The 162367-nt window shown below is 38.9% G+C and carries 130 protein-coding genes, 2 rRNA genes and 2 riboswitches; of the genes, 86 read left to right on the top strand and 46 right to left on the bottom strand.

All coding sequences use genetic code 11. The features are described from left to right. Positions 1-139: 139 nt before the first annotated feature. Positions 140-3019, top strand: a 23S ribosomal RNA gene (locus tag DPX34_RS10960). Positions 3020-3114: 95 nt separating this feature from the next. Continuing rightward, positions 3115-3229, top strand: a 5S ribosomal RNA gene (gene rrf, locus DPX34_RS10955). 212 nt (positions 3230-3441) lie between these two features. Here the strand turns inward: rrf and DPX34_RS10950 are convergent. Further along, positions 3442-4908, bottom strand: coding sequence for a hybrid sensor histidine kinase/response regulator (locus DPX34_RS10950; RefSeq protein WP_111978471.1), 1467 nt, complete (start codon positions 4906-4908; stop codon positions 3442-3444). Positions 4909-5053: 145 nt separating this feature from the next. Between DPX34_RS10950 and DPX34_RS10945 the strand changes: the two genes are divergently transcribed. Both DPX34_RS10945 and DPX34_RS10940 read left to right on the top strand, forming a co-directional pair. Further along, positions 5054-6034 carry a magnesium transporter CorA family protein gene (locus DPX34_RS10945; RefSeq protein ID WP_111978470.1) on the top strand — a complete coding sequence of 327 codons (981 nt, stop codon included), beginning with the start codon at positions 5054-5056 and terminating at the stop codon, positions 6032-6034. Between the two features lie 14 nt (positions 6035-6048). Next, on the top strand, positions 6049-6921 hold the full coding sequence (locus tag DPX34_RS10940; protein ID WP_111978469.1) for a mechanosensitive ion channel family protein: 873 nt from the start codon (positions 6049-6051) through the stop codon (positions 6919-6921). A gap of 204 nt (positions 6922-7125) precedes the next feature. On the opposite strand, the gene DPX34_RS10935 is transcribed toward DPX34_RS10940, so the two are convergent. Beyond that, positions 7126-8892 (bottom strand): glycoside hydrolase family 3 N-terminal domain-containing protein, encoded by a 1767-nt coding sequence (locus DPX34_RS10935; protein ID WP_111978468.1) that lies wholly within the window; start codon positions 8890-8892, stop codon positions 7126-7128. A 181-nt stretch (positions 8893-9073) separates the two neighbouring features. Here DPX34_RS10935 and DPX34_RS10930 point away from each other — a divergent pair, with 181 nt between their 5' ends. Next, the gene (locus DPX34_RS10930) at positions 9074-10093 is read left to right on the top strand and encodes a succinylglutamate desuccinylase (protein WP_111978467.1); all 1020 of its coding nucleotides are present in this window, start codon (positions 9074-9076) and stop codon (positions 10091-10093) included. 213 nt (positions 10094-10306) lie between these two features. Continuing rightward, entirely contained in the window at positions 10307-11380 is a 1074-nt protein-coding gene (locus DPX34_RS10925; RefSeq protein WP_111978466.1) for a peptidase M42, read from the top strand. A 90-nt stretch (positions 11381-11470) separates the two neighbouring features. On the opposite strand, the gene DPX34_RS10920 is transcribed toward DPX34_RS10925, so the two are convergent. Beyond that, on the bottom strand, positions 11471-11689 hold the full coding sequence (locus DPX34_RS10920) for a DUF6500 family protein (protein ID WP_111978465.1): 219 nt from the start codon (positions 11687-11689) through the stop codon (positions 11471-11473). Positions 11690-11815: 126 nt separating this feature from the next. On the opposite strand from DPX34_RS10920, the gene DPX34_RS10915 reads away from it, so the two are divergent. Together DPX34_RS10915 and pta are read left to right on the top strand one after the other, a co-directional pair. Then, positions 11816-13015, top strand: coding sequence for an acetate/propionate family kinase (locus DPX34_RS10915; protein ID WP_111978464.1), 1200 nt, complete (start codon positions 11816-11818; stop codon positions 13013-13015). Positions 13016-13094: 79 nt separating this feature from the next. Next, positions 13095-15197, top strand: coding sequence for a phosphate acetyltransferase (pta, locus tag DPX34_RS10910; protein WP_111978463.1), 2103 nt, complete (start codon positions 13095-13097; stop codon positions 15195-15197). A 119-nt stretch (positions 15198-15316) separates the two neighbouring features. Here the strand turns inward: pta and DPX34_RS10905 are convergent, their stop codons facing one another. After that, the gene (locus DPX34_RS10905) at positions 15317-16609 is read right to left on the bottom strand and encodes an alkaline phosphatase (RefSeq protein WP_111978462.1); all 1293 of its coding nucleotides are present in this window, start codon (positions 16607-16609) and stop codon (positions 15317-15319) included. 261 nt (positions 16610-16870) lie between these two features. On the opposite strand from DPX34_RS10905, the gene DPX34_RS21730 reads away from it, so the two are divergent. Further along, complete coding sequence (locus tag DPX34_RS21730; RefSeq protein WP_157964697.1) at positions 16871-17020, top strand: hypothetical protein; 150 nt, start codon at positions 16871-16873, stop codon at positions 17018-17020. 36 nt (positions 17021-17056) lie between these two features. On the opposite strand, the gene smrA is transcribed toward DPX34_RS21730, so the two are convergent. Next, complete coding sequence (gene smrA / locus DPX34_RS10900; RefSeq protein ID WP_111978461.1) at positions 17057-17638, bottom strand: DNA endonuclease SmrA; 582 nt, start codon at positions 17636-17638, stop codon at positions 17057-17059. A gap of 168 nt (positions 17639-17806) precedes the next feature. Between smrA and DPX34_RS10895 the strand changes: the two genes are divergently transcribed. Further along, positions 17807-18568 carry a sulfite exporter TauE/SafE family protein gene (locus DPX34_RS10895; RefSeq protein ID WP_111978460.1) on the top strand — a complete coding sequence of 254 codons (762 nt, stop codon included), beginning with the start codon at positions 17807-17809 and terminating at the stop codon, positions 18566-18568. 188 nt (positions 18569-18756) lie between these two features. Then, a complete protein-coding gene (locus DPX34_RS21725; protein ID WP_157964696.1) occupies positions 18757-18930 on the top strand; it encodes a hypothetical protein in 174 nt (57 codons plus the stop codon). Positions 18931-19091: 161 nt separating this feature from the next. Here the strand turns inward: DPX34_RS21725 and mnmC are convergent, their stop codons facing one another. Further along, positions 19092-21122: a bifunctional tRNA (5-methylaminomethyl-2-thiouridine)(34)-methyltransferase MnmC2/FAD-dependent 5-carboxymethylaminomethyl-2-thiouridine(34) oxidoreductase MnmC1 gene (mnmC, locus tag DPX34_RS10890; protein WP_111978459.1), complete on the bottom strand. Its 2031-nt coding sequence runs from the start codon at positions 21120-21122 to the stop codon at positions 19092-19094. A gap of 507 nt (positions 21123-21629) precedes the next feature. On the opposite strand from mnmC, the gene fabB reads away from it, so the two are divergent. Both fabB and DPX34_RS10880 read left to right on the top strand, forming a co-directional pair. Beyond that, positions 21630-22841 carry a beta-ketoacyl-ACP synthase I gene (fabB, locus tag DPX34_RS10885; protein ID WP_111978458.1) on the top strand — a complete coding sequence of 404 codons (1212 nt, stop codon included), beginning with the start codon at positions 21630-21632 and terminating at the stop codon, positions 22839-22841. A 191-nt stretch (positions 22842-23032) separates the two neighbouring features. Further along, on the top strand, positions 23033-24172 hold the full coding sequence (locus DPX34_RS10880) for a 4-phosphoerythronate dehydrogenase (protein ID WP_198673682.1): 1140 nt from the start codon (positions 23033-23035) through the stop codon (positions 24170-24172). Positions 24173-24203: 31 nt separating this feature from the next. Here DPX34_RS10880 and DPX34_RS10875 read toward each other — a convergent pair whose 3' ends face one another. Continuing rightward, the gene (locus DPX34_RS10875) at positions 24204-24386 is read right to left on the bottom strand and encodes a hypothetical protein (protein ID WP_111978456.1); all 183 of its coding nucleotides are present in this window, start codon (positions 24384-24386) and stop codon (positions 24204-24206) included. 85 nt (positions 24387-24471) lie between these two features. Here DPX34_RS10875 and DPX34_RS10870 point away from each other — a divergent pair, with 85 nt between their 5' ends. Then, entirely contained in the window at positions 24472-24975 is a 504-nt protein-coding gene (locus tag DPX34_RS10870) for a DNA-deoxyinosine glycosylase (protein ID WP_111978455.1), read from the top strand. Positions 24976-24991: 16 nt separating this feature from the next. Here DPX34_RS10870 and DPX34_RS10865 read toward each other — a convergent pair whose 3' ends face one another. Further along, positions 24992-25615 (bottom strand): AhpA/YtjB family protein, encoded by a 624-nt coding sequence (locus DPX34_RS10865; protein ID WP_157964694.1) that lies wholly within the window; start codon positions 25613-25615, stop codon positions 24992-24994. Positions 25616-25754: 139 nt separating this feature from the next. On the opposite strand from DPX34_RS10865, the gene serB reads away from it, so the two are divergent. Then, the gene (gene serB / locus DPX34_RS10860) at positions 25755-26777 is read left to right on the top strand and encodes a phosphoserine phosphatase SerB (RefSeq protein ID WP_111978453.1); all 1023 of its coding nucleotides are present in this window, start codon (positions 25755-25757) and stop codon (positions 26775-26777) included. 74 nt (positions 26778-26851) lie between these two features. On the opposite strand, the gene DPX34_RS10855 is transcribed toward serB, so the two are convergent. Further along, positions 26852-29359 (bottom strand): PilZ domain-containing protein, encoded by a 2508-nt coding sequence (locus tag DPX34_RS10855; RefSeq protein ID WP_111978452.1) that lies wholly within the window; start codon positions 29357-29359, stop codon positions 26852-26854. A gap of 226 nt (positions 29360-29585) precedes the next feature. On the opposite strand from DPX34_RS10855, the gene radA reads away from it, so the two are divergent. Both radA and DPX34_RS10845 read left to right on the top strand, forming a co-directional pair. Next, positions 29586-30950, top strand: a complete 1365-nt coding sequence (radA, locus tag DPX34_RS10850; protein ID WP_111978451.1) for a DNA repair protein RadA — start codon at positions 29586-29588, stop codon at positions 30948-30950. 20 nt (positions 30951-30970) lie between these two features. Then, positions 30971-33400, top strand: a complete 2430-nt coding sequence (locus DPX34_RS10845) for a glycoside hydrolase family 31 protein (RefSeq protein WP_111978450.1) — start codon at positions 30971-30973, stop codon at positions 33398-33400. Positions 33401-33519: 119 nt separating this feature from the next. Here the strand turns inward: DPX34_RS10845 and DPX34_RS10840 are convergent, their stop codons facing one another. Together DPX34_RS10840 and suhB are read right to left on the bottom strand one after the other, a co-directional pair. Continuing rightward, on the bottom strand, positions 33520-35550 hold the full coding sequence (locus DPX34_RS10840) for an OPT family oligopeptide transporter (RefSeq protein WP_111978449.1): 2031 nt from the start codon (positions 35548-35550) through the stop codon (positions 33520-33522). A gap of 222 nt (positions 35551-35772) precedes the next feature. Then, positions 35773-36576, bottom strand: coding sequence for an inositol-1-monophosphatase (suhB, locus tag DPX34_RS10835; RefSeq protein WP_111978448.1), 804 nt, complete (start codon positions 36574-36576; stop codon positions 35773-35775). 224 nt (positions 36577-36800) lie between these two features. On the opposite strand from suhB, the gene trmJ reads away from it, so the two are divergent. The 12 genes from trmJ (at position 36801) to DPX34_RS10775 (ending at position 47782) form a co-directional block, all read left to right on the top strand. Further along, entirely contained in the window at positions 36801-37526 is a 726-nt protein-coding gene (trmJ, locus tag DPX34_RS10830) for a tRNA (cytosine(32)/uridine(32)-2'-O)-methyltransferase TrmJ (protein ID WP_111978447.1), read from the top strand. A 22-nt stretch (positions 37527-37548) separates the two neighbouring features. Next, a complete protein-coding gene (gene cysE, locus DPX34_RS10825; RefSeq protein WP_111978446.1) occupies positions 37549-38352 on the top strand; it encodes a serine O-acetyltransferase in 804 nt (267 codons plus the stop codon). 103 nt (positions 38353-38455) lie between these two features. After that, positions 38456-38962: a Fe-S cluster assembly transcriptional regulator IscR gene (gene iscR, locus DPX34_RS10820; protein ID WP_111978445.1), complete on the top strand. Its 507-nt coding sequence runs from the start codon at positions 38456-38458 to the stop codon at positions 38960-38962. A gap of 18 nt (positions 38963-38980) precedes the next feature. Next, the gene (locus tag DPX34_RS10815; protein WP_111978444.1) at positions 38981-40195 is read left to right on the top strand and encodes an IscS subfamily cysteine desulfurase; all 1215 of its coding nucleotides are present in this window, start codon (positions 38981-38983) and stop codon (positions 40193-40195) included. 89 nt (positions 40196-40284) lie between these two features. Beyond that, on the top strand, positions 40285-40662 hold the full coding sequence (iscU, locus tag DPX34_RS10810; RefSeq protein WP_111978443.1) for a Fe-S cluster assembly scaffold IscU: 378 nt from the start codon (positions 40285-40287) through the stop codon (positions 40660-40662). Positions 40663-40735: 73 nt separating this feature from the next. Next, a complete protein-coding gene (gene iscA, locus DPX34_RS10805) occupies positions 40736-41059 on the top strand; it encodes an iron-sulfur cluster assembly protein IscA (protein WP_111978442.1) in 324 nt (107 codons plus the stop codon). A gap of 29 nt (positions 41060-41088) precedes the next feature. Beyond that, complete coding sequence (hscB, locus tag DPX34_RS10800) at positions 41089-41607, top strand: co-chaperone HscB (protein ID WP_111978441.1); 519 nt, start codon at positions 41089-41091, stop codon at positions 41605-41607. 20 nt (positions 41608-41627) lie between these two features. Then, on the top strand, positions 41628-43499 hold the full coding sequence (gene hscA, locus DPX34_RS10795) for a Fe-S protein assembly chaperone HscA (protein ID WP_111978440.1): 1872 nt from the start codon (positions 41628-41630) through the stop codon (positions 43497-43499). A gap of 2 nt (positions 43500-43501) precedes the next feature. Continuing rightward, positions 43502-43840 carry an ISC system 2Fe-2S type ferredoxin gene (fdx, locus tag DPX34_RS10790; RefSeq protein ID WP_111978439.1) on the top strand — a complete coding sequence of 113 codons (339 nt, stop codon included), beginning with the start codon at positions 43502-43504 and terminating at the stop codon, positions 43838-43840. 289 nt (positions 43841-44129) lie between these two features. Continuing rightward, the gene (locus DPX34_RS10785) at positions 44130-45173 is read left to right on the top strand and encodes a UDP-glucose--hexose-1-phosphate uridylyltransferase (RefSeq protein ID WP_111978438.1); all 1044 of its coding nucleotides are present in this window, start codon (positions 44130-44132) and stop codon (positions 45171-45173) included. 47 nt (positions 45174-45220) lie between these two features. Next, a complete protein-coding gene (gene galK, locus DPX34_RS10780; protein ID WP_111978437.1) occupies positions 45221-46369 on the top strand; it encodes a galactokinase in 1149 nt (382 codons plus the stop codon). Between the two features lie 408 nt (positions 46370-46777). Beyond that, the gene (locus DPX34_RS10775) at positions 46778-47782 is read left to right on the top strand and encodes a LacI family DNA-binding transcriptional regulator (RefSeq protein ID WP_111978436.1); all 1005 of its coding nucleotides are present in this window, start codon (positions 46778-46780) and stop codon (positions 47780-47782) included. Between the two features lie 114 nt (positions 47783-47896). Here DPX34_RS10775 and DPX34_RS10770 read toward each other — a convergent pair whose 3' ends face one another. Beyond that, on the bottom strand, positions 47897-49600 hold the full coding sequence (locus tag DPX34_RS10770; RefSeq protein ID WP_111978435.1) for a hypothetical protein: 1704 nt from the start codon (positions 49598-49600) through the stop codon (positions 47897-47899). A 182-nt stretch (positions 49601-49782) separates the two neighbouring features. After that, positions 49783-51063 (bottom strand): citrate synthase, encoded by a 1281-nt coding sequence (locus DPX34_RS10765; protein ID WP_111978434.1) that lies wholly within the window; start codon positions 51061-51063, stop codon positions 49783-49785. Between the two features lie 341 nt (positions 51064-51404). Between DPX34_RS10765 and sdhC the strand changes: the two genes are divergently transcribed. The 9 genes from sdhC (at position 51405) to dinB (ending at position 62508) form a co-directional block, all read left to right on the top strand. Next, positions 51405-51779: a succinate dehydrogenase cytochrome b556 subunit gene (gene sdhC / locus DPX34_RS10760; RefSeq protein WP_369122240.1), complete on the top strand. Its 375-nt coding sequence runs from the start codon at positions 51405-51407 to the stop codon at positions 51777-51779. Next, the gene (sdhD, locus tag DPX34_RS10755) at positions 51773-52120 is read left to right on the top strand and encodes a succinate dehydrogenase, hydrophobic membrane anchor protein (RefSeq protein ID WP_111978432.1); all 348 of its coding nucleotides are present in this window, start codon (positions 51773-51775) and stop codon (positions 52118-52120) included. The genes sdhC and sdhD overlap by 7 nt, the downstream gene beginning before the upstream one ends. Further along, a complete protein-coding gene (gene sdhA, locus DPX34_RS10750; RefSeq protein WP_111978431.1) occupies positions 52121-53887 on the top strand; it encodes a succinate dehydrogenase flavoprotein subunit in 1767 nt (588 codons plus the stop codon). A 12-nt stretch (positions 53888-53899) separates the two neighbouring features. Beyond that, on the top strand, positions 53900-54610 hold the full coding sequence (locus DPX34_RS10745) for a succinate dehydrogenase iron-sulfur subunit (RefSeq protein WP_111978430.1): 711 nt from the start codon (positions 53900-53902) through the stop codon (positions 54608-54610). Positions 54611-54727: 117 nt separating this feature from the next. Further along, positions 54728-57541 carry a 2-oxoglutarate dehydrogenase E1 component gene (gene sucA / locus DPX34_RS10740; RefSeq protein ID WP_111978429.1) on the top strand — a complete coding sequence of 938 codons (2814 nt, stop codon included), beginning with the start codon at positions 54728-54730 and terminating at the stop codon, positions 57539-57541. Between the two features lie 10 nt (positions 57542-57551). Beyond that, positions 57552-59045, top strand: coding sequence for a 2-oxoglutarate dehydrogenase complex dihydrolipoyllysine-residue succinyltransferase (gene odhB, locus DPX34_RS10735; RefSeq protein ID WP_111978428.1), 1494 nt, complete (start codon positions 57552-57554; stop codon positions 59043-59045). Between the two features lie 206 nt (positions 59046-59251). Further along, a complete protein-coding gene (gene sucC, locus DPX34_RS10730) occupies positions 59252-60418 on the top strand; it encodes an ADP-forming succinate--CoA ligase subunit beta (protein ID WP_111978427.1) in 1167 nt (388 codons plus the stop codon). Beyond that, positions 60418-61290 carry a succinate--CoA ligase subunit alpha gene (sucD, locus tag DPX34_RS10725; protein ID WP_111978426.1) on the top strand — a complete coding sequence of 291 codons (873 nt, stop codon included), beginning with the start codon at positions 60418-60420 and terminating at the stop codon, positions 61288-61290. Before sucC ends, sucD begins: the two co-directional genes overlap by 1 nt. Positions 61291-61443: 153 nt before the next feature. Then, complete coding sequence (gene dinB / locus DPX34_RS10720; protein ID WP_111978425.1) at positions 61444-62508, top strand: DNA polymerase IV; 1065 nt, start codon at positions 61444-61446, stop codon at positions 62506-62508. 197 nt (positions 62509-62705) lie between these two features. Here the strand turns inward: dinB and DPX34_RS10715 are convergent, their stop codons facing one another. From DPX34_RS10715 to DPX34_RS10685, 6 genes are all read right to left on the bottom strand, one after another. Further along, positions 62706-62990, bottom strand: a complete 285-nt coding sequence (locus DPX34_RS10715; RefSeq protein ID WP_111978424.1) for a YkgJ family cysteine cluster protein — start codon at positions 62988-62990, stop codon at positions 62706-62708. 506 nt (positions 62991-63496) lie between these two features. Beyond that, the gene (locus tag DPX34_RS10710; protein WP_111978423.1) at positions 63497-63844 is read right to left on the bottom strand and encodes a DUF3024 domain-containing protein; all 348 of its coding nucleotides are present in this window, start codon (positions 63842-63844) and stop codon (positions 63497-63499) included. Positions 63845-63946: 102 nt separating this feature from the next. Further along, positions 63947-64474 carry a DUF1439 domain-containing protein gene (locus DPX34_RS10705; RefSeq protein WP_111978422.1) on the bottom strand — a complete coding sequence of 176 codons (528 nt, stop codon included), beginning with the start codon at positions 64472-64474 and terminating at the stop codon, positions 63947-63949. Between the two features lie 972 nt (positions 64475-65446). Continuing rightward, entirely contained in the window at positions 65447-66760 is a 1314-nt protein-coding gene (locus tag DPX34_RS10695; RefSeq protein WP_198673681.1) for an HAD-IB family hydrolase, read from the bottom strand. Positions 66761-67177: 417 nt separating this feature from the next. Beyond that, the gene (locus DPX34_RS10690; RefSeq protein ID WP_111978420.1) at positions 67178-70297 is read right to left on the bottom strand and encodes a TonB-dependent receptor; all 3120 of its coding nucleotides are present in this window, start codon (positions 70295-70297) and stop codon (positions 67178-67180) included. 66 nt (positions 70298-70363) lie between these two features. Then, positions 70364-71236 carry a S1/P1 nuclease gene (locus tag DPX34_RS10685; protein ID WP_232824710.1) on the bottom strand — a complete coding sequence of 291 codons (873 nt, stop codon included), beginning with the start codon at positions 71234-71236 and terminating at the stop codon, positions 70364-70366. Between the two features lie 221 nt (positions 71237-71457). On the opposite strand from DPX34_RS10685, the gene DPX34_RS10680 reads away from it, so the two are divergent. Together DPX34_RS10680 and DPX34_RS10675 are read left to right on the top strand one after the other, a co-directional pair. Next, complete coding sequence (locus DPX34_RS10680; RefSeq protein WP_111978419.1) at positions 71458-72369, top strand: type 2 periplasmic-binding domain-containing protein; 912 nt, start codon at positions 71458-71460, stop codon at positions 72367-72369. Beyond that, positions 72369-73307 carry a hypothetical protein gene (locus DPX34_RS10675; protein WP_111978418.1) on the top strand — a complete coding sequence of 313 codons (939 nt, stop codon included), beginning with the start codon at positions 72369-72371 and terminating at the stop codon, positions 73305-73307. The genes DPX34_RS10680 and DPX34_RS10675 overlap by 1 nt, the downstream gene beginning before the upstream one ends. 21 nt (positions 73308-73328) lie before the next feature. On the opposite strand, the gene ushA is transcribed toward DPX34_RS10675, so the two are convergent. Further along, the gene (ushA, locus tag DPX34_RS10670) at positions 73329-75029 is read right to left on the bottom strand and encodes a bifunctional UDP-sugar hydrolase/5'-nucleotidase UshA (protein WP_111978417.1); all 1701 of its coding nucleotides are present in this window, start codon (positions 75027-75029) and stop codon (positions 73329-73331) included. 366 nt (positions 75030-75395) lie between these two features. Between ushA and DPX34_RS10665 the strand changes: the two genes are divergently transcribed. The 3 genes from DPX34_RS10665 (at position 75396) to DPX34_RS10655 (ending at position 79535) form a co-directional block, all read left to right on the top strand. Next, positions 75396-76310: a hypothetical protein gene (locus DPX34_RS10665; RefSeq protein WP_111978416.1), complete on the top strand. Its 915-nt coding sequence runs from the start codon at positions 75396-75398 to the stop codon at positions 76308-76310. Between the two features lie 493 nt (positions 76311-76803). Continuing rightward, positions 76804-77283 carry a (2Fe-2S)-binding protein gene (locus tag DPX34_RS10660; RefSeq protein ID WP_111978415.1) on the top strand — a complete coding sequence of 160 codons (480 nt, stop codon included), beginning with the start codon at positions 76804-76806 and terminating at the stop codon, positions 77281-77283. A 2-nt stretch (positions 77284-77285) separates the two neighbouring features. Next, on the top strand, positions 77286-79535 hold the full coding sequence (locus DPX34_RS10655; protein ID WP_232824709.1) for a xanthine dehydrogenase family protein molybdopterin-binding subunit: 2250 nt from the start codon (positions 77286-77288) through the stop codon (positions 79533-79535). A 400-nt stretch (positions 79536-79935) separates the two neighbouring features. Here the strand turns inward: DPX34_RS10655 and DPX34_RS10650 are convergent, their stop codons facing one another. The 6 genes from DPX34_RS10650 to DPX34_RS10625 all read right to left on the bottom strand — a co-directional run bounded on the left by DPX34_RS10650 (position 79936) and on the right by DPX34_RS10625 (position 89851). Continuing rightward, positions 79936-81558: a hypothetical protein gene (locus tag DPX34_RS10650; RefSeq protein WP_111978414.1), complete on the bottom strand. Its 1623-nt coding sequence runs from the start codon at positions 81556-81558 to the stop codon at positions 79936-79938. Between the two features lie 255 nt (positions 81559-81813). Further along, entirely contained in the window at positions 81814-85266 is a 3453-nt protein-coding gene (locus tag DPX34_RS10645; protein WP_111978413.1) for an HzsA-related protein, read from the bottom strand. 762 nt (positions 85267-86028) lie between these two features. Beyond that, positions 86029-87498 (bottom strand): sensor histidine kinase, encoded by a 1470-nt coding sequence (locus tag DPX34_RS10640; RefSeq protein ID WP_198673680.1) that lies wholly within the window; start codon positions 87496-87498, stop codon positions 86029-86031. An 83-nt stretch (positions 87499-87581) separates the two neighbouring features. Further along, entirely contained in the window at positions 87582-88496 is a 915-nt protein-coding gene (locus tag DPX34_RS10635) for an ABC transporter substrate binding protein (protein WP_157964693.1), read from the bottom strand. Positions 88497-88905: 409 nt separating this feature from the next. Then, positions 88906-89091, bottom strand: coding sequence for a CPXCG motif-containing cysteine-rich protein (locus tag DPX34_RS10630; protein ID WP_111978410.1), 186 nt, complete (start codon positions 89089-89091; stop codon positions 88906-88908). Positions 89092-89101: 10 nt separating this feature from the next. Continuing rightward, entirely contained in the window at positions 89102-89851 is a 750-nt protein-coding gene (locus DPX34_RS10625) for a pteridine reductase (protein ID WP_111978409.1), read from the bottom strand. 402 nt (positions 89852-90253) lie between these two features. On the opposite strand from DPX34_RS10625, the gene thrS reads away from it, so the two are divergent. The 14 genes from thrS (at position 90254) to DPX34_RS10555 (ending at position 104006) form a co-directional block, all read left to right on the top strand. Further along, positions 90254-92167: a threonine--tRNA ligase gene (thrS, locus tag DPX34_RS10620; RefSeq protein WP_111978408.1), complete on the top strand. Its 1914-nt coding sequence runs from the start codon at positions 90254-90256 to the stop codon at positions 92165-92167. 4 nt (positions 92168-92171) lie between these two features. Beyond that, positions 92172-92726: a translation initiation factor IF-3 gene (infC, locus tag DPX34_RS10615; RefSeq protein WP_198673683.1), complete on the top strand. Its 555-nt coding sequence runs from the start codon at positions 92172-92174 to the stop codon at positions 92724-92726. Positions 92727-92826: 100 nt separating this feature from the next. Further along, complete coding sequence (rpmI, locus tag DPX34_RS10610; protein ID WP_111978406.1) at positions 92827-93024, top strand: 50S ribosomal protein L35; 198 nt, start codon at positions 92827-92829, stop codon at positions 93022-93024. 18 nt (positions 93025-93042) lie between these two features. Then, complete coding sequence (rplT, locus tag DPX34_RS10605; protein WP_111978405.1) at positions 93043-93396, top strand: 50S ribosomal protein L20; 354 nt, start codon at positions 93043-93045, stop codon at positions 93394-93396. Between the two features lie 212 nt (positions 93397-93608). Next, a riboswitch (cobalamin riboswitch) is annotated at positions 93609-93787 on the top strand. A gap of 129 nt (positions 93788-93916) precedes the next feature. Continuing rightward, positions 93917-94684, top strand: coding sequence for an ABC transporter ATP-binding protein (locus tag DPX34_RS10600; protein ID WP_157964692.1), 768 nt, complete (start codon positions 93917-93919; stop codon positions 94682-94684). A gap of 1 nt (position 94685) precedes the next feature. Then, entirely contained in the window at positions 94686-95690 is a 1005-nt protein-coding gene (locus tag DPX34_RS10595) for a FecCD family ABC transporter permease (RefSeq protein WP_111978403.1), read from the top strand. A gap of 9 nt (positions 95691-95699) precedes the next feature. Beyond that, positions 95700-96764, top strand: a complete 1065-nt coding sequence (gene cobT / locus DPX34_RS10590; protein WP_111978402.1) for a nicotinate-nucleotide--dimethylbenzimidazole phosphoribosyltransferase — start codon at positions 95700-95702, stop codon at positions 96762-96764. After that, positions 96764-97567 (top strand): adenosylcobinamide-GDP ribazoletransferase, encoded by an 804-nt coding sequence (locus DPX34_RS10585; RefSeq protein WP_111978401.1) that lies wholly within the window; start codon positions 96764-96766, stop codon positions 97565-97567. Before cobT ends, DPX34_RS10585 begins: the two co-directional genes overlap by 1 nt. Beyond that, on the top strand, positions 97564-98097 hold the full coding sequence (gene cobU, locus DPX34_RS10580; protein WP_111978400.1) for a bifunctional adenosylcobinamide kinase/adenosylcobinamide-phosphate guanylyltransferase: 534 nt from the start codon (positions 97564-97566) through the stop codon (positions 98095-98097). Before DPX34_RS10585 ends, cobU begins: the two co-directional genes overlap by 4 nt. Next, entirely contained in the window at positions 98094-98804 is a 711-nt protein-coding gene (locus tag DPX34_RS10575) for a histidine phosphatase family protein (RefSeq protein ID WP_111978399.1), read from the top strand. Before cobU ends, DPX34_RS10575 begins: the two co-directional genes overlap by 4 nt. A 63-nt stretch (positions 98805-98867) precedes the next feature. Beyond that, on the top strand, positions 98868-100367 hold the full coding sequence (locus tag DPX34_RS10570) for a cobyric acid synthase (RefSeq protein WP_198673679.1): 1500 nt from the start codon (positions 98868-98870) through the stop codon (positions 100365-100367). A gap of 11 nt (positions 100368-100378) precedes the next feature. Continuing rightward, complete coding sequence (gene cobO, locus DPX34_RS10565; RefSeq protein WP_111978474.1) at positions 100379-100993, top strand: cob(I)yrinic acid a,c-diamide adenosyltransferase; 615 nt, start codon at positions 100379-100381, stop codon at positions 100991-100993. Beyond that, a complete protein-coding gene (locus DPX34_RS10560; protein WP_111978397.1) occupies positions 100993-101856 on the top strand; it encodes a cobalamin-binding protein in 864 nt (287 codons plus the stop codon). Before cobO ends, DPX34_RS10560 begins: the two co-directional genes overlap by 1 nt. Before the next feature lie 102 nt (positions 101857-101958). Continuing rightward, a riboswitch (cobalamin riboswitch) is annotated at positions 101959-102109 on the top strand. Between the two features lie 34 nt (positions 102110-102143). Then, on the top strand, positions 102144-104006 hold the full coding sequence (locus DPX34_RS10555) for a TonB-dependent receptor domain-containing protein (RefSeq protein ID WP_111978396.1): 1863 nt from the start codon (positions 102144-102146) through the stop codon (positions 104004-104006). Positions 104007-104094: 88 nt separating this feature from the next. On the opposite strand, the gene DPX34_RS10550 is transcribed toward DPX34_RS10555, so the two are convergent. Continuing rightward, positions 104095-105846 (bottom strand): sensor histidine kinase, encoded by a 1752-nt coding sequence (locus DPX34_RS10550; RefSeq protein ID WP_111978395.1) that lies wholly within the window; start codon positions 105844-105846, stop codon positions 104095-104097. Positions 105847-106201: 355 nt separating this feature from the next. Here DPX34_RS10550 and phoB point away from each other — a divergent pair, with 355 nt between their 5' ends. From phoB to DPX34_RS10525, 5 genes are all read left to right on the top strand, one after another. Continuing rightward, complete coding sequence (gene phoB, locus DPX34_RS10545; protein ID WP_111978394.1) at positions 106202-106891, top strand: phosphate regulon transcriptional regulator PhoB; 690 nt, start codon at positions 106202-106204, stop codon at positions 106889-106891. Between the two features lie 6 nt (positions 106892-106897). Continuing rightward, positions 106898-108217 (top strand): phosphate regulon sensor histidine kinase PhoR, encoded by a 1320-nt coding sequence (gene phoR, locus DPX34_RS10540; RefSeq protein WP_111978393.1) that lies wholly within the window; start codon positions 106898-106900, stop codon positions 108215-108217. An 86-nt stretch (positions 108218-108303) separates the two neighbouring features. After that, the gene (gene pyrC / locus DPX34_RS10535) at positions 108304-109335 is read left to right on the top strand and encodes a dihydroorotase (RefSeq protein ID WP_111978392.1); all 1032 of its coding nucleotides are present in this window, start codon (positions 108304-108306) and stop codon (positions 109333-109335) included. A gap of 13 nt (positions 109336-109348) precedes the next feature. Continuing rightward, positions 109349-110224, top strand: coding sequence for a 6-carboxytetrahydropterin synthase (locus tag DPX34_RS10530; protein WP_111978391.1), 876 nt, complete (start codon positions 109349-109351; stop codon positions 110222-110224). Continuing rightward, positions 110217-111050, top strand: coding sequence for a M23 family metallopeptidase (locus DPX34_RS10525; protein ID WP_111978390.1), 834 nt, complete (start codon positions 110217-110219; stop codon positions 111048-111050). Before DPX34_RS10530 ends, DPX34_RS10525 begins: the two co-directional genes overlap by 8 nt. Positions 111051-111058: 8 nt before the next feature. On the opposite strand, the gene DPX34_RS10520 is transcribed toward DPX34_RS10525, so the two are convergent. Continuing rightward, positions 111059-111823: a hypothetical protein gene (locus DPX34_RS10520; protein ID WP_111978389.1), complete on the bottom strand. Its 765-nt coding sequence runs from the start codon at positions 111821-111823 to the stop codon at positions 111059-111061. 64 nt (positions 111824-111887) lie between these two features. Continuing rightward, on the bottom strand, positions 111888-112571 hold the full coding sequence (locus DPX34_RS10515; protein WP_111978388.1) for a sensor histidine kinase: 684 nt from the start codon (positions 112569-112571) through the stop codon (positions 111888-111890). A gap of 222 nt (positions 112572-112793) precedes the next feature. Between DPX34_RS10515 and cysB the strand changes: the two genes are divergently transcribed. Beyond that, on the top strand, positions 112794-113768 hold the full coding sequence (cysB, locus tag DPX34_RS10510; protein ID WP_111978387.1) for an HTH-type transcriptional regulator CysB: 975 nt from the start codon (positions 112794-112796) through the stop codon (positions 113766-113768). Between the two features lie 2 nt (positions 113769-113770). Here the strand turns inward: cysB and DPX34_RS10505 are convergent, their stop codons facing one another. Beyond that, a complete protein-coding gene (locus tag DPX34_RS10505) occupies positions 113771-114397 on the bottom strand; it encodes an NUDIX hydrolase (RefSeq protein WP_111978386.1) in 627 nt (208 codons plus the stop codon). After that, positions 114387-115784 carry an aminodeoxychorismate synthase component I gene (pabB, locus tag DPX34_RS10500; RefSeq protein WP_111978385.1) on the bottom strand — a complete coding sequence of 466 codons (1398 nt, stop codon included), beginning with the start codon at positions 115782-115784 and terminating at the stop codon, positions 114387-114389. Before pabB ends, DPX34_RS10505 begins: the two co-directional genes overlap by 11 nt. Positions 115785-116120: 336 nt before the next feature. Between pabB and DPX34_RS10495 the strand changes: the two genes are divergently transcribed. The 7 genes from DPX34_RS10495 (at position 116121) to DPX34_RS10465 (ending at position 127756) form a co-directional block, all read left to right on the top strand. After that, positions 116121-117635 carry a fumarate hydratase gene (locus DPX34_RS10495; protein ID WP_111978384.1) on the top strand — a complete coding sequence of 505 codons (1515 nt, stop codon included), beginning with the start codon at positions 116121-116123 and terminating at the stop codon, positions 117633-117635. A gap of 199 nt (positions 117636-117834) precedes the next feature. Next, positions 117835-119082, top strand: coding sequence for a DNA recombination protein RmuC (locus DPX34_RS10490; protein WP_111978383.1), 1248 nt, complete (start codon positions 117835-117837; stop codon positions 119080-119082). After that, a complete protein-coding gene (locus DPX34_RS10485; RefSeq protein WP_111978382.1) occupies positions 119083-119877 on the top strand; it encodes a DUF3025 domain-containing protein in 795 nt (264 codons plus the stop codon). It abuts the gene before it with no gap. Positions 119878-120008: 131 nt separating this feature from the next. Continuing rightward, complete coding sequence (locus tag DPX34_RS10480) at positions 120009-123650, top strand: hydantoinase B/oxoprolinase family protein (RefSeq protein WP_111978381.1); 3642 nt, start codon at positions 120009-120011, stop codon at positions 123648-123650. A 335-nt stretch (positions 123651-123985) separates the two neighbouring features. After that, a complete protein-coding gene (locus DPX34_RS10475; protein WP_111978380.1) occupies positions 123986-124885 on the top strand; it encodes a methyl-accepting chemotaxis protein in 900 nt (299 codons plus the stop codon). Positions 124886-125203: 318 nt separating this feature from the next. After that, positions 125204-125869 carry a DUF2982 domain-containing protein gene (locus tag DPX34_RS10470; RefSeq protein WP_111978379.1) on the top strand — a complete coding sequence of 222 codons (666 nt, stop codon included), beginning with the start codon at positions 125204-125206 and terminating at the stop codon, positions 125867-125869. 222 nt (positions 125870-126091) lie between these two features. Next, positions 126092-127756, top strand: a complete 1665-nt coding sequence (locus DPX34_RS10465) for a flagellar assembly protein A (protein ID WP_111978378.1) — start codon at positions 126092-126094, stop codon at positions 127754-127756. Positions 127757-127760: 4 nt separating this feature from the next. On the opposite strand, the gene DPX34_RS10460 is transcribed toward DPX34_RS10465, so the two are convergent. From DPX34_RS10460 to xseA, 3 genes are all read right to left on the bottom strand, one after another. Then, entirely contained in the window at positions 127761-128345 is a 585-nt protein-coding gene (locus DPX34_RS10460) for a TcpQ domain-containing protein (RefSeq protein ID WP_111978377.1), read from the bottom strand. A gap of 132 nt (positions 128346-128477) precedes the next feature. Next, complete coding sequence (gene lpxL, locus DPX34_RS10455) at positions 128478-129407, bottom strand: LpxL/LpxP family Kdo(2)-lipid IV(A) lauroyl/palmitoleoyl acyltransferase (RefSeq protein WP_111978376.1); 930 nt, start codon at positions 129405-129407, stop codon at positions 128478-128480. A 32-nt stretch (positions 129408-129439) separates the two neighbouring features. Then, positions 129440-130780 (bottom strand): exodeoxyribonuclease VII large subunit, encoded by a 1341-nt coding sequence (gene xseA, locus DPX34_RS10450; protein ID WP_111978375.1) that lies wholly within the window; start codon positions 130778-130780, stop codon positions 129440-129442. A gap of 151 nt (positions 130781-130931) precedes the next feature. Here xseA and guaB point away from each other — a divergent pair, with 151 nt between their 5' ends. From guaB to DPX34_RS10435, 3 genes are all read left to right on the top strand, one after another. Next, positions 130932-132401 (top strand): IMP dehydrogenase, encoded by a 1470-nt coding sequence (guaB, locus tag DPX34_RS10445; RefSeq protein WP_111978374.1) that lies wholly within the window; start codon positions 130932-130934, stop codon positions 132399-132401. A 74-nt stretch (positions 132402-132475) separates the two neighbouring features. Continuing rightward, positions 132476-134053 carry a glutamine-hydrolyzing GMP synthase gene (gene guaA, locus DPX34_RS10440; RefSeq protein WP_111978373.1) on the top strand — a complete coding sequence of 526 codons (1578 nt, stop codon included), beginning with the start codon at positions 132476-132478 and terminating at the stop codon, positions 134051-134053. 87 nt (positions 134054-134140) lie between these two features. Continuing rightward, positions 134141-135037, top strand: a complete 897-nt coding sequence (locus DPX34_RS10435) for a transporter substrate-binding domain-containing protein (RefSeq protein WP_111978372.1) — start codon at positions 134141-134143, stop codon at positions 135035-135037. A gap of 805 nt (positions 135038-135842) precedes the next feature. Here the strand turns inward: DPX34_RS10435 and DPX34_RS10430 are convergent. Continuing rightward, the gene (locus tag DPX34_RS10430) at positions 135843-136064 is read right to left on the bottom strand and encodes a helix-turn-helix transcriptional regulator (RefSeq protein WP_198673678.1); all 222 of its coding nucleotides are present in this window, start codon (positions 136062-136064) and stop codon (positions 135843-135845) included. After that, positions 136048-136455 carry a hypothetical protein gene (locus DPX34_RS10425; RefSeq protein WP_111978371.1) on the bottom strand — a complete coding sequence of 136 codons (408 nt, stop codon included), beginning with the start codon at positions 136453-136455 and terminating at the stop codon, positions 136048-136050. Before DPX34_RS10425 ends, DPX34_RS10430 begins: the two co-directional genes overlap by 17 nt. Before the next feature lie 288 nt (positions 136456-136743). Between DPX34_RS10425 and DPX34_RS10420 the strand changes: the two genes are divergently transcribed. Next, a complete protein-coding gene (locus DPX34_RS10420) occupies positions 136744-137130 on the top strand; it encodes a response regulator (protein WP_157964691.1) in 387 nt (128 codons plus the stop codon). A gap of 430 nt (positions 137131-137560) precedes the next feature. Here the strand turns inward: DPX34_RS10420 and DPX34_RS10415 are convergent, their stop codons facing one another. From DPX34_RS10415 to DPX34_RS10405, 3 genes are all read right to left on the bottom strand, one after another. Further along, positions 137561-138475 carry a DMT family transporter gene (locus DPX34_RS10415; RefSeq protein WP_111978369.1) on the bottom strand — a complete coding sequence of 305 codons (915 nt, stop codon included), beginning with the start codon at positions 138473-138475 and terminating at the stop codon, positions 137561-137563. Positions 138476-138746: 271 nt separating this feature from the next. Beyond that, positions 138747-139703, bottom strand: coding sequence for a sensor domain-containing diguanylate cyclase (locus DPX34_RS10410; RefSeq protein ID WP_111978368.1), 957 nt, complete (start codon positions 139701-139703; stop codon positions 138747-138749). Between the two features lie 76 nt (positions 139704-139779). Next, entirely contained in the window at positions 139780-139995 is a 216-nt protein-coding gene (locus tag DPX34_RS10405) for a hypothetical protein (protein WP_111978367.1), read from the bottom strand. Between the two features lie 267 nt (positions 139996-140262). On the opposite strand from DPX34_RS10405, the gene DPX34_RS10400 reads away from it, so the two are divergent. Both DPX34_RS10400 and DPX34_RS10395 read left to right on the top strand, forming a co-directional pair. Continuing rightward, a complete protein-coding gene (locus DPX34_RS10400; protein WP_111978366.1) occupies positions 140263-140991 on the top strand; it encodes a FecR domain-containing protein in 729 nt (242 codons plus the stop codon). Beyond that, the gene (locus DPX34_RS10395; RefSeq protein ID WP_111978365.1) at positions 140992-143199 is read left to right on the top strand and encodes a CHASE2 domain-containing protein; all 2208 of its coding nucleotides are present in this window, start codon (positions 140992-140994) and stop codon (positions 143197-143199) included. 29 nt (positions 143200-143228) lie between these two features. On the opposite strand, the gene DPX34_RS10390 is transcribed toward DPX34_RS10395, so the two are convergent. Next, complete coding sequence (locus tag DPX34_RS10390) at positions 143229-144137, bottom strand: transporter (protein WP_111978364.1); 909 nt, start codon at positions 144135-144137, stop codon at positions 143229-143231. Positions 144138-144809: 672 nt separating this feature from the next. Here DPX34_RS10390 and DPX34_RS10385 point away from each other — a divergent pair. The 9 genes from DPX34_RS10385 (at position 144810) to DPX34_RS10345 (ending at position 153132) form a co-directional block, all read left to right on the top strand. Continuing rightward, the gene (locus DPX34_RS10385) at positions 144810-147473 is read left to right on the top strand and encodes a CHASE domain-containing protein (RefSeq protein ID WP_157964690.1); all 2664 of its coding nucleotides are present in this window, start codon (positions 144810-144812) and stop codon (positions 147471-147473) included. A 200-nt stretch (positions 147474-147673) separates the two neighbouring features. Next, positions 147674-147832, top strand: coding sequence for a periplasmic nitrate reductase, NapE protein (locus DPX34_RS10380; protein WP_111978362.1), 159 nt, complete (start codon positions 147674-147676; stop codon positions 147830-147832). Next, a complete protein-coding gene (napF, locus tag DPX34_RS10375; RefSeq protein ID WP_198673677.1) occupies positions 147793-148359 on the top strand; it encodes a ferredoxin-type protein NapF in 567 nt (188 codons plus the stop codon). The genes DPX34_RS10380 and napF overlap by 40 nt, the downstream gene beginning before the upstream one ends. Continuing rightward, positions 148352-148615, top strand: coding sequence for a chaperone NapD (locus DPX34_RS10370; protein ID WP_111978360.1), 264 nt, complete (start codon positions 148352-148354; stop codon positions 148613-148615). The genes napF and DPX34_RS10370 overlap by 8 nt, the downstream gene beginning before the upstream one ends. A gap of 26 nt (positions 148616-148641) precedes the next feature. Further along, positions 148642-151137 (top strand): nitrate reductase catalytic subunit NapA, encoded by a 2496-nt coding sequence (napA, locus tag DPX34_RS10365; RefSeq protein ID WP_198673676.1) that lies wholly within the window; start codon positions 148642-148644, stop codon positions 151135-151137. A 7-nt stretch (positions 151138-151144) separates the two neighbouring features. Beyond that, positions 151145-151624 (top strand): nitrate reductase cytochrome c-type subunit, encoded by a 480-nt coding sequence (locus DPX34_RS10360; protein WP_111978359.1) that lies wholly within the window; start codon positions 151145-151147, stop codon positions 151622-151624. A 3-nt stretch (positions 151625-151627) separates the two neighbouring features. Next, positions 151628-152212 carry a cytochrome c3 family protein gene (locus tag DPX34_RS10355; RefSeq protein WP_111978358.1) on the top strand — a complete coding sequence of 195 codons (585 nt, stop codon included), beginning with the start codon at positions 151628-151630 and terminating at the stop codon, positions 152210-152212. A gap of 252 nt (positions 152213-152464) precedes the next feature. Continuing rightward, complete coding sequence (locus DPX34_RS10350; RefSeq protein WP_157964689.1) at positions 152465-152818, top strand: DUF2750 domain-containing protein; 354 nt, start codon at positions 152465-152467, stop codon at positions 152816-152818. A gap of 8 nt (positions 152819-152826) precedes the next feature. Beyond that, on the top strand, positions 152827-153132 hold the full coding sequence (locus tag DPX34_RS10345; RefSeq protein ID WP_111978356.1) for a hypothetical protein: 306 nt from the start codon (positions 152827-152829) through the stop codon (positions 153130-153132). Between the two features lie 156 nt (positions 153133-153288). Here the strand turns inward: DPX34_RS10345 and DPX34_RS10340 are convergent, their stop codons facing one another. Beyond that, complete coding sequence (locus tag DPX34_RS10340; RefSeq protein ID WP_111978355.1) at positions 153289-154857, bottom strand: DUF3413 domain-containing protein; 1569 nt, start codon at positions 154855-154857, stop codon at positions 153289-153291. Positions 154858-154869: 12 nt separating this feature from the next. Next, positions 154870-155082, bottom strand: a complete 213-nt coding sequence (locus DPX34_RS10335; protein ID WP_111978354.1) for a YejL family protein — start codon at positions 155080-155082, stop codon at positions 154870-154872. Between the two features lie 70 nt (positions 155083-155152). Here DPX34_RS10335 and DPX34_RS10330 point away from each other — a divergent pair, with 70 nt between their 5' ends. Beyond that, positions 155153-156133: a nucleoid-associated protein gene (locus DPX34_RS10330; protein ID WP_111978353.1), complete on the top strand. Its 981-nt coding sequence runs from the start codon at positions 155153-155155 to the stop codon at positions 156131-156133. Between the two features lie 617 nt (positions 156134-156750). Here DPX34_RS10330 and gshB read toward each other — a convergent pair. The 4 genes from gshB to DPX34_RS10300 all read right to left on the bottom strand — a co-directional run bounded on the left by gshB (position 156751) and on the right by DPX34_RS10300 (position 162116). Next, complete coding sequence (gene gshB, locus DPX34_RS10315; protein WP_111978352.1) at positions 156751-157728, bottom strand: glutathione synthase; 978 nt, start codon at positions 157726-157728, stop codon at positions 156751-156753. Between the two features lie 195 nt (positions 157729-157923). Continuing rightward, positions 157924-159432, bottom strand: coding sequence for an exopolyphosphatase (ppx, locus tag DPX34_RS10310; RefSeq protein WP_111978351.1), 1509 nt, complete (start codon positions 159430-159432; stop codon positions 157924-157926). A 19-nt stretch (positions 159433-159451) separates the two neighbouring features. After that, positions 159452-161521, bottom strand: coding sequence for a polyphosphate kinase 1 (ppk1, locus tag DPX34_RS10305; protein ID WP_111978350.1), 2070 nt, complete (start codon positions 161519-161521; stop codon positions 159452-159454). 85 nt (positions 161522-161606) lie between these two features. Then, positions 161607-162116: a glycine cleavage system transcriptional repressor gene (locus DPX34_RS10300; RefSeq protein ID WP_111978349.1), complete on the bottom strand. Its 510-nt coding sequence runs from the start codon at positions 162114-162116 to the stop codon at positions 161607-161609. Between the last annotated feature and the right edge of the window lie 251 nt (positions 162117-162367).

Here is a 162367-nt window from a genome sequence, read left to right as displayed (position 1 = left end):
ATTCTCGAAAGAGAAGACCATGCTCTTTAACAATCAGGACAAAAAAGTAAATAAAGAAGTTCATCAGAACTTTAGTATTTGAAACAAGGCGCGCGAAAATGTCAAAAGACATGCAATCCGAGGACACCTTGGGTTGTATGGTTAAGTGAATAAGCGTACACGGTGGATGCCTTGGCAGTTAGAGGCGATGAAGGACGTGTTAATCTGCGATAAGCTTGGACGAGTTGATAAAGAACGTTGAGTCCAAGATTTCCGAATGGGGCAACCCACTCTATTATGTAGAGTATCTTGCACTGAATACATAGGTGTAAGAAGCAAACCCGGAGAACTGAAACATCTAAGTACCCGGAGGAAAAGAAATCAATTGAGATACCCTGAGTAGCGGCGAGCGAAAGGGGTTCAGCCGATATAATAAAGTCCAGCAGAACACTCTGGAAAGTTTGACCATAGTAGGTGATAGTCCTGTATGCGAAAGGCTTTATTATACATATTAAGTAGGACGGGACACGTGATATCTTGTCTGAAGATGGGGGGACCATCCTCCAAGGCTAAATACTCCTAACTGACCGATAGTGAACCAGTACCGTGAGGGAAAGGCGAAAAGAACCCCTGTGAGGGGAGTGAAATAGAACCTGAAACCGTGTACGTACAAGCAGTGGGAGCAGACTTGTTCTGTGACTGCGTACCTTTTGTATAATGGGTCAGCGACTTATATTTAGTAGCAAGGTTAACCGAATAGGGGAGCCGTAGAGAAATCGAGTCTTAACTGGGCGTCGAGTTGCTAGGTATAGACCCGAAACCCGGCGATCTATCCATGGGCAGGTTGAAGGTTGAGTAACATCAACTGGAGGACCGAACTCACTAACGTTGAAAAGTTAGGAGATGACTTGTGGATCGGAGTGAAAGGCTAATCAAGCCGGGAGATAGCTGGTTCTCCCCGAAATCTATTTAGGTAGAGCCTCGGACGAATACCATCGGGGGTAGAGCACTGTTAAGGCTAGGGGGTCATCCCGACTTACCAACCCTTTGCAAACTCCGAATACCGATGAGTACTATCCGGGAGACACACGACGGGTGCTAACGTCCGCCGTGAAGAGGGCAACAACCCAGACCGCCAGCTAAGGTCCCAAAGTCATAGTTAAGTGGGAAACGATGTGGAAAGGCATAGACAGCCAGGAGGTTGGCTTAGAAGCAGCCATCCTTTAAAGAAAGCGTAATAGCTCACTGGTCGAGTCGGTCTGCGCGGAAGATTTAACGGGGCTAAACTATGCACCGAAGCTGCGGATTTGAACTTAGGTTCAAGTGGTAGGGGAGCGTTCTGTAGGCTGTTGAAGGTGTGCTGTAAGGCATGCTGGAGGTATCAGAAGTGCGAATGCTGACATGAGTAACGATAAGGGGAGTGAAAAACTTCCCCGCCGAAAGATCAAGGTTTCCTATCCCATGCTAATCAGGGTAGGGTAAGTCGACCCCTAAGGTGAGGCCGAACGGCGTAATCGATGGGAAACGGGTTAATATTCCCGTACTTGAATAAACTGCGATGTGGAGACGGAGCAGGCTAAATCAGCGTGGTGTTGGTTATCCACGTGAAAGTAAGTAGGTTTGAAACTTAGGCAAATCCGGGTTTCTATAAGACTGAGATACGAGACGAGGCGCTACGGCGTTGAAGTGATTGATGCCATACTTCCAGGAAAATCCGCTAAGCTTCAGGTTTATTCGAATCGTACCCCAAACCGACACAGGTGATCAGGTAGAGAATACTAAGGCGCTTGAGAGAACTCGGGTGAAGGAACTAGGCAAAATAGTACCGTAACTTCGGGAGAAGGTACGCTGTTGTTTGTTAAACTTTTACAGTGTAAGCGAACGACAGTCGCAGTGACCAGGTGGCTGGAACTGTTTATTAAAAACACAGCACTGTGCAAAATCGCAAGATGACGTATACGGTGTGACACCTGCCCGGTGCCGGAAGGTTAATTGATGGGGTTATCTTCGGAGAAGCTCTTGATCGAAGCCCCGGTAAACGGCGGCCGTAACTATAACGGTCCTAAGGTAGCGAAATTCCTTGTCGGGTAAGTTCCGACCTGCACGAATGGTGTAATCATGGCCACGCTGTCTCCACCCGAGACTCAGTGAAATTGAAATCGCAGTGAAGATGCTGTGTACCCGCGGCTAGACGGAAAGACCCCGTGAACCTTTACTACAGCTTGGCAGTGAACATTGAGCCTACATGTGTAGGATAGGTGGGAGACTTTGAAGCAGCGTCGCCAGATGTTGTGGAGTCGACCTTGAAATACCACCCTTGTATGTTTGATGTTCTAACCTCGGACCCTAATCGGGTTCAGGGACACTGTCTGGTGGGTAGTTTGACTGGGGCGGTCTCCTCCCAAAGAGTAACGGAGGAGCACGAAGGTTGACTAAGTACGGTCGGACATCGTACGGTTAGTGCAATGGCAGAAGTCAGCTTAACTGCGAGACAGACACGTCGAGCAGGTGCGAAAGCAGGTCATAGTGATCCGGTGGTTCTGAATGGAAGGGCCATCGCTCAACGGATAAAAGGTACTCCGGGGATAACAGGCTGATACCGCCCAAGAGTTCATATCGACGGCGGTGTTTGGCACCTCGATGTCGGCTCATCACATCCTGGGGCTGAAGTCGGTCCCAAGGGTATGGCTGTTCGCCATTTAAAGTGGTACGCGAGCTGGGTTTAGAACGTCGTGAGACAGTTCGGTCCCTATCTGCCGTGGGCGTTTGAGAATTGAAAGGGGCTGCTCCTAGTACGAGAGGACCGGAGTGGACGAACCGCTGGTGTTCGGGTTGTATTGCCAAGTGCACTGCCCGGTAGCTACGTTCGGAATTGATAACCGCTGAAAGCATCTAAGCGGGAAGCAAGCCTTGAGATGAGTTCTCACTGACCTTTAAGGTCCTGTAGGGTTGTCGGAGACTACGACGTTGATAGGCAGGGTGTGTAAGCGTTGTGAGGCGTTGAGCTAACCTGTACTAATTGCCCGAGAGGCTTAACCATACAACGCCAATGTGGCTTTGGATAATTTGAGTGTTTTGTTTTTAGCTAAAGATTTGATGAATTTTACTTTTTTGTTTTTGATTGACGATTTTACGCCTGACGGCAATAGCATTGTGGCCCCACCTGAACCCATCTCGAACTCAGTAGTGAAACACAATAGCGGCGATGGTAGTGTGGGAGTTCCCATGTGAGAGTAGCACACTGTCAGGCACTTATTAAGATGAAGCCCAGTTTTATGACTGGGCTTTGTTGTATCTGGCGTTTGGGTTTTTGGTTTAGTTTTAGTGGATTAAGCCGCGGGTTACAATTTAGCTCGCTTGAATGCCTACCGACACACTGACTTTTTTCTTACCCGTCACTTATCTTTTCAAATTTTTCTGCAATTTAATTAGAATTATATTTTCTTGTTTAGTGTATTGTTACTAACTAGATTCTAAAAACGCAAGGGGAAGATTAAAATAGAAACAACTACCTTTAGCATCTTTTCTTGGCTCGTAATTAATCTCTCCTGCATGTGCTTGTATTATTTTTTTACTGATTGCCAATCCTAATCCCGTTGATGTTTCATTATTGGTTGGTTGAGTACTTAATCGAGTGAAAGCTTTAAATAAGAAAACCTCTTCATTTTGAGGGATCCCATGACCTGAATCGATTACTTGAAATAGCCAAGCGTTATTATCAAGGCGACTTTTAATATAAATTTCAGTCTGTAGACGAGAGTATTTAATCGCATTAGAAATTAAATTATGGATAACTTGCCTTATCAATATTTCATCACAGTCAATTCGGACATTAGGTTGCACATCAAAATTAAGTTTAATGCCTTTAATGATAGCTAAACTTTTATATTCGTCTAATTGATGACGAATTAATTGCTCAGTGCAAGCGACTTCTTTATTCGTTGACAGATCAAATTGTGAAACACTCGCATATTGCGTTAAGCGTGTTAATAATTGTATTAAATTTTCGCTGGTTTTATTAATCAACGGGATAAATTTATTGCATTTATCAATCTCGATTGGGTTGTCACTCAACAACAAGTTGGTTAGAGAAAATATATTGCCTAATGGGTTGCGAATATCATGAGCTGCCATATGGAGTAAATTACGCTGATATTCGGTTGTTTCTCGCAGCTCTGCTAAGTAATCTAACACGTTTAAGTTGTGATTTATCCGTGCGACTAGCTCTTCCACAATAATGGGTTTTGTTAAAAAGTCATTCGCGCCTGCTTTTATAAACGCTATCGATTTATCGCGTGAATAGACACCTGATATACCGATAATAACCATATCTTGTGTGCTATGAGTTTTTCTTATTTCGTAGGTTAGTTCTACGCCATTTTTACCCTGCATTTCTCCATCTGTGATGATCAATTTTATTGATGGGGTCTTTGCTATTTCAATTAAGGCACTTTCGGCATTATCGACACATATTGGCGTTATATTGTGGGCTTTGAGTATAGATGAAATTAACTCTCGCATAGGGAGTGAGTCTTCAACGACCAACGCCTTTATATGCATGTTATTAACTAATCTTTTTATCTGACTTACAATATTATCAAAAGCGCCTGGGGTATTTTTATTTAAGTAATCACAGACAATTTTGCTCTCCGTTATTTCCTTCTTTTTCGTTTTCCCAACCTCTCCCGTTAAGACTAAACATGGCAATTCGTAGGGTTCAAGTTTTTTTATTATCTCACCATTAGGCGACCCCGGATGGTTTAGATCTGCGGTTATGGCTAAGTAGTCTGATTTGTGGTGATCTAATAAATCGATGGCTTCTTGACTTGTCGTAACAATATCACAATCAATGTGTAATTGATCTCTGATAGAGGCCGCAATAATTTGTGAGAACGCTTTTGAGTCTTCTATAATGAGTATTTTTTTCATTATAAATTATTATTGTTTTACGGTATCTGAAGTATGGCATTGATTTACAATTTTGGTATCACGAAGATTTATCAAAATACGATAATAAAGTTCGATATAACGTGTTAATTGTTTTATAAAGTAAAAAACAACAAATGGTATAGAAATGATTAAAACTTGGTTAGTACCAACTGAAGATAGCATCGTCTCAGGTAAAGCTGAATTAATTTCACAATGGCGACATAAGCGCACTGCCAAAATATGGATTGACGTGCATATAGATAAAGGTGATGACGCTAGTGTTGTTGAATTATTAGAGTCATTTGGTGTACACCCTTTAGCGATTAAAGATGCATTAAGAGATCGTCATCCCCCAAAACTTGAAAACTTTGATGATCACCTTTTTATTCTCTATCGAGGCGTGCAGCAAGTAGAAGATGAGCTTTTATTCGATCATCAACAAATTGCATATTTTATCGGAGAGCGCTTTCTTATTTCAGTGCATCGTGGCCATTCGGTTGGTATCGATAAAAATGCTAATGAAGCGAATATTCTACAACATTTAATTAACCCGTTATACTTAGCATGTAAAATTATGCACTCTTCAGCCGCTATCTATTTAGATGAATTGTTAAAATTTGAACAGTCGTTAGAAGAAGTTGAAAACTCAATGAATACCTCGGGTAATGATCAAACTCTGGCAAAAATTACGAGTTATAAGTCGAGGTTGGTAAAATTGTCACGTGTGTTTAATTACCACACACGGATAACGGATGAACTAAAAACTTCCAAGGTTTTTAGTAAAGAAATGAAGCAAGCACTGGTAGACGCTGAACATACGCTTAATGACTTGCATGATCGATTTGACCGTTTATTATCGCTTAGTAAAATGCATTACGATATCTGTGGTGACTTAATGGATGGTTATTTATCAATTTCTTCACATAATTTAAATAACACAATGCGTGTGTTAACGGTTATCACTGCTGTTTTTGTTCCTTTAAGTTTCTTAGCGGGTTTGTATGGAATGAACTTTCAATACATGCCAGAACTTGGTTTTAAATATGCTTATTTTGTGCTTTTAGCGGTGATGTTTATTACCGGTGGCGCATTGATCACGTTTTTCAAACGTAAAAATTGGTTCTAAATGTAGGTAAATATATGTTGTTACGTGATCTTTGGGATTATGAATTATTTAGTGTTGCTGATTATACTTTGCTGGTAAACCAAGTGTGTATATCGCTTATTATATTCATTGCGAGTTTTGTTTTTTCAGCCGTCCTCAGAAAAACATTGAGGCGACTGGCTATGCAAAATAAATACATAACCCGTGAACAAAGCTACATTTTTGAACGCTTATCTCATTATGTAATACTGGTTATTGGTGCCTTGTTAGCCATTTCTGCTTTAGGGATTAATGTAGGCAAGTTAACGTTGTTAGCAAGTGCATTAGGTATTGGTATTGGTTTAGGTTTACAAGGTATTGTTAATAATTTTGTCTCTGGTATCGCGATTCTGGTAGAAAAAACACTTAAAGTGGGTGACTTTATTGAGCTAGATTCTGGGGTTGTTGGTGAAGTCATGGAAGTTAATATGCGTGCGACGTTACTGCGTACTAATGATAATGTGGATATACTCATTCCTAACTCTGAACTGACTAATGGCAAAGTTATTAATTGGACTTTAGAAGAGAGTGTTCGTCGTTTTCGTGTGCCATTTAGTGTGGCTTATGGCAGCGATAAAAACTTAGTAAAAAAAGCCGCTTTGGAAGCAGCCGATAATGTTTTATATACCTTAAAAGTTAAAGATCGAGAGCCTGTTGTTTGGTTCACCGGTTTTGGAGACAGTAGCCTTAATTTTACATTAGGCGTTTGGGTGCCCCCTGAGCAACTTAAACGGCCCACATCGTTATTTTCTGATTATTTATGGGCAATCGATGATGCTTTTAGAAAATACGATATTGAAATTCCATTCCCACAACGGGATATTCACATTAGAACGAGTGTGCATAAAGATAACCAAACGTTAGATTAATTCTGTTAAATATAGTCTTCTCGCTCAGGTTTTATGGTTAATTGTCAGCGCTTACTCACCCCAATCACGTAGTAGAGCATATGCTCATGGGGTCTCGAAGCTTGACGGCTTTGCTGACATGGATGTCAGTACTTAGGTTTCGTCTGGAACTAGAAACCTGCCCCTAAAACCCGATCGCTTTGACTATATATTTTTTCTTTCATGTTAAATGGAAACAGGTAAATCGCCAATTGCTTGGTGTTCACCTGTAATGACTTTGGCTAAGGCTTCATAAGGGAGAGCATGTATATTACCACCTTCACTTTTTATGTTATAAGCGTAAGTTGCCAAAATTACATCCGCTAAATCCATGACTTCTTTTATTTCATATGGCGCTCTTAATGAAATAAAAATAACTTTTTTATTACACGCTTTGGCCTTATGTAATGTGTCTAATAACCGTTTAAAAGTATTGGCATTTAATTTATCCAGTGCTTTCACTCGTTCTAAATCATCAATTCCACCAAACTCAACGGCACTTTGTTTAGGTGCAATATGACCGATAATGAGTAGTTCACACGCTTTAGTGCGTTTAGTTAATATGCTAGTTTTTACATCAAGTAAACTAGATACTTGAACTGAAATTTGAAAGGGTACTTCGTTTTGGATTGCTTTGGTTAATATTGTTGCTTTAGCTGTGTCAGGCATCACGATATGGACTTTTTGCGTTAATAACCCTATCAGTGCTTTGTCTATTTTTCCTTTGTATAAGGTTACACTGTTATACGCTAACGCTTGTTCTAGCCTTTTATGATCGCTGTTTTGTCGGCTATTAAATCTGAATGTTTTTTGATTTAGGGAAACATTAACAGTCTGTTCAAGATCATACTGTTGCTTCAGTTTTTGTATTCGTTCATATGAAATATTAAGCTGTTCTCTATTAAGTTCATGAGCATTAACGGCTTGTTCAACCGCGGTTATTAAAGCCGGTAACTTTTTTAGATCAGCCGGTATTCTTATTTTAATTGGCATTAACGCAATATCCACGTCAGCTTTAAATGTGTTAATCACGGCTTGTGTCATATCAAAATAATCACTGATCCCTGCCATGTCGAGAGCGTCAGTTATGCTAACGCCTTTAAATTGCATTTGTTCTCTGAGTAAATTATGCATAATTTCATAAGACATGGTCGCAGGCGGTGTTATTGCATTTCCCGTTTTTGTCATCACCTTTGAGCTATCTAATGCAGGGTACTGAATGTGCGCAGTCATGAGCATTGCGGGCTCGGCATGTTCGATCGTATAAGTAAAAGGGTGCAATTCATTGCTTATGATATCTTCTCTTGAGCTATCAACTCTGGGTAATCCGGTATGGCTGTCTACTTGAGTATTTCCATGCCCTGGAAAATGTTTGATCGCGCAAAGTATACCTTCTTTTTGCATTGCCTTAACTTGAGCTGCACCCAATTTAGCCACCGTAACGGGGTCTTCGCTAAAAGATCGAATATTGATAACGGGATTATCAGGGTTATTATTGATATCAATGCAAGGCGCGTTATTAACGTTAATACCTAATAATGTTAGGTCGTTTGCAATTGCTTGGCCAGTGGCTATAGCATAATGCACGCCAAACTTTTTGTATGTCGCACCAATAGACATGTTACCTGTAAAAGGTGTGCTTGCACTAACGGGTAAGCGAGTAACACGTCCGCCTTCTTGATCTACCGATATTAGCATCGGCGAGCTGAACTCAGATTGTTGAGCTGCCTTTTGCAAGTCATGTGTTAACTTTATAATCTGTTGTGCGTTATCTAAATTTTCACTGAATAAAATCACCCCACCTAATCCTGTATCTGATATCAATGAGGCTATCTCATTGGGTAATTCGGTAACAGGCTCTAATTTTTGCGTTGTAGCTGAAGAGTAGAAGCGGAGATCAAGCATTAATTTTTGAGCTATTTTATGCTTGAGGCTGGGCGATTTTATTGGCATTTTACATTTTTTTTAGCGGGGTATAATGAATATTATACCCATGTTAATTAATAAAGTAACTCGGACGCTGTGACAATCCTGAGTTCATGTCACCTTCTATAATAAGCCCTTAACGCTGTTCGCCATCTATTCGATTAATTCAACTAAACTTAATACATGACCCAATTGTTGAGTATTCTTGATGATCCGACTTATTGAAGATGTATTAAAGCGAGTTTCGACAACAGAAATTCAGGTTATTAGCTCGCATACACGCGTGACGAGGCTCAATTGTGGGATCTACTTATTCGAACCACTAAATAAAACTTGTCAACGTGATGTCATCATATCGTCTGGTATACACGGTAATGAAGCGGCTCCTATTGAGCTATGTGAACGATTAATTAATTTAATTTTTGAAGAGTCAATTGTGCTAAATCAACGATTATTATTAATAGTCGGCAATCCTCTTGCTTTAATTCGCGGTGAACGACAAGTCGATTATAATTTGAATCGTTTATTTTATGGTGTTGATAATAAAGTAGAGAATCATGATAGCGGCAGGTTTGGTTATGAAGGTGAGCGGGTCGAGCAAGTAAAAAAAGCGGTTGCCGCGTTTTTTACTCAGGTTGATAATAATGAAAGACCGCGTTATCACCTAGATTTACATTGTTCAATTCGACGTAGTCATTATCCTTTTTTTGCGATCCATCCTTATTGTCAAGATAGCAGGGTTGACCACGATTGGTTATATTTTATTGAGCAAGCGGGCGTTCAGGCGACTATTTTTTCAAATGAAGCAACCAATACGTTCAGTTTTTTTACCCATACTTATCATCATTGTCAAAGCATGACCGTTGAACTGGGACACGCGGCACCTTTAGGTCGTAATAACCTGGTTGATTTATCGATTGTCTTGCAACAATTAATTAATCTCATTAGTAAAACAACATTGTTAATGCCTGCCACATGGCGTGAATACTCCGCCTCTCAAATGCATTTTTTTACCGTTGCTAAAACCATAATTAAAAATAGCGCGCAGTTTGAATTTCTGTTTAAAGATGATGTAAAAAATTTTACTATTTTTCACAAAGGATGCAGTGTTTATAAAGATCAGCAATATTTGGAATGTGTAAAAGATAAACCTGTCTATATTGTCTTTCCAAACAAAAATGTCCAAATTGGTCAACGTGCGGGTTTATTACTTAATCGACTACAGTGACATCGAAAACCGTTAACACGCCTGCGTTTTTTATCATCTATTATTAGTTTGAAATGTTATTAATCAGCGCGTTAAATAAATTGCTATCGCGATAATTCAAGTATATAAATCGGAAAAATGAAGAGGGTTAAATATTCAATTTTTTTGTTATTTAAATACCTGTTTTTACAATAAAGTATTGTTGCATTATTGATAGGAAAATAATTCAAACGAATGAATAAATCTACTTTAGCTAGTTTGCCTGAATCGTTAATTAATCTTATTTCACAGCTTGTTCGTAGCCCAAGTGTAGTCGGCGCTGAGCATTCTTTTTTTCGTGTTTTACAGCGCGAGTTAGAAGAGCGTGGCGTTAAAGTAACATGGTATGAAGGTGTGCTTGTTGCACAAGGTAGTGATCCTGAAAGTTTATATTTATCTGCGCACATTGATCGGCATGGGTTGATTTGTACTGGGCCTAATGAATTTCAATATGCAGCCTTTGTTGCGGGAAGTCGTTCTGATCTGCTGGGTAATTCTGTTGATGAGCATTTAATGCGGAAAATTCTGACACGCTTTCCAAATCAAAAAGTCTTTGCATACGAGCCTTGGTCGGGAGCTTATCGCGGGAGTGGCTTTGTTAAGCATGCGTATATTTGCTCTAAACGTAATAATTTAACGTTTGAATTAGATGGATTAGCGCATTTGATTGCTGGCACACCGATTGCCTTTACGGACAAGTTAACGATCACTGAAGATGCGCTTGTGGGTCAACTTGATAATGTATTAACGGCTGCCGTTTTGGTTTATATGTATGAACTTGGTTTTCAAGGTACGGCCTTTTTTACTGCCGCAGAAGAAGCGGGTAAAAGCTGGCGCTATTTACTCGAATGGTTTTTGCGATTTGGCGGTAAAACGAACCAATTAATTGTTGTGGATACGAGTCCCTTTCCTAACTTTTCCGATGCAGCGGCCCAAGATTTGGTGTTACGTTACTCCGATGCTAACGCCAGTTTTAATACCGAACTGACGAGTAAATTACTCAGAGTGTGCGATAAATTAGGCTTTAGCACTATTTTTAAAGATGAGTTTACTAAAGATATTAATAAAGGCCGTATCAGTCGAGGTGAGGAACCCTATAGCCTAGGGTCAACAGAAATGGGGCGTATTATAACGGCTTCAAATCGTTTGGTTGATGGAACAACATTGCAAATTCCAACGTCTGGCTACCATACTATGTCAGAATCTGCGCCTATTTCTTCGGTTGTGGCTTTTTTAGATGTATTAAAGCACTTAGCTAAGATTAGTTAATAATCGCGATAACCGTATTACCGCTAGTAAATAACGAGCTTACGACTCATTGCTGAAACAATTACTCAATTTTGATGTGAGCAAGGTATTTTATAAGCCTTGCTCAACCATTTTTTTGATTATTTTTGCTTTAACAAAATGATCTAATTGGTGGGTTTGGATCCACCACGTAGCGGCTTCCATTAACAGTTCGGGGTCATCATTTTTATTTTTGAAAAATGCATAAAATGATAGCCCCACATTATCTCCTTTACTGACTATTTTAGTTTCACAAATATTAATTATTTTGGTTCTAAGTTCGGTTCTCATCACTTCACTTTTCCGTTTTTTGTTATTGATTCACTTTAATTTGATCTAGTTCTATATTTTATCAGCAATAGCTCTTTAGAATACATTCAAAGGCATTGTTTATATTATTTTTCGCTAGGAGTGAACGTGAATCAAACTGCTTATTTAGTTTTAAACTCTGGAAGTTCTTCTTTAAAGTTTTGTTTAATTTCAGGTCAACATTTTCAAACGTTGCTAACCGGATTAGCGGAATGTTTAAATTCGCCTGATGCAAACCTCAAAATAAAAAATCAAATAAATGGTCAATTAACTATTTTGCAACTCGGCGATGCTGATCATCAACTTATCTTAAAAGCGTTATTAACCCAAATCGAATTATTAATACCTGAACTTCGGTTGATTGGGGTCGGGCACCGTGTCGTACATGGTGGTGAAAAGTTTAAATCAGCGACTTTAGTTACCGATGAAGTTAAACAGCAAATAGCATCTTGTAATGCATTAGCGCCTTTACACAATCCTGCTAATTTACTCGGTATCACGCAAATCGCATCACTTATGCCGGATGTGCCTCAGGTGGCGGTGTTTGATACTGCATTTCATCAAAGTATGCCAGAGCATGCTTATTTATACCCAGTTCCTTATACCTATTACCTAGAACTGGGCGTTCGTAAATATGGTTTTCATGGTACCAGCCATGAATTTGTCGCATTACAAGCTATCCAACGTTTAGCTTTAAATCCAGATCGAAGCGGTATTATTACGGCTCATTTAGGTAATGGTTCAAGTGTTTGCGCTATTTCGAATGGTCAATCTGTTGATACCAGTATGGGCTTAACGCCGCTTGAAGGCGTCGTGATGGGAACTCGCAGCGGAGATGTCGATCCTGGGTTACATGCCTATTTAGCTGAGCGCTTAAACATCACACTTGCACAAGTTACGGATATTTTAAATAAACAGAGTGGATTGCTAGGGTTATCTGGAAAAACGAATGATATGCGAAAAATTTGCGCATTAGCTGAGCGGCAAGATCAACAAGCTATGATCGCATTAGAGGTTTTTTGTTATCGTTTAGCTAAACAAATAGCGGCGCTAAGTGTGGCGTTAACACAACTCGATGCCATTGTGTTTACAGGGGGAATTGGTGAGAACTCTGCAATTGTACGGGCTAAAACTATCCAACATTTACGTGTATTTGGCGCGTTGTTAGACAGTGGCTTTAATCAAGAACATGGCAATGATTCGGGGATTATTAGCCCTTTGCATGCTGCTATTACCATTCTTGTTATTCCAACAAACGAAGAATTAATGATTGCAGAGCAAACGAAAAATATTATTGAGCAACTATAAGTTAGCAGTCATCAATCTTAATTATCCGCATTGCATTTAAATCGTAATTAAGCATATAAACAATGGAGTTATCGTAATTATGAGACATAGTTTTTTTGTCGCCCCAACCGGTTATGGCACGGGGTTGACATCGGTTTGTTTAGGTTTGCTCAATGGTTTAGATAAACTTGGTTTGAAATTAGGGTTTTGCAAACCAATAGAGCAACATCAAGATAATACTCAGGCAGATCCATCACTAAACTTTGTACAGGTTATTCAAAACATTCAGCCCCCTCAGCCGTTAACATTAGCGCTTGCACAAAAAATGATGGCAGAGGGTAAAGAAGATGATTTAATGGAGCTGATCGTCGATATTTGTCAACGAGCAGCAAAAGGTGCTGATGTATTAATTCTAGAGGGGTTAGTACCCCAAGAAAATAGCCCTTTTATCCATCGAATTAATTCAAAAATTGCGACCACGTTAGATAGCCAAATTATTTTAGTCGCAGCACAAAATAAACTAAATTTAGATGAATTAGCCAATCAAATAAATATAACGGCCAATGCGTATTGTGGAACTAATGACAGTCAAGTTTTAGGCTATGTTCTAAATAAAGTGGGTAAAAAAGTGAATACCCAAGACGCTATTTTACCCATCGATACTGAAATAAAAACGACGACCCCTACACCATTGAATTTGCCTAATGTACGTTTTAAATGCATAGGGCAGATCCCTTTTTCTCCTCAGCTGCTTGCGCCCAGAATGATTGATGTCGTTAAACATTTAACGTGTGAGATATTGAATGACAATGCGCAACTCACTCGACGTATTAGCCAGGTTACTATTTGTGCACGCACGGTGCATAATATGCTTGATTCCTTGAAGTCTGGCACTTTGTTGATTACGCCGGGTGATCGCGATGATGTTCTATTAGTTGCTTGCATGGCCGCTTTAAATGGGGTTCAACTTGCGGGCATATTATTAACGGGTGGCTATAAACCTGGTCAAGAAATGCTAAAGCTGTGTCAGCAAGCCGTTAATACCGGTTTGCCGATCTTGCTTGATCAAAGTAATACCTATTTATGTGCTCAAAAACTCAGCACGATCGAAAGCAGTGTGCCTGCTGATGATATGAATCGAATGCAAACGGTGATGTCTGAAATTTCTGAAGCATTAGATTTAACGTGGTTAGCTGAAAAAATTAACGTTTCTCGCAACTTTAAACTCTCGCCCGCTGCCTTTAGGCATCATTTAATTGAGTCTGCTCGTCAACAAGTTAAACGCATTGTATTGCCAGAAGGAGAAGAGATCAGAACTATACAGGCAGCAATTATTTGTGCGGAAAAAAATATTGCCCACTGTATTTTGTTAGGCGATAAAACTAAAATTTTATTATTAGCTGACAGTTTATCGCTCACAATCCCATCGCAAATTGAAATTATCGATCCGCAGCATATAGCCGCTGATTTTATTGTGCCATTACAAACATTGCGTAAGCATAAAAAAATGTCGGTTCAGCAAGCAGAAGAGCAATTAGAAGACCCCGTTGTGCTAGGCACGATGATGTTAGCATTAGATCAAGTTGACGGTTTAGTTTCAGGCGCGGTTAATACAACGGCTAATACCATCCGACCGGCTTTGCAATTAATAAAAACTAAACCTGATACTAATTTGGTTTCTTCTATCTTCTTTATGTGTTTACCTGAACAAGTCGTGATATATGGTGATTGTGCCGTTAATCCCGACCCGACAGCAGAACAATTAGCTGAAATAGCTATTCAATCGGGCGACTCAGCTAAAGCATTTGGGATTGAACCTAAAATTGCAATGATCAGTTATAGCACTGGGGCAAGTGGTGGTGGTGCCGATGTTGATAAAGTGATTAAAGCAACGGCTCTTGCCAAAGAAAAAAGGCCAGATTTGTTAATTGATGGACCTTTGCAATACGATGCGGCAAGTGTAGTTGCGGTTGCTAAAAGTAAAGCGCCAAACAGTCCTGTTGCCGGTAAAGCAAATGTGTTTGTATTTCCGGATTTAAACACGGGTAATACAACATATAAAGCCGTACAACGCTCTGCTAATGTAATTAGCATTGGCCCTATGCTGCAAGGTTTAAACAAATCGGTTAATGATTTAAGCCGCGGTGCATTGGTTGATGATATTGTTTATACGATTGCTTTAACCGCTATTCAAGCACAGTAGGATCTATTGTTGAATACTAGGGGGGAGAGATTAGATTCAATTCGCGGTTCTGCCCATTATTTGAATTACCGAGTTCGTCTAAATGACGAACTCGTTTAATTATTATATAGGCTATGTTGTTAGTGGGTGACAAAGTTAATGAGCTTTTTAGCAATATCCGTGTTGTCCATCATGCCGGTAAAGTGTTCACTGCCTACACCATAACTAAATATTTGCACATCACTGCCAGTGTGCCCCGTCGTTGTCCAACCCGTCAATGTGTATGTATTTATTAAATCGTTAACCGCTGACTCTAAATTATCAGGATCCGTTTTTAACACTTTCTTTAATGCTTTTTTGTCATCTTTTGTTAATTCAAAACCAATCCATTTGTTCCAGATACTGTTTACTTTATGTTTGGCTTTCATTTCATCGGATATTTTTTCAGCACTGGCTTTTATTTGCGCTATTTTTTTATAAAACCAAGCATAATCTTTGTTTGCACCAATTGAGAGTCCACCGGTTTCATGATCGGCGGTGATGACAATGAGTGTGTCATCTCTGTTTTTAGCAAATTCGAAAGCAACGTTAATTGCATTTTCAAAATCATGCATTTCGGCCAGTAAACATGCTATTTCATTTTCGTGTGCACACCAGTCTATTTGACTGCCTTCTACTAATAAAACAAAACCATTCTCAGCAGGCGATAATGCAGTTAATGCACCTTGTGTCATTTTGCTCAAGCGTAGCTCATCACTATCGATTGCTTTAGGAAAACCAACAGGGTGAAATAAACCTAAAGCAGGGCTTTTAATCTGAGTCACTTGATTAATATCTGTTATATATTGATAGCCTTTAGTTTTAAGCTCTTGTGCGATATTTCGATCTTCTCTTATTAAATCACGCGTACCACCGCCTAATATCACGTCGACAATTGGCTTATTTGCTGTTTTGTTGTCGACTAACCAATTAGCTATTTCAGCATATTCTTTACGGTGCGGTTGATGGGCATAAAAACTGCCTGGAGTTGCATGAGTCACTTGAGAGGTAACGGCCAATCCAGTTTGTTTTCCATTTTCTTTTGCATATTCAAATAACGTTTTTAGTGCTTGCTTGTTACTGTCAACACCTATTGCCCCGTTGTATGTTTTAATGCCCGTTGCTAGTGCGGTAGCCGATGCTGCCGAATCGGTTACAATTGTGCGGTTATCATCTGGGTAAGTTGTTGCTAATCCCGTTTTAAACTCGTCAAAAATAAAAGGTTGGTCAGGGCGTTGTTCACGGTGAAAATAGCGTGACGCGGAGACATGGCTAGGGCCCATGCCATCACCAATAAAATAGATGATATTTTTAGGGGGGGTAATCTCTTTTGCTTGCAATAATGAAGCGAACGTAAAGATAAATAAACAAAAAATTAAACGGGATAGTTGCATGTATGATTTCCAATTTCCTGTCGCATTCACCTTTTATTATTCTCGGTAAAAACGACTTGTTACGCCTAAGTATACAAACATATTTACCTAAAAGTAATTTGTTATTTTTTTTAGTTTTTTACGATCTAAGGTCTTGTTATCGTTTAAAAAACGCTCTAATATAGATTATCCGTAATAAATAAACACTTTATTGTACAATTTAGTTATATTGATTATGGTAAACAAATAAAAATAATAAAGCTTAACAATTGGTAAAGACCCATGAATAAGACGTCTCAGGGTGTTAACCTGACTATTGTTGCCATTGCGGTTATTATAATGGCTGTTTCTGCCTTTTTTAATACTGCAACTGCCGAGCTCAGTGACGAGCAACTAACAATAGTTCAGCAAACAAACGCTAACAACGATTAATAAAAAAACCGCTTTATTGCGGTTTTTTTATACTTATTATTTACCGAGGCGTTTAGCGAACCGTTCTCTGTTTTCGATGCGCTTTTCTTCACTTTTTTTAAGTAGCACATAAGTCGCACCATAACCACCATGTACTTTTATCGCTGTGTGAAATGCAAGCACGATATCCAACTCCCTTAGCCATTTATTAATATGACTTTTTAAAATTGCCGGATAGGGTTTACTGTTCAGACCTATACCATGAACTATATTTATTAATCTAATATTACGTTGATAACAATTTTTCAAATAATTAAAGGTCTCGGTTCGGGCTTCTTGTACGGTTAAGTGGTTAAGGTTTAAACGCGTTTCAATGGGATATTTACCTAGCCTTAACTTTTTACAGACGCCTTCCTGCACTCCCTCTTTTTTATAGACTAATACATCATATGGGTCAATTGGCTCAACAAATTCGTTTGAGAGGGTATTAGGATCAAAAGCCAAATCATTTTGAGCCGCCGCTCGACGCGCTAATTGCGCTAAACTGGGTTCTGATTTCACTTTTTCAATTTGAGGTTGCTGAACGAGCGGTTTAACGTCGGCCATTTCTTGCATAAAAAGATCAAGTTCATTATTCATTTGAGCCTCAATAATTAATCAATTCAACGAAACATCAACAGGTTATTTTTATATCCTTAAATGTGTGTTAATTCAATGTTATTGATGATAAACCTTAATAAATAAACTTACGCTCATTTATTATTCCCTTCAGGTATAATCGTTTTTTTTCATTTTCTGTATTTATTTATGTTTGATCTTATTGTTTTATTTTTTGTTAGTTTAGTGGCGAATACCCTTTCTTCATTAGCTGGCGGAGGGGCGGGTTTACTTCAGTTACCGGCACTTATTTTTCTTGGTTTACCTTTTAGTATTGCCTTAGCAACTCACAAAATTGCATCGGTTGCATTGGGTTTAGGCGCTTCGATAAAGCACTTAAAAAATGGCGGTTATCAATGGCCTTTAGTGACGATAATGTTGATTGGTGCATTGCCTGGTGTTGTACTTGGCGCTAATTTTATTTTAGATATACCTCCCTTTACTGCTATGGTTTCCCTAGGCACATTAACGATTGCGCTGGGTTTATATTCTATTATTAAACCCAGTTTAGGTTTGGTTGAATCGTTAAAAAATATTAATTTAAAAGGGTATTTAGTTGGTGCTATAGGCTTGTTTTTAATTGGTATTTTAAATGGGTCGCTCACATCCGGTACAGGGTTGTTTGTTACGTTGTGGCTAATTTATTGGTTTGGTATGAGCTACACACGGGCGGTATCTTACACTTTAGTGCTAGTGGGTATTTTCTGGAATGGGGCAGGGGCTATTACATTGGCTTTACAAGAAACAGTGCAGTGGGATTGGCTGCCTGTGTTAATTTTAGGCTCGTTGATTGGCGGTTATGTCGGTGCGCATTTAGCCTTAGCAAAAGGTAATATTTTGGTTAAACGTTGTTTTGAAATGATGACTATTCTGTCTGGCATAGGTTTGTACATTAAAGCTTTTAGTTTATAAAATACTAGTGATAATGAAGCTTGTTTAATTGCGTTGTTATTCGGCTTGTTTGCAGATTGAAATTGACTAATATGACCTAGTTAAATTGATATTAAAAAAATAAATTTAAAATAAATCAAATTTTTACTAAAGCATTTTCATTGGGCTCCGATACATATTATAACTAAGTTATAGGCGAGACAGTAACCATGTTTAGTGAACCCGTACAATTAGATAGCGCTGATTTTATTGCACCAGAAATGGCTGAGATTGACAATACTGCTTTAGAATCGGTTATCGGTATTTTGCAACTCCTTGAAAAAGACGTTGAAGAATTAAAATCGTACTATCAACCAGACAACTGTTTCCGTTCTATAAAATAACACGACAATAATATCTCCTGAAAATCGGCACCCCTCGGTTCTTCGGAACCGCCGATTACAGGCTCCCCCCTCAATAATCCTTTTCCAAAAACACAAAAACACAAATTATAGCTAGCTTGTTAAACCTATTTGTTATTAATTTTCAGTAGCCAAATCATAAACTAAATGGTTTTTCTAATGATATTTTTAATCAAAAATCGATTGGGATTAAAAGCATCCAGCAACGATTGCGAAAAAGGGAGGGGTTCATTGTTTATCATCCCAGCAATTGTTTCTGCCAATAGGGGAGCAGAGTTGAGCCCGCGAGCTGCTAGTCCACTAATACAATAAAGTCCGCTTAGTGTGTTAACGGTCGATTTGGGTAATTGCCCTTTCCAGAGGTCATGATGAGTACGGATAAAGGTATTTTTGTCGAAAAGAGGTCCAACAATCGGTAAATGGTCTTGTGTGCAGGTGCGATGGCTAACTCTTTCATCATTTGGGATATGTAACGCGGCAAAATCGATCTCAGCTGCTTGTAAATGAGATTGCTGCTGTTCGATATTGGCTCGTTTTTCTTTCTCTGTGGGCTCTAGGCTTGATATTCCTTTTATAAAACTGGCTCCTGCACAATGTTTATGTTGCCAAGCCGGTGTTAAATAGCCTTTATGGCATATGACCGATTTTAGGTTAGCTAAGTTACCTGAACTTGACAATTGACTGACTTGCCCGCGCACAGGGTAAAGCTCTATACCTTCACTTTGAGTGAAGTCGAGCATTTCGTACGCATTACATAAAACGACTTGCTCACTCTTATTTATTAGGCTGTTTTTGTGCCAAAGTGACCAACCCTGATCTGTTTTACTTATTTTTTCTATTTTTGATTGAGTCTGTATAGTCACATTTTTATGTTGTGTTAAATCGGTTGCAAGTGCTTGAATAAAGCTGCTGGGGTTTAACCAACCGCCTTCAGGATAAAACCACGCATCGTCTGTTATTTTTATTCCTGCAAGTTCGCTTGCTTGCTCAGCATTGACCGCCTTAACCAGTGTTGCAGGGCTGCTTTGGTCTTGGCTTAATTGCTTTAATCTACGCGCGCGGTCTTCATTAAAAGCGGGCTGAATTACGCCACACTTTTCAAAACCAAATGTTAGCGCTTCGCGCTTAGTTTGATAATACTGGCTAGCAAATTCAAAACATTTTATGTGTAATTCACTTAGTGGGTTGTGCCTGAGTTGTATTAGTGGATAAATAGCACCTTGAGGATTACCCGACGCCATATCAGCTAGCTCACCGCTGGTATATACGTTTACTTTAAACCCGCGTTTAGCTAAAGCATCAGCACAGCACAAACCAGCTATACCTCCGCCTATAATACTTATCGCTTGGGTTTTATTATTGGCATACGGAATAGGGTGTAAGTGATTACTTTTTATTGTGGCTCTACTCTGTTTTTTTTCGGTTGCCGCTGCAGAGGTTAGCACGCCGACTATCATTTCGCGTTTGTGGCCAAAACCTTTGCGTTTATTTACCGTAAAGCCCTGTGCTATTAAGCCTCTTCTGACAAAACCCGCCGCCGTAAAAGTTGATAATGTACCTTCTATTTTGGTTAAGCGTGCAATTTGGCCAAATAAGGTTTCACTCCACATATCAGGGTTTTTACTAGGCGCAAAGCCATCTAAAAACCAAGCGTCGACGATGCCTTCTCTTCTTTCTGTACCTATTTGTCGTGTCGAATTTATCGTTGGTGCTTGTTCTAATACGTCACCAAACCATAAATCTAGGGTTATATCATCTGAAATAAGTAACCGATTAGGCCCCGGTAATAAAGAGGGATAATGTTTTAAGAGTCTTTCGCGCCACGTTGCAAGGTTAGGCCATTGTTGTAGTGCTTGCGCTAATTGTTTTTTTTCTAATGGATATTTTTCGAAACTAATAAAAATAAGACGCTGGAGAGGGTGATCGGGATTGTTGATTTTAAACGAGTTGAAGCTATCACAAACAGCTAAAAAATTTAAACCTGTGCCAAAACCTGTTTCAGCAATACAAAAATGTGAGCTTGTCCAAGCTAACCACCGTTCAGTTAAATCGTTACCTTCTTGAAATACGTAAATAGACTCTTGTAACCCATTCTCTTTTGAGTAGTAAATATCATCGAAGGCATTTGAAATAGGAATGCCGTTTTCATTAAAACAGATATCCGCTGGCGTCATGTTACTCACGTATTGATCACTTAGTTAGCTTATTTTTTTAAGTGGGACATTCTACTTAAATAATGTGTTTTTAACAAAAAACATATCGGTTCGCTTTTCTACAAGAATTGAAGGTATATGCTAATGGTATTTATTGAAATGGCTGATGTGATTAAACGTTTTTTATAATAATTTAGGAATGCTAAAGATTGAATTAATGACTTTAATGCAGCTGATATTAATAAATATGCAGGTGAAAATTACACAACTTGATCGATTTAAAACGCTTTTGCGTACAGGTGTAAGCTGAAAATCAAAAAAAACATAAAAATTAATATTACTTAACTTGTTGTTTCTTCTGTGTATTTTGTTGTTTGTTGTACTTTGTTGGTCTGGTCGTACCCGAGTTTTATTGTGATTTGCTCTCGGTTATTTCATAATAGCCGCCACTGCGTTTGGTAGCGAATAGTCAGAAGTAGGTCAATAAACCTACCCGCTACACACCTATTATAATTTGTGAGGAATTTCATGAAAAGAGCTGTTATTACTGGCTTAGGTATTGTTTCTAGTATTGGTAACAATGCGAAAGAAGTAAAAGCTTCATTAGAAGCGGGTCGTTCTGGTATTACTAAGTCTGAACAGTTTGCTGAAGCTGGTTTAAGAAGTCAGGTTTGGGGCGATTTAAACATCGACATTAAAGAGCATATTGATCGTAAGCAAATCCGTTTTATGGGTGAAGCTGCGGCTTATTCTTATATTTCTATGCAACAAGCGATTGATGATTCAGGTTTAACGGAAGAACAAATTTCTAATCCTCGTACCGGATTGGTTGTGGGTTCTGGCGGTGCATCGTCTGAAAATCAGATAAACTCTGAGCGCATTCTTCGTGAAAAAGGTGTTAAGCGTATTGGGCCATATATGGTGCCAAGAACGATGTCATCAACTACTTCAGCTTGTTTAGCAACGCCGTTTAAGATCAAAGGTGTTAATTATTCGATCAGTTCAGCTTGTGCTACTTCAGCACATTGTATTGGTCATGCATGGGAACAAATCCAATTAGGTAAACAAGATGTCGTATTTGCCGGTGGTGGTGAAGAATTACATTACACATTAGCGATGATGTTTGACGCAATGGGCGCATTATCGACTAAGTATAATGAAACACCAGAACACGCATCTCGTACATACGATGCTGATCGTGATGGTTTTGTTATTTCTGGTGGCGGCGGTATCGTTGTGGTTGAAGAATTGGAACATGCTTTAGCGCGTGGTGCTAAAATTTATGGTGAAATTGTCGGTTATGGCGCAACATCAGATGGCTACGATATGGTTGCTCCTAGTGGTGAAGGCGCTATTCGCTGCATGCAACAAGCGATGGAAAATGTTGAATCTATCGATTACGTTAATACACATGGCACTTCAACACCGGTTGGTGATGTTAAAGAATTAGAAGCAATTCAAACGGTATTTTCAGAAACTAAACCGGCTATCAGTGCGACTAAAGCAATGACAGGTCATGCTTTGGGTGCAGCAGGTGTTCATGAAGCGATTTACAGTTTGATAATGCTAAATAATGATTTCATTGCACCGTCAATTAATATCAATACATTAGATGAAAAAGCGGAAGGTTTAGATATCGTGACTGAAAAACGCGAAGCTAAACTTAATACGGTTATGTCTAACAGTTTTGGTTTTGGTGGCACAAATGCAACATTAGTGTTTAAACGTTACGAAGCTTAATTGTTTGATGCGTTAACGTAATAACACATATCGTCTTAATAATACCTTGCTTTGGCAGGGTATTTTTTTATCTGCATTTGAAAGCATTATTACGGTCAATCAGCCGTAATAATATCGATGATATATCAACTGTTTTACATTTTTATGTGATAATACGCGTTATTAAAACGCGATTTAAATAGGTCATGCTCGTGACAAATAAACGACAAATATATATAGAAGATTCATTGTTATACGCTGAAGAGTTTTTTTCTGAACTGGGTGAGATCACTCGCTTTGCAGGTGATAAGATCACCGCAGAAGAGTTAATTAATGCGGATGTGTTATTGACGCGCTCGACGACTCAGGTTAATGAAAAACTATTAAAACAGGCTGATAAGCTGGCTTTCATTGGTACTGCAACTGCAGGTTATGATCATATTGATGGTCAATATATTGAATCTAAGGGTAAATTCTGGACTGCCGCACCTGGCTGCAATGCTGATGCTGTAGCGGACTATGTGTTAAGTGCTTTGTTTATTATTGCGGGTGAACATCTATTTCAAATTGCCGATAAAACGATTGCTGTCGTTGGGGCAGGCCAAGTGGGCTCTCGATTGATTAACCGATTATCGGTTTTAGGCTGTAAAGTTTTAGCATTTGACCCCGTAAGAGCTTCAATGGATCCCGATTTTGAATCCGCGGATTTTGAAGATGTATTAAAAGCGGATGTGATCAGTTGCCATGTGCCGTTGACCCAAGACGATATACATCCGACTAAACTGATGTTTGGCGCCGAGCAATTAGCTAAAATGAAAAGCGATGTGATTTTTGTTAATGCGTGTCGTGGCGAAATAGTCGATGAAGAAGCGTTATATGCACATATGCAGTCTAATCCACAAACTAAATTAGTATTAGATGTTTTTGATAATGAACCGAATATCGATACCCGAATACTAAATTTAACAACATTTGCTTCACCGCATATCGCGGGCCACAGTTTAGAGGGTAAAGCTCGCGGCACCGAAATGCTGTATTACAGTTTATGTCAATTTTGGGGGATCCAACCGGTTCATCAACTACATGACTTTTTACCACCTATGCGAGTTGAACAAATTGATATGGCCAAAACGACGACGTTTGAGCAATCTATTTTACGCAAAATAATTAATCTAGTTTACGATATTCGTGATGATAATGCGTGGTTTAAGCAGGCGATGAAAGCGGATCCAACCCAATTTAAAACGTTACGCCGTCAATATCCGATCCGTCGTGAAATGACTTCGTTGTGTGTTAAACACCCTGTAGATGCGATCCAGCAGCAACTCAATACGTTAAGTTTACGCAGTTAATTTCTTTGGTCGTTGTCATTAAGTTAACGACCTAATTAATTTCTTTGGTCGTTGTCATTAAGCTAACGACCAATTTAACGTCTTTGGTTGTTGTCATTAAGCTAACGACCAATTTAACGTCTTTGGTTGTTGTCATTAAGCTAACGACCAATTTAACGTCTTTGGTTGTTGTCATTAAGCTAACGACCAATTTAACGTCTTTGGTTGTTGTCATTAAGCTAACGACCTAATTAACTTTATAATACTGCATAGCCTCTGGAATCACTTAGGTCTAAGTATAGTCAATTGATTGAGTCAATATGTTATTAACGAGTTTTGATGCCGTTGCTGATCATGATGCTGAGATATTAATTTTAGGATCAATGCCTGGCAAAGCCTCTTTGTTACGGCACCAATATTATGCCCATCAACGAAACGCTTTTTGGCCGATTATGGCTAAACTTTATGCGATACCGCTTGATTTAGCGTATTCAGAGCGTTTGGTTTGTTTGCAGCAGCGTAAGGTTGCATTATGGGATGTTATGCGTAATTGTGAGCGTGTGTCGAGTTTAGATGCCGATATCGTTGAATCAACCATTGTGGTTAATGATTTTGTGCGCTTTTTACAACACCATTCGAGCATTCGTTTAATTGTGTTAAATGGTCAAAAAGCGTTTCAAACATTTAAACGGTATGCTTTGCCTTTGTTAAGTGAAACCGGTAAGGATATTGAATGTGTTGTGTTACCGTCGACAAGTCCGGCTCACGCGAGTTTATCGTTTTCGCAAAAGTATGAGCAGTGGCAACAAGCCTTAACGTCTTAACTTAAATATCATGGGTTTAATTTCTATTTTCACGTGAAAAAGCGCGACTAAATAAGAAACCAATTATGGCGCATAAAAATAACATTAAACGCGTTCGCCCACTAAAATCTTCTTGAAACTCTTTAGAATCTTGCTGAACGGCATCATAATCAAAGGTAACACGTAAATACCCCATGTTTTTCCCATTCACTTCGATAGGCTCAACAATGGTAAATAAGCGCATTTTGTTTGTTACGGCTTCAATACCGACTGCTTGTTTTAATGTAAAAGCCTGTTGTGATTGCGCAAGTGTTTGGCCGTCATTTGAATAAAGAGTCGCATCAATTATAAAATTTGAATCGGCTAAATGTTCGACGAGTTGTTGGCTAATCGCAGCCGTTAAATTGTCTTTATTTAAAATAACAGGGAGTTGAGCTTGCTTTACAACTTGTCTAACAAGCAAGTAAGCATGCTTTTCAAACGTTTTAATGCCTCTTTGTGTGGTTGAGTTCCATAGACCAATGACTATCGCGATCAAGGCGACAGCAAAGCCAGCTTGCGAAAATTTGCGATATATCCAGCGCAATTTACGTTTGCTTGCTAGGTTATTGGCTTCACGGTTTTGAACGTCATCGTTTATTTGAGGCGAATTAATGGTCACGCTTAACATATTTAATAAGTTTAAGTACTGTGATTATATCGTTAAATCGGCTTAATCTCTAATTTGGCAGTAAACTTCTTTTGACGCTCAGGATTGATGCGTTAAAATAGCCGCAATTATGGTAGATTAAGGTAATCTAGTGACTCAATACAGCACACTAACACATGACGATATATCGTCAATTTCTCATGTCGCACACTTATTTAATGCGATCACACGTCATGATCAGGTTGTCCATCTAAATCCTTTCAATGTATTTGAGTACTCGCTTGCTGCTATCTCTAATGCGGCTAGTGTGACCTTATATTGCGAAACCTTGTCGGTAGCTCAATTTTCTGCGTTTTCTCAAATTCTCAACTCGGTTGAGCTTCAATCTGTTCAGATTATTGATGCATTAGATAATGCGGGTGATCATGCGTTAAGTTGGCATTATGCGGGTGAGTTGAGTGATGAAACGTGGTTGCAGGTAAAACAATGGGCGCTAGATAACAAAGCGGATGTTTGGGCTTTAAAGCAACGGCCAACATTAAGTGCACCTGGTTTATTATTAATGGATATGGATTCTACAACCATCAAAATTGAATGTATCGATGAAATAGCAAAATTAGCGGGCGTAGGTGAACAAGTTTCAGAAGTAACTGAATTGGCAATGCAAGGCAAGCTGGATTTTGCTGAAAGTTTGCGTGCGCGTGTTGCAACGTTAGCCGATGCTGACGAAAGTATTATTGCTAAAGTTAAAGATAATTTACCCTTGATGCATGGTTTAAAACGCTTAATAGCGGTTTTAAAACAACATGAATGGCGTGTTGCAATTGCTTCGGGTGGTTTTACTTATTTTGCTGATAAATTAAAAGATGACCTCGAGTTAGATGCCGCTATTGCAAATACGTTAGAAATTAAAGATGGAGAATTAACCGGTCAAGTCATCGGTAAAATTGTTGATGCTCAGGTTAAAGCTGAAACCTTAAATGAATTAGCTGAGCGTTTCTCTATACCTGCAGAGCAAACGGTTGCGATGGGTGACGGCGCTAATGATTTAGTGATGATGGCGGCTGCTAATTTAGGCGTGGCATTTGAGGCTAAACCGCTTGTGCAAGAAAAAGCAGACGTTGCAATTAATTTTTATGGGTTGGATGCGTTGTTGTTTATTTTAGCTCGCTAATACGAATACAGGTTAAGATAATAGCTTGAGTTCATCATTTTGAATGAACTTAAGCTTTCATCGCTTACTTCGCTCTAAAGCTTACTCATCAGGCTGCGCTTCTTCATTTGCTCTGCGATCATTTGTGCAGGAAACATAAAGCGATTCATCACTTCTTCGCTAATATCAACTAAATCGACGATGCCTGCAACGCTCCATAATTCTTCTTCGAGTACTTTTGCTTTATGGATGGCATATTGACTCACATAAGCCAATTCTTTAGCAATAAAATCGGTATCAGGACGCCCCGTTCGGGATGTATATATACGCACGGCAAAAAAGATACAGTTAGGCTGAGTTGCTTTTTGCACAAATATTTTTTGCGCAGCTTCATTTCTAAAATCAGGCACTAACGATACATTAAAACGCTCGTTTAAGTCTTCGGTATCAAGTCTTAATTTAATATAAATATCTTGTTCATCAGGGCGAGATTCACGTTGTAGTTTTCGTAACGCGGTTATAAATAAAGTATTTAATAAGTTGTTGTTTAAAAACGGATGTAAATTACATCGATCTGGATTGCTGGGATCTTGAAGTGCATCAACAAGTGGGTTGGGTACATTAGAAAAACCAATGCTTTCCATTGTATGCTTAATGCCATTTTTATGGATATACAAGACCGTGTTTAGGCTGCGTTGCGCTAAGATATTTCGTAATGCTTCAGCTAAGCCCGGGATCCCCGCTCCACTTTGTGAAGCCGCCTGCAGTTTAGCTCGGTTGTTTTCAATTAATTCATTCATGAAGGTTTTACCGGCATGTATTACGCCTTTTGCTTCAAAAACGCGTAAGTTAACAATTGTCTTTTCTTTATTGCCGCTGACGACTTCATAAGGTAGGTTTTTTAATTTATATTTACTGGTGATCTTCTGTAAATCAGGTAAATTTATTTCAACGATTTCATTCTTTTTTAATTCGACCGGCGTTTCAAATTCTAGTTGCATTCCCTTCGTTGAAAAATCTCGTGTGACTGCTACACCACTCATTTTTTCAGCGTTAACATCAACTTGTGTACGGTAGATAAACCGAGTTTCTGAACGCAGGTTAACAAATTTAATCATGACTTCGTCAATATGTGCGGGTGGTTTACCTTTGAGGTGAACAAACGATTTTAATAAACTGACTTTATCCATGCTAAATTCATATTGCGCATAACTCTTTTTATCGTTTTCGTTAGTTAAGTCGGTTAAAAAAGCAATATATTGAATATTATTGATGTATTGCGAAACACGAGCTGTAGGCGGTTTATTAAATTTATGCGCTTCTTTACTTGCACCATCAGGTAAGGTAAGTGGTAAGTGAGCTAATTCTTTATGGCAATCTATCATGCCGAGTTTGTAACAAAACCAAACGTTTTTTGAAGCGCCAAAGCCAAAAAATATATTTTTAAGTTCTGGGTTGGCATTGAGTTCATCACTGGTGGCAGAGTAAAAATAGATTTTACCTTTAGAGACGTGAGTAAAACCATAAATGAGTGTTTCTTTAACGCGCCCAGGTTTTTTAAGTAATTGCAGCATGCGCTTTTGAGAAAATAAATAACCTAATCGAACTTTATTCTCTTCATCGATCCATTGACGAATTATCCCTTTGTTGTTGTCATTACTTAAGGTGGCAACCGGTGTTATTCTACCTTCATCTGATTGAGTTAAAAACACAGGCAATGAAGTCGAGCGAGGTAAATAAAACTGCTCATAACCTTTGGTAACGACGGCTTCAACGGTATTATCTAAGTTAAGTTTATAGCGCCTTTTATGACCATTGATAAAGCGTTGTAAAAATTCATCAAAACTTGGCACGTTAACACTATTAGTGCGCCGACACCGAGGGTACAAATTAGAACCTTTGGTATCTACACCGACAACTTCATACTCAACGGGGGACTTTAAGCCAAGTTCATATTCCTCTTCCAGTCCCGTATAATTTATGAGGATTTTTTGTCCCGCCATTACCTTATAACTGCTGGGAAGTTTTAATTTACAACCACTGACTGATAAATCCGTGGTTGAAGCCATAATGGTGCCGGCTAAAGGTATTTCGACTTGAACTGGCATCGAATATATCATTCGTTCTTCTGCTCGAAAACCGCGCTCACCGAACAGGATTGGTTTAGCTGAATATTTATGCTGCTCATTTTCTTCATTTTGAGTCGTCGGTTTACCCTTTATACGGTCTTGATTTTGCTTTTGATGCATTACCCGAAAATTGTTTTCGGCATTCATTATGTCTTCATAGGTACAGGTGACATAACGTTCATAGGTTTTTAAACCGCGCTTAAAAATACGCAGCGCAACGTCATCTAAATAATGAACGATCCCGTTATGTGAAAAGTCTCTGACATTGCCATCGACATGCCCACGTAAATCTATTCTACGGTTGCAATCAGCGGTCAGCCGATTAAGTTCCATCTTAATTAAAAACCGCTTGGGCTTAGGAAGGTCGCCAGCAATTGAGTCCATCATGGGCTCGAAGTCAGGTTGGCCGACTAATGGCTTTAATTTTTCAATAATGGCGCTGTATTCAGCTAATGCTGGGTCAGGTTTTGGCATAAGATTAAAATTAATTAGCTACTGTTATTTTAAGTTATAAAGGAAAATGAATCATTAATACGTTAAATTATAATGTGTTATCGGTTATTTAGTGGATAATTTTTAAAATTAAATTTACATAATTGGGCTAATACCACCGCAATATTATTATAATAGACAGTATTTTCATGTATAAAAATTCATTCAATTTATATGCCAGTTATACTATGTATAGAGGAACCTTTTAATGGCGAAAGCTAAAAGTACTTGGGTATGCTCAGATTGTGGATCTGAATTCAATAAATGGCAAGGCCAGTGTGGTGATTGCAAAGCGTGGAATACCATTAGTGAATTTAGGATTGCAGCGAGCTCGTCTTCTTCATCTGCAAAACTGAGTGGGTATGCTGGGGCGACCGATGCAAAAATTGAAACCTTAGAATCAATCGAGCTTTCGGAAGTGCCGCGTTTTAGTTCAGGGTTAGCGGAATTTGATCGCGTATTAGGTGGCGGGATTGTGCCGGGCTCGGCTGTTTTAATTGGTGGCTCACCTGGTGCGGGTAAAAGTACATTACTCTTACAAACCATGGTTCAGTTGGCCAAAACGATGAATACATTATATGTAACCGGTGAAGAATCATTACAGCAAGTTGCTATGCGTGCTGATAGACTCGGTTTGCCAAAAGATAAACTAAAATTGTTATCTGAAACGAATGTCGAAACAATTTGCCATATGTCGCGAGATGTAAAACCGCAAATCATGGTTATTGATTCCATTCAAGTGATGCACATGCCAGAAATTGCATCTGCACCCGGTAGTGTATCGCAAGTTAGAGAATCGGCTGCGTTTTTAACGCGTTATGCTAAACAAAATCAAGTCGCTATTTTTATGGTTGGTCATGTGACTAAAGATGGTTCGTTAGCCGGCCCTAAGGTATTAGAGCACTGTATTGATTGTTCAATTATGCTGGATGGTTCGGCTGACAGCCGTTATCGCACTATGCGCGGCACAAAAAATAGATTTGGTGCGGTTAATGAATTAGGTGTTTTTGCGATGACTGAAAAAGGGTTACGCGAAGTTAAAAACCCTTCCGCGATATTTTTATCTCAAGCTGAGAATGCCTCACCGGGTAGTATTGTTATGGTGATCTGGGAGGGCACACGCCCATTGATGGTCGAAATTCAAGCGTTAGCTGATACCTCTCAATTAAATAATCCACGACGTGTTACGGTTGGACTGGAACAAAACCGTTTAGCGATGTTGCTAGCGGTTGCGCATCGGCATTGTGGCATACAAATGGGCGATCAAGATGTGTTTGTTAATGTGGTTGGCGGTGTCAAAGTAACGGAAACATCTGCAGATTTAGCCTTGTTGTTAGCTTTATATTCTAGTTTTAGAAACTTAACGCTACCACAAAATTTAGTCGCATTTGGTGAGGTGGGATTGTCTGGTGAAATAAGACCGGTGCCCAATGGTATCGAGCGGTTAAAAGAAGCCGTAAAACATGGTTTTAAAAAAGCGATTGTTCCTAAAAATAATGTCCCCAAGCAAGGCATTGAAGGAATGGAACTCATTGCGGTTACGACTTTGGCTGAAGCATTAGAATCTATTTAATTAAAATAAAGAGCACAATTATGGTTGGTTTATCACGTGTATTCGTTCGTTTTAGTGTCGTTATTTTTTATATTGTCGCTTTTGGTCTTAGTGCACAAGAGCATTATATTGCACATAAAATAAAAGATAATACGTTAACAATCTTTTTTGAAAGTGGCCAAGTTGATATAACGGGATTAACCGCCGATTCAATAGGCGTATTTTATCAATTAGAGGGTCAAAAGCAGTTACCTTCGTATTCTCTTGTTGAACAACGTTCACAACCGAATATTAATGTTAAAGCGCGTTCCAAGACGATTGATTTTTTGACTGAAAAAATGCGCGTTAATATTGAAAAATCGCCATTAACATTGCACTTCTATCGAGAAGGAAAATTACTTTTATCTGAAGAATTAGGTTTTTTTTCACAAACGGCATTAACCGGATTTCGGTTTAGTTTGCAGCCGCAAGAAAAATTACTCGGCGCTGGCGAGCGTGTACTCGGTATGGATAGAAGAGGTCATCGCTTGCCTTTATATAACCAAGCACATTACGGTTATACCACTGAATCAAAACAAATGAATTTTGGCTTGCCAGCCGTAATGTCAACTAATCAATATGTTTTGATGTTTGATAATACGGCTAAAGCGACATTAGATTTAGGTCACAACGAAGCTGATATATTGCAGTTTGAAGCTATTGGTGGTCGTACTGCCTACGTTGTGACATCTGGCGATTCTTACCCCAATTTAATTGAAAATTATACGCAAGTCACTGGGCGACAACCTTTACCGCCACGTTGGGCTTTAGGACATTTTGCTTCACGTTTTGGTTATCACTCTGAAGAAGAAGCGCGTCAGGTCGTCGCTAAATATCAAGCATTAGGCTTTCCACTTGATGCTATTATTTTTGATTTATATTGGTTTGGCGCTGAGATGAAAGGCAATATGGGGAATTTAAATTGGGATCGAAAACACTTTCCGACTGCTGAGAATATGATTAGTGATTTTAAGCGTCAAGGCGTGAATACGATCCTGATATCTGAACCTTTTATTACCACGAGCTCTTCTAATTGGCAACACGCGGTGGCTGCTGATGCTTTAGCGAAAAATTTAGCGGAAGAACCTAAAGTATTTAACTTCTTCTTTGGTGAAACCGGATTAGTCGATATCTTTTCAAATTCAGGCCAAGAGTGGTTTTGGGCACAATATCAACCTCTGTTAGATCAAGGTATTGCTGGTTGGTGGGGTGATTTAGGTGAGCCTGAAGTGCATCCTAACGATACGCTTCACGCGATAGGCACAGCAGATGAAGTGCACAATGTGTACGGGCATCGTTGGGCGCAATTGTTGTATGAAGAGCAACAAAAACTTCAGCCTGAACAGCGACCTTTTATGTTAATGCGTTCTGGTTTTAATGGTTCTCAGCGTTACGGAATGATGCCATGGACAGGTGATGTAAGCCGTTCATGGGGCGGTTTGAAACCTCAACCAGAATTAACCATGAGCATGGGTTTATTAGGCTTAGCTTATACACATTCTGATCTGGGCGGATTTGCCGGTGGTGATAAGTTTGATAAAGAAATGTATATTCGTTGGTTGCAATATGGTGTTTTTCAGCCGATATATCGACCGCATGCGCAAGAAAATATTGCACCAGAACCTATCTTTCATGATTCTCAAACGCAAGCGATTATTCGTGATTTTATAAAATTACGTTATCGCTTACTACCCTATAACTATACGCTGGCTTATCAAAATACATTAACGGGCATGCCATTGATGCGGCCGTTATTTTTTAGTGATGAAAACAATCCCAGTTTAATTGCGATTAAAGATAGTTTTATGTGGGGTGATGCGTTTTTAGTGAGTCCAGTCACTGAGCCTGGTATTGAATCACAAGCGATGTATTTACCCAAAGGTATTTGGTTTGATTTTTGGGATGATACCGAATACGTCGGTGGCGGTGTCAAAAACATTCCAACTACATTACAGACACTGCCCGTGTTAGTTAAGGCTGGGTCGTTTATACCCATGGTAAACGATTTAGCCAATACTAAAGCGTACAATAATAGTCAATTAACCATGCATTATTATGCAGATGAAAGCGTATTAAATGCGAATTATGCGTTATATGATGATGATGGTAAAAATGCGAAGGCATTAGCTGAAGCACGATACGAAGTGATGGGGTTTACTGCCGTACAAAATGCCAATCATTTAATCTTGAATATCCAACATAACGGCGGGCGTTATATTGGTCAGCATAAACAACGTGATATATCATTCGATGTTCACAACATAAAATCAGTTAAATCGATTTTTATTGGCGAACAAGAAATTGAATTATTTTATCAAAAGGATGCATTTGATCGTCGGCGTTTAGCGGCGTTTTATAATGCTGAAATACAACGTTTGCTGATTAAATTTAAATGGTCGTTGCAAGATCAGAGTATAAAAATAAAAGGGTGAACAGCGCGCTGCTGTATTATTGTTAATAGTTGTTGTATGGTTTTTGAGTAAACAAGGCCGCCATTTTTACTATTATTTAAAGTGGCGGCTACTCTTTTGTTTAGGTTTATTTCTCTCTTTTATGTATTTCGAATGCGCTTATACATATAAATAATCACTAATGTAAACGCGGTCAACCCCGTTATATTTCCATAGGGGACAACGGCCGGTAGTTCCATAAAAAATGCGGCTGCAATTGCGATAACAACGCCCATTAATGCCTCACCGGTAATTAAACCTGAAGCGAGTAATAAACCGGTGTTTTTGATCGCTTGCTGTTTATCGCTTGCCGCAGATTTACTTTTATAATGAATCAGCGCTGCAATTACGCCCCCGATAAAAATGGGGATAGAAAGCCCCACCGGTAAATAAATACCCACCGCGACGGCTAAAATTGGAATACGAAATGAAGAGTCCTTAATGCGCAATAATTGATCAATAATAATTAGAAAGGCTGCTAATCCCATACCGATATAAATAAATAACCAATTAATGCCCGCACCAAAGATCCCCGTAGCGAGCTCTTTCATTAGGCTGGCTTGTGGTGCCGATAAAAACTGTGTACTACCAGTTTGTGCTGGCCGGCCAATGCCATAACCGGTGTCTAAAATTTGCAATATAATGGGAATGACCAATGCAGCTGATACAACGCCAATGATTTGAAACAACTGTTGACGCCAGGGAGTTGCGCCGAGGATATGACCGCATTTTAAATCTTGCATGTTATCACCTGCAATCGCCGCAGAAGAACATATTAAAGCCGCTAAATAAATCACAACAATGGGGCCTAATTGACCTGCGATCCCGTCATTACCGATGAGTTGTAACAAAATCAAGGCTGATATAATAACGGTCGCGATCGTCACGCCTGATATTGGATTATTTGAACTACCCACTAATCCAGCCATATAACCCGCAACAGAGGAGAATAAAAAACCAAGAATAAACATGAATACCGTCATTAAACCTGAAAGCCATAACGCTTGAGGGTGTTGATGCAATACGGATTCAAAAATGAAAAACAAAGGAACTAACGAGAGTAACGATACAATCAAAACATAATTGATCGGGGTATCGTATTCGGTGCGTAATGGCTGGTGGTTAGATTTATTTAATGAGGCTTTATATGCATTAATCGAGGCTTTAATGCCGGCCGCCAACGGTTTAATTAAACAGATAAGTGACCAAATACCGCCTACGATCATGGCTCCTACGCCTATTCGTCTATTTTGATCCCATGCGGTGTTAGCGATTGCTTCTAATTGGCTGTGATTTAAATCCGCTAATGTTAGCGTTGACTCAAGTGAATTAAGTTGTAGTAAATTGTCTGCATTTAGCCACCAATTAAGGGGAACACCGACTAACGTGCCGATGATCCCACCAACAAAAACTAAAATAGCAACATTAAACCCCACAATATACCCAACGCCGATTAATGCAGGACTAATGGCTAAATTGGTTGATAATATAAATTGGCTTGCGACTGTTTGTATATTGGCGATCCACCCAGATAGCATACCAAAGCCCGATTCTGCTAATTTAAATAAAGCACCGATGCCACTCGCTTGTAATAAGTGACGTAACCCATTACTTTGCAAGCGGGTTTGATTGTCGCTTAAGGACTGTTCTAATGCGGTGCCGGTTTTAAGTACTTCTGAGGTTGCAACACCTTCTGGGAAGGTTAATTTTGCATCTATGATAAGTGCTCTTCTAAGCGGTATGGTGAATACGACACCTAATATTCCACCAACAATGGCTATTTGAACTAATGGCCAATAATCATAACCTTGCCAAGCTTGCATCATCACTAACGCGGGTATTGTAAAAATAATGCCGGCGACTAATGATTCACCAGCCGATGCCGATGTTTGGACTAAATTATTTTCTAAAACGTTACTGTTTTTAAATAAGCGTAATATCCCCATTGATAAAGCCGCCGCTGGAATTGATGCCGATATCGTTAACCCCACAAGTAGGCCAATATAGGCATTTGCTGCCGCTAAAAGCATGGCTAAAATAATGGCTAAGGTGATACTTTTTATGGTTATTTCAGCGAGTGTTTGTTCTGGGCCGATAAGAGGAGGATGTAAATTATTATTTTTATTTGTCATGCAGAGTCCGTATATCGCGATCATTACCTTGATGTTTTTATTATATATTTACCTTTTCAGATAAGCTAATTAACTTGTTTTGATAAGTGAAACAGGTGAGCGGCAGGGCTTGATTAGGTTATAAACGGCTATATTTGGGTGAGTGTAGGGTATTTAAATATTACTAGCTGTTTCCACTGGGTTGGTAAACAGCTAGTTAGTCATAAACGCAAAAAGCTTAAATTAGCGCTTTAAGTTGTTCGTTAATAACGGTTGGATTGTACGCAGCGTTGATGCAACAACTTTAGGGTTACCTGCGACAATATGACCAGATTCTAAATATTTATGGCCACCGGCTAAGTCTGTTACCATACCACCAGCTTCGCGCACAATTAATTCACCTGCAGCAATGTCCCATGGTTTAAGACCTAATTCCCAAAAACCATCAATGCGGCCTGCAGCTACATAAGCTAAATCAAGTGCAGCAGAACCACCTCGACGTATGTCGGCTGCTTGTTCAAATACAGATGAAAGAATATTAAAGAAAACATCGGTATGTTCACGACATTTAAAAGGGAAACCCGTTGCGAATATGCCACCGCGAATATCTTTGTTGCTCGCGACACGAATTCGATATTCATCTAATTGTGCACCTTGACCGCGACAAGCTGTAAATAATTCATCTTTGATTGGATCATAAACGACAGCAAGCTCGGGCTTGCCTTTTACATGAAGAGCGATAGAGACAGCAAAGTGAGGGATACCACGAATAAAATTAGTCGTGCCATCGAGTGGGTCAATAATCCATTGATAATCTGATTGCTCACCAGATTGAGCTCCGCCTTCTTCACCGACAAATGAATGTAGTGGGTAAGATTGTTTAATAATATCGATAATCGCTCTTTCTGCGTCTTGATCGATATTAGTCACGAAATCATTTTCTGATTTAGTTGTTGTTTTAACAAGATCTAATTCTGAAAAACCACGAGCAATGATATGCCCGGCTTTACGCGCAGCACGAACTGCAATAGTAAGCATTGGATGCATGGTGTTATTAACCCTAATTATAAAAGAACATGATTCGGCAATGTTGCCAAATCAGTGAATAAAATTCGCGCGCATTATACTCAAATAGACCGTAAAAAGCGAGCTAGATAAAGATAAATAAGCTTATTTATCTTTATCTAGCATTTATGTCGGTGGTTAAGCTTGTGGTTACGTGGGTATATTGTAGAATATGCGCCTTTTTTACAGGCTTGGGTTAGCAATACATGTTAGATAACATTCGTGTCATTTTAATCAACACTTCGCATACGGGTAACATTGGTTCAACCGCGCGTGCAATGAAAACCATGGGACTCAGCGAGTTGTATTTGGTTGACCCAGTATCAGAGCCTGATAGTAAAGCCTCGGCTTTGGCAGCGGGTGCAACAGATGTACTCGGTAATGCTAAAATTGTAGCGACTCTAGATGATGCCATTCAAGATTGCTCACTTGTGATCGCAACCAGTGCGCGTTCAAGAACATTAAGTTGGCCCGTGTTAACACCTCGCGAAGCGGGTGAAAAGTTGGTTTCTGAATCAAATCAAGGCAAAGTCGCTTTAGTTTTCGGCCGTGAAAATAATGGGCTTTCAAATGATGAATTACAAAAAGCACATTATCATGCTGTTATCCCCGCTAATCCCGATTATTCATCTTTAAATTTAGCGGCGGCGGTACAAACGTTATGTTATGAAGTGAGAGTTGCGCAGTTAACTGAAGATGAAAAAGGTCATTCGGCTGAATCACCAGAAGAAGCTTATCCATTAGTCGAAAATTTAGAGCGTTTTTATACCCATCTAGAATCTACATTAGCTTCAACTAATTTTATTGTTGCCAATCACCCCGGACAAGTCATGCCTAAGCTTCGTCGCATGTTTAATCGCATTCGTCCCGATAGCCAAGAGTTAAATATTTTACGTGGCATATTATCTTCTATAGACAAAATTGTTAAATAAATTCCATAGGAATTAACCATATATGTTTGAGCGTTTAAAAGAAGACATCAATGCAGTGTTTCACCGTGATCCTGCGGCGCGAAACTTTTTTGAGGTATTAACTAATTACCCGGGCATGCATGCTATTTGGTGGCACAGGCTAAGTCATTATTTATATGTAAAAGATTTTAAATGGCTAGCGAGAACGGTGTCTAACTTAGCGCGTTTATTAACGGGCGTTGAAATACACCCAGGCGCTGTGATTGGTCGTCGTTTTTTTATTGATCATGGTATGGGTATTGTTATTGGTGAAACAGCTGTAATTGGTGACGATGTAACTATTTACCATGGTGTTACTTTAGGTGGCACGAGCTGGAATGAAGGTAAACGTCATCCTACGGTTGGAAATGGTGTTGTGATCGGTGCGGGCGCTAAAATTTTAGGGCCGTTTAAAGTTTGTGATAATGCAAAAATTGGCTCAAATTCAGTTGTGGTTAAAGAAGTGCCAGAAGGCGCAACCGTTGTTGGTATTCCCGGCCGTATTATTGCAAACGACAAAGATGAAAAGCGTGAAGCGATAGCTCGCAAGTTGGGATTTGACGCATATGGTGTTAATGCAAATAGCCCAGATCCTGTGGCTAAGGCCATTGGTAATTTATTAGACCATGTTCATTTGATGGACGGTAAAGTTGCCGAACTTTGCTCTGAAGTTAAACGTATGGGTGGTAATGTATGCGACGAGCGCTTACCCGATTTGTTTGTTGATAGCCCAGATTTTGTAGAAGCCGAGCTTGATGCAGCACAAAAACGTATGCGAGCACATGAACAATTTGACCCGGGTATTTAATTAAAGGTGAATTTAATACCTGACTATTTTAGTCAGGTAAATACTTGACTGTTTTAGTCAGGTATGTGAAAATTCAACTATAAAATATCGAAGAGGTTCTGCAATGAGATTAACATCAAAAGGCCGTTATGCGGTTACCGCTATGCTTGATGTCGCTTTACATTCTAAGCAAGGTCCTGTGCCTCTTGCAGACATATCTGAACGCCAAGGCATATCATTATCCTATCTTGAGCAATTGTTTTCGCGCTTAAGAAAACAAGGTTTAGTCACAAGTGTTAGAGGACCTGGTGGAGGCTATTGTCTTGGTTATGATTTAGATGACATATCGATAGGAAAAATTATTGTTGCAGTTGATGAGTCGGTTGACGCAACTCGCTGCAACGGCAATTCCGATTGCCAAGGTGGCACAAGGTGTTTAACTCATAGCCTTTGGACTGAACTTAGTGATAGAATCGCCGCCTTTTTAAATGACATCACGCTTGATGAGCTTGTTGCTAAGCAAGAAGTTAAAGAAGTGTCTGATCGTCAAAATCGTAAAAAAAACACACATTCAGCCTTTGCCTTAGGTAAAGCTTCGCTTGAAGAAATCGACTTAGACTTTCAAGTTTAAGTTTACACGGAGACATTCATGAAATTACCGATTTATTTCGATTATTCGGCGACTACGCCGGTTGACCCAAGAGTTGCAGAAAAAATGATGCAATTCCTTACTATGGATGGTCAATTTGGTAACCCAGCTTCACGTTCACATCGTTTTGGTTGGCAAGCTGAAGAAGCAATTGATATTGCGCGTTCACAAATTGCAGATTTAATTAACGCTGATCCACGTGAAATCGTTTGGACTTCAGGTGCAACTGAATCAAATAACTTAGCTATAAAGGGTGCTGCTAATTTTTATAAGAAAAAAGGCAAGCATATCATCACGGTTAAAACCGAGCATAAAGCCGTACTTGATACCTGTCGTGAATTAGAACGTCAAGGTTTTGAAGTCACGTATTTAGACGTTCAAACTAACGGTTTAGTTGATTTAGATGTGTTAAAAGCCGCAATGCGTGACGATACCGTTGTTGTTAGTGTGATGCACGTTAACAATGAAATCGGTGTTATTCAAGATATCGCGGCGATTGGCGAGTTATGCCGTGCACGCAAAATCGTATTTCATGTTGATGCTGCGCAGTCTGCTGGTAAAGTTGAGATCGACTTGCAAAGTTTAAAAGTTGATTTGATGTCTTTCTCTGCACATAAAGTATACGGCCCTAAAGGGATTGGCGCTCTTTACGTGAGACGTAAGCCTCGTATTCGTTTAGAAGCTCAAACTCACGGTGGCGGACATGAGCGTGGTATGCGTTCAGGTACTTTACCTACACACCAAATTGTCGGTATGGGTGAAGCTTTCCGCATCGCTAAAGAAGAAATGCAGACTGAAAACGAACGTTTAATGGCATTGCGTAACAAGTTATGGAATGGCGTAAAAGACATGGAAGAAGTTTACGTTAATGGTGATTTAGACCAGCGTGTAGCAGGTAACATTAACATTAGTTTTAACTTTGTTGAAGGCGAATCGTTAATCATGGCGCTTAAAGATATGGCTGTTTCAAGTGGTTCTGCTTGTACATCGGCAAGTTTAGAGCCTTCTTATGTTTTACGTGCATTAGGCCTAAACGATGAATTGGCTCATAGCTCTATTCGTTTCAGCTTTGGTCGTTTCACTGAAGAAGCAGAAATTGATTACGCTATCGATGTTATTAATAACGCGATTGGCAAACTACGTGAAATGTCACCACTTTGGGATATGTTCAAAGATGGTGTTGATTTAAACAGCGTAGAGTGGGCACACCACTAAGTACAGCATTAAATCCCGAATTTTTTTGGGCAGTTGAGAATTAGGTTCTACGTTGAGTAGAACCATTATGACCTGTAGAGGTGATTGACATGGCATATAGTGAAAAAGTAATCGACCATTATGAGAATCCACGTAACGTGGGTTCATTCGACAAAAGTGATTCAAATATTGCAACCGGTATGGTTGGCGCCCCGGCGTGTGGCGATGTAATGAAATTACAATTAAAAGTATCTGATGACGGTGTTATCGAAGATGCTAAGTTTAAAACTTATGGTTGTGGTTCAGCAATCGCTTCAAGCTCATTAGTCACTGAGTGGGTAAAAGGTAAAACTTTAGACGAAGCCTCTGAAATTAAAAATACCCATATCGCGGAAGAGTTAGCCTTACCACCCGTTAAAATTCATTGTTCAATTTTAGCTGAAGATGCTATCCAAGCGGCTATCAAAGATTACAAATCGAAGCGTTAATTCGTTTTTATCTAGGTGCATTGTTCAATGCACCTAACGTTTAAATCAATTTTATTTCAGGAGTTATACGTTAATGGCTATCTCTATTTCAGAAGCTGCAGCCGGTCAAGTTAGTAAATTTTTAGAAAATCGCGGTTCTGGCTTAGGTTTGCGTTTAGGTGTAAAAACTTCTGGTTGCTCGGGTATGGCTTACGTACTTGAATTTGTTGATACCTTAAATGAAGACGATAATGTATTCGAAGAGTTTGGTGTTAAAGTTATCGTTGATGCGAAGTCACTTTTGTACATTGATGGTACACAGCTTGATTTTACTAAAGAAGGTTTAAATGAAGGGTTTAAATTTATAAACCCAAATGTAACCGATGAATGTGGCTGTGGTGAAAGTTTTCATGTTTAAAGCCATTATCTAATATATAAAGGTTTCTCATGAATTATTTTGAATTGTTTTCTATCCCTGTGGCTTTTGATGTTGATATCGATGCGATAACGGATACCTACCGTGCTTTACAGAAAAAATTTCATCCTGACCGTTTTGCAACTGCCGCAGACAGCGAAAAGTTAGCCATCGTTCAAAAATCCTCTGAAATTAATGATGCTTATACGACCTTAAAAAATAAGGTTAGTCGCGCTGAATACATATTAAAACTTCGTGGTTTAGATATTCAGCACGAAACGCAAACACTACAAGAACCTGCTTTTTTAATGCAACAAATGGAATATCGCGAACGCTTAGACGATATCAGTCAATTAACTGATATGTTTGATGCGGTGATAGCATTTGAGCAAACGTTAGATGAAGAGTCAGCATTATTACAAAATAAATTAACTGCTTATATCGAAAATAATGAAAATGAAGCAGCCGCCAATATTATCCGTAAAATGAAATTTATGGCTAAATTACAAATAGAACTTGAGCGCCTTGAAGACGCGCAAGTTGAATTTTAAATACTGAACACTGACATTCTATGGCTTTATTACAAATATCAGAACCAGGTCAAAGTACCGCACCGCATCAACACAAGTGGGCCGTCGGCATTGATTTAGGAACAACTAATTCTTTAGTTGCTGCCGTTCGCAGCGGCGAATGTACCACCTTACCTGACGAAAATGGTCATGTAATACTACCTTCTGTTGTGCGTTATCAAAACACAGATGAAAAACAAGTTGGTGCTGTTGCATTGGCTAATGCCGAATTAGATCCCACAAATACCTTAATTTCAATTAAACGCTTTATGGGTCGAGCCGCCAGTGATGTTAAATCAAGTTATGCTGATTTACCTTATCAATTTGTCGGTGATGATGATGGTTTAGTCGCAATTGATACGGCTGCTGGTGTTAAATCGCCTGTCGAAGTGTCAGCTGATATTTTATCAACTTTAAAAAATCGTGCTGAAAAAACATTGGGTGATGAATTATCTGGCGCTGTTATTACGGTTCCTGCCTATTTTGATGATGCACAACGCCAATGTACCAAAGATGCTGCAGCCCTAGCCGGATTAAACGTATTACGTTTATTAAATGAGCCCACCGCGGCGGCTATTGCGTATGGACTTGATTCTCAACAGCAAGGTGTCATTGCTGTTTATGATTTAGGTGGGGGTACGTTTGATATCTCTATCTTGAAATTAACGAAAGGTGTTTTTGAAGTTCTTGCAACAGGCGGTGATTCAGCTTTAGGTGGTGATGATTTTGATGAAGTTATTGTTTCATGGCTACGTGAGCAATGGGATCTCGATTCAATTATATCGCCGCGTTTATCACGCTCGTTAAAAGAGAATGCGAAAAAAGCGAAGCAAACGCTTACGGATCAATCTACCGCCACCGTTAATATTACACTGGATAACGGTACAGAATTGAGCGCTGAACTAAGTAAAGCGACGTTCGAAAGTTTATGTACGGGTTTAATCAATAAAACCTTAATAGCTTGTCGCCGCTCTTTAAAAGATGCGGATATCACAACCGATGATATTTCTGAAGTGGTGATGGTTGGTGGGTCGACTCGTGTTCCTTTAGTACGTCAAAAAGTCGAATCTTTTTTTAAACGCCCACCATTAACGTCTATTAACCCCGATTTGGTTGTTGCGATCGGGGCAGGTATTCAAGCCGATATACTTGTTGGCAATAAGCCTGATTCAGATCTCGTTCTTTTGGATGTTATTCCGCTTTCATTAGGTATTGAAACGATGGGTGGTTTAGTTGAAAAAATTATTAATCGTAATACCACTATCCCAGTTGCGAAGGCTCAAGAGTTCACCACGTTTAAAGACGGGCAAACCGCGATGGCGGTGCATATTGTGCAAGGTGAACGTGAGTTAGTTTCTGATTGCCGCTCATTGGCAAAATTTGAATTACGAGGTATACCCGCGATGGCTGCGGGTGCTGCTCATATTCGAGTAACGTACCAAGTTGATGCTGATGGATTGTTATCGGTTACAGCCATGGAAAAATCAACGGGCATACAATCAAGTATTCAAGTAAAACCATCATATGGTTTATCAGATGGGCAAATCGCGGATATGTTAAAAGCATCTATGGTTAATGCCAAAGATGATATCCGATTACGTATGTTAGTTGAACAGCAAGTCGAAGCCGATCGGTTGCATGAATCGCTTATTGCGGCAATTGATGCTGATGGTGATTTATTAGCTGAAGCGGAATTAAATACATTAAGCGATGCTCTCGCTAAGTTACTTGATTTAAGACATCATCAAGGAACTGAAGAGCAACTCAAAGCACAAATAAAACATGTCGATGATTTAAGCCAAAATTTTGCGGCTTTACGCATGGACAAATCTGTCAATGCTGCCTTATCTGGGCAGAAAGTGGACGAGGTATAGACATGCCACAAATTATTTTTTTACCCCATAAAGAATTATGCCCTGATGGTGCAGTTGCAGAAGCAAAAGAAGGTGATACCGTACTAGATGTCGCTTTACGCACTGGTATTGATATCGAACATGCTTGCGAAAAATCATGTGCTTGTACAACATGCCATGTCATTATTCGTGAAGGTTTTGATTCTATCGATGAAAGTGATGAGCTTGAAGACGATATGCTTGATAAAGCTTGGGGGCTTGAACCAGAATCTCGTTTAGGTTGTCAGGCGGTAGTAACCGATACTGACTTAGTTGTTGAAGTTCCTATGTACACGATTAATATGGTGTCTGAGAATCATTAGTTAGCCTTTTATTAATGATTCAGTTAAAAAAACCGATGCTTGCATCGGTTTTTTTGTATGTTTTATAAACATAAATAATTTAATAAATACATTAGGTTATCTTAATTAAAATTTAATTGATTAGTTTTCAGAGTGAATATTACGATTAAATTGATTTATTTGGGACTCCAAAACGGTTATAGTGGGAACGTTATCCCTAATCAGGGTGTTTGTTTTACCTCGTTTCCTTTATGGTTGTCTTACTCTCGGTAGTAGGGCGCATTTAATAATTAAAGAGTATGAATAGATCATGACTGAATTATTTGACCCAACTGAACATCCACATCGTCGTTATAACCCAATGATCAATGAATGGGTGCTTGTTTCTCCGCATCGTGCAAAGCGCCCTTGGCAAGGTCAAGTCGAAACATTAGATGAAGAACAAAAACCAAGTTATGACGAAAATTGTTTTCTGTGTTCAGGTAATACGCGGATTAATGGTGAAGTAAACCCTAAATATACTGAGACATTTGTATTCACCAATGACTTTGCAGCGTTAAAACCTGATACACCTCAGGTAAGTTCTGACGATCCACTATTTAAAATGGCGACTGAACAAGGCGAAAGTCGTGTTATTTGTTTTTCACCTGATCACAGTAAAACATTACCCGAATTAAGCGTTAATGCGATCTCGAAAGTGGTTGAAACGTGGCAAGAGCAAACGGCTGATTTAAGTAAAACCTATAATTGGGTTCAAGTGTTCGAAAATAAAGGGGCAATGATGGGGTGTTCTAACCCACACCCGCACGGGCAATTATGGGCTCAAAATCAATTACCCACGTTAGTTCAGAAAAAACAAACGGCATTTAGTCAATATTATGTCGAGCAGGGCAACAATTTATTACAAGACTACGCCAAGCGTGAAAGTGAAAGCGGTGAGCGTACTGTTGTTGAGAATGACGAGTGGATTGTAGTTGTGCCGTATTGGGCTGCTTGGCCATTTGAGACGCTTTTATTACCTAAATTTCCATTAACGAGAATGGTCGATTTAACCGCTGAACAACGTTTAACGCTTGCTGATATTGTTAAAAAAATAACGATCAAATACGATAATTTGTTTAATACCTCATTCCCTTACTCTATGGGCTGGCATGGCGCTCCTTATGATGGAGAAGAGCATCCTGAATGGACATTACATGCTAGCTTTTTCCCACCTTTATTACGCTCTGCAACAGTACGTAAATTTATGGTGGGTTATGAAATGATGGCTGAAGCACAACGTGATTTAACGGCAGAGCAAGCTGCAACACGTTTACGAGCGGGTAGTGATGTGCACTACAAAGCTGAAAAATAAATTTACCCGATAGATTAGTGTGATGCGTGATCACAAGAGAGATGAATATGTCAGATTTAATAAATAAAGTAAAAGCAGCGTTCAAACAAGAATTAGGTTATGAGGCTGACTTCGTTATACAAGCACCAGGTCGTGTCAATATTATTGGTGAGCACACCGATTACAATGATGGTTTTGTTTTACCAAGCGCAATAAATTACCAAGCTGTTGTTGTAGCCAGTAAACGCACTGATAATAAAATTCGTGTTGTGTCAGTTGATTATAATTGTGCACAAGATGAATTTGAAAACGCTAAAGAGATTGAAAAAACAGATCAAGATTGGGCTAATTACATACGAGGAGTGGTTAAACATTTAAACCTTCGCGGCCATGAATTTTCAGGTGCTGATATTGCGGTTAGTGGTAATGTGCCACAAGGCGCCGGTTTAAGCTCTTCCGCTGCACTTGAAGTTGTTATTGGTCAAACATTTAAAGAATTATATCAGCTTAATATTAGTCAACCTGAAATTGCGCTGAATGGTCAAGAAGCTGAAAATCAATTTGTCGGTTGTAATTGCGGTATTATGGATCAGCTTATCTCTGCAGAAGCTAAAAAAGATCATGCTTTATTGATTGACTGCCGTACATTAGAAACCAAGCCTGTCGCTATTCCAGCAGGTATGACAATTGTTATTGTTAATTCAAATAAAAAACGTGGCTTAGTTGATAGTGAATACAATACACGTCGTGAGCAATGTGAAGCAGCAGCTGCATTTTTTGATGTTAAAGCACTACGTGATGTATCAATTGAAACGTTTAATGCTAAAGAAGCAGAGCTTGATCCGGTAACTGCAAAGCGTGCTCGTCATGTTATTACTGAAAACGCGCGTACGTTAGCGGCTGCAGACGCTATGCAAGCAAATGATATTGATACCTTACAGCGATTAATGTCTGAATCACATGCTTCAATGCGTGATGATTTTGAAATTACAGTAGCCGAAATTGATGATTTAGTTGACATTATTAAGCAACAAGTTGGAGATAAAGGCGGCGTGAGAATGACTGGTGGCGGTTTTGGCGGTTGTGTTGTTTCATTAGTACCTGATGCCATGGTTGACCAAGTGATCACTGCCGTTGAAAGCGAATATCCAGCTAAAAGTAATCTTCAGCCAAGTATCTTTGTTTGTTCAGCTGAAGAAGGTGCCAGTTTAGTTTAAAAATATCGATTTTATGACACGGGCAAGGATGCCACCCCATTATAAGGATATATAGTCTTCTCGCTCAGGTTTTATGGTTCATTGTCAGCGCTTACTCGCCCCAATCACATAAAAGAGCATATGCTCATGGGGTCTCGAAGCTTGCCTGCATGGATGCAGGTAAGGGGCGAAGCAGGACGCGGTAGCTTTGACGGCTTTGCTTACATGGATGTAAGTACTTCGGTTTCGTCTGGAACTAGAAACCTGCCCCTAAAACCCGATCGCTTTGACTATAGTTCAAGGCAATACCTATTAACAGTATAGTTAAAATATTATTGGTATAACTGATAACCAATATTTTTGGTAATATATTTTAATTGTCTCTTTCATTTAGTCTGTATATAAATTAACCGTATTTTAAGAGGTTGCATGGTTACGATAAAAGATGTTGCGCGCGTTGCGGGTGTTTCTACCTCTACTGTTTCAAGAGTTGTTAGAGGGCAAAGCAAAGTTGGCGATCAATGTCGTGCTCATGTGCAATCAGTTATTAAAGCCCTGGGATATCGACCTAATATTAATGCGCGTGCACTTGTTAGCCAAAAAAGTGAAATGCTAGGTATTGTGACGCCTGAATTTTCTTCTAATTTTTTTGGTAATATTGCATCGGGTGTCGCCAGTGCCGCACGTAATGCGAATTACAAAGTGATGATGAGTAATTCGCAAGATATACCGCATACTGAGCTTGAAGCGATTGCGTCTCTGAGGGAGCATGGTTGTCAAAATATTATTCTACACAGTAAATTTACTGACGATAATACGCTTGCACAGTTGGCCGCTGATATACCTGGTTTAATTATCATCAATCGTTTTGTGTCTGCCATTGCCAGTCGATGTGTTTGGATTGATAACATTGCAGGGGGTAAAATGGCGGTTGAGCATTTACTTGATAAAGGGCATCGTCAATTTGCGTTTATAACGAGTGATATACAAAATCAAGATCCAGATGATAGGCTCAATGGGTGTAGAAATGCGTTGTCTAAGCTCAATATATCAGTTGAACCTGAGCAAATCGCTTCAGGTTTACCTGAAATGGAAGATGGTTATAGAGCGGCTGAGACATTATTAGCGCGAGACATTAATTTTACAGCTGTTATTGCGTATAACGATGCCATGGCTGTAGGTGCTATGAATGCATTGCAAGATGCAGGGAAAAAGGTACCAGAAGACGTATCAGTAATCGGCTTCGATAATTTATTAATCGCGACTGCATGTCGTCCTTATTTAACCACGATGAACTATCCAATCTTTGATATGGCTTGTTATGCAAGTCGTCTATCGATACTGCTAACAACCTGTAAAGAGGAAGCCGAGAATAAAACTCACTTATTTATGCCTTCTTTGGTAGAGCGTGATTCTGTGTGTCAGGTGAAATAATTATAGAAGTAATGAATTAAGATTTTCATATCGATGTTATGAGATTTAACACTTTAAAATAAAGAGCCCTTTATTATGTAAATAATGAAGGGCTTTTTATTTAATAACCTGTCTCTATTGAGCAACCGGCGCAGTTTGAACTGGTTGAGTAACCGGCGCAGTTTGAACTGGTTGAGCAACAGGTGCTGCTTGCACTGGTTGAGCAACAGGTGCTGCTTGCACTGGTTGAGCAACGGGTGCTGTTTGTACTGGCTGAGCAACAGGTGCTGCTTGCACTGGCTGAGCAACAGGTGCTGCTTGTACTGGCTGAGCAACCGGCGCAGCTTGCACTGGCTGAGCCACTGGTGCTGCTTGTACTGGCTGAGCAACCGGCACAGCTTGCACTGGCTGAGCCACAGGTGCTGCTTGTACTGGCTGAGCAACCGGCACAGTTTTCACTGGCTGAATGACTGGCACAGCTTGCACTGGCTGAGCGACTGGCACAGCTTGCACTGGCTGAGCAACCGGTGCTACTTGAATGGGTTGAGCAACCGGTACTGCTGCTTTTATTTTATTCGCTTGAGCTAATGGCATTAGCACATCATTAAGTGCTTTTAATTTAATCACTTCACTATTCAGTGTTTGAACTTGACTCTGAAGTAGGGTTATTGATGCTTTAGCTTGTTGCGTTTGGGTTGTTAGCGAGGCTTTTTGTGTTTCTAAATCGGTAATACTCGTTTTTAGGCTTGTATTTTCTTTTAGTAACTTAGCTTTTAATGCATCCGTATTCTCTTGGCTGTTTTCAGCGCTTAATTTTAATGTTTCTAAATCGTTTAAAATTATCTGACTTTGTGTTTTTATCGCATCGACTTGCTCACTAATAGGGCGGTCACGCAGATCGGACATCATTAAAGCGGAAGAAATTGAATTTAGATTATTCTCTACATTTAAAATATAAAGCTCAAAACTGGCTTTTTTAGTATTTTTTAAACGACTATATTCTTTCGCAAGGTGATTAATATGGCTGACTTCAAATTTAACTTTATCGACTGCGACTTTAATGGCTTCAATATCTCTGGGGTCAACTGTGATCGTGGCATCGGCAGCATTTCTCGCTGCTATTAAGCTTTGATACGTTCGAGGTAAACTTTCGTGCAATTCTTTTTTACCAATAACCGTGATCTGTTTGTTTAGAGCACCTAACTCAATGTGTTTTACAGTCTTAACTTCTAAATCAAATAAGCTTGCTGACACTTTTGCTTGTTGTTGAGTTGCTTCGGCTACATCACCATCTGCAATATCTTCAACCATATTATCAATTTGTTGTTCGATTTTTTTAAATGTTTTGGGATAAATACTCGTCACATTAAGCTGTTTTAAATATTCACGTCTAGTAAAAACATCACCTAATATTGTTTTTGCGGTTGTTTTAATTGTGCTGGCTTTATCTAATAAATTTTCAGCTTCAAGCAGCAGCTGCAATACATTATTTTTAGCTTCTAGTGCTTGTTCTTCTTCACTAGAAAAAATATTAAGTAAAGAGGAGCTACTTTTGGTTGCATCTGAATATTCTTCTTTAGCGTCGGCAAATTTGTTCTTAGCGATCTTTAATAATTTGGGCGCGAAGTAGCTTAAATCATCATGTTCAGGATTCTTCATGACGGTTTCAAATTTATCGATGGCTTCTTTTGCTTCATTTAAATACAAAAACTTTGCATCAACCGCATTGGTAGCAGATGTATTCGTATTTAATGTCGTGTTTGTAGGTTCAGTGGTACTAGAGCAGGCAGATAAGAGTGATATTGATATCATAGCTGCACTTAAATAAGTGCTTTTCATTTTAAAGTTCCTTGTCGAAATGAGGAAGTAATCGGTAGGTATGTCACTCATAATATAGCGTTTTAATGCTCTAAAGACAATTTAAGTCGACATTTTTACCGAAATTTGTGAATTATCGCTACAAAAATAAAAAAGGCTGCAAGTCAATTGCAGCCTTTTAAAAGTAAGAATCTATTTACTCATTATTTTTTAATAGGGGTAAATTCTCTTTTGTCTTCGCCTGTATACATTTGACGAGGACGACCAATTTTTTGGCCTGGTTGAGATAACATCTCATGCCAATGTGAAATCCAGCCAATTGTACGAGACAAGGCAAAGATAACAGTAAACATGCTAGTTGGGATGCCAATCGCTTTTAAGATAATACCTGAGTAGAAATCTACATTAGGGTAGAGTTTCTTTTCAACAAAGTATGGGTCTTCTAAAGCAATTTGTTCTAAGCGCATTGCAACATCTAATAGAGGATCTTTAATACCTAAAGATTCTAAAACTTCATGACAAGTTTCACGCATTACTTTTGCGCGAGGGTCGAAGTTTTTATATACACGATGACCAAAGCCCATTAAACGGAATGGATCGCTTTTATCTTTAGCTTTTGCTACGAATTCATCAATACGGTCAACTGTACCGATTTCTTCAAGCATATTTAAGCAGGCTTCATTTGCACCACCGTGCGCAGGACCCCATAAAGAAGCAATACCGGCTGCAATACATGCATAAGGGTTAGCACCTGAAGAACCTGCTAAACGAACTGTTGAAGTTGATGCATTTTGTTCGTGGTCAGCATGAAGCGTAAAGATACGGTCCATTGCTTTAGCAACAGCAGGGTTTATTTCGTATTTTTCAGCGGGTACAGAGAACATCATATTCATGAAGTTTTCTGAGTAGCTTAAATCATTTTGTGGACAAACGAAGGGTTGGCCAACGCTATATTTGTAACACATAGCGGCAATAGTTGGTAACTTAGCAACTAAACGTTTAGCACAACGAGCACGTTGCTCAGCATCTGATATATCTAAATCATTATGATAAAAAGAAGATAAAGCCCCCGTTACAGCACAAAGCATGGCCATTGGGTGTGAATCACGGCTAAAACCGCTAAAGAAATCTGCAATGCCTTCATGAACCATCGTGTGCTTGTTGATGATGTTTACAAAATCATCATACTCTTCACTTGATGGAGCTTCGCCATTTAATAATAAATAACAAACTTCTAAGTAATCAGCTTGAGTGGCTAATTGTTCTATCGGGTAACCGCGGTGTAATAATACACCTTTAGCGCCATCGATAAACGTAATTGCAGATTCACATGAACCCGTTGCTAGAAAACCTGGGTCAAAAGTAAAATAGCCATGTTGACCTAAAGTACGTATATCGATTACATCTTGACCTAACGTGCCAGAATAAATTGGTAGTTCGACTTGCTTACCGTCTACTGTAAGGATGGCTTTTTTTTCAGCCATAGTTGCTCTCCTTCCGAAAGAGTTATCGTGTTATGGTTCTATTATCTAACTGCTAATTATTAAACTTCAATTTGGCAAAATAATCAATTTCAAACGCATTTAGAACTGTGATTATGGCTCTAATGTTAAAAATAGTCGTCATTCAGCAAATGAATGCATTTTTTTGCAGATAAATTGTATTTATTTATGTGAATGAATATACTTTTCAACCATTGAGGTAACTTTAACTTCAATTAAAAATTAGCATTAGCAATTTTAACATGTCTGACCAATTTAAGTTGGTGTGTTATTTTGCTAAAGACAAAATATAATTTGCTCAGTTGAGACGAGTGGGAAGAACTGTGAAAAAGCAAAGACCTGTCAATCTAGAGCTAAGTACAATTAGCTTTCCGGCCAGTGCCATCGCATCTATTTTGCATCGTGTATCGGGCGTTATCATGTTTGTAGCCATGGGCTTACTTATGTGGGCGTTTGTAACTTCTTTAACATCTAAAGAAGGTTTTGATACCGTAAGCGCAATGTTAGATACCTTTATCGTTAAATTTATTATTTGGGGAACACTAACCGCATTGTTTTACCACATGTTAGGTGGATTCCGTCATTTGATTATGGATCTTGGTTATTGGGAAGAAATTGGATCTGGTAACCTAAGTGCAAAAATTACGATGTTACTAACTATTATTCTTTCTGTGTTAGTTGGAGTACAAATATGGTAACAAATGCAGCTACACTAGGACGCAGCGGCGTTCATGATTTCTTAATTATTCGTGCATCAGCGCTTGTATTAGCCGCTTTTGCAATTTTCCTTTTAGCCTACTTTTGTACACATCCGAGTTTAACTTATACCGAATGGTCTGGTTTATTTTCTATGGTGTCGATGAAAGTGTTCACCATCATAGCATTATTTGGTTTATTAGCTCATGCATGGATAGGCTTATGGCAGGTTTTAACTGATTACGTTAAATGCACTCGTTTACGTATGTTTTTACAGTTTGTATTAAATCTGGCTGCATTAAGTTATTTTGTGACTGGTTTAGTCGTTTTGTGGGGTGTTTAAGTGAGTATTCCAGTAAGAGAATTTGACGCTGTTGTTATCGGCGCCGGTGGTGCGGGTATGCGTGCTGCTTTATCTATTTCAGAATCAGGCCAATCTTGTGCTTTGATCTCTAAAGTTTTCCCAACACGTTCACATACTGTATCTGCACAAGGCGGTATTACTGTTGCTTTAGGTAATGCGCATGAAGATCATTGGGAACAACACATGTACGATACGGTTAAAGGTTCTGATTATATCGGTGACCAAGACGCAATCGAATATATGTGTAAAACCGGGCCTGAAACTATTATCGAATTAGAGAACATGGGTTTACCATTTTCTCGTACGGAACAAGGTAAAATTTACCAACGTCCTTTCGGTGGCCAATCAAAAAACTTTGGTGGCGAACAAGCTGCTCGTACAGCTGCAGCAGCTGACCGTACAGGTCATGCATTGCTTCACTGCTTATACCAACAGAATGTGAAAAACAAAACCAACGTTTATTCTGAATGGTACGCGTTAGATTTAGTTAAAAATTCTGATGGCGCTGTTGTTGGTACAACCGCAATTTGCATCGAAACAGGTGAAATCGTTTATTTCAAAGCCCGTGCTACAGTACTTGCTACTGGTGGTGCTGGTCGTATCTTTGCTTCAACAACTAATGCTCATATTAATACCGGTGACGGTGTTGGTATGTCACTTCGTGCTGGCATTCAAATGCAAGACATGGAAATGTGGCAGTTCCACCCAACGGGTATAGCTGGCGCGGGTGTACTTGTAACTGAAGGTTGTCGTGGTGAAGGTGGTTATCTTCTTAATAAAGACGGTGAACGCTTCATGGAGCGTTATGCGCCTAACGCTAAAGATTTAGCCGGTCGTGATGTCGTTGCTCGTTCAATGATGACTGAGATCCGTGAAGGTCGTGGTTGTGATGGTCCTTGGGGTCCACATATTAAACTTAAATTAGATCACTTAGGTAAAGAAACATTAGAAAGCCGTTTACCAGGTGTTTGTGATTTATCACGTACATTCGCACACGTTGATCCTGTTAAAGAACCTATTCCTGTTATACCAACATGTCATTATCAAATGGGTGGTGTGCCAACAAATGTAAATGGTCAAGCCATTAGCATTGCAAGTGATGGCACTGAAACGGTTGTTGAAGGTTTATTCGCTGTTGGTGAAATTGCTTGTGTATCTGTACACGGTGCAAATCGCTTAGGCGGAAACTCATTACTTGATTTAGTGGTATTTGGTCGAGCTGCTGGTAAATTCTTAGGTACTTACTTAGCCGGAACGGAATTTGGTAAAGAAGCTTCAGATTCTGATTTAGAAGCAAGTTTAGCCCGTACTAATCGTTGGGAGTCTTCAACTAAAGGTGAAGATCCTGTTGAAATTCGTAAAGATTTGCAACAATGTATGCAGCTTAACTTCTCGGTATTCCGTGAAGGTGAAGCAATGGCTAAAGGCATGAAAGAGCTTACAGAAATTCGTGAGCGTCTTAAAACTGCCCGTCTTGATGATAAATCAAGCGACTTCAATACTCAGCGTATCGAATGTTTAGAGTTAGACAACTTAATGGAAACTGCTTTCTGTTCAGCTAAAGCGGCTAACTTCCGTACAGAATCTCGTGGTGCACATGCTCGTCAAGATTTCACAGAACGTGATGACGCTAACTGGTTATGTCATTCTATCTATACTCCAAGCACAGAAGATATGACAAAACGTGATGTTAACATGGCTCCTGTACACCGCGACGCTTTCCCACCGAAAGCAAGAACTTATTAAGGGACGATACCGATGAAAAAAATATTCTCTATTTATCGATATAACCCTGATGTTGATGCCAAACCAAGAATGCAAGATTACACTTTGGATTTGGAAGACGGTCAAGACATCATGGTACTTGACGCTTTATTGCTTATAAAAGAGCAAGATCCAACATTATCATTACGCCGCTCTTGTCGTGAAGGTGTATGTGGTTCTGATGGCGTTAACATGAATGGTAAAAACGGCTTAGCGTGTATTACTCCTCTTTCTGACCTTAAAGGCAGCAAAATAGTCATTCGTCCATTACCGGGCTTACCGGTTGTGCGTGACTTAGTGGTTGATATGACGCAGTTCTTTACTCAATATGAGAAAGTGAAGCCTTATTTAATTAATGATGGTAAACAAGCTCCAGCACGTGAGCATCTGCAATCAATTGAAGAACGTGAAAAATTAGACGGTTTATACGAGTGTATTTTATGTGCTTGTTGTTCTACATCATGTCCTTCATTTTGGTGGAACCCGGACAAATTTATCGGCCCAGCAGGTTTATTAGCAGCTTATCGTTTCTTAGCTGATAGTCGTGATACGGCTACAGACGAACGATTAGCAGATCTAGACGATGCTTTCAGCGTATTCCGTTGTCACGGAATTATGAACTGTGTAAGTGTTTGTCCTAAAGGCTTAAATCCGACTAAAGCGATTGGTCATATTAAGTCAATGCTGTTGAAAAAGGCTGTTTAGTAATTGTTAAGCTATTTGCTTAAAACAATCTAAACTACTAAATAGCCGTTCTTTGTTGATAAGAATGGCTATTTTTTTATCCAATTAAAATAACCTACTGCGGTAAAGGAAAATAGAATGCACTATGGCAACATGCAAGCCTGGCTAGAGTCATCTCAGTTAGCTGGTGCTAATGCCACTTACGTAGAAGAAATGTACGAAAGTTATTTATCTGATCCACAAAACGTTGATGAAGATTGGCGTAATTTGTTCGATCAATTACCAAAAGTTGAAGGGGTTGAAGTTGAAGTTAAGCACTCTGAAGTTCGTGATGAATTTAGAGATGCGGCTAAAAACGCTCACCGTCGTCAAGTTGTGGTACAAGCTGAAAGCTCTGATACTAAACAAGTTCGAGTTTTACAACTGATTAATGCTTATCGTTTTCGTGGGCATCAGCACGCTAATTTAGATCCTTTAGGATTATGGAAACAAGAAAGAGTTCGTGACTTAGAACTTGCTTACCATGACTTAAATGATGAAGATTTAGATAAAGTTTATAATGTAGGATCATTGTCAGTTGGTAGTGAGAAATTATCATTACGCGACATTCATAGTGCATTAGTTAAAACTTATTGTGGTTCGATTGGTGCAGAATACATGCACATTACGTCGACTGATGAAAAACGTTGGTTACAACAACGTTTAGAGTCAATTCAATCAACTGCTAAATTTACAACTGAAGAAAAGCAAAAAATCTATAAAGAATTAGTTGCGGCTGACGGTTTAGAAAAATATTTAGGTTCTAAATTCCCAGGCGCTAAACGATTTTCTTTAGAAGGTGGTGACGCTTTAGTACCAATGCTTAAAGAGTTAATTACTCGTGCAGGTAGTCAAGGAACGAAAGAAGTTGTTATTGGTATGGCTCACCGTGGCCGCTTAAATGTTTTAGTTAATGTTCTAGGTAAAAACCCTTCAATTTTATTTGACGAATTCTCGGGTAAATTTGAGCAAAATTTAGGTTCAGGTGATGTTAAATATCACATGGGTTTCTCTTCTGATTTTGCTACACCAGGTGGTGATGTACATTTAGCATTAGCATTCAACCCATCGCATTTAGAAATCGTTAATCCTGTTGTAATGGGGTCTGTTAGAGCGCGTATGGACCGTCGTGGTTGTTCTGACGGTACACAAGCATTACCTATCACTATTCATGGTGATTCGGCAATAGCAGGACAAGGTGTCGTACAAGAAACGTTCAACTTATCACAAACACGTGCATATCAAGTTGGCGGAACCGTACGTATCGTTGTTAATAACCAGGTTGGTTTCACAACGTCTAACCCTAAAGATACACGCTCAACTCAATATTGTACTGATATTGCGAAAATGGTTCAGGCGCCTATATTCCACGTGAATTCAGATGATCCTGAAGCGGTTATTATCGCAACTCAAATTGCACTTGATTTCCGTAACAAGTTCAAACGTGATGTTGTTATTGATTTAGTTTGTTATCGTCGTCATGGCCATAATGAAGCAGATGAACCAAATGCAACGCAACCAATTATGTATCAAAAGATCAAAAAGCATCCAGTGCCAAAAGATCTTTATGCTAAGCAATTGATTAGTGAAAACGTACTAAACGATAAGAGTGCGGTTAAGGTTTCTGACGAATATCGTGCAGCACTTGATCATGGCGCCTGTGTTGTTGATGAATGGCGTCCTATGATGGAACATTCAGTTGATTGGTCTCCTTATCTTAATCATGATTGGGATATTAAATACAACGGTAGTTTAGCGATTGATAAGCTAACCGATATTGCAAAAACAGTTTCATCATACCCTGAAGAAGTTGTGCCACATTCTCGCGTTAAAAAAGTTTACCAAGATCGTCAAAGCATGGCGAAGGGCGAAAAAGCGATTGATTGGGGCTTTGCCGAAACATTGGCCTATGCATCGCTTGTTGAAGATGGTACTCGGATCCGTATTACAGGGCAGGATGTTGGACGAGGTACATTCTTCCATCGTCATGCTGTTATTCACGACCAAAAAACGGGCACCGGTTATTTACCATTATCAAATATGAGTGCTGACCAAGGTCAAATCGAAATATATGATTCGGTATTATCTGAAGAAGCCGTTTTAGCTTTCGAATATGGTTATGCGACGGCCGAACCGTCAACAATGACGATTTGGGAAGCACAATTTGGTGATTTCGCTAATGGTGCTCAAGTGGTAATCGATCAATTCTTAAGTTCAGGTGAGCAAAAGTGGGGTCGTTTATGCGGACTAACGATGCTTTTACCACACGGTTATGAAGGTCAAGGTCCAGAGCATTCATCTGCTCGTTTAGAGCGCTTTTTACAATTATGTGCCGACCATAACATGCAGGTTTGTGTACCCACAACACCAGCGCAAGTATTTAATATGTTGCGTCGTCAACATGTTCGTCCGATGCGTCGACCATTAATTGTGATGTCACCTAAATCATTATTACGTCACCCGTCAGCAACTTCTACATTAGAAGAGTTAGCCGTTGGTGAATTCCATAACGTTATTGATGAAATTGATGATATTGCGGCTGATAAAGTTGACCGTGTTGTTTTCTGTAGTGGTAAAGTTTATTACGACTTACTTGATGCACGTCGCAAGGCAGAACAAAACAACGTTGTAATCGTACGTTTAGAGCAGCTTTATCCATTCCCACATGCTGAAATGGATGCGATTATCGAAAAATACAGCCATGTTAAAGAATTTGTTTGGTGTCAAGAAGAACCACAAAATCAAGGTGCATGGTATTGTTCACAACACCATTTCTGGAATTCAATTCCAGCGGGTACTAACTTAACTTATGCAGGCCGTGAAGCATCCGCTTCGCCAGCAGTAGGCTACTTAGCAGTTCATAACCTACAACAAAAAGCATTAGTTAATTCTGCACTCGGTTTAGAGAATTAAGGATCCAGTCATGACAATTGAAGTAAAAGTACCCGTATTACCTGAATCAGTAGCTGATGCATCCGTTTCGACTTGGCATGTAAAAGTAGGTGATTCAGTTAAGCGTGATCAAAATTTGGTTGATATTGAAACCGATAAAGTCGTATTAGAAGTAGTTGCGCAAGAAGACGGCGTAGTTACAGAAATCTTACATTCTGAAGGCGATACTGTTTTAGGCGAGCAAATCATTGCTAAAATCAGCGCTGAAGGTGCAGTTGCACCGGCAGCAGCTCCTGCAGAATCTATTCAACAAAACACTCAACAAGTAAAAGGTGAGACGGTGGAAATTTTAGTTCCTGTATTACCAGAGTCAGTAGCTGATGCAAGCATCGCTACATGGCATGTTCAAGCTGGTGAAGCGGTATCTCGAGATCAAAATTTAGTTGATATCGAAACAGACAAAGTAGTTTTAGAAGTAGTAGCTCAAGCTGATGGCGTTGTTACTGAAATTTTACAAGAAGAAGGTGCAACAGTAACTGGCGAGCAAGTGATTGCGAGATTAGTTGCGGGTGCTGCACCGGCTGCCGCCGCGCCTGCAGCCGCTCCAGAAGCATCCGCTTCTGCAGATGATAAAGGTGATGCGTTAAGCCCATCTGTTCGTCGTGCACTAGCCGAAAACGGAATTAGCACAGAAGAAGCGGCTAAAGTTAAAGGCACGGGTGTTGATGGTCGTTTAACTAAAGAAGACGTTGACGCTTACGTTAAATCTAAAGCCGCTAAACCAGCTGCTGCGAAAAGTGAAGCTGTTGCCGTTCCTGCTGGCGACCGTTCACAAAAACGTGTTCCAATGACGCGTTTACGTAAAACCATTGCTAATCGTCTACTAGAAGCTAAAAACTCGACAGCGATGTTAACGACGTTTAACGAAGTTAACATGAAGCCAATCATGGATATCCGTAAGAAATATAAAGATATCTTTGAAGAGAAGCACGGTGTTCGTTTAGGCTTTATGTCTTTCTTTACTAAAGCCGTAACAGAAGCATTAAAGCGTTACCCTGCAATCAACGCATCAATTGATGGCGATGACATCGTATATCATAACTATTTCGATGTAAGCATGGCAGTATCGACTCCACGTGGTTTAGTGACACCTGTTTTACGTGATGCTGACCAACTTGGTTTAGGCGAAATTGAAAAAGGTATTCGTGAATTAGCCCTTAAAGGCCGTGATGGTAAATTAACCATGGACGACATGACAGGTGGTAACTTCACTATTACTAATGGTGGTGTTTTTGGTTCATTAATATCAACGCCAATCATTAATTTACCGCAGTCGGCTATTTTGGGTATGCACAAAATCCAAGAGCGTCCAATGGCTGTAAACGGTAAAGTAGAAATCTTACCAATGATGTATTTAGCATTATCTTACGATCACCGTTTAGTTGATGGCAAAGAGTCAGTTGGATTCTTAGTCACAATTAAAGAGTTGCTTGAAGATCCTACTCGCTTAATTCTTGATTTATAAGCTTATATATTAGCTTTCATTAAGCATGCCTAATTATTTAGGTATGCTTAATATTACCTACATAAATCAAATGTATGTTGAAAATATCGATAACGATAAGACATTCAACTTTCACACAGGTTAAACTACTGACTTATTCACGTGTTAGTACAACGATAAGTTGTTAGTAACCAAAATCAAACACATCAATAAACGGAAAATTAGTCATGAATTTGCATGAATATCAAGGCAAGCAGTTATTCGCTCAATATGGGCTACCTGTTTCCATAGGTATCGCAGCTGAAACTCCAGCTGAAGCAGTTGCCGCTGCTGATCAGTTAGGTCTAGATACTTACGTTGCTAAAGCTCAAGTACACGCCGGTGGCCGTGGTAAAGCGGGTGGCGTTAAAGTAGTTAAGTCTAAAGACGAAATCAAAGAGTTCGCTGAAAAATGGTTAGGTAACAACCTTGTTACTTATCAAACAGATGAAAAAGGTCAACCAGTAAGCCGCATTTTACTTGAGCCATTAACTGATATCGCTCAAGAGTTATACTTAGGTGCTGTTGTTGATCGTGGCACTCGCCGCATCGTATTCATGGCTTCAACAGAAGGTGGTGTTGAGATTGAGAAAGTGGCTGAAGAAACGCCAGAAAAAATCTTAAAAGCCACTATCGACCCACTTGTTGGTGCACAACCTTATCAAGCACGTGATTTAGCATTCAAATTAGGCTTAGAAGGCAAGCAAGTTTCACAATTTGTTAAAATCTTCTTAGGTTTAGCCAAATTATTCCAAGAAAAAGATGTTGAATTAATCGAAATCAACCCACTTGTTATTACGGGTGCCGGTGATTTACATTGTTTAGATGCTAAAGTTGCAATCGATAGTAATGCTGTTGGTCGTCACCCAGACATCAAAGAAATGCACGATCCTTCTCAAGAAGATGCTCGCGAAGCAGATGCTGCTAAGTGGGAATTAAACTATGTAGCATTAGACGGCAACGTGGGTTGTATGGTTAATGGCGCTGGTTTAGCAATGGGTACAATGGATATCGTTAACTTAAACGGTGGCAGCCCAGCTAACTTCTTAGATGTTGGTGGCGGAGCAACTAAAGAACGTGTTGCTGAAGCATTCAAAATCATTCTTTCTGACTCAAATGTTAAAGCTGTTTTAGTTAACATTTTTGGTGGTATCGTTCGTTGTGACATGATCGCTGAAGGTATTATTGCAGCGGTTAAAGAAGTGGGTGTTAAAGTACCTGTTGTTGTACGTTTAGAAGGTACAAACGCTGATGCAGGACGTGAAGTTCTTGCAAACTCAGACGTAGACATCATTGCAGCTCCAAGCTTACAAGAAGCTGCTGAATTAGTTGTTAAAGCAGCGGAGGCCAAATAATGTCTGTACTAATTAATAAAGATACTAAAGTTATCTGTCAAGGTTTCACGGGTTCACAAGGTACTTTCCATTCACAGCAAGCTATCGAGTATGGTACGCAAATGGTTGGTGGTGTTACACCTGGTAAAGGCGGTCAAGAACATTTAGGCCTTCCAGTATTTAACACTGTTGCTGAAGCTGTTGAGAAAACAGGCGCTACTGCGTCAGTAATCTATGTTCCTGCTGCATTCTGTAAAGATTCAATCTTAGAAGCAGCTAACAGCGGTATTACATTAATCGTTTGTATTACGGAAGGTGTTCCAACATTAGATATGTTAGACGCTAAAGTAAAATGTGACGAGTTAGGTGTACGTTTAATCGGTCCTAACTGCCCAGGTGTTATCACGCCAGGCGAATGTAAAATAGGCATCATGCCTGGTCACATTCACTTACCAGGTAAAGTCGGTATTGTATCTCGTTCAGGTACTTTAACTTATGAAGCGGTTAAGCAAACAACTGATGCTGGTTTTGGTCAGTCTACTTGTGTTGGTATCGGTGGTGATCCAATCCCAGGTACTAACTTCATCGACGTTCTAGAAATGTTCGAAAAAGATCCACAAACTGAAGCAATCGTAATGATTGGTGAAATCGGTGGAACAGCTGAAGAAGAAGCTGCAGCTTACATTGCTGAAAATGTAACTAAGCCTGTCGTATCTTACATTGCAGGTGTTACGGCTCCTCCAGGTAAGCGTATGGGTCATGCTGGTGCAATTATCTCTGGTGGTAAAGGTACTGCTGATGATAAATTTGCAGCATTAGAAGCAGCGGGTGTTAAAACGGTTCGCTCTCTAGCTGAAATCGGTAAAGCATTAGCTGAGAAAACAGGCTGGTAAGCTCTGTTTCTAGTTAACAAAAACCTGCTCACATAAATGAGCAGGTTTTTTTATGCCTAAAATATTAAAACTGTTTTTATATACAGTTATGGTTGGCTATACTCTTTAATGAATTGCCCCAAACCGTGATCATTTAAATCATACGAATACATGATGAGTAAACCTAGAAAAATTATACACATTGATATGGACTGTTTTTTTGCTGCCGTCGAAATGCGAGAAAACCCCGCACTCAGCAACCTACCTATTGCGGTAGGAGGATCTTCTGATCGACGTGGTGTATTATCAACTTGTAATTATTTAGCTCGAAAATATGGTGTTAGGTCTGCGATGGCAACGGCACATGCACTTAAATTATGCCCTGATTTAGTTGTGGTGCCTGGCAGTATGGCGCTCTATAAAAGTATATCTCAACAAATACGCGATATTTTTTTACGTTACACCCCTTTAATCGAACCTTTATCACTCGATGAAGCGTATTTAGATGTATCTGATTGCAAATTATTTCAGGGAAGTGCGACCTTAATTGCCGAATCCATCAGAAGAGACATTGAAGTTGAAACCGGTTTAACAGCTTCAGCTGGTGTTGCACCCAACAAATTTATTGCTAAAATTGCGAGTGACGAAAACAAACCAAATGGTATTTGTGTGATACCACCGCATAAAGTGAGTGAATTCGTTGATAAATTACCTTTACGTAAAATACCTGGGGTTGGTAAAGTCACAGCCGAGAAACTCAAATCATTAGGCTTAAACACAACCGCAGATGTGAGATCTTATCCATTTGATGGTTTAGAGCAAGCTTGCGGTAAACTCGCTAAAAGCTTACTAGATAAAAGCCACGGTATCGATGATCGAGAATTATCACTTGACCGTGTTAGGAAGTCAGTTGGTGTAGAACACACATTAAGTCATGATATTTACAGTCGTGACCAAGTTTTACGCGTAATAAAGCAGCTATTGCCTGAATTGAATAGTCGATTTGCTAAGCATAAACGAGATTCTGTTGTACACAAACAAGTGATTAAACTTAAGTTTGATGACTTCAAAACGACCACGATCGAAAAAATATCACCCACCCTAAACGAATCTTTATTTAGTGAATTATTAACAGGCGCGTTATTAAGACAAGAAAATCGAGGTATTAGACTGGTGGGTATCAGTTTAGGGTTAGCAAAACCACAAACTCAGAAGCAAATGGTATTTGATTTTTTATAATCAATACATGAGTACGTGTTTAGCTATTTAAAAATTTCATTATTTATTAAAGATAATAATGGCTATAGCTTATATAAGTCTAAATGTGAGGGGATAAGACGTATCACATAAGGGGAGTAAACATGGACAATAGTAGAGAAGGGCGTTTTTATTTCGCTTGGTATAATCAAATCTCCCAGTAAAGTTCTATCGTTGTATTAAGCAGAACGCTCGGTTTGACATTCATATGAGCCCATTTCGAATTCACGACAAATCCAAGGGCGATTTTCGTAAATGGTACACATAAACGTGTCACGATCTAATGCCGAACACCAACCATCATCTAATCGCAACATAGTTTCACTGCCCCATTTATCACGCGCTATATGCTCATCGGGTACGCCTGTATCGGTAATGATCATCACTTCTAAACGGCAGCAGCAAGCTTTACAAGTTGAGCAGGTAATATCAGCGTTTGGTATTTCTATAATATCTATGGTCATACGTGTCATCTAATTAGGCAATGGCGTAGTTTAACGTAACTCAACCGGATTAAACATGCATTTTAGTTTATAGTCTTTTCGCTCAGGTTTTATGGTTCATTGTCAGCGCTTACTCGCCCCAATCACATAATAGAGCATATGCTCGTGGGGTCTCGAAGCTTGACGGCTTCCCCTAAACCCCGATGGCTTTGACTATACCTAATGCACAAACTTAAACCCCTTCAATTATGACAAATTGATCAAAATACGTAATATGAGAAATGGACACTTTGTAATAACAACTAAAACATAATATTTGATTTAAACAATGCAGTGGTATTGCCTATAAGCGACAGGTGTATCTTACTTTTTTAGACCTGCTAATAACAGATCTTCTTATTTAACATACTTTACAGGTTGGTGTTGGCTTACTTACTTTACTTTTTTTGGCAAAGGGCAAAGGGCAAAGGGCAAATGAAGATGTAAGGTAAATGGGTTTACTTTTTTATTTAAACAAAACAATCTGCCTAACCAAAAAAGCAATGGTGTTTGTCTTGGCTAACAATCTCTAAAAAAGATTCAAATAACTTAACGGTTGGGGTTGGTTGATATACGTGCCATTTAAGGTCGGATTTAAGCCAAAAAATATTCCAATTATTTTGTGATTTAACATAAGTTGCTTTGGCAAAAGGCGCTTCAATTTTGATATTTTGATCACGAAAATCAGGTCTAATCTCAAAGATTTCCACCGTTTGATTTTCAATTTTATAACTAATATCAATTTGATCCCGTAAATGCATAGGTGGACGATGTTCGGTTAAAAATTTATTTAATTCGCGTTCACATCGTTTTATCTCAAACTCACTAATTGCCACTAATGATTAACTCCTTTTAGTTATGCAAAATATTCAGCTTCAAAGATAATACTAGAATATAAAGCAAAAATGCACTATTAATTCAGCAAGATACACATTGAATTAAAATGCGCTTAAGGTCACATACAAGGTTTTATTTTTAACTTCGATCGATTCTAAAGCGGCTTTAGCCAGTTTATGTTTTAGATTATTATCTTTAAATTTATAAATAGGGTAAATAGTCATGGCTTTAGTCATCGCTAATTGTGCTAATTGTTTCACTTTAGCGGTAAATTTTTCAGGTACGTCATCAACTTCTAATTTTTCAATGATCGGATCATGAAAATGAAACGCGCCTGTATCCGTATTATAACTTAACGACCCCTTTATTTTTGCGCGGCCAGAACCTTGAATGCCGCCTGGCATCATTGCGGTTACATGCGTAAATATACCAATTTTGTTACTGTCTTGACTTAACGTGACCTGTGGATCAGACAATATAATTGTGACAAACAATCGCTTTTTTTTCATCGGCATCATTGCGGACACTTTTTGCTGTAAGGCTTGCTCAGTGAGCTCTACTGTATATGAAAAAGCAAAAGCGCATTGAGAGGCCAACAATAACGTCATACACAATAAAATTCGGTTCATAGCGCCTCCAAAAAGCGTTGGGCCGTTATACAATTTAACATGAGTGACTATTAAATCAATAATTTAAAAACGTGTGTTTAAATTGCTTACAAAAAGGCCTGACAGAACCGTATTTTAAATAACCAGTATTATCAATAGAATATGAATACGATATTGATAATGTGTATTAGCTAAATTATTTACCACCTGATGATATTAATTTATTAACAATTCATAATCACGTGGCTTTAAATTTACAGGCCAACGGGGTTATACCGGTTGATGTCATTACTCATGTTGACTGAGGTATTGCCGCTTATCGGCTTGTTAATTAAGTTAAATGTGTTCTCCATGGCTACCATTCAAGTGGGTATAGCAATGATAAAAGACTAATACCAATTCATATAAATAAGTGATCTCTCAGAATGCATCCAGCGGTTTTTGAACAAGGCGTCGGTGTACAGGAATGGTTGTTCCCTTTCAAATACCGATAACGCAGGTCAAAAGCCGCTGGGGCATTCCTTTCAGGCGAGTTTTAAATGCGCTTACTCTGTGTTGCTCGAACTCAAAAGAGCACCACTATTCTTTCATTTTAGCGCATTTAAACGCTCGCTGAGTGGGCACTTATTATTACGGATTGGTATAAGCACTTGCAGCGTTTAAATTAGCTTATTATTGACGATTACTTTGTAAATTAACGATTAATCGCCACACTTAACACGGCATCGAGCCTATTTGTATGATGAAACCGGCGGCACAAGTCCATCATTTATAGCTTGTTTTACTCGGCTGATTTTTATGTTGCATTTGTTAGGGTAGATACCACCGATGGTAATCTCTAACTTTACTCGAGGATATTAATCGTTCTGGCTGTCACTCGGTTCAATGTCAGGCTTTAAGCAACGATCAACGTTAACATTAACGATAATATTAACGATATTTTTAGCGGTTAAACTAGCGAATAATAAAGCGCATCTTAATTGCTTTTAGCGTTTAACATAAATCCGTTACGGTTTGCTTTAAGTAAGCGGCTCTTTGCTTTTTATCGAGTTTAGGCTTGCTTGCTTTTGATATTGTTTGGTTAGCGCTTGGGATGAGCTTACCGATTGCGATATCGATCGTGCCAATTGATGGATATTGATGTGCAGGAGACCAAGCTTGAAAAGCGCCTTTAATCCCTATCGGCAAAACAGGAACTTGAGTTTTTTCTTGTATAATAACGACGCCTGCTTTGAAATCGGCTATTTGGCCATCTCGTGCGCGTGTCCCTTCAGGATAAATAACCACGATTTCGCCTTTTTCTAAGAGCTGTATTGCGGTATTAATTGCACTTCTTCCGCCTTTATCTCTATCAATAGGATATGCGCCTAAATAAGAAATTATTTTAGCAAAAATGGGAGAATTAAAATGTTCGATTTTAGAAATGAATTTTGCTCGTCTACCGGTCATTAAACCAATTAAAGGATAAAGCATGTAATGGTCTAAGTAACTGGTGTGGTTAGCAATTACAATGCATCCGCCATTTTTAGGTATATGTTGCCAACCGGTAAATTGGCCTAAATATAAACGAGCGATCGGCAAAAATACACGAATGCTCCAATGACGTTTTGGTATATGCCAGTTGCATACCGTAATTTTGTTTTTACTGGCCCATTTTGCCAGTGCATTATTAGGATTAACAACATACGCTCTATCGGCGCAGTTGAGCATGGGGATGTCCCACTTCGAATTACCATAAGCAATGACTTTTCCGTAGCCTGTTGTTGAACGTGCCAAAAAGTCTTTTAGTATTTGAGCTTTACGTGCGCCATCGACAAAATCAATTATTTGTCCGGTTAATCGGCCCTCTCTGATATTAAGCTGAGTTGCAAATGTGTATTTTACGCCCAGCAATTGTGCTATTTGTTCAACAACGGGCGACCAAGACGCTGATATAATGATGATATCGGTTTGTTTGGTTGGCAACTGATTAATAATATGTTGCGCGGCAGGAAATATTTGCCGCCATAAAAAAGGGGACAGGTGTTGTTCTAAAATTGCGCGCAGTTTGTCTTGCCGCATGCCTCGATAACGTGAATATAAAAATTGATTAAAGCGTTTATTATCGGTTTTATATAAAAAGAAGAAATAAGGAATTTGAATAAGAAACAGTAAACGCCAAAATACCCCTTTTATAAAGTGATAATAGTGCACTTTAAATATATAAAGTTGATGTAGTGCGTTTGTTGCTGTTAATGTTCCATCAAAGTCAAAACAAACAAGTGTTTTATAGGCGGGTATTCCTTTACCTAAATTATTAGAATTCATCATAACTGCTTATTAATATAGTCTTCTCGCTCAGTTTTTATGGTTCATTGTCAGCGCTTACTCGCCCCAATCACATAGTAGAGCATATGCTCATGGGGTCTCGAAGCTTGCCTGCATGGATGCAGGTAAGGGGCGAGAGCAGGACGCGGTAGCTTTGACGGCTTCCCCTAAAACCCGATCGCTTTGACTATAATAAAGGGAATTAAGTCGCGACCACTTAGGTTACGTTAGCGCTCATAATATAACGCCTAATATGGGTGTTTTCAAACCTTTGTAATTAAAAATCAGCTAGTTAAACGTGTTTTATCGAACCGTTTAAAGTAAAAAAGCGCGTCACCCCAAATAATCACAGGGTGCGCGCTTGGCTTTTACAAACAAAAAATTGACTCTATTTGAACGTTAAACCGTTCTTTGAGGTTAGAAGGTATAACGAATACCAATACGCATTTCCCACAAAGAAGGTATTTGCGCTTCTGTACCCACATTGCTCGCATTAAACTGGGTGTATTCGTATTGACCTTGGTCATTTATATTGGCCGAAATTAACCGATTACCCACAAAATCACCTTCTTCAATTACACCCCATTCATCATTGAGTAAGTTGCCTACATTTTTAATCACGAAGAAGACTTGTCCACGGTGATCATCTTGAAAGCCTGGGATTTCTTGCGATACCTTAAAATCAAATTTAGTATACCAGTCGGCATTTATTTCATTGCGATCTAATATTTGGCCACGTGTTAGCCCTTCTGATTCAATAAATTGATTAAATGCGGTTTGGTCAAAGCTATCGGCATAAGTGACTGTTGGGTCGTTCTCGAGTGGTACGTAGATTAATTGACGAGAGCCATTCCAATTGTTGTCGCCAAACATGCCGTCGCTGCGTTCAAATGTATATGAGTAAGGTTGGCCTTCACTAGCTTGCCCAAATACGTTAAAGCGTGTTTTGTAACCCGAGATAAACTCGGCGCTGTAACCCAGTTGGAGTGTAAAGCGATGTGGTATTTCGTAATCAGATGTAGCGATACCCGGGTTGCCAGGGTTGGTTACGGCTAAATTGCCATAATTTGAACCCGCTACTGAGCTTGTCATTGGACTTACATCTTCAGCTTGGGTATACGAATAGGCCACCGTAAAATCAAAGCCATTATCATAATTTTTACTTAACGCCGCAGAGATAACTGTGCTTTCTCCATCGTCACCTTCAACATTGCTTAATACGTATTCACTATAGCGACCCTCTACACTTTGCGTATAAATAGGTCGGCCATCAGGCGCTGTTTGGTCGGTTATTTTAAGTGATGCATCTTTTATGATCGCAGAATCTTGTTTTTGACTGTGTAAAAAATCGAGCGCGATGATGTAATCATCGGCGGTGCTATAAGTGGCACCTAAAGCATATTTCCATTCAGATGGAACTTCAAAATTAGGATTTATGGCGTTCACACTGCCATCACCACTACCAACGGGAGTATTAGCTATTTCGTCATACATTGATTGCGGCACTTCAAAAATAGGTTTGCCATTGTTTACCATTGGCGTGTTAAATAAATTAACACCGCGCTCTTGTAACGCTATTTGCGTTATACCATCATTTTGATACGAGTTTGCAACCCATACATTGGGGTTGCCGCCAGAATATAAACCAATACCGCCACGCACTTCTAATTGCTCGTTAGCGTTCCATTTAAAGCCTAAGCGGGGTTGCAGTAAATCAAGGCCGTCCATACTTTTTGCGTTACTGAAACCATAACGAGTGGCAAATTTTTGATTGTGACGTGGTTCATCATCGCTGGTGTATTGATCGTAGCGTAAACCAAACGTTAATGATAAATGGTGCTCGGGTAGGGTGAACTCATCTTGTAAATAAAATGTGTGTTGGGCAAACGAAAATTCAGCCGCTACGTCAAGTGGGTTGCTAGTGCCGGCTGAATTGTTGTAATAAATACGGGCTGCATCGCCGGTTTCAAAATCATCAATCGAATCAAAACGAAATTCACCTTGAGTGTGTTGCATAAACAAGTTGAATACGTTGAGTTTTTCAAGCTCATAACCGGCGGTTAACGTATGGTTTTCTAGGTAATAATTAGCCGCAAATTTAAACGTTAAACTGTCCCAATCTAGATCGTTTGTTTGACGTGAATCATCTGGACCTAAGAATAAAGTATTGCCGTTATGACGAATTTGTACTTCGCCAAAACTGCTAGCGGCATCTAACGATTGCTGACGCATATCGAGCTCGCTTTTGCCAATGCGAATTTCAGTTGATAGTTTGTCTGACCAGTCTGAGTAGAGTGAACCAACAAGTGACGTAAACTCTGCGCCGCGCTCAAAAAAGTGACTGTCGAGTGTAACCGCCCAATCGTCTGATTGATTTAATCTAAAGCCATCGTTGTAGTTGTATACCACACTCGCACGATGATCATTGTTGATATTCCAATCAAGTTTGATCAACATTTTTTCATCATCGACTGGCATGCTGCCCGGAGTGCCGCCAATATCGTAGTCATATACATCTTTGGCTATTTGACGAATACGTGAAATGTCGGTTTGTGATATGTCTTTTTCAGGGTCGTTGCCTAAACCGGGGTAACTAAATAATTCAGCCCCTTTTAGCGCTTCGTATGAGGCAAATAAAAATAATTCATCTTCGATGAGCGGTAAGCCTACGTTAAAGCCGTAGCGTTTTTCGGTGAAGTCACCGGTGTCTACCGCTTCGCCATTGAGCTTGTCGCCAGTCATTGAGTCATTGGTATAATCGATAAACACACTACCGTGCACCTCGTTACCGCCAGATTTTGTAACGGCGTTAAAGTTACACGATGTAAAGCCACCGTATTTTACATCAAAAGGGGCGAGTTCGATGGTCACTTGGTCGATTGCATCGTATGAAAACGGTGCTCTCACCGTAGGGTAGCCATTGGCGTTAAGGCCGAAGTTGTCGTTCATGCGCACCCCATCAACCGTTAAGCTGTTAAATTTGGGGTTGCCGCCACCACATTGTATCGCATCGTCTCCTTCACCTTCATCAATATAAACACGCGGGTCAGCTCTAACAATATCTTTTAAATCACGACTGATTGCTGGCGCGTTTTCTAAATTATCTAAGGTGAATGTGGTTGATGGTCCGGTGCCGCCAGCAACGTTATCGAGCATTTGGCCTATCGAGACCACTTCTTCCATTGCGGCTTCTGTGCCGAGTTGAACATTAAGCGGATACGTTTTACCTAATGATAAAAACACACCTTTAATTTGTTGGTCTTTGTATTTGTCAGAATCGACTGTGATTTTATAAGGGCCGCCTACACGTAGCCCTTTTGCAACAAAAGTACCGGCTTCGTTTACGGTAGTTGTTTTGGTTGATTGCGAAGGTACATGCACAATTTTAATAATAGTGCCCGCTGCAGGTGTTCCGGCGGGTGTAGAGATCTGCCCTTTAATGGCCGATGAAGTGTCGTTGGCAACCGCGACTTGGCTTAAGCCTAAACCCGCTGTAACCGCTAGGCTAAGTAAAGTTTTGTTATAACGTGTTTTCATGGTGTGTCCTACTTTAAGTTTGTAATTGGATTAATTGTGTTAGATTTAATTATTGATTTTTAATAATCATAGGTTTGGAATTGCTTCAATCAGTGGCACGGCGGTGGGGTCGAATATGGCGTTTAATACCCCCGCGAGTCTTAGCCCGGCTGCAGTTAAACGTGATTTAACCGTTGGCATATGTTGGTATACATAGCGGTAACGATGGTCGTCGTTACTCACTTGATAAATAGATTGCGCAAGTTTAAATGATTCCAAAATCCATTCATGTGGTTGCGAATCTAGGTGTTGTTGTATTGTTTGAATGTCTTGGGTGTTAATAAATTGGCTCAGCTCACTGTATGATAATTGGGTGTAATCAATCAGTTTGCTATCCCATAAGGTATGCAAGTTAGTCTCGCTGCCAAAAAAACGCACCGAGATTTTATTGCCGCCGTGATCGTCAGCATGCCCCACATGCAAAGGTTGATGAACATCACCAACAACATGCGTTAAAAAGCGTAAATAAAAACGTTTTTCTTCTACGCTTGTGCGTTTATTTTTTAGCACATCGATTGATTTAATAATGACGTGATAAGCATCTTTTATATGTGCTTTTTTAGCACTAGCTGAGTAGCGCTTAGGGTTAAATTCACTGGGTGTATTTAAATTAATGTAGTGCCAGCGCCCCGATTCTTTTTGCCAAAAACGGTCTGGGTTCGAGCGTTGTTCGTCGGCCCAGTTAGCAATAGACGCCAATGATTCACCTTGTAGCAAAGGTTGCAGGGCGATTTGTGTTTGGGCTGTTAAATGATGCTCGGCAATTTTACCAACTACACGGTGACCCGTTTTGCCCCATGCCCACGCAAATGATGGCGTAAGTGCATTGATCATCAAACTTATTAATGCGGTTATCAATAAGCTAAAAAATACATTAAGCCATATGCTGTTTTTAAACATGTTCTATTTCCGTTTTATCTTTTGTCAGGTTTGATCGTGTTAAAGGTCACTAGCACCTTGAATTTGCAACGAATTTTAGTGATTTTTTATGGCGTAGGAATGACTTAATAAAACTCATAATTTCTTGTTAATATTTATTTAATATCAATGAGTTACAAAGGTTGGGTAAATTTACTTATTCAATAAATAATTTTATGTTGATTCCAAGGGGCTATTCGACAATGCAATTAAACTTTTCAGTTCTTTCTGAGCCTCATATACCTAAATCCATCATTTTAATTGTCTTTTTTATGTCGATTGTATTGGTGTGGTTTGTTGGATTAGGGGTTGTCAAGCTTGACCATATTCATTTATCACGTGTTGAAAAACTATCGATTGATTGTGTTATTCATGAAAACTCAGCGCTTGATCCTTTTATTGTATATGCCCCTTCTAAATCGGTCGCCGAAACCCTGACCCAACAGTTATGCCATGACCCCACGGTTGCTCGGCAATTTAGCCAAATTCGGACTTATTGGGGCTATAAAATTAGCGATTCGATTGATTTTTTAGGTAAGGGGATAGCTGATTTAATTTTAGCAAAAGAAAACCTAATGCAGGCTTTTGCGGCTGAGCTTACTTATAACTATGTATCGGTTGCTGGATATCCAGCTTATACCGCTTATTTTATGTCGTTAAAAGAGAAACCCCGGTTAGAAAAAGCCTATTTTTTAGATAAAAAAATAGGCTTGCTTGACTACCCAAGCAGTCGCTCAGGCCACATGTTACCTAAAGGTAAATTTAAACAGTTGGGTATTGAATTAGAAAATTTAGATATTGTGTATGTTAATTCGCACATGGCGTTGCGTGATTTATTAGCCAATGGGCAAGTCGATATTATTGCATCATATTGGCAACAAGAAGATAGTTTACGTTTTAGTCAAAACTATATTGCGCCGATCAGCAGCAATATAAGTGGCAGTAAATGGTATTTAAAAATGACCCAGCAAAACCCCGAACTACTTTGTAGTGTTCAGTCTGTTTTGAGCGAGCATGCTCGGCAGCAAAGTTCATCTTATTATAATCAAATCACTATTTTTCATGCGTGTGATGTTTTAACCAAAGTTAATTTCACCACTGGGGGGGGAATATAATGCTGCACATTAAGCTGCGATTTTGTGTGAGTTTATTGGCGGTGTGGTTGTTGTTGCAAGTTGCCTACGGGGTAGGGGCTTACAAAAACCATCAACAGTTAATTGAATTGGCCAGTCATAGTGTTGAAAACCGAGTGGCGTTAGATTTAGATCAGATCCAAATAGCGAACTCCGCGATGAGTATTGCCGGTGAACCTAAACGAGTACGACGTTACATTGAAAAATTAAACATGTCTTTGCAACAAGCATTATTACCCGTGACGTTAGTTGGGTTGCAAGGCGTGTATTTAGCTGAGTTTGAAAACACACAACTAATTGAACGTATTTTAGTTGCCCCTCAGCAAGATATCGTTTTAGTTTTACGCTCGCATCGAGCGGAATTTAGTCATTATATAAGTATATACCCGCTGTTGTTTGCCTTGTTTATTGTCTTTTTGAGCCAAAATTATATTCGTTTTTGGAATTTAGTCGGGCGTGATATATCGACTGAAAACAAGATAAAAGACATCCCCGCGGTGTTAACGTTAGATTTAAAGCAGAAAACGTTATTGTTTTCAAAAACGCAAACCTGTGTAGACATGGCAAACAAGCCATTGTGTTTTTATGCGGCGTTACTTGAGTTTTGCGCGAGTGATAAATCGGTTGTTGTTAGCCATAATCGTGATGTGCCAGAACCCTTATTTGACCTCGCAAATAAATATTTTTACCGTTTAATTGAGTTAGGCCACACGGTGCGCAAACGCCCTAATTTTAATAACAACCAAGAAAAAACCTTAAGCGAAATTCGTTCGGTATTAGATGACGTCTTTGGCGATGATTTAGATGCGAAAGCGCTTTATTATCCGCCTAAAGCTCATGGCGAAGGGTCGCGTTCAAAATTGCATCATTATGGCTTAGCCAATATAGAGCCGATTCATTTTACCATTGTGGGTAAATAAATCGGTTATTCACAACCCGCATTAAAGTTGATTTTTTTGAGGTGAATATTGGCTCGCTTGAATAACCTGATTTTGTTGCGCCATATATTCTTTAAGCACGTTGGCATCTATTTTTTGAGTTTCGGTGTAATGCGGGTGATCTTGTAGTTTAGGATAACCATCGCCGCCAACCGCATTATAACTATTAATACTTAAGCGATAGCTTTTATGTAGCGTGAGCGGAGAACCGTTAATTAATAATTGGCTTATATTGCCGTTTTTTAACGTAAAGTCACAACCGCGAAGTTGAGGATACGCACCTGAATCAGGTGAAAATTTTACAACGTGGTTTAAATAATCGAGCAACGCTTGGCCAGAAAAATCGATGTAACTAATACGGTTTTTAAACGGATGCACTTTTAGAATATCACGATACAACACTTGGCCAGAGGCAATTGAGTGTCGAATACCGCCCGAACTAATAATACCCACATCCGCATTAACGGCTTGCATTTGTGCACTCAAAATAAGTTGCCCTAAATTAGTTTGCTGAGTGCGTACAGCGTTGCGATCACCCACAAATGTCCCCATGATTTGTGCAATTGGTTGCTTTAATTGTTCACTCGCTTGTTCAAAATAAGGATATAAAAATTGGGTAAGGTGCTTATCCGGTGTGATGTAAGGGGTAACCCATGTTGTCGCTTGGTTATTATTATCTCGGTGTTTAAGGTTAACCGGAATTAATTCATAACTAAGCAACTTAACCTTGCCTTGCTCAATAATAAGCTCGGCTTTACCCACATATTTTCCCCATTCATGTGCCTGCATGATCCACGTACCATTTTGTTGGTCGGGCCAACAGGCTTGTCCGGCTTTAAAGTCGACAGGCCTATTTTTAACGCTTTTTTTCATGCAAACCGGTTCTTGCGAATGGCCACCAATAATTAAATTCAACATACCGGCGGGTAAATTGCGGGCAAGTGTGACATCACCGGGGGCATTTGTGTTGTGCTTAGCATCGGCATAGTGCCCCATATGCGTAACCGCAATGGTTAAGTCGAGGTGCTGTGTTGCTTTTATTTGTTTGACGGTGTTTTTAAGGGCTAAGGCGGGATCAATAAACTGCAAATCGGCGATGTATTTGGGGTTGGCTATTTTAGCCGTATCGGGTGTTGTTAGGCCGATTACGGCAATATTTAGCCCCTTTTTATTAAACAAAGCATAAGGTTGAAACGCCGGTTTTTGACTTTTTGTATCAATAATATTGGCTGATAATAATGGAAAGTGAGCCCATTGTTGCTGTTTGTTGAGTATAGCGCGCGGATTATCAAATTCGTGATTGCCCAGCGCCATGGCATCGTAGCCGAGTAAACTCATGGCTTTAAAATCGGGCTCGGCTTTGAGCAAATCAGATTCTGGTACGCCCGTATTTATATCACCACCCGATAACAGCAATACCGTACTGCCTTGAGTTTGGGCTTGTTGGCGTAATTGATTAAGCAATGTTTGGCGTGCAGCCATACCGTATTCATTATCTGAGTTAACCCAAAAACGACCATGATGATCATTAGTGTGTAATATCGTGATTTTGCGTGAGGTGTTTGTATTTAAATGCGCTTTATTGATCGGTGCTTTATTTATAGGTGTTTTATTTATAGGTAATAAAAGCGAAGACGACGAGGTGCAACCCGAATTAACACTCAAACAAAAAAACAAACTCACACACAAGTATAAAAAACGCATGGCAAACCAAACGGTTAAGCAAATTGATTGTCGCTAAATTAAACGCGATGTATGCTACAGCCGGATGACATACCGGCGATAAATGCGTTAAAGAGGGGGAGATCTTAATTTTTTAAACGGTTTATTGAGCGCAGTGTATGATTGGGGTTTGTGTTCAATCGCTACCGGTTATAAAGTGTCAACCACACTGTATTTTTATGAAAATGACGATGAGCATGCTCGCTTGCAATCATGGTACATTATGATGCCGAATGTGGAGTGACCATATCAATAGCATTGGTGCCGTCCTGCATGGGTGCCAATTCATAGAGATACTAAAGGAAATTCTACTGGGAAGATTTTCTATACTTTAGAAAAGGTTGATGGATGTTAGAGCAACAAAAGCTACTTGATGAATTAATACACGAAGTATTAGTTAAAGAAAGTGAAAATTATTATCACCGGGGAAAATTACTTTTAGACAAAGGGTGGAGTAGCCCATTTGTGTTAGATAAGTGTATAAAACAATCTGATTTTTATATAAACCAAGTAGACGAAGAGCTTTCTAAAATAGAAGTCGAGTCAATCAAGCAACGTTTGACTAAGGGGCAATATGCGTCTGAATTTTTGAATACTTTAAAAAAGCAGAATAATGAGAGCGAGGAAACGCCATGGGCGGATCAAATATGCCATTATTATAAGTCCGTGATGAAAGCTAAGTGTTTAGAAAAAGAGAAATTTAGGCAATATCTTAATTACGTAAATAAAGCGGTTTACAAAAATAAAAAGGAGGAGTGTCTATCAGTTGATCCTTTTGATAAAGACAATATTAATTTTAATAACATAAGCTCTAAAAATATTTTAAGTTTCATAGAAAGTATATTTCAGTTTCCTTCTTTTGGTTATAAAAAATTGAATAATCAAAATCAGCAAGGCATCAATGTATGGTACAGAGAGAGTTCAAATACACTTCTTGATGGGATAGTGTTGGATAGTAAGTCTATTTACGATAAAAAAAATAAATCAGGGAGATTAGATTTTTCATATTTTATAGGCGGAAATAAGCAATTGATACAGGAAAGTTATTATAACCCCAAGCACTACTACACAAGCCTACCAGAATTTTGGTTTCCAATTTCGAAATATCCATTTTTTAATATCTACTCTAGTTTTGAAAATGAATCCTCGTTATATTTAAACGTACATGTAAATAGAGATATGTTTTATATTTACTCAGAATTGATTAAGTTACATTTCAAACAAATTATCGGGGACAGCCACCCTAAGAAAAGAAAGATTTAACCGATTTTGGCGACATTGTGTTTGATAAATGAGTGAGTTGATCACGTTATTTATTCATTTTGTTGGAGGCAACTATCTGGGACAGCCACTCTAAGAAAATAAAGATTTAACCGATTTTGGCGACATTGTGTTTGATATATGAGTGAGTTGATCGCGTTATTTATTCACTTTTCTGGCTTTTAAAAATCTTGCATGGATGTCCCGGTAAATTCATTTCACCTGTAAATTCATTGGTTTTGCAAATTTATTTTAGATGCTGAATGGTTTACGGTGTTGTTTTAGAGCCGCTTCATCGCATCTTGTTTGTTATTTAATTTTAATTATTCCATTCTGATATCTGACGTTTATTTTTAATCTATAGTTATTTATTACTGCACTTATGCTGGATCATTATTTAAAGCGTATAAGTCTGATCTTATTTAAGGTTATAACTTTATTGCAACTGCGTTATATAACTGGTTAAATTACCTAAACACACAAAGAGTAAAACACCATGCAAAACAAAATTAATATAAACAATATTAGCTACCCCATTGAGGTTGATGAATCAATGCCACTTCTTTGGTATTTGCGCGATACATTAGAAAAAACTGGCACAAAATTTGGTTGTGGGTCTGGTTTGTGTGGCGCTTGTACTGTGTTGGTTGATGGTGCGGCTACGCGCTCTTGTGTTATGCCAATGGCGGCTCTGAAAGATAAAAACGTAACAACGATTGAAGGACTTTCTTTAGCGGCTGATCACCCACTACAAAAAGCGTGGGTAGAGCATAAAGTACCGCAATGTGGTTATTGTCAGGCTGGACAAATTATGAATGCAGCGAGTTTTTTAGCGACGACACCAGAACCCACCGATGAGCAAATTGATACGGCGATGTCGGGCAACATATGCCGTTGTGGTACTTATCAACGCATTAAGCAAGCGATTAAATCGGCAGCTAAAGAAATGGCTAATAATAAAATGGCAGGAGCATAGTAATGAATGAAGATGTATTACTGGCTTTAGCCGAACAACATTTAAATAAAACACCGTTAGCGACAGATAAAAACTTACCGACTGAGGGCGTTTCTCGTCGCCACTTTTTTAAAATTATGGCGACCACTTCAGGTGGGTTAGCGATCGGTTTGGCTATGCCGGCGGTAGGCGTTGCCGCTGAAACGAGTTTAAGTGATGCGTCACCATTTAACCCTAATGCTTTTATTCACTTATATGAAAACGGTGATTTAACATTATATTGTGGTCGTTGTGAAATGGGACAAGGTATTAGTACCGCATTGCCTGCTGCGGTAGCCGACGAAATGGATGCGGATTGGTCTCGTGTGACGGTTAAACAAGCCGATGGTGATAAAGACAAATACGGGCCACAAAGTACGGGCGGCTCAAACAGTGCGCGTGTCATGCTAACTCCCATGCGAGAGGCGGGTGCAGCGGCTAAAGCGATGTTAATTGCGGCTGCCGCTAAAGTTTGGCAGGTCAATTTAAGTAATTGTTATGCGCAAAACCATTATGTTTATAATGCCGCTAATGGTAAGCGTTTATCTTATGGCGAACTTTCGACAATAGCTGCTGGTTTACCGGTACCGGAAAAACCTACCTTAAAAAATAAAGCAGAATATAAATATATTGGTACTGAATTACCTCGACATGATTTGTCGATGGTTGTAAAAGGTGAACGCCAATACGGCGTAGATACCAAAATACCTGGGCTGCGCTACGCCGCTATTGTGCATTGCCCGGTTATGGGCGGTACGTTAAAGTCAGTTGATAAAACAGCCGCTTTAAACATTAAAGGGGTGTTGGATGTTGTCGTTATTGATCCTTTAAAATTACCTTATGGCTCTTTAGGGGGCGTTGCGGTTGTTGCTGATAACACATGGACAGCTCAACAAGGCGTTAAAGCGTTAAAAGTAGAATGGAATAAAGGTGAGCATGGTGATTACGACACCAAAGCGTATCGTCAGCTATTAGTTGAAAGTGTTGAAAAGCCAGCAAAACAAGTGTTTAACCGCGGTAATGTTGAAAAAGCATTTGCAGATGCTAAAGACACCGTTAAAGCGACTTATACTGGGGGGCATTTATGTCATGCCCCTATGGAGCCTAACGCGAGTGTTGTTTGGGTTAAAGAGGACAGTTGCGAAGTGTGGGCTTCGACGCAAAGCCCTGAAGATATTCAAAAAGTATTAGGCACGTTTTTAGATCGCAAACCCAAAGATATTTTAGTTCATGTGATGATTTCAGGTGGTGCCTTTGGGCGTAAATTTAAATGTGATTATGTACATGAGGCTGCCGCTATTTCTCAAGCGATAAAAGCCCCTGTTCAATTAATTTGGTCGCGTGAAGAGGATATGCGTACCGGTTATTATCATTCGATTAGTGCTCAGCATATTGAAGCGTCGTTAGATGCCAACGGTAATGTAACGGGGTGGTTGCATCGTGCCGCTTTTCCATCGATTAATTCGTTGTTTAATTCATCTTTAGATCGTGCGCCTAAGGGGGCATTAGGGGCGATTAATTCTCATCCTTTTAATGTGTCTAATTTTGCTGCCGAAACGGGATATGCGCCAGCGCACACTCGCATTGGTTGGTATCGAGCTGTTTATGCTATTTTTATTGGCTTTGCTTTTGGTACGTTTGCAGACGAGTTAGCGCATAAAACAGGTAAAGACACATTGACCATGCTGAACGAGTTGTATGATGCGAATAAAGCACCTAAACAGCAAGAAATTTGCCAACGTTCTAAAACGGTATTGGCGTTAGCTGCCGATAAGTCGGGCTATGGTAAAGCATTGCCTAAAGGTGAAGGGATCGGCTTAGCGGTTCATTATAGTTTTCATTCATATGTTGCCATGGCGGTGCATGTTAAAGTGGATGGCGATAATATTAAGGTGTTAAATGTAGATTGCGCAATTGATTGTGGTCAGGTTCTCAATTTAGATGGTGCCAAAGCGCAAATGGAAGGTGCTGTTGTTATGGGTATGAGTTTGTCTTTATATACTGAAATCGTGTTTAAAGAAGGGGCTGTGGTTAATTCTAATTTTCATGATTATCCGGTTCTTAGACACAATGAAATGCCGAATGTACGTGTGCATGCTATCGATTCAAATGAACCTTCAACGGGGTTAGGTGAACCAGGCGTTGGGCCTTTTGCGCCTGCATTAAGCAATGCTATTTTTGCCGCATCGGGTAAACGCTACCGTGATATGCCCTTTAAGCCTTTACCGGTATAAACGATTTATGTTTGATATTTAATTGATCAAACCATCGGTCGTGTCTGCCTGTACGCCGATGGTTTTTTATAAAATTAGTGTTCATTAGCTTGTGATCAAGCTTTTTTCCTACGCTAATCTTGATCTCTTATTAACGCTGATTGCTATAGTCTTCTCGCTCAGGTTTTATGGTTCATTGTCAGCGCTTACTCGCCCCAATCACATAGTAGAGCATATGCTCATGGGGTCTCGAAGCTTGACAGCTTCCCCTAAAACCCGATCGCTTTGACTATATAGTCTTCTCGCTCAGGTTTTATGGTTCATTGTCAGCGCTTACTCGCCCCAATCACATAGTAGAGCATATGCTCATGGCGTCTCGAAACTTGACGGCTGCCCCTAAAACCCGATCGCTTTGACTATATTAATCAATCATTTCAAAAACATGGACTGGTGGTAAAGGCTCATCATTTTCATGATCCCCTATCAAATAAATTTTATTGTCGTGGATCGCGATGTCACTGGGGTAAGCTAATAATTGGTGATCTAAATCATATACGGTTAAAATTTCACCTTGTAAATTGAGTTTTAGTAATTTAGTAAACTGTTCAGAAATCACATACAAATGACCTGCATAATATTCGATACCTTGTGCATCATAGCGATATATACTGCCTTGTGTTTCATCATGATAAGTAACCGGTTGCTGAGCGATTACCGTTAATTCATTATTTAATGTAAGCAATTGATCTGTTTGGTTTTCATCATGACTACTACTTAGCATGTAATAGAGGCCTGTGGTGGCATCATATGCTAAGCCACTATATTCATAAGCGATACCTTGTTCATCGGTTAAGGTTAATTGATGCTCAGATTGCAGCTCGGTTTGCTCTGCATACGAATTAAATTGGCCAAGCTGGTTAAATTGGGCTAATAAGCAGCTGTCTGTTAATACCATAAAACCATCTGTTGTTGCGACTACCCCTTCGGTACACCCTTGGTTGCAATTAATACTCGCCATGGCAAATTCGATGGGGGTGATGATATTGAAATTTTCATCCAGCATAAATAACTTAGCGCTATCAGTGAGTAGTAGCCAGTTGCCGTCATGCCTATGCCATAAACCAGATGGCTGTTCGATTTGTTCATCTAGCGATATTGTGGTTAATAGTGTTAGCTCGCCGGCTTCTGGTATAGGCCCATCACCTAATGTGGCGGATTTGTCTGCTATTTGGATTAAATTATGCTCTGTTTGATTGGTGCTAACCACGATAGCACCATCGGGTAAGATCGCTACATCAGTAAACATATTGGCGTTAAAGCCGTCGAGTCGCCAAGCCTTTTTATAAGTCACCTCGGTATCGCTTAGGGCTAAGTTCATCACAAACCACGCTTGCGATGCCTGTGCAAGCACAAATAACTGTTGTTCAAAATAGCTCAAGCCATGAATAGTCAAATCACTTTGGATAGGATAAACCGTTGCAGACGCTGTATTGGGTGTAAAATAAACCAGCTCATGTTGTTGTTGGTCGTAAAGCCAAACATTAAGCATGTCTTCATTGACTAATGCGAGTTCTGTAAATTGTCGGTTATTAGCCCATTGCCAACTATCGGTAGATGAATTTTGGTGATTAACACGGTACAGCTGAGCGTCTGAGTTTACATACCAAGTGCTCGTTGCTGATCGCTCTATGTCGGTTGCTTTAAGTTGCGCTTCACTGACGGCTTCGATGGCGTGATAAAACATTTCTTCTGTGCTTGCATCTATATAGCCTTGTGTTTGACGAGCTTGATAAACATTAAATTGCGGCCAGTTCGTATTTATACTGGTGATAGCGGTTAAGTTTGATGTGTGATCGGTATAGCTAATGTAATCTGATATCGGAAAGTTCTCGACGAGTGTATTTTGTGTGTTATATGGTTCGAGGGTAATCGCTTGTGTATTGTTTGACGTGACAACGTGGTTTGTCGACTTTTTATCGCTACCGCCACATGCACTTAAAAGTAGGGTTAGTAGTAAACAGGTTTTGTATTGGCTTACGTTCATTATTTTTGCTCCAGTTAAATAATTCTACGCTAGCTTAACGAGCTGCGTGTCAACGCGGCGTGAAGGGTAAATCAAACTTGTATTCACATTTATTTGAATTATTTATCAATATTAGGGTACTGATTTTATATTGCGGGGGGATATACGAATTGCCTGGGGAAGAAGAGGTGGGTTGAGATTACCTGCTCATAACTGCAGTAAGAAAATCACCGACAACGGTATCGGTGATTTTTTTGTTTTTTAATATGTGATTATTTACGGCATGAGTTTTTGCAAATAAGCTTCTATTTCTGTTGGTTCTTGTCGGGTTGATGTGTCTGAGATGACATCTTTAATGAGTTCTTCTCCTCTAACACCTGATAGGTAGCGCATGATTAATATGCCATCGCTTGTGTCTTTTGCGAAACCATCGCCATCTATATCTAATGTGAGCGGCAAATGGTAGAGCGGGTTAGTGCCGGTTTGTATTTCTTCTAAATCTGAAACGCCATCAAAATCACTGTCGGCTTGATAAGGATTGGTGCCAAATTGCATCTCGCGCTCATCTGATAATTGGTCGTTGTCGTCATCTTCATCTAACAAATCGGGTATGAAATCGCCATCATTATCGATAGGCACTGAGGTTGCATTAAGTGGGTCACTGCCCGTAAGTATCTCATCACCATCAAGGTAGTTATCATTATCATCGTCAGCATCGCAGGCATTGCCATAACCATCATTATCACTATCAAGCTGGTTGATGTTTTCGATATCGATACAATTATCCACATTATCTAAGATGCCATCATGGTCTGAATCGGCAATAACCGTTAAAGTCGAAAAGGTGCGTTTTACTCTGGTTACGTTACCCTGATTATCTTTAACTTCTGCATTGATTGTACCGATTAGTCCATTAGGCAATGGGCGTGATAATTTGTAGCTAAAAACCCCATCATTTTGGCTGAATTCACCTTTTAATTCTGCTCCTGCTGGTTTGCCATCGAGTTCAACGTTAGCGGTTATCGATAAAGTATTTAGATTAATACCGGTATAAGCATCAGATAAACCAATAGTGATATGGTTTACTTGTTGGTTAACGCCTGCTCTTGGGCTTGACATCGTCAGTGTTGGTTTTGTGTCGTCTGCAAACCACCCCATTCCTTCTCGATTGTTATAGCTTGCGGTATTAATGGCACAGCCTAAATCAATCCATCGGGCAAATGTCATTTTTTCGTCGATCGTTAACGGTGAGACACCACTCTCAGGTATTGGCATTATACTGCCTGTAAAATCTAAGTCGGCCATGTTAACCGATGCGCCTTCTGGCAAGCTGGTTTTGTCTCCTGGAATGGATGCTGTTGGATAATCTGCATTTTGCCAGCCATCTAAACGCTTACCAAATATTTTCCACGTTAATAAACTCCGTCTACTTTGGAATTTTTTCACGTAACGGCTGGCGTTATGTTGTCGATAAGTGCCAATCAGGGCTGGATAACCACCAAGCGTTGCGTTTTGGTCTTCACATAAACGCATGTAGTCGTTAGGTAATGACACTTTATGTGTTCGCGCGACAAGTTCATGATTATCGAGCACTAAGTTTGCCGGCGGGTTCTCGTCTGAACTGTTGTGGCAACTGGCACATTTTTCTTCAAGTATGGGTCTAATATCTTGAAAAAACTCTACATTAACCAGTGATTGATCGACTTGTTTAACAATGGGTTCACCCGATTCATCTTGCGTAATTAGTGGTGTTGTTTGGGTTAAATCCCATATTGTATAATCGGGTTGAGCGGCTGCTGTTTCTTCAAATTTTAATGGTTGCTGACTGTGTGCGTGGCAGCCTCCACAATCATTACGCACTTCACCAGGTCTGACTTGATGCCAGGTTTGTGCCATATTGAGTACAACCCCATTTTTATCAATGGTTTGGAACGTAAAGGGAGTATCGGCAGGTATTTTTGCTAAAAAACTCGTGTCTGGGTTACCTTCTGGATCCATCACGGGCGAGCCATCAGCATTAAATTTTCGTAAGGGTATTTCGCCTAATATTCTCAGTTTTTCGTTAGCGTGATTATGAAAAAAAGTGTCATTACGATGACTTGAATTGGGTCCATATCCTTTATCGGTATTGGGCTCCATAGCGAGTAATCTAACGGCCCAAATTTCACTGTCGCTGTATTTACCTGCATCTGCGCCTTGGGTATTCCAGTTACTAGATGCGTTATTTTCTGAGGTATTGAATACATCAAGGCCTTCATAATTATTTGATCCACGGGTGACACCCGGAAATGATTCACGTTTATAAAAAGAGCTAGATCCTATTAAACCATATGCTGAACCGGCAGGAAGAGCAGTGCTTAAACTACCATCGTTAGGTAACCATTCGAGTTCTGCTGGTTGTTCTACGCCATAGGTTTGTTGATAACTGACCACGGCACGAGGCCAAACCTCGTTAAAGTCAGGATCATTTTTTATTAATTCGAGTTGTCCCATATCGGTTACAGGGTTTCCTGAGCGTATTACATATAAACCTGAATCGACGGTTGGGTAAGGGCTGGGTCTATTTAATTTATTTACCGGGCCGCCAGACCATGCTACCAATAAATCGTTATTAGGCGCGGCTGAGGGGTGGGTGTATTTTCCGGTACCGGCATCGGCTGCATGATCGGCTGAAGTAGAAAGTGGTGTTATTGAGTACATGCCTTTTGGTGTAAACGGCATTCTAAATCCGGTTGTAACCCCGCTACCTGTTGAAATAATAGGATTATCACCTTTGAATGCGCCGTAAAAAGCAGGTTCATTGGGTGTTCTTACGGGGATAGCATAAAGGGAGCCAAAACCAAAATTATTTAAGTTGTAATAGTCTTCTACGACCACTGAGCCATCTGAGAGCTGCGTCATAAAATGAAAAGCGCTGGCTTGTTTAGTTGAACTGACAACGGGCTCCCATTTTCGGCCATCGGGTTGGATTGACCATATTCCCCAATTGCGTACGTCTCTTAACCCTTGGCTTTCATAGGTACTAAACATGATACGACCGTCCAATGTCGGCGTTGGGTGTAATGCTGAACCTAGCGTCATGGGCGAAATCGCTTCGACGTTACTGCCATCTTCATCCATGACAAACAACTGCATGGCGGGGGTGGTATAACCTTTTGTTGGTTTGTACCCATTTCGATTACTGGTAAAAACTATTTTTCCGCCTGGCAGTGGAGCAGGTCCGGTATTTAAGATCCCATAACCTAAACGATTAAATTCGCTGCTAGGATTAAGTGGATTACTTTCATCCCAATTTGCTGTACCCGTATTGGGGGTGAACTCTTGAAAGGTTAAACGTTCGATTTCACGCGATGCTAAATTAATACGATAGATATCGGCACCGTATTTGGGCAAGTATGATCGTTGAAAGTTAAGCGACTCTTTACGTAAATCGGGAAAGTAACTGTAGTAAACCCACTTACCATCAAATGAAACAAATGGGTCGGTTACCCCTCCAAACTCGGTATCAACTAACGTTTCTTCAGTGCCGTCTGGGTGAAGCAGCATTAGATCACTATTCGCTTCTAGTCGTCCTGGGTGAAAAACTTCAGGCCATATGATGTGTTCATTATCGCCTTTACGGGGTTGTTTAACGTAAACGATATCGTAATCGATTGCCGATACAGAATTAATAAAAAATATGAGCGTACACAGAGCAATAAATTTGCTCAAAGCAATATTGATTTTCATAACTGCTACCTATGTGGGTATGTGAAAATAGGGTTGATTGTTAATTGGTTTTACCAATCGCTTGTACAATGAAATAAGAGCTTGCCAAGTTTGATGGGGGAAGGGTTGTGAGCAAAAATATCATCCCTGTACAAATTTGTTTCACTGGTATTCATTAATTATGAAGCGTAGTCGTTTGCTAATGTTTAACCATGTGATAAATAAAAAGTGCTTAGCAATTCACATAATTTAGTTATGCATCATAAATAATCAGATGATTTTATTTTGAGTGGCTATAGTTTAAGGTTGGTATTAAATTGAAGGTGTTCTTAATATCCCGCTAATAAAATGGTATAGAAAATGATGTTTTTACATCTGATTAAATTGTACTTTGAAGCATTAAAGCAAGATTGATTTTGATGTTTTTCGGGCTGTTATTTTATGATGAATATCGTCCATATTTTGAGTAAAGTGACAGTCGCTATCGTTTTCTCGTTCAGGTTTGATGGTTCATTGTCAGCGCTTACTCTCGACTTTGGCTCCTGCGTCGTTCTAACACCTAAATCCATTTAGGCGGCCCCAATCACATAGTAGAGCATATGCTCATGGCGTCTCGAAGCTTGCCTGCATGGATGCAGGTAAGGGGCGAGAGCAGGACGCGGTAGCTTTGACGGCTTCCCCTAAAACCCGATCGCTTTGACTATATTACATTTAAACTAACACGTATTCGTTTTACGCATTTTAATGATAAACGGTAAGTGGGAGGAGCTTTAGACCATTGGCTTAGACTTTAAGTTCGATGGTAAATTCAGCGCCTTCGTTTATATTACTTTTAACGTATATTTGGCCCTTCATTAATTCGATAAAGCGTTTGGTTATCGCTAAGCCTAAGCCGGTGCCACCAAATTTACGCGATTGGCTACCATCAACTTGCCTAAAGGCGTCAAATATATATTGTTGTTGTTCTGGGTCTAATCCTATTCCACTGTCTTTAACGCTGAATCTAATCAAGCTTTTTTCGTTGCTGATCGTTAGGCTAACATGGCCTTCATCGGTAAATTTACAGGCGTTACTGAGTAGGTTAAGCAAGGCTTGTTCTAACTTATCTTTATCGAGTGTGACTTCATTTAAATCGCATTCATTATGTACAATAAAAATATTATTATTTTGTTTGGCTAAGGGGGCTATTGTATCGCTTAAGGTTGCGGCTAACTCGGTTAGTGTAAAAGTACTATTATGCACGTCAAGATGACCCGCTTCTATTTTAGCTAAATCAAGTAAGCTATTAATGAGTGATAATAATCGCTGTGCATTACGCGCAACTTTGTCCATATCTTCGATTAAATCAAAGTTACCTTCGAGTTCTAATTCTTCTACAACAATTTCACTGTAACCAATAATCGATTGAATAGGGGTGCGTAATTCATGGCTAATGTTCGCCATAAATTCAGATTTATGGCGACTAGCAGAAAGCGCGGTATCTCTGGCTAATATGAGTTCTTTTGTCCTTATTTCAACTTGTTTCTCAAGTGTATCTCGGTGCAGCTTAAGATCGTCATCTTGTTTATCGAGTACCTTCATCATGTTGTTATATGATTTTGCCATCTTGCGAATTTCTTTTGCGCCTTTGACTTCAGCAAAGATGTGTTCACCACTGGTTTTAGCTTCATCCATTGTTGTTGCTAATTGATGTAAAGGTGCAAATAAACTGGTTAAGCCTGCATTCAATATGGCGCTTAATATAACAACGGTTAAGATACCCGCAGTTGAAATAATTAATGTAATACGTTTTTGAGTTTGTAATAAGCTTTCTTTACTGTAAAGCACTTCGGCAAAGCCAATGATAAGCTCGGATGCGCTATCTTTACTTTCATCTTCACCAAAGCCAAATTGACTATCTTGATTTTCTAGTGGGGTATCAATCACTTTAATCGGTGTAGCAATTAGCCAGTAGTTATCGACTTCTTGAATAACACTTGTTTGCGTTAGTGAGGTTAAATCACTTTTACTAAATGGGTTACCTTCTGTTAAAAAGGTTTCGTTGTTATCAATAGATAGTCGAGCTGCAATGACGGATTGAAATCCCGTTACCTGTTTAATCGCATCGGATGCGTTTTCGCTTGAACCCGAAAGTATGGGGTAGACTGATTGCTTAGCTAAACCTTCCGTTATTTGAAATGCATTTTTAAGCATAAGTTGCTTTGATTGCTGATTTATACCCGCAGCAGTGAATATACTAATGATCAAACTCATGACCGAAACACCTAATATAAAAAAGGTGATCACTTGCTTTTTAATACTCGTGTTTGAACTGAATATAATATTTTTAAACATAATTAATTAGGGAAAGTCATAGCAAAATTTGCGCGTTCTTTAGGTGAATAATTCATACCTAAATGCGATGCAGTTCTGAGGTTAACCGCGAGTTTTATGGTTGTTAACGGGCTGACATGACTTAATTCATTATCTACTTTGGCAGGAAGTTGTTCGTTAATAATAAATTTTGCTAGTTGTTCTCCTAATGCAAAATTATCGGGTACAGCTGAAAAAAGCGCCCCGCGTTTTGCATGGTTAGGTTTACTTGAAAAAACCACCATGCGGCGCTCCCATGCTTTTTCGAGTATAACGGGCACAATGACTTTTTCGTTAGCGGTAATACCGTCTAGTGGTAACCAAATTGCGTGATTATCAAGTTCTATTTTTTGGTCGAAAATTTTATTATAAGCTTTAGCGGCATCTTTCATCCCTTCTACTTGCAAAGTTTCGAGGGTTAAACCTTTTAGTTTGGCTTGCTTGGTCGCTTCGCCTATTATCCAAGACGATTTTTCTGTAAAAACGACGCTAATATGTTTTATGTGAGGCGCTAGTTGATTAAGTGAGTTAAATAAACTTTCTGGGCTACTGACTAAGCTAACACCCGCGAATCCATTGGGCCGAATAGGTAGGGCACCAATAGCAACAGACGTTTCATTTGATAAATATTTGGCTACGGTTAATCCACGTTTGCCTAAGGCAATCACTTTATTACTGGTGATGGTATCGGCGATATTACTTGGATTAAATGTACTGGGCAGCTTAATTTGATTAATTTGGTTGGGGTAAACAGAAGAAATCCCTTTATTTATTTGCTCGTATATCTCGTCATAAGGTGCGCTTACGTGCGGGTAAATGATGGTTAATTGCTCAGCTTGAGCAATTATTTGCACAAACCATAAGCATAAAAATGCAATTGATAAGTAAATCCGTTTCACTAAACATCTCATTTTATAAGCCAAATATAGGGTAATACTGAACTATTATTTTTTTTAACATACGCAATTGTAGCTTATTTTAATAGAGACACTTTATATATCGGTCCGCTAGAACATTTATTTAATTAATTTTAAGTCCTGCCAATACCTAACTTAATAATCGTCATTAAATGTGTGTAATACCGTATAAGCGTCTACTTTTTAGTTGGCTAATAACTACGTGATAATCTAAGTGGTGAATTATTGCTTTTTGTCATTTTTATTTCAAGTTTAATCTAGTTATGCTGATGAAAATATTAACTTTATAAACATGTCGTTATAATTCTTATCACGCTTTTGTCAAAAACTTAATTTGTTGATTTATTAATCTGAGCATAAGTCAGGTGAAGCTTATGCTCAGATAAAATTATTATTCATCATTTATATCTAAATCGAGTTTTTCGTTTACCTCATCTAGGTGAAAATTAATGTGAATAGCGTTACAGCAAGCTGGACAGTCTTCATAATAATCTTGATCGCCATTTGAAGCATCAAGTAATACATGAATATGGTTGCCACAATGTGGACAGGTTATAGGTCGGTCGGCTATTCCCATTTTTCATCTCCTAGGCTTGTGCGTGTCTACCTAAGCTTCTACCACCATCAACTGCGAGTATTTGCCCTGTAATATAAGGTGCATGCTCAGCTAAAAAATATGATGTGTCGGCAATATCGTTAGGGCTTCCCATACGTTCAAGCGCTATTTCGTTAAGTACATTTTGCTTATCGCTTTCGCTAAGGGTTTGTTCTGGCCATAAAATAGCGCCTGGCGATATAGCGTTTACACGTACTGAAGGCGCAAACTCTTTAGCTAATGATTTAGTCATCATTATCAATGCGGCCTTCGCCATGCAATATATAGTATGGTCCTTTAATGGCGTTTCTGCATGTATATCGGTTAAATTAATGATACTTCCTTGATTTATCGCAAGCATTGACCTTAAAGCAGTTGCTAAAAACAGTGGCGCTTGGGCATTACTGGCAAATAAATCGTCCCAGTTTTCAGGCGTAATTGATTGCTGAACCGGGGTCGGATAAAAACTAGAGGCATTATTAATTAATACATCTAGGCGGCCAAATGCATTTTGGGCTTGCTCGGCGAGTTTCATAACCTCGGTATATGAACCTAAGTTAGCTTGTAAAACTTTTACTGAATTAGGTCTAATTAGGTTAAGCTCGTTTGCATGTTCATTGGCTGCAGCCATTGAATGTCGACAGTGAATAATGCAGTTAAAACCCGCATGATGAAAGCGTTTAATGATTTGTTTTCCAACACGTTTGGCACTGCCTGTTACAAGTATTACTTTGTTATCCATATCTCTTTTTATACCTTCATGCTGTATTAATTGGCTTTATTGGTTATTTTGACGCAGAACCACTATGCCATCAAGCCAATGCCGCGATCAAAACGCGTTGAAATTGAACAAAATCGATACGATAAAGATAAACACGCACGAGAACTCAGGAATTATAAGCATTTGGCATTGCAACCTTTTTGAAGTTTCAATATAGTTACGCGCTTTAGCGTACCGTGTTTTAATTAGTGATTAAATTTTTGCCTTTTAGCTTTAGTTCATAAGCTTGTTTTGGTGCTTTATTCATTAATTTTAAATCATTCGTTTACGTAATTAATTTAATTGCTCTATAAGCAAATTCTTTTTATCAAAATAAGTGACACTTGGTAGGTGCCACCACTGTTTTTAGATAGGACTTAAAAAATGCCAGTTATTACGCTTCCTGACGGTAGTCAAAGATCTTTCGAAAATCCTGTTTCTCCCTATGATGTGGCTGCTGATATCGGCCCTGGTTTAGCTAAAGCGACTATCGCGGGTCGAGTAAATGGTGAGCGCGTAGATGCGTGTGAATTAATCACCGAAGATGCTCAGTTACAATTAATCACCGCGAAAGATGAAGATGGATTAGAGATTATCCGTCATTCATGTGCGCATTTAATTGGCCATGCCGTTAAACAACTTTGGCCTGATGCGAAAATGGCGATTGGTCCGACTATCGACAACGGTTTTTACTATGACATTGACATGGAATATTCGTTAACTGAAGATGATTTGGTTAAGCTTGAAAAACGCATGCTTGAACTCGCTAAAACAAGCTATCAAGTGGTTAAAAAAACGGTTTCTTGGCAAGAAGCTCGTGATGCATTTGAAGCACGCGGTGAGTCGTACAAAATACAAATTTTAGATGAGAATATTGAAAAAGATGACCGTCCTGGTTTATATCATCATGAAGAATATGTTGATATGTGTCGTGGACCTCATGTACCTAATATGAAATTTTGCCAACACTTTAAAATTATGAAAGTGTCGGGTGCATATTGGCGTGGTAACTCAGACAATAAAATGCTCCAACGCATTTATGGCACAGCTTGGGCTGATAAAAAGCAATTAAAAGCGTATTTACGCCGCCTAGAAGAAGCCGAAAAGCGTGATCACCGAAAAATTGGTAAATCTTTAAACTTATTCCATTGGCAAGAAGAAGCCCCTGGAATGGTTTTTTGGCATAACGATGGTTGGACTATTTATCGTGAGCTCGAAGAGTTTGTTCGTGAAAAATTAAATGAATACACTTATGACGAAGTAAAAGGTCCAATGATGATGGACCGTTCGTTGTGGGAAAAATCAGGCCATTGGGATAAATATTCTGATGCCATGTTCACTACTGAATCTGAAAAACGTGAATATGCAATAAAACCAATGAATTGCCCAGGTCATGTTCAAATTTTTAATCAAGGCTTGAAATCATACCGCGATTTACCTTTGCGAATGGCAGAGTTTGGTTGTTGTCATCGTAATGAACCATCAGGTGCGTTACATGGCTTGATGCGTGTTCGTGGGTTTACACAAGATGATGCACATATCTTTTGTACTGAAGAGCAAGTACAAGAAGAAGTGAGCAGCTGTATTAAAATGGTTTACGATACCTACAGTACATTCGGCTTTGAAAAAATTGTGGTTAAATTATCAACCAGACCTGAAAAACGAATAGGTGATGATGCAACTTGGGATCGAACAGAAGCTGCTTTAGCTGAAGCGCTTAAAGCAAACAACATCGATTTTGATTATCAGCCCGGTGAAGGTGCTTTTTATGGCCCCAAAATCGAATTCACCTTACATGACTGTTTAGATCGAGCCTGGCAGTGTGGAACGGTGCAATTAGATTTTGCATTACCAGAGCGTTTAGGCGCAAGTTATGTGGCCGAAAACAACGAACGCCAAATTCCGGTCATGATCCATCGTGCTATTTTAGGTTCATTAGAGCGCTTTATTGGTATTTTAACTGAAGAGTACGCGGGGCAATTCCCACTTTGGTTATCACCTAAACAAGCCGTCGTTTTAAATATTACGGACAAACAAAGCGAATATGCACAAGAAATCGTAAATAAATTGAAAAAATCACGAATTAGAGCGTCTGCTGACTTGCGTAATGAGAAGATCGGCTTTAAAATTCGTGAGCATACTTTAAAACGTGTTCCTTACATGCTTGTTATTGGTGATAAAGAAGTTGAATCAGGACAAGTTGCAGTTAGAACACGTAAAGGTGACGATTTAGGTACTATGCCAGTCGATGCAGTAATTGCATTGTTAACTGATGAAGTAGCTAAGCGATCTATTTAAAACTCTGGAGGAATCGACCATAAAAGGCGGTAGAAAACAAGCAGGACAAGATAAGTCTCGCATCAACGAAGAAATTACAGGTACTGAAGTTCGCTTAATTGATGAAGCTGGTGAACAAGCAGGTGTGGTAAGTTTAAATGATGCATTAGCTCGCGCTGATGCCAATAAACTTGATTTAGTTGAAATTAGCCCGAATGCTGAACCTCCTGTTTGCCGCATTATGGATTATGGAAAATTCATCTTTGAGAAAAGTAAAGCTGCTAAAGAGCAGAAGAAAAAGCAAAAGCAGGTTCAGGTTAAAGAAATTAAGTTTCGACCTGGAACTGATGTAGGCGACTATCAGGTAAAACTGCGCAACCTGATTCGCTTTTTAGAAGGTGGCGATAAAGCTAAAGTAACGATCCGTTTCCGCGGCCGTGAAATGGCTCACCAAGATCTAGCGATAGACTTGTTAAATCGAATTAAAAACGATTTATCGGAATATGGCACGGTTGAATTCTTTCCTCGGAGAGTTGAAGGTCGTCAAATGATTATGGTTGTTGCCCCAATCAAGAAGTAGTACAGGTTCATAAAGTAATCTAAAAGCTACATTATTTATTTAATGTGGCTTTTTTATTCACCTTGCTGCTAAGTTTAAACATGACAATGCGGAGTTGCAAATGTCTAAAATGAAAACTCACAGAGGTGCTGCAAAGCGCTTCAAAAAAACCGGTAACGGTGGTTTCAAGTGCAAACAGTCTCACTTACGTCATATCTTGACGAAAAAGAGCTCTAAGCGTAAGCGCCATTTACGTGCTAAAACACAAGTACATCAGAACGATGTTCCATTAATCGTTCGCATGTTGCCATACGCGTAAATATAGAGGAGTCTGATAATGCCAAGAGTAAAACGTGGTGTAACTGCTAGCGCAGGACACAAGAAAATTTTAAAGCAAGCTAAAGGTTATTATGGTGCGCGTAGTCGTGTTTACCGTGTTGCTTTTCAAGCAGTAACTAAAGCTGGTCAATATGCATACCGTGACCGTCGTCAGCGTAAACGTCAATTCCGTCAATTATGGATTGCGCGTATTAATGCTGCTGCACGTCAAAATGGTTTATCTTACAGTCGTTTCATCAATGGCTTGAAAAAAGCTTCTGTTGAGATCGATCGTAAAATACTTGCTGACATCGCTGTATTTGATAAAGCGACTTTCACTGCATTAGTAGAGAAAGCTAAATCTGCTTTATAAAAAATCTTTGATTTTTTGGAAAGCCGCTAAGTAAATGCTTAGCGGCTTTTTTTATGCTTTAAATTTAGTTATAGCCGCTAAAAATGACGTAAATCTTTGCCTATCTGAGCTATATCACACTGAAAACGATATCTTGATCTTGTCTTTAATATTGTCGCTATTCATTTATATCTGTAGTTGCTATACTGCGCGCCAAATAAGGTACGATACTCAACATTGAATATTATTGAGTTCAGTTAACGCTATCGTTTAAATGGGAATACAGCCAATCTGTAACTGTTCCCGCAACTGTAATTTGCGCTGATATAACAAACCACTGGTTTTATACTGGGAAGGGTTATTTTGGGTTACCGCAATAAGTCAGGATACCAGCCTTAATTTTATTATTTTTTCATTATATTGAATATAAATCGTGCGGGTAACGCGATGGGTATAGCATCTTAAAGCAGTTTCACTGCGTTCTGTTGTCTTATCAGCCGTTAGCCTAATAATTAGTTTTAAAATTGCTATGGCTCATTGTTTGTTAAAAACTCATCAACTTTCTTGGCGTGTCAATCAACACCCCATTATCCATCATATTGACTTCAGTATACACTCGGGCGAAACCGTGGGTATTGTTGGGCCTAATGGCGCGGGTAAAACATCGTTTTTAAAATGTTTATACGGTGAAATTTTAAATTTTACTGGGTCGGTTACGCTTAAAAATAAATCCATTCTTCAATTAAAACGTAAAGCCCTCGCTAAACAAATTGCCGTGGTTAGTCAAACCCATTCTTCTGTTTTTAATTTAACGGTTTTTGATATTGTGAGAATGGGGTTAATTCCGCACAAAAATATGTTTGATACTGATTCTCAAGCTGATTTTGTTCATCTTGAGAAAGCATTAAAGCAAGTTGATTTATTTCATAAAAAAGAACAAACATTTTCAAGCTTGTCGGGTGGTGAGCAGCAGCGGTTATTGATTGCTAGAGCCATTGTTCAATCACCTGAATTATTAATTATGGATGAACCGACCAATCATTTAGATATCTTCTACCAACATCAAATATTGTCTTTAGCAAAAAAATTAGGCATTACTCTGCTGATGACTATTCATGATTTAAATTTAGCCGCTCAGTATTGTGACCGCCTCGTTTTAATGCACGAAGGGGAGATAGTGGCAGATGATACACCTGAAAAAGTATTAACCCCTGAATTGCTGAAAGCGGTATTTAAACTTGATTGTGATGTTGATTTACATCCACGATTGAATGTGCCTCGTGTCACATTTAGTGGAGACTTGGCATAAAATGACTTTAATAAAAAATATTACTTTTCGGAACCCAATTATCTATTACGGCGGATTTTTTCTACTGTGTTGTTTGTCTTTTGTTTATTCCTTTGGCGTGGGAGTGAGTGAAATTGGTTTTAGTGAAGTATGGCTTTGTGTTAGTCAGCAATGCAGCTCGGTGATTTACGAAACGATTTTATGGCAAGTGAGATTACCACGCGTTATTTTAGGTTTTATTGCGGGTTTTGGCTTAGCGGTTGCTGGTGCGTTAATGCAAAATGTCACGAGAAATCCATTAGCCGATCCTTATTTATTTGGCATTGTAGCCGGTGCGGGGCTGGGCGCGACGGTTGCGAGTTTATTGCCTGAAGCATTTCATTATTTTTCTATTCCTTTTGCGGCCTTTTTTGGCGCTTTGTTTGCGGTTGTTGTGGTGCTGGGGGTGGTTGTTAGAAATAACTGGCGACGAGTCGAGCATTTACTGTTAGCTGGCGTAGCCGTTTCGTTTTTATTAAGTTCTTTAACCAATTTTATTTTATACACGGGCGATGCATTTTCAACTAATCGCGTTATTTTTTGGTTGATGGGCAGCTTAGCAAGAGCCGACCAAACGGTATTGTGGATCATTGTGCCGGTTGTTTTAGTTTCATCCTGTATTGCCATTTTATGGAGTCGGCAACTTGATGCGTTATTACTGAGTGATGAAAGTGCTAGAACATTAGGTGTTCAAGTCGCTAAATTACGCATATTGGTTTTATTGCTATGCGCAGCAATGACGGCCGTTATCGTTGCCTATTGCGGGGGCATTGGCTTTGTTGGTTTGATGATCCCCCATATTGTGCGAGCTTTAATTGGCATAACGACTGCCAAGCTGATTGTGGGATCCGGTTTAGTGGGTGGGTGCTTTTTGATTTGGGTTGATGTTGTTGCCCGTTCGGCATTGGATGGCCAAGAGATCCCCATTGGTGTGATCACATCTGCTGTTGGCAGTGTTTTTTTTCTTTTATTAATGCGAAAAATGTAGGTAATACAGATGTCATCAACAAGAACAGATCAACCAAGAATAGAGCAATCCTATCTACAACAAATACAAGAACGAATAGAGCAAAAAACGAAGCCGTTAGGTGCTTTAGGCCAGTTAGAAGATACAGCAAAACAACTTGCTTATATTGCCAGCGTTAAGAAGCAAACTTGGCAAACACATATTTCGGTTAATAAACCGTCGATGTTAGTTTTTGCGGGTGATCATGGTATCGCCGAAGAAGGCATTAGCATTGCGCCCAGTGCCGTTACACGACAAATGGTATTGAATTTTTTAGCCGGTGGGGCCGCCATCAATTGTTTCTGTAAAGTAAATGATATTCAACTTAACGTAATTGATGCAGGCATTATTGAACCGATTGATAGCGAACATGCATTTTTTACTTCAGCACGTTTAGGTGCCGGTACTCATAATTTTTCTCAACAAGCTGCAATGCTACCATCTGATGTAAAACAAGGTATTTTAAATGGCGGAGAAATTGCTCAAGAAGTAATAAATCAAGGTTGTGAACTGCTTATGTTTGGTGAGATGGGAATTGGAAATACCAGTTCTGCATCTGCTATTTTTGCTGCACTAAGTGGACAAAACCCTGAGGATATTGTGGGGTTCGGCACCGGGATAGAGCCGCAACAATTAACTAAGAAGTTGAATTTAATAGAACAAGGGATCGCGAGATTAACGCCAAACGAAAAAGAGTCACCTTATGCGGTGTTAGCTCAATTAGGCGGCTATGAAATTGTGCAAATTGTCGGTGCTATCTTAAGCGGGACTCATATGAAAACACCGATGTTAATAGATGGCTTTATTGTTTCGGTTGCCGCGTATGTTGCAACCCGTATCGAACCAACTTGTCGTGATTTTATGCTGTTTGCCCATCAATCAGATGAAAAAGGTCATCAAGCCGTGCTAAGCGCATTGAATGCAGAACCTTTGCTTAATTTAGGTTTACGATTAGGTGAGGGAACCGGTGCGGCTTTGGCCTATCCGTTATTAAAATCAGCTTGTGCCTTTTACAATGATATGGCGAGTTTTGCAGATGCGGGTGTAACGGTTTAATGAATTTTTTTTGTCGGCAGTTAAATTTATTTTATTTAGCGTTAAGTTTTTTTACTCGCTTGCCTATACCTAAAAATGTGCAATATTCGGCCGCACTATTAAACCAATCAGGTCGTTATTTTTCGCTTATTGGTTGGGTGTTAGCACTTATACTATCTGCCGCTGTTTTCGTTTTTTCTACTTTTTTTCCTAGCATTCTTGTTGTCGCTCTAATTATTATTTTAAGCCTTTTGTTAACCGGTGCTTTTCATGAAGATGGTTTAGCTGATATGGCGGATGGAATAGGCGGTGGAATGACATTAGAAAAACGGCTAACCATCATGAAAGATAGTCGCATTGGTACATATGGCAGTGTGAGCTTGGTTTGTAGCTTAGGCCTTAAATTTATTTGTTTATATTTGCTGGCGCAATTTGATTATTTAATTCTGGCGTTAATTGTAGCTTATCCTTTATCACGCGCGTTAGCGGCGAGTTTAATTTTTGATATGCGCTATGTTGCCGATCTCGATACGAGCAAAAGTAAACCACTAGCGAGTAATCAAACCGTAACCGAATTATTATTATTATTGATGATCGGTGTTGCGCCAGTAGGATTATTTTATGATGCATTTTCACTCTCATTTTTTATCTATTTGTCAGTGTGTTTATTGTTTTTTCGTTGGGGTTTTAAAACCTGGCTTAATGCGCGTATAGGCGGTTATACCGGTGATTGCTTAGGGGCTGCTCAGCAAATTGCTGAAATTGTTATTTATTTGGTGTTGATTGCGAGCTTTGGTTTAAGTATGCCTGAGGTGACTTTATGATCCATTTAGTGTTAGGCGGTGCTCGCTCGGGAAAATCTAATTTTGCCGAGCAATATGTTGTGCAACATTCCCCACACAAACTGAATACGTATATTGCCACCGCGACCGTGATAGACGACGAAATGCAGCAACGAATTGAGCATCATCAAATGAGTCGTGGATCTAATTGGACTTTAATTGAATGTCCAATGGCGTTAGCTGACTTGTTGCCCACATTATCAAAAGACAGTTATGTATTGTTAGATTGTATGACGCTTTGGTTGAATAACGTGCTGTTTTTGCTTGGTGATTCAGCCAATAAAAAAACAATCCAAACGCATATCGATGCGTTTATTATGGCATTAAAAAATTGTCGAGCAAATATCACTATTGTATCAAATGAAGTGGGTTTAGGTGTGATACCGATGAATGCGCTAAGCCGCTTATATGTTGATCATGCTGGGTGGTTAAACCAAGCAATAGCGCAATGTGCAGACGAGGTAACGTTAGTAACGGCGGGATTACCACTTAAGTTGAAAGCTAAAACATGAGCGAGTTGATAAAACAGCAAACCGTTTATTTAATTCGCCACGGCAAGGTTGCGGGTGAACCGGCATTATATGGTCAATCAGATGTACCCGTAGAAGAAAAAGCACATGCGGCTATGGTGGAGCAGCTTCGTTTGTTTATTGCACAGCAAGAGGTTATGCAGTCTTCAGTGCTTCGTTTTTATTCATCACCTTTACAGCGTTGTTTAACCACTGCCAAAGCATGCACTGAAGAACAAGTTAATGTTTCTGCTGGATTATCTGAAATGGACTTTGGTTGTTTAGACGGGGTTTTATTTTCAACCTTATTTGAAGAGCAACCTGAGCAATGGCAATTACTTGAACGTTTTTGGCGAGCGCCTGCTCAACAGCAATTACCACAAGCTGAATCGTTAGCCGATTTTAATCAACGAGTATTAGCGGCTTGGGCGGAGCTATTAAGCCATATTAATAATCATGATCAAGACGTGATTGTGATCACGCATGGCGGAGTGATTCGACAAATTTTAGCGCAGGTATTATCGCTGAATTGGCAAGACTCAGCACTTTATAGCCAGCTTAATATAAAAAATGCCAGTGTAACTAAAATAAACATCACGTCTAAAGCGGCTGATATAAACAGGGTGAGCGGTGCAGGCGTTGAGCAAGCTGATTCAAAATATTTATCGGTTGAATATATTGGTGCACCCATTAGCGTGTTAGCTAATTAATCTGTTGTTGGTTGTCATAAATGAAAAAATTAAACCTTAATTAAAAGCCGAGTAAAAATAACAATGAAGAACACACCAACAATTATGGTGCAAGGTACCACATCAGATGCCGGTAAAAGCACACTTGTTGCTGGGCTATGCCGTGTTTATCAGCGTATGGGATTGAAGGTTGCGCCGTTTAAACCGCAAAATATGGCATTAAACAGTGCTGTTACGCCGAGTGGCGGCGAGATTGGTCGAGCGCAAGCCGTGCAAGCCCGTGCCGCCTGTGTTGAACTTGATACTGATTTTAATCCGATTTTACTCAAACCCAACTCAGATACTGGGGCTCAAGTCATTGTGCATGGCAAAGCGTTATCTGCCGGTATGGAAGCCGCTCAATACCATGATTATAAAAAAATTGCCCTCAACGCAGTTTTAGAATCTCATCAACGTTTGAGCCATCAATATGAATATGTGGTTGTGGAAGGGGCGGGGAGCCCGGCTGAAATTAATTTACGCCAAGGTGATATTGCCAATATGGGCTTTGCGGAGTCTGTTGATTGTCCTGTTATTATTATTGCCGATATAGATAAGGGCGGTGTGTTTGCGCACTTGGTTGGAACACTCGATTTATTATCTGAATCAGAACAAAAGCGTGTTGTTGGTTTTGTGATTAATCGCTTTAGAGGTGATATCAATTTATTAACATCAGGACTTGAGTGGCTTGAAGCACGAACGGGTAAACCGGTATTAGGTGTTATACCGTACTTGCATGGATTATCGATTGCGGCTGAAGATGCCGTCGTATCAGAGCAATACATCACCAACGCAAAATTAAAAGTCATTGTGCCCGTTTACCCTCGTATGAGTAATCACAATGATTTTGATCCTTTACGTTTGCATCCTGAAATCGATTTACAATTTGTTTATGCCACTGAAGATACCAAAACGCCTTTGCCCTGTGCCGACTTAATTATTTTACCGGGTTCTAAAAATGTTCAAGCTGACTTAGCATTTTTAAAAGCGCAAGGCTGGGATGCTTGTATAAACAAGCATTTACGCTATGGCGGAAAATTAATCGGGATTTGCGGTGGTTATCAAATGCTAGGTGACGCTATTAACGATCCGTTGGGGATTGAAAGTTCAACCCCTCTATCCAAAGGGCTAGGGTATATACCGATGCAAACGACGTTAGCCGAGCATAAAACGTTATTAAATGTTGAAGCACATTTAACGCTCAACAATAAAACGGCCAATGCCATTGGTTACGAGATACATGCAGGGCAAAGTGTGATTAATGATGTTAATTATCAGACATTATTGAACGCTAATCTAGCTGAGAGAGCCGGGTTTGTGAATCAAGATAATCAAATTGCAGGTTGTTACTTACATGGTTTATTTGATCAAACCGCCGTTTTACAAATTGTAATGAGTTGGGCTGGTGCCGACATCGTCGCACAAATTAATTTAGCTGAACAAGAAAATAAGGCCATAGACAAATTAGCCGATGCGTGTGAACAGCATTTAGATATTAAAAAATTGATGCATTTAACTGAGCAATGGTATCAAAACAAACTTTAACGGAGTTAAAAATGACAGATAAAAGCCAAGAAGAAATAAAAGCCGAACGGTATAAAGCACGTCAGCAAAAGGTAAAAGCAGCCGTTGATGAGAAAATTGCGGCAGCAACTGATAGTAAAGGTTTATTATTAGTGGTCACCGGTAATGGTAAAGGCAAATCGACTGCCGGTTTTGGTATGATTGCACGATCGGTTGGCCATGGCTTAAAAGCAGGCGTCGTACAATTTATTAAAGGCACTTGGGATTGTGGAGAGCGTAATTTATTAGAACAGCATGGCGTACCATTTTACGTGATGGCAACCGGTTTTACCTGGGAAACACAAGACAAAACGGCAGACACTGAAGCGGCCCAAGCTGTTTGGCAAGATGCTAAAAAGTTATTAGCTGATCCAACGGTTGACGTTGTATTACTTGATGAAATGACTTACATGCTGACTTATGGCTATATTGATCTTGATGAAGTGATTGAAGCATTAAATGATCGGCCTGAGATGCAGCATGTCATCATAACGGGTCGTGCTTGTCATCGTCGTATTGTTGAATTAGCCGATACGGTATCTGAAGTTCAATCGACTAAGCATGCATTTCAATCGGGTATCAAAGTACAAAAAGGGATCGATTGGTAATGTATTTGTCTCGTTGGTTAATGGGTTTTATTTTTTTTATTAGCTTTAGCCTTAAAGCTAATGAAGAAAGTGTGAATACGCAGCCTCGCTATATCACTTTAGCGCCGCATATTATTGAAATGTTGTTTAAATTGGAAGTTGGGGATCGGGTTGTTGCAACGACGAGTCATTCTGATTTTCCTGAGCAAGCTAAACACGTTCCGATAATCGGCAACTATGCGCGTTTAAAAATAGAAGATATTCTAGCTTATCAACCCGATATTGTATTTGCGTGGAACACCGGCAACCCAGCTGACGATTTAGCCCGTTTAAAACAATTGGGCGTTAATATCGTTTATTCCGATCCTAAAACGCTAGAAGATGTCGCTAAAGAATTACGCATTTTTGGTGAATTAGTTGGAAAGTCAGCCTTAGCGGAAAAAGTCGCATTGGCTTATGAACAACGCTTAAATGCCATTAAACAACGCTACCAAGATAAACAAACACTGAAAGCCTTCTACGAGTTATGGTCTAGACCGTTAACCACGGTGGCTAAAAATGCTTGGCCACAACAGCACTTAACTATTTGTGGCGTGAGTAACCCTTTTATCAATGGCATCTCAGATTATCCTCAAGTTAATGTTGAGCAAGTTGTGATTGCCGATCCTGAAATAATAATTCAACCTATGTCGGCGGGTGAACCGAACCCTGATGCGGTTAACTGGCATAAATGGAAAAGTATGACTGCTGTTAAACATGGCATTATTTTGCAACCTAACTCCGATAAACTGCACCGAATGTCTACACGCATGTTAGATGAATTAGACGAACTCTGTGCAGGTATTGACAACGTAAGACTCAAGTATTTTAACCATAATGGCTAGTTTAAAGCCTATTATCGTGCAAATTGAAAAATAAAAAACTAATCATTTTGCTGAATATATGTTTAGCGGTGATTGGAAAATTAATGATTTTCACATAAGTGAAAATTGACTCATGGTGAAGGTGCTTAAATAGAAGTGAAACGGGAAACAAGTAATGCTTGTGCTGCCCCCGCAACGGTAATTGTTCAAAACGCATTCTATTTAGCGTTATGAACAAAAAAGCCCGGAGACCGGCCTTTGCCATCAATATCTAACTCGATACGGTGGGTATCGACACTGAGGAAAAAATGAAAAAAACATTATTAGCGACATCAATTATCTCTGCGATTACTTTAGGCTATTCAGCTGCTGTATTTGCAGATGACATTGTTAAAACCGAACGCATTTTAGTCACCGCAAACCGCAGCGAGCAAAACCCGTTTGATGCATTAGCCGCTCATACTGTGATTGGTCAAGTCGAAATTGAACGTTTACAAGCGCAAAATATCGGTGATTTACTTGATAAAGTTGCGGGGGTAAACGTGGTTAATCAAGGTGGCACGGGTCAGCAAACTTCGATATTTATGCGGGGTAATAACAGTGGCCATACGTTGGTTTTAATTGATGGTGTGAGAGTTGGCTCTGCTACAACCGGTAGTGCTAGTCTTGCTAGCATACCTTTGGCGCAGATTGAACGTATTGAAGTGGTAAAAGGTGCACGAGCTGCGTTATGGGGATCGGATGCCATTGGTGGAGTGATCCAAATTTTCACTAAAAAATTCAATACCGGTGAAGGTGTTGTCTCTGCTGGGTTCGGCAGCCATGGTTTTATGCAGTTAAGTGCTGCCACGGGCTTTGGCAACCAACAAGATGGCATAAGTTTAGCGGTTAATCTAGAACGAGCCGACGGTATTGACGTTTTACAAAAGGCTGATAATCAAGACCCCGATAGTGACGGTTATGATAGACAATCAGTAACCTTGAGTGGCCGTACGGCATTTAATAAATCATTAAATGCCGATGCTAAAATTCAAGTTGATCAAGGGGGCACTGAGTATGATAATGCTTACTCGCCTACAACGAACGCTAATGAAAATAGCTATGATAATTATTTAGTTAATGTGGGCTTGAATCATCAATTTAATGCCTTTACTTCGCGCGCTGCATTGAGCAAAACGCGTGATAAAGGAAGTAACTTTGGTCAAACATCAGTAAAGAGCTCAATTCAAACTGAAAGAGAGCTCTTAAGTGTGGTTTCAAATTATGCGCATAATACCAATACGTCGGTTACTGCAGGTTTTGATGCCTATAAAGAATCTGTTTCTTCAGGAGATTTAGATAGTTGGACTGATGGTATTCAAGGTTATGCTGAGCAAGAACGTACGGTAAATGCGTGGTTTTTACAAGCTAACCATCAAGTTGATAACCTTTTATTAGAATCAGCTATTAGGCACGACCGCATTGAAAGTGTTGATAATAAAACAACTTACAATTTAGCGGCTGGTTTAAAAATAACACCCGATACCTTAATTAGCTTAAGTCGTAGCACAGGTTTTAAAGCGCCAACCTTTAATGACTTATATTGGCCTGGTTCTGGTAATCCTGAGTTAATTCCTGAAGTGTCATTAAGTAATGAGTTATTAGTGCGTCACCAGCATCAAAATTTGGTTGCTGAAATGAGTGTTTATAAATCAAAAGTCGATAACTTAATTGCATGGGCTCCAAATGCGAGTGGGAACTATTCGCCTGCTAACGTCAATTTAGCTGAAATTAAGGGTGTTGAGCTAAATGCAAAAATTAATGATGATAAATTACAGCATGAAATTAGTGTTGCTTGGGTTGAAGCAAAAGATGCTCAAGTAGATCAATTGTTAGCCAGACGACCTAAGTTTACCGCGAGCTACACGGCGAGTTACAACCTAGATGTATTAACATTGAACTCTATTATTTCTTACCGAGATGAAAGCTTTGATAAACCTTTTAAGGAAGGTGAGGAAAGGGTTGAGTTAGATGATGTTTGGAAACTGGATTTATCAGCTCAATATGATGTAACCAGTGACTTAGCCGTGTTCTTTAAATGGAATAATGTATTTGATGCTGATTATGAAACAGCCGCTGATTATCAATTAGATGATGCTAATTTTAAGCTATCGGCAACTTATTCATTTTAATACTGATCTGTTTTAATACATATTCGCTATAAAAGACGATTTGTAAATAGTAGTTGAACTAAAAAGGCCTTATTAAAGGCCTTTTTATTTATAAATGATCTAGCCGTGTATTAACCGGAATTTTCATAATAAACTGCAAGCCTTTGCCTAACTCACTAAAGGCTTTAATTTCGCCACCTAAGGTTTGTTTGACTAGGTTATAGGTAATATGTGTACCTAGCCCGCTGCCGCCGCTTTCGCGTCTTGTCGTAAAGAAGGGATCAAATAGCTGAGCTAGTACTTCAGAGCTTACCCCTTTTCCGTCATCTTCGTATTCCATTTTAAGTAAGCCTCCTTGTAACTCAGTGATCACAATCCGGATATTACCCTTTTCAATATTTTCAAAACCATGAATAACCGAGTTCATGATTAAGTTGGTGAATATTTGGGATATTGCACCGGCTGGGCAACGCATGTGAATATTTTCAGGGCAAGCTATATGAAACTCATGCTGAGCTTTTTTAAGATTGGGTTGTAGCGATTTAATAATATCTTCAAGATAGCTTTTTAATTCGATGGTTCTTATGGCATTACTGGTTTGATCAACTGCGACTTGTTTAAAGCTGTTTATTAAATCGGATGCTCTTTTTAAATTAGTTGAAATGAGTTCATTACTTTCGTGCGCTTCAGAAATAAATTTTTCTAAATTTTTAGGGCTTAAGGTTTTTTCTTCATATTTTAAGGTTAAGTTTTTGACTTGCTCAGATAAAAATGAGCTTGCAGTGACCGCGATACCAACAGGGGTATTAACATCATGCGCAATGCCTGCCACTAACCCCCCTAAAGAAGCCATTTTCTCCGATTCAACCAATTGACCTTGTGCTTGTTTAAGTTCACGTAATGAACGTTCAAGCTCTTTTTGCTTTGTCATTAATTGTTCTTCGGTACGACGTCGAATGTCTATTTCGTCACGCAGTTCGTTGCGTGATAATTCAAGCTCTTGTTTTTGGTTTTCTAAATCCAGTAGGGCGTGTGAAAGATTTGCGGTTTTTTTAGCAACTTCTTGTTCGAGTTGTAAATTGTGATCATCGAGCTTGTTGTTTGCGTGTAGTAATTCTTTTTGGGTGATGTCTAACTTTTGATTATACACATCCAATCGGTCTATTAAATCATTGTAGGCGTCAGTCAAAATCTTTAATTCGTTGCCTTCATCAAATTCGTAACTTATTTTTGAACGTTGTAAGCTTTCAATATCAAATGATTCTATTTGTTCTGTTACTTCTCTTAATGGTTCACTGAGCATTAACTTAAATGAGCGTAAAAATAACAGCATTAAGAAAGTCGTTTTTAGAAAGGCATTAAAAATGAGTACATATAAGCCTACTTCAATCCGGCTAATGATCACATCGCTTGACGAAATAAGTGTTACATCACCAACTTGAGTTGCCCGGCCAGAAAATTCGAATATAAGTGGGAAAGTATAACCAAATAAGCCAGAGCTGTTTTCTTCTAAACTGGCACCTTCTGAACCATAATGGATCTCGATTTTATCTGACGTAATTTGCTTACCCATTTCGGTGATCACTTGGCCGTTTTCATCTCGAACAATGATGCCTTCGACCATCGGGATCGCGAGTAAACCTTCTGCAATTGTTATCGCTTGCTGAGAATTAAGCTCCCAAATTGCTCGCGTTAAACTACCACTAAAGGTTTTTTGTAAGGTTTTTAATTCACCTTCGATATGAGTTTTGGCATTAAAGTACTCTACCGCGATTTGCCCTAATGTAACAACAAAAGTCAAAACGAAATATACACTGAGTACTCTTGCTAATAATTTTCTAGAAACGCTAGTTTTCTTCATTTAAAATTCTTATGAAAAAGGAAGTTACATTATTAAGAATAAAAGCTCGTAATACAGTTATAACCAATAAACCTGTAAATTTCATCTTATTAACAAAAAAGATCATTGTTTTTTATATAAATGCTGAGTATATGGAGCATTCCATTGTGTTCTCGAGTGACTAAAACCTGAAGACGAAAAGGCGTTATATTGTAAATTTTGCCTTTTTTATGCTGAAGTGCCTTAAAAAATACACACTATTGCCATATATAATTATTATTAATGGCATCTTAGGTAATAAACTGTAACAATTTAATAAATCTGTCACAAAAAGTTCAGATAATGTCGGTGTTATAATTCAGTAGATGAAGAAATTATGTCAAGAAGAATACTCATTGTAGAAGACGAAGCACCGATCAGGGAAATGCTATCATTTGTTTTGGAACAAAAAGGTTTCCAAGTTGATGAAGCAGAAGATTATCACGAAGCATTAAGCAAAGTGGCCGAACCTTATCCTGATCTTATATTACTTGATTGGATGATACCGGGAGGCAGCGGTATTCAAGTTGCTAAACAAATTAAATCTGATGAATTTACCCGTAACATTCCAATTATTATGTTGACGGCTCGTGGTGAAGAAGAAGATAAAATTCGCGGCTTAGATGTAGGCGCTGATGATTATATCACTAAGCCATTTTCGCCTAAAGAGTTAGTCGCGCGTATTAAAGCTGTTTTACGACGTGCATTGCCAACAAGTACTGAAGAGCCACTAGAAATTCAAGGTTTGAAGTTAGATCCTGTGACACATCGGGTGACAGCGGATGAAACTGAGTTTAATATTGGTCCTACGGAATTTAAACTTTTACATTTCTTTATGTCTCATCCTGAACGGGTATATAGTCGAGAGCAATTACTCGATAATGTTTGGGGACGAAATGTATATGTAGAAGATCGAACGGTTGATGTTCATATCCGACGTTTACGTAAGGCTATCTCTCCAAAAGGACATGATCGACTTATTCAAACTGTACGTGGTGCGGGATATCGATTATCGGTTAAGTTATAGGCTTTTATGAAACACACAGCTCAACATTTTAAGCTAGCAATAAATTTATTTTTTGTTGCTGGCTTTTCTTTTTTATTGAACTTATTTTTTGGCCATCTTACCTTTTTTATGCTTTTAGGCGTGGTTGGTTTACTGCTTTGGCAGCATTTTAATTTTGTTCAATTATATAGCTGGCTATGGCATCGTACCTCTTTGTACCCACCGCAAAGTCAAGGCAGTTGGGGAGAAGTATTTGATGGCATTTATAAAATACAACTTAAAAATAGAGCCAGGCGTAAAGAGCTAGGGCGTTTTTTAAAACGCTTTAGAGAAGGTGCAGAAGCTTTACCCGATGGCATCGTGCTTATTAAGCGCAGTGGACAAATACTGTGGAGTAATAAGCTAGCGACTCAGCTTGTTGGTATTCGCTGGCCTGAAGATAGTAATATTCGTATTGATAACTTGTTACGGCACCCTGACTTTGTTGAAGCTTATGGTTTCAAAAACTTTAACGATCCTATTGTTATACCCTCACCAACGATTAGTGAACTGGTCATTGAAATACGCATCGTTCCTTACACTTATAATGAATATCTTTTATTAGCGCGAGATGTAACACAAGTCACTCGCTTAAATCAAATGCGTAAAGATTTTATCGCTAATGTGTCTCATGAGCTTAAAACGCCATTAACGGTGATCCAAGGTTACTTGGAGATGTATCAAGATGAAGAGATGCTTGAGTTTGTTAGTGCAAAGTCAATCAACTCAATGCTTGATCAAAGTGAGCGGATGATGAGTTTGGTTAATCAATTATTGGTACTCTCTAGAATTGAAGCTAACTCGGACTCTCTGTTTGAACATGTTATTGACATGCCCAAGTTATTGTTGCTAATTCAAAGTGAAGCTCAGCAATTAAGTGCGGAACAAGCACATCAAATTGAATTTGTCATTGAACCTAATTTACATATTTATGGTATTGAAGATGAAATGCGCAGTGCAATGACCAACTTGATAAAAAATGCCATTTTGTATACTCCAGAGAAGGGTATTATAAAAGTTTCGTGGTTACGCAAAGGAGAAGGGGCAGAGTTTAAAGTCTCAGATAATGGGCTCGGGATTGCTGCTTTTCACTTAGCTCGCCTGACAGAACGTTTTTATCGAGTTGACGATGCGCGTTCCCGTCATTCCGGTGGTACAGGGCTAGGGCTTTCTATTGTTAAGCATGTATTAACACATCATCATTCTACACTTGAAGTCGCGAGTGTAGAAGGTGAGGGGAGTGATTTTAGTTTTGTGATCCCTTCTGAAGTTATTGCAAAATCCTTACCTAAGGTTGTTAATCAATAAGTTTCGCTTAATTTCGTCAGATTCCTTTACTTCAAGCTGCGTAGCAATTAGGATCTGACGATATTTTTCCGCATACATATTGAATCATGACATCATTTACTATTACTCGCCCAGATGACTGGCACTTACACCTTCGCGATGGCGAACAACTCGAACATACTGTTAAACATGCTAGCCGTTATTTTGGCCGCGCCATTATCATGCCTAATTTAGTGCCGCCTGCTACTTGTACCGAATCGGCTTTAAGCTACCGCGATCGTATTCTTGCTCATCGACCTGACGATAGTTTGTTTGAACCTTTAATGGTTTTATATTTAACAGATAAAACGTCTGTTGATGAAATAAAAAAAGCTAAAGCGAGTGGTAAAATTGTTGCTGCTAAACTTTACCCTGCGGGTGCAACGACAAATTCTGATTCAGGTGTAACCGACGTTAAAAACATCTATCCTGTTCTACAAGCCATGCAAGATGTCGATATGTTATTACTGGTACATGGTGAAGTCACCCATGCTGACGTTGATATTTTTGATCGTGAAAAAGCCTTTATCGACTCAGTGTTAAAACCAGTCGTAAACGATTTTCCTGATTTAAAATTAGTGTTAGAGCATATCACCACTAAAGATGCCGTTGAATTTGTGATGGCACAAAACGATAACGTAGGCGCGACCATCACCGCTCACCATTTAATGTTTAATCGTAATCATATGCTTGTCGGTGGTATAAAACCGCATTTCTATTGTTTACCTATATTAAAAAGAAATATTCATCAAGCGGCTTTAGTTAAAGCGGCAACAAGCGGTTCGAAAAAATTCTTTTTGGGAACTGACTCTGCCCCGCACGCAAAAGATAAAAAAGAAGCCGCTTGCGGTTGCGCTGGCTCTTACACGGCACATGCGGCTGTTGAGTTATATGCTGAAGTTTTTGAACAAGAAAAGGCTTTAGATAAATTAGAAGGTTTTGCGAGTTTTAATGGTCCCGATTTTTATAACTTACCACGCAATTCAGACTCAATCACATTAGTTAAAAACGACTGGCAAGTGCCTGATGTTTATACTTTAGGTGATAACGAAGTTGTGCCTATTCGTGCTGGGGAAGTCATGCAGTGGCAAGTAAAATAAGGCTAAAAGCATAATGCATCTTTTTGTAAACGATTTAACGGTTATCGATTTCTCATATTTGGATGATGTGCGCGGTATTGTTGGCGAAAGCTGGATTGTTGATATTGTGTTAGTTGGGCATTTAAATGAGCAAAATATGGTACTCGATTTTGGCTTAGTTAAAAGTCAAATTAAACGTATTATTGATGATGAATTTGATCATAAATTGCATATACCTGAAGAGTCGTCTGCATTACTTGCGAATGTTCATGGCGTTGATAATCAAGATATCACTTTTAAGTTAAATGGCGGTGAGCATCTTTTTGTTTCTGCGCCTCCCAGTGCTTATTGTTTTGCGCCGACAGATCATATATCGATAAGTACGTTATTACCGGTCATTAAGAGCACCTTGATGCTCGATATGCCAAATAATGTAAAAGATATTGTGTTGACCTTACGCCCTGAAAAAATCAGTACACCTTATTATCATTACAGTCATGGCTTAAAGCATCATGAAGGTAATTGCCAGCGCATTGTACATGGACATCGATCTAAAATTGATATCTTTGTTGATGGTGAAGTTAATGATGATTTACAGGCTAGTTGGGCAAAACGGTGGAAAGATATTTATATTGGCAGTGAAAGTGATTTAGCCCCGGCGGTAGCTGAATCTTTTTGTGCAAATTATCAACTTAATGCCGATGATTATTATGGCTTTGCTTATTCAGCTTCACAAGGTGACTTTTCGCTAGCGGTTGCAAAGTCTATGTGTGATTTGATGGATCGTGATACAACCGTCGAGTGCATTGCTGAGTTTATACTTGAGCAAATTCAATTAGAATTGCCTGATAGTAAGCTAGAAGTGAGGGCTTACGAAGGGGTTTCTAAAGGTGCTATTTCATATGCTTAAATATAAATTAGCGGTTTTAACGAGTTTATTTCTGAGCTCTACTGACCTCGCCGCCGACGAAGGCTTACAAATACAACGTCAAGCGCTTTATCAAGGTGGCTTTATACTCGGTACTAAATCTAATTGTGTGACTTATCAATTAAATGGTTTGAAAGGACGTTGTAACGATAAAGGTCAATTTGTTGTTGGCTTTGGTCGTGATGCTAAGCCTGAACAAACCGTTGTATTTGAATTATCGGATAAATCGCGCTTTTCGTATACGGTACAAATTAAACCTCAGCAATACGATATACAAAAAATAGAAGGTGTCGCTAAAAAAATGGTTACACCACCAGCGTCTGTTTCTACTCGCATCGCGGGGGATAACCAACAGATTGGTCGAGGCCGTGCCGTTGATTCAGACCTAACGGGTTATACCGAACATTTTATTTGGCCAAGTTATGGTCGGATTTCAGGTGTGTATGGGAGTCAGCGTGTATTTAATGGAATTAAAAAGCGTCCTCACTTTGGTTTAGACATTGCTGCACCAACAGGTACTGAAGTTGTCGCACCGGCCTCTGGTATTATTAGAGTTGCTCACCATGATATGTATTATTCTGGCGGAACGATTATTTTAGATCACGGCTTTGGTTTAAGTTCTACTTTTATACATTTATCAAAAGTATCTGTTGTTGAAGGGCAAAAAATTGCTCAAGGTGAGCTCATTGGTGAAATTGGTAAATCAGGCCGTGCAACAGGCCCACATTTAGACTGGCGTATTAACTGGTTTAAAGAACGTTTAGACCCCGCTTTTTGGGTTGAAAAAGGCGGTAATAAAAGCAAATAATGCTTTTATTACCATTTCTTTTTCGGTTGGAATAGCACGTCTAAATCATCACTATCTTCAGCGTTTTTCTTTTTCGAGTCAGCTAAGTTAGAGCTTTTAAGTTCGGCCGCTATTTCATTTAATGTTGCTTCTAGCTCTTGATGGCGTTGGCTAGTATATTCATTTCGTGCACTTTGTGCATTAATTGTATTAATTGCTTTTTCAAAGTATTGCCTGGCTGAACCTAGCATATGCGATTTTCTGGCCGCATTACCTCGTTTCATTAAGCTTTCAATATTAACTTTAATCTGGAAATTTTCGAGTTTTTTATCTTCAGCCATAAAAAGATGAGTGTCGAGCTTGCCTTTAGTATGTTCAGCGCGCAGTAAAGTGCGTATTTTTTTAACTGCTTTGATCATGCCAATAACGATTCTATCTTCATCTGGAATGATAAACGTTTCTTCAACTGGTTGGTTTTCAGTTGACATACCCTTAACACGTTCTTGAGCATCTCTTAATCGGCTTGATATTTCTCTTGATTCAGGTGATATCTCAACCATCGATTTTAAAGCATCTAATACACGTTGGTGCATAATTAAAACCAGTTGCGGGCTTACTGGGATAGACCCCGCACTCATTAATAACTCTTCGGTTTCTTCAATGATTTTTTTGTATTTGGCTAATTCAGTGCGTTTATCCGCTTCTGTTTTATTTTTGTGTTGCTGGATCGCATTCATTATTATCGCTAACACAACGAGAGCAACAACAAGACCAATCACAATTTGAAAAATCATAAAGAATTCTCTTAACTATTTATATTTAGTGCTTATCTAATTGATATTACCTAAAAAACCTATATTAGGGTAGTAGCAATTTAAAAACACCTCCACCTAATTCACCGCCATTTTGTAAATGGATCGAACCTGCTTTGCTTTTATTGGTATGTGCTGCGGCTATTAACCGGGCAAAAAACAAACCTAGCCCTGTTCTACCCGCATTTAAATCGAGGTTTTGCATTTCAGAGTTTTGGATCTGTAGCATGCGATCAGGAAAGCCGTCACCGTTATCTTCAATTAGAAAAACGAGCTGGTCATCAACAATATCAGCTGCAATTTTAATTTTCCCGTGACTATAACGCAAAGCATTGATAAAAATATCATTGACTAAGTTACTGATCATATCAATATCAAAATGCCAACTTAAGTCTTCTGGTAAATTGATTTCGACATCTAAACTGTTATTAGCAATATATAATTCATTTTTAGCAATGAGTTCATCAATAACATCATCAATGTAATGTTCTTCAATATTTAATGGTAATTGATTTTTCTCTGCTCGGTAAAGCGTTAATAATTGTAATAAATTTGTATTTAAGCGAGATGCTTCATAGTGCAATCTTGCGAGCTCTTCAGCGTCTTTTTGATCATGGCTGGCCAATTTGTTACTTAAAGAGTCGATCGATTGAATTAGCATACACAGTGAATTTTTCATATCGTGTACTGCCGAAGCAAGTACAGTTGAAAAATCAATCGTTCCAGTCATAATAACCCCATACGATAAGTGTTTTACTTTTAGTTATGTTTCAGTCATAAAGTATAAAAAAGTGAGTCGTTAATTGTAAATTTTAGGCTATTTTCTAATTTATGCCGTTAATAACAAAAATTTATCAATTATTCCATGACTATAGCTAAAGTTTATTTTATAGTAATAAAAGTGAATACAACTATATTTTATTAGAATATAAGCCGAAGATAAGGTGAGGATATGAAACTTCAACAATTACGCTATATTGTCGAGGTGTTAAATCACAATCTCAATGTGTCAGCGACAGCTGAAAGCCTCTATACCTCTCAACCAGGTATCAGTAAACAAGTGCGTATGTTAGAAGACGAGCTTGGCGTGCAAATATTTGGCCGCAGTGGTAAGCATTTAACACACGTAACACCTGCTGGTGGCGATATTATAAATATTGCGCAAGAAATACTATCGAAAGTCGAAAGCATTAAGTCTGTTGCTCGTGAACATACTCTACCTGACCAAGGTAAATTAAACATTGCTACAACGCATACACAAGCGCGTTATGCTTTACCTGATGTTATTAAAGGCTTTATGGGTAAATACCCTAAAGTGTCTTTACATATGCATCAAGGTACGCCTTCACAAATAAGTGATGCAGCGGCTAAAGGTGAAGCTGATTTTGCTATTGCAACTGAAGCTCTTCACTTATATAACGATTTAGTGATGTTACCTTGTTACCACTGGAATCGCAGTATTGTTGTGGCTAAAGATCACCCATTAGCTAAGATGCGTGATGTGACCTTAGCCGACGTGGCTAAATTTCCTATGGTTACGTATGTCTTTGGTTTTACTGGGCGTTCAGAGCTTGATCAAGCCTTTAGTGAACAAGGACTTGAGCCTAAAATAGTGTTCACTGCAACCGATGCTGATGTGATTAAAACCTATGTACGTTTAGGCGTTGGTGTGGGTGTTATGGCAACCATGGCAATCGATGAAGCAACAGATAAAGATTTAGTTGCAATTGATGCAAGCCATTTATTCAAAATGAGTACAACTAAAATTGGCTTTAGAAAAGGTACATTCTTACGTCAATATATGTATGACTTCATTGAACGTTTTGCGCCACATTTAACTAAAGACGTAGTAGAAAAAGCGATAATGCTTAAAAATGCAGATGATATTGATGCCATGTTTGCAGATCTCGATTTACCGGTTAGATAATATTAACTAACGTGGTTAATTTGATTTAAATAGTCAGCTGGTTCTTTGGTATAGAGCCAGCTTGCTAAATCGACTAATATCCCTGCCGTTGCTCCCCACACTAAATTTCCCTCAAAACTAAATGCATAAACTGGAAAGTGTAGTTCGTCTCGTTTTAAGTTTATTTGATAAATATTACTGGGCTTTAAAATAAAACTCAGTGGTAACTTGAGTATTTTACCCACTTCATTGTTATTAACCTTGGTTTCATAAGTTTGATTTAAAGTGGTTATGTAGGGCGTTATCGAAAATCCGCTCAACGTTTTAAACTCATTTAATTCAAAAGTGGTTGAAAAAAGCGCTGAGCGGATCCCTATTTCTTCAAAGGTTTCTCGGTAGGCGGTATCAATTAATGAATTATCTATACCAAGTTCAGGTTTGCCACCTGGAAAACAAAATTGCCCAGGATGATGACGCAAAGAGTGTGCTCTTTGCGTAAGTAGTATGCAAGGTTCTGTGGGGTGGGAGAAATCGATAATAACCAATACGGCCGCCGACGTTAGATTAGATAACGGTAATTGGGTTTTGGCCGTTCTTGTGGTTAACAGTAATTTGCCTAATATTTGTTGTTCAGAACCGTTATTCTTCATTGACCGATTGCACTTCAAAAGCGGGTAAAATTTTAGCGACTTTATGGTAGGTTTCTTGGTATTCACTGGTTACATTAGAGTCAATGACTAGCCCGCCACCAGCCCAACAACATAGGCGTTTGTCATCAGCGAGTAAGGTTCTAATGGCAATATTCGTATCCATTTTACCATTCCAATCAATATAGCCTATGCTGCCACAATAGATATCACGTCGGTGTGGCTCAAGTTCTTCGATAATTTGCATCGCTCTTATTTTAGGTGCACCCGTAATTGAACCACCAGGAAATGCACCTCGTAATAAATCAAATGCACTTTTATTTTCAGCTAATTCGCCTGTAATAGTACTCACCAAGTGATGCACGGCAGGAAAACTTTCTATTTTAAATAAATGCGGCACATGGACAGATTTAGGTGTTGCGACTTTGCTGATATCGTTACGTAATAAATCAACAATCATTAAATTTTCAGCACGGTCTTTTTCTGAGTGCAATAATTGTTTAGCCAGTTTTTGATCTTCTGCTGCTGTTTTACCACGGGGTAATGTGCCTTTAATCGGTTTTGTCTGTATTTTGTTGGCTTTTAATTTTAAGAACCGCTCTGGTGATAAACACAAAACAGTATGTTTGTCTGTTTTGATAAAAGCAGAGAAGGGCGCTTGATTATCTTTGGTTAATTTAAGGTAAGCTTGCCACAAATTGCCGGTATAATTGGCTTCAAATCGTTGTGCCAGATTAATTTGATAACAATCGCCTTCAGTTAAATAACTTTTTACTTTATTAAACTTAGTCGTATATTCATTTTGACTCATATTAGCTTGCCAAGGTTGAGTTAAAACAAATGTATTGGTTGAAGCGCGTTTTATTTGAGATTTATTCAGTAAGGTATCAACACGATTAAGCTTGGGTTGTAAATCAAGCGCAAACCATTTTTTGTTTTTATTATCATAAATAAGACCCCAATCATAAACACCTAGCATTAATTGAGGTAAATCAAAATCTTTAATGCCAATATTGTCGAATGCTTCAATATTTCGACCCAAATCATAACTAAACCAGCCTGCAACACCACCCGCAAAGGGTAAATCAGTTGATAATTCGAAAGGGGGTTTATGCTCAAGCCACAGTTCTTCAGCTATGGTGAATGGGTCGCCTTGTTTATATTGAATATTTCCGTCGTGATTACTCGTGATTTTTGCGTGACCATCTGAGTAAGTTAATAAAGCTAATGGCTTGGACAAAATTATATCGTATTGACTGTTTTCATGCTCAGTTTGCCCCGAATCGAGCAATATCGCACCCATTTCGTCGCTGATACTTGAAAATACGTCACGCGGGCTGATTTGTATATTAATGGGCTTTATAAATTCAGGTATCGGATTTGGGTTCATTTACTTTATTTAAACTGTTTACGAATGCACGTGTTGACTGGCGGGATAACGCGTTCAAGGTTATCATAGAGTCTACTACCCATGCCACTTCAAACTTTGTGTTTATCGCAATAGAATAACTCAATTTATTGAGGTTATCTGTATCTATAGTCAAAGCGATCGGGTTTTAGGGGAAGCCGTCAAGCTTCGAGACCCCATGAGCATATGCTCTACTATGTGATTGGGGCGAGTAAGCGCTGACAATGAACCATAAAACCTGAGCGAGAAGACTATATATTTGAAGCTGGTAAAGGATGGACAGTTGAGACTACATATTAAAGAGGTTGAACGGTTGTTATGACAGTTATACGCCAGCAAGATTTTATTGAAAGCATTGCAGATGCCCTGCAATTTATCTCTTATTACCACCCACTTGATTTTGTGCAAGCGATTGAAAAAGCTTATAACAAAGAGCAAAACCAAGCGGCTAAAGATGCCATGGCACAAATATTAATTAATTCGCGTATGTCTGCAGAAGGTCATCGACCACTTTGTCAAGATACCGGTATCGTGACTTGTTTTGTTAAAGTGGGCATGGGGGTGCAATGGGACAAAGTTGATTTAACGATCCAACAAATGGTTGATGAAGGTACACGTCAAGCTTATTGTAATCCAGATAATCCATTACGGGCTTCGATCGTTGCTGATCCTGCGGGTAGCCGTAAAAACACCAAAGATAACACACCATCAGTTGTGCATATTGAAAGCGTAGCGGGTGAGCATATTGAAGTCATGATTGCGGCTAAAGGTGGCGGTTCTGAAAATAAAACCAAAATGGTGATGTTAAACCCGAGCGATTCAATTGCTGATTGGGTTGTTAAAACGTTACCCACGATGGGAGCGGGCTGGTGCCCACCAGGCATGTTAGGCATAGGTATTGGTGGAACAGCAGAAAAAGCCGCTGTTTTGGCAAAAGAAAGTTTAATGGACCCGGTTGATATTCAAGAGTTAATTGACCGAGGTGTGGTAACCGCTGAAGAAAAATTGCGCTTAGAAATATTTGAACGTGTAAACGCATTAGGGATTGGCGCTCAAGGTTTAGGGGGGTTAACCACCGTTGTTGATATTAAAATTGCCAGCGCGCCGACACATGCAGCTTCAAAACCTGTTGTTATGATCCCTAATTGTGCTGCGACACGACATGTTCATTTCCACCTTGATGGTTCTGGCCCCGCTGAATTACAGCCGCCAAAATTAGAAGACTGGCCTGAAGTTACATGGGAAGTGGGTAAAAATACGCATCGTGTTAATGTGGATAATATTAGCAAAGCCGATATTCAAGAGTGGAAAGCAGGCGATACCGTTTTATTATCAGGTAAAATTTTAACTGGCCGAGATGCCGCTCACAAACGAATTCAAGATTACATGCAACGGGGTGAAGCCTTACCTAATGGTGTCGATTTTAACAATCGCTTTATCTATTACGTCGGCCCTGTTGATGCTGTTGGTGATGAAGTTGTTGGCCCTGCCGGCCCAACAACATCAACGCGTATGGATAAATTTACTGATTTAATGCTCGCTGAGACGGGATTAATTGGCATGATTGGTAAAGCTGAACGCGGACCTGCAACGGTAGATAGTATTCGTCAACATAAAGCGGTTTATTTAATGGCTGTGGGCGGTGCTGCTTATTTAGTCGCTAAAGCGATTAAAAAATCTCGCGTTGTTGCGTTTGATGATTTAGGTATGGAAGCTATTTATGAATTTGAAGTTGAAGATATGCCTGTTACTGTTGCTGTAGATTCAACCGGTAATAACGTTCATGAAACGGGTCCCGCTATTTGGAAAGCTAAAATAGAAGATTTTAAATAAACGTTATATAAAAATTCAGTTTCAGCTTACCAAATAGCGCTGTATAATTAAACAGTGTATATAGTGGTTGATCTTTGTTTTTATAAAGAAAGGCGCCTTCGGGCGCCTTTTTTATTATTCTCAGATTTCATATGCCTAAGTATGCGTATTTAATCTAAAGCGCTATTTCTTCTTTATTTAAACATTAAGGTTATTCAAGATGGTAGAACAACATTTATTACTGATATTAATTGCAGGTGTCGGTGTGCTTTGTTTGTTAAACCTGATTTTTTTAATTTTTTCCTCTCGGCGTAAACTCAAACAAGATGACCTATTTGAATTAAAGGCGGCTTTAATAAAAGAAAATGCAGATCTACGCCAATCTTTACTTAACCAAATGCATGAGCAACAGCAAAACGGTGAGCAACGCATAAACCAAATTACACATACTTTGCAGCAAAGTTTATTTCAAGGGTTTAAAGAGCTCTCGCACAGTAATAATCAACACGCTGCGCAAACCCGTAGTGAACAAGTTTCAGCATTAAAGTCGCATGCTACCTTAATTGCTGAGCAATTAAATAAACTTAATAGCAGTACCGAACAGCGATTAGATAAGATAAGCGAACGAGTGAATGAAAAGCTCAATGAAGGCTTTGCTAAGAGTATTGAAACGTTTAATCGTATCATGCAACGTTTGGTGTTAATTGATGAAGCCCAAAAACAAATCTCTGAACTTTCGGTCAATGTGACTAATTTACAGTCGATATTATCTGATAAACGCAGTCGCGGGGCCTTTGGTGAAGTTCAGCTTTATTCTTTACTTGAAAATACATTAGCGCCTAATCAATTTAAATCACAAGCTCAATTAAGTAATGGTAAAATTGCCGATGCGATCTTAGAGTTACCAGAGCCCACGGGTCGTATTGTGATTGATTCAAAATTTCCGTTAGAGTCTTATCAACGTATGACAGACAATGAAGTGGCTGAAGTCGATCGTGCTGTCGCGGTTAAGCAATTCAAAATAGATGTTAAAAAACATATAAATGATATTGCCAATAAATATATTATTAAGCATGAAACCGCTGATAGTGCTATTTTGTTTTTACCCGCGGAAGCTATTTTTGCTGAGATCCATGCACATCATAATGATTTAGTTGAATTAGCCTGGCGTAGTCGGGTTTGGTTAACGTCGCCCACGACGCTCATGGCTATTTTAACAACCGCTAAAGCGGTATTAAAAGATGAAGCGACGCGTGAGCAAGTTCATATTATTCAACAACACTTGGCTTTATTAAACGATGATTTTAATCGGTTTGGTAAGCGTTTTGATCAGCTCGCGCGTCATATTGATCAAGCCGCGAGTGATGTAAAACAGATCCATACATCGGCACAAAAAATTACAGGTCGTTTTAACACGATTGAAAGTTTAAACTTAGCTGATGAGATAGAACAAATTAAGGTTAAATAATTGCATTCTTCCATTAAAGAAATCGGTTTGTTTCACGATTTAATCCAATTATTGCAAATTGACACATTACAAAAAATACCGAATGTTGAGCAGTTAAACCAATGGGCGAGCACGTTAAGCCCAGGTTTTATTGAGCTTGGTTTAAAGTTTGTCGCCCAAGATGAACATTTTGACTGGCAAGAACAATATTATGAAGAAGTTATTTTTAATCGTTCACTGATCCCAACCCGTATTGAGCACTGGCATGATTTTTTTAATGCGTGTATTTGGTTAGTTTTTCCGAAAACCAAACAATTATTGAATCGTATTCATATTGAAGAAATAGCCTTGCATGGTTTGAAAAAACGTTCTAAATGTCGAGATGCGGTAACGTTATTTGATGAGTGCGGCGTGGTGATGGCAATAAGTGAGAGTCAAATTCAGGGATCACTTCGCTCACATCAATGGCATCAAAATTTTTGGCTCGATCGACATCAATGGGGAAAAGATCGTCAAGGGTTTATCTTTGGGCATGCTAATTATGAAATGGGTTTATCACCTTTTATTGGTTTAACCGGTAAAGCTTTTTTTATCGATGTGCCTGCTGATTTTTTTAATCAAGCTTTAGCAACACAATATGAAATAATGGATATGCTTTTATTGAACCAAATCGGTGTTGATAAGCAATTAACCAATAATAAATGTTTGTCACCCTTACCTTTATTAGGGATACCGACTTGGTATGCGGATAATCAGAATGAAAATTTTTACGCGAATACAAATTATTTTAGACCTAAGCGTGAATTTAAAAAGTAAGTTAAAAAATAGCATTTATATTCGGCGTAACCTGTGTTTTTCATCTCTTGAATATGAAATAGGTATTCATTCTTTGCAATTTAGGCGTAAGCCATTAAGAATCCTCTTTTTTAATTTAAGAGATAATACGAATGGCAGGTTGGCAATTTTGGGTTGATAGAGGGGGCACATTTACAGATTTAATAGCCCAGACGCCTTCAGGTGAATTACTGACACACAAATTATTATCTGTAAACCCGAACCAATATCAAAACTCTGCTATACAAGGTATTCGTGACTTACTTAATTTAAGTTATGAAGAAGCCATTCCGACTCATCTAATCTCGCAAGTAAAAGTTGGTACGACTGTTGCGACTAACGCATTGCTAGAGCGTAAAGGTGAACTCACCGCTTTAGTCACCACTGAAGGTTTTGCGGACGTTTTGAAAATTGCCAATCAAAACCGACCTGATATTTTTGCACTTAATATTGAATTACCTGAACAGCTTTATTGTTGCGCCATTGAAATAAAAGAGCGTATGAATGCGCGAGGTGAAATTGTTAACCCTATTGAGATCGCAGAGGCTAAGCAGAAATTAATTGCGTTAAAAGAGCAGGGTATCAAAGCCATTGCGATTGTTTTAATGCATACTTGGATTAACCCTCAACATGAGCAAGCTTTGGCGTTATTAGCCGCCGAAGTTGGCTTTGAGCAAATATCAGTATCACATGAGGTTTCTGCCACCATTAAAGTGATACCTCGTGGCGATACGACGGTAGTCGATGCTTATTTAACGCCGGTTATGCAAAAATACGTACAACAAATAGCCGATCAATTACCTAACGTTGAATTGTTTTTTATGCAATCGAATGGTGGCTTAGCGAGTTCAATTGCTTTTAAAGGTAAAGATGCCGTGTTATCTGGTCCTGCAGGTGGCATTGTTGGCGCGGTTAGTACTTCAGCGCAATTAGGCTTTGATAAAATTATTGGTTTTGATATGGGCGGAACGTCGACTGATGTATCACATTGCCTAAACCAAGCCTATGAAAAAACCTACCAAACACAAGTCGCAGGTGTGCGTTTAGCCGTCCCTATGATGAATATTCATACCGTAGCTGCGGGTGGCGGTTCAGTTTGTCAATATCGTGATGGGCGTTTTCAAGTCGGACCTGATTCAGCTGGCTCATTTCCAGGACCCGCTTGTTATCGACAAGGAGGGCCTTTAACGGTAACCGATTGCAATGTGGTATTAGGTAAAATTAATGCCGCGTATTTTCCGGCTGTATTTGGTGATAATGCCAATTTACCACTTGATATGGAAGCCGCTATTGCAGCGGTTAAACAAGTACAAGCACAATTGTTAAGCAATGGCGTTGATAAAACGCTAGCTCAAATAGCCCAAGGCTTCATTGCTATTGCGGTTGAAAATATGGCTAATGCGGTTAGAAAAATATCAACGCAGCGTGGTTATCATTTATCGGATTATGCTTTAACTTCTTTTGGCGGGGCTGGTGGGCAACATGCTTGTTTGATTGCAGATGCCTTAGACATCGATACAATATTAATTCACCCTTATGCAGGGGTGCTTTCCGCCTATGGCATCGGGTTAGCTGAGCAAATTGTTACCCAAGAGCAAAGTGTACAAGTGGAGTTTACAGAATCTAACTTACACACGTTTCAGCAAATTGTTGATTCATTAACCTTAAAAACCCGACAATCGTTAAATGCGCAAGGCGTGAAAGATGAATACATTTCCTCTCAAGTTAAAGCACATTTAAAATACGCAGGCGCGGAGGTTATTATTGAAGTTGATTGGCACAACTATGCTTCGATGTGTAACGATTTTGAATGTGAGCATAAACGACTATTTACGTATTATTCTCCTGAATTACCACTGGTTTTAGATGCATTAAGTGTTGATTCATCCTCTAACTTATCTCAAAAAATTGCGCTTTCATGTGCAGATAAAGTCAGTGTTGAACAAATTTTAACTGAAGGTGCTAATGCTGAAAACGCAACGTTGGAACCCATTGTATTTTATAGCGAGCAAACGGAGTATCAAGCCCCTTGCTACCGGCGTGATCAACTCAAAATAACGGATGTTATTAAAGGACCTGCGGTTATTATCGAAAAAACGGGAACAAATATTATTGAGAATGGCTGGCAAGCTGAGGTTATAGATCAGCAAGCGTTAAAATTGACCCGCATGACAGAAAAAGTCGTTGATACACTGACGGTTGATCCGATAAACCTAGAAGTTTTTAACAATCTGTTTATGGTCATTGCGGAGCAAATGGGTAGTACACTGCAAAAAACAGCACATTCAGTTAACATCCGTGAACGGTTAGACTTTTCATGTGCATTATTTGATCAACAAGGTGAGCTTGTGGCCAATGCGCCTCATGTTCCTGTCCATTTAGGCTCTATGTCTCATTCAGTTAAAAGTATTTTGGCTCAATTTACGGCTTTAAGTTTTAATGACGGTGATGCCTTTTTGATTAATTCTCCGTATCATGGTGGTACGCATTTACCTGACTTAACCCTTATTACACCTGTCTTTATTCATGGGCATAATGGGCCTGCATTTTTTGTGGCGTCAAGAGCGCATCACGCTGATGTGGGTGGCATCAGTCCAGGGTCTATGCCATCAAATAGTCAAAGCATTTTAGATGAAGGTTTGATTTTTACCGGTGTAAAAATTAGTAATGAAAATGGCTTAGATATTGAAAATATTCGTGTGTTGTTTAGCGAAAGCGCTTCACCAGCGAGAAATATTACTCAAAATATAGCTGATTTAACCGCACAATATGCCGCGAATAAGCAAGGCGTAAAAGAACTGCAGACTTTATGTTCACAATATGGTTTTAATACGGTCAATGCATTTATGCAAGCTATTTTAGATAATGCTGAGCTCGCTGTCGAAAATGTGATTACGAAATTAAAAGAAGGGGCTTGTTGTTTAACACTTGATACCGGTGCTGAGATAAACGTGGCCATCAAAGTTAATCAACAGACTAAACGTGTGTTAGTTGATTTTACAGGAACATCCGTACAACAATCAGGTAATTTTAATGCACCGCGAGCGGTAACTGACGCTGCGGTTATTTATGTCTTTAGAACCTTAGTTAAGCAAGCTATCCCGTTAAATGCGGGCTGCATGAGACCTATTGATGTTATTGCGCCACAAGGCTCTATGCTGTCTCCTGTCTATCCTGCTGCTGTCGTGGCCGGTAATGTCGAAGTTTCACAAGCGATCGTTAGTGCTTTATTACTGGCGCTTGGTCAAACTGCAGCGTCTCAAACAACGATGAATAACTTAACTTTTGGCAATGCTGATTATCAATATTATGAAACATTGGCTGGAGGTACAGGGGCCGGTATAACACTAGACGGTGATGCTTTTAGTGGTTGTGATGCAGTGCATAGCCATATGACGAACTCTCGGTTAACCGACCCTGAAATTTTAGAGCAACGCTTTCCGGTTGAGCTCGTCAATTTTTCAATTAGACAAGATTCTGGAGGCGATGGTTGCTTCAAAGGCGGAAATGGTATTGTACGCTCAATGCTATTTAAAGAGAGTATGATGGTTTCTATAATGAGTAATTCACGTGTTATTCCACCTTTGGGATTAGAACAGGGTAAAAATGGGTTGCCCGGTGAAGGATTATTACAACGTCATCACGGTAAAACCGAGATTTTAAATTCAAATTGTACCTTTAATGTTGAAAAAGGGGATGTTTTAATCATTAAAACACCGGGCGGTGGTGGATATACCGCCTATAATCGTGGTTAAATAGTCGTTGATGTTTAATATTTTCAATCACTTGCATTTAAAACTGGCTGCTGGTCAAAACAAAAGCTATGCTTAATTCAGCTCTTGGTACTTTGTTAATATAGATATATTAATATTTTTATTCGTTATATATTAAGTTATAACGAATAAATGACCTATTCTAGGTTATATTTGTATTAAATTAGTTTAGAAAACGACAAGGTCGTCGATAAATATCAAGGTATTTAATAAATAATCGCGGCTATAAGTGGTCTAAATACACAAATATGCTATAAAGTTAAAAACGACTGACCTTGTTTATAACTAAATCAGAAAATAAGAAGGAATAACCTTTAATGTTTAGCTTTCTAAGTCCACAGATTCCTGAAGATAAAACACTCATAGATAAAAAAGAATTAGCTGAGTTACGTGATAAAGCCGCTACATTAGACAAAGTTGTGCAGTGCGATGCTAAAACGATCGCACAAGAGTTAGCTAATAACGCTAGCTCTGCGAGTGAAAATGCAACTCAGAGATTAAGACGTATTGAATCAAGCTTTGATTTAGTTAGAAATTTTATAGAGCAAACAAGTGACATTGAATCTATTTCGCAAAGTGCATATGAATCATCTGCTGAAACGGCCAGTACCAGTCAAGATTGTATTGAGCAACTTGGAAAATTAGCTGAAAACATTCGCAGTTCAGCGCAATTTATTACTGAATTTACAATCCTTTTAGGTAATTTAGACGAAAACAGTAAAAATATTGATCAATTAGTTGAATCAATTAAAGGTATTGCTGCACAAACTAACTTACTTGCCTTGAACGCGGCAATTGAAGCGGCTCGAGCTGGTGAACATGGACGCGGTTTCGCGGTCGTTGCGGATGAAGTACGCTCATTAGCGAATACGGCAAATGAATCGGCAGATCAAATTCAAACTGAAATGCATAAAATAATGGATATTTCGACAGAGATTATTGATAAGCAAAAAGACGTAGAAAATTTAATCGAAGCGAGTGTGCATATTGCGGATGAAACAACAGGGCAATTAGGCTCTTTAGCTGAGCTAGCGAATACGAGTTCATCTAATGTTGAACAAATAATGGAAAGTGTACAAAGCCAAATGAGTAGTGTTGATGCTATTCGTAATACGATGGAAGATCTCGTTAACGATACTCAAAATTCAATTGATAAAGCGTCGCGTAATGTCGACTTGAGTAAAAAATTACAATCTGAATTAGTCCAACTTAATTAATTATTGTCTTTTCTACAACACGCTATAAGTCTTCACTATAGTCAAAGCGATCGGGTTTTAGGGGAAGCCGTCAAGCTTCGAGACCCCATGAGCATATGCACTACTATGTGATTAGGGCGAGTAAGCGCTGACAATGAACCATAAAACCTGAGCGAGAAGACTATACATTGGCGTGTTGTTTGTCTAAAACGGCTTTAATATGAATCAAAAAACACTTAAAAAAGTATTATGGCCCAATTGCGCACGTTGTCGTCATTATAGAGCGATGCTCATTTGGGGATTGATTATGCTGGGTGTTAGCTATTTTTTTTGGTAAGTATGCGTTTATCTTTGTTGCAAATTAAACCGATTAATCGAGAAAACGGCTTTAAAGTTTGTTTCTTTAGTGTGGTTTTTTTCTTACTTTATCTACTCTTCTTTCATACGTTAACGCAACCGTACCCCATTATAAAAATCACCTATTTATTAACCTGTTTTATTGGCTTTTTATTAGGGCTATTAAAAATTATTGAGCCTGTAATCAGTTGTGAGCTAGATGACACTGGCCTTATTTATTATTTAAAAAAAGGTGAATTAAAAGTGCGTTGGCAAGATATTAGGCGTATGGGTGATGTTAATTTTGAGTCCAGAAAATTGCCCTATATTGGTATAAAACTGATATCACTTGATAATGTTTTAAATGATACTTCACTGCGAGTTATGTCAAACTTGATTGTGCAACAACGTGCTTTACTTGGTCAGGTCATGAGTCAGTCATGCGAAACAGGGACTTGCATTAGTGAAGACATATTAAATACCGACCCCTTTAAAACCGCTGAACGCACCTATAAAGGTGTTCAGGCTATGTTTGCTCATCAACTTGTTTTATTAGATACCCACCTTGGATACCATATTTTGCTGCCCGAAGGTGCATTAGATCGTCAACCTGACGAGTTCATTCGACTGATGCGTCAATATAAAATAGAAAATGTAAAATATACTTAAAGTGCGTGTTGCTAAATTTTTAAATTTAAGTAATTAGCTTTTGATATGAAGTGTTTTCTGAGGTAGATTAGTGCTATTAAATAGAATACGGTATTTAAAAAGTGAGTGTCTCGACGCTGTTTCCTATCTTTCACTTGGTATTGTATTTATTCACGTTTTCGCATTAATTTCACTTTTCATTTAATGACGTTAAAACATCGACTTAATTAGCTGAAGGTTTCAATGACTCAACTGACTTATCAATTAGATGATGCTGGTAACAAACTTTGGCTTGTTGCTGATTTTTCTAACAGCGCAGCCGCGATTAAACTTGAACAAATCACGTCTACATTTCAAGAATCTGAATTTACAGCCTACTTCTTCCTTGAAGATGAAGCTAAAAATGCCGTTGCACTCATTAATGATAAAGTCACTAAAAAATTAACTAGCGGTGTTTCGAAGCATGTGGTTGCTGAAAAACGGCCAGCAAAAATAAAAATAAAAATGAATGCGGATAAAATGATCGCTAGTGCCGATGTTGTTTGTGCATACGGCGGTAATGCGTTAACAGCAAAGCAAATTATTCGTTGTTTAGCTCAAGTTGGCGTCACAATGGGGGTTGACCAAGAAGCCGTTAAAGCGTTAGCTCAAAAAATTTCGGTTGGCGAACCAGGCGAATCAATTGTAATGGAGCTGGCGTTTGGTAAGTTACCTGTACAAGGTGAAGACAGTTTTTTTGAAGCGTTAACCAAAAATGCGCGTGATCGGGTCTTGCAACCACAAGAAGCGGATCACGGCAAAGTCGATATGCGGGATTTAGGTGAAGTTATTTCGGTTAAAGCCGGAGCTGAACTTATGCGTCGCCATCCGCCGACACTTGGTAAACCAGGTTTTAAAGTTAATGGTGATACGCTACAGCCTATACCTGGTGCTGAATTACCTTTTGAAAATGCTGAAGGGGTTGAAATATCTAGTAAAGATAAAAATTTACTTATTTCATCCATGCCCGGCTTACCTTATGTTTTAGAAAAAGGCATGCGAGTTGATAATGTTTTAATGTTGTCAGCAGTTGATATTAGTACTGGGCATATCAATTTTGAAGGGGGGGTTGTTGTTAATGGTGATGTGACCGAAGGAATGCGCCTTAAAGCAACCGGTGATGTAACGGTTACTGGGTTTGTTGATAACGCGACGATAGAGGTTGCGGGGTCTTTAACCGTTGCTAAAGGGATTATAGGCCGTAAAGTTGACGACGTTGGCCCTGGCGAATCAGCTGTCTATCATTGCCACGTAAGAGCTAAAGGTGTTGTGGCCGCTAAGTATATGCAATATGCCAATATAGAAACTCAAGGCAAGGTTGAATTTCATTCACAGTTGATGCATTGCTTTATTAAAGCTAATCGAGTTATTGGTGTAGATGAAAATAAACCAATAGGTAAAATTGTCGGTGGCTTTTTTGAATTAGAAGAATTTCTAGCGTGCGGAACATTAGGTGCGCCTGCTTCAACCCATACACATATCAATTTATACCCACTTTACGCTAAATTAAAAAGTAAGTTAATGGCCATTAAAAAGCTGATCCATGAAAAAGAAATGGTAGTTGGTGAAATTAAATTAGCTTGGCAACATTTACAGAAACAGCCTGATGATGAGCATAAAAATGAGTTAATGGCTGAGACAAAAACTAATTATCGTGAGCACGATAAATTACTTAAGCAATTAAATTTGGCAGAGGCAAAGATAGAAACACAAATTCATGACGCTTTAATTCGTTGCAAAGTGATTGCGACTCGTCAAATGTTTAATAATATTCATGTGAAACTAGGCAACTGGCAAACGCACACCGAACGCGAATATGGACCTTTAACAATTGCCTATGCAGACGAGTCACTTAAAAAAATAGGTTAATTTGCTAACGATCAGTCACACAGTTTTTGCGTAAATGTTCTGATGGTTTATCCGTGATCACCAAAGCACGTTGTTCAGGACAAAAATAGCCTTTAACTTTAGTTTCAAAATCGCTGTCGATAGCTTTAGCCACTTGGTATAACGTTTCTACTGCCGTGCTATTCACAACAAACGGGTATTTAACAACAAAATCGCGATCAAGCCACCAAACTAAATTAATATTCTCTCTTGCCGCTATTTTACTCAACTCATGCATTAATGTTGTACCGGCTTCGAATTCATTATTCGTAACTGAACCTCGCCACTTATTATTTAATGGTTTAGTGATCGTCGTTAAATGATCGAGTTGTGTTTTGATGTCGATTGATTTTGCGTGCCGTAATTCTAATATATAAGAGTCTTTAACTTGCGGTGTGGTATCAAATTTTTCCTTCATTTCAGCATAAAAGTCAGTCAGGCCTTCAGAAGGCGTTTTCTGTTTATTTGAAATCTGGCTGCCTGTTGATTGAGATTGCTGCAGCGTAATTAAATAGACACCGACACTGATCACTAAAATAATAATTAGGGATTGCTTGAGCCAAAAATGCATGAATACAACTTATTTTCATATTAGTGTTTATAAATAATACTAAATAATTTTAGCGATAGTCAATTTATATACAATTTATTAATATCGCCGTAATGATTGACAAACATAACATCGTTTTTTAGTTTAATAATGTTAACCCTGAGCATATAAATCTGTTTTATCGCCCTTAGGCCTTGTTTTAAAACGACGGTGCAGCCACATATACTGCTCTGGAGCCTGCTGAATTCCCGCTTCGATTATCTTATTTATGCGGGCTGCGTCATGGGTATCATCGCCACTGGGGTAGTCTTCAAGGGCGGGTGAAAAGTCGATGGTATAACCACTATTATCTTTATTTCGATAGATGGTGGATATAACAACTTTACAGTTAGCATCGTTGGCTATCATTGTTGTTGCTGTGGTTGTGCATGTTTGTTTTTCGGCAAAAAATGGCACAAATACGCTTTTGCGGCGACCATAATCTTGGTCAGGTAAATAGATAACCGATTCATTATTTTCTAATGCTTTATATAAGCCGCGCACATCTTTTTTACCTATCTGATAACGATTATCTCTTGTTCGACCCTTATATTGAATATACTCCATTAACGCATTGTTGTGTGGGCGGTAAAAGCCGATATTTGGATGGTGTAAACCTAATAAGCGGTTACAAATTTCTAAACACACCATGTGATGAGCGATCAGTAAAACGCCTTGACCGGCTTCTTTGGCAGCAATAATGTTTTCTATTCCAGTGACATGACCGAGTTTTTTTATACGCCAGGTTGGCCACCACCAACCCATGCCTGACTCGAACAAAGCAATGCCCGTCGCTTTAAAATTCTCTTTAACGAGCGCTTCTCTTTCATCTTCTGGCATATCAGGAAAACATAATGCCAAGTTTCGCCTAGCGATGTGTGTTCGTCTTTTAAATTTAGCATACAATATTTTGCCAACTAATCGCCCTAAGCCGAGTTGAGTTTTATAGGGCAACCATGAAATAAGATAAAGAAAACTTAATCCAAGCCAGTTAAGCCAATACTTAGGTAAAAAAAATGAAAATGAAAATTTAGGCGTTTGCAAATCAGTTATCTCTTAATCGGACTTTCAATGATTTAATTAATTTCAGTGACATTGCACTTAAGGGAGCCATCAGCAAGCATAATATCAATCGATTGATTTACGTTAGCTTGTGAAACCGAGCGTATTATCTGATCCTTATCATTTTTTGCAATACTATATCCACGTGCCAAGGTTAATAAAGGGCTATAAGCTTGCAATTTTTCTGAAAGAATCACGAGTTTATGTTGTTGAAGATTGTATTTATCTGTTATTGCGTAATGTAAGCGTTGCTGAAGTTGGCTTGCTAAGTGACCTTTAGTGGTAATTGATTTTTCAGGTGATGCATCTATGCAGCGTTGAGACAATTGATTAAGGCGCGTTTGGTGTTGGTTGTGAATATGCTTTAATTGTTGATGTAATTGTGAAGCATAATTATCGAGTTTTTGTTGTTGGGTAAAAAGTTGAAATTTTGGGTCGGTTGCCGTTAATCGATTTTTTAACGTGTTGGCCTTATTTTGCTTAGCATTTAATAAATAATTAAAGGCATGAATAAGGTCACTTCTTAATTGCGTTAATCTTTGTGTTTGCTCTATTAAAGAAGAAGATATTAATTCGGCGGCCGCAGATGGGGTAGGGGCTCGATGATCAGCCACTAGATCCGAAATAGACACATCAACCTCATGGCCGACTGCACTTATGGTTGGAATATGGCTGTTTGCAATGGCACGGGCTACGACTTCTTCATTAAAACTCCATAAATCTTCAGTGGAACCCCCACCTCGAGTGATCACTAAGGTATCTACTTCTGCACGTGCGTTGGCGATATTGATCATATGGGCGATGTTATCAGCGGCGTTTGTGCCTTGAACTAATGTGGGGTAAATAATAACATTGATACAAGGAGCTCGACGTTTGAGAACCGTTAATACATCGTGCAGTGCTGCGCCCTTTGCTGAGGTGACCAATCCGACCGTATTGATAATACTCGGAATCGCTTTTTTACGCTCTAAACCAAATAACCCTTCTGCAGCGAGCTTAAATTTTAATTTTTCAAAAGCTTGTTTTAAAAGTCCTTCACCACTTGACTCCATCTGTTCAATAATTAGCTGATAGTCACCTCTTGGTTCATACAAACTGACTTTCGCTTTGACTAAAACTTGATCGCCATTTTTGGCTTTAAAACGAACATGTCGATTGGCCCCTTTAAACATAGCGCATTGTACTTGGGCATTGTCATCTTTAAGTTTTAAATACCAATGACCAGAAGAGGCTTGTAAAAAATTGGATATTTCACCTTCGACCCAAACATGCAAAAAATGGGTGTTTAATAAATCTTTAACCGATTGGTTTAAACGCGAAATACTGTATATATTTTGTAATGGATTCAGTTTCATTGAAGTTATTATTCAAAAGAGTGAAATATCAGTTTACCTTAAAACGTAAAACAGATAAAATGCGGCCGCAACATTTACTGTAGTTTTCACGATGGTAAATACCCTATAATGCTTATTAAACAGCCTCCAAACTAGGTGAGAAGTTGCAAATATGTTAAGAATAGCTAAAGAAGCTTTAACGTTCGATGACGTTTTACTAGTACCTGGTCACTCGACAGTACTTCCTCATACAGCCGAATTAAAAACACGCCTGACAAATTCTATTACGCTTAATATTCCTTTGGTTTCATCTGCGATGGATACCGTGACTGAAGCTTCGCTTGCCATTGCATTGGCGCAAGAAGGTGGTCTTGGTTTTATTCATAAAAACATGACTATTGAACAGCAAGCTAAGCAAGTCAGTCTGGTGAAAAAATATGAAGCAGGCGTAGTATCCGATCCCTTAACGGTAACGGCTGATATGACGATTCAGCAAGTTATTGAGCTGAGCGAAGAAAGTCATTTTTCGGGTTTCCCTGTTGTAGATGACAATAATGGCTTAGTTGGTATTGTGACTGCGCGTGATATTCGCTTTGAAAATAATTTAAGCCAATCGATTTCTGGCATCATGACCCCCAAAGAACGTCTTGTTACTGTAAAAGAAGGTGCAAGTCGTGACGAAATTTTAACGCTTATGCATGATAACCGTATTGAAAAAATACTGGTTGTTGATGATGCATTTAAATTGGTCGGTATGATCACAGTTAAAGATTTCCAAAAAGCGGAAAGTAAACCTAATGCGTGTAAAGACGAATTAGGTCGATTACGTGTTGGTGCTGCTGTTGGTGTCGGTGCCGGTACAGAAGAACGTGTAACGGCTCTAATTGAGGCGGGGGCCGATGTTATTTTGGTTGATACCTCGCATGGCCACTCTCAAGGTGTGCTTGACCGAATTAAATGGGTAAGAGAAACATTTCCTGATATTCAATTAATTGGTGGTAATGTTGCAACAGCTGAAGGTGCTTTAGCCATTGCTGATGCCGGTGCTGATGCTGTTAAAGTGGGTATTGGTCCTGGATCAATTTGTACGACTCGTATTGTTACGGGTTGTGGTGTACCACAAATTACGGCTGTTTCAGATGCGGCTGATGCGTTAAAAGAACGCGGTATCCCGGTTATTGCTGATGGCGGTATTCGCTTTTCTGGCGATATAGCTAAAGCACTCGCGGCTGGTGCCAGCTGTGTGATGGTTGGCTCAATGTTTGCCGGTACTGAAGAAGCACCAGGCGAAGTCGAGTTATACCAAGGTCGTTATTATAAATCATACCGAGGTATGGGGTCGTTAGGAGCCATGAACCAAAAAGAAGGTTCATCTGACCGTTACTTCCAAAAATCGAATGAAGCCGATAAATTAGTACCAGAAGGTATTGAAGGTCGTGTCGCTTATAAAGGGCCTATTTCGACTATCATCCATCAACAATTAGGTGGTATTCGCTCGGCAATGGGATTAACAGGTTGTGGCTCGATTGAAGCGCTTAATACCAAAGCTCAATTTGTTAAGATCACCTCTGCAGGTATGGGTGAATCTCATGTTCATGATGTAACCATCACTAAAGAAGCGCCTAACTACCGTTTAGGTTAAGCTTACTTTTACAGATTAATATAGGCTGATATTTTAGGATATCGGCCTTTTCTTTTTTATAATTGGATAGAAAAATGAGTCGAGATATACATCAACATAAAATCTTAATTTTAGATTTCGGTTCACAATATACGCAGTTAATTGCGCGTCGCATTCGTGAAATCGGTGTTTATTGTGAACTTTGGGCTTGGGATGTTACTGAAGAGCAAATTAAAGAATTTTCGCCAAATGGGATTATTTTAGCCGGTGGACCTGAAAGTGTAACAGAGCAGGACTCACCTCGTGCACCAGAATATGTATTTAATGCGGGTGTACCTGTGTTAGGTGTTTGTTATGGCATGCAAACGATGTCTCAACAATTAGGCGGTTCGGTCGAAGTATCCAATGAGCGTGAATTTGGTTACGCACAAGTTGAAGTTATTGCTGCATCTGCGTTATTGAAAAACATCGAAGATTCAATCAATGATGCAGGCAATGCATTACTTGACGTGTGGATGAGTCATGGTGATAAAGTTAATGCTATACCTGCTGATTTTAGTGTAGTCGCACAAACACCAAGTTGCCCATTTGCTATTATGGCTAATGAAGAAAAACGCTTTTACGGTGTGCAATTTCACCCTGAAGTGACTCACACAAAACAAGGTTTACGTTTATTAGAAAACTTTGTTGTTGATATTTGTGCTTGTGAAAAATTATGGACATCGGCTTCAATTATTGAAGACGCAATTGCCAAAATGAAAGCACAAGTGGGTGATGACGAAGTGGTATTAGGTTTATCGGGTGGTGTTGATTCATCAGTCGTCGCCATGCTTTTACACCGTGCGATAGGTGATAAATTAACGTGTGTATTTGTTGATAACGGCTTGTTACGTTTGAATGAAGGCGAGCAAGTTATGGATATGTTTGGTGACCATTTTGGTCTCAATATTATTCATGTTAAAGCCGAAGACCGTTTCTTAGACCGATTAGCCAATGAAGCTGATCCTGAAGCTAAACGTAAAATTATCGGTAATGTTTTTGTAGAAGTGTTTGATGAAGAAGCCAGTAAATTAGAAAACGCTAAATGGTTAGCCCAAGGGACGATTTACCCTGATGTTATTGAATCAGCTGCATCAAAAACAGGTAAAGCCCATGTTATCAAATCACATCATAATGTGGGTGGTTTGCCTGAAGATATGGCGCTAGGTTTAGTTGAACCTTTACGTGAGTTATTTAAAGATGAAGTGCGTAAAATTGGTTTAGAGCTAGGCTTGCCTTATGACATGCTTTACCGTCACCCTTTCCCTGGGCCTGGACTCGGTGTGCGTATATTAGGCGAAGTTAAAAAAGAATATGCCGATTTATTACGCAGAGCAGACGCGATATTCATAGAAGAATTGTATAAAGCCGATCTTTATCATAAAGTCAGCCAAGCATTTACGGTGTTTTTACCTGTACGCTCAGTGGGTGTTATGGGTGATGGTCGTAAATATGATTGGGTTGTTTCACTTCGTGCCGTTGAAACAATAGATTTCATGACGGCTCATTGGGCTCATTTACCTTACGATTTCTTAGGGTTAGTCTCTAATCGCATTATTAATGAAATCGACGGTATATCGCGTGTTGTTTATGATATATCGGGCAAACCCCCTGCCACCATAGAATGGGAATAGTTCGTTAAATTTTTATTTAGCTATTCTAAACTTAAAAAAGCCTTAGATTTCTAAGGCTTTTTTGCATAATAGAGCCATCGTTATTTTATGTTAGATGTATTAAGTCATATTTTACGCATTACCGTAAGGCACCTCGGTCGTCTAAGCTGCTTGATCTGTCTATTATGTTTAAATATAAAATTTGTTTACGCTGAATCTTTTATTACCAAACCTTCTGTCACTAAACCTGCTATCACCAAGCGCGCTAAAATTAAATCGCCGTTGATTGTTAAACATGTTGATAATCATTATTTTAGACAAGTGATAGAACTCGCTTTAGCTAAATCGAAACCTATCTATGGTGATTATCAAATTGAACTACAAGAACATATAGGGTCAAAAGAACGCATGCGACGTTTATTACAAAAAGGCTCGTATGTTGACGTTTTATGGAGCACAACAAGTACTGAACGTGAGAAACAATTAAAACCGGTAAAATTCAGTTTACTAAAAAAATTAAACCAATATCGTATTTTAGTTTTAAGCGATCGTGAAACCGTCAACGCATTTGAGAGTGTGAATACGTTGTCTGATCTGCGCGCATTTACGGCCTCTTCAGGAACTCATTGGCAAGATACTAAAGTATTCGAGCGCAATAAATTACCGATGGTAACCACTGTCAAATTTGCCTCTGTTTTTAGTTTATTACGTATTGGTCGAGTCGATTATGTTGCTCGAGGTGCATACGAATTATCTCGTGAGCTTAAGCAAGGTTATTATTCCGGTTTGTATATTGACTCTAGGTTGATGCTTAAATACGGAATGGATTACTATTTTTTTGTTCATCCTGATAATGATGAGCTACATGATAGGTTACTTTCAGGATTACAAATTGCACAAGCTGATGGCAGTTTTGATAAATTATTCTTTTCGTTCGATGAATATAAAGAAGGTTGGGATAGGGTGCATAATCATCAGCGTAAGTTAATTTTATTACAAGATTAACTTTACAATGTCAGCATGCAACATGGATAAACACGCCGTTATTTTTTATCCCCCTTTTTATTTTTAACTCCAGTCACTTCAATAAACTCGCTCAGAAGATCAGCCTCACTGAACCTTGCATCTAAAGTGATTTGGGAATATATGCCTATTTTACTCGAACGTGAGTAATACCAATCTATATTAATAAGTGATCTCTCAGAATGCATCCAGCGGTTTTTGAACAAGGCGTCGGTGTACTTCAGGCATCCTGCCTTTCGCTAAAGCCAGCAAAGCTGTTCAAAAATGTTCCAGACATTTTTGTGTAGGAATGGTTGTTCCCTTTTAAATACCGATAACGCAGATCAAAAGCCGCTGGGGCATTCCTTTCAGGCGAGTTTTAAATGCGCTTGCTCTGTGTTGCTCGAACTCAAAAGAGCACCACTATTCTTTCATTTAAGCGCTCGCTGAGTGGGCCGTTATTATTACGGATTGGTATAATCAAGGTCAACAGGTAATAGGTTACGTTACAACCCATTACCTATTTAAGTTTGTATAGTCTTCTCGCTCAGGTTTTATGGTTAATTGTCAGTGCTTACTCTCGACTTTGGCTCCTGCGTCGTTCTAACACCTAAGTCCATTTAGGCGGCCCCAATCACATATAGAGCATATGCTCATGGGGTCTCGAAGCTTGCCTGCACGGATGCAGGTAAGGGGCGAGAGCAGGACGCGGTAGCTTTGACGGCTTTGCTTACATGGATGTAAGTTCTGAGGTTTCGTCTGGCACGAGAAACCGGCCCCTAAAACCCGATCGCTTTGACTATATGGGTTATTCGCTTGAATTATCCGTGAATTTAGCGGGTATAAATATGGCCTCGATGGGTAAGTTAAAAATAGCCGCAATGGTAAAAGCTAACTGTAAAGAAGGATCATGTTTACTGCGCTCTATTGCATTAATAGCTTGCCTTGATACACCCAGCTGTTTACCTAAATCTTCTTGAGACCATTTCTTTTCGGCTCTTAATGCTTTTAGGTTATTCTGCACGGGCATCTACCGCCACTAAAATTTGTACGATAACCCCGTGACAGCCAAATATAATGGGCAATAAAAAAGCAATATTAAATTCTGGCATTGGCATTTTCATCGCTAACATACCATAAGCGAATGTTGAAAACCCGACAAGCCCGGTGATCCATATAAGTGATTCGCCTGTTAATCTTTGTAAATATTCATCCATTGTTAAATAATATTCTCGGTAAATAAAAAAAGACCAAATTAAAGGAACCACGGGTAATAAAGCAAAAAATACTTTAAGCAGCATTGATAGCTCATAAAGCTCGAATGCAAACGTTTGTACGGCTATTAAGATTAAAAATATAACCATTGATAGCATGAATTTTTTTACAAATCTTTTCGAAAATTTATTTTGAGCATAATCCATTTTATTTTCCTTATTGAATAAATGAAAACATCTATTTTGTTTATAGGGAGTATTAAATATAAGTGTCAGGTTAACCTTACATGGTTACTTTAAGTGCATTTGAATTTTATGTCAAGTATACCTTACATATTGCATTAACCCTTATTTAGCAGCTGTCGTTTATAATGTGCGGTTGTGCACAGTTTTTGAGCATTTTGCTTGTGATTATTTAAGCTGCATATTTCTTCCTTAATCGTTTGGCAGTATTAACTTATTGATTAAAACAGACCAACAGATAAGGATATACCCGTGGCTAATATTGTAATTGCAGATAATCATGCTATTTACCGTTTAGGTCTTAAAACCTATTTTGCCAAAACAGCACATAATATTATGGGTGAAGTGAATAGTTATAAGTCATTGCATGATCTGCTCGAAGTTCAAATGCCAGACATCTTATTTTATGATTGTTATTTACCCTATGGTGAATTGGTAAGTTCATTAACAACGATTAAAAAAATGCATCCCAATATGAAAATTGTATTAATCACTTATAGTCAGTTTTTCCATATACATCAGTCTAAAATTAATCAGTTGATCGATGCGGTGTGTTTACGTTCGTTTAATTTAATTGAAGTACGTGAAATTACTGAACGACTATTAACTAATCAACCTGAGGTTAGTTTGGCTATATAAATTGTTAGCGTGGGTGTTAATGCAGAGGGGATTGAGCGTTATACGGTTTTAGGCGATAGAGTGCGAAGAAACCGATTAAATATATTAATGAGTTAACGGAATTGTTTTGATTTTAATAAACGCAAAGCTGTATAGGATATTGGCGATGCGTTTATTAAGTTAATAACAATTCCGTTAGCGATTTACATCAATATTATAGTCTTCTCGCTCAGGTTTTATGGTTCATTGTCAGCGCTTACTCTCGACTTTGGCTCCTGCGTCGTTCTAACACCTAAATCCATTTAGGCGGCCCCAATCACATAGTAGAGCATATGCTCCTGGGGTCTCGAAGCTTGACGGCTTCCTCTAAACCCCGATCGCTTTGACTATATTTAATCGGTACTCAGGGACTGCTCTCGACTTCTACAGGTTATTTATTTGCTTGTGACGATCATTCTATCTGATTATTTTGATCTGGTTTTTTAGCCAAACTCATCATATAAATTTTATCGCCAAATAAATAGATCCCTAAACCGATAATGATACAAGCTGCGCCATTAATAAGTGAATGACTAATCGCTTCATTATTTAATAACGATCCCCAATACAAGGCAAAAGCAGGGGTTATTAAAGTAACCAGCGCAACGGTACTGGCTTTTAATTTTTGCAATATATAATAGTAAGCGATAAAAGCAAAAAACGACCCTAACACCCCTAAATATATGACGGCCCAAAAGCCACGTGTCTCAATTTGAAAGGTCGGTATTTGACCGTCACTTAATAACCACACGATACCAAAAACAGGAGTGGCAAAGCTCAAAGTGCCTAACGTACTGGCGATTGGGTTTATCTGTATTTGTACGCTTTTAACAAGCACGCCGCTTAAACTAAATAAACTAACCGCGATTAAAACAAGCACAATGCCTATCCAACCATTTTGATATAAGTTAAAGTTGTCAAAACTCACAATACCTAACCCCGTAACCGCTAGCGCTAAGGCTATTTTTTGTGCCATGCTAAATTTGGGTTCGGCTAATATCTTTTGTGCAAGTAAGCCCGATAATATGGGAGATAAGCCAAATATTAATGACATTAAACCACTCGAGATATAAGCCGCTGCCAAATAGCTCAATAACATACCGCCGACAATACCAATGGCTGAAAAAAAATAAAGCTTGCGGGCTGCTCGATCCCAAGGCATTTTGATTGACCAGAGCTTAACCACAATCCAACCTATAACGAGTGCAATAGCCATACGTAAAAATACAGCAAATGTTGGGTGAAATACTTCAGTACTCCAAACAATGCCTAAAGGGGTTGTTGACCATACTAAAACTACTGCGATATAGGCGGCTGGAACGGACATGTCTTTCTCCTTAAATTGACCAGTCGTAAATCATTGACAGATAAGGAAAAGGCAGAAAATAAAGAAAGGATTATTACCGCAGTTTCGATATCTGCGGTTGAGTAAAATAAACGTTAAATCACTACCACAGCAACACTAATACGCACCATAACGCAGACGCGCCAGAGTCGATTGATGTGTTTAAATGTAGGCAGTAAAATTGATTTCATGTTTTATTTCATAAATAGGTTAATACACTTTTAGCATCGCGTGTATTGTTAATACAGTCAAGCTATTTTTCAGAAAAGACCGCTTTTTGCGTTAAGCTAAAAGCTTGATAGATTAAATCTTCAATGAGTGAGCTAGGTTCAGATTGTGAAGCCAGGCCCAAACGGTATTCAAATGTAATATGCAAATTTTCTTGATCGCAATCTATTTGAATTTTATCAGCGAGTAACTTAATTTCTTGGGCTGTATTTTGTAAATTCATGTTTGAAAAAAAGGCGGTAAAAGCCGATTCAGAATACCGAGCAATGACATCAGATGAACGCAAAGTTGAACGACAATTTTGGGTTATTATTTTAATTAATGCGAGTTGAGCTTCTTGTCCTCGTTGATGTTTTAAAGTTAATAGTTGAGGACATTCTATATAAGCTAGCGTGTAGGGGGTTTTTAGTTTTAAGCATTGGGCTAAAGATTGCTTTGCGAGTAATACAAACGTAGCATCATCTGACAGTCCAGATGGTTTATCAATGGCTAAACTTTGGTTATTTAAAAGCTCTAACTCAACTAAGTGGGCAATCTGTTTGAGTTGCGCAGCATCCGCTGGGGTAAATGTTTTTGGTTCAGGATCAATTAAACATAGTGTTCCTAATTTTGAGCCATTAGGGTGGGTCAGTTGGGCTCCAACATAAAAGCGAATTTTTGGGTCTGCTGTAACCAATGGGTTGTCAAAAAAGCGTTCATCTTCAAGTGCATCTTCTACCACCAATAGGTCATTTTGTAGAATAGAGTGACCACAAAATGAGATGTCTCTAGGGGTTTCTTTTGCGTTTAAACCCACACATGACTTAAACCACTGACGGTTGCTGTCGATCAAGCTGACTAAACTAATTGAAACGTCGAACATTTTTGCCACAATGCGCGTTAATCGATCAAATCGCTCTTCAGCCGGCGTATCCAAAACATTAAGAGACTGTAACGTTTTTAAGCGTAAATCTTCATTAGTTGGTATTAAAGGGGTTTTCATGCCGTTTCTCTCAATACAATCGTTTTAGTTCAAGTGTAACTATAGTTGAACTTGTCAGTTATTGAGATAGTCTATTTTAGTGTAAACCTAATATATTTAAGATATTACACATGTCGAATCGAATTTTAGTCGAAAGGCTCTCATCTAACATCATCATCTCAGCAACTTCCCCTATACTGTTAATATCAGTTGTGTTGCCGTCGAGTATAAAGAAATGATCGTAACCAAGTTGAGATATATGACTAAATATTGATTGCATGTCCATTGCGTTGTGACCTTTAAATGTTTCCATAATAAAATAACTGTGTTGAGATAACTTGAGTTCATTGTGATTTCAAATTGTGGAGATAATATGCAAATAGGTTGCTATTTTCAGGGTTTGCCATGCAAAGTGTGAAGTTGATCTCATTAAATCTATTTTATTGTGATAAAAGTGAAATAGAACACATTATCATTGGGTCAATGTTGGTGATTTTATTGTGATACTAACAGTGGTTATTCAACGTAATGATTAAAAGTCTTTATTTTAAGTTGCTAGTTAAATTAGTTAAGGTTAAGCATGAAAAATATAATAACAACAAAACGTGATTTTATTAAGCGTGCACTTTTACTCTCGGGTTATAGCCTAAGTGCGGGGTCCGCGTTACTTTCGCCGTTGGTCTACGCACTCGGAAAAATCCCTCGCGAAATGGCAGAAAACGAATCAATTTTTACGTTATCTGGCAAAGTGAAAGTTAATGGTAATGTGGCAACCCCGAATACAATCATTACGCCTAATTCAACGATCCAAACAAGTTCAAATAGCCAGTTAATTTTTGTGGTGGGCAAAGATGCTCATATTCTACGTGAAAACAGTTCAATAACGTTATCTCAAGATAAAGATAAAATCGAAAGTTCTTTGCAAGTAACGAAAGGCAAAATATTATCTGTTTTTGGCAAACGCACGGGGCAAGAGTCACATCAAATTAAAACCACAACTGCCACTATCGGTATACGAGGAACAGGGGTATATACCGAATCTCACGACGATCATAGTTATGTTTGCACGTGTTATGGTCAAACCGCTATTCAAGCTTTACATGATAATAAAAGTGAAGAAATAATTACGGCTCAGCACCATGATTCACCTCGCTTTATCATGGCCGATGGCAAACCTGGCCAATTAATTACTAGCGCACCTATGTTAAATCACACAGACGAAGAACTCATGCTAATTGAGGCGTTAGTGGGGCGCACGACCCCTTTTTCTTCATTAATGGGATATTCAGCCCCGAATAGTGATTATTAAATGATTTCACGCCAAAAAGGGGCTTTTCTAGTCACTTTTATCATGTTTTTTATTGCCGTATTGCATTTAATATCGGTTTTTAGATTAAATGTAATCGATGATTTTGAGCGTTTTATTTATGATCAGCGTTTAATCATGAACATGCCCAACACCGTCGATGAGCGGGTTGTTATTGCTAATATTGATGAGGCCAGCATTCGAGAGTTTGGTCGTTGGCCTTGGCGTCGAGATGTATTAGCGGAATTCGTTAATATCTTGTTTGATCATTATCAAATAAAAACACTCGGTTTTGATATGGTTTTTGCAGAGGCTTCGGATAATACAGGTGTTGAAATTTTAGATATTTTGGCTAATAGTCCAATTGCTGAGCACGCGCTATTTCCAACCGCTTACGAGAATCTCAAACCTCAACTTGCATTTGATGAGCAATTCTCAGTAAGTTTAGCAGACCGAAATATTGTATTAGGCTTAGTTTTTGAGCAAAAAGAGGCGCCTTTTACCAATCAACTTCCTTTACCTTTGATTTCACTTGATACCGAAATAGCAGACAAAACGGCATTGGTTAAAGCGCAAACATTTGTTGCTAATTTACCGCTATTGCATCAACAGGCAACTCGGTCTGGTTTTTTTGATAACCCGCTGCTAGATATTGATGGGGTGTTTAGACGAGTACCGTTAGTACAGCAAATTGAATCTCATCTTTATCCTTCACTTGCGCTGTCTCTTGCGGCTGCTGCTTTAAATGCACAAGCCATTAATATTGAATTTGCTGAACAGCCAAATCGACTAGCTGTAGATGCCGTATCGCTTGATGACTATTCGATTAAAACCGGAGAGCAAGCAGAGGTTTATGTACCTTATCGCGGACCAGAAGGCAGTTTTAATTATTTATCCGTTCGCGATATTTTACAGCAAACATTACCGGTAGAGGCATTAGCCAATAAAGTGGTATTACTGGGGACGAATGCAGCGGGTTTACTTGATTTACGAACAACGCCTTTTGCTAATACGTACCCTGGTGTTGAAGTGCATGCAAACTTGATATCGGGAATTTTAAATCAAAACTTATATCAATCGCCCAAGCATAAGTTAAAGTTTGAAATAGGTTTAATGCTGATCCTCACATTGGTTATTTTAAGTTGTTCGTTATTAAAAGATTTTCGAATATCCTTGTTTTGCACATTAGTGTTAATGGCTAGTGTTATCGGTTTAAGCCAATGGTATTGGTTACAGTTGATTGTGATGCCAACAGCCACCTCACTAAGTTTAGCGCTAAGCCTTTTTTTAAGTTTGATGATTTACAACTTGTTAGCTGAAGTTAAACAAAAAAAATCAATTGTAAAACGTTTTGGCCAGTATGTTCCGCCTGATTTAGTGAGCCGAATGGCACAAGCGCCTGAGCAATATCAGCTCGAAAGTGAAAGCAAAGAATTAACGGTTTTGTTTTGTGATTTACGAGACTTCACCAGTATTTCAGAGCAACTAACACCAGAGCAATTGTCGGTAATGATGAATTTATACTTGACCGAAATGACCAAAATAATTCATAAACATCATGGTACGATTGATAAATACATGGGCGATGCCATTATGGCATTTTGGGGTGCGCCTATTGTTGATGAACAACATGCTTATCATGCTAGCTTGGCCGCTGTTGAAATGTTGACATCGCTAACCACGTTAAACAAGCAATTACAAAAACAACAATTACCGGCTTTAAAAATGGGGGTTGGCATAAACACCGATGTGATGTTTGTCGGCAATATGGGATCTGAATTTAGAATGGCTTATACCGTGATGGGCGATGCCGTTAATTTAGCGTCTCGCCTTGAATCACTTACTAAGCAATATGGTTCGTCGATTCTTGTTGGTGAAAAAACCAAAAAATCACTGGATGCAATTAATCATAACGGTTTTTATCTTCGAATATTAGATTCAGTACAAGTAAAAGGAAAGCAGCGACCGGTTGATATTGCCGAGCTGTTAACAGAGCAGGATGATCTCGCACTAAAAAATACAATAGATGACTTTATTAAATTATACAAAGCTCGTCGTTGGCATAAAGCACGTCAGGCGCTTTATCGTTTGCATGCCGATTTTATCATTAAAGATGAATTACATACGTTATACATGACTCGGATCTCGTTTTATGAAACGAACCCACCCCCTGAAAATTGGGATGGCACTTTTGTTTATCAGAACAAATAAGCGTGCGTTTTTACCCCATTTATTCTAATTTACCAATAAGTATAATAATTTAATTTGATTACATTATTACGATAACTCAGATTTTTTGATACCTCGCTAGAAATATTTTTTAGTAATAATGTGATCTGATGCGTCGGTGCCAGTGTGTAATTTATACCAATGCTCCCTGAACGGGTATTCGCTTCATAGCGATAAGCCCACCAATCACCACAATGTAATTGATTCATTGCTTGATCTTGCCATTTTTTTTCAGCATATGTGTCTGCGTTATAATAAAGCTCAGTCATTTGAGCTTGGCAGTTAGTTGTTCTATTAATAGAGGTGATATCGCCTTTAGCGAAACGAATTTGGCTAAACCATGTGGTATGTTGATTAAATCGATAGCTTAATTGACCCAATATACTCAGTTCATTATTATCGAATACGGCGTGTTGAGCTTCAGAATTTTGCGCTTGCAAAGCCAGTGAGCCGGTTAATTTGTGCGTCAACCGTTTACTGACGCTTGTATTAATCTGCCAAGTATTATTATTTCTAGCATGGGTATTATTAGTCTTCGATAGGTACTTTAAGCCTATATTATAAACGGGAGCTGAAAACCCAAAATAAGGTTGCCATGCATACCCCAATCCTATTTGTATACTTTGCTCATCGAGTGACGATAATGCATGATATTTTGTTGTTTCAATTTGTGCGCTTGCTGATAATAAATGGCGCGGTTTAAATTCATTTTTATGTAATGCTTGAACCGATAGTTGGATATTTTCGTCACTCACTTTATCGGTTTTAGTCAACGATAATGTGGCATTATTCACGTGAGCAAGCGCGGTATTTACTTTTAAATAAGTGACGGAACTTGCGTAAGCTATTCCACTAATACCACAATAGAGTAAGCTGAAAAAAATCCAGCAGAAGTTAATTATTTTGTTTTTAAAATGCATGCATAAACCACGTTATGTTTAGTCGGAAAAACTCAAAAAGAGATGAGCTCAAGCACATTAATATTAGCTACAAGATAGCAAGTAGGCAAATAAACAAGGTAGATTGAAAAAAGTACGCTGATGTCAAAAATTACGGATAACATTAGGGCGTGTTTATCTTTGTGGTATAGATTTTGTTCAATTCCAAAGCGTTTTGATCGCGGCATTGGCTTGATGGCATAGTGGTTCTACGTCAAAAGCCAATAACAAAGAGCAAAACGTTTTGGATTGAACCCAAAGGGCAGCCCATTTGCACTATTTCTACTATGTTGCCCCACATGGATGTGGGGTAAGGTGACTTTGCAGGAGCATAAAGTCTTTATCGCTCTTTTATGTATAGTCTTCTCGCTCAGGTTTTATGGTTCATTGTCAGCGCTTACTCGCTCCAATCACATAATAGAGCATATGCTCATGGGGTCTCGAAGCTTGACGGCTTTCCCTAAAACCCGATCGCTTTGATTATAGAATAACGACACCGCAATCGCTCTGCCTTGTATAAATTGTGCAAATACAGCTGCAAAAGCATACACAAAAGATAAACACGCCCTAGTCTGTTATTTGCGTAAAAAAAACTGCGTTTTTACCGTTTATAACATAAACTTTAATTAGGTTTTATATGGGGTTAATTATACTTTGCGCAAAAATATAATGATATTCGTTGTTATTTGTTTAATTGGATGTTCTTTATCTGGCTTGATCGCGAACACAATTAGCCATATTCAAACTGAAAAAGTAGCGCTTGATTACCAACGAAAAATAGAAATCTTTGCGGGCCAAATTGAAAAAGAGTTCAAACTTAAGTTAGAAGTTTTATACGCGTTCCAAATGTTATATGCCAGCTCGGGTGAAATTTCAGCACAAGAGTTTGCTTATGCCAGTAAATTAGCTTTAGCTCGACATGCTGATATAAAAGCAATTGAGTGGGTGCCTTATGTTGGACATGAGCAACGAACACAATTTGAAAAATCTAATCAACAACGCCACCCAAACTTTAAAATTACAGCTAAAAACAGTGAAGGTGAACTGGTATTAGCCGATATAAAACCATTTTATTTCCCCGTACATTATATAGAGCCTTTACAAGGCAATGAAGCCGCGGTTGGTTTTGATTTGTCATCAGAACCTGAGCGACTTGCAACATTAGAAAAAGCGGAAGCGCTCGGCAAAGAATATGCTTCTTCGCCGATAACATTAATTCAAGCTGAAGATGAAGGGTTAGGTCTTATCATATCGCTACCGCTATTTAGCCGCCCATTTGATCAATATCAAACCGATGAGCACAATATAAAGGGATATATAATATTAGTTTTTCAACTTAATGTGTTGTTCGAGCAGGCGTTATCAAAGGGATTAATAGGGCATCATAAAATACAGCTACATGACATAACAAACCTAAATGAATCACCAAGGTTATTAAGTGAAATTGTTTTTCCTACTGCGATATTTGAAGCATTAACGGCTAAATCCGTTATTCATGATTTAGCCGCTCGTACATGGCAAGTTACCGCGGTCCCGGCAAAAGAATCTATTAGTGAGCAAATGGGTCACTCGTCCTTGATGATTTTATCTATCGGTTGCTTATTTAGCGTTTTAACGGCTTGGTTTGTCTACCATCTCAATATGTCAACTTTGCGCACTCGACTACAAGTTGTTAAACAAACTAAAGAATCAAATAGCAGTAAACATTTTTTAGAAGAAATTACGAATGCCGTCCCGACATTACTGGCTTATGTTGATGAAAAGCTAACGTACCAATTTATGAATAAAACTTACGAGCGTTGGTATAAAAAACCGCAAGATAGTGTGATTGGTCAATCAATATATCAAGATTTAGGTGATGAAGCGGTTGCTAAATTGCAGTCTTATGTGCAAAAAACCATGTCAGGAGAGGTTAGCCGGTTTGTGTCAACTCACCAAGTGAGTCAGGGGCCGCGACATACCCGGTCGTCATTTACCCCTAACTTTAATCATAAAGGGGATGTTGTGGGGTTTTATGTTGCGATCGAAGATATTTCGCAACAAAAAGAATCAGAAGAGAAGTTGCAAGAGCATGCTCTAGAGCTTGAATTTCAAACATGGGCACTCGAAGATTCAAAAGATAAAGCCGAAGCTGCAACACGCATTAAATCTGAATTTTTAGCTAATATGAGCCATGAAATTCGCACCCCAATGAATGGCGTTTTAGGCATGTTAGCTTTATTAAAAAAATCTGAATTAAAAGACAAGCAAGCCCGATATGTCGATTTAGCCGAATTAAGTGCGAGTACGTTATTAACTTTGATTAATGACATTTTAGATTTTTCTAAAGTAGAAGCTGGCAAGCTCGTGCTTGAGAATAAAGATTTTAACCTACATGAACTACTTAAAACGTTTGGTGATTTAACTCAAATAAAAACACAAGAAAAAGGACTTACTTTTTCATTGCTAGTCGCCGATGCCGTACCTAAATTTGTTATTGGCGATGAGGTTAGAATTAATCAAATTTTAACTAATTTAACCAGCAATGCGATTAAATTTACCAGTTCTGGTGCAATCAAAATTGTTATTAACTTAATCGAAACTCAAGCAAATTTTCATCGCATTCAAATAGAAGTACATGACACGGGTATTGGCATCGCTGAAAAAAATATGGCTCATTTATTTGATGCTTTTAGACAAGAAAATAGCTCAACGACTCGAGAGTTTGGTGGAACGGGGTTAGGTTTAGCGATATCTAAAAATTTAGCTGAGTTAATGCAAGGTCATATTGTGGTCGCAAGCGAGAAAAACAAAGGAACTTGTTTCACTGTCGAACTCTGTTTAGGTTTAATGAATGACAATGTGTTGGCTGAATTGGCGTTAAATGCTGAAGCCGAGGTTAATATAGAGAATCAGGTCATTACTGCTAACCCCACAGAAAGCGTAAATAAAAATCGCAATAAACATATTTTACTTGTTGAAGATAATTATGTTAATCAAGTGGTGGCAAGCGAAATACTTAAAGGCATGGGGTTTACGTTAGATATTGCAGATAATGGCTTAATTGCTATCAAACTGCTTGAAACACAGCCTGAAGGGTTTTATCAATTTATTTTAATGGATTGTTTAATGCCAGAAATGGATGGTTTTGCCGCTACTCGCAATATCAGAACCAATGACAAAGTGGCAAATGGTCAAGGTATTCCGATAATTGCGATGACCGCTAACGCGATGAAAGGTGACAGAGAACAATGTATTAATGCGGGAATGGATGATTATTTGTCCAAACCGATTGATCCACAAATATTGGCTGATGTACTGGCCAAATGGCAAAGTTAGCCGCCGCGTACACTCTGCTTAAGCCCCCTTAATGCTAATGCTGTTAAAGTTGATTTAGATCAATCTAACCATCTCTATCATTCTACGGCTTCAAATCACTTGATCTACATCAAGGTTACTTTTTCTTACCGCCTCTACTATTTATTTATCGTTAAAAATCAATAACAACTTACCGTTGTTAAAACAACGAGATGGATATTATGAGCAAAGAATCTGATCAAATCACCAAGAAATATGAATTTAGCGTGTTTTTATTTATCACGGTTGTTTTGTTTCCTTTATTGAGCATTATTTTAGTGAGTGGTTACGGCTTCAGTATTTGGATGATGCAATTATTGTTTGGTCCAACAACCTATTAACTATGGTTGATTTAAGCAAACGCCGTTTTTGGCGTGCCACGCCGGCCAACAAAATTAATGTTATGCGCCCACCGTGGAGTGCAGGTGAAGACGATTTTACACGTGATTGTACACGTTGTGGTGAATGCATTAAACACTGTCCGACTAAGGTATTAAACGTCGGAGAAGGGCAATTTCCGCAACTCGACTTTAATGAAAATGAATGTGATTTTTGTGAAGTGTGCGTGACGGTCTGTCCGACTAACGCGATTGATAAGCGTCACCCGAAAACGGCCCATTTTTATCCCAAAATTCTAGATACCTGTTTAACCCAAAACGATATTTATTGTCGAAGCTGTGGTGAAAACTGTGAGCCTCAAGCTATTCAGTTTACCTATATCGACAATGCCATTGCTAAACCGCAGATTGATCTTGATTTATGTATTCAATGTGGAGCTTGTGTTTCACCTTGCCCATCTACCTCAATTCAATTTGAAGCTAATTTAATCACTAAAATTTTATCTAACCAGGAAGTGCCTGATGTCTGAATATCATGTTGCGAGTTTTATAGTAAGAACGATGAAAGCGGATATGCCTTCGGTTATTGATTCTTGCAATCAAATCGAAGGCTGTGAAATTCATGGTCATGACGGCCAAGGAAAAATAGTTGTGACAATGGAAGGCCATAGCCATAAGCATATTGCAAAACTGTCTGATGCTTTGAATCAAGTCAAAAATATAATCGATATTAGCCCTGTTTATCACGAATACTTTGATGAAAGTATCGAAGAAAACGCAGCCTAAATAACGTTGAATAAGTAGGTCACAAAATGAAAATAACGCGTCGAGATTTTGTTAAAGCTAGCGCTGCGAGCGCAGCTGCTACCGCTGCTGGTATCACTTTACCGGCAAATGCTAGTAATATAATAACCCGTTCTGAGTCAACTCAATTAAAATGGGACAAAGCGCCGTGTCGCTTTTGTGGTACGGGCTGTAGCATTAATGTTGCAACTAAAAATGGTAAAGTTGTTGCAACTCATGGTGATATTAAATCACCGGTAAACCGGGGACTGAATTGTGTTAAAGGCTACTTTTTATCTAAAATAATGTATGGCGCCGATCGATTAACAAAACCTTTATTGCGTAAGAAAAACGGGACATATGACAAAAACGGTGAATTCACTCCTGTTAGCTGGGATGAAGCATTTGATGTAATGGCAGATAAATATAAAGCCGCCATTAAAGCAAAAGGTACTGGCTCAATTGGCATGTTTGGATCGGGCCAATGGACTGTCATGGAGGGGTATGCTGCCGTTAAATTAATGAAAGCCGGCTTCAGAAGTAATCATATTGATCCCAATGCTCGTCATTGCATGGCGTCGGCAGTGGGGGGCTTTATGAGAACCTTTGGTATTGATGAGCCAATGGGATGTTATGACGATATTGAACATGCGGATTCATTTGTGCTTTGGGGATCAAATATGGCTGAAATGCATCCCATTCTTTGGACGCGTTTAACTGATCGCCGATTAAGCAAGCCAGATGTTGATGTTGCTGTATTATCCACTTATCAACACCGTAGTTTTGATTTGGCTGATATACCGATGATATTTAAGCCACAAACTGATTTAGCCATTCTTAATTTTATTGCTAATTATATTATTCAAACCGACAGTGTTAATTGGGACTTTGTTAATAAACACACGAATTTCCGTATGGGCACAACGGACATCGGTTATGGATTACGTGATGAACATCCACTACAACAAAAAGCCAAAAATGTAAAAAGTGCGGGCGGTTCAACCGCTATTGATTTTGACGCATTTAAAAAGTTTGTTAGCACTTATACGGCTGAATATGTAGCCGAACTTTCTGGTGTAGAAACGGATCAATTAATTAAATTAGCAAAAATATACGCAGATCCGAGTAAAAAGGTTACGTCATTTTGGACAATGGGCTTTAACCAACATACACGTGGTGTTTGGGCTAATAACCTCATTTATAATATTCACCTATTAACGGGTAAGATCTCAACACCGGGCAATAGTCCTTTTTCATTAACAGGCCAGCCTTCAGCGTGTGGTACCGCACGTGAAGTGGGTACTTTTAGTCACCGATTACCGGCCGATATGGTTGTCGCGAACCCTAAACATCGTGCTTACGCTGAAAAAATCTGGAAACTCCCCGAGGGAACGGTGCCTGCAAAACCAGGTTATCACGCCGCATTACATAACCGTAAATTGAAAGATGGTGATTTAAATGTGTATTGGGTGCAGTGTAATAACAATATGCAAGCCGCCGCGAACATTAATGAAGAAGCCTATCCCGGTTACCGTAACCCGGATAATTTTATTATTGTCAGTGATGCCTATCCGACGGTAACAGCACAAGCTGCTGATCTAATTTTACCGGCCGCAATGTGGGTAGAGAAAGAAGGGGCTTATGGTAACGCAGAGCGTCGTACACAATCTTGGTATCAACAAGTTCAAGCGCCTGGCGAAGCGAAATCGGATTTATGGCAACTACTAGAGTTTTCAAAACGGTTTAAAATTAATGAAGTTTGGCCTGCTGATTTAGTGGCTAAGCAACCTGAATTAGCCAATAAAACATTATTTGAAGTGTTATTTGAAAATGGCAATGTCAATGCTTATTCACTCGACGAAGTGCCTAACGATCGCCTTAACGATGATGCACGTGATGTTGGTTTTTATGTTCAAAAAGGGTTGTTTGAAGAATACGCGGCCTTTGGCAGAGAGCACGGACATGATTTAGCACCTTATGATCGTTATCACACCGAGCGCGGTTTACGTTGGCCGGTTGTTGATGGCAAAGAGACATTATGGCGATATAAAGAAGGCTCAGATCCTTATGTTAAACCCGGTACGGATTTTGAATTTTATGGTAAACCGGATGGGCGCGCTATCATTTTTGCCTTGCCTTACGAGCCACCAGCAGAATCACCAGATGATGAATTTGATTTATGGTTAAGCACGGGGCGTGTGCTTGAACATTGGCATAGTGGTTCAATGACGCAGCGAGTACCTGAATTGCATAAAGCTATTCCTGATGCGCTGATTTATATGCACCCAGCTGATGCTAAAAAGCGGGGCTTACGTCGAGGAGATGAAGTTAAATTAAGCTCTCGTCGCGGTAATATAAAAATTCGAGTCGAAACGCGTGGTCGTAATAAGCCACCAGAAGGACTTGTATTTGTGCCTTGGTTTGATGCAGCCCGTTTAATCAATAAAGTAACATTAGATGCAACCGATCCTATTTCAAAACAAACTGATTATAAAAAATGCGCAGTTAAAGTGGAAAAGGTGTAGGAGAGTAATGATGATAAATAAAAATGCGATCACCCTTATTTTATGTGCAGTTGGTATGCTTTTTTCTTTGACTTTGATGATGAAAGCGCATGCCGATCCGATTAACCCTATTTTGAAAGCTGAGATTAATCAAGATAGGCCCGCAGAAGCGATTGCAAAGCCGATCGTTAATGATGTAAAGCAAGTGCGTAATTACCCGATGCAACCGCCACTTATTCCACATAACATTCGTGATTACCCAATAAATACGAATGTTAATAAATGTATGGCGTGTCATAACCGCACCCGTACGGAAGAAAGCCAAGCACCGATGATTTCTGTGACGCATTATATGGATCGAGATGGTAACTTTTTAGCTGAAATGTCACCTCGCCGCTATTTTTGTAATCAATGCCATGTACCACAAACTGATGCCAAACCGGTCGTTGAAAATACGTTTGTTGATATGGAAGCGATGGTTAAAATTGCTGAGCTCATTAAGGAGTAATGTATGAAGCGCTTTAAGAAATATTGGAAAGTATTTAGCAAGCCCAGTATCCACTTTAGTTTAGGTTTTTTAGCGTTAGGCGGTTTTATCGCCGGTATTATATTTTGGGGGGGATTTAATACCGCCTTAGAATTAACCAATACCGAAGAGTTTTGTGTTGGTTGTCATGAAATGCGAGAAAATGTATTTCAAGAACTGCAACCGACGATACATTATTCTAACCGGTCTGGTGTGCGTGCTACTTGCCCTGATTGTCATGTTCCACATGAATGGTCTGATAAAATCGCGCGTAAAATGGCGGCCTCAAAAGAAGTGTGGGGTAAAATATTTGGCACAATAGCAACAAGAGATAAATTTTTAGAAAAACGTCGGCATTTAGCTGAAAATGAATGGGCTCGGTTAAAAGCCAATGATTCATTAGAGTGTCGTAACTGCCATAATTTTGATTCTATGGACTTTACGTTACAAGGTAAGCGAGCGGCTGAACAGCACAGTACTGCGCTGGCGAGTGGCGAAAAAACCTGTATTGATTGCCACAAAGGCATTGCGCATCACCTGCCTGACATGACAGGGGTAAAAGGTTGGTAGGTTAAGTCGATAAATTAATGAAAAGGTTTGAGCTATTTCAAACCTTTTATTTATTTTTTTTGTGTGAAAAATAACCTATCATAGTGTGAAAAGTGACTTTATTAACAATGAGATATACTCCCTATCAGTAAATTTAGTTCACAAGAAATGTACTCTCCTATAGGCTAAAATCGCCTAATTTACTATTTATTTCTGAAATACAGACTCAATTCCAGTAGAATATGGCCATGATTATTTATGGGGGAAATATTAGTGCTTGATATTGAACAAATCGAAACTCTTTTTTGTCAGCAAATCGTTGAACTTGATAAAGTATGGACTATTCAAGATGAAAAAGGCATTCCAACACCGTTAAATTCAGAGAACATTCGCTCGATGCCATTCTGGTCTGAATTAACCTCAGCTGAAAGTTTCATTGCAAAAATGGCGGGCTATGAAGCCTTTCAAGTATTAGAAATAGCACGTGAAGCCTTTGTTGATAAATGGATTTCAGGTATTCACCAAGATGGTTTATGTATTGGTTTAAATTGGTCTGCTGAATCAGACAATAATATTGATATCGAACCTGCTGAGCTTGCAGATAAAATTAAACAAGTGACTAAGTAGGTGCTGATATGGTTGTAAAAGTTAAAACTGAGAAACAAAAAGCCAAGCTTTTAGAGAAACAGCTCGCTGATAATCCTGATTTACTGCAAAAAAATGATGCGACAGTAGAATCACATGTGCAACGTCAAAAAGATGAATGGTATTTAAATACCATTTTATTAGAAGGTTATGATGTACCTTTTAAATTTAAACGTAAAAAATTGTATAAAACGTTGCAAGGTGCAAAAGTAAATCTAATTTATTACCCTGATATTGATCATGTTGCAGGGTTTGAAGTAGAAGTCATGCGCATTGTCAGAATTAAACGTTCATAATTATACCCAAGCTATCTGGGTATAAACGTGATTGCAACGCGTTTTCAAGCTTCCCATTATTCATTATTCAAATAAAAGCCCCTTTACGCGTTAGCGTAAAGGGGCTTTTTTGTTTGTACTAAATAATGACGAGACAACCAGCCAATTAAATCAAGGTTATTGTCGTAAAAATTGTTTTAATTGCCCAATCGCTCTGGCTAAAACACTATTTGAATGCGGCTCGGTATCGAGAGTGCGTTGTAATGAATGACTTATTAATTTGGCCTTATTATCGATAAACGTTGCTTTGTTTTTATCCCACACGTAGATAAATTGACTATCTGCAGAGACAAACCAATCTTTATTTTGCGGTGATGCAAATAAATTTTGACCAAAGCGTTTACCTGTTGCTTGCCAATCACACCCTAACCAACCGTTTAATACACTGGGTAAAATATCGTAATTACTGACCATATTAGGTAATGAACCTAACGATTCTGTCGAGGTTGTATGACTTGCTTGTCTTTTACTGGTGTAAATTAAACTCGTCGTGAATTGACCACTTGGTTTAAGCACAACTAAGTGCTGGTTATCTTGTTGTGTCATTAGTTGCTTAATCGAGTAATGCAAAGCTTGATGACTTTTCACGGTGTAATGATTAACAAATAACGCGTTATTACCTTTAATGTAACTCGGCATTGATAAGTCAATGGTATGACTTAAATTTGCAGCCGATGGGTTAAATTTTAAACCCACATTTTGTTTAATCAGCGCGGTATTTAATATGCTTTTTTGCATGATCAACGGTTGGTAAATTACCGGCAAACCAAATAGCATTTCAAATGCAACGTGCTCATCTTCTACTGGTGACCAATAACGTGTCGAATCGGTTAAAAAATTCAACTTTTTTAATTCGTAATTAATCAACGGTAGTAATTCGTCGCTAACACTTAATACGGATAATGTCATATCACGTGTTGGATTTTGACAGGTTAGCTCATTTGAAGGCATGGTTAAGTGATAACCCGACACATTAAAATACAGTTCTTTTTTATCTAAGTAATCGGTTAAATCAATTAAGCCAGAGCCTGATAAAAAGTTTTTAGCCGTTAGTGGATAAGAGAAAGGTAACAAGTTATCTTTGGCTATAATAGGCTGGTAGACTTTGGCATCCGCCCAGATATGCACTAGATGTGTTACAAAAAAGCAGCCTAAAAAAGCTTGAGCCACTTTATAGCGTTTAAATTGCGCACTAATTTGTTCAAGATCTCGCCATAGTTTATTGCTTAAGGCTATTTCAATACTAAAAATAGCAGCATATAAAACAAAAAAGGCAGCAAAAAAGCCAGACGGAATTTTATCAACTAAAAAACTAACATCCGATTGAATGTTAGCAGTAGAGAAAAGATCTAAGTGATATAAATTGACCGAATAAAAAATACTATCAACAAATAGTAAACTTAAACCCGTAGTTGACACCACCGCTGACCAAATGCGACTAAACCCCATATTTTTTGTACCGGCGAGCACCGGGAATATAGCTAATACATAAACAACAAAAAATAGAAAGGCGATATGCCCAACCCAATATAGCAATAAGTAAATAATACCTAATAAACTATCGGGCATGGGTTCAGCAAAAAAATAAATGCTTGAAACGATAAGTCCCAAGAATACATTGATTACGGTAAACCAATGACCCCAAGATAAGAGTTGCGATTGCCGAGAGGCAGAGTTTAACCACATATGATCAGTTTCTTATTTTAGCGCGTGTTTTAAGGCGAGACTAAATTGCTCGATGATTTTTTGTTGGCTAGGTTTGTCATAGCTTTTTTGCACTTGGCTAATAACTGCATCGCCTAATGCCATTAAAGCTAAATCGGTTGGTGTGTTTTGCGCTTTAAGCGCGATATTAATTGCGTTTACTACTTTCTCAAATTCATCATTTGAGTATTTACTTGATTGAGCCATGGGCACTTTTACTTTACTATATATAGATACTCTAATTTTAGTTCCTCTTTGATAGAAAACTCAATGGCTTATGTCTATTTCTAGTGCACAAATTTATTTTAATCGCTTAATTCATGGCGATAACCGTATTAATTTACAATTATCGGCTGCAACTTGCGTTGACGGTCAAACTGCTGAGTATTTAGCAGAAGGTATTCATACTTCGTTTATTAAGAAAGGCCAGAAAGAATATTGTCAATTTAAAGACGATAGTGAAGTGGCTGAACAACTTAAATCGGGTGTGAGTGGTCAAGCGTTAGCTGATCATATTTTTAATGCATTACAACAATCAATCGACGTTGAAGCGCCCCCCGCAGAGTCAATATTAGTGGTTGCCTGTTACCAGCATTTAGCATCGGAATATGTGTTAGCTGCTGTTTTAGGGGTTAAAGATTCTGTATTGTTAAATGACGCAATAAGTGCAGAGCGCTCACAATATTTAGATATTGCGAACATTCAATTAGCGGTACAGCTCGACATGAGCGAGTTTGGCGTGAACCCAGATTCTGAACGCGCAATTGCTTATATAAAAGGGCGAGTGGGCCGCACTGTTAATGATTTTATGGCGGATGCTTTAGGAATTGAACCTAAATTAAACGCGAAAGATGCTACGCAAAAATTAATTGAAACGGTTGAAACCTTTATTTCAGATAATTCTGATGATGAAAAAGCGTCTTCTGTGCGTGAGGTTACGTTAGATGTAATGAAAAATGCATCTGAAGTGGGTGACTTTTTAGATGTGCAGCATTTATCGGAAGAGATCGAAGAAAAAACCGGTTTAGCGGGGTTTTATGATAAAGCAGCCGAAGATGAAGAGTTTAATGACTCTTGTCCGGTGTATTTATCAGCGTCAAAATCACTGAAAAAATTCTTTGGTCAAGGTGGTGGGATGAGTTTGTCATTTAACCGTGAATTATTGGGTGAACATATACATTATGATCCCATTGCTAAAACACTTAAATTCACTAAGTTACCGCCGAATTTACTTGATGCTTTAGAAAAGAATGGTTAATACCAATCCGTAATAATAAGTGCCCACTCAGCGAGCGTTTAAATGCGCTTAAATGAAAGAATAGTGGTGCTCGTTTGAGTTCGAGCAACACAGAGTAAGCGCATTTAAAACTCGCCTGAAAGGAATGCCCCAGCGGCTTTTGACCTGCGTTATCGGTATTTGAAAGGGAACAACCATTCCTACACACCGACGCCTTGTTCAAAAACCGCTGGATTCATTCTGAGAGATCACTTATTTATATGAATTGGTATAATTCGATTTTAAAATCAACATGTTGATCAAAAAAGAGCTTATCGCTGTTAATATCGATAAGCTCTTTTTTATGCGCTAAGTCATTAATTTGCTACGGTCTAGCTTGTCTAATTAAGCCGTTTATCCTAATTGGCTTTAATACCAATCCGTAATAATAAATGCCCACTCAGCGAGCGTTTAAATGCGCTTAAATGAAAGAATAGTAGTGCTCTTATGAGTTCGAGCAACACAGAGTAAGCGCATTAAAACTCGCCTGGAAGGAATGCCCCAGCGGCTTTTGACCTGCGTTATCGGTATTTGAAAGGGAACAACCATTCCTGTACACCGACGCCTTGTTCAAAAAACGCTGGATGCATTCTGAGAGATCACTTATTTATATGAATTGGTATAATCTGATCTTGTAGCTTCTCTTCAATGCAATCGAACAATTTACCGGTAATATCGACATCAAACGCATTTGATATTTCTTGAACACAAGTTGGGCTGGTTACATTTATTTCAGTTAATTTATCGCCGATAACATCTAAACCAACAAAAATTAGGCCTTTTTCTTTCAAGGTTGGGCCCACTTGCTCTGCTATCCATCTATCTGAATCGGATAGCGGACGAGCTTCGCCACGACCGCCTGCGGCTAAATTGCCCCGGGTTTCACCTTTAGCAGGAATACGCGCTAAACAATAATCAATGGGTTCGCCATTTATCATTAAAATGCGTTTATCACCTTCGGTTATTTCAGGTATGAATTTTTGCGCCATAGTGTAACGCTCACCGTGTTCAGTTAAAGTTTCAATGATCACGCCGACATTAGCGTCTGCTGGTTTTAACCTAAAAATAGAAGCGCCACCCATACCATCGAGTGGTTTTAATATGATATCTTCGTGAGTATTATAAAATTCACGTAATCGCTTAGGGTCTCGTGTTACTAGTGTTGTCGGGCAGCATTGCGGAAACCAAGATGTATATAATTTTTCATTAGCATCACGCAAGCTTTGTGGTTTATTAACGATTAGCGTACCTTCTCGTTCTGCTTGTTCAAGCATATAAGTCGCATAAATATATTCAGTATCAAAAGGAGGATCTTTGCGCATCAGTACGACGTCGAGTTCGGCTAATGGCCAATCATTTTGGTTTTCAAACTGATACCAATCTTCAGGATCATTTTGTACTGTAAATTGTTTCATGCTGGCGTAAGCTCGGCCATTTTCAATATATAAATCACTCATCTCCATATAATATAATTCGTAACCGCGAGCTTGAGCGGCCAATAACATTGCGAAGCTGGTGTCTTTTTTAATATTAATGTCTGCTATGGGATCCATAACAATACCGAGTTTAATAGACATAATGATCCTATAATTTTTAGATGAGGTTGTTTTACTTATCAATCTGAATTCGGGTAAACAGTAGCTAATACATTGTTATTACTTTAGGTGGTTATTTTACGTGTATTTAGCGAGTTGATTGTATAAAAGTTAGGTTGGGGCAAAGCTGAATAATTCAATCACTCAGCTTTATTCTTTCCGTGACTATTTTTTATATTATTCAAAAGTAAACGTAAAGCCGGCTTCTTGCTGGTAGAGTTGTTCTTGCTCAAGGTCGGCAACAAAAAGTTTTTGGTGATTTAAAAAGTCATTAGGAAAACTAAAGTGAATATTTTCGCCATCAACCGATATCATATAACCTGGGATCCAGTTATCTCTTCTACGTAAATTGATGACAATCGCAATGCGTAAAATACGAATAATCCGTACTACTTTTGTTATTTTGTATAAAGTAAAACTGGGTAATTCTTCTAGGCGTAACTTTTTACGCTGTAGGCGCAATAAACTAGACACCAATATTTGTTCTTCTTGTACAAAGCCGGGAAGGGCAGAAAAGCTCGCAATATAAGCTGAGTGTTTGTGAAAAGCGGTCGAGTTTATGTGCAGACCGATTTCGTGTATTTGACAAGCCCAGCGTATAATTTGTTTATAATTTTTAGGCAGATTCCAATAACGGTCAATTTGCTCAACCATATAAAGCGCTGAACGCTGAACGCGCTCTGATTGCAGTGTATCAACATAATAACGTTTAACTAAGCTTTCAATCGTACGTTGCCTAATGTCATCGTGGCGTAAACGCTCTTCCATTTCATACAGTACACCTTCACGTAAAGCGGCATCTGAATAGGTTAAACTATCAATATTTAAAACTTCAAAAGCGGCGATTAATACAGCTAATCCGCCGGGCAAAACCGGGCTTCGATGTTCTGACACACCTGCAATATTAATTTGGTCTATCGTGCCGAAGCTTAACAACATCTGCTTTAATTTTTCGAGATGGGCCGCAGTGATATCACCTTGACTCCAGCCCGCTCTTATAATAACTTCTCTTATTGCTTTGATCGTTCCTGATGTGCCAAAACAGGCTTGCCAGCCGGTTAATTTATAGTGCTCTATTATATCTTCTAACTCTTGCTCGGCGTGAATAATCGCTTTATGAAAGGCACGGTCGGTTATTTCGCCGTCGTGAAAAAATTGTTGGGTAAAACTCACACAGCCCATCGAACGTGAGCTAAGGGCAATTGGATCAAAATGGTGACCAATAATAAACTCGGTGCTGCCACCCCCGATATCAATAACAAGTCGATTACCGGGTTGGCTAATCGTATGCGCGACACCTTGGTAAATTAAGCGAGCTTCTTCTTGACCACTAATTATTTCAATTGGATACGGAAAAACGTCTCTGGCTTGGTGTAAAAAATCTTGTGTATTGATTGCCGTGCGCAAGGTATAAGTTGCGACTACTCTAACGTTTTCTTCGCTAAGGCCTTCCAATGCGGTTGCCATTTGGGTGAGTGTTTCTAAGCCACGATCCATTGCAATTTGATTAAGCTGTTTATCTTTTGATAAACCATCTGCTAAGCGAACTCGCTGCTTAACTTTATGCAAAACCTGCAATGAGCCATCAACAATACGGGCAACAATTAGATGGAAACTATTAGAGCCTATATCGAGTGCCGCATAGACTTTACCGGTTTCTTCCGTTATTTGATCTGTTTTTTCCACCTAATTCTCCGAGGTTGTATTATTCGTTTTGCTCTTCTTGCAATTTCAGGTATTGATATATCGCGACTTGTGAACGGACTTTACGTCTATTTCCACGTTTCACATAGTGGTTTTTTTGCTCCGAATCGATTATCCGTGCTTTAGTTGTATCTGAAAATTGTAGATCAAGAAGGTCTTTTATTTGTTGCTTGAGTTTTTCATCATAAATAGGGCAACTGACTTCGATGCGATGATCGACATTACGCGTCATCCAATCTGCCGATGAGATGTATACTTTTTCGGCGCCGCCATTATGAAATACCATTACTCTAGGATGTTCTAAATAACGGTCAACAATACTGATTACTTGAATGTTTTCGCTCAAACCACTCACACCTGGTACCAGTTCACACATACCGCGTATAATCATACGCACTTTTACACCGGCTTGGCTTGCTTCATAAAGTTTTAATATGAGCGGTTTATCCACTAAATTATTCACTTTTAAAATAATTTGTGCCGATTTACCCGCTCTAGCATTGATGATTTCGTTATCGATTAAATTAGTTACCGGAATACGCATGTGAACAGGTGAAACCAGTAAATGTTTATAATCATAACGTTTGTACATGTTTTCAATAAAATCAAAAACATCTTCTACTTCTGAGCAAATTTCAGGATGCTGCGTAAACAAACTAAAGTCGGTATATAACTTAGCGGTTTTCTCATGAAAGTTACCCGTACCGATATGAGCATAACGAACTAATTCACCGTTTTCTTTGCGGGAAATGAGTAATAATTTTGAATGTATTTTTAAATGCTGGTTACCAAATATAACTCGGATCCCCGCATCAGTCATGCGTTTCGCCCATTCAATATTATTTGATTCATCAAAACGCGCTTTCAGTTCAACAACAACCGAGACTTTTTTACCGTTTTTTATCGCATCAATCAGTGAGCTAATAATATTTGAATTTTTAGCGACACGGTAAATATTAAGTTTGATACTTTTAACTTTAGGGTCAAACGCGGCCTGTCGAACAACTTCATTAAAATGATCGAAGGTATGGTAAGGGTAGTGCAATAAAATATCTTGTTCTTGAATGGCTTTAAATACATTCGCGAACTTTAAAAATTTATGATGTTTTAGTGGGGGTAGCGGCTTGTTTTCAAGGTAGCTACGACCGATATTAGGAAATGAGATAAAATCTTTAAAGTTTCTGTAACGGCCACCCGGTAGCAGGTTGCCATCATCATCCGCGACATTCAATTTTTCTTTTAAAATGTTTAATACATCGTTAGGCATATCACGATCGTAAACAACTCGAGTTGGCTTTGCATCAATGCGCTGTTTTAAACCTTCAGACATCTGCTCAACCAAGCTCACATCTATCTCGTCGCTAATACCAAATTCTGCATCTCGTGTTATTTTAAACGAATGCACATCAAAAGATTCATATTCAAAAAAGCCACCAAATATTTCGTGCATTGAATGAATTAAAACATCATCAAGCAAAATAATATTTTTCTTCTTTTTAGTGCGTTCGGCAGGTAATTGAATAAATCGCGGCATTGCATCGGTTGGCACATCTAAAATGGCGTATTGAGTTGAATCACCATTACGAATAGCCACCGCTAAATAGGTGGTTGAGTCACTTAAATGACTAATTAAATCGGTATTTTCACGTACTATAATCGGAGTAATATGGCGTAATACTTGTTCTTTAAAAAAGTTCTTTAACCAATCACTGTGAAAAGCCGAAAGATGAGAATGATCAATTAAATAAATATTATGTTTAATTAATTCTTTAACGACATCTTTATGAATTCGCTCAAAATTATCTTGTAGTTTTAAGATCTTTTTCTGTATTTTTTTTAACAGTGATTCATCTTCTGGATCGTCGCTGTGTTCATTGTTTATAAGAATTTGGCGTTTAACGTCGGCAAAGCGAACCCTGAAAAATTCATCTAGATTATTAGAAAATATTCCTAAAAAGCGCACTCGTTCAACAACGGGTACGCTTTTGTCGCCGGCTTCTTGTAATACTCGTTCATTAAAAGAAAGCCAGCTGAGTTCTTTTTGATTAAATAGTTGTTCTGATTTCGCCATCATCATGTCTTAATAATTCAGTAAAAATGCAATGTATAAGCTATATCACGTTTTTATTGCATCTTTATGAATGCAGTTCATTTATTTATAATAACGTTATATCGACAATCAAATCATCAGTTATCGATTCGAGCCCATCAATAGCGGCATCTATCGCGTTGGTGTCTGAAGCTTGTATTTCAATTATTGCCTTAAATAGGTTGCCACCCCAGTTAGGTGCAGGAGACGTTTCAGAGCTGAGTTTTAATACATTAATATTATTTTTTGCTAATACGGATGATACGTCTTTGATTATACCATTGCGGTCATTACCGGTGACTTCGATGATATGGCTCGTTTTTGCCTGCTCATTACTCAATGAAGATGTAGCTATATCAATAATAAAATCAGCTTGTTGTAATTGCTGTAAAGCCGTAATTAATTGGGTTTGTTGCTCTTCAGCTACACTGATCTCAACTACACCGGCAAATTTACCTGCTAGTTGGCTAAAATTACTGGCTTCCCAATTACCATTGTGATGAGTCACTATTTTTGCAAGCTGTTCAATTATGCCGGGCTTATCGTTTGTGATGAGCGATGTAATTATTTTTATCACGGCTCTTTATCCTTTGAATTTATTAGTATTTAGTATGGATCTAATCTAGATGAATTGTAAAGTATCAACAAGATTTATATCGTTAAAAATGATAGATTATTTTAAATTTTTCAACTAACTTTTAAGAGGGCGTTGTAAAATTGAATCGTATTAAATCGATCTCCGATCAAAATGGGAAACTAAGTCCTTTTCATATGTAGGTACTTAAGCTCACTTATTAATCAATCCCGTTATTCTCAACCAAGGATGTA

Origin of the sequence: Algibacillus agarilyticus, from assembly GCF_003286125.1 — a bacterium.
Lineage (GTDB): Bacteria > Pseudomonadota > Gammaproteobacteria > Enterobacterales > Alteromonadaceae > Algibacillus > Algibacillus agarilyticus.
The sequence above is the reverse complement of the archived record's forward strand: the minus strand, read 5'-3'. Positions and strand labels throughout refer to the sequence as shown.

What these genes read in the sequence shown, in the direction of transcription:
- DPX34_RS10405 (WP_111978367.1), bottom strand. Translation starts at nt 139,995, where the DNA reads ATGGAAACATTTAAAGGTCACAACGCAATGGACATGCAATCAATATTT.
- DPX34_RS10355 (WP_111978358.1), top strand. Translation starts at nt 151,628, where the DNA reads ATGAAGCGCTTTAAGAAATATTGGAAAGTATTTAGCAAGCCCAGTATC.
- DPX34_RS10855 (WP_111978452.1), bottom strand. Translation starts at nt 29,359, where the DNA reads ATGCCAAAACCTGACCCAGCATTAGCTGAATACAGCGCCATTATTGAA.
- DPX34_RS10550 (WP_111978395.1), bottom strand. Translation starts at nt 105,846, where the DNA reads ATGAAGAAAACTAGCGTTTCTAGAAAATTATTAGCAAGAGTACTCAGT.
- DPX34_RS10775 (WP_111978436.1), top strand. Translation starts at nt 46,778, where the DNA reads ATGGTTACGATAAAAGATGTTGCGCGCGTTGCGGGTGTTTCTACCTCT.
- rplT (WP_111978405.1), top strand. Translation starts at nt 93,043, where the DNA reads ATGCCAAGAGTAAAACGTGGTGTAACTGCTAGCGCAGGACACAAGAAA.
- DPX34_RS10360 (WP_111978359.1), top strand. Translation starts at nt 151,145, where the DNA reads ATGATGATAAATAAAAATGCGATCACCCTTATTTTATGTGCAGTTGGT.
- hscB (WP_111978441.1), top strand. Translation starts at nt 41,089, where the DNA reads ATGAATTATTTTGAATTGTTTTCTATCCCTGTGGCTTTTGATGTTGAT.
- odhB (WP_111978428.1), top strand. Translation starts at nt 57,552, where the DNA reads ATGACAATTGAAGTAAAAGTACCCGTATTACCTGAATCAGTAGCTGAT.
- DPX34_RS10770 (WP_111978435.1), bottom strand. Translation starts at nt 49,600, where the DNA reads ATGAAAAGCACTTATTTAAGTGCAGCTATGATATCAATATCACTCTTA.
- DPX34_RS10530 (WP_111978391.1), top strand. Translation starts at nt 109,349, where the DNA reads ATGCATCTTTTTGTAAACGATTTAACGGTTATCGATTTCTCATATTTG.
- DPX34_RS10870 (WP_111978455.1), top strand. Translation starts at nt 24,472, where the DNA reads ATGTTATTAACGAGTTTTGATGCCGTTGCTGATCATGATGCTGAGATA.
- DPX34_RS10630 (WP_111978410.1), bottom strand. Translation starts at nt 89,091, where the DNA reads ATGGGAATAGCCGACCGACCTATAACCTGTCCACATTGTGGCAACCAT.
- DPX34_RS10690 (WP_111978420.1), bottom strand. Translation starts at nt 70,297, where the DNA reads ATGAAAACACGTTATAACAAAACTTTACTTAGCCTAGCGGTTACAGCG.
- iscR (WP_111978445.1), top strand. Translation starts at nt 38,456, where the DNA reads ATGAGATTAACATCAAAAGGCCGTTATGCGGTTACCGCTATGCTTGAT.
- sucC (WP_111978427.1), top strand. Translation starts at nt 59,252, where the DNA reads ATGAATTTGCATGAATATCAAGGCAAGCAGTTATTCGCTCAATATGGG.
- DPX34_RS10490 (WP_111978383.1), top strand. Translation starts at nt 117,835, where the DNA reads ATGGTAGAACAACATTTATTACTGATATTAATTGCAGGTGTCGGTGTG.
- DPX34_RS10925 (WP_111978466.1), top strand. Translation starts at nt 10,307, where the DNA reads ATGAATAAATCTACTTTAGCTAGTTTGCCTGAATCGTTAATTAATCTT.
- DPX34_RS10840 (WP_111978449.1), bottom strand. Translation starts at nt 35,550, where the DNA reads ATGACAAATAAAAATAATAATTTACATCCTCCTCTTATCGGCCCAGAA.
- DPX34_RS10330 (WP_111978353.1), top strand. Translation starts at nt 155,153, where the DNA reads ATGTCTATTTCTAGTGCACAAATTTATTTTAATCGCTTAATTCATGGC.
- smrA (WP_111978461.1), bottom strand. Translation starts at nt 17,638, where the DNA reads ATGAATAATGAACTTGATCTTTTTATGCAAGAAATGGCCGACGTTAAA.
- DPX34_RS10680 (WP_111978419.1), top strand. Translation starts at nt 71,458, where the DNA reads ATGCAATTAAACTTTTCAGTTCTTTCTGAGCCTCATATACCTAAATCC.
- guaB (WP_111978374.1), top strand. Translation starts at nt 130,932, where the DNA reads ATGTTAAGAATAGCTAAAGAAGCTTTAACGTTCGATGACGTTTTACTA.
- DPX34_RS10520 (WP_111978389.1), bottom strand. Translation starts at nt 111,823, where the DNA reads ATGATTTTTCAAATTGTGATTGGTCTTGTTGTTGCTCTCGTTGTGTTA.
- DPX34_RS10425 (WP_111978371.1), bottom strand. Translation starts at nt 136,455, where the DNA reads ATGGATTATGCTCAAAATAAATTTTCGAAAAGATTTGTAAAAAAATTC.
- DPX34_RS10555 (WP_111978396.1), top strand. Translation starts at nt 102,144, where the DNA reads ATGAAAAAAACATTATTAGCGACATCAATTATCTCTGCGATTACTTTA.
- DPX34_RS10705 (WP_111978422.1), bottom strand. Translation starts at nt 64,474, where the DNA reads ATGAACCGAATTTTATTGTGTATGACGTTATTGTTGGCCTCTCAATGC.
- DPX34_RS10905 (WP_111978462.1), bottom strand. Translation starts at nt 16,609, where the DNA reads ATGCAACTATCCCGTTTAATTTTTTGTTTATTTATCTTTACGTTCGCT.
- sucD (WP_111978426.1), top strand. Translation starts at nt 60,418, where the DNA reads ATGTCTGTACTAATTAATAAAGATACTAAAGTTATCTGTCAAGGTTTC.
- DPX34_RS10765 (WP_111978434.1), bottom strand. Translation starts at nt 51,063, where the DNA reads ATGGCTGAAAAAAAAGCCATCCTTACAGTAGACGGTAAGCAAGTCGAA.
- DPX34_RS10410 (WP_111978368.1), bottom strand. Translation starts at nt 139,703, where the DNA reads ATGAAAACCCCTTTAATACCAACTAATGAAGATTTACGCTTAAAAACG.
- guaA (WP_111978373.1), top strand. Translation starts at nt 132,476, where the DNA reads ATGAGTCGAGATATACATCAACATAAAATCTTAATTTTAGATTTCGGT.
- DPX34_RS10845 (WP_111978450.1), top strand. Translation starts at nt 30,971, where the DNA reads ATGGTTGGTTTATCACGTGTATTCGTTCGTTTTAGTGTCGTTATTTTT.
- DPX34_RS10935 (WP_111978468.1), bottom strand. Translation starts at nt 8,892, where the DNA reads ATGCCAATAAAATCGCCCAGCCTCAAGCATAAAATAGCTCAAAAATTA.
- DPX34_RS10475 (WP_111978380.1), top strand. Translation starts at nt 123,986, where the DNA reads ATGTTTAGCTTTCTAAGTCCACAGATTCCTGAAGATAAAACACTCATA.
- DPX34_RS10650 (WP_111978414.1), bottom strand. Translation starts at nt 81,558, where the DNA reads ATGAACGTAAGCCAATACAAAACCTGTTTACTACTAACCCTACTTTTA.
- napA (WP_198673676.1), top strand. Translation starts at nt 148,642, where the DNA reads ATGAAAATAACGCGTCGAGATTTTGTTAAAGCTAGCGCTGCGAGCGCA.
- DPX34_RS21725 (WP_157964696.1), top strand. Translation starts at nt 18,757, where the DNA reads ATGTTTAGTGAACCCGTACAATTAGATAGCGCTGATTTTATTGCACCA.
- DPX34_RS10335 (WP_111978354.1), bottom strand. Translation starts at nt 155,082, where the DNA reads ATGGCTCAATCAAGTAAATACTCAAATGATGAATTTGAGAAAGTAGTA.
- DPX34_RS10875 (WP_111978456.1), bottom strand. Translation starts at nt 24,386, where the DNA reads ATGACAACAACCAAAGACGTTAAATTGGTCGTTAGCTTAATGACAACA.
- DPX34_RS10685 (WP_232824710.1), bottom strand. Translation starts at nt 71,236, where the DNA reads ATGTTTAAAAACAGCATATGGCTTAATGTATTTTTTAGCTTATTGATA.
- phoR (WP_111978393.1), top strand. Translation starts at nt 106,898, where the DNA reads ATGAAACACACAGCTCAACATTTTAAGCTAGCAATAAATTTATTTTTT.
- DPX34_RS10525 (WP_111978390.1), top strand. Translation starts at nt 110,217, where the DNA reads ATGCTTAAATATAAATTAGCGGTTTTAACGAGTTTATTTCTGAGCTCT.
- galK (WP_111978437.1), top strand. Translation starts at nt 45,221, where the DNA reads ATGTCAGATTTAATAAATAAAGTAAAAGCAGCGTTCAAACAAGAATTA.
- DPX34_RS10625 (WP_111978409.1), bottom strand. Translation starts at nt 89,851, where the DNA reads ATGGATAACAAAGTAATACTTGTAACAGGCAGTGCCAAACGTGTTGGA.
- DPX34_RS10570 (WP_198673679.1), top strand. Translation starts at nt 98,868, where the DNA reads ATGAAGAACACACCAACAATTATGGTGCAAGGTACCACATCAGATGCC.
- fabB (WP_111978458.1), top strand. Translation starts at nt 21,630, where the DNA reads ATGAAAAGAGCTGTTATTACTGGCTTAGGTATTGTTTCTAGTATTGGT.
- DPX34_RS10645 (WP_111978413.1), bottom strand. Translation starts at nt 85,266, where the DNA reads ATGAAAATCAATATTGCTTTGAGCAAATTTATTGCTCTGTGTACGCTC.
- DPX34_RS10595 (WP_111978403.1), top strand. Translation starts at nt 94,686, where the DNA reads ATGACTTTAATAAAAAATATTACTTTTCGGAACCCAATTATCTATTAC.
- DPX34_RS10715 (WP_111978424.1), bottom strand. Translation starts at nt 62,990, where the DNA reads ATGACCATAGATATTATAGAAATACCAAACGCTGATATTACCTGCTCA.
- DPX34_RS10745 (WP_111978430.1), top strand. Translation starts at nt 53,900, where the DNA reads ATGAAAAAAATATTCTCTATTTATCGATATAACCCTGATGTTGATGCC.
- DPX34_RS10370 (WP_111978360.1), top strand. Translation starts at nt 148,352, where the DNA reads ATGTCTGAATATCATGTTGCGAGTTTTATAGTAAGAACGATGAAAGCG.
- DPX34_RS10495 (WP_111978384.1), top strand. Translation starts at nt 116,121, where the DNA reads ATGACAGTTATACGCCAGCAAGATTTTATTGAAAGCATTGCAGATGCC.
- DPX34_RS10340 (WP_111978355.1), bottom strand. Translation starts at nt 154,857, where the DNA reads ATGTGGTTAAACTCTGCCTCTCGGCAATCGCAACTCTTATCTTGGGGT.
- iscU (WP_111978443.1), top strand. Translation starts at nt 40,285, where the DNA reads ATGGCATATAGTGAAAAAGTAATCGACCATTATGAGAATCCACGTAAC.
- gshB (WP_111978352.1), bottom strand. Translation starts at nt 157,728, where the DNA reads ATGTCTATTAAACTCGGTATTGTTATGGATCCCATAGCAGACATTAAT.
- DPX34_RS10815 (WP_111978444.1), top strand. Translation starts at nt 38,981, where the DNA reads ATGAAATTACCGATTTATTTCGATTATTCGGCGACTACGCCGGTTGAC.
- DPX34_RS10465 (WP_111978378.1), top strand. Translation starts at nt 126,092, where the DNA reads ATGACTCAACTGACTTATCAATTAGATGATGCTGGTAACAAACTTTGG.
- thrS (WP_111978408.1), top strand. Translation starts at nt 90,254, where the DNA reads ATGCCAGTTATTACGCTTCCTGACGGTAGTCAAAGATCTTTCGAAAAT.
- DPX34_RS10695 (WP_198673681.1), bottom strand. Translation starts at nt 66,760, where the DNA reads ATGAATTCTAATAATTTAGGTAAAGGAATACCCGCCTATAAAACACTT.
- cobO (WP_111978474.1), top strand. Translation starts at nt 100,379, where the DNA reads ATGACAGATAAAAGCCAAGAAGAAATAAAAGCCGAACGGTATAAAGCA.
- DPX34_RS10640 (WP_198673680.1), bottom strand. Translation starts at nt 87,498, where the DNA reads ATGAGTTTGATCATTAGTATATTCACTGCTGCGGGTATAAATCAGCAA.
- DPX34_RS10435 (WP_111978372.1), top strand. Translation starts at nt 134,141, where the DNA reads ATGTTAGATGTATTAAGTCATATTTTACGCATTACCGTAAGGCACCTC.
- DPX34_RS10895 (WP_111978460.1), top strand. Translation starts at nt 17,807, where the DNA reads ATGTTTGATCTTATTGTTTTATTTTTTGTTAGTTTAGTGGCGAATACC.
- sdhD (WP_111978432.1), top strand. Translation starts at nt 51,773, where the DNA reads ATGGTAACAAATGCAGCTACACTAGGACGCAGCGGCGTTCATGATTTC.
- ushA (WP_111978417.1), bottom strand. Translation starts at nt 75,029, where the DNA reads ATGCGTTTTTTATACTTGTGTGTGAGTTTGTTTTTTTGTTTGAGTGTT.
- fdx (WP_111978439.1), top strand. Translation starts at nt 43,502, where the DNA reads ATGCCACAAATTATTTTTTTACCCCATAAAGAATTATGCCCTGATGGT.
- DPX34_RS10460 (WP_111978377.1), bottom strand. Translation starts at nt 128,345, where the DNA reads ATGCATTTTTGGCTCAAGCAATCCCTAATTATTATTTTAGTGATCAGT.
- DPX34_RS10665 (WP_111978416.1), top strand. Translation starts at nt 75,396, where the DNA reads ATGTTAGAGCAACAAAAGCTACTTGATGAATTAATACACGAAGTATTA.
- DPX34_RS10415 (WP_111978369.1), bottom strand. Translation starts at nt 138,475, where the DNA reads ATGTCCGTTCCAGCCGCCTATATCGCAGTAGTTTTAGTATGGTCAACA.
- DPX34_RS21730 (WP_157964697.1), top strand. Translation starts at nt 16,871, where the DNA reads ATGAATAAGACGTCTCAGGGTGTTAACCTGACTATTGTTGCCATTGCG.
- DPX34_RS10660 (WP_111978415.1), top strand. Translation starts at nt 76,804, where the DNA reads ATGCAAAACAAAATTAATATAAACAATATTAGCTACCCCATTGAGGTT.
- sucA (WP_111978429.1), top strand. Translation starts at nt 54,728, where the DNA reads ATGCACTATGGCAACATGCAAGCCTGGCTAGAGTCATCTCAGTTAGCT.
- ppk1 (WP_111978350.1), bottom strand. Translation starts at nt 161,521, where the DNA reads ATGGCGAAATCAGAACAACTATTTAATCAAAAAGAACTCAGCTGGCTT.
- cobU (WP_111978400.1), top strand. Translation starts at nt 97,564, where the DNA reads ATGATCCATTTAGTGTTAGGCGGTGCTCGCTCGGGAAAATCTAATTTT.
- xseA (WP_111978375.1), bottom strand. Translation starts at nt 130,780, where the DNA reads ATGAAACTGAATCCATTACAAAATATATACAGTATTTCGCGTTTAAAC.
- rpmI (WP_111978406.1), top strand. Translation starts at nt 92,827, where the DNA reads ATGTCTAAAATGAAAACTCACAGAGGTGCTGCAAAGCGCTTCAAAAAA.
- DPX34_RS10675 (WP_111978418.1), top strand. Translation starts at nt 72,369, where the DNA reads ATGCTGCACATTAAGCTGCGATTTTGTGTGAGTTTATTGGCGGTGTGG.
- trmJ (WP_111978447.1), top strand. Translation starts at nt 36,801, where the DNA reads ATGTTAGATAACATTCGTGTCATTTTAATCAACACTTCGCATACGGGT.
- DPX34_RS10785 (WP_111978438.1), top strand. Translation starts at nt 44,130, where the DNA reads ATGACTGAATTATTTGACCCAACTGAACATCCACATCGTCGTTATAAC.
- DPX34_RS10345 (WP_111978356.1), top strand. Translation starts at nt 152,827, where the DNA reads ATGGTTGTAAAAGTTAAAACTGAGAAACAAAAAGCCAAGCTTTTAGAG.
- phoB (WP_111978394.1), top strand. Translation starts at nt 106,202, where the DNA reads ATGTCAAGAAGAATACTCATTGTAGAAGACGAAGCACCGATCAGGGAA.
- cysB (WP_111978387.1), top strand. Translation starts at nt 112,794, where the DNA reads ATGAAACTTCAACAATTACGCTATATTGTCGAGGTGTTAAATCACAAT.
- pta (WP_111978463.1), top strand. Translation starts at nt 13,095, where the DNA reads ATGAGACATAGTTTTTTTGTCGCCCCAACCGGTTATGGCACGGGGTTG.
- suhB (WP_111978448.1), bottom strand. Translation starts at nt 36,576, where the DNA reads ATGCATCCAATGCTTACTATTGCAGTTCGTGCTGCGCGTAAAGCCGGG.
- DPX34_RS10945 (WP_111978470.1), top strand. Translation starts at nt 5,054, where the DNA reads ATGATTAAAACTTGGTTAGTACCAACTGAAGATAGCATCGTCTCAGGT.
- hscA (WP_111978440.1), top strand. Translation starts at nt 41,628, where the DNA reads ATGGCTTTATTACAAATATCAGAACCAGGTCAAAGTACCGCACCGCAT.
- iscA (WP_111978442.1), top strand. Translation starts at nt 40,736, where the DNA reads ATGGCTATCTCTATTTCAGAAGCTGCAGCCGGTCAAGTTAGTAAATTT.
- DPX34_RS10480 (WP_111978381.1), top strand. Translation starts at nt 120,009, where the DNA reads ATGGCAGGTTGGCAATTTTGGGTTGATAGAGGGGGCACATTTACAGAT.
- DPX34_RS10930 (WP_111978467.1), top strand. Translation starts at nt 9,074, where the DNA reads ATGATCCGACTTATTGAAGATGTATTAAAGCGAGTTTCGACAACAGAA.
- DPX34_RS10395 (WP_111978365.1), top strand. Translation starts at nt 140,992, where the DNA reads ATGATTTCACGCCAAAAAGGGGCTTTTCTAGTCACTTTTATCATGTTT.
- DPX34_RS10655 (WP_232824709.1), top strand. Translation starts at nt 77,286, where the DNA reads ATGAATGAAGATGTATTACTGGCTTTAGCCGAACAACATTTAAATAAA.
- pyrC (WP_111978392.1), top strand. Translation starts at nt 108,304, where the DNA reads ATGACATCATTTACTATTACTCGCCCAGATGACTGGCACTTACACCTT.
- DPX34_RS10400 (WP_111978366.1), top strand. Translation starts at nt 140,263, where the DNA reads ATGAAAAATATAATAACAACAAAACGTGATTTTATTAAGCGTGCACTT.
- DPX34_RS10390 (WP_111978364.1), bottom strand. Translation starts at nt 144,137, where the DNA reads ATGCATTTTAAAAACAAAATAATTAACTTCTGCTGGATTTTTTTCAGC.
- DPX34_RS10470 (WP_111978379.1), top strand. Translation starts at nt 125,204, where the DNA reads ATGCGTTTATCTTTGTTGCAAATTAAACCGATTAATCGAGAAAACGGC.
- mnmC (WP_111978459.1), bottom strand. Translation starts at nt 21,122, where the DNA reads ATGACGCCAGCGGATATCTGTTTTAATGAAAACGGCATTCCTATTTCA.
- cobT (WP_111978402.1), top strand. Translation starts at nt 95,700, where the DNA reads ATGTCATCAACAAGAACAGATCAACCAAGAATAGAGCAATCCTATCTA.
- DPX34_RS10950 (WP_111978471.1), bottom strand. Translation starts at nt 4,908, where the DNA reads ATGAAAAAAATACTCATTATAGAAGACTCAAAAGCGTTCTCACAAATT.
- DPX34_RS10430 (WP_198673678.1), bottom strand. Translation starts at nt 136,064, where the DNA reads ATGCCCGTGCAGAATAACCTAAAAGCATTAAGAGCCGAAAAGAAATGG.
- pabB (WP_111978385.1), bottom strand. Translation starts at nt 115,784, where the DNA reads ATGAACCCAAATCCGATACCTGAATTTATAAAGCCCATTAATATACAA.
- DPX34_RS10940 (WP_111978469.1), top strand. Translation starts at nt 6,049, where the DNA reads ATGTTGTTACGTGATCTTTGGGATTATGAATTATTTAGTGTTGCTGAT.
- DPX34_RS10920 (WP_111978465.1), bottom strand. Translation starts at nt 11,689, where the DNA reads ATGAGAACCGAACTTAGAACCAAAATAATTAATATTTGTGAAACTAAA.
- DPX34_RS10560 (WP_111978397.1), top strand. Translation starts at nt 100,993, where the DNA reads ATGTATTTGTCTCGTTGGTTAATGGGTTTTATTTTTTTTATTAGCTTT.
- DPX34_RS10575 (WP_111978399.1), top strand. Translation starts at nt 98,094, where the DNA reads ATGAGCGAGTTGATAAAACAGCAAACCGTTTATTTAATTCGCCACGGC.
- radA (WP_111978451.1), top strand. Translation starts at nt 29,586, where the DNA reads ATGGCGAAAGCTAAAAGTACTTGGGTATGCTCAGATTGTGGATCTGAA.
- DPX34_RS10505 (WP_111978386.1), bottom strand. Translation starts at nt 114,397, where the DNA reads ATGAAGAATAACGGTTCTGAACAACAAATATTAGGCAAATTACTGTTA.
- DPX34_RS10380 (WP_111978362.1), top strand. Translation starts at nt 147,674, where the DNA reads ATGAGCAAAGAATCTGATCAAATCACCAAGAAATATGAATTTAGCGTG.
- dinB (WP_111978425.1), top strand. Translation starts at nt 61,444, where the DNA reads ATGAGTAAACCTAGAAAAATTATACACATTGATATGGACTGTTTTTTT.
- DPX34_RS10515 (WP_111978388.1), bottom strand. Translation starts at nt 112,571, where the DNA reads ATGACTGGAACGATTGATTTTTCAACTGTACTTGCTTCGGCAGTACAC.
- DPX34_RS10585 (WP_111978401.1), top strand. Translation starts at nt 96,764, where the DNA reads ATGAATTTTTTTTGTCGGCAGTTAAATTTATTTTATTTAGCGTTAAGT.
- cysE (WP_111978446.1), top strand. Translation starts at nt 37,549, where the DNA reads ATGTTTGAGCGTTTAAAAGAAGACATCAATGCAGTGTTTCACCGTGAT.